Origin of the sequence: Streptomyces sp. NBC_00461, assembly GCF_036013935.1 — a bacterium.
In the GTDB taxonomy this organism is placed as follows: Bacteria; Actinomycetota; Actinomycetes; order Streptomycetales; family Streptomycetaceae; genus Streptomyces.
On sequence record NZ_CP107902.1, the window covers coordinates 5,009,889 to 5,239,464 of the forward strand.

General features: G+C 70.8%; 199 protein-coding genes, 3 tRNA genes and 4 pseudogenes (2 of these 206 only partly in view). 99 read left to right on the plus strand and 107 right to left on the minus strand.

The window, feature by feature from the left end:
- The 3 genes from gyrA to OG870_RS23505 all read left to right on the plus strand — a co-directional run.
- A protein-coding gene (gene gyrA / locus OG870_RS23495) for a DNA gyrase subunit A (protein WP_266517813.1) crosses the window boundary here: on the plus strand, window positions 1–228 show its 3' portion. Its footprint begins 2,367 nt before the window's first position; 228 of the gene's 2,595 nt are visible here — the last part of the coding sequence; the start codon falls outside the window, past its left edge; it ends in the stop codon at window positions 226–228.
- Window positions 229–246: 18 nt separating this feature from the next.
- A complete protein-coding gene (locus tag OG870_RS23500) occupies window positions 247–1,059 on the plus strand; it encodes a DUF3566 domain-containing protein (RefSeq protein WP_266517819.1) in 813 nt (270 codons plus the stop codon).
- Between the two features lie 123 nt (window positions 1,060–1,182).
- Window positions 1,183–1,259 (plus strand) — tRNA-Ile (locus OG870_RS23505).
- Window positions 1,260–1,678: 419 nt separating this feature from the next.
- On the opposite strand, the gene OG870_RS23510 is transcribed toward OG870_RS23505, so the two are convergent.
- Window positions 1,679–2,029: a DUF6344 domain-containing protein gene (locus OG870_RS23510; RefSeq protein WP_266517848.1), complete on the minus strand. Its 351-nt coding sequence runs from the start codon at window positions 2,027–2,029 to the stop codon at window positions 1,679–1,681.
- 327 nt (window positions 2,030–2,356) lie between these two features.
- On the opposite strand from OG870_RS23510, the gene OG870_RS23515 reads away from it, so the two are divergent.
- Window positions 2,357–2,485 carry a DLW-39 family protein gene (locus OG870_RS23515; protein WP_003999697.1) on the plus strand — a complete coding sequence of 43 codons (129 nt, stop codon included), beginning with the start codon at window positions 2,357–2,359 and terminating at the stop codon, window positions 2,483–2,485.
- Between the two features lie 135 nt (window positions 2,486–2,620).
- A complete protein-coding gene (locus tag OG870_RS23520; RefSeq protein WP_266583098.1) occupies window positions 2,621–3,979 on the plus strand; it encodes a hypothetical protein in 1,359 nt (452 codons plus the stop codon).
- Between the two features lie 102 nt (window positions 3,980–4,081).
- Here OG870_RS23520 and OG870_RS23525 read toward each other — a convergent pair whose 3' ends face one another.
- Both OG870_RS23525 and OG870_RS23530 read right to left on the minus strand, forming a co-directional pair.
- Window positions 4,082–5,614 carry a serine/threonine protein kinase gene (locus OG870_RS23525; protein WP_266588294.1) on the minus strand — a complete coding sequence of 511 codons (1,533 nt, stop codon included), beginning with the start codon at window positions 5,612–5,614 and terminating at the stop codon, window positions 4,082–4,084.
- A gap of 172 nt (window positions 5,615–5,786) precedes the next feature.
- Window positions 5,787–6,335, minus strand: a complete 549-nt coding sequence (locus tag OG870_RS23530; protein WP_266517853.1) for a helix-turn-helix domain-containing protein — start codon at window positions 6,333–6,335, stop codon at window positions 5,787–5,789.
- A gap of 181 nt (window positions 6,336–6,516) precedes the next feature.
- Between OG870_RS23530 and OG870_RS23535 the strand changes: the two genes are divergently transcribed.
- Window positions 6,517–6,589, plus strand: a tRNA-Ala gene (locus OG870_RS23535).
- Window positions 6,590–7,565: 976 nt separating this feature from the next.
- Entirely contained in the window at window positions 7,566–8,141 is a 576-nt protein-coding gene (locus OG870_RS23540; RefSeq protein WP_266583096.1) for a hypothetical protein, read from the plus strand.
- Between the two features lie 438 nt (window positions 8,142–8,579).
- Here OG870_RS23540 and OG870_RS23545 read toward each other — a convergent pair whose 3' ends face one another.
- The 4 genes from OG870_RS23545 to OG870_RS23560 all read right to left on the minus strand — a co-directional run bounded on the left by OG870_RS23545 (window position 8,580) and on the right by OG870_RS23560 (window position 13,651).
- Window positions 8,580–11,465: a response regulator gene (locus OG870_RS23545; RefSeq protein WP_327691381.1), complete on the minus strand. Its 2,886-nt coding sequence runs from the start codon at window positions 11,463–11,465 to the stop codon at window positions 8,580–8,582.
- 316 nt (window positions 11,466–11,781) lie between these two features.
- Window positions 11,782–12,411, minus strand: coding sequence for a hypothetical protein (locus tag OG870_RS23550; RefSeq protein ID WP_327691382.1), 630 nt, complete (start codon window positions 12,409–12,411; stop codon window positions 11,782–11,784).
- Window positions 12,412–12,516: 105 nt separating this feature from the next.
- Window positions 12,517–13,167: a hypothetical protein gene (locus OG870_RS23555; protein WP_266517859.1), complete on the minus strand. Its 651-nt coding sequence runs from the start codon at window positions 13,165–13,167 to the stop codon at window positions 12,517–12,519.
- 70 nt (window positions 13,168–13,237) lie between these two features.
- The gene (locus tag OG870_RS23560; protein WP_266583087.1) at window positions 13,238–13,651 is read right to left on the minus strand and encodes a hypothetical protein; all 414 of its coding nucleotides are present in this window, start codon (window positions 13,649–13,651) and stop codon (window positions 13,238–13,240) included.
- Window positions 13,652–14,003: 352 nt separating this feature from the next.
- On the opposite strand from OG870_RS23560, the gene OG870_RS23565 reads away from it, so the two are divergent.
- Entirely contained in the window at window positions 14,004–17,723 is a 3,720-nt protein-coding gene (locus OG870_RS23565) for an nSTAND1 domain-containing NTPase (protein WP_327691383.1), read from the plus strand.
- Window positions 17,724–18,057: 334 nt separating this feature from the next.
- On the opposite strand, the gene OG870_RS23570 is transcribed toward OG870_RS23565, so the two are convergent.
- The 3 genes from OG870_RS23570 to OG870_RS23580 form a co-directional block, all read right to left on the minus strand.
- Window positions 18,058–18,927, minus strand: a complete 870-nt coding sequence (locus tag OG870_RS23570; RefSeq protein ID WP_327691384.1) for a serine hydrolase domain-containing protein — start codon at window positions 18,925–18,927, stop codon at window positions 18,058–18,060.
- Window positions 18,928–19,619: 692 nt separating this feature from the next.
- Entirely contained in the window at window positions 19,620–20,291 is a 672-nt protein-coding gene (locus OG870_RS23575) for a ScbR family autoregulator-binding transcription factor (RefSeq protein WP_266925367.1), read from the minus strand.
- A gap of 338 nt (window positions 20,292–20,629) precedes the next feature.
- Window positions 20,630–21,331, minus strand: a complete 702-nt coding sequence (locus OG870_RS23580) for a DUF5324 family protein (RefSeq protein WP_266517863.1) — start codon at window positions 21,329–21,331, stop codon at window positions 20,630–20,632.
- Window positions 21,332–21,694: 363 nt separating this feature from the next.
- On the opposite strand from OG870_RS23580, the gene OG870_RS23585 reads away from it, so the two are divergent.
- On the plus strand, window positions 21,695–22,228 hold the full coding sequence (locus OG870_RS23585) for a peptidylprolyl isomerase (protein ID WP_266925371.1): 534 nt from the start codon (window positions 21,695–21,697) through the stop codon (window positions 22,226–22,228).
- 98 nt (window positions 22,229–22,326) lie between these two features.
- On the plus strand, window positions 22,327–23,235 hold the full coding sequence (locus tag OG870_RS23590; protein WP_266839356.1) for a rhomboid family intramembrane serine protease: 909 nt from the start codon (window positions 22,327–22,329) through the stop codon (window positions 23,233–23,235).
- 281 nt (window positions 23,236–23,516) lie between these two features.
- Here the strand turns inward: OG870_RS23590 and crgA are convergent, their stop codons facing one another.
- Complete coding sequence (crgA, locus tag OG870_RS23595; protein ID WP_266517866.1) at window positions 23,517–23,771, minus strand: cell division protein CrgA; 255 nt, start codon at window positions 23,769–23,771, stop codon at window positions 23,517–23,519.
- A gap of 142 nt (window positions 23,772–23,913) precedes the next feature.
- Here crgA and OG870_RS23600 point away from each other — a divergent pair, with 142 nt between their 5' ends.
- Genes OG870_RS23600 through OG870_RS23625 form a run of 6 tightly spaced genes read left to right on the plus strand, consistent with a single transcriptional unit; the run spans window position 23,914 to window position 28,194 of the window.
- Complete coding sequence (locus tag OG870_RS23600) at window positions 23,914–24,693, plus strand: DUF881 domain-containing protein (protein WP_266517868.1); 780 nt, start codon at window positions 23,914–23,916, stop codon at window positions 24,691–24,693.
- Between the two features lie 24 nt (window positions 24,694–24,717).
- Window positions 24,718–25,410, plus strand: a complete 693-nt coding sequence (locus OG870_RS23605) for a class E sortase (RefSeq protein ID WP_266517870.1) — start codon at window positions 24,718–24,720, stop codon at window positions 25,408–25,410.
- A 53-nt stretch (window positions 25,411–25,463) separates the two neighbouring features.
- The gene (locus OG870_RS23610) at window positions 25,464–25,625 is read left to right on the plus strand and encodes a hypothetical protein (RefSeq protein WP_266517871.1); all 162 of its coding nucleotides are present in this window, start codon (window positions 25,464–25,466) and stop codon (window positions 25,623–25,625) included.
- Window positions 25,622–26,260 carry an aminodeoxychorismate/anthranilate synthase component II gene (locus OG870_RS23615; RefSeq protein WP_266517873.1) on the plus strand — a complete coding sequence of 213 codons (639 nt, stop codon included), beginning with the start codon at window positions 25,622–25,624 and terminating at the stop codon, window positions 26,258–26,260. The genes OG870_RS23610 and OG870_RS23615 overlap by 4 nt, the downstream gene beginning before the upstream one ends.
- Entirely contained in the window at window positions 26,257–27,435 is a 1,179-nt protein-coding gene (locus OG870_RS23620; RefSeq protein WP_266583081.1) for a class E sortase, read from the plus strand. The genes OG870_RS23615 and OG870_RS23620 overlap by 4 nt, the downstream gene beginning before the upstream one ends.
- A 12-nt stretch (window positions 27,436–27,447) precedes the next feature.
- Window positions 27,448–28,194: a class E sortase gene (locus tag OG870_RS23625; RefSeq protein WP_266517876.1), complete on the plus strand. Its 747-nt coding sequence runs from the start codon at window positions 27,448–27,450 to the stop codon at window positions 28,192–28,194.
- Between the two features lie 317 nt (window positions 28,195–28,511).
- Here OG870_RS23625 and pknB read toward each other — a convergent pair whose 3' ends face one another.
- The 6 genes from pknB to OG870_RS23655 all read right to left on the minus strand — a co-directional run bounded on the left by pknB (window position 28,512) and on the right by OG870_RS23655 (window position 37,107).
- Window positions 28,512–30,503 carry a Stk1 family PASTA domain-containing Ser/Thr kinase gene (pknB, locus tag OG870_RS23630; protein ID WP_327691385.1) on the minus strand — a complete coding sequence of 664 codons (1,992 nt, stop codon included), beginning with the start codon at window positions 30,501–30,503 and terminating at the stop codon, window positions 28,512–28,514.
- A gap of 169 nt (window positions 30,504–30,672) precedes the next feature.
- Window positions 30,673–32,148, minus strand: coding sequence for a peptidoglycan D,D-transpeptidase FtsI family protein (locus OG870_RS23635; protein WP_266839346.1), 1,476 nt, complete (start codon window positions 32,146–32,148; stop codon window positions 30,673–30,675).
- A 432-nt stretch (window positions 32,149–32,580) separates the two neighbouring features.
- A complete protein-coding gene (locus OG870_RS23640; RefSeq protein WP_266517891.1) occupies window positions 32,581–34,044 on the minus strand; it encodes an FtsW/RodA/SpoVE family cell cycle protein in 1,464 nt (487 codons plus the stop codon).
- Between the two features lie 27 nt (window positions 34,045–34,071).
- Window positions 34,072–35,625 carry a Stp1/IreP family PP2C-type Ser/Thr phosphatase gene (locus OG870_RS23645; protein WP_323179425.1) on the minus strand — a complete coding sequence of 518 codons (1,554 nt, stop codon included), beginning with the start codon at window positions 35,623–35,625 and terminating at the stop codon, window positions 34,072–34,074.
- 98 nt (window positions 35,626–35,723) lie between these two features.
- On the minus strand, window positions 35,724–36,242 hold the full coding sequence (locus OG870_RS23650; protein WP_266517894.1) for an FHA domain-containing protein FhaB/FipA: 519 nt from the start codon (window positions 36,240–36,242) through the stop codon (window positions 35,724–35,726).
- Window positions 36,243–36,252: 10 nt separating this feature from the next.
- Window positions 36,253–37,107, minus strand: a complete 855-nt coding sequence (locus OG870_RS23655; protein WP_266583075.1) for an FhaA domain-containing protein — start codon at window positions 37,105–37,107, stop codon at window positions 36,253–36,255.
- 628 nt (window positions 37,108–37,735) lie between these two features.
- Between OG870_RS23655 and OG870_RS23660 the strand changes: the two genes are divergently transcribed.
- A tRNA-Leu gene (locus OG870_RS23660) sits at window positions 37,736–37,822 on the plus strand.
- Window positions 37,823–38,197: 375 nt separating this feature from the next.
- Here the strand turns inward: OG870_RS23660 and OG870_RS23665 are convergent.
- The gene (locus OG870_RS23665; protein WP_327691387.1) at window positions 38,198–39,109 is read right to left on the minus strand and encodes a TIGR01777 family oxidoreductase; all 912 of its coding nucleotides are present in this window, start codon (window positions 39,107–39,109) and stop codon (window positions 38,198–38,200) included.
- Window positions 39,110–39,186: 77 nt separating this feature from the next.
- Entirely contained in the window at window positions 39,187–39,690 is a 504-nt protein-coding gene (locus tag OG870_RS23670) for a MarR family winged helix-turn-helix transcriptional regulator (protein WP_266517902.1), read from the minus strand.
- Window positions 39,691–39,821: 131 nt separating this feature from the next.
- Here OG870_RS23670 and OG870_RS23675 point away from each other — a divergent pair, with 131 nt between their 5' ends.
- Together OG870_RS23675 and OG870_RS23680 are read left to right on the plus strand one after the other, a co-directional pair.
- Window positions 39,822–40,271, plus strand: a complete 450-nt coding sequence (locus OG870_RS23675) for a DUF6069 family protein (protein ID WP_266517905.1) — start codon at window positions 39,822–39,824, stop codon at window positions 40,269–40,271.
- Between the two features lie 330 nt (window positions 40,272–40,601).
- Window positions 40,602–41,870, plus strand: coding sequence for an MFS transporter (locus OG870_RS23680; RefSeq protein ID WP_266517907.1), 1,269 nt, complete (start codon window positions 40,602–40,604; stop codon window positions 41,868–41,870).
- A 33-nt stretch (window positions 41,871–41,903) separates the two neighbouring features.
- On the opposite strand, the gene OG870_RS23685 is transcribed toward OG870_RS23680, so the two are convergent.
- Entirely contained in the window at window positions 41,904–42,911 is a 1,008-nt protein-coding gene (locus OG870_RS23685) for a LysR family transcriptional regulator (RefSeq protein ID WP_327691388.1), read from the minus strand.
- Between the two features lie 120 nt (window positions 42,912–43,031).
- Between OG870_RS23685 and OG870_RS23690 the strand changes: the two genes are divergently transcribed.
- From OG870_RS23690 to OG870_RS48225, 8 genes are all read left to right on the plus strand, one after another.
- Window positions 43,032–44,012, plus strand: coding sequence for a fumarylacetoacetate hydrolase family protein (locus tag OG870_RS23690; protein WP_266839337.1), 981 nt, complete (start codon window positions 43,032–43,034; stop codon window positions 44,010–44,012).
- Window positions 43,991–44,965, plus strand: coding sequence for a cyclase family protein (locus tag OG870_RS23695; RefSeq protein ID WP_266517914.1), 975 nt, complete (start codon window positions 43,991–43,993; stop codon window positions 44,963–44,965). The genes OG870_RS23690 and OG870_RS23695 overlap by 22 nt, the downstream gene beginning before the upstream one ends.
- Window positions 44,966–45,149: 184 nt before the next feature.
- Complete coding sequence (locus tag OG870_RS23700) at window positions 45,150–46,295, plus strand: FAD-dependent oxidoreductase (RefSeq protein ID WP_266583065.1); 1,146 nt, start codon at window positions 45,150–45,152, stop codon at window positions 46,293–46,295.
- On the plus strand, window positions 46,292–47,302 hold the full coding sequence (locus OG870_RS23705; protein WP_266583063.1) for an amidohydrolase family protein: 1,011 nt from the start codon (window positions 46,292–46,294) through the stop codon (window positions 47,300–47,302). Before OG870_RS23700 ends, OG870_RS23705 begins: the two co-directional genes overlap by 4 nt.
- A 10-nt stretch (window positions 47,303–47,312) precedes the next feature.
- Window positions 47,313–48,251, plus strand: coding sequence for a VOC family protein (locus OG870_RS23710; RefSeq protein ID WP_266517922.1), 939 nt, complete (start codon window positions 47,313–47,315; stop codon window positions 48,249–48,251).
- A 115-nt stretch (window positions 48,252–48,366) separates the two neighbouring features.
- Window positions 48,367–49,338, plus strand: coding sequence for a fumarylacetoacetate hydrolase family protein (locus tag OG870_RS23715; protein WP_266517926.1), 972 nt, complete (start codon window positions 48,367–48,369; stop codon window positions 49,336–49,338).
- Window positions 49,335–50,105 carry an SDR family NAD(P)-dependent oxidoreductase gene (locus OG870_RS23720; protein WP_266517929.1) on the plus strand — a complete coding sequence of 257 codons (771 nt, stop codon included), beginning with the start codon at window positions 49,335–49,337 and terminating at the stop codon, window positions 50,103–50,105. The genes OG870_RS23715 and OG870_RS23720 overlap by 4 nt, the downstream gene beginning before the upstream one ends.
- A 22-nt stretch (window positions 50,106–50,127) precedes the next feature.
- Complete coding sequence (locus OG870_RS48225) at window positions 50,128–50,496, plus strand: CoA-transferase (RefSeq protein WP_443063437.1); 369 nt, start codon at window positions 50,128–50,130, stop codon at window positions 50,494–50,496.
- Window positions 50,497–50,574: 78 nt separating this feature from the next.
- Here OG870_RS48225 and OG870_RS48230 read toward each other — a convergent pair.
- A pseudogene (locus OG870_RS48230) lies at window positions 50,575–50,664 on the minus strand (STAS domain-containing protein); the annotation flags it as partial.
- A 226-nt stretch (window positions 50,665–50,890) separates the two neighbouring features.
- Here OG870_RS48230 and OG870_RS23730 point away from each other — a divergent pair.
- The 4 genes from OG870_RS23730 to OG870_RS23745 all read left to right on the plus strand — a co-directional run bounded on the left by OG870_RS23730 (window position 50,891) and on the right by OG870_RS23745 (window position 54,733).
- Window positions 50,891–52,456, plus strand: coding sequence for a DUF2252 domain-containing protein (locus OG870_RS23730; RefSeq protein ID WP_405624605.1), 1,566 nt, complete (start codon window positions 50,891–50,893; stop codon window positions 52,454–52,456).
- 39 nt (window positions 52,457–52,495) lie between these two features.
- Window positions 52,496–52,975 carry a hypothetical protein gene (locus OG870_RS23735; protein WP_266517941.1) on the plus strand — a complete coding sequence of 160 codons (480 nt, stop codon included), beginning with the start codon at window positions 52,496–52,498 and terminating at the stop codon, window positions 52,973–52,975.
- Window positions 52,976–53,261: 286 nt separating this feature from the next.
- Window positions 53,262–54,107, plus strand: a complete 846-nt coding sequence (locus OG870_RS23740; protein WP_405624606.1) for a J domain-containing protein — start codon at window positions 53,262–53,264, stop codon at window positions 54,105–54,107.
- Between the two features lie 296 nt (window positions 54,108–54,403).
- Window positions 54,404–54,733, plus strand: coding sequence for a rhodanese-like domain-containing protein (locus OG870_RS23745; RefSeq protein WP_266588292.1), 330 nt, complete (start codon window positions 54,404–54,406; stop codon window positions 54,731–54,733).
- A gap of 15 nt (window positions 54,734–54,748) precedes the next feature.
- Here OG870_RS23745 and OG870_RS23750 read toward each other — a convergent pair whose 3' ends face one another.
- From OG870_RS23750 to paaA, 6 genes are all read right to left on the minus strand, one after another.
- On the minus strand, window positions 54,749–55,882 hold the full coding sequence (locus OG870_RS23750) for an acyl-CoA dehydrogenase family protein (protein ID WP_266583057.1): 1,134 nt from the start codon (window positions 55,880–55,882) through the stop codon (window positions 54,749–54,751).
- Window positions 55,883–56,085: 203 nt separating this feature from the next.
- The gene (locus tag OG870_RS23755) at window positions 56,086–57,147 is read right to left on the minus strand and encodes a 2Fe-2S iron-sulfur cluster-binding protein (protein ID WP_266583055.1); all 1,062 of its coding nucleotides are present in this window, start codon (window positions 57,145–57,147) and stop codon (window positions 56,086–56,088) included.
- Window positions 57,147–57,674 carry a 1,2-phenylacetyl-CoA epoxidase subunit PaaD gene (gene paaD, locus OG870_RS23760; protein ID WP_266517949.1) on the minus strand — a complete coding sequence of 176 codons (528 nt, stop codon included), beginning with the start codon at window positions 57,672–57,674 and terminating at the stop codon, window positions 57,147–57,149. Before paaD ends, OG870_RS23755 begins: the two co-directional genes overlap by 1 nt.
- A complete protein-coding gene (gene paaC / locus OG870_RS23765; protein WP_266588290.1) occupies window positions 57,668–58,390 on the minus strand; it encodes a 1,2-phenylacetyl-CoA epoxidase subunit PaaC in 723 nt (240 codons plus the stop codon). Before paaC ends, paaD begins: the two co-directional genes overlap by 7 nt.
- A 56-nt stretch (window positions 58,391–58,446) precedes the next feature.
- Window positions 58,447–58,734: a 1,2-phenylacetyl-CoA epoxidase subunit PaaB gene (paaB, locus tag OG870_RS23770; protein ID WP_054242083.1), complete on the minus strand. Its 288-nt coding sequence runs from the start codon at window positions 58,732–58,734 to the stop codon at window positions 58,447–58,449.
- Window positions 58,731–59,726, minus strand: coding sequence for a 1,2-phenylacetyl-CoA epoxidase subunit PaaA (paaA, locus tag OG870_RS23775; RefSeq protein ID WP_266583053.1), 996 nt, complete (start codon window positions 59,724–59,726; stop codon window positions 58,731–58,733). Before paaA ends, paaB begins: the two co-directional genes overlap by 4 nt.
- 312 nt (window positions 59,727–60,038) lie before the next feature.
- Here paaA and OG870_RS23780 point away from each other — a divergent pair, with 312 nt between their 5' ends.
- From OG870_RS23780 to OG870_RS23790, 3 genes are all read left to right on the plus strand, one after another.
- Complete coding sequence (locus OG870_RS23780) at window positions 60,039–61,070, plus strand: DUF5819 family protein (RefSeq protein WP_266583051.1); 1,032 nt, start codon at window positions 60,039–60,041, stop codon at window positions 61,068–61,070.
- Window positions 61,067–62,356 carry an HTTM domain-containing protein gene (locus OG870_RS23785; protein ID WP_266583049.1) on the plus strand — a complete coding sequence of 430 codons (1,290 nt, stop codon included), beginning with the start codon at window positions 61,067–61,069 and terminating at the stop codon, window positions 62,354–62,356. The genes OG870_RS23780 and OG870_RS23785 overlap by 4 nt, the downstream gene beginning before the upstream one ends.
- 67 nt (window positions 62,357–62,423) lie before the next feature.
- A complete protein-coding gene (locus OG870_RS23790) occupies window positions 62,424–63,188 on the plus strand; it encodes a TrmH family RNA methyltransferase (RefSeq protein WP_266517964.1) in 765 nt (254 codons plus the stop codon).
- On the opposite strand, the gene paaN is transcribed toward OG870_RS23790, so the two are convergent.
- Window positions 63,185–64,891 (minus strand): phenylacetic acid degradation protein PaaN, encoded by a 1,707-nt coding sequence (gene paaN / locus OG870_RS23795; protein ID WP_266517967.1) that lies wholly within the window; start codon window positions 64,889–64,891, stop codon window positions 63,185–63,187. The two genes, OG870_RS23790 and paaN, sit on opposite strands and share 4 nt — an antisense overlap.
- A 160-nt stretch (window positions 64,892–65,051) precedes the next feature.
- Here paaN and OG870_RS23800 point away from each other — a divergent pair, with 160 nt between their 5' ends.
- Together OG870_RS23800 and OG870_RS23805 are read left to right on the plus strand one after the other, a co-directional pair.
- Entirely contained in the window at window positions 65,052–66,569 is a 1,518-nt protein-coding gene (locus tag OG870_RS23800) for a 3-hydroxyacyl-CoA dehydrogenase (RefSeq protein ID WP_266517969.1), read from the plus strand.
- Window positions 66,566–67,174, plus strand: a complete 609-nt coding sequence (locus OG870_RS23805) for a TetR/AcrR family transcriptional regulator (protein WP_266583041.1) — start codon at window positions 66,566–66,568, stop codon at window positions 67,172–67,174. Before OG870_RS23800 ends, OG870_RS23805 begins: the two co-directional genes overlap by 4 nt.
- Window positions 67,175–67,189: 15 nt before the next feature.
- Here OG870_RS23805 and OG870_RS23810 read toward each other — a convergent pair whose 3' ends face one another.
- On the minus strand, window positions 67,190–67,690 hold the full coding sequence (locus tag OG870_RS23810; protein ID WP_405624609.1) for an Lrp/AsnC family transcriptional regulator: 501 nt from the start codon (window positions 67,688–67,690) through the stop codon (window positions 67,190–67,192).
- Window positions 67,691–67,864: 174 nt separating this feature from the next.
- Between OG870_RS23810 and pdhA (OG870_RS23815) the strand changes: the two genes are divergently transcribed.
- From pdhA (OG870_RS23815) to OG870_RS23845, 7 genes are all read left to right on the plus strand, one after another.
- Window positions 67,865–69,010, plus strand: a complete 1,146-nt coding sequence (gene pdhA, locus OG870_RS23815; protein WP_266583039.1) for a pyruvate dehydrogenase (acetyl-transferring) E1 component subunit alpha — start codon at window positions 67,865–67,867, stop codon at window positions 69,008–69,010.
- Entirely contained in the window at window positions 69,010–70,014 is a 1,005-nt protein-coding gene (locus OG870_RS23820; protein ID WP_266517977.1) for an alpha-ketoacid dehydrogenase subunit beta, read from the plus strand. The genes pdhA (OG870_RS23815) and OG870_RS23820 overlap by 1 nt, the downstream gene beginning before the upstream one ends.
- A complete protein-coding gene (locus OG870_RS23825; RefSeq protein WP_327691391.1) occupies window positions 70,014–71,369 on the plus strand; it encodes a dihydrolipoamide acetyltransferase family protein in 1,356 nt (451 codons plus the stop codon). The genes OG870_RS23820 and OG870_RS23825 overlap by 1 nt, the downstream gene beginning before the upstream one ends.
- A 227-nt stretch (window positions 71,370–71,596) precedes the next feature.
- Window positions 71,597–72,574: an NTP transferase domain-containing protein gene (locus OG870_RS23830; protein ID WP_327691392.1), complete on the plus strand. Its 978-nt coding sequence runs from the start codon at window positions 71,597–71,599 to the stop codon at window positions 72,572–72,574.
- Entirely contained in the window at window positions 72,571–73,938 is a 1,368-nt protein-coding gene (locus tag OG870_RS23835) for a molybdopterin molybdotransferase MoeA (RefSeq protein WP_327691394.1), read from the plus strand. The genes OG870_RS23830 and OG870_RS23835 overlap by 4 nt, the downstream gene beginning before the upstream one ends.
- Window positions 73,935–75,032: a potassium channel family protein gene (locus OG870_RS23840; protein ID WP_266517987.1), complete on the plus strand. Its 1,098-nt coding sequence runs from the start codon at window positions 73,935–73,937 to the stop codon at window positions 75,030–75,032. The genes OG870_RS23835 and OG870_RS23840 overlap by 4 nt, the downstream gene beginning before the upstream one ends.
- A 70-nt stretch (window positions 75,033–75,102) precedes the next feature.
- Entirely contained in the window at window positions 75,103–76,083 is a 981-nt protein-coding gene (locus OG870_RS23845; RefSeq protein ID WP_327691395.1) for an NAD(P)H-quinone oxidoreductase, read from the plus strand.
- A gap of 34 nt (window positions 76,084–76,117) precedes the next feature.
- On the opposite strand, the gene OG870_RS23850 is transcribed toward OG870_RS23845, so the two are convergent.
- The gene (locus tag OG870_RS23850) at window positions 76,118–76,828 is read right to left on the minus strand and encodes a hypothetical protein (protein ID WP_327691397.1); all 711 of its coding nucleotides are present in this window, start codon (window positions 76,826–76,828) and stop codon (window positions 76,118–76,120) included.
- Window positions 76,829–76,906: 78 nt separating this feature from the next.
- Here OG870_RS23850 and OG870_RS23855 point away from each other — a divergent pair, with 78 nt between their 5' ends.
- Window positions 76,907–77,458: a PadR family transcriptional regulator gene (locus tag OG870_RS23855; protein WP_266517995.1), complete on the plus strand. Its 552-nt coding sequence runs from the start codon at window positions 76,907–76,909 to the stop codon at window positions 77,456–77,458.
- Between the two features lie 66 nt (window positions 77,459–77,524).
- Complete coding sequence (locus OG870_RS23860; RefSeq protein ID WP_266517997.1) at window positions 77,525–78,064, plus strand: bacterial proteasome activator family protein; 540 nt, start codon at window positions 77,525–77,527, stop codon at window positions 78,062–78,064.
- A 90-nt stretch (window positions 78,065–78,154) separates the two neighbouring features.
- On the opposite strand, the gene OG870_RS23865 is transcribed toward OG870_RS23860, so the two are convergent.
- Complete coding sequence (locus OG870_RS23865) at window positions 78,155–79,780, minus strand: protein kinase domain-containing protein (protein WP_266925413.1); 1,626 nt, start codon at window positions 79,778–79,780, stop codon at window positions 78,155–78,157.
- A 334-nt stretch (window positions 79,781–80,114) separates the two neighbouring features.
- Here OG870_RS23865 and OG870_RS23870 point away from each other — a divergent pair, with 334 nt between their 5' ends.
- Window positions 80,115–81,692, plus strand: coding sequence for a protein kinase domain-containing protein (locus OG870_RS23870; RefSeq protein ID WP_266583029.1), 1,578 nt, complete (start codon window positions 80,115–80,117; stop codon window positions 81,690–81,692).
- 81 nt (window positions 81,693–81,773) lie between these two features.
- Here OG870_RS23870 and OG870_RS23875 read toward each other — a convergent pair whose 3' ends face one another.
- Window positions 81,774–82,775, minus strand: coding sequence for a phosphotransferase (locus tag OG870_RS23875; RefSeq protein WP_266588288.1), 1,002 nt, complete (start codon window positions 82,773–82,775; stop codon window positions 81,774–81,776).
- 568 nt (window positions 82,776–83,343) lie between these two features.
- Here OG870_RS23875 and pdhA (OG870_RS23880) point away from each other — a divergent pair.
- From pdhA (OG870_RS23880) to OG870_RS23890, 3 genes are read left to right on the plus strand one after another with little or no spacing between them, the layout of a single operon-like run.
- Window positions 83,344–84,531, plus strand: coding sequence for a pyruvate dehydrogenase (acetyl-transferring) E1 component subunit alpha (gene pdhA, locus OG870_RS23880; protein ID WP_266518004.1), 1,188 nt, complete (start codon window positions 83,344–83,346; stop codon window positions 84,529–84,531).
- Window position 84,532: 1 nt separating this feature from the next.
- Window positions 84,533–85,525 (plus strand): alpha-ketoacid dehydrogenase subunit beta, encoded by a 993-nt coding sequence (locus tag OG870_RS23885; RefSeq protein ID WP_266925416.1) that lies wholly within the window; start codon window positions 84,533–84,535, stop codon window positions 85,523–85,525.
- A 10-nt stretch (window positions 85,526–85,535) separates the two neighbouring features.
- Window positions 85,536–86,948 carry a dihydrolipoamide acetyltransferase family protein gene (locus OG870_RS23890; RefSeq protein WP_327691398.1) on the plus strand — a complete coding sequence of 471 codons (1,413 nt, stop codon included), beginning with the start codon at window positions 85,536–85,538 and terminating at the stop codon, window positions 86,946–86,948.
- Between the two features lie 135 nt (window positions 86,949–87,083).
- On the opposite strand, the gene OG870_RS23895 is transcribed toward OG870_RS23890, so the two are convergent.
- Window positions 87,084–87,992: a D-alanyl-D-alanine carboxypeptidase family protein gene (locus tag OG870_RS23895; protein ID WP_266518013.1), complete on the minus strand. Its 909-nt coding sequence runs from the start codon at window positions 87,990–87,992 to the stop codon at window positions 87,084–87,086.
- A gap of 220 nt (window positions 87,993–88,212) precedes the next feature.
- On the opposite strand from OG870_RS23895, the gene OG870_RS23900 reads away from it, so the two are divergent.
- Window positions 88,213–88,875: a GntR family transcriptional regulator gene (locus tag OG870_RS23900; protein WP_266518015.1), complete on the plus strand. Its 663-nt coding sequence runs from the start codon at window positions 88,213–88,215 to the stop codon at window positions 88,873–88,875.
- Entirely contained in the window at window positions 88,872–90,185 is a 1,314-nt protein-coding gene (locus tag OG870_RS23905) for an MFS transporter (protein ID WP_266518019.1), read from the plus strand. Before OG870_RS23900 ends, OG870_RS23905 begins: the two co-directional genes overlap by 4 nt.
- A 152-nt stretch (window positions 90,186–90,337) precedes the next feature.
- Here the strand turns inward: OG870_RS23905 and OG870_RS23910 are convergent, their stop codons facing one another.
- Window positions 90,338–91,162 carry a maleylpyruvate isomerase family mycothiol-dependent enzyme gene (locus OG870_RS23910; RefSeq protein ID WP_266518021.1) on the minus strand — a complete coding sequence of 275 codons (825 nt, stop codon included), beginning with the start codon at window positions 91,160–91,162 and terminating at the stop codon, window positions 90,338–90,340.
- 179 nt (window positions 91,163–91,341) lie between these two features.
- Here OG870_RS23910 and OG870_RS23915 point away from each other — a divergent pair, with 179 nt between their 5' ends.
- Window positions 91,342–92,139: a carbon-nitrogen family hydrolase gene (locus tag OG870_RS23915; protein ID WP_266518023.1), complete on the plus strand. Its 798-nt coding sequence runs from the start codon at window positions 91,342–91,344 to the stop codon at window positions 92,137–92,139.
- Window positions 92,140–92,175: 36 nt separating this feature from the next.
- Here OG870_RS23915 and OG870_RS23920 read toward each other — a convergent pair whose 3' ends face one another.
- Both OG870_RS23920 and OG870_RS23925 read right to left on the minus strand, forming a co-directional pair.
- Window positions 92,176–92,670, minus strand: coding sequence for an LURP-one-related/scramblase family protein (locus OG870_RS23920; protein WP_266518026.1), 495 nt, complete (start codon window positions 92,668–92,670; stop codon window positions 92,176–92,178).
- Window positions 92,667–93,668, minus strand: coding sequence for a helix-turn-helix domain-containing protein (locus OG870_RS23925; RefSeq protein WP_266518030.1), 1,002 nt, complete (start codon window positions 93,666–93,668; stop codon window positions 92,667–92,669). The genes OG870_RS23920 and OG870_RS23925 overlap by 4 nt, the downstream gene beginning before the upstream one ends.
- A gap of 53 nt (window positions 93,669–93,721) precedes the next feature.
- On the opposite strand from OG870_RS23925, the gene OG870_RS23930 reads away from it, so the two are divergent.
- Together OG870_RS23930 and OG870_RS23935 are read left to right on the plus strand one after the other, a co-directional pair.
- Window positions 93,722–94,114, plus strand: coding sequence for a cupin domain-containing protein (locus OG870_RS23930; RefSeq protein ID WP_266583024.1), 393 nt, complete (start codon window positions 93,722–93,724; stop codon window positions 94,112–94,114).
- A gap of 146 nt (window positions 94,115–94,260) precedes the next feature.
- A complete protein-coding gene (locus OG870_RS23935; RefSeq protein ID WP_266583022.1) occupies window positions 94,261–95,124 on the plus strand; it encodes a calcium-binding protein in 864 nt (287 codons plus the stop codon).
- A 153-nt stretch (window positions 95,125–95,277) separates the two neighbouring features.
- Here the strand turns inward: OG870_RS23935 and OG870_RS23940 are convergent, their stop codons facing one another.
- From OG870_RS23940 to OG870_RS23950, 3 genes are all read right to left on the minus strand, one after another.
- The gene (locus OG870_RS23940; protein WP_266518039.1) at window positions 95,278–95,526 is read right to left on the minus strand and encodes a DUF6458 family protein; all 249 of its coding nucleotides are present in this window, start codon (window positions 95,524–95,526) and stop codon (window positions 95,278–95,280) included.
- 151 nt (window positions 95,527–95,677) lie between these two features.
- Window positions 95,678–96,970, minus strand: a complete 1,293-nt coding sequence (locus OG870_RS23945; RefSeq protein ID WP_266518042.1) for a M18 family aminopeptidase — start codon at window positions 96,968–96,970, stop codon at window positions 95,678–95,680.
- Between the two features lie 121 nt (window positions 96,971–97,091).
- The gene (locus OG870_RS23950) at window positions 97,092–98,933 is read right to left on the minus strand and encodes an acyl-CoA dehydrogenase (RefSeq protein ID WP_266583020.1); all 1,842 of its coding nucleotides are present in this window, start codon (window positions 98,931–98,933) and stop codon (window positions 97,092–97,094) included.
- A 149-nt stretch (window positions 98,934–99,082) separates the two neighbouring features.
- On the opposite strand from OG870_RS23950, the gene OG870_RS23955 reads away from it, so the two are divergent.
- The 3 genes from OG870_RS23955 to OG870_RS23965 all read left to right on the plus strand — a co-directional run bounded on the left by OG870_RS23955 (window position 99,083) and on the right by OG870_RS23965 (window position 101,812).
- Window positions 99,083–99,550 (plus strand): SseB family protein, encoded by a 468-nt coding sequence (locus OG870_RS23955; RefSeq protein WP_030939169.1) that lies wholly within the window; start codon window positions 99,083–99,085, stop codon window positions 99,548–99,550.
- A 136-nt stretch (window positions 99,551–99,686) separates the two neighbouring features.
- Entirely contained in the window at window positions 99,687–100,658 is a 972-nt protein-coding gene (locus tag OG870_RS23960) for a pirin family protein (protein ID WP_266583018.1), read from the plus strand.
- An 86-nt stretch (window positions 100,659–100,744) separates the two neighbouring features.
- Window positions 100,745–101,812, plus strand: coding sequence for an AI-2E family transporter (locus tag OG870_RS23965; protein ID WP_266518053.1), 1,068 nt, complete (start codon window positions 100,745–100,747; stop codon window positions 101,810–101,812).
- Here OG870_RS23965 and OG870_RS23970 read toward each other — a convergent pair.
- Entirely contained in the window at window positions 101,761–103,929 is a 2,169-nt protein-coding gene (locus OG870_RS23970; RefSeq protein ID WP_266583016.1) for a SpoIIE family protein phosphatase, read from the minus strand. The genes OG870_RS23965 and OG870_RS23970 overlap by 52 nt on opposite strands.
- 143 nt (window positions 103,930–104,072) lie before the next feature.
- Here OG870_RS23970 and aspS point away from each other — a divergent pair, with 143 nt between their 5' ends.
- Window positions 104,073–105,836 (plus strand): aspartate--tRNA ligase, encoded by a 1,764-nt coding sequence (aspS, locus tag OG870_RS23975; protein ID WP_266518057.1) that lies wholly within the window; start codon window positions 104,073–104,075, stop codon window positions 105,834–105,836.
- Between the two features lie 454 nt (window positions 105,837–106,290).
- On the opposite strand, the gene OG870_RS23980 is transcribed toward aspS, so the two are convergent.
- From OG870_RS23980 to OG870_RS23990, 3 genes are all read right to left on the minus strand, one after another.
- Window positions 106,291–106,767 (minus strand): hypothetical protein, encoded by a 477-nt coding sequence (locus OG870_RS23980; RefSeq protein WP_266518062.1) that lies wholly within the window; start codon window positions 106,765–106,767, stop codon window positions 106,291–106,293.
- A gap of 61 nt (window positions 106,768–106,828) precedes the next feature.
- Window positions 106,829–108,544, minus strand: a complete 1,716-nt coding sequence (metG, locus tag OG870_RS23985; RefSeq protein ID WP_266518065.1) for a methionine--tRNA ligase — start codon at window positions 108,542–108,544, stop codon at window positions 106,829–106,831.
- Between the two features lie 147 nt (window positions 108,545–108,691).
- On the minus strand, window positions 108,692–110,338 hold the full coding sequence (locus OG870_RS23990) for a VWA domain-containing protein (protein WP_266583014.1): 1,647 nt from the start codon (window positions 110,336–110,338) through the stop codon (window positions 108,692–108,694).
- 503 nt (window positions 110,339–110,841) lie between these two features.
- Between OG870_RS23990 and OG870_RS23995 the strand changes: the two genes are divergently transcribed.
- Window positions 110,842–111,276, plus strand: coding sequence for a glycoside hydrolase family 97 catalytic domain-containing protein (locus tag OG870_RS23995; protein WP_266518071.1), 435 nt, complete (start codon window positions 110,842–110,844; stop codon window positions 111,274–111,276).
- Between the two features lie 150 nt (window positions 111,277–111,426).
- Here the strand turns inward: OG870_RS23995 and OG870_RS24000 are convergent, their stop codons facing one another.
- From OG870_RS24000 to OG870_RS24015, 4 genes are all read right to left on the minus strand, one after another.
- Window positions 111,427–112,296, minus strand: a complete 870-nt coding sequence (locus OG870_RS24000; RefSeq protein ID WP_327691400.1) for a glycine betaine ABC transporter substrate-binding protein — start codon at window positions 112,294–112,296, stop codon at window positions 111,427–111,429.
- A gap of 18 nt (window positions 112,297–112,314) precedes the next feature.
- Window positions 112,315–112,959, minus strand: coding sequence for a hypothetical protein (locus tag OG870_RS24005; protein WP_266518075.1), 645 nt, complete (start codon window positions 112,957–112,959; stop codon window positions 112,315–112,317).
- Window positions 112,960–112,962: 3 nt separating this feature from the next.
- On the minus strand, window positions 112,963–117,204 hold the full coding sequence (locus OG870_RS24010; RefSeq protein WP_327691402.1) for an nSTAND1 domain-containing NTPase: 4,242 nt from the start codon (window positions 117,202–117,204) through the stop codon (window positions 112,963–112,965).
- 174 nt (window positions 117,205–117,378) lie between these two features.
- Entirely contained in the window at window positions 117,379–118,338 is a 960-nt protein-coding gene (locus OG870_RS24015) for a LysR family transcriptional regulator (protein ID WP_266518084.1), read from the minus strand.
- A 207-nt stretch (window positions 118,339–118,545) separates the two neighbouring features.
- On the opposite strand from OG870_RS24015, the gene snpA reads away from it, so the two are divergent.
- A complete protein-coding gene (gene snpA / locus OG870_RS24020) occupies window positions 118,546–119,211 on the plus strand; it encodes a snapalysin (RefSeq protein ID WP_266518087.1) in 666 nt (221 codons plus the stop codon).
- Between the two features lie 110 nt (window positions 119,212–119,321).
- Here the strand turns inward: snpA and OG870_RS24025 are convergent, their stop codons facing one another.
- Both OG870_RS24025 and OG870_RS24030 read right to left on the minus strand, forming a co-directional pair.
- Entirely contained in the window at window positions 119,322–120,233 is a 912-nt protein-coding gene (locus OG870_RS24025; RefSeq protein WP_266842110.1) for an endonuclease/exonuclease/phosphatase family protein, read from the minus strand.
- A gap of 115 nt (window positions 120,234–120,348) precedes the next feature.
- The gene (locus OG870_RS24030; RefSeq protein WP_266583008.1) at window positions 120,349–121,101 is read right to left on the minus strand and encodes an alpha/beta fold hydrolase; all 753 of its coding nucleotides are present in this window, start codon (window positions 121,099–121,101) and stop codon (window positions 120,349–120,351) included.
- Window positions 121,102–121,183: 82 nt separating this feature from the next.
- Between OG870_RS24030 and OG870_RS24035 the strand changes: the two genes are divergently transcribed.
- Window positions 121,184–122,509 (plus strand): aminotransferase-like domain-containing protein, encoded by a 1,326-nt coding sequence (locus tag OG870_RS24035; protein WP_266839308.1) that lies wholly within the window; start codon window positions 121,184–121,186, stop codon window positions 122,507–122,509.
- Between the two features lie 118 nt (window positions 122,510–122,627).
- On the opposite strand, the gene OG870_RS24040 is transcribed toward OG870_RS24035, so the two are convergent.
- Together OG870_RS24040 and OG870_RS24045 are read right to left on the minus strand one after the other, a co-directional pair.
- Window positions 122,628–123,584, minus strand: coding sequence for a hypothetical protein (locus OG870_RS24040; RefSeq protein ID WP_266518093.1), 957 nt, complete (start codon window positions 123,582–123,584; stop codon window positions 122,628–122,630).
- A 538-nt stretch (window positions 123,585–124,122) separates the two neighbouring features.
- Window positions 124,123–124,590, minus strand: a complete 468-nt coding sequence (locus OG870_RS24045; protein WP_266839306.1) for a hypothetical protein — start codon at window positions 124,588–124,590, stop codon at window positions 124,123–124,125.
- Between the two features lie 117 nt (window positions 124,591–124,707).
- On the opposite strand from OG870_RS24045, the gene OG870_RS24050 reads away from it, so the two are divergent.
- Both OG870_RS24050 and OG870_RS24055 read left to right on the plus strand, forming a co-directional pair.
- Entirely contained in the window at window positions 124,708–125,907 is a 1,200-nt protein-coding gene (locus OG870_RS24050; protein WP_266583004.1) for a PP2C family protein-serine/threonine phosphatase, read from the plus strand.
- Between the two features lie 68 nt (window positions 125,908–125,975).
- The gene (locus tag OG870_RS24055; RefSeq protein ID WP_266583002.1) at window positions 125,976–127,163 is read left to right on the plus strand and encodes a hypothetical protein; all 1,188 of its coding nucleotides are present in this window, start codon (window positions 125,976–125,978) and stop codon (window positions 127,161–127,163) included.
- On the opposite strand, the gene OG870_RS24060 is transcribed toward OG870_RS24055, so the two are convergent.
- From OG870_RS24060 to OG870_RS24070, 3 genes are all read right to left on the minus strand, one after another.
- Window positions 127,160–128,404: an amidohydrolase gene (locus tag OG870_RS24060; protein ID WP_266583000.1), complete on the minus strand. Its 1,245-nt coding sequence runs from the start codon at window positions 128,402–128,404 to the stop codon at window positions 127,160–127,162. The genes OG870_RS24055 and OG870_RS24060 overlap by 4 nt on opposite strands.
- 172 nt (window positions 128,405–128,576) lie before the next feature.
- A complete protein-coding gene (locus OG870_RS24065; protein ID WP_266582999.1) occupies window positions 128,577–129,353 on the minus strand; it encodes an NPP1 family protein in 777 nt (258 codons plus the stop codon).
- Window positions 129,354–129,503: 150 nt separating this feature from the next.
- Window positions 129,504–129,674 (minus strand): hypothetical protein, encoded by a 171-nt coding sequence (locus OG870_RS24070; protein ID WP_266582997.1) that lies wholly within the window; start codon window positions 129,672–129,674, stop codon window positions 129,504–129,506.
- A gap of 257 nt (window positions 129,675–129,931) precedes the next feature.
- On the opposite strand from OG870_RS24070, the gene OG870_RS24075 reads away from it, so the two are divergent.
- Complete coding sequence (locus OG870_RS24075) at window positions 129,932–133,648, plus strand: nSTAND1 domain-containing NTPase (protein ID WP_266839299.1); 3,717 nt, start codon at window positions 129,932–129,934, stop codon at window positions 133,646–133,648.
- Window positions 133,649–133,712: 64 nt separating this feature from the next.
- Here the strand turns inward: OG870_RS24075 and OG870_RS24080 are convergent, their stop codons facing one another.
- Window positions 133,713–133,877 carry a hypothetical protein gene (locus tag OG870_RS24080; RefSeq protein WP_266518114.1) on the minus strand — a complete coding sequence of 55 codons (165 nt, stop codon included), beginning with the start codon at window positions 133,875–133,877 and terminating at the stop codon, window positions 133,713–133,715.
- A gap of 130 nt (window positions 133,878–134,007) precedes the next feature.
- Here OG870_RS24080 and OG870_RS24085 point away from each other — a divergent pair, with 130 nt between their 5' ends.
- The 3 genes from OG870_RS24085 to OG870_RS24095 all read left to right on the plus strand — a co-directional run bounded on the left by OG870_RS24085 (window position 134,008) and on the right by OG870_RS24095 (window position 136,651).
- A complete protein-coding gene (locus OG870_RS24085) occupies window positions 134,008–135,351 on the plus strand; it encodes a helix-turn-helix domain-containing protein (protein WP_266518118.1) in 1,344 nt (447 codons plus the stop codon).
- A 180-nt stretch (window positions 135,352–135,531) separates the two neighbouring features.
- The gene (locus OG870_RS24090) at window positions 135,532–136,353 is read left to right on the plus strand and encodes a GAF and ANTAR domain-containing protein (RefSeq protein WP_405624620.1); all 822 of its coding nucleotides are present in this window, start codon (window positions 135,532–135,534) and stop codon (window positions 136,351–136,353) included.
- A gap of 19 nt (window positions 136,354–136,372) precedes the next feature.
- Window positions 136,373–136,651 carry a ribosomal protein L7/L12 gene (locus tag OG870_RS24095; RefSeq protein ID WP_266582989.1) on the plus strand — a complete coding sequence of 93 codons (279 nt, stop codon included), beginning with the start codon at window positions 136,373–136,375 and terminating at the stop codon, window positions 136,649–136,651.
- Window positions 136,652–136,702: 51 nt separating this feature from the next.
- Here OG870_RS24095 and OG870_RS24100 read toward each other — a convergent pair whose 3' ends face one another.
- Window positions 136,703–137,479: a hypothetical protein gene (locus OG870_RS24100; protein ID WP_266839293.1), complete on the minus strand. Its 777-nt coding sequence runs from the start codon at window positions 137,477–137,479 to the stop codon at window positions 136,703–136,705.
- A 309-nt stretch (window positions 137,480–137,788) separates the two neighbouring features.
- Between OG870_RS24100 and thrS the strand changes: the two genes are divergently transcribed.
- On the plus strand, window positions 137,789–139,009 hold the full coding sequence (thrS, locus tag OG870_RS24105; protein ID WP_266582986.1) for a threonine--tRNA ligase: 1,221 nt from the start codon (window positions 137,789–137,791) through the stop codon (window positions 139,007–139,009).
- Window positions 139,010–139,268: 259 nt separating this feature from the next.
- Window positions 139,269–140,243 carry a nucleoside hydrolase gene (locus tag OG870_RS24110; protein WP_266582985.1) on the plus strand — a complete coding sequence of 325 codons (975 nt, stop codon included), beginning with the start codon at window positions 139,269–139,271 and terminating at the stop codon, window positions 140,241–140,243.
- Window positions 140,244–140,372: 129 nt separating this feature from the next.
- On the opposite strand, the gene OG870_RS24115 is transcribed toward OG870_RS24110, so the two are convergent.
- Both OG870_RS24115 and OG870_RS24120 read right to left on the minus strand, forming a co-directional pair.
- Window positions 140,373–141,296, minus strand: coding sequence for an LAETG motif-containing sortase-dependent surface protein (locus OG870_RS24115; protein ID WP_266839287.1), 924 nt, complete (start codon window positions 141,294–141,296; stop codon window positions 140,373–140,375).
- 275 nt (window positions 141,297–141,571) lie between these two features.
- On the minus strand, window positions 141,572–142,318 hold the full coding sequence (locus OG870_RS24120; RefSeq protein WP_266518135.1) for a DUF4142 domain-containing protein: 747 nt from the start codon (window positions 142,316–142,318) through the stop codon (window positions 141,572–141,574).
- Between the two features lie 247 nt (window positions 142,319–142,565).
- Between OG870_RS24120 and OG870_RS24125 the strand changes: the two genes are divergently transcribed.
- On the plus strand, window positions 142,566–143,249 hold the full coding sequence (locus OG870_RS24125; RefSeq protein WP_266518137.1) for a DUF6445 family protein: 684 nt from the start codon (window positions 142,566–142,568) through the stop codon (window positions 143,247–143,249).
- Window positions 143,250–143,305: 56 nt separating this feature from the next.
- On the opposite strand, the gene OG870_RS24130 is transcribed toward OG870_RS24125, so the two are convergent.
- Window positions 143,306–143,674, minus strand: a complete 369-nt coding sequence (locus OG870_RS24130) for a DUF6479 family protein (protein ID WP_266518139.1) — start codon at window positions 143,672–143,674, stop codon at window positions 143,306–143,308.
- Between the two features lie 282 nt (window positions 143,675–143,956).
- Here OG870_RS24130 and OG870_RS24135 point away from each other — a divergent pair, with 282 nt between their 5' ends.
- Window positions 143,957–144,361, plus strand: coding sequence for a luciferase domain-containing protein (locus OG870_RS24135; RefSeq protein WP_266518142.1), 405 nt, complete (start codon window positions 143,957–143,959; stop codon window positions 144,359–144,361).
- Between the two features lie 283 nt (window positions 144,362–144,644).
- The gene (locus tag OG870_RS24140) at window positions 144,645–146,582 is read left to right on the plus strand and encodes a YncE family protein (RefSeq protein ID WP_266582982.1); all 1,938 of its coding nucleotides are present in this window, start codon (window positions 144,645–144,647) and stop codon (window positions 146,580–146,582) included.
- A 270-nt stretch (window positions 146,583–146,852) separates the two neighbouring features.
- Here the strand turns inward: OG870_RS24140 and OG870_RS24145 are convergent, their stop codons facing one another.
- Complete coding sequence (locus tag OG870_RS24145; protein ID WP_327691406.1) at window positions 146,853–149,543, minus strand: RICIN domain-containing protein; 2,691 nt, start codon at window positions 149,541–149,543, stop codon at window positions 146,853–146,855.
- Window positions 149,544–150,049: 506 nt separating this feature from the next.
- Between OG870_RS24145 and OG870_RS24150 the strand changes: the two genes are divergently transcribed.
- Entirely contained in the window at window positions 150,050–150,367 is a 318-nt protein-coding gene (locus OG870_RS24150; protein WP_323179347.1) for a hypothetical protein, read from the plus strand.
- The gene (locus OG870_RS24155; protein ID WP_327691407.1) at window positions 150,364–150,876 is read left to right on the plus strand and encodes a cellulase family glycosylhydrolase; all 513 of its coding nucleotides are present in this window, start codon (window positions 150,364–150,366) and stop codon (window positions 150,874–150,876) included. Before OG870_RS24150 ends, OG870_RS24155 begins: the two co-directional genes overlap by 4 nt.
- A 76-nt stretch (window positions 150,877–150,952) precedes the next feature.
- Here OG870_RS24155 and OG870_RS24160 read toward each other — a convergent pair whose 3' ends face one another.
- Together OG870_RS24160 and OG870_RS24165 are read right to left on the minus strand one after the other, a co-directional pair.
- The gene (locus tag OG870_RS24160) at window positions 150,953–152,329 is read right to left on the minus strand and encodes a glycoside hydrolase family 43 protein (RefSeq protein WP_327691408.1); all 1,377 of its coding nucleotides are present in this window, start codon (window positions 152,327–152,329) and stop codon (window positions 150,953–150,955) included.
- A 135-nt stretch (window positions 152,330–152,464) separates the two neighbouring features.
- Window positions 152,465–152,941 carry a hypothetical protein gene (locus tag OG870_RS24165; RefSeq protein ID WP_266582976.1) on the minus strand — a complete coding sequence of 159 codons (477 nt, stop codon included), beginning with the start codon at window positions 152,939–152,941 and terminating at the stop codon, window positions 152,465–152,467.
- 423 nt (window positions 152,942–153,364) lie between these two features.
- On the opposite strand from OG870_RS24165, the pseudogene OG870_RS24170 reads away from it, so the two are divergent.
- Window positions 153,365–154,858, plus strand: a pseudogene (locus OG870_RS24170) (Tn3 family transposase); the annotation flags it as partial.
- A 228-nt stretch (window positions 154,859–155,086) separates the two neighbouring features.
- On the opposite strand, the gene OG870_RS24175 reads toward OG870_RS24170, so the two are convergent.
- Window positions 155,087–155,656, minus strand: a complete 570-nt coding sequence (locus OG870_RS24175) for a TetR/AcrR family transcriptional regulator (protein ID WP_327691411.1) — start codon at window positions 155,654–155,656, stop codon at window positions 155,087–155,089.
- A gap of 84 nt (window positions 155,657–155,740) precedes the next feature.
- On the opposite strand from OG870_RS24175, the gene OG870_RS24180 reads away from it, so the two are divergent.
- Window positions 155,741–156,664, plus strand: coding sequence for an SDR family NAD(P)-dependent oxidoreductase (locus tag OG870_RS24180; RefSeq protein ID WP_266582970.1), 924 nt, complete (start codon window positions 155,741–155,743; stop codon window positions 156,662–156,664).
- 141 nt (window positions 156,665–156,805) lie between these two features.
- Here the strand turns inward: OG870_RS24180 and OG870_RS24185 are convergent, their stop codons facing one another.
- Window positions 156,806–157,783, minus strand: a complete 978-nt coding sequence (locus OG870_RS24185) for a tyrosine-type recombinase/integrase (protein ID WP_327691413.1) — start codon at window positions 157,781–157,783, stop codon at window positions 156,806–156,808.
- A gap of 403 nt (window positions 157,784–158,186) precedes the next feature.
- On the opposite strand from OG870_RS24185, the gene OG870_RS24190 reads away from it, so the two are divergent.
- On the plus strand, window positions 158,187–158,987 hold the full coding sequence (locus tag OG870_RS24190; protein WP_327691414.1) for an RICIN domain-containing protein: 801 nt from the start codon (window positions 158,187–158,189) through the stop codon (window positions 158,985–158,987).
- Window positions 158,954–160,018, plus strand: coding sequence for a hypothetical protein (locus tag OG870_RS24195; RefSeq protein WP_327691415.1), 1,065 nt, complete (start codon window positions 158,954–158,956; stop codon window positions 160,016–160,018). The genes OG870_RS24190 and OG870_RS24195 overlap by 34 nt, the downstream gene beginning before the upstream one ends.
- Window positions 160,019–160,208: 190 nt before the next feature.
- Here OG870_RS24195 and OG870_RS24200 read toward each other — a convergent pair whose 3' ends face one another.
- Window positions 160,209–161,402, minus strand: a complete 1,194-nt coding sequence (locus tag OG870_RS24200; protein WP_443063466.1) for a cytochrome P450 family protein — start codon at window positions 161,400–161,402, stop codon at window positions 160,209–160,211.
- A gap of 26 nt (window positions 161,403–161,428) precedes the next feature.
- A complete protein-coding gene (locus tag OG870_RS24205) occupies window positions 161,429–162,280 on the minus strand; it encodes a patatin-like phospholipase family protein (RefSeq protein WP_327691418.1) in 852 nt (283 codons plus the stop codon).
- 194 nt (window positions 162,281–162,474) lie between these two features.
- Here OG870_RS24205 and OG870_RS24210 point away from each other — a divergent pair, with 194 nt between their 5' ends.
- Both OG870_RS24210 and OG870_RS24215 read left to right on the plus strand, forming a co-directional pair.
- Window positions 162,475–163,170 carry a TetR/AcrR family transcriptional regulator gene (locus OG870_RS24210; RefSeq protein ID WP_266582960.1) on the plus strand — a complete coding sequence of 232 codons (696 nt, stop codon included), beginning with the start codon at window positions 162,475–162,477 and terminating at the stop codon, window positions 163,168–163,170.
- Window positions 163,171–163,234: 64 nt separating this feature from the next.
- On the plus strand, window positions 163,235–163,948 hold the full coding sequence (locus tag OG870_RS24215; RefSeq protein ID WP_266518172.1) for a DUF4328 domain-containing protein: 714 nt from the start codon (window positions 163,235–163,237) through the stop codon (window positions 163,946–163,948).
- A gap of 28 nt (window positions 163,949–163,976) precedes the next feature.
- Here OG870_RS24215 and OG870_RS24220 read toward each other — a convergent pair whose 3' ends face one another.
- From OG870_RS24220 to OG870_RS24230, 3 genes are all read right to left on the minus strand, one after another.
- A complete protein-coding gene (locus OG870_RS24220) occupies window positions 163,977–164,915 on the minus strand; it encodes an SCO2400 family protein (RefSeq protein ID WP_327691419.1) in 939 nt (312 codons plus the stop codon).
- 200 nt (window positions 164,916–165,115) lie between these two features.
- Entirely contained in the window at window positions 165,116–166,156 is a 1,041-nt protein-coding gene (locus tag OG870_RS24225; protein ID WP_327691420.1) for a chitinase, read from the minus strand.
- Between the two features lie 439 nt (window positions 166,157–166,595).
- The gene (locus tag OG870_RS24230) at window positions 166,596–166,817 is read right to left on the minus strand and encodes a hypothetical protein (RefSeq protein WP_266518180.1); all 222 of its coding nucleotides are present in this window, start codon (window positions 166,815–166,817) and stop codon (window positions 166,596–166,598) included.
- 245 nt (window positions 166,818–167,062) lie between these two features.
- Here OG870_RS24230 and OG870_RS24235 point away from each other — a divergent pair, with 245 nt between their 5' ends.
- From OG870_RS24235 to OG870_RS24245, 3 genes are all read left to right on the plus strand, one after another.
- The gene (locus OG870_RS24235) at window positions 167,063–168,199 is read left to right on the plus strand and encodes a sugar ABC transporter substrate-binding protein (protein WP_406349027.1); all 1,137 of its coding nucleotides are present in this window, start codon (window positions 167,063–167,065) and stop codon (window positions 168,197–168,199) included.
- Between the two features lie 28 nt (window positions 168,200–168,227).
- Window positions 168,228–168,602: a DUF952 domain-containing protein gene (locus OG870_RS24240; RefSeq protein WP_266518183.1), complete on the plus strand. Its 375-nt coding sequence runs from the start codon at window positions 168,228–168,230 to the stop codon at window positions 168,600–168,602.
- A 115-nt stretch (window positions 168,603–168,717) separates the two neighbouring features.
- Window positions 168,718–169,107, plus strand: coding sequence for a VOC family protein (locus OG870_RS24245; protein WP_266518186.1), 390 nt, complete (start codon window positions 168,718–168,720; stop codon window positions 169,105–169,107).
- Window positions 169,108–169,206: 99 nt separating this feature from the next.
- On the opposite strand, the gene narJ is transcribed toward OG870_RS24245, so the two are convergent.
- On the minus strand, window positions 169,207–169,722 hold the full coding sequence (gene narJ, locus OG870_RS24250) for a nitrate reductase molybdenum cofactor assembly chaperone (protein WP_266582954.1): 516 nt from the start codon (window positions 169,720–169,722) through the stop codon (window positions 169,207–169,209).
- A gap of 520 nt (window positions 169,723–170,242) precedes the next feature.
- Here narJ and OG870_RS48235 point away from each other — a divergent pair.
- From OG870_RS48235 to OG870_RS24270, 3 genes are all read left to right on the plus strand, one after another.
- Window positions 170,243–170,503, plus strand: coding sequence for a hypothetical protein (locus OG870_RS48235; protein ID WP_443063438.1), 261 nt, complete (start codon window positions 170,243–170,245; stop codon window positions 170,501–170,503).
- 113 nt (window positions 170,504–170,616) lie between these two features.
- Window positions 170,617–173,688, plus strand: coding sequence for a golvesin C-terminal-like domain-containing protein (locus tag OG870_RS24265; protein ID WP_327691421.1), 3,072 nt, complete (start codon window positions 170,617–170,619; stop codon window positions 173,686–173,688).
- A gap of 142 nt (window positions 173,689–173,830) precedes the next feature.
- Window positions 173,831–174,685, plus strand: coding sequence for an inositol monophosphatase family protein (locus OG870_RS24270; protein WP_405624628.1), 855 nt, complete (start codon window positions 173,831–173,833; stop codon window positions 174,683–174,685).
- Here OG870_RS24270 and OG870_RS24275 read toward each other — a convergent pair.
- The 14 genes from OG870_RS24275 to OG870_RS24340 all read right to left on the minus strand — a co-directional run bounded on the left by OG870_RS24275 (window position 174,675) and on the right by OG870_RS24340 (window position 188,644).
- Window positions 174,675–174,845 carry a hypothetical protein gene (locus tag OG870_RS24275; protein WP_327691423.1) on the minus strand — a complete coding sequence of 57 codons (171 nt, stop codon included), beginning with the start codon at window positions 174,843–174,845 and terminating at the stop codon, window positions 174,675–174,677. The genes OG870_RS24270 and OG870_RS24275 overlap by 11 nt on opposite strands.
- Before the next feature lie 88 nt (window positions 174,846–174,933).
- A complete protein-coding gene (locus OG870_RS24280; protein WP_327691425.1) occupies window positions 174,934–176,547 on the minus strand; it encodes an NADase-type glycan-binding domain-containing protein in 1,614 nt (537 codons plus the stop codon).
- Window positions 176,548–176,551: 4 nt separating this feature from the next.
- Window positions 176,552–177,115 (minus strand): phage tail protein, encoded by a 564-nt coding sequence (locus OG870_RS24285; protein ID WP_266839268.1) that lies wholly within the window; start codon window positions 177,113–177,115, stop codon window positions 176,552–176,554.
- The gene (locus tag OG870_RS24290) at window positions 177,112–179,082 is read right to left on the minus strand and encodes a putative baseplate assembly protein (protein ID WP_266518205.1); all 1,971 of its coding nucleotides are present in this window, start codon (window positions 179,080–179,082) and stop codon (window positions 177,112–177,114) included. The genes OG870_RS24285 and OG870_RS24290 overlap by 4 nt, the downstream gene beginning before the upstream one ends.
- Window positions 179,082–179,504, minus strand: a complete 423-nt coding sequence (locus OG870_RS24295; RefSeq protein WP_266518208.1) for a GPW/gp25 family protein — start codon at window positions 179,502–179,504, stop codon at window positions 179,082–179,084. Before OG870_RS24295 ends, OG870_RS24290 begins: the two co-directional genes overlap by 1 nt.
- A complete protein-coding gene (locus tag OG870_RS24300) occupies window positions 179,504–179,821 on the minus strand; it encodes a PAAR domain-containing protein (RefSeq protein ID WP_266518210.1) in 318 nt (105 codons plus the stop codon). The genes OG870_RS24295 and OG870_RS24300 overlap by 1 nt, the downstream gene beginning before the upstream one ends.
- Window positions 179,822–179,883: 62 nt before the next feature.
- Entirely contained in the window at window positions 179,884–181,734 is a 1,851-nt protein-coding gene (locus OG870_RS24305) for a VgrG-related protein (RefSeq protein WP_327691427.1), read from the minus strand.
- Window positions 181,731–182,453 (minus strand): CIS tube protein, encoded by a 723-nt coding sequence (locus OG870_RS24310; protein ID WP_266518216.1) that lies wholly within the window; start codon window positions 182,451–182,453, stop codon window positions 181,731–181,733. Before OG870_RS24310 ends, OG870_RS24305 begins: the two co-directional genes overlap by 4 nt.
- Before the next feature lie 97 nt (window positions 182,454–182,550).
- On the minus strand, window positions 182,551–182,976 hold the full coding sequence (locus OG870_RS24315; RefSeq protein ID WP_266518219.1) for a phage tail protein: 426 nt from the start codon (window positions 182,974–182,976) through the stop codon (window positions 182,551–182,553).
- A 39-nt stretch (window positions 182,977–183,015) separates the two neighbouring features.
- Window positions 183,016–185,949, minus strand: a complete 2,934-nt coding sequence (locus OG870_RS24320) for a hypothetical protein (RefSeq protein ID WP_327691428.1) — start codon at window positions 185,947–185,949, stop codon at window positions 183,016–183,018.
- Between the two features lie 4 nt (window positions 185,950–185,953).
- Window positions 185,954–186,112 carry a DUF6760 family protein gene (locus OG870_RS24325; RefSeq protein WP_020938517.1) on the minus strand — a complete coding sequence of 53 codons (159 nt, stop codon included), beginning with the start codon at window positions 186,110–186,112 and terminating at the stop codon, window positions 185,954–185,956.
- The gene (locus OG870_RS24330) at window positions 186,109–186,603 is read right to left on the minus strand and encodes a hypothetical protein (protein ID WP_266582936.1); all 495 of its coding nucleotides are present in this window, start codon (window positions 186,601–186,603) and stop codon (window positions 186,109–186,111) included. The genes OG870_RS24325 and OG870_RS24330 overlap by 4 nt, the downstream gene beginning before the upstream one ends.
- Window positions 186,600–187,040: a phage tail protein gene (locus OG870_RS24335; protein WP_266518238.1), complete on the minus strand. Its 441-nt coding sequence runs from the start codon at window positions 187,038–187,040 to the stop codon at window positions 186,600–186,602. Before OG870_RS24335 ends, OG870_RS24330 begins: the two co-directional genes overlap by 4 nt.
- Window positions 187,041–187,090: 50 nt before the next feature.
- On the minus strand, window positions 187,091–188,644 hold the full coding sequence (locus OG870_RS24340; protein ID WP_266839261.1) for a phage tail sheath family protein: 1,554 nt from the start codon (window positions 188,642–188,644) through the stop codon (window positions 187,091–187,093).
- Window positions 188,645–188,925: 281 nt separating this feature from the next.
- Between OG870_RS24340 and OG870_RS24345 the strand changes: the two genes are divergently transcribed.
- Window positions 188,926–190,650, plus strand: coding sequence for an eCIS core domain-containing protein (locus OG870_RS24345; RefSeq protein WP_266582934.1), 1,725 nt, complete (start codon window positions 188,926–188,928; stop codon window positions 190,648–190,650).
- A 4-nt stretch (window positions 190,651–190,654) separates the two neighbouring features.
- On the opposite strand, the gene OG870_RS24350 is transcribed toward OG870_RS24345, so the two are convergent.
- The 4 genes from OG870_RS24350 to OG870_RS24365 all read right to left on the minus strand — a co-directional run bounded on the left by OG870_RS24350 (window position 190,655) and on the right by OG870_RS24365 (window position 197,481).
- Window positions 190,655–192,817, minus strand: a complete 2,163-nt coding sequence (locus OG870_RS24350) for an ATP-binding protein (RefSeq protein ID WP_266582932.1) — start codon at window positions 192,815–192,817, stop codon at window positions 190,655–190,657.
- The gene (locus OG870_RS24355) at window positions 192,814–193,509 is read right to left on the minus strand and encodes a DUF4255 domain-containing protein (RefSeq protein WP_266518250.1); all 696 of its coding nucleotides are present in this window, start codon (window positions 193,507–193,509) and stop codon (window positions 192,814–192,816) included. Before OG870_RS24355 ends, OG870_RS24350 begins: the two co-directional genes overlap by 4 nt.
- Window positions 193,506–196,670 carry a hypothetical protein gene (locus tag OG870_RS24360; RefSeq protein WP_266582930.1) on the minus strand — a complete coding sequence of 1,055 codons (3,165 nt, stop codon included), beginning with the start codon at window positions 196,668–196,670 and terminating at the stop codon, window positions 193,506–193,508. The genes OG870_RS24355 and OG870_RS24360 overlap by 4 nt, the downstream gene beginning before the upstream one ends.
- A 145-nt stretch (window positions 196,671–196,815) precedes the next feature.
- Window positions 196,816–197,481 carry a helix-turn-helix transcriptional regulator gene (locus OG870_RS24365; RefSeq protein ID WP_266582928.1) on the minus strand — a complete coding sequence of 222 codons (666 nt, stop codon included), beginning with the start codon at window positions 197,479–197,481 and terminating at the stop codon, window positions 196,816–196,818.
- A gap of 251 nt (window positions 197,482–197,732) precedes the next feature.
- On the opposite strand from OG870_RS24365, the gene OG870_RS24370 reads away from it, so the two are divergent.
- The 4 genes from OG870_RS24370 to OG870_RS24385 all read left to right on the plus strand — a co-directional run bounded on the left by OG870_RS24370 (window position 197,733) and on the right by OG870_RS24385 (window position 201,409).
- Window positions 197,733–199,016: a COG1470 family protein gene (locus OG870_RS24370; RefSeq protein ID WP_405626828.1), complete on the plus strand. Its 1,284-nt coding sequence runs from the start codon at window positions 197,733–197,735 to the stop codon at window positions 199,014–199,016.
- Window positions 199,017–199,370: 354 nt separating this feature from the next.
- A complete protein-coding gene (locus tag OG870_RS24375) occupies window positions 199,371–200,438 on the plus strand; it encodes an alpha/beta fold hydrolase (protein ID WP_266839257.1) in 1,068 nt (355 codons plus the stop codon).
- A gap of 93 nt (window positions 200,439–200,531) precedes the next feature.
- Entirely contained in the window at window positions 200,532–200,804 is a 273-nt protein-coding gene (locus tag OG870_RS24380) for a hypothetical protein (protein ID WP_266842308.1), read from the plus strand.
- Between the two features lie 44 nt (window positions 200,805–200,848).
- Window positions 200,849–201,409 carry a CGNR zinc finger domain-containing protein gene (locus tag OG870_RS24385; RefSeq protein WP_266518265.1) on the plus strand — a complete coding sequence of 187 codons (561 nt, stop codon included), beginning with the start codon at window positions 200,849–200,851 and terminating at the stop codon, window positions 201,407–201,409.
- Between the two features lie 10 nt (window positions 201,410–201,419).
- On the opposite strand, the gene OG870_RS24390 is transcribed toward OG870_RS24385, so the two are convergent.
- Entirely contained in the window at window positions 201,420–202,022 is a 603-nt protein-coding gene (locus OG870_RS24390; RefSeq protein WP_266839255.1) for a TetR/AcrR family transcriptional regulator, read from the minus strand.
- Window positions 202,023–202,107: 85 nt separating this feature from the next.
- On the opposite strand from OG870_RS24390, the pseudogene OG870_RS24395 reads away from it, so the two are divergent.
- Window positions 202,108–202,284, plus strand: a pseudogene (locus tag OG870_RS24395) (SDR family NAD(P)-dependent oxidoreductase); the annotation flags it as partial.
- 26 nt (window positions 202,285–202,310) lie between these two features.
- On the opposite strand, the gene OG870_RS24400 reads toward OG870_RS24395, so the two are convergent.
- From OG870_RS24400 to OG870_RS24430, 7 genes are all read right to left on the minus strand, one after another.
- Complete coding sequence (locus OG870_RS24400) at window positions 202,311–202,622, minus strand: SCO5918 family protein (RefSeq protein ID WP_266518270.1); 312 nt, start codon at window positions 202,620–202,622, stop codon at window positions 202,311–202,313.
- Between the two features lie 66 nt (window positions 202,623–202,688).
- Entirely contained in the window at window positions 202,689–203,024 is a 336-nt protein-coding gene (locus OG870_RS24405) for a hypothetical protein (RefSeq protein WP_266520475.1), read from the minus strand.
- A gap of 177 nt (window positions 203,025–203,201) precedes the next feature.
- Entirely contained in the window at window positions 203,202–204,668 is a 1,467-nt protein-coding gene (locus OG870_RS24410) for a DEAD/DEAH box helicase (protein WP_266839252.1), read from the minus strand.
- 169 nt (window positions 204,669–204,837) lie between these two features.
- Window positions 204,838–205,041, minus strand: a complete 204-nt coding sequence (locus OG870_RS24415) for a cold-shock protein (RefSeq protein ID WP_007383480.1) — start codon at window positions 205,039–205,041, stop codon at window positions 204,838–204,840.
- 281 nt (window positions 205,042–205,322) lie between these two features.
- Window positions 205,323–205,835, minus strand: coding sequence for a hypothetical protein (locus OG870_RS24420; RefSeq protein ID WP_266839250.1), 513 nt, complete (start codon window positions 205,833–205,835; stop codon window positions 205,323–205,325).
- 246 nt (window positions 205,836–206,081) lie between these two features.
- Entirely contained in the window at window positions 206,082–207,434 is a 1,353-nt protein-coding gene (locus tag OG870_RS24425) for a S53 family peptidase (RefSeq protein WP_266839248.1), read from the minus strand.
- 187 nt (window positions 207,435–207,621) lie between these two features.
- The gene (locus OG870_RS24430; RefSeq protein WP_266582920.1) at window positions 207,622–208,938 is read right to left on the minus strand and encodes a helix-turn-helix domain-containing protein; all 1,317 of its coding nucleotides are present in this window, start codon (window positions 208,936–208,938) and stop codon (window positions 207,622–207,624) included.
- Between the two features lie 187 nt (window positions 208,939–209,125).
- On the opposite strand from OG870_RS24430, the gene OG870_RS24435 reads away from it, so the two are divergent.
- The 4 genes from OG870_RS24435 to OG870_RS24450 all read left to right on the plus strand — a co-directional run bounded on the left by OG870_RS24435 (window position 209,126) and on the right by OG870_RS24450 (window position 212,864).
- Window positions 209,126–209,866: a DUF4232 domain-containing protein gene (locus OG870_RS24435; RefSeq protein ID WP_266518290.1), complete on the plus strand. Its 741-nt coding sequence runs from the start codon at window positions 209,126–209,128 to the stop codon at window positions 209,864–209,866.
- 247 nt (window positions 209,867–210,113) lie between these two features.
- Window positions 210,114–211,481: a phosphatase PAP2 family protein gene (locus OG870_RS24440; protein WP_327692331.1), complete on the plus strand. Its 1,368-nt coding sequence runs from the start codon at window positions 210,114–210,116 to the stop codon at window positions 211,479–211,481.
- Between the two features lie 198 nt (window positions 211,482–211,679).
- On the plus strand, window positions 211,680–212,348 hold the full coding sequence (locus OG870_RS24445) for a DUF4097 family beta strand repeat-containing protein (RefSeq protein WP_327691433.1): 669 nt from the start codon (window positions 211,680–211,682) through the stop codon (window positions 212,346–212,348).
- 12 nt (window positions 212,349–212,360) lie between these two features.
- A complete protein-coding gene (locus OG870_RS24450; protein ID WP_266582918.1) occupies window positions 212,361–212,864 on the plus strand; it encodes a GtrA family protein in 504 nt (167 codons plus the stop codon).
- Between the two features lie 46 nt (window positions 212,865–212,910).
- Here OG870_RS24450 and OG870_RS24455 read toward each other — a convergent pair whose 3' ends face one another.
- The 5 genes from OG870_RS24455 to OG870_RS24475 form a co-directional block, all read right to left on the minus strand.
- Window positions 212,911–213,057, minus strand: a complete 147-nt coding sequence (locus OG870_RS24455; RefSeq protein WP_266582916.1) for a hypothetical protein — start codon at window positions 213,055–213,057, stop codon at window positions 212,911–212,913.
- A 126-nt stretch (window positions 213,058–213,183) separates the two neighbouring features.
- Complete coding sequence (locus OG870_RS24460; protein WP_266518301.1) at window positions 213,184–213,405, minus strand: CarD family transcriptional regulator; 222 nt, start codon at window positions 213,403–213,405, stop codon at window positions 213,184–213,186.
- Window positions 213,406–213,490: 85 nt separating this feature from the next.
- Entirely contained in the window at window positions 213,491–213,841 is a 351-nt protein-coding gene (locus OG870_RS24465) for a helix-turn-helix domain-containing protein (RefSeq protein WP_266518309.1), read from the minus strand.
- Window positions 213,842–214,093: 252 nt separating this feature from the next.
- Window positions 214,094–215,560 (minus strand): DEAD/DEAH box helicase, encoded by a 1,467-nt coding sequence (locus tag OG870_RS24470; protein ID WP_327691434.1) that lies wholly within the window; start codon window positions 215,558–215,560, stop codon window positions 214,094–214,096.
- A 229-nt stretch (window positions 215,561–215,789) separates the two neighbouring features.
- Entirely contained in the window at window positions 215,790–215,993 is a 204-nt protein-coding gene (locus OG870_RS24475) for a cold-shock protein (protein ID WP_266518316.1), read from the minus strand.
- Window positions 215,994–216,538: 545 nt separating this feature from the next.
- Here OG870_RS24475 and OG870_RS24480 point away from each other — a divergent pair.
- A pseudogene (locus tag OG870_RS24480) lies at window positions 216,539–217,141 on the plus strand (FAD-binding oxidoreductase); the annotation flags it as partial.
- A 10-nt stretch (window positions 217,142–217,151) separates the two neighbouring features.
- Here OG870_RS24480 and OG870_RS24485 read toward each other — a convergent pair.
- From OG870_RS24485 to OG870_RS24500, 4 genes are all read right to left on the minus strand, one after another.
- Window positions 217,152–217,475: a hypothetical protein gene (locus OG870_RS24485; RefSeq protein ID WP_266582912.1), complete on the minus strand. Its 324-nt coding sequence runs from the start codon at window positions 217,473–217,475 to the stop codon at window positions 217,152–217,154.
- 166 nt (window positions 217,476–217,641) lie between these two features.
- Complete coding sequence (locus OG870_RS24490) at window positions 217,642–218,409, minus strand: amino acid ABC transporter ATP-binding protein (protein ID WP_323178439.1); 768 nt, start codon at window positions 218,407–218,409, stop codon at window positions 217,642–217,644.
- Between the two features lie 85 nt (window positions 218,410–218,494).
- On the minus strand, window positions 218,495–219,340 hold the full coding sequence (locus OG870_RS24495; protein WP_266518328.1) for an amino acid ABC transporter permease: 846 nt from the start codon (window positions 219,338–219,340) through the stop codon (window positions 218,495–218,497).
- Window positions 219,341–219,371: 31 nt separating this feature from the next.
- Complete coding sequence (locus tag OG870_RS24500) at window positions 219,372–220,247, minus strand: ABC transporter substrate-binding protein (RefSeq protein ID WP_266839241.1); 876 nt, start codon at window positions 220,245–220,247, stop codon at window positions 219,372–219,374.
- Between the two features lie 184 nt (window positions 220,248–220,431).
- Here OG870_RS24500 and OG870_RS24505 point away from each other — a divergent pair, with 184 nt between their 5' ends.
- Together OG870_RS24505 and OG870_RS24510 are read left to right on the plus strand one after the other, a co-directional pair.
- The gene (locus OG870_RS24505) at window positions 220,432–222,048 is read left to right on the plus strand and encodes a gamma-glutamyltransferase family protein (protein ID WP_266839238.1); all 1,617 of its coding nucleotides are present in this window, start codon (window positions 220,432–220,434) and stop codon (window positions 222,046–222,048) included.
- A 61-nt stretch (window positions 222,049–222,109) separates the two neighbouring features.
- Window positions 222,110–222,823: a TetR/AcrR family transcriptional regulator gene (locus OG870_RS24510; RefSeq protein ID WP_266582906.1), complete on the plus strand. Its 714-nt coding sequence runs from the start codon at window positions 222,110–222,112 to the stop codon at window positions 222,821–222,823.
- Window positions 222,824–222,940: 117 nt separating this feature from the next.
- Here the strand turns inward: OG870_RS24510 and OG870_RS24515 are convergent, their stop codons facing one another.
- On the minus strand, window positions 222,941–225,601 hold the full coding sequence (locus tag OG870_RS24515) for an RICIN domain-containing protein (RefSeq protein ID WP_266582904.1): 2,661 nt from the start codon (window positions 225,599–225,601) through the stop codon (window positions 222,941–222,943).
- A gap of 679 nt (window positions 225,602–226,280) precedes the next feature.
- A protein-coding gene (locus tag OG870_RS24520; RefSeq protein ID WP_266582902.1) for a S8 family peptidase crosses the window boundary here: on the minus strand, window positions 226,281–229,576 show its 3' portion. 4 nt of this gene lie beyond the right edge of the window; the window shows 3,296 of its 3,300 coding nt (coding positions 5–3,300); the start codon falls outside the window, past its right edge; its stop codon occupies window positions 226,281–226,283.

A 229,576-nucleotide genomic window follows, 5' to 3' on the forward strand; every position in this document is an offset into this window, starting at 1 on the left:
GGCGGTGTGATTCGTACGCGAGTCAACGAGGTCAGGGAGACGGGCCGTGACACCATGGGCGTCCAACTGATCAACCTGGGCAAGCGCGATGCCGTCGTCGGTATCGCTCGTAACGCCGAGGCGGGGCGTGAGGCGGAGGAAGTCGACGGCGACGTGGCCGTGGACGAGACCGCCGAGGCTGCCGCGACCACCGGCACGGACGAGGGTGAGGCGCCCTCGGCCGAGTAGCACGAGGAGAGAGTCATCGTGAGCGGAGCCACGGGCGCCGGATCGGCCGGGACCCCCACGGGTACGGAATCGGACGGCGGCGGCCGTGGCTCCGCCGCGCATGCGACAGATCCGCACACGACCCAGCTGCGAGCGATCGACGCAGGTGCGGCCGACTCACCCTCGCCCGACACGCATGGATCCCAGGGGGGAACTGTGACGGACACCCGAGGCCCGCAGACCCAGCAGTCCCAGGCTGGAACAGGCCCGGCCGCTCAGGGCGCCAGGCCGCAGCAGGCTCCGGCCGCCCAGCCGGCACCTCCGCAGTCGGCCTCCCCGCTTCCGGGAGAACGGCAGCCGCAGCAGCCCGCCGGGCCGTACCACCCGCCGCAGGCCTACCAGAACCAGGCGGCCGCCCAGGGCGCCCCGGCTCCCACCGGTGCGGTCCGCAGGCCGCGCACCGGCGCGCGTACCACGCCCCGCATCCGCAAGGCACGCCTGCGCGTGGCGAAGGCCGATCCGTGGTCGGTGATGAAGGTGAGCTTCCTGCTCTCCATCGCGCTGGGCATCTGCACGATCGTCGCGTCCGCCGTGCTGTGGATGGTGATGGACGCGATGGGCGTCTTCTCGACGGTCGGCGGCACGATCTCCGAGGCAACCGGCTCAAACGAGTCGAACGGCTTCGACCTGCAGTCCTTCCTGTCGCTCCCGCACGTCCTGATGTTCGCGTCGATCATCGCGGTCATCGACGTGGTCCTCGCGACGGCACTCGCGACCCTCGGCGCCTTCATCTACAACCTCTCCGCGGGCTTCGTCGGCGGCATCGAGCTGACGCTCGCCGAGGACGAGTGACTTCTCCGCGACCGCCGGTTCAAACCTCTGTGGAGGGTCCCGCGAGAACCGATTTTGGGACTGCCCACGTCGTGCGCTAATCTTCAGGAGTCAGCGCGCGGGACACATCCCGCAGAGCGCGGCGGGGCTATAGCTCAGTTGGTTAGAGCGCATCCCTGATAAGGATGAGGCCACAGGTTCAAATCCTGTTAGCCCCACCAGCATGAAGACCCCCAACCAGTCGAGGTTGGGGGTCTTTGACGTTCACGGTCGGCATCCGTGGCCGGCATTCACGGTCGGCATCGGCTGCGACCACCGTCATCAGCAGCCGCCACCGCCGTCACCAGCAGCGGACACCACAGGCTCCTCCCAAGGGAGTGACTCCAGGGACGGACTCCGGGGACGGACTCCGGGGACGGACTCCGGGGACGGACTCCGGGGACGGACTCCGGGGACGGACTCCGGGGACGGACTCCGGGGACGGACTCCGGGGACGGACTCCCGGGACGGACTCCCGGGACGGACTCCGGGGACTGACTCAAACAAACGAAGACCCCCAACCAGTTGCGGTTGGGGGTCTTCCGCGTGGGCGGATTGTGTACGCAAGTTCGCCGTTACGTCTGGGATGTGGGGCGGTGCCTCAGCGCTGGAGGGGGATGGCCGGTTCGGCGGCCGAGAGGTACGTGTCCGTGTCCAGGTCCGTGTCCGCGCAGTCGTCGGCGTCCGCGAGCGGACGGTGGCGGCAGCTGGGGGACTTTCCGTGGGCCTCGGCACGGATGCGCTGCTTCATCGTGGGGGGCAGGGCTCTGGCGTAGGACCAGGACCAGCGGGACACCGTCGGCGTTGTCACGTGTGTGGTGCTGTTGCCGTTCGCCTCGGTCTGCGGTACGGCCGCGGCGGCGGTCGTCGTGATGAGTCCGAGCGTCGTGCACAGCGCGAGGAATGCGGTGACGATGGCGGTCCACAGCTTCATGACCTGGTTCTGGGCCATGGCCCCTCACTTTCGGGTCGGGCGATTTGCGTACTTTCCTCATGATGTGTATGGCGGCCGCGAAGTGGTGGACCTGAGCCCGTGGCGCGTCGAAGTTCGGATGAACACCACTCCATGAGCCCAAAGGGCAGGAAATAATAAGAATCAGGGTCAAAATAACCCTCAGTGAGGGTGTGATCACCGTCAGATCGGAGCGGTGAGCTCCGGTTCTACTGCGGTCCAGCGGACGGGAGTTGGGGGGCCCAGGTAGGTCACCGATCGGTATCGGTCGGTGTGTATAGTCGGGCGCCAGAGGTCCCATACGTCAAGGAAAGACGAGGTCGCGCGGTGAAGAAGCTTCTCCTGGTCGCACTGGCCGCCATCGGCGGGCTCCTCGTGTACCGCCAGATCCAGGCGGATCGCGCCGAGCAGGATCTGTGGACGGAGGCGACTGACTCCGTGCCCACGGGTTCGTGAGTATCGACAGCGGAATCTGAACAGACCCCGGCCGTCTTTGCGGTCGGGGTTTTGTGTTGCGCGGATGAGGCGCGACGTCGCGGGGCAGGATGGGCCACGTCCAGCGGTCCGGGCGACGACGAGGGGTGGCGCGTGATGGGGCGGCGTACGGCGTGGTGGCGTGCGAGGGCATGGCGCGGTCGTCCGTCTGCACGCCTGCGCGTGGCGGCCGTGGCAGCGGTGCTGTGCACGGCGGCGGTGCCCGCGTCGTGGCCGGTCGACGCCGCCGCGGCAGCCGCGAGCCCGAGCTCCGACGGCCCCTCCGCTGCCTCCACCTATGCCTTCGCGGAGGGCGCCCGGTCCGTCGTCGGGGCGGCCGGTACCGCGGACGCCCAGCGCATCGAGGCCGGCACGACGTACCGGAGCTCCCTCTCCAAGGGTGCGAAGGTCTACTACAGCCTTGAACTCGATGCCGCATCGAACACGTACGTCTCCGCCACCGCCGTGCCGCGCCCGGGTGCCAAACTCTCCGTCACCGACGGCATCAGGGTGTCCGTCGAGGACACCGACAGCCACTCGTGCTCCTACGAGAGCGCGACGTTCGGCGCCGCCATGAGCCCGCACCCCATCACGGCGTGGGGCGCCCGCACGACCTCTCCGGCCAGTCCCGTCTGCCAGGGCGCAGGCACGTACTACGTCGTCGTCGAGCGCGTCGGTACGGTCGGCTCCTCGTCCGGCGCCTGGGACCTGGAGCTCACGACCGCCACCGAACCGGCACTGAAGAAGGCCGGGTCGACCAGCTCGCCCGAGGTGTGGGACTCCGCCTCGCCCACTCCTCTCCCGGGCCAGGCCAAGCACAGCCAGGGCGGCGCGGGTTTCAGCAGGGCGACCGCCGTGGGGCAGGGCGTCTGGCGCGCCGACATCTCGCCCGGGCAGACGCTCTTCTACAAGGTCCCGGTCGACTGGGGCCGACAGCTGTCCGCCACCGCCGAACTGGGCAGCGGCGACGGCGGCGGTCAGGGCTACGCGATCGACGCCCTCGCCATGTCGCTCTACAACCCCGTGCGCGCCGACGTCGCAGAGGCGAGCGTCGGCTATGACGGCAAGCAGAAGTCCGCCTCTCTCGCGCCGCTGCCGCCTGTCGAATACGCCAATCGTTACGCCGCCACCGCCCCCGTGAACGTCATGCAGTTCGCCGGCTCCTACTACCTCGCGGTGCACCTCGCCGCAGGGGTGGCCGAGGACTTCGGCGACGGGCCGTTCGGGCTGACGCTGCGTGTGCGGGTCGATGGGGCGGCGCAGGACGGTCCCGGGTACGCGGGGCAGCCCGTGCCGCCGAACGTCTTCGAGGTCACCGCCCAGGACCGGGAGGCGGCAGCGGAGGGAGGTTCCGCAGGCGGCGACGCCGCGATGAAGGCGGTTGCCGCGGGTGGGATCGGGGCGGGCACGCTGGTGCTCGTCGTACTCGGCCTGTGGACGGTCACGGCCCGGCGGAGGGCACGGGGGGTCGTGTGAGCTCCTTCGTCTCGCGATCAGGGTCTCGTTGAGGCGGTTCGTCTCGCGGATCAAAGGCGCGATGGGGCGGTTCGTCTTGCGGGTCGGTGTCCGGGGGACGGTTCAGACGCGGGTCAGCGCCCAGAACCCCACGGCGTAGCAGGCCAGCGCGAGAAGCAGGAGCGGGATCGCCACCTTCGCGGGTGGGCCGGGACGGCGTGCGGGGCGGGCGCGGTGGTTGCGGCGCGTGGTCTCCTGCGGGATTCCCTGCGCGGAAGGCGGAACCTGCGGGGCCTGGGCGGTGTACGTAGCAGTAGAGGTATCAGCGCGTTGGTGCGGCGGCGGGGGCAGGGCCTGGCCGGGGTGCAGTGGCGCGCCCGTTCGGGGGGAGGGCAGTGCATGCGTGGGGTCGTGGGGGGAGACGTAGGCGGGCTGTTGCCGGCCGCCGTGTTGGTGGGGCTGCTCCTGTGCGTGGGGCGTCGGTGTCTGTGGAGCGGGAGTTCGGGCGGAGGAGCCGGTCGCCTGCGGCGGCGGCAGGTGGAAGCTGCCGGTGTCCGACATGCTGGGCGGCTGCGTGGGGAGGGACGGTTCCGGTTGGGACCCGGTGTCCTGACGGGGGTCGGTCGGTGGTGTGACACCCGTGGACGGCACGGGGGTTGCACCCGACGAGGACATCCGCGAGGACGCCTCCGGCTCAACGGACCACGATTGAGCCCCACTTGCACCGGTTCCCGCGGTATCCGCCTCACCTTTCGCCCCCACCCCTGGTGCGGGCCTGAGAGGGCCGGTGGGCGCGAACCCCGGTGGGAGGGGCCCGAGTTGGTCGAACACCTCGATCAGTTCGTCGTCGGGGCCGGGCTCCGGCAGCAGCTCCATGGCGGAGGCGAGCGCCTTGCGCGCGCCCGTGGCCGTGCGGAACCGCGCTTGCGGGTCCGGCTGCAGCAGCGTGGCCACGACCTGCCACAGCGGCTCTGGGATGCCCTTGGGCGCACTCGGCGTCCCATGCGCCGCGAAGTACTGCACGAGCGCCTTGGCGTCCGGCTTGGCGCCCTCCAGCAGATACAGCGCGACCAGTCCTACGGCGAACAGGTCCGCGGGGAAGTCCGGTTCCGCGCCCAGCATCTGCTCGGGCGCGAGATAACCCGGCGTCCCCACCACGAGGTTGGTCTCCGTCAGCCGAGGCTCTCCCAGCCGCATGGCGATGCCGAAGTCCGACAGCCGCAGTCGCGGCCGGCCCGTGCCGGTGGCCTCCAGGAGCACATTGGCGGGCTTGACGTCACGGTGCACGACGCCTTCCCCGTGCACCGCCGACAGCCCCGACAGGAGCTGGTCGAGCAGGGTGCACACGAAGGACGGCGGCAGGGGGCCGTAGTCCCCGACGAGATGGGCCAGCGAACCGCCAGCGACGAGGTCCATGGTGAACAGGACCTTGTCGTCGTCGGCGGCCCAGCTGGCGGGTGCGAGCACATGGGGGTGATCGATACGAAGGGCCTGTTCGCGGACGAACCGCAGCAGGGAGTGCGCGTCGCGCTGCTGCAGGACCTTGGCTGCCACATAGCGGCGGCGGCGGTGGTCCCAGGCACGCCAGACGGCGCCGACCCCTCCGCGTCCGATCGGGTCGACCAGTTCGTACCGGCCGGCGAAGACCTCACCCATGGCTGTGCGTCGCACCTCCCCCTTCGGCTACCCCCTTGCTTGCCCCTCGACGGGTGTTACGACTCCCCCTCGCGCCGTTCCTCGACGAGTGTGATGAGTGATACGAACCCCAGCGGCTCCCCTCGGCCGTCGTCCCGGCTGCCGAACCCCCTTCGGCGACCGGGCAGCGGGTTCAGCTCTGGTGGGACTGGTAGTGCGTGACGGCGTCGGAGGTGCGTCCGGCGCCGTACACCCGGAGGAACTCCGCCAACTCCGGGTGGCTGGGGGCGAGGCTGTCCGCGGCGTCGATTATGTCGCCCGCGGCGGCGACCGAGCGCAGCAGCGACTGGATCTCGCGGACCACCCGCTTGACCGTGGGCGCTCCCGAACTGCTCGTCGTGGTCGTGGTGTTGCTGAGCACCGATCCCCCCTGCGACTTCTTGATCTCTTCCATGCGCTCCGTGGCCTCGGCCGCGCTCACACTGCCGTCCGCGACCTGCCCCGCCAGGTCCTGCAGCAGCTGCACCCGCTGTACGACGGCCGGGTTGCCGATCTTCGCCCGCTGGCCGCTCATGAGCTGGGACAGCATCGGAGCGGACAGGCCCAGCACCCCCGCAAGGCGGGCCTGATTGAGGCCGAGGTCTTCTATGAGCTTACGGAAGAGCGCCCCCAGCGGCTCCCCATACCAGTTCCGCTGCAGTTCCCGCGCTCTTGCGGTGGCTTCCTGCTGTGCGGCGTCCATTGCGTCTCCCCATCGCTTCCCCAAGTACTGTGGTTCGCTGTAGCGAACCACGCCGAGCATCTTACGGAGAGTGGTCGTTCACGGGGACCCCCAATCTTTTTGCGAGATCCCGGGGGTGACCCGGTACTCTGGTCTGCGGCGCCCACCGGAACGCGGTTTATCCGGGGGATGCTCCGCTTTCGGGGCCTTAGCTCAGTTGGTAGAGCGCTGTCTTTGCATGGCAGATGTCAGGGGTTCGACTCCCCTAGGCTCCACGTGGGATAGCCCCTCTGACCTGTGGAAATGCGGGTCGGAGGGGCTATTTTCGTGCTGACATGTCAGCACGGCAGTGCTGACAGGAGCTTCTAGAGCCCCGATTTATCGGGGTTTGCAGGCGGCCTGTCTCCCCTGGAGTTCCCCTGGGCGCGCGGGGCGTGAGGGGCGTCTGGAGAGAGCTCTCGGTGCTCCGCCGGGACTGGGTGTGGGCGCTGCGTGATCGGGCGGCGAAGTGACATTGGCCAGTGGTGGCGTAGCCGCGAGCGCACCACGCGGCCGGACCTGAACCGCTGTGACGGGGATCATCGATGCGTTGGATGGCCCGCAGGGGTTCGTACGGACCGGCGGCAGTCGCGGCGGAGCACTGCGCGCAGGGCGGCGTGCTTCTCATCGTCGGGGAGCTCGCGGGCAAGAGTGCAGCGGACGCGAGGGCTGGTATCGGCCGCAAGGTGGGTGCCGAGGTGGTTCTTTAACCTCCTGCGCCCGTCAGCCCAGCAGGACAGCCGTGAACATTTCGCGGTGAGCCACCAGCCGCTCCTGGAGACCAGCTCAAGGGTGGCAGCACAGCAGTTGCCGATGCTAACGATATTTAGGTCTTCATCCTGACATCGCAGGTCACGGGGCTGGTGTGCGCCTGTGGTGTTTGTGCGACGTGTTCACCGACCGCGAGCGGCACAGACCGTGGGTTCGCCGGTGGCCACTTGGGAGGACTTTCTCACAGCCGGGTGTCATTTCCGTCTGTCGGACAGCTGTGATCCGGCTGAGAGGCCATTGCCATGGACGACCGGTTTCTTGGTGGCACCGGGGCGAACGGCCCCGGGAACCGGAATGAGCCAACGAGCAGGGTTTCCCGGCCGTCTGCGGTCGGTGAACCAACGCTGCTCCGAGGAACAACCCGCGACCACGTCGTCCGGCGTCGAGTACGCCGCCGGGACACGAGGTCTGGAACCCGTCTCACAGCAACAGGAGTGAACTGTGTCTCCTATCTCCGAGAAGTCCGCCAACGGCAAGCGTGCTCTCCTGAGCAGGCGATCGATGGCGGTCGCCGTCGCGGCGGCCGCGCTGGGCGCGAGCCTGAGCCTCGCCGGTGCCGGCACGTCCGTGGCGGCACCCCCGCCGCCGCCGGCCTCCGTGTCCGGCAGTGCCTCGAACCAGCAGCAGGCGCCGGGCTACATGCAGGACGGCCTTCACCTGTGGGAGCAGATCGGCTGGCCCAACTTCAACAACATCGGCAACCGGGAGTGGATCCACGCCGGCTCGTTCGTCGACCCGCGCACCTTTCAGCGAGTCAACGAGGAGCTCTTCACCGGCGGGCGGTACGAGGACCGGGACGGCAGGCTGCGCGCCTTCATGGACAGCGGACAGGCCGGCCCCTCCAGCATGAACGCCGCAGGCGCGTTCCAGGAGTACAACACGACCGTGTATCACCAGCAGGTGAACTCCGCCATCCCCAGGCGCGACGCCAACCGCATCGTCCGGAACATCCGGACCGGCGACGTGTTCTGGACGGACGACCACTACAGCAACTTCCACTACATGGGCCGTCACTGACGCCAACGGACGGGAGGGCCGAGCCCTGCTCGGCCCTCCCCTCATTGTCGATCGGGCTGCGAGCCCTTTGCAGGGCCGGCTCACCCAGGGATTCCGGGTGCGGCCTTTCCGGTTCGTGGCGTGAGCCGGTCGGCCGCACCGGGCGCCCGTTCCGGGTATGACGCAGCACGCTGTCGCCTTCCCCTCGGTCTGCTCTGCGTCGGCGTGGAGTGCGACGAGGCCTTCGCCCGGCAGCGCTCTCTGCCCAGACCCGGCCGGTATCCGTCGGCCGGCGTCCTGCGCCGGACCCCCGCCCAGGAACTGCCGCGTATCGCGGACATGCCGCACGACCCACCGCGGAGATGCTGCCCGGCCTGCGTGCCCGTCCCGGCGCCTTCGAGGCCGCTCACCACCTGGGCGGTGCATGGCGGCAGCCGGGCGGCGACGGCCGTCCACGGCTCAGGTGCGTAGCTTGTAGCCGAAGCCTCGGACCGTCTCGATGCGGTCGCGGCCGATCTTGTTACGCAGCCGCATCATCTGGACGTCCACGACGTGCGTGTCGCCGGACCAGGCGCAGCCCCAGACTCGCTCCAGGAGGATGTCCCGGGTGAGGACCGTGCCGGGCGAAGCGGCGAATTCCCGCAGCAGCTTCAGCTCGGTCGTGGTCAGGTGGACGGGTTCTCCGTTTCTGTACACCTCCAGTGACAGCGGGCAGTACACCAGGTCCCCGAACCGGACCGCACGGGTGTCGGGCCGCTGGTCCGCGGGGACGGTTCGACGCAGCAGGGCACGGACGCGCGCGACCAGGACCGATCCGTCGACCGGCCTGGCCAGGCAGTCGTCGGCTCCCGCCTCCAGGCACGTCACCACGTCCGCCGGGTCCTCGCGGTCCGAGATCAGCACAATGGGTATCTCGGACTCCTCGCGGATCCGCCCGGCCAGGCTCACCCCGTCCAGGCCCGGCAGCCAGCCCGCGATCACGGCCACGTCCGGGCTCTGCTGACGGAACAGGGTGAGCCCGGCCACGCCGTCGGCGGCGGTACGCACCCGGTAGCCGCGCTCCTCAAGGACGAGCCGGGTGCTCTCCCTGGCCGTCGGGTCGTCGTCGACAAGCAGCACGTCGTATGCGCGGCGTCCATCGTCGGGCGACACCGGCTCGGGGGGTGCTGTGGTAGGCGCGTGCCGTCGCCGTATCAGGTCCGGTGCGGGCTCCCTGGCATCGATAGCACCGCCGACATCGATGCCACCGTCGCATTCGGTGCCACCGTCGTGTGGGGTGTCGGCGTCGGAATCGGTCTCGGCGTCGGTGTTGCCGGCCAGCGCGAAGTCGACGGCCCTGCCGGGGGTGTGGTGCCGGCCGCCTTCCGCGAACGCCTTCCCGTACGACGCCTCGCCCAGCGCACCGATGACAACTCGCTCGCAGCGCGCGTGCTGTTCGGCCATCTGCGGCCCGAACGCGCAGATCGAGCTGCCGGCGTCGTGCCACAGGGCATCCGCCAAACCGAGAAGCCCGGCGGCCCGCTCATGAGCGCCGTCGTCGGCGGTGGCCCAGGCGAGCAGTTCGACCATCCTCGCGACCATCGCGTGGTCGTTGAAGCCACGCATGCTTTCCAGCGCGGATCGGACCAGGGTCTCGGTCGTGTCCCGGTCACCGCGTGCCCAGGCGTCATGGCCCAGCGCCATCAGTACCTGAGCGCGGCCCCACCGCTCCCCACTCGCCTCGGCAGCGGCGGCGAACTGTCCACCGGTCTGTGCCGCCCGCGGGTCCCCGGCGTACGCCTGGACGCAGGCCAGCGCGAGCCGCCAGGATGCCGCCTCGCGCTCGTCACCCAGAGCGGTCATGGCGGCCCAGGCCTCCTCGTAACGGCAGATGCTCTCCTCCGGCCGCCCCCGGTAGTGCGCCGACACCCCGCGCAGACCGCTCACCTGGCTCCGCACCCACGAGTCACCCAGCCGCTCGCCCAGCGCGTCCGCCTCGTCCAGCCAGCAGTCGGCCGTCACCAGGTCACCCTGCGTCTGCGCCACCCAGACGGCGGCAAGGAGCGCACGGGCGCGCTCCGGGCTGGGCTCGGGCGCGGCGGCAAGCGCCCGCTCGAACTGGCGGCGCCCCTCACTGAGTAAGCCGCCCGCGCACCAGTGCCAGCACAAGGCCGCGGCCAGCGCCAGCCGGGGCCGGGGCTCACCGTCGTAGTCCAGGGCGGCCAGCACATTGGCGTGCTCCGCGCGCAGCCGGGCCAGGTTCTCCTCCTGGCCCGGGCCGTACCAGTTCCGGTCGATGCGGCGGGCGAGCGAGAGGTAGAAGTCGCGGTGCCGTCGGCGCAGTTCGTTCTGCTCGCCGGAGGCCGCGAGTCGCTCCCGGCCGTAGTCCCGGATGGTCTCCAGCAGCCGGTAACGCGGCAGACTGTCCATCTCGCAGGCCAGGACGACGGATTGGGTGACCAGCCGGTCCAGGACGTCCAGCACCTCGGCCTCGGCGATCCCTTCCCCGGAGCAGACGCTCTCGGCGGCCTCCAGGCTGAACCCGCCGGCGAAGACGGTCAGGCGGTTCCACAGCAGCCGCTCAACCGGCGCGCACAGCTCGTAGCTCCAGTCGATCATCCCGCGCAGGGTGCGCTGATGAGCCGGTGCCGTCCGGCTGCCGCAGGTGAGCAGCGCCAAGCGGTTCTCCAGCCGGTCCGTCAGCTGTCCTAAGGTCAGCGTGCGCAGCCGGGACGCGGCAAGCTCGATCGCCAGCGGCAGCCCGTCCAGACCGGCGCAGAGGCGTGCGATCTCCGCCTGGTCGGCCTCGTCGCCGTGGAACTGCGGCCGGATGGCGGTGGCCCGGTCCCGTAGCAGTTCCACCGCCTCGTCCTGTGGAAGCGGCGCGAGGGCGAAGACGTGCTCGCCCGTGACGCCCAGGATGTGGCGGCTCGTGGTGAGGATGCGCAGCTCCGGAGCGGCCGACAGGAGCGTCGCGGCCAGCTCGGCGCACGCGTCGATGAGGTGCTCGCAGTTGTCCAGCACCAGCAACGTCCGGCGCCTGGCCAGATAGCCCGCGAGCTGGTCCGTGAAGGACAGGGCTCCGAGGTCGGGCACCCGCAGCGCGCCCGCCGCCGTGGCCGCCACCGCCGATGGATCGGACACCGGGGCGAGGTCCACCAGCCACACCCCGTCCGCAACGGCGTCCCGGGACGCGGCGGCCACCTCCAGCGCCAGCCGCGTCTTGCCCACACCGCCCATGCCCGTGATCGTCACCAACCGCCGCACGCCCAGAAGGCGCTGGATCTCAGCGGTCTCCTGCCGCCTGCCCACAAAACTCGTGATGGCAGCGGGCAGATTCCCGCATTCTGCGATCACCTTGGTCATGCTGTCCCCCGTCTCCCGCACCGGGATCGGAAATTGCCCGGAATTCTTATCAATGTCGTACGGCCGGCTGTGTCCGGCCGTATTGAAGGACTTGCACAGCCCAGGATTTGCGAGGCGGGCTTCCACTGTCTGAGTAGGCGTGGTCCGCCGACAACCGAATGCGGAGCGCATGCTTTTTGACCAAGATCTGCATGAAACGCCCGGCACGCGACCACTCTCCTGCGGGCCCTGCTCGTCCTGACGATTACCGAAGTCCACAGGTGACAGACGATCTCCCGCGGAAGATCACACCCCTGACCGGCGCGACCGGTCCCGGTCAGCCGGAGAGGCGGGGGGTGATTCGCCGGGCCAGCTCCACGAGCCGGTCGGCGCCCTGCGCCTTGTCGCCGGTGTCGGCGAGGGTGAGCACCCAGGTACCGGATCCGGCGCGCCACACCACGTAGGCGACGCTCTGCCGCGGCTGCAGCACCTGGGTGGTCTCGCTGAAGGCGGCCTGCCCCAGCCCGTCGACCTTGGTGACCTTCACGTCGCGCATGCCCGCCGACGCGGGGTCGCGGACCAGCCTGTGCGCGGCGGAGCGTTCGGCGTCGTAGGAGCGGGTGGAGGGGTTGAGGGTCAGCATGGACGCACCGTTGCCGGAGGTGTAGCTGCACGAGTCCGGAGCCGTGCCCTTGTTGGGCGCGACGCGTGGGGCCTGCTTGGGGTCGGTCAGTACCTGGCGGGCGGCGGACTCGTCGAAAACGGTGCACAGCCGGGAGGGTGGCAGGGTCTTGACCGAGGGGGTGACGGTGGGATCGGGCGACACGTTCGTCACCCGGCCGGCACCGCTCGGGGAAGCACTGGCATCGGCGGGGGAAGTGCTGCCTGGGGAGCAGGAGGCCAGCAGACCGCACAGGACGGCGGCGGCCGCGGGCAGGACGGCGCGGGGCAGACGGCGTGGATTCATGAACGGGGTTTCCTTTGCGGTCGGACAGGGCGAGGGCCTGGCCCCCGTGGCTGGTGAGGGCCACGGGGACCAGGCCGGTAGGTGACTCAGCCGGTCACAGGGCCGTCAGCCGTAGACGTTGTACGTGCCGATGTCGTTGACCCTGAGGTTGCTCTGCCATGTGCCGAACTCGTAGTTGCCGTCCCACCAGTACCGCTCCTCGCCCCTGCCGCAGCTGGAGTGGTCGGTACGGAAGGCGCCGACGAAGGTGCCCTTCGTCCAGCGGCGCTCCACGTACTGGATCGGCTGGGCGTACTGCCCCGGCTTCAGGTTCACGAGGAAGTTGAACTTGGTCGTCGTGGACCCGTTGCGCCCGTAGTTGGGGGTGACGCTGGGGAGTATTTTGTTGAGATAGGGGATTGGGTTGTTGACCTGGACGTCGACCGACCACGACCAGCCCGTCGTCTTGTCCTGGCCCCAGGAGTAAGAGCAACTGGGGACGTTCGTGGGGCAGCGGTTGGTGGGGCCGCGCCACACCCAGTCCTGATAGGTGTTGGGCGCCTGGGTCTGAGGCTTAGCCCAGGTGGTGTCGCCCTTGCGGAAGTCGTAGCCGTCCGGCTTCCAGCACCAGGTATCTGCCGAGGCCGTGCCGGGTGAGGCCAGCAGGACGAGCGGGGCGAGACTCAGGCTCAGCGCCGGCGCCAGCCAGCGACGGCGGTTCTTCTTCTTGTTCACTGTGGGCTCTGCCTCGGGGGGCGTCAGAGCGTGGGGACGCACTTGGGTGGCTCCTTGCGGGGAGAGGGTCAACGGGAGAGAGGGGGCCGGTGGTGCGAGCGGCGCACGACGGTCATCGCCCGTAGGCGACGAGCATGTGGTACTGGTCCTGGGTCAGGCTCCAGTCGCCCCTCCAGGCGTCGGTCCGGCTCCATCCCTCGCAGTTCCTGCCGCGGTAGGCCGTCATCGAGAACTGGTCGTTGTTGGAGAACCACACGCTCGGCCAGTAGCTCGTCTTGTGGGGCTCGTTGCCCTGGAGGCACCGCTCCCACCTGTGGCCGTTGGGCTCGGTGACACTGATACGCCAGCTGTACGCGTCCACGTTCTGGTTGACGATCTTGACGCAGGCGGTGAAGACGGGGGAGTTGCAGGCGGGGGAGGGGTAGGGCGCGGCACTGGCCTCACCGGCGGCCAGGGTCAGCGACCCGCCCACCATGGTGGCGACAGCCAGGGCGCCGGCGAGTCTCTTGCGGAGTGAACGGGACATGGCCCCGCTCCCTTCTGTCCGGTTGGTTCGGGCGCAACCGAATCTCCGGGACGGGAGGTTGATCATCCAGACCGGTTCAAGAGGCGAATCAATTCGGCGTTGCTCAATCAATCGATTCGCATCACCTGGGCGGAGCGGATTGATGACGCCTGGTGACGGGTTGCCAAACTCGGCCCGCATCACGGAGAAGCTGATCTGCAGCCCCCTCCGTCGGCCCGTCCACATCTGTCGTTGATCGGCGCCATCCGCCCGTCACCTGCACTTAACGCACCCGTCACGACGCCCCTCGTATGGTCATGGCTTCCGATATCACTCGATGTCGCTTTCGCCGGATGCACGGAGGTACGCGCGCGTGGGGCGTCCAGAACGACCCGTGGACCCGTCGGCCGGGCCTGTCGCGCGGCTCGCGCACGAGCTGCGGCAGCTGCGCAGTGCCGCCGGCAGCCCCTCGTACCGCGCCATGGCCAAGGTGGCCGGCTTCGCCCCGGCAACGCTGTCGCAGGCCGCCGCCGGTGAACGGCTGCCCTCCCTCGCCGTCGTCGAGGCGTACGTACGTGCCTGCGGAGGCGACCCGGCCGCGTGGAGGCCGCGCTGGCAGGAGGCCGAGAGGGAGGTCGAGCAGGAGGCCGGACGGGAGCCGGTCGAGCCCTGGGGGGACGGCCCGGCGCCGTACCGTGGTCTGGCGCGGTTCGAGCCGGACGACCGGCACCTGTTCTTCGGGCGGGACCGGGTGCTGGCCGAGCTGGTGGAGCTGGTGTGCGAGCACCGGTTGGCGGTGCTGTTCGGGCCCTCGGGCAGCGGCAAGTCCTCGCTGCTGCGCGCCGGGCTGGTGCCGCGGCTGCGCGAGACGATCGCCGGGCGTGGGTCCCCGGCCGTGCTGCGGATCCTCACCCCGGGCGCAAGACCCGCCACGACCTACGGTCATCTGCTGAGCCCCGCCGCGGGCGAGCCGGAGAGCTGGGTCGTCGTGGACCAGTTCGAGGAGGTCTTCACCCTCTGCAACGACCCGCAGGAACGTTCCCGCTTCATCGACCTGCTGCTCGCCGCCCGAGCCCCGGACAGCGGTCTGCGCGTGCTCATCGCCGTACGCGCCGACTTCTACGCCCGCTGCGCCGAGCACTGCGGCATCGCGCAGGCCCTGAACGAGGCCGGACTGCTGCTGTGCCCGATGACCTCCGAAGAACTGCGCGAGGCGGTGGTCGGACCGGCGCAGGCCGCCGGGTACCTGGTGGAGCGGACGCTGACCGCGCACCTGGTGAAGGAGGTCCTGGCCGAGCCGGGCGGACTGCCGATGCTCTCGCACGTGCTGCTCGAGACCTGGCGCCGCCGCAAGCGCCGGCTGCTCACCCTCGCCGGGTACGAGGCCGCAGGCGGGCTGCGCGGCGCGATCGCCGCGACCGCCGAGGAGGTGTACGGCGGTCTGCCCCCGGAGCAGGCGCGGGCGGCTCGGCATGTGTTGCTGCGGATGGTCGTACCGGGTCAGGGCACACCTGACACCCGGCGCCCGTCCACCCATGAGGAGCTGTCGCAGTGCCCGGATGCGCAGGTGGTGGTGGAGCGGCTGACCCGCGCCCGGCTGCTGACCGCCGACGAGGACGGGGTGCAGCTGGCCCACGAGGCTCTGATCAGCTGCTGGCCCCGGCTGCACGACTGGATCGAGGAGGACCGCGAGCGGCTGCGCCACCACCGGATGCTCGCCGACGCGGCCCGTGCCTGGCTGGAGCACGACCGCGACCCCGGCGCCCTGTACCGGGGCGTGCGGCTGGCCCGCGCGGAGGAACTGTTCCCGGACCACGCCTCCGACCCGGCGCTGACCGTGCCGGAGCGGGCCTTCCTCACCGCCGCGCTGGAGGCACGCGAGACGGAACGCCTGGCCGCCGCACGGATCAGCCGCCGGCACCGGATGCTCACCGGGTCGCTGTCCGCCGTGCTGGCGCTCGCGCTGCTGACGGCCTTCGCCGTGTGGCGGGAACGCGACGACAACCTGCGCCGGCGCACCCAGGAAGCGGCCCGCCGGGCCGCCGGGGTTGCCGACGCGCTGCGTACGACCGACCCGCGCACCGCGTTGCTGCTCGGTGCGGCCTCCTGGCGGATCGCCGAACTGCCCGAGACCCGCCGGGCACTGCTCGGCTCCCTCGCCCAGCCGGAGTCGGACACCTTCACGGACCCGACGCCCGGTGACACGCCCCAGCGGTTACTCACCGATGCCGGACGCACCCTGGTCAGCGCCGACGGCGCCACCTGGCGGAGCTGGGACGTGGTCACCCACCGCCGCACGGGCGGGGGTCGGCTCCCGCCCGGCATGGTGACGGCGGCCGGCCCGCACGCACGGGCGCTCGCGATATCCGGCGACGACGGAGCACGGTTGTGGGACACGGCCGCCGGCCGGTGGACCGCCGGATCTGCGGTGCTCCCGGCCATCGCCGACGTACGTTTCACCGGCGACGGCCGCGCCTATCTGGCCGCCGACGGGGACCGGCTGCGGCTGGGCTCGGTCGCGGACGGCCGGGTGCTGTTCGAGGCTCGCGTACCGGGCGCGACGGCCACGGCCGTCAGTGCGGACGGCCGGTACGTGGCCGCCTGCCCCGAAGGGCAGGCACTGCGCGTGTGGGACACCGCGGCGGGCCGCCCGCTGACCGGCGCCTGGCAGCAGGACCGGATGTGCCGTGTAGGTGCCGTGCTGGTCGAACTCGGCACCGACCGGGTGGCCGCCGTCACCGCCGACGGGGTCCGCGTCTGGGACATCCGGACCGGCCGCCGCGTCGCCGACCTGGACGAACCCCGGGTGCACCACGTGTCCTTCAGTGCGGACGGCGCCTTCCTGGCTACGGTCGACGGCGCCGAACTACGGGTGTGGAGGCTCGCCGCGCCCGATAGACCCGTCTTCCGGCACTCCCTGAACAACCAGCAGATCAACCGTCCCCCGGCCTTCGCCCCGGACGGCCGCACCCTGCGCTATCTGGAGGGCGGCACCGTCCACACCCTCGACCTCGGCGCCGCCGTCACTCCCGACTGGCGCCCTGTAGCGCAGGCCGACGTGCGGCTCAGCCCGGACGGCCGTACCTACGCCACAGCCGAGCGCAACGGCGACCACTACCTGTTCCGGCTGTGCGACACCGCCGACGGCCGCGTGCTGCGCACGTTACCGCCGGTGCCTGTCCCGGTCTCCGACGACCCCGCGCTGCCGGTTCTCCCGGTCGACATCCTCCCGCTGCTGGTGTTCAGCACGGACGGCACCCGGTTCGGGTACGGCGTCTCGGCGTCCGGACATACGGTGACCGCGCAACCGTTCACCGTGTGGGACGTGCCGCACGATCGGGCCGTGAGCACGCTCGACCTGCCGGGCGCAGCGGTGATCGCGGCTGCCCTCGGCCCGCGGGGCCGCACCCTCCACACCACCCGCATGACAGCCGCCGGCCGCTTTATCAACGAGGTGTGGGACACCGGCACCCGGCGGCGTACGGCGGTGCCGGCCGGCCCGGCCGCCCATGACCTGACGCTCCGCGGCGACGGACGGCTGCTCGCGGGCGTCGGCACCGTGGCCCGGCCGCCGTCCTGGCGGGCGGCCGGGCTGGACCTGGTCCAGGGCAGCCCGCTCGGCACGCTGGCCTTCGCCCCCGACGGCTCACGGCTGGCGGCCGGCGACCAGACCGGCCGGGTCACCCTGTGGGACGGCGAGCTGCGCCACCGCACCGGCGTACTGCGCAACGTCTTCCCGCCCCCGCTCGACGGCCACCCCGGGCCGGAGGCGGTGACAGCCCTCGCGTTCAGCCCCGACGGGCGCACCCTGGCGGTCGGCGGGGACGGTGGCGGCCTGCAACTGTGGGACGTGCCTACCGGGCAGCCGCTCGGCGGACTGCTCACCACCCCCGGAGAGGCCGTGTACACACTCGCGTTCGGCCCCGACGGCACCACCCTGTACGCGGGCAGCGCCCACGTGCCGCTCCAGCGGTACGACATCGACCCCGCACATGCCCTGAGCCGGGTGTGCGCCCGTGCGGGCGGGGCCGGGCCGAGCCGAGCCCAATGGCGAACGTACGTGCCGGACGCCCCGTACCGGCGGGTGTGCTGAGCGCAGGGGACAAGGTGCCCATGGCGGAGACGAAAGGCCGCCCGCGTCTCCGGCGCCGAGACCTGGACCTCGGGCGTGCCTGGTCGCCGGCCGGGAAGAACTCCCGGCTGACGCCGTCCTCGTCGAAGCCGCTCATGGGGCCGGCGGCCAGGCCGCGACGCTGTTCTTCTCCTCGCGTTCAGTCAGGACCTGGAAGAGAACTGTCTCGGGGAACATCGGTACAGCCGTGGTCTGGAGCTGCGATTCTCCGTGTCCGCGTGGACCTGGAGCTGTTCGCGGAGGCCGACTGCCTCGGGGGGGAGCGGTTTCCCGCGTCGGCGAAGAGGGACGGGCTTCAGTGGCGCAGGTTGTGGGAGAGGTCCAGCATGGCGTCGATGGTTTCCTGCTCGTCTTGTTCCGTGCCGTGGTCGCTGAGCTTCACGATCACTGTGCGCTCGGCCGGATTGACGTAGATGTACTGGCCGTAGACGCCTACCGCGCTGAAGTCGCCCGTGGCGCCGCTGGGATGCCACCACTGGGCGGAGTAGCTCCATCCGTTGGACATCGTCACCGCGGGGGTGCTCAGGCGGTCGATCCAGGCTTGGGGGACGATCTGGCGGTCGCCGGCCCGGCCGTTGTCGAGGACGAGCTGTCCTATCTTGGCGAAGTCGCGGGCCGTGGCGTTCAGGCAGCAGAAGGACTTCTCCGTCCCGCCCTCGCGGTCCAGGTTCCAGGTGGCGTCGTCTTCGGCGCCCATCGGTTGCCAGATGCGCTCCTGGAGCAGCGCCGCCACGGACTTGCCCTCCACACGGTGCAGGATCTGGCCCAGGAGCTGGGTGTCCACGCTGCGGTACTCGCCCTTGCTGCCCGGGGTGAAGCGCAGGGCGCGGTTGTCCTTGACGAAGTTCGGCAGGTCGGTGGTGAGGTACATCCGCGGGGTGCCGGTCATGGGTATGCCGCTGTAGTCCTCGCTCACGTCGATGCCGCTGCTCATGTCCAGCAGGTGGCGCACGGTGATCTTGTCGTAGGCGCCGTCCTTCGAGATCACGGACTTCGCGGTGGACCAGGACCCGTGACGGGTCTGGGCGTCGACGCCGTCGCGGTACCACTCGTGGGCCAGGTGGCCGTCGCGCAGGACGAGGAAGGCGTTGGTGTGGGTGTCCGTCAGGAATTGCCGGGTGTCCTTGCGTCCGTCCTTCCAGGGCACCGTGGCCGGCAGTGCCACCGGGGCCTTCCGCCGCGGTGCCGGCTTGGCGGACGCGGACACAGTACGGGCCGGGAAGAGGGCGCCTTGCTGCGAGGGCGGGGTGTTCGCCAGACGGATGGTCTGATCGGGTCGGGCTACCTATCGGCTCTGGGTGCGATATCTGGCGGGTACGACCCGGCTGCGGGCGGGCTCAAACCACGGTGACCACGATCAAGCACGTCCCGCTGAAGCCGCAGCGGGGCCTTGCGTCACCTTCTCCAGCGATTTGCTTCGGAATGCATCGATGGGGGCGCGCGAGAGCCCGGGACTCGGCGGCATTTGGCCCCTTACGGAGAGTCGGCAATCGCGACTGCAACGACTACCTGCCCCGTGCTGACACGTCAGCACGGGACCTGGACCGAGCAGGATCGAGCAGGATGTAGGGGGATGGAAACGGGAGTCTTTGTCCCGGTTCTCTGGCAAAGCCGCAGGTCAGGAAGATAGCAATTTCGAGTTCGACTCCCCTAGGCTCCACATCGAAAAGCCCCTCCTACCTGTGGAAACACGGGTAGGAGGGGCTTTTTGCGGCCCGCCGACAGCACACCGGTCGCTCACCGGACAGTGACGATCGAGGGTGTGATCCGCAGTGTCTGTCTGTTCCGCCTGCCTGCACTGCCTGCTCGCTGGGCGCCCGAGCCGGGGTGATTTTGGCGAGTGGTGGACGGGCGTCCTCAGCCGGTGCCGGCTCCGGCGCCCACCTCGGCCTCGGTTCGGGCGTCGTCCCGGGTGGTCGTGGTCGCCGGGTCGGTGACGCCCTCCGGGCGTAGGCGGACGATGGTGGCCGGATGGGCGATGGACGGCAGGATGTGACGCCACATCACGGCCACGCGCCCGTGCAGGTCGGTCCGTCGGTTGATGGCCTCGGACACCAACTGGACGCCGGTGAAGGTGGCGACGACGAACTCGGCCGTCTCCCTGGGCACGACCTGGGGGAGTACCTCGCCCTGCTTCTGCCCCTCGGCCAGCAGCCGGGTGGTGAGGTCGAACCAATCGCCCCATGGATGGGTGCCGTTGAAGAAGACGCCCTCTATGGACAGTCGTGTCCCCGCTCTCGCGAGGGCGTCGTGGCGCAGCCCGTGGGCGAACTGGTGCGTGATGTCGATGATCGACTGCAGGGGGGAGAGTCGGGGTTCCACAGTCACCAGGCCGGTCTGCTCGTCCATGATCGCCTGGGCGAGCGACTCCTTGGACGGGAAGTGGAAGTACATCGCGCCCTTGGTGACGTTCGCACGACGCAGGATCTCCGAGGTGGCCGCGCGTTCGTAGCCGTACTCGGCGAACACACTCGCCGCGGCTTCCACGATCGAGCGCCGGGTCTGCAGCGCGCGAGCCTGCTTGGCCATTTCTTCCCCTCCGACGCGTGCTTTCTCCATCAACTCTAGCGAACCACCCGGTCTGTTTCCGTAAGGCCTTCCTGCGGTGGGCCAGGGGGATTACCGCCTCTCCCAGCCTCAGGCTCCACCTGGGGTGATGTGGGCCATATGGCGCGTGCCACAGTTTTTCGGAGCAAAAGAAACCGATCAGTCTGTTTTCCGCCCGGCTGATACGCGAGACAACAGGTCTGCTTGCGAGGCCAGCGGCGGCTGTCGACTGTCGGCTGTCTTGTTTCACGTGAAACACAGCGGTGGGGCGGGAGACCCTCAAGTCTCCCGCCCCACCGTGCAGTTAGGCACGCAGGACCTCACCGGCCGTCGTCGCGCTGCGCGGCCTCTTCCTCGGCCTGCTTGGCCTGTACCTCCGGGTCGAGCACCGACTGACCGCTGCCGTCCACAGACGTCAGGCGGCTCGACTCCGGAACCTCCGTCGCGGCGGGCGGTTCGACCAGCCAGTCCGGGTTGGCCTGCTTGTCCCACCACTTCCAGGCGGCGAAGGCGCCGCCGGCGAGCGCGCCGACCACCAGCAGCACCTTCGCGGCACGGCCGGCCCGCGCTCGCCGCTCGTGCTTGCGCACCAGTTTCTGGATCTCCTTGGGCGAGACCTGACCGCGCAGGGCGGCCAGCGCGGCGACACCGCGCGCGGTGGCCTCGTCCTTGACGGGGCCGGTCGCGGCCACGGCCTGCTCCAGCCTCGGCCGGGAATAGTCGGCGGCCTGCCGTGCGGCCTGCCGGGTACGGATAGCAGCCTCATGGGCGGCCTGGTCGACCTTCGGCGGAACGTACGTAAGGGCCTGCTCCAGGCGCGGCATGACATGCGCGTCGTACTGGACGCGGGCCTGATCGGCGGCCTGCGACACCTTCGGCGCGAGCCGTACGCGTGCCTCGTGTGCGTAGTGCGAGGCCCTGTCCTTGGCCGTGTCGGCGTAGGGCGCCACCACTTCCGCGGCGTGCAGCACGCTGTCCTTCGCCGAACCGGTCGCGGCGCGCACGCTGTCGATGCGGGTCACGGGTTTCCTCCTCCTCGGTGGCGTACGGTATTTCGACTTTCCACCCTTTTACGGATCATGCCTGTCAACAGACCCCGGGGCATGTGAGGGCGGGCATCCGGGTCATGCATACCGACTCCGAACCATCTCCGATCAAGATCTGATCAAGTGCCGATCAAGTCCAATAGAGGATGAATACGGGGCAACAGGCGCTTGTCGTCGACAATGCCACGGATCGCCGCCGAGCGCCCCCGGCCCGGACGTACTCGCCGGGTTTTCTGCGAACGACTTCCCCCTATACGCACTCATAGGCAGGCGCCAGGGGACGGGCCGCGCGGACCATGCAAGGATCGGGAACCACAGGAAGACAACGGAAGGCACATCGTGGCTGAGCAGCTTTACGCCACCCTGAAGACCAACAACGGCGACATCGACATCCGGCTTCTGCCGAACCACGCGCCCAAGACGGTCCGAAACTTTGTCGAGCTCGCCACGGGCGAGCGTGAGTGGGTCAACCCCGAGACGGGTCGCAAGTCCACGGACAGGCTCTACGACGGCACGGTCTTCCACCGGGTGATCAGCGGATTCATGATCCAGGGCGGGGACCCGCTGGGCAACGGCACCGGCGGCCCCGGCTACCAGTTCGCGGACGAGTTCCACCCCGAGCTCTCCTTCAACAAGCCCTACCTGCTGGCCATGGCCAACGCGGGTCCGGGCACCAACGGCTCGCAGTTCTTCATCACCGTGTCCCCCGCGACGCATTTGAACCGCAAGCACACGATCTTCGGTGAGGTCACCGACGCCGCGAGCCAGAAGGTGATCGACGCCATCGCCACGGCCCAGACCAACCCGCGCACCGACCGCCCGCTCAACGACATCGTCATCGAGTCGGTCGTCGTCGAGACCCGCCAGGGCTGACAGCCCGCACGGCAGGAACCAAACGCCCCGCCCATCCGTAAAGATGAGCGGGGCGGTGCTTTTGCGCGCGGCCCTCGTACGACGACCTAGGGGAACTCATGGACCAGGCGCCAGGCAGCCCACAGGGCCCGGAGGACCAGGGACCCCCGCATGCCCAGAGCGTGCCCGGCTGCTATCGCCACCCCGACCGCGAGACCGGCATCCGCTGCACCCGCTGCGATCGCCCGATCTGCCCCGAGTGCATGGTCAACGCCTCGGTCGGCTTCCAGTGCCCCGAATGCGCCCGCGGCGACTCCGGCACCGGACACCCGCCGGCCGCCTCCCGCCCGCGCACCCTCGCGGGCGGCAGCGTCACCGCCGACCCACGCCTGCTCACCAAGATCCTCATCGGGATCAACATCGCGGTCTTCATCGCTGTGCACGTGCGCAGTTCGCTGCTGGACCACCTCGTCCTCATCGGCGAATGGCCGCCTGCCCCGTTCAACGCCACCCAGGGCGTCGCCGAAGGCGAGTGGTACCGCCTGGTGACCTCGATGTTCACGCATCAGGAGATCTGGCACATCGGCTTCAACATGCTCAGTCTGTGGTGGCTCGGCGGTCCCCTCGAAGCGGCCCTGGGCCGTGCCCGCTACCTCTCGCTCTACTTCGTCTCGGGCCTGGCCGGCAGCACCCTGGCCTATCTGCTGGCCTCACCGACCACGGCCACGCTCGGTGCCTCCGGCGCGATCTTCGGCTTGTTCGGGGCCACCGCGGTCCTCATGCGCCGGCTCAACTACGACCTGCGGCCGATCATCGCGCTGCTGGTGATCAACCTGATCTTCACGTTCGGCATGAACAACATCTCCTGGCAGGCCCACATCGGCGGCCTCGTCGCCGGCCTGATCACGGGCTACGGGATGGTGCACGCCCCGCGGAAACACCGCGCCCTGGTGCAGTACGGCACCTGCGCGCTCGTCCTGGTCGTTGTCGTGGTCCTGACCCTGGTCAGGACGGCTCAGCTCACCTGACGTACCCGGTTGTCCACAGCGGGTGGCGAATCTTGTGCACGAGGTGTGGGAACAGCTGTGCCCCCTGTCACTGACCTGTGTTTCCGCAGGTCAGGCAGGGGGCGAACAAGCTTGCGAAGAGTGTTGGGATGGTCGTACCAGCGTCAACGCCCGACTGGTTATCCACAGATCGTCGTTCTTTATCCCCAGGGCCCTTGTGGATATTTCTCTGGGCTGTGGATAACTCAGTGGATAGCCCTGGGCAGAGCTATGTTCACCGAGGTGTCGCTCTTACGCAGGGCTTACTTCCACTGGGTGGACACACCGAATCCAGCGGCGATGAAGCCGAAGCCCACCACGATGTTCCAGTTGTCCAGCTGGTCGATGGGCAGTGAGCCGTCCGTGACATAGAAGACGACGATCCAGGCCAGCCCGATGAGGAACATGGCCAGCATCACTGGTGCGACCCAGGTGCGGCTGTTCAGCTTGATGCTGGTCGCCTGCTTCGCCGGCGGTGGCGTGTAGTCGGCCTTCTTGCGGATACGTGACTTCGGCACGAGGGTCTCTCCTGTCGATGCGCTGCGTGGCCGCGCAGGGAACTGTGGCTGGCTCCGGAGCAGCGTACAAGGGGACTCTTAGCGCTCCCCCGGGCGTCCGTTAGCGTAGTGCTTCCGCGGCGCCGAAGGAGATAAGGGTACGTTGAGCAATTCTGCCGACTCCCCCCAGGCCGGATCCAGCCCTGACCGCAGACGGGGTTTCCGGCCCGTACGGGTGCTCACGGTGGCCGTCTTCGCCCTCGCGGGGCTCATTTTCTTCACCAGTTTCAATACGGCCAAGGGCACCAACATCCGCACGGACGCGTCCTTGCTGAAGCTTTCCGACCTCATCCAGGAGCGCAGCCGCAAGAACGGCGAACTGGACGAGTCCAACGGCTCGCTCCGTGACCAGGTCGAGTCCTTCGCCGAGCGCGACGACGGCAGCACCGCGGCGGAGGACAAGAAGCTCGCCGGCCTGGAGAAGAACGCGGGCACGCAGAAGCTGAAGGGCGAGGCGATGACCGTCACGCTCAACGACGCCCCGCCGGACGCCACCGCCAAGCTTCCCGGCTATCCCGAGCCGCAGCCCGACTACCTGGTCATTCACCAGCAGGACCTGCAGGCGGTGGTGAACGCCCTGTGGCAGGGCGGCGCCAAGGGCATCAAGGTGATGGACCAGCGGCTGATCTCCACCAGCGCCGTGCGCTGCGTGGGCAACACCCTGATCCTCCAGGGCCGCGTGTACTCGCCGCCGTACAAGATCACGGCGGTCGGTGACCCCGACAAGCTGAACCAGGCGCTCTCGGCCTCGAAGGCGATCCAGAACTACATGGTCTACGTGAATGTGTACGGCCTCGGCTGGAAAGTCACTCAGGACGGGACGGTGACTCTGCCCGGCTACTCGGGCACAGTGGATCTGCACTACGCCCAGCCCGTGGAGTGAACTGAGCCGTTTCGGGAGCTGCCGGTGCGCGTCGTCGTCAGGACCGTCAGCGAACTCTGCATCACCGTGGGCACGTTGATTGTCCTCTTCGTCGTCTATGTACTGTTCTGGACCGGTGTGCGGGCGGACGGCGCGATGAACCACCAGATCGACGTCCTCCAGGGCCAGTGGGCGAAGCAGACGGCACATCCCACGGCGACGGCTGCGCCCGGTACGCCGGCCAGTCCCCCGAAGCCGGCGCCGTACGTCGCGGGCAAGCCCTTCGCGATCATGTACATCCCGCGGCTTGGTTTCACGTGGAACAAGCCCGTGCTCGAGAACACCGCCGTGAGCACGCTGAAGAACGGGCTGGGCCACTACGCGAACACCGCCCAGCTGGGCCAGGAGGGCAACTTCGCGGTCGCCGGGCACCGGCGCACGTACGGCGATCCGTTGGTGGACTTCCCCAGGCTGCGGCCCGGTGACGCGGTGGTGCTGACCGACGGGACCACCTGGTTCACGTATCGGATCGACAAAGGGCCCTACAAAACCGTACCGACGGACGTTGAGGTGATCGACCCTGTGCCACGTAAGTCGGGGTATACGCAGGAGGGCCGCTATCTGACGCTGACCACGTGCGATCCGGAGTGGGGGCACAGCCACCGGCTGATCGTGTGGGCGCACCTGGATTCCACACAGCCTGCGGAGGCCGGGAAACCAGCGGCGCTACGCCGTTAGTCTGGTGCGGGTACGGCGTGAGTCCGGTGCCGTGGTGAAACGGAAGGGACGGCATGTACGGCTGGATCTGGCGGCATCTGCCGGGGAACGTGTGGGTGAAGGCGCTGATCTCGCTCGCGCTCGCCCTGCTGGTGGTCTATGTCCTCTTCCAGTACGTCTTCCCGTGGGCCGAGCCGCTGCTGCCCTTCAACGATGTGACGGTGGACAACCAGTGAGTGCACGGATTCTCGTCGTCGACAACTACGACAGCTTCGTCTTCAACCTCGTCCAGTACCTGTACCAGCTGGGTGCCGAGTGCGAGGTGCTGCGCAACGACGAGGTGTCGACGTCGCACGCCCAGGACGGCTTCGACGGTGTGCTGCTCTCACCGGGCCCGGGTACGCCTCAGGAGGCGGGCGTCTGCATCGAGATGGTGCGGCACTGCGCCGCGACCTCGGTGCCGGTCTTCGGCGTCTGCCTCGGCATGCAGTCGATGCAGGTGGCGTACGGCGGTGTGGTGGATCGTGCGCCCGAGTTGCTGCACGGCAAGACCTCGCTGGTGGAGCACGGGGGCAGGGGCGTCTTCGCCGGGCTGCCCTCGCCGTTCACGGCGACGCGCTACCACTCGCTGGCCGCGGAGCCGGCGACGGTGCCGGCCGAGCTGGAGGTGACCGCCCGCACGCACGACGGGATCATCATGGGGCTGCGGCACCGTGAACTCCCGGTCGAGGGCGTGCAGTTCCACCCCGAGTCGGTGCTGACCGAGCACGGCCACCGGATGCTGGCCAACTGGCTGGTGGAGTGCGGCGACCAGGGTGCCGTGGCGAGGTCGACGGGGCTCGCCCCGGTGGTGGGCAGGGCCACGGCGTGACCGCGCTGCGCCCCGAGCGCGAGTCCGGCGCCTCGTACGGGCAGGAGCCGTACGAGGCGTACGAGGCGTCCGGTGCGTTCGAGGCGTCCGGTGCGTCCGGTGCGTTCGAGGAGTGGGGCGCCGATCCGGCGGGGCGGCACGGGGCGTACGCGGCGCAGGAGCAGCCGTACGCATCCCCCGCCGATGAGCCGTACCTACCGCCCGCCGAGCCGCAGCAGTTCCTGCCGCCGATCGACGACGAGACGGTGGCGCTGCGGATACCGGATCCGCCGCCGGGCGGCTCCATAACGCCCTCTGGCGCCTCAACTGCCGCTGCTGCCACAGGAACCACTCCGGGCGGCCGAGCGGCCCGCAGAAAGGCCGCCAAGCGCCGTCACGGGCGCCATGGGGGCACTCGTACGACGTCGGAGGCTTCGGAGGAAGGCGCCGAGGAGGTGTCCGCCGATGCTGCCCGGGCGCCGCTGTCGCGCGTGGAGGCCCGTCGGCAGGCACGCGCGCGCAAGGCGAGCCCGGCCGTCGTCGCGAGCCGCGCGATAGGCGAGGTGTTCATCACCACCGGCGTACTGATGCTGCTGTTCGTCACCTATCAGCTGTGGTGGACGAATGTCCGGGCACATGCGGCCGCGGACAAGGAGACCAGCACCCTCCAGAACGACTGGGCCACCGGCAAGGGCGCCCCGGGCACCTTCGAACCGGGCCAGGGCTTCGCGATCCTCCACATCCCCGAGCTGGACGTGGTCGTGCCGATCGCCGAGGGCGTCAGCAACAAGAAGGTGCTCGACAAGGGCATGGTCGGCCACTACAGCGAGGGCAGGCTGAAGACGGCGATGCCCGGCGCGAAGACCGGCAACTTCGCGCTCGCCGGGCACCGGAACACGCACGGTGAGCCTTTCCGGTACATCAACAAGCTCAAGAAGGGCGACGAGGTCGTCGTCGAGACACAGGACAAGTACTACGTGTACAAGATGACGTCGACGCTGCCGGTGACGTCGCCGAGCAACACCAGCGTGATCGGTCCCGTGCCGCCGCAGTCGGGTTTCACGAAGCCGGGCCGGTACATCACGCTGACAACCTGTACTCCGGAGTTCACCAGTAAGTACCGGTTGATCGTCTGGGGCAAGATGGTTGAGGAACGGCCGCGCAGCAAGGGCAAGCCGGATGCGCTCGTCGAGTAGGGGCGAATGAAAGTGGCAGCGACCACCGACGACACTCAGGGACACGCGGACACGTCGGGGCCGCCCGCGGCGCGGCGCAGGACCCCCGGCCGTATCGCGATGGCGGTGAGTGTCTTCGGCGAACTCCTCATCACGGCGGGCCTGGTGCTCGGCCTGTTCGTCGTCTACTCCCTTTGGTGGACGAATGTCGTCGCCGACCGTGCGGCGAACAAACAGGGCAACAAGGTCCGCGACACCTGGGCCCACCAGGACACCGGACCCGGCGCGCTGAACACCAGGAACGGCATCGGCTTCCTGCACGTCCCCGCCATGAGGAACGGGGAGGTCCTGGTCGAGAAGGGCACCTCGACGAATGTCCTCAACGACGGTGTGGCCGGCTACTACACGGACCCGATCAAGGCGATGCTCCCGACGACCGGCAAGAAGGGCAACTTCACGCTGGCCGCCCACCGGGACGGCCACGGCGCGAAGTTCCACAACATCGACAAGGTGAAGGTCGGCGATCCGATCGTCTTCGAGACGAAGGACAAGTGGTACGTCTACAAGGTGTACGACATCCTCGACGAAACCTCGAAGTACAACGTGAAGGTCCTGTCGCAGGTCCCGAAGGAGTCGGGGAAGAAGAAGGCCGGGCACTACATCACGCTGACGACGTGCACGCCGGTGTACACCTCGCGGTACCGGTATGTGGTGTGGGGGGAGTTGGCGCGGGTGGAGAAGGTGGACGGTAAGCGGACGCCGCCGAAGGAACTTCGGTGAGCCAACTCCTTGCGGGACGTCGTCTCCTCCCTCAATGACGTCCCGAGAGATTATTTTCGGCCAGGCAGCAAGGTCGGCGATCGGGACCCTAGTCCGCGCACAAATGGACGGTCCTGGGGGCTTGGATCGTCTCCTCGCTGACACTGGATTTGCGCTGGCAGGAGGTTGCTGGATCGACTCCTCTAGGGATCATTGACCGGCGGCCCGGGCTGTATGAGCCACCAGCCCCTGGTAGCGGTCGTCCGCTTCGTTTGCTGATGAACAACGTCCCGGCCTCCTCCTTGAGGATGCCGGGACGCTTCTCGTCCGGTGCGGTGTCAGCCGCTCGTGCCGCCGAAGAAGTTGGTGCCGCCGTTGTTTCCGCCGTTGTTTCCACCGTTGCCGCCCACGGTGACCAGGTTCACCGCAGTGCCCTGGTTGACCGTGCTGCCCTGGCTCGGGTCGGAGCTGACGACGATGGCGTTGTCGTCCTGCGCGCCGGTGATGTTGCCGACCTGGAGGCCCGCCTGCTGAAGCGCCTGCTTGACGTCCTTGAGTGCCTGCCCCTGGATGTTCGGGACCTGCGTCTGGGCGTTCTGCTTCTGACCGATGTTGATCTGCACCGCGGTGTTCTTCTTCACCTGGGTGCCGATCGTCGGCGAGGTCGAGATGACCTTGTCGACCTGGTTGTCGTCGGTGGTGGGCGTGTTGACGCAGTTGCCGTTCAGGCCGACGGACTGCAGTTGTTTCTTGGCGTCGTCACAGCTCTGGCCGGAGATGTCGGGCACGGCGACCGTCTGCGGGGCCTTGGCGACGGTGAGGGTGATGGTGGAGCCCTTCTCGACTTCCTTGCCGAGCTTCGGGTCCTGGTCCAGGACCCGGTTCGGGTCCTCCGTGGTGGATTCCTCCGACGTCGTCTTGACGACGAACTGGTAGTCGTCGCCCTCCAGGATCTGCTTGGCCTCGTCGAGTGTCTTGCCGGTCACATTCGGCACGGCCACCTTCGGCGCACCGGTGGACACCACCAGGTTGACCGTGGAGTTCTTCTTGACGTCGGTCTTGGCGGCAGGGTCCTGTGAGCAGACGCTGCCCTTGGTCTGGGACTCACAGGGCTGCTTCTTGACCGAGCCCACCTTGAGGTCGCTGTTGATCAGCTGCTTCTCCGCGTCGGACTGGCTGAGACTGACGAGGTTCGGCACCTTCACGGTGTCGTTCCCGACGCCCCCGCCCCCGAACGCCCACTTGCCGATCAGAATCGCGCCCACCAGCACCAGAATGCCCGCGACGACCAGGAGGATCGTCGAGGTGTTGGACTTCTTCTGGCGGCGCCGGCCGGGGCGGTCGTCGTAGCCGTAGCCGCCCTCGTCCGGGTTCATCGGGGGCAGCATCGACGTGGCGCCGGCGTCCGTGGAGCGCAGGGCCGTGGTCGGCTGGTCGTCCGGGTAGCCGCCGTAGCCGACCGAACCCATCGCTGCCGTGGCCGCGACCGGCTGACCGTCGAGGCAGGCCTCGATGTCGATGCGCATCTCGTCGGCGGACTGGTAGCGGTAGTTGGGGTCCTTGACCAGTGCCTTCAGGACGATGGCGTCCATCTCCGGCGTGATCTCGGGGTCGAAGACGGACGGAGCCTGCGGCTCTTCCCGCACGTGCTGGTAGGCGACCGCGACCGGGGAGTCGCCCACGAAGGGCGGGCGGACCGTCAGCAGCTCGTACAGCAGGCAGCCGGTCGAGTAGAGGTCGGAACGGTTGTCCACCTGCTCGCCCTTGGCCTGCTCCGGAGAGAGGTACTGGGCGGTGCCGATGACCGCGGACGTCTGCGTCATCGTCATACCGGAGTCGCCCATGGCGCGGGCGATGCCGAAGTCCATGACCTTGACCTGGCCGTTGCGCGTCAGCATGACGTTGGCCGGCTTGATGTCGCGGTGGACGATGCCGTTGCGGTGGGAGTACTCCAGGGCCTGGAGGATCCCGATGGTCATCTCCAGCGTGCGCTCCGGCAGCAGCTTGCGGCCGGAGTGCAGCAGCTCGCGGAGCGTGGAACCGTCGACGTACTCCATCACGATGTACGGGATCGAGACCCCGTCGATGTAGTCCTCGCCCGTGTCGTAGACCGCGACGATCGCGGGATGGTTGAGCGAGGCGGCCGACTGGGCCTCCCGGCGGAACCGGGCCTGGAAGGAAGGGTCGCGTGCGAGGTCCGCACGCAGCGTCTTCACCGCCACCTGGCGCCCGAGGCGGGTGTCATGCGCGAGGTATACCTCCGCCATGCCACCACGACCGAGCACCTGGCCCAGTTCGTACCGGCCGCCGAGGCGACGCGGCTCTTCCATAGCTACCTACCAGCCCTCTCCGTCGGTCCCGGCCATCACGAATGTGCGGCCGGAGGCTGCCGTCCGGGCCTACCGTACCCGGATAGCTTTGTGTGACCTGGCCAAGCCCGTCACCCGATACAGGACCGGTATCGCAACGTGCACCGATGTGAAGGGGACGTGAGCGGGGTCACTTCTTGGAGTTGATGACCGCCTCCATCACGCTCTTCGCGATCGGGGCCGCGAGGCCGCCGCCGGAGATGTCGTCACGGTTGGCGTTGTCGTCCTCGATCACCACGGCCACGGCCACCGGCGCGCTGCCGTCGGGGAGCTTGGCGTAGGAGATGAACCAGGCGTAGGGGTTCTCGCTGTTGGCCACGCCGTGCTGGGCGGTACCGGTCTTGCCACCGACGGTGGCGCCCTGGATCTGCGCCTTGGTGCCGGTGCCCTCCTTGACGACCGTCTCCATCATCGACTGCAGGATCTGCGCGTTCTTCGACGACAGGGGCTGGCTCAGCTCCTGCGGGTCGGTCTGCTGGAGGGTGTCCAGGTTCGGCGCCTGCAGCTTGTCGACCATGTACGGCTTCATCAGCTTGCCGTCGTTGGCGACCGCGGAGGCGACCATCGCCATCTGCAGGGGGGTCGCGGCGGTGTTGAACTGGCCGATCGAGGACAGCGCGGTCTGCGAGGGGTTCATGTTGTCCGAGAAGACCGAGGCGTTCGAGCGGACCGGAGTGAACTGCTCCGAGTCGAAGCCGAACTTCTTCGCCTCGTCCAGCATCTTGTCGTTGCCGAGGTCGGAGCCGATCTTGCCGAAGACGGTGTTGCAGGAGTACCGCAGCGCGATCCGCATGGTCGCGTCCTTGCAGGGGATGCTCCCCTCGTTCTTCAGCTCGGTCGTGGTGCCCTTCATGATGTAGGGCAGCGGCGAGTCGGTCTTCTCGTCGGCGGAGGGGTACAGCCCGTTCTGCAGCGCGGCCGCGGCGGTGACCACCTTGAAGGTCGAGCCCGGCGGGTAGGTCTCGCGCAGCGCCCGGTTCAGCATCGGGTCCTTGGGGTTGTACTTCTTCTGCAGGCTCTTCCACGCCTTCCCGTCGTCGTCGGAGTTGCCGGCGAAGACGGAGGGGTCGTACGAGGGGTAGGAGGCCAGCGCCAGGATCTTGCCGGTGGACGGGTCGAGCGCGGCGACGGCGCCCTTGCCGCCCTGGGCCTTGAGGCCGTTGTACGCGGCCTTCTGCGCGGCGGCGTTGAGCGTGGTGACGACGTTGCCGCCCTGCTTCTGCTTGCCCGTGATCATGTCGAGGGTGTTGCGGAAGAAGAGCCGGTCGTCGGTGCCGGAGAGGATGCCGTCCTCGATCTTCTCGAGGAAGCTGCCGTCGAAGGCCTGGGAGGAGTACCCGGTCACCGGGGCCCACATGGGCCCGTTCTTGTAGGTGCGCTTGTACTTGAAGTCGCCGTGCTTGTTCTCGACCGAGCCGGTTATGGGGTCGCCGTCGACGATGAGGTCGCCCCGCGGGCTCTCGTAGCGCTCGATGGCGACGCGGCGGTTGGCCGGGTCGGTGCGCAGCTTGTCGGCCTGGGCGTACTGAAGCCAGTTGTCGCGGATCAACAGCGCCAGGACGAGAACTCCGCAGAAGATCGCGATTCGGCGCAATGGCTTGTTCACATCCGGCCTTTCCACAAGCTAAACAGGTGCGCCTGCCGCTTCAGTCTCTCGGTGTCGATGGTGCTGGAGTGGTGCTCATCCTGGCCGCCCACATTCTAGGGGCAGAGGCTGTGTCCCCCGGGCGGGGCTGTGGATGACGACTGGTGGAGAGACGCATCGGAGGAGCGACGGGTTCCGGAAACCGCGGACAGGCGGGTTGCCGCCGGCCACGGCGAAGTAGTGGTCGGAGGTGTGGCCCCAGACGTTCTTGCTGGAGTTGACGTTCTTCACGTACCACCAGATGTTGTTGCCGAAGACGCCCTCGCCCTTGACCCGGCACTTCACGACGGCGCCGTCGCCCGGGCATCCCGTGACCCTCGGGATTCGAATGATTGTTCGCAACCCTAGGGGGCGGGGTCTGGACGAAGATGATGTCTTCGGAGGTGATCAGCATCACTCCACGGGGCCGGCGCTACCGGGGCGGACCACCTGGGTCATTTCGGCGTCGGGATTGCCGGCCGGGGTGGGCGCCGGGCGGCGGGCGGTGTCGCTGATGCGGATCAGTACGCCGATGAGCGCCCAGTTGGCGATGACGGACGAACCGCCGTACGCCAGGAACGGCATCGTCATACCGGTCAGCGGGATCAGACCCATGACGCCGCCGGCGACGACGAAGACCTGGAGGGCGAAGGCGCCGGACAGGCCGACGGCCAGCAGCTTGCCGAACGGGTCGCGGGCGGCGAGGGCGGTGCGCACGCCGCGCTCCACGATCAGGCCGTAGATCAGCAGGATCGCCATGATGCCGGCCAGGCCCAGTTCCTCGCCGAAGGTGGCGAGGATGAAGTCGGAGTTGGCGGCGAACCGGATGAGTTCGGAGTGGCCCTGGCCCCAGCCGGTGCCGAGCGTGCCGCCGGAGCCGAAGGCCCAAAGGGCCTGCATGGCCTGCTCGGAGTGGAGGCCGGTGACGCCCGGGGTGCGGCTCAGGGTGTACTCGCGCATCGGGTCGAGCCAGGCCTGGACGCGCTGCTGGACGTGTGACTCGAAGGACGCCACACCGACCGCGCCGGCCGAGGACATCAGCAGACCGAAGACGATCCAGCTGGTCCTCTCGGTCGCGACGTACAGCATGATGATGAACATTCCGAAGAACAGCAGCGACGTACCGAGGTCCGTCTCGAAGACCAGGATGAGGATCGAGATGAGCCAGACGACGATGATCGGGCCGAGGTCGCGGCCGCGCGGCAGGTACAGGCCCATGAAGCGGCGGCTGGCGAGGGCCAGCGCGTCACGCTTGACCATGAGGTAACCGGCGAAGAAGACCGCCAGCACGATCTTCGCGAACTCACCGGGCTGGATGGAGAAGCTGCCGACATGGATCCAGATCTTGGCACCGTAGACGTTGAGACCCAGGCCCGGCACCAGTGGCAGGAGCAGCAGGACCACCGCGCCGACCATGGAGATGTAGGTGTAGCGCTGCAGGACACGGTGGTCCTTGAGGAAGATCAGCACGATGGCGAACAGTGCGACGGCCATCGCGGTGTACAGCAGCTGGTTGGTCGCCTTGCCGCCTGAGACATGGATGGACCGCAGCAGCTTGGACTGGTCCAGGCGCCAGATGGCGACGAGGCCGAGTCCGTTCAGCAGCGTGGCCAGGGGCAGGAGCAGCGGGTCCGCGTACGGGGCGAACTTCCGTACGACGAGATGGGCGACGCCGGCGAGCAGGCCGAGTCCCAGGCCGTAGCTCAGCAGCCCGGTCGGCACCTTGTCGTCGATGGCCAGGCCCACGTTGGCGTACGCGAACACGGGGATGACCACGGCGAACAGCAGGAGCGCGAGCTCGGTGTTGCGCCGGCTCGGTGCGCCGATCGCGCCGATCGTGGACGTGTGGTGCGTCGGTGTGTTGGTAGTACTGCTCATCGTGTGACAGGGCCTCTCACGGCTTGCCTACTGCTTACCGCACAGCGAGACGACCTTCTGCTCATCCTCCGAGAGGCTGGGGCCGGGGCTGGGGGTGGGAGCGGTCGCTGATGTGGACGGGGTCGGTGAGGTCGAGGGGCTCGGTGTTGCCTTGGACGTGAGGGAGGTCTTGGTGGTTCCCGTGGTGCCGCCCGCCTCGCCCGCGCCGGTCTTCGAGTTCTTCTCGCTCTCGGCCGCCTGACGCTCGGACTCCTTCTTGCACGCGGAGGCCTGCACGGCAAGCTCGTTGATCTTCGACTGGGCGTCGGTCAGGCCGCCCTCGGCGATCGTGCTCCTGACCTGCTTCTGCTGGTACGGCGGCAGGTACTTGAGTTCGATCTCGGGGTGGTCCCTCTCCACCTTTGACAGCGACACCCAGGCCAGGTCCTGGCTGATGCCCCGGTACAGCGCGACGTGCTCGCTCCTGGTGCCGACGTAGTACTGCGTCTGCGTCCAGCGCCAGCCGCCGTAGAGGCCGCCGCCGACGACGGCGAGCGCGAGCACGACGTAGAAGGATCTCTTCGCCCACTTGCTGCCCCTGCGGGGCTTGACGAAGTCGTCGTCGCTGTAGTCGCCGAAGCCGCCCGTAGGGATGTAGCCGGTGGTGTCGCCGGAGCCGGGCGGGCCGAACTCGCCGCCGCCCTGTCCGGGCACCTGGCGGCCGAGGCCGGAGGCGCGTCCCGCGGGGGTCTGCATGATGCCGTTGTCGTGCAGGTGGTTCTGGTTCTCGGCGACCGCGCCGACCACGACCGGGGTGTCGGAGAGCTGCCCGGCGAGGGTGTCCCCGGTGTCGAGGTCGAGGACGTCGGCGATGATGACCGTGATGTTGTCGGGGCCGCCGCCGCGCAGTGCGAGCTCGATCAGGTTCTGGACGGTCTCCTGGGGGCCCTGGTAGCTGGCGAGGGTGTCCTCGAGGGTCTGGTGGGAGACGACGCCGGACAGGCCGTCGGAGCAGATCAAGTAGCGGTCGCCGGCGCGGACTTCACGGATGGAGAGGTCGGGCTCGACATGCTCGCCGCTGCCCAACGCCCGCATCAGCAGGGAGCGTTGGGGGTGGGTGGTGGCTTCCTCTTCGGTGATGCGGCCCTCGTCGACCAGACGCTGCACCCAGGTGTGGTCCTGGGTGATCTGGGTGAGGACGCCGTCGCGGAGCAGGTACGCGCGCGAGTCGCCGACATGGACGAGGCCGAGGCGCTGCCCGGTCCACAGCAGGGCGGTGAGCGTGGTGCCCATGCCCTCCAGCTGCGGGTCCTCCTCGACCATGGCGCGCAGCTGGTCGTTGGCGCGCTGCACGGCGGTGCCGAGGGAGGTGAGGATGTCGGAGCCCGGCACGTCGTCGTCGAGCGCCACGATGGTGGAGATGGCCTCGGAGGAGGCGACCTCGCCGGCGGCGGCGCCGCCCATGCCGTCGGCGATCGCGAGCAGGCGCGGACCGGCGTATCCGGAGTCCTCGTTGCCCTCCCGGATCATGCCTTTGTGCGATCCGGCGGCGAAGCGCAGTGACAGACTCATGCGCACCTCGCCCGTCGGCTCCGGGTACATCCGCACGGTGCCCACCCTCCGGTCGGGAGCGCGCCGGGGCCCGTGGTGGGGGCCGCCGCTGCGTGCTCGCTCCGCTCGCGCTCTTTCATGACGTAGTACTACTTCCGCAGCTCGATGACTGTCTTGCCGATGCGGATCGGCGCGCCCAGCGGAATCGGCGTGGGGGTCGTCAGCCGGCTCCGGTCGAGGTAGGTGCCGTTGGTCGAGCCCAGGTCTTCGACGATCCACTGCCCGTCGCGGTCCGGGTAGATCCTGGCATGGCGGCTGGAGGCGTAGTCGTCGTCCAGCACGATCGTGCTGTCGTGCGCCCTGCCCAGGGTGATGGTCTGGCCCTGCAGCGCGACGGTCGTGCCGGTGAGGGTGCCCTCGGAGACGACCAGTTTGCTGGGGGCGTTGCGGCGCTGGCGGCCGCCACCGGCGGCCTGCTGCCGCTGCTGCGGGGGCGCGGCCTGCTGCCGCGCCGCCTGCTGCGGCCGGGCGGCCTCGCGCCTCGACCCGCGCTGCGTGACGCGCGTACCGAACAGATCGCTGCGGATGACCTGCACGGCCACGATCACGAACAGCCACAGTACGGCCAGGAAACCCAGCCGCATGACCGTGAGGGTCAGCTCTGACATTGCCCCCGCTTCACCCTTCGGCTTGCCGGTAAATGATGGTGGTACTGCCCACGACGATCCGCGAGCCGTCGCGGAGCGTAGCGCGGGTGGTGTGCTGCCCGTCCACCACGATGCCGTTCGTGGACCCGAGATCCTGGATCGTCGAGGGCGTTCCGGTCCGGATCTCACAGTGCCGGCGCGAGACGCCGGGGTCGTCGATCCGCACGTCTGCTTCGGTGCTGCGGCCCAGCACCAGCGTCGAGCGGGAGATCTGATGGCGGGCGCCGTTGATCTCGACCCAGTGGCGCGTGCGGCCGCCGGCCGCCGGGGCGGGAGCCGCCGCGGGCCGCTGGCCGAACGGCGCGGCACCGGGGCGTCCGCCGGGCGGAGGCGCCGCCGGCATGGGCGGGGCGCCCGCCGGGGCGGCGGTCGGCGGGTAGCCGTAACCCCCGCCGGGTCGACCCGCTCCGGGAGCCGCCGGAGCGGCCGGTCCGGCAGCCTGCTGGCTGGAGGAGGAGGCGAGCGTACGGCTGCGAACCCGGTACAGGCCGGTGTCGAGGTCGTCCGCCTTCTCCAGGTGGACCTTGATGGGCCCCATGAACGTGTAGCGCTGCTGCTTGGCGTAGTCGCGCACCATGCCGGCGAGCTCGTCGCCGAGCTGGCCGGAGTAGGGGCTGAGCCGCTCGAAGTCCGGCGTGCTCAGCTCCACGATGAAGTCGTTGGGTACGACGGTCCGGTCGCGGTTCCAGATGGTCGCGTTGTTGTCGCACTCACGCTGGAGCGCTCCGGCGATCTCCACGGGCTGGACCTCGGACTTGAACACCTTGGCGAAGGTGCCGTTGACCAGACCTTCGAGACGCTGCTCGAACTTCTTCATGACTCCCATGAGGCACCTCCTCCGATCTCGCTGCCGTCCTGTGTCCCGCCTGGCGGGCGCTGCGTTACCTGGTACTGCTTACTGATCGTATCCACGCGCGGGTGAATCGGCTGGTTCCCCCTGTCGGCCTCGTCGACGGGTGTCGACGCTCGACGAAGTTCCCTCCGGAGGTTCCCTCCGAAGCTCTCCTTCGAACTCCTCCCGCGCACTCCTTCTGCCAAGGATCGTAGAGGCGGCCGCAGACCAGTGTCCCGCACCTGGCTGTGGACCCTGCCCGGCTCCTGGGGAGACGGGCAGGACCGGTACGAGGTTGATACGTGAACCGGTACGTGTTGATACGCAGCGAGGGGCTTCGCGGGTCGGCCGGGCATGGGGCGGGTCCTGGGGCGGGTCGTGGGTCTGGTTCGGGTCGAGTCGTGAGGTGGGTCCGGTTCTGGGGCGAGTCGTGAAGTGGGCCGTGGGGGGACATCGGCCGGACGCCCGGTCGGACGGCCGGCCTCGGCCGGATGTCACGTCCGTGCTGGTGAGCGGCTGCCCAGGCATAAGGGATGTGAACCCACCCCGGCCACCGTGCTAATGTTCTGCGTGTCGGAAGGCGCCAGCCCAAAGGGTTCGGAGCCGGAGGACACACCCAGATGCGCGGGTGGCGGAATAGGCAGACGCGCTGGATTCAGGTTCCAGTGCCCGCAAGGGCGTGGGGGTTCAACTCCCCCCTCGCGCACCAGGAAGAACCGACGGAACGGGTCTTCACCAGTGACGAAAGTCATGGTGGGGCCCGTTTCTCGTTGTAGCGATGGGCTGCGGCCCGGACGGTGACGCGGCAGGGCCCCGGCGGTGAGGTATCTCACGGTCGGGGCCCTGCTTTTTGTGCTGCTGATTGTTCTCCGGATCGTGTTGGGGTGGCGTTGGCCGGGTCCCGGGGGGCACTCCTGCGCGCCGGTAATTAGACGCTCTTCTGGCCAGCGAGTTCATACCTGGCAGCAGCGGGCTCAGCGGTTTCTCAGTCTCGGATCTGTGTCATTTCCTCACCGGCCGCGCTCAGATCGAGCGGCGTATCGAGACGCTCGTCTGGAACCAGGACGCTGTCCGTCCCTACCTGTCAGCTCGTGTGGAGAACGGAGTGGAGTGCCTTGTCGATCGTGGGGTGGCCGAAGGTGAAGCCCGCCTTGTGCAGGGCCGCAGGGACGGCGCGGCAACTGCCTGTGATGCCCGTGGCGAACTCGCCGAGCGCCGCTCTGAGGGCGAAGGCAGGAACGGAGGCGATCGTCGGGCGATGAAGGGCGCGGCCCATCGCTCGCGTGATCTCGCGGTTCGTCAGTGGTTCGGGGGCTGTGAAGTTGACGGGGCCTGTGAGCGTCTCGTCGTCGATCGCGAAGCGCAGTGCCCCGATGTGGTCGGTCAGCGAGATGAACGGCCAGTACTGGTCGCCGGAGCCGAGCCGGCCGCCCAGGCCGAGGCGGAAGAGCGGGAAGAGCCTGCCGAAGGCGCCGCCTTTGGCGGAGACCACCAGGCCGGTGCGGGGGTGCACCACCCGGATGCCCGCCTCTCGGGCAGTGTCTGCGGCGGCCTCCCAGTCGACGCACACCGCAGCCAGGAAGTCGTCCCCGGGTGGCGTGCTCTCCTCGATCGTCCGGTCGCCGGTGTCGCTGTAGTAACCAGTCGCGGATGCCGAGACAAGGACGCGGGGTGGGGTGGACGATTCGGCGCAGGCCCGCGCGATGGTCCGGGTTCCCAGTGCGCGGCTGCGGCGGATCTCCTCCTTGTACGCGGCGCTCCAGCGCTTGTCTCCGACCCCGGCGCCGGCCAGGTGCACTACGGCGTCCACAGTGTCCAGCGCACCGGGCTGGACGTGGCCTTTGATCGGATCCCATTGCGCCGCCTCGCTGCAGTCCCCCTCGGGGCGCGCCGACCGGTCGCGGACGAGGCGAACGACCTGGTGGCCGTCGGTGAGGAGCGAGTGGGTGAGAGCGGATCCGATGAGTCCGGTGGACCCGGTGATCGCGACGCGCATGGCGTTCTCCCGAACGGGCTTGGGCAGGTGGGCTTGTGGCCACCCGGGATGGTTGTCGGACTCCGAGGTTCTCGGAGTCAGCGGCGATGCCACGGCAGGGCCGACGGGTAGGCGTCCTCCTCGCCGGCCTGCTTGAGGGAGGCGACCACGGTGGCGGTGATGGTGGCGAGCTGGTTCACCTGTTCAGGGCTGAGGGCGTCGAACACCACGCGGCGGACGGCAGCCACATGGCCGGGGGCGGCCTTGGCCATCAACTCCATGCCGGCCTCGGTGAGTTCGGCCAGCTGTCCCCGTCCGTCGGCCGGATCCTCCCGGCGCCGCACGTAGCCCGACTCCTCCAGGCGGATCACCGCGCGCGTGAGGCGGCTGCGAGTGAACTTCAACTGCTCGGCGAGCAAGGACATCCCCAGGGCGCGGTCGGGTGCCACGGACAGGCGGGCCAGGAGGCTGTAGTCCGCGTGCGTCGTGGCCGCGTCGCGCCGCAACTGTTGATCGAGGTAGTCGCTCAGCAGCGTCGAGCAGTCGAGGAAGTTGATCCAGGCTCGCAGCTCTTCGGGAGTGAGCCACCGGGGGGATGTCATGGCGGCCACTCTAACCGAGATGTTTGCCTGATCAAACATTTCGGGGTAGCGTCCCCCATTGTTTGAGGAATCAAACTCCTTCCTTTCTGGCGCTGCACCTGTCGTTCTTGAGCTCTCCGCAGGAGGTCCCCATGTCCGGTTCCGTCCCCGAAGCCGTATCGTCCGCCCCGCCCGCGCCGCGCTCCCGCGGCCTGACCGTGGTCGCGGGGCTTCTCGCGGCGGCTGTCGTGGCCGTCCTCGGAAACGTGGTGGTCGCATTCCTCGCCCACGCGGCGGGGGCGTCGGAAGATTTCGATCCGCTGCACCTCCCCGCGTACGCGCCGCTGACGGTGTTCGGCGTCGTCCTTGGCGCCATCGGCTGGGCGGTCGTCCGTCGTGTCGCCAAGAACCCGGCGGGGCTGCTGCGGTGGCTGGTGCCCGTGCTCGTGGTCGTGTCGTTCGCGCCCGACCTGTCCCTGCTCGGTGGCGGTACACCCGGCAGTGGGCCGCTGGCCGTCGCTGCGCTGATGGTGATGCATGTGGTGGTCGCGGTCGTCGCCGTCGCCGCCTATCGGCGCGTCCTGCCGCTGCCTGTCCGCTGACGCTGCCTGGCGTGCGCGACCGTGCCGGCTGCCGGCGGTGTCCCGGGGGCCGGGACGACCGAGTTCCGGGACACCGCTGTTCGCGCGCAGGACCGGCCGTGCACGTCTGCCGCCCGCGTGACAGTTGCCCATCCCATCCACCACGTGGATAACCCGGATACGGGATTCGGATTGCGCTGGGGATGGCACCGGCGCCTTGGCGCCCCCATAGTCGTCGCTACCGTACGCCGCCGTCCGGACGCTGCCGGCGTGCGAGTTCCCCCAGCATGCCGGGCGCCGTCGGTGCCCGTGAGGCATGCCCGCTCCCTTACACCGTCCCCTGGAGTCGCCATGCCCGGTTCCGTGCCCCTGCAGCCTCCCGCCGCGGTCGATGCCACCGCTCCGTCAACCGTCGCCGTGTCGGGCCCGGCCCATCTGCTGCGGGTGACCCTTCTGATGGCGGGCAGCTGTCTGCCGATCCTGGGGGCGGTGCTGATCGCCCCGGTGCTGCCGAGGATGCAGGACCACTTCGCGTCGGTCCCGGGGGCCAAAGCGCTGGTGCCCCTCGCGCTGACCGTTCCGGCGCTGGCGCTGGCGCTGCTGGCCCCGTTCGCCGGTGTGATCGTGGACCGGGTGGGCCGCAAGCGCCTGCTGGTCGTGGCCACTCTCCTGTACGCCGTGTTCGGCACGGCTCCGCTCTGGCTGGACTCGCTGGGCGGCATCATCGCCAGCCGCGCCCTGGTCGGAGTCGCCGAGGCCGCGATCATGACCTGCTGCACGACCCTGATCGGCGACTACTACAGCGGTCACCGGCGGGTGAAGTACCTCGCCCTGCAGACCATGTGCGCCTCCGCGTCGGCCACCGTCTTCTTCGTGCTCGGCGGCGCCGCCGGATCGGCGGGCTGGCGCGTGCCCTTCTGGGTCTACGCCGTGAGCCTGGTGCTCGCCCCGCTGATGGCAACCGCCCTGCCCAACCCGGCGCTCCGTGCGGACGGTGACGAGACTCCGGCCGGGACGGAGGCCCGCCGCTCGTTCCCCTGGCGGCAGTTGGGCGGCATCTGTGCCCTCACCTTCTTCGGGGCGATGGTCTTCTACACCGTCCCGGTGGAGATGTCGTACCTGCTCGACGACCTCGGGGTGGAGAACACCGGCGTGATCGGACTGGCCACCGCGATCGCCAGTGCCGCCACCGTGGGCGGAGCGGTCACCTTCGCCCGGCTCAAGCGTTCTCCCGACCCGATGCTGCCCGTCGTTCTCGCGGTCTGCGCGGTCGGCTTCGGGATGATGTTCCTCGCGGGCAGCGCCCCGCTGCTGGTCATCGGGGCGGTCGTCAACTGTGTGGGCACCGGCATGCTGCTGCCCGCCCTTCTCACCAGTGCCATGTCCCGCCTGGCGTTCGAGGACCGCGGCCGCGGCACGGGGTTGTGGATGGCTGCCTTCTTCGGCGGTGAGTTCGTCTCCCCGCTGGTGCTGCTCGCCGGGGAGTCTGCCGTCGGCACGCTCGCCGGTGCGGTGGGCATGCTGGGGCTGGCCGCCGCCCTCGTCGCGGCGGGGCTGTGGGCGGCCCGCCGCCGGGTGGGCGCCGTCGATCCCCGGCCGTTTCCGGAGCAGTTGGCCTGAGGGTGCGCAGGACGACCGCCGAGAGCGGGTCGATCACGGGCTGCCGCCGGGTCCGGTCAGAGCCGGCCCCGGCGGCAGCCCCGCGCTCCGGTCGACGGGCACGGCCTTCCCCGGGCCCTTGCCATTGCCGTAGCCGTTGCCCGCCAGCGTCGCGCCCACCTCCGCGGCTTTCTGCCGCAGCCAGATGTGGCCCGCGTCCTGCGCGTGCACCGGGTGCCACCACATCGCCTCCCGCACCGGCACCGCCTCGAAGGGGCAGGGCAGGACGCGCACCGCGGCGGATCGGACCGCCTTGCGCGCCAGGCGCTCCTGGATCATCGCGACCCGACGGGTGCCCTCGACCATGTGGGGCAGCAGCTGGAAGGTCTGCACGGACACCTCCACCTGGGGACTGATCCCGATCATGCTGAGCTGGCGGGCCGCCGGGGCGTCGTAGGGACGCTGGTAGACGGCCCAGGGCAGACGCCCCAGCTGGTCCAGGGTGAGTTCGTTACCGACCTCGGGGTGGTCGTCGGCGACCAGGCACAGCCAGCGGTCCTGGTGGAGGTCGACGGCGGGCAAGCCGTCGATGACGCCGTGCGGCATCAGCAGTCCGTCGACGGTGCTCAGCACCGTGGCGGCGTTCTCCACGACGGACGGTGCCGGGTGCTGGAAGGTGAGCCGGATGCCGGGTGCCTCCTCGTGCAGGGTGCGGGCGAGTGCGGCACCGAACACGGCCGCCCCGTAGTCGGAGGCGAGCAGGGTGAACTCGCGGCTCTCCGCGGCCGGGTCGAAGTCGGCCTGGCTGGCGAAGACCCGCTCCAGCAGGTCGCACGCGGTGGCGCTGCGCTCGCGCAAGGCGGCGCCGAGCGGGGTCAGCTCGTAGGCGTTGCCGGTGCGGGCGAGCAATTCGTCGTCGAAATGGCGGCGCAGCCGGGACAGCGCGGCGCTCATGGCGGGCTGGCTGAGGCCGATGCGCTCGCCGGCCCTGGTGACGTTGCGCTCCTCCAGCAGCGCGCGCAGGGCGAGGACCAGATTGAGGTCGAGTCGGGACAGGTTCACCGGGCAATCACCTAACAGCGAGAGTCATCCACGACATGGATGTAGCGCATCCACAGGATTAATTTCCGTGATTGGTCGATCGGGGCCACAGTAGACCCCATCCCAGCAGGAGGAAATCTGATGGCAACGCTCGCGCAACCTGCCGGCCCGTTCGTGCTCGGCACGTTCGCACTTCCGGACGGAGAACCGTTCCCCGGTCTGCTGGCCAGGGGCCGGGTTCTCGACCTGACCACAGCCCTGCCCTGGGCGCCGTCCGGCGTGCGTGCCGTGGTGGAGCGCTGGGAGGAGGCCCTGCCCGTGCTGCACACCCTGGCGGACGAGCCGGCCCTGGACTGGCGACCGTTGGAGGGCCTGCGGGTGCACGCCCCACTGGAGCCGCGCCAGATCTTCCAGTCCGGCGCGAACTACCGGCAGCACGTGATCGACCTGGAGGTCGCCCACCGCTCCCCCGACGACCCGCGCACGGTCGAGGAGGCGCGCGAGGAGATCGCCGCGGTCATGGACCGCCGGGCCGCCGAGGACCTGCCCTACGTGTTCATCGGCCTGCCCAGCACCGTCGCCGGCCCGTACGACGACGTCGTCCTGCCCTCCTGGGCCGAACAGCCGGACTGGGAGCTGGAGTTGGCGGCCGTGATCGCCAGGCCTGCCTACCAGGTGACGGTCGAGGAGGCCCTGGAGTACGTCGCCGGGTACACGATCGCCAACGACCTCACCGACCGGGCCACCGTCTTCCGCCGGGACATGCCCGCCATCGGCACCGACTGGCTGCGCTGCAAGAACGCCCCCGGCTTCACCCCGCTGGGCCCGTGGCTCGTACCGGCCGAGTCGATCGCCGACCCGGGTGATCTGCGGGTCACGCTCAAGCTCAACGGCGAGACCATGCAGGACGAGTCCACCAAGGACATGCTGTTCGGCGTTGCACGCCTGGTGTCGTACATCTCCCGGACCGCCCAACTCCTGCCCGGTGACCTGGTGTTGACCGGCAGCCCGGCCGGCAACGGCATGCACTGGGGGCGGCTGCTGCGCGACGGCGACGTCATGGAGGGGTCCATCACCGGTCTGGGTGTGCAGCGCACCCGATGCGTCGGGGAAGCCTCGTGAACCGCCACGACCCCGAGGGCGCGATCGCCGAGGCGGCCAAGGCGTACTCCAACTGGGGGCGCTGGGGCGAGGACGATGTGCTCGGCACCCTGAACTTCCTCGACGAGGCCAAGCGCCGCGAGGGCGCCGCGCTGGTGCGCCGCGGCGTGAGCTTCTCGCTGTCACAGCGGTTCGACATGAACGGGCCGCAGAAGGGCTGGCGGCGGCGGACCAACCCCGTGCACACGATGCTCGACACCGGGACCGACGCGGCCCTGGGCAACCAGGGCTTCCCGCACGGCATCGGCGGCGCCGACGACGTGATCGCGATGCCGCTGCAGTGCTCCACCCAGTGGGACGGCCTCGGGCACATCTTCGACCACGGCAAGGCCTGGAACGGACGGGCGGCCGAGAAGGTCGTCACCTCCGACGGCGACCTCGTCACCGGCATCGAGCACATGGCCCCGTACGTCGCCGGGCGCGGGGTGCTCCTCGACGTAGGCCAAGTGGTTGGAGCCGACGGCGAGTTGGCGGACGGCTTCGCCGTCACCGCGGAGCACCTGACCGCGACCGCCGAGGCCCACGGGGTGAGCGTCGGTCGCGGCGACATCGTCCTCGTCCGCACCGGACATCTCGCCCGCGCCCGGCGGGACGGCTGGGGCGACTACGCGGGCGGGCCCGCGCCCGGCCTGTCGTTCACCACCGCCGGCTGGCTGCACGGCAGCGAGATCGCCGCTGTCGCCACCGACACCTGGGGCTTCGAGGTACGGCCCAACGAGTTCGAGGACGCCTTCCAGCCGCTGCACCAGGTCGTCATCCCCAACATGGGCCTGCTCATCGGCGAGATGTGGGACCTCGACGCCCTCGCCGCGGACTGCGCGGACGACGGCGTGTACGAGTTCTGGCTCACCGCCGCGCCCCTGCCCATCACCGGAGCCGTCGGCTCCCCGGTCAACCCCATCGCCGTCAAATAGCCCGCACAGCTGCCGGATGCGCCCTTCCCCGGACAGCAGCGGCGCATCCGGCCCCCCACCGCTCCACCCGCTCCGCACTCCCGCTCCGCACCCCCGTCCCCACCCCTGGTCCGCACTCGCAGCGGGCGAGCCGCAGCCCACGCCGCCCGAAGTCGCGCGGCCCAACCCGGGAGGTATCCCCGACATGGCTGACAGCCCCACCAGCCCCGCCCGTTCCATCCTGGTCATCGGCGGCGGCGCCTCAGGCAACGCCATCACCGTCCTGCTGCGCCGTGCCGGCATCGCCGTCGACCTGATCGAGGCCAGGCCCGACTGGAACGCCACCACCGGCTCCGGCATCACCCTCCAGGGCAACGCCCTGCGGGTCCTGCGCGAACTGGGCGTGTGGGAACAGGTGGAAGCCTCCGGATACGCCTTCGGCTCGCTGGGCGTGACCGCCCCCGACGGCTCCGTCCTGTTCGTCGCCGAGGACATCCAGACCGGCGGAAAGGACCTGCCCGCCACCATCGGAATGCAGCGCCCCCAACTGCAGCAGATCCTCATCGACACGGTCCGCGCCTCCGGCGCCGACGTTCGCCTCGGCATCACCGCCGAAGCGCTGGAGCAGGGCGCCGACGGCGTGTCGGTGCGCTTCAGCGACGGCAGCGAGGGCCGCTACGACCTGGTGATCGGCGCCGACGGACTCAACTCCGCCACCCGCGCCGCGATCGGCATCACGGACAAACCCGAGCCGACCGGCATGGCCATCTGGCGCATCGCCGCCCCGCGGCCCGAGAGCGTGACCCGCACCGACCTCGCCTACGGCGGCCCCGCCTACATCGCCGGCTACTGCCCCACCAGCGAGAACACCATCTACGCGTACGTCGTCGAAGCGTGCCGCGACCGCACCTCCATCGACCCGGCCACCTACGCCGACGAGATGCGCCGCCTGGCGCAGAGCTACGGCGGGGTCTGGCCGGAGATCACCGAGCACATCACCGACCCGAAGAAGGTCAACTACACCTGGTTCGACCGTCTGCTGGTCGAGGACTCCTGGCACCGGGGCCGGGTCGTGCTGATCGGCGACGCCGCCCACTGCTGCCCGCCCACCTTGGCCCAGGGCGCGGCGATGTCCCTGGAGGACGCCCTCGTCCTCGCCGAGCTGCTCACCAGCGGACGGGACTGGGACGACGAGCTGCTCCAGGCCTACTACGACCGCCGCATTCCCCGGGTGCGCGCCGTCGTCGCGGGGTCCATGCAGATCGGCCAGTGGCAGCTGGACGGTGTGCGCGACGCCGACATGGCCGGGCTGGTCGGCCGCACCATGAACCTCCTCAAGGAGCGCCCGTGACCACCACCGCATCCTCCGCGCCGACCATCGACGTCCACGCCCACCTCCTGCTCCCGGAGGTGGAGGAGGCCGTCGCCGGTCATCCCGGTCTCGCCGAGGCCCGTGCCCTCGACGCGCGCCGCAACGGCCCGGCGGCCCTGGCAGTGAACGGTCCGATGGTCGGCGCGCGCGTGCCGAAGCTGACGGACGCCGCGGTGCGCCTGGCGGCCATGGACGCGCAGGGCGTGGACATCCAGCTGGTCAGCCCCTCGCCGTCCCACTACCACTACTGGGCCGAGCCTCAACTGGCCGAGAGGGTCTGCCGGCTGGCCAACGAGGGCACCGCCGCACACTGCGCGAAGGCTCCCGACCGCCTGCACGGCCTGGGCCTCATCCCGCTCCAGCATCCCGACCTCGCGGTCGGCCTGCTCGGCCACGCTCTGGACCAGGGGCTGAGGGGTGTGGAGATCTCCTCGCACGCGCCCGGCCGCGAACTGTCGGATCCCGCGTACGAACCCTTCTGGTCCCGTGCTGAGGAGACGGGCTCCCTCCTCTTCCTGCACCCGTTCGGCTGCACCCTCGACGGGCGCCTGGACCAGTGGTATCTGTCCAACACCGTCGGCCAGCCCACCGAGAACGCGGTCGCCCTCTCCCACCTGATCTTCTCCGGCGTCCTGGACCGTCATCCGGGCCTGAAGCTGGTCGCGGCGCACGGCGGCGGCTACCTGCCCACCCACATCGGCCGCTCCGACCACGCCTGGCGGGCCCGTCCCGACGCCCGGGGCTGTGAGCGGGAACCGAGCAGCTATCTGAAGCAGCTGCACTTCGACTCCCTCGTCCACGACCCTCAAGTGCTGCGGGAGCTGCTGCGAGCGGTCGGCCGGGAACGGGTCCTGCTCGGCTCCGACTTCCCCTTCGACATGGGCACCGACGACCCGCTCGGCGCGCTGCGCGCCGCGGACCTGCCCGACACCGACTTCCACTCCGTCCGCGGCGGAAACGCCGCCGCCCTGCTCAACCTCGTCTGAGGAGGACCCCATGAGTAACCGCCTGCTCACCCACCTCCGACACGTCGACCTCGCCGTGCCGGACTACGACAAGCAACTCGACTTCTACGCCGGCGTCTGGGGCCTGTCCAAGGTCGCCGAGGACTCCGGCATCTCCTTCCTTGCCGCCGAGGGCTCCCCCGAGCAGTACGTCGTACGGCTGCGCAAGGCCGACGAGAAGCGCCTCGACCTCGTCTCCTACGGCGCCGCGAGCCCGGCCGACGTGGACACGCTCGCCGAGCAACTCCTCGCCGGGGGTGCCCGGCTGGTCACCCAGCCGGGCAAGGTGGAAACGCCCGGCGGCGGCTACGGCTTCCGCTTCTTCGACGTCGACGGCCGCACCATCGAGGTCTCCGCCGACGTCGAGGTGCGGCAGCACCGCAAGATCGAGGAGAAGGAGTCGATCCCGGTCAAGCTGTCGCACGTCGTCCTCAACTCGCCGGATCTGGACAGGACCAGGGCGTGGTACGAGGAGCACCTCGGCTTCCGGCTGTCCGACACGCTCGGCCATCCGCGCATCGGCGAGGTCATGCACTTCATGCGGATCAGCAACCAGCACCACTCCATGGCCATCGCCAAGGGCCCGCACACCTCCCTGCACCACATCTCCTTCGAGATGCGCGGGATCGACGAGTACATGCGCGGCTCCGGCCGTGTCATCCGCTCCGGCGCCCGCAAGATCTGGGGTCCGGGCCGTCACATGGCGGGCGACAACACCTTCACCTACTTCCTCGACCCGCACGGCAACACCGTCGAGTACACGACGGAGTTGGAGCTGCTGGACGAGGACACCTGGCACCCGCACGTCTACGACTTCTCCAAGCCCGAGGTCACCGACCAGTGGGGCACGGCCAACCCGATGAACGAACTGGTCACCAAGGAGTCGTTCAACGACGTCGACCGCGGCGTCTTCGTCGCCCCGCCGGTCTGATCGGCGAAGCCCTGAGTCCCCGGGGGCGCGGTGACCCTGTCACTGCCCTGACTCCCCTGCCGCGCCCCCGGCCTTCGTGCCCACCCCTCACGCCGACAGCGGACAGGAAACCGTCATGCGTTTCGCCACGTACGAGTACCGCGACCGACGCCATGTGGCCGTCGTCGAAGAGGACGGCACGCTCTACCCCCTTCCCGGCGTCAGCTCGCTGACCGGCCTGCTCGCCGAGGGCGGCGGTCTGCCCGAACTGCTCGACGCGGGCTCCGCGATGCTCGACGTGCCGGCCGGCCCCCACGTCTCCGAGGTACGACTGCTGGCGCCGCTCCAGCCGCCCACCGTGCGGGACTTCGTCACCTTCGAGGAACACGTCGAGGGCGTACGGCGGTCCGTGGACGGGGCTGCCGGGGTACCGGAGCGGTGGTACGCGGCCCCGACGTTCTACTTCGGCAACCCCTACGCGATGTACGGGCCGCACGACGACATCCCCGTGCCGCCGGGGTCGAGCGTGCTCGACTTCGAGCTGGAGGTCGCCGCCGTGATCGGAAAGGAGGGCCGCGACCTCACCCCCGAGCAGGCCCGCGACCACATCGTCGGCTACACCGTCTTCAACGACTGGTCGGCCCGGGACCTGCAGTCCGCCGAGATGAAGGTCGGCCTCGGCCCCTGCAAGGGCAAGGACACCGCCACCACGCTGGGTCCGTACCTGGTCACCGCCGACGAGCTGGGGAAGTACCGCGACGCGGACGGCTTCCTGCGCCTGGCGCTCACCGCCGAGATCAACGGCGAGGTCGTGGGCAAGGACCTGCTGTCCAACATGAGCTGGACCTTCGAGGAGATGGTCGCCTACGCCTCACGCGGCACCGTTGTCCGCCCCGGCGACGTCCTCGGTTCCGGGACCTGCGGAAACGGCGGCTGCCTGGCCGAGCTGTGGGGTGTACGGGGTGAGCAGTCCCCGCCTCCCCTCAAGCCCGGCGACACGGTCACCCTCACCGTCGAGGGCATCGGCTCCGTCTCCAACACCGTGGTGGCCGGCCCGGCCCCCATGACCGTTCCCGTCGCCCGACGCCGCACGAGGGAGCGGCCGTGACCGATCTCCATCCCTGGGGGCACCTCCCGGCCGAAGGCTGGGGGAAGCTCCTCGGCAGGGTCGTCGTGGTCACGGGCGCGGCCGGTGGCCAGGGCGCCGCGGAGGCCGAGGCGCTGACCCGCGAGGGCGCCCGGGTGATCGCCACCGACGTCACGGAGTCACCCGGCTGCCGCCGCCTCGACGTCACGAGCGAGAAGGACTGGGCGGAACTCGCCGCCGACCTGCGTGAGGCGTATGGGCAGGTGCACGGCCTGGTCAACAACGCGGGGGTCACCTGGCGGGCCCGGATCGACGACGTACGCCCCGAGGACATGGCCAGGGTCCACGCGGTCAACGTCACCGGCCCGCTGCTGGGCATCCAGCACCTCGCCCCGCTGATGCGGCCCGGCTCCTCGATCGTGAACGTCGGCTCGTCCGCCGCGCTCACCGGCCACTACCCGGTCGCCTACACGGCCAGCAAGTGGGCGCTGCGCGGTCTGTCGCGGACCGCCGCCATGGAGCTGGGACCCCGCGGCATCCGCCTGAACACGATCCATCCCGGCTTCATCGAGACGCACATGACCGCCTCCGCGGCGCCCGCGTTCCGCGAGGCGAACATCCGGGAGACGCCACTCGGCCGCACCGGCACGGTCGAGGAGGTCGCCCCGCTCGTGGTCTTCCTCCTGTCCGACGAGTCGTCCTTCATCACCGGCGCCGAGATCCCGGTCGACGGCGGCCTCACCGCGCACGGCGGCGTCAAGTCGATCTCCGACGCCCTTCACCAGTAGCGGCAGAAAGGCCCTCCCACCCATGGACAAGCTCCGCGCGAGCGCGGCCGCGGCGGTCGCCGACATCCCCGACGGTGCGTCACTGGCCGTCGGCGGCTTCGGACTCAGCGGTGTACCCGAGGCCATGATCCGGGCCCTGCACGAGCAGGGCGCGACCGGCCTCGAAGTTCAGCAACAACGGCGGGAACAATCCGGGGCGGCACCAAAGCGGCCGGCTGGGGTCGCCGCGTTCGTGGCGGGTCTTGTACTGACACTCGCCTTCTTCGCCTTCTTTCCTGGCCTTCCGCACGTCATCGACTGGGGGGCGATCATCGTCGCCGTCCTGGTAGGAGAGCTCACCCGATGGATCTGCCGGTCCTGGATGGGAAAGAGGAGCAAAGAGAGCCAGTGAGTTCGGGCACACAGGTCCACGGCCGTCGGCTCGCTGGCCGGCGTCGCCGTCGCCGCGGCCGGTGTCCGGGTCCCTCTGGTCCCGCAGCCGGATCCGGCCCCCGGCCCGCCGCGCGGCCAGCTCCAGCCGGGCCAGCAGGAGGCTTTGAGGCCCCCGAGCGCGTACGTCTTGGGGGTGCCGGCTCTCGGAGTGTTGGCACCCCTGGCCTGTGCCGTGGGAAATCCACAGTGGCAGTGCGGGAAACGATCAACGTGCCGGACTCATGGGGCTTGATCAGCACGTTTCGTCCGTGCCCGACCAACACCAACCAGTCATAAGCCCCCAGGTCTCGGACCTGGGGGCTTTCGCGTTGTTCGGGGCGCTGTGAGGCGTATTGCCTGGTGAGGGCAATCACATGGCTCGCCCTCCCGGTCCCGCGCCGGGGTTTTCCACAGGTGCGGAGTTGTCCACAGGGTCTGACGCGCTTCGGCCACCGGCTGTACGGTCGGCACGAGTTGATGTTCGTGCACGTGCGGGGGAGGCGGTCGTGGTGACCGGAGTCGGAGAAGCGGCAGCAGTGGCGGCGGAGTCGGGTGTGCGGCGGCTTCCGCGGGTGCCGGGTTTCGCCGGATGGCCCGTCGAGGGATCGCCCAAGGACGAGGGCAGGGCGCTGCGCAAGCGGGTGCCGCGCAGTGCGCACTCCGCGCTCGACCTCGACGGCTCCCGTCCGCACGCGGCAGTCGCGGTCGAGGAGTCCCACCGCGGCCGGATTCCCGAACTCACCCCTATACGGGCGGGCCGGATGTCGGCCACACCCTTCGCCTTCCTGCGCGGCTCGGCGGGCCTGATGGCGTACGACCTCGCGCGCACGCCCATGACGAGGATCCGCGCGCAGATCTGCGGAGACGCACATGCCGCGAACTTCGGTCTGTACGGCGATGCGCGCGGCGACCTGGTCATCGATCTGAACGACTTCGACGAGACGGTCCACGGCCCCTGGGAGTGGGACCTCAAGCGGCTCTCCGCCTCGCTCGTGCTCGCCGGCCGGGAGGCGGGCGCCGACGAGGACCAGTGCCGCAAGGCGGCGTACGACGCGACCGGCGCCTACCGCCGCACCATGCGGCTGCTCGCCAAACTGCCGGTGCTCGACGCGTGGAACGCCATCGCGGACGAGGAGCTCGTCTCCCACACCGACGCCCACGACCTGGTCGGCACGCTGGAACGGGTCTCCGAGAAGGCGCGGGCCAACACGAGCGGACGCTTCGCGGCGAAGTCGACGGAGCAGCTCAAGGACGGCGGGCGCCGTTTCGTCGAGGCGCTGCCGGTGCTGCGGCGGGTGGCGGACGAGGAGGCCGCGGCGGTGGCGGCGGCTCTTGAGGAGTACGTGACGACGCTCTCCGAGGACCGGCTCCCGCTGCTGGCCCGACATGCGGTGCACGACGTCGCCTTCCGGGTCGTCGGCACGGGCAGCGTGGGCACGCGGTCGTACGTCGTGCTGCTCCTGGACCACCGGGAGGAGCCCCTCGTCCTCCAGGTGAAGGAGGCGCGCCCCTCGGTGCTCGTGCCGCACCTGGTGACCGCGGGCTTCGAGGCGCCGGAGGTGGCGCACGAGGGTCGCCGGGTGGTTCTCGGGCAGAAGCGCATGCAGGTCGTCAGCGACATTCTGCTGGGCTGGACGTCGGTGGACGGACGGCCGTTCCAGGTACGCCAGTTCCGCAACCGCAAGGGCAGCGTCGACCCCGCGGCGCTGGCCGCGGACCAGATAGACGACTACGGCCGCATGACCGGCGCACTTCTGGCCCGGGCCCACTCCCACAGCGCCGACCCGCGTCTGGTCGCCGGGTACTGCGGAAAGAACGAGGAACTGGACGAGGCGATCGCCGACTTCGCCGTCGCGTACGCCGACCGCACGGAGGCCGACCACGCCGACCTGGTGTCCGCGGTGCGGGCGGGGCGGATCGCGGCCGAGACGGGGGTGTGAGGGGCGTGCTCGCAGGAGACGGCCGGTGAGGAGCGTGGGGTGAGGTACGTCGACCTCGACGGGCGGGACGGTGATGTGACAGGGATCATCGACCCGCGGCCCTATCTGGCCCGGCTGCCGGTGCTTGCCCCGCAACTGCCGCCGGGGGCACGGGCGTTCGCCACGGACTCGGGGCACTACGACTTCCACGGCAAGCGCTGTGTGAAGGATCTCAGACCGCAGGGTGTGCGGCGGATGGGCGACGACGAGATCGAGATCCGCTTCGGTCACAACTGCTTCAAGCACGACCAGGACCTCCTCGTGCGGTACGAAGGGGTCTCGCGCTTCCAGGTGGACGTCCTGGACGTGTGCGACGTGAGCGGGCTGGGCGATGTGATCCTCGACGAGGTGCTGCCGCACGAGGACGGCTGCACCCACGAGATCGCGTGCCGGCCCGGGACCCTGCTGGTGGCCTGCCGGGACCTGGCGGTGGAGTGGGTGGACGCGGAGTGTGCTGAGGCTCGGGGCGAGGGGCGGTGACGTCGGGGGCCTCAGGGACGGGACGGGGCCGCTGAGGGCTCGTGCGGTCCCTGGTAACACCTCTGGGCATGGCCGCCTGCGCATGACCGTCTGGGCATGACCGTCTGGACTCGTCGAGGCGGTCGATGGCCGGGTGCAGGGCCATGCCGGGTGCTGAGCATGGCGGAGTTCCGAGCTGGAAGGAGTGCTGAGCACGGCGGTCGAGGTGTCGGGCGGGCGGTGCCGTCGGGGACGGCGGTGTCGGTGCGCCGGAGTGGTCGACCCCGTCGTGGCCTAGGCTGGGCGGGTGACGAGCCCGGAAGCTGAGCAGGGTGGTGTCGCCGCCGGTGAGGCGCAGGCGACGCCCGAAAACGGTGCGCCGCGTCCCGAGGAGCGGCTGGAGCGAGCCGTGCGGGCCGCCGAGCAGGCGCTGATCGAGTACGAGATCGCGGTGGAGACCTTCCGCGTCGAGGTCGAGAACTTCTCCCGGCTGCACCACCAGAAACTCGGCCCGATGTACGCCCGCCTCGACGAGCTGGACGCGGAGATCGCCGAGGCCCGGGCCGCCCGCACCGGCGACCCCGAGGACCTGCGCAAGGCGGACGAGGCCCGGGCCCGGGTGATGCCGATGCCCGGAGTCGAGGAGCTGTTCCACGGCTGGATGGACGGGGAGGGCCTCTTCCCGGAAGCCGTGGCGATGCTCACGGACCAGCCCGTGCGGCCTCCGCAGCGGGTGCGCCCCAGCGACGAGGCCCGCAAGCTCTATCGCGAACTGGCCCGCAAGGCCCACCCCGACCTGGCACAGGAGGACACCGAGCGGGCGCGGCGCGAGGAGTTCATCACCCGGGTCAACGCCGCCTATGCCCGGGGCGACGAGGCCCTGTTGCGGGAGCTTGCCGAGGAGTGGGCCAAGGGACCGGCGCCGCAGGAGCGCGGTCCGAGCCACAGCGAGGAGCTCTACGCCCGCCTCGAATGGCTGGCCCAGCGCAAGGAGCTGCTCTCGCTGGTAGCCAAGGACCTGGAGGAGAGCGCGATCGGCGCGATGCTGCGGCTGGCACCGGACGATCCCGACCGGCTCCTGGAGGAGATCGCCGAAAAGCTCCTGGCCGATGTCTCCCAGCGTGAAGCGGAGCTGGCTGAGCTGCTGGGGTGAGGCGCCGGTCGCGGCCGCGGGTGCCGTCCCTGGGGGCGTGTGACCTGGGGCGTATGACCTGTGGGGCGTATGACCCGGGCGTGCGGCGCATGCGCGCCGATGCTGCGAGGTGGTTGTGAGGCGGTCGTGCGGCGGTTGTCTTTTGGTGCGGGCTGTCGTTTCGGTGCAGGGCTGTCCCCGGATCGCTGTGCTTGTGGGCCCGGTCGTCCCGTGCGCTCTGGTCGCCCGTTCCGTGGCCGCCCGTTCCGTGGTCGCCCGTGTCGGGTAGCGTCTGAGACATGCATTTCGGAGCTGGTGTGCCCACGGTCGAGGTCGGGGACCTCAAGGACGGCGACTTCCTGCTGGACGTCCGCGAGGACGACGAATGGCAGGCGGGTCATGCCCAAGGGGCACTGCACATCCCCATCAGCGATTTCGTCGCGCGCTACGGCGAGCTCACCGAGGCCGCGCCGCAGGACGGCCGCGTCAACGTGATCTGCCGCTCCGGCGGTCGTTCGGCGCAGGTCACGATGTACCTCGTCCAGCAGGGCATCGACGCCGTGAACGTCGACGGCGGCATGCAGGTGTGGGCGGCCGCGGGCCGCCCCGTCGTGACGGACGAGGGGCAGGCCGGGTTCGTCCTGTAGCCCGCGAGGGCCGGCTCAGCCGAGCGGGTGCGCCGCCAGCAGGTCGCCCAGGGCCTCCTCGTGCGCCGCCGCCGGGCCGAGCTGCAGCTCCAGGTGCTTGGCCCAGGCGTGGTACCGGTGCAGGGGGTACTCGACATCGGCCCCGAACCCGCCGTGCAGATGCTGTGCGGTCTGTACGACCCGCCGTACGCCCTCCGAGGCCCAGATCTTGGCGACGGCGACATCACCGGAGACGGGCAGCACGCCGGACGCCGCCGAGGCGATCCGCCACGCGGCCTGCCACAGTGTGACCTCCATCGCGCGCAGGTCGATATAACGGTCGGCGGCCTGCACGGCAACGGCCTGGAAGGTCGCGACGGGGAAGCCGAACTGCTCCCGTTTGCCGGTGTATTCACTGGTCATCCCGAGCACCCGCTCGCCCAGGCCGAGAGCCAGCGCACATGTCCCGCAGGTCAGCAGCTCGCGCAGCCATTCCCAGGCGCCGTCGGCGTCGATGACGTCACGGGCCGCCATCCGCGCGGATTCCAGGCGCAGTTCGCCGAGCCGCTCGCCGGTGGTGGAGATCTGCTCACCGAGGCCGACGCCCTGGTGGACGCGGGGGACCACGGCGAGGAGTGTCCGGCCGGCGGGCGTGTGGGCCGGTACGACGACGAAGTCGGCGGTGTGCGCCCACGGCACCGCCGTCTGCACCCCGTCCAGGATCCACGCGTCGCCGTCCTGCTGCGCGGTCACGGCGAGTTCGGCCGGATCGTGGCCGGTGAGGCCGTTCGCGGCGACGGTCAGCACCACCTCGCCCCGTCCGGCACGGGCAAGCAGCGACGACCTCAACTCCGCGCCACCGTAGGCCTGTACGGCGGCCGCGGCGGCGCTGGTCTCCAGCAGCGGTACGCGCGCCAGTACCTTGGCCGACTCCCGCAGCACCAGGCAGAGCGCGATGGCGTCCAGGCCCGCCCCGCCGTGCTCCGTGTCCAGCAGCAGGCTCAGCAGGTCCGCCTCGGCGAGCCTGCTCCACAGTGCACGGTCGAAGTCGTCGGCGACGGCGCCCGGGACCAGCGAGGGACTGGGCACCGCGTCCGGCACGACCCCGGCGAACACCCCCCGTGCCGCCTCGGCCGCCGCCTGCTGCTCCTCGGTGAAGGTGAAGTCCACGTCCTGTCCCTCCAGCGGGTCCGCTGATCTGACGGACCGTCAAGATAGAACAGGTTCTAGAAGAAGGGAACGGTGCGGCCGAGTCGACCGGAGCGGCGCCGGTGGGGTCTGGCCTTGCGGCACAGCCTGTCGCGGCCCGGCAGCCCGATGCCGCCCGTCCCGCCGCGGCCCAGCCCACCGTCGCGCCGCCCGGCCCGACGCCGTCAGCGGTCGAAGTCCAGCTCCACCTTCTCCGTCACCGGATGCGACTGGCACGCCAGCACATACCCGGCATCCGTCTCCTCCGGCTCCAGCGCGAAGTTGCGGTCCATGCGCACCTCGCCGTTGACCAGGAAGGCCCGGCAGGTCCCGCACACTCCGCCCTTGCAGGCGTAGGGCGCGTCGGGCCGGTTGCGCAGGACCGTCTCCAGCAGGGACTCGCCGTCCTGCACGGGCCAGGTCCCGCCGCGCCCGTCGAGCCGGGCGGTCACCGTGCTGTGCGCGGGGGCGGTCACGGCCGCGGTGGGTGCGGTGGCGTCCACGTGGAAGATCTCCTCGTGGATGCGCGTGCGGGCCACACCGAGTCCGCGCAGGGCCCGCTCAGCCCCTTGCACCAGCCCGAACGGTCCGCACAGGAACCATCCCGTCACCTGTCCCACCGGCAGCAGCGCCGGGAGCAGCCCGGTCAGCCGCTCCTGGTCGAGCCGCCCGGACGGCAGGCCCGCCTGCTGTTCCTCCCGGGACAGCACCGTCACCAGCTGCAGCCGTTGCGGATGGCGGTCCTTCAGGTCGGCGACCTCGTCGAGAAACATCGTCGAGGCGGCCGTCCGGTCGCTGCGTATCAGACAGAACCGCGCCTCCGGCTCGCGCGAGAGCAGCGTCGAGACGATCGACAGCACCGGGGTGATGCCACTGCCGCCCACGATCGCCGCGTACAGGCCGGGTGCCGGGTCGAGAGTGAAGCGGCCGGCCGGGGTCATCACCTCCAGCTCGTCGCCGACGTTGATCTCCTTGAGTGCGTAGGTCGAGAACGCTCCGCCCTCGACCAGCCGCACCCCGACCCGCAGCGTGTGGGGGCCTTCGCCGTCGAGGGACGGGGCCGGGGAGCAGATCGAGTACGTGCGCCGTATCTCTGCTCCCTCGGTTCGGCGGCGCAGCGCGAGGTGCTGGCCCGCGGCGTGCCGGTACTCCTCGCGCAGGTGAGGCGGCACGGTGAGAGTGAGGGCCACGGAGTCGTCGGTGAGCCGGTCGACCGCCGCCACCAGGAGCGCGTGGAATCGGGCCATCACAACTCCTTGAAGTGGTCGAAGGGTTCACGGCAGTCAAGACAGCGCCGCAGTGCCTTGCAGGCGGTGGAGGAGAAGCGGCTGAGCAGCTCGGTGTCGGCGCTGCCGCAGTGCGGGCAGTGCACGGGGTCCGGTGCGGCGGCCGCCGTGCGCGTCGGACCGAGGTCGAGGGGGACCGGTCCCGACTCCGCCCGCACGCGCGGGGGCGCTATCCCGAACTCCCGCAGCTTGCGCCGCCCTTCGGCCGTGATGTCGTCGGTCGACCAGGCGGGCTGCAGCACCGTGCGGACGGTGACGTCGCGCATGCCGTGCGCGTGCAGCACCCGCTCTATGTCCAGGGCCATCGCCTCGATGGCCGGGCAGCCGGTGTACGTCGGCGTCAGCTCGACCTCGACCGCGTCCGCGCCGCGCACATGCACCGCGCGCACGACACCGAGCTCCTGCAGGCTGAGCACGGGCAGTTCTGGGTCGGGCACCGCACCCGCGGCCGCGAGGAGTTCCGCCTCCAATGCGGTGGTCGTCACCATGACGCCCCCGGGTGACTGCGGTGCAGGTGCTGCATCTCGGCGAGCATCCGGCCGAAGGGCTCGGTGTGCACGCCCTGGCGTCCCGCGCCGGCCGTCCACCCCCCCGTCCGCGGCCCGTCGGGGACCGTCAGGGTGGCCTGGTGCAGCACGGCCTGGACGGACTCCAGCCAGGCCCTCTCCATCCCGGCCCCGTCGACCTCCAGACCGTCCACCGGCTGGAACATCTCGCCGGTGAACCGCCACAGGGCCGTGCACGCGCGCTGCATGCGCTCGTGGCCGGCCTCCGTGCCGTCGCCGAGCCTCAGGGTCCACTGCTCGGCGTGGTCGCGGTGGTAGGCGACCTCCTTGACGGCCTTCGCGGCCAGGCCGGCGAAGGGGCCGTGGCCGGTGGCCAGTTCCGCGTACAACAGGTGCTGGTAGGTGGAGAAGTAGAGTTGGCGGGCGATGGTGTGGGCGAAGTCGCCGTTCGGCTGTTCCACCAGCTGGAGGTTGCGGAAGGCGCGTTCCTCCCGCAGATACGCCAGCTCGTCCTCGTCGCCCACCATCGACAGCAGCACGCGGGCCTGGCCCAGCAGGTCCAACGCGATGTTGGCGAGGGCGACCTCCTCCTCCAGAACGGGGGCGTGCCCCGCCCACTCTCCGAGGCGGTGCGAGAGCACCAGGGCGTCGTCGCCCAGGGCGAGGGCGGCCGTCGGGGGAGCTGTGGGCGCCGTGATGGCTGTGGTTGCTGTGGTTGCTGTGGTTGCCCCAGGGTCGGTGGTCTCAGGGGTGGTCACAGGTGCTTCACCCCCTCCGGGATCTCGTAGAACGTCGGGTGCCGGTATGGCTTGTCGGCGGACGGTTCGAAGAACGGGTCCTTCTCGTCCGGTGACGACGCGGTGATCGCGGACGAGGGGACGACCCAGATCGAGACGCCCTCGCCGCGGCGGGTGTACAGGTCACGGGCGTTGCGCAGGGCGAACTCCGCGTCCGGGGCGTGCAGGCTGCCGGCGTGGGTGTGGGAGAGGCCGCGGCGTGAGCGCACGAAGACCTCCCACAGGGGCCAGTCGGTGTTCGTCATGCTCGCGTCGCTCCTGTCTCGCCGGTGTGCTTGGCCGCGTACGCCGCGGCCGACTCCCTTACCCAGGCGCCCTCGTCGTGGGCGCGCCTGCGCTGGGTGATCCGCTGCTCGTTGCACGGGCCGTTGCCCTTGAGGACCTCCCGGAACTCCGTCCAGTCGATCGCGCCGAAGTCGTGATGTCCCCGCTCCTCGTTCCACCTGAGGTCGGGGTCGGGGAGGGTGAGGCCGAGGGACTCGGCCTGGGGGACGCAGATGTCGACGAAGCGCCGGCGCAGCTCGTCGTTCGAATGCCGCTTGATCTTCCACGTCATCGACTGCTCGGAGTGTGCCGACTCGTCGTCGGGCGGGCCGAACATCATCAGGGACGGCCACCACCAGCGGTTCACCGCGTCCTGCGCCATCTCGTGCTGTTCCGGAGTGCCGCGGCTGAGGGCGAGCAGCAGCTCGAACCCCTGGCGCTGGTGGAAGGACTCCTCCTTGCAGACGCGGACCATCGCGCGTGCGTAGGGGCCGTAGGAGCAGCGGCACAGCGGGACCTGGTTGGTGATCGCGGCGCCGTCCACCAGCCAGCCGATCGCGCCTACGTCCGCCCAGGTCAGCGTCGGGTAGTTGAAGATCGAGGAGTACTTCTGCCGACCCGAGTGGAGCTTGTCGAGCAGCTCTTCGCGGCTGGTGCCGAGCGTCTCGGCGGCGCTGTACAGATACAGGCCGTGTCCCGCCTCGTCCTGGACCTTGGCCATCAGGATGGCCTTGCGGCGCAGGCTGGGCGCGCGCGTGATCCAGTTGGCCTCCGGCTGCATGCCGATGATCTCGGAGTGGGCGTGCTGTGCCATCTGCCGGACCAGCGTCGCGCGATAGGCGTCGGGCATCCAGTCCCGCGGCTCGATGCGCTCGTCGGCGGCCACGGCGGCGTCGAAGGCACGCTCGTACGCACCGATGGCGGCGGTGTCCTCCTCGGTGCCGTACGTCTGGTGCGTGGCTGCTGTCGCCATGAGGTCCCCCTCGACCTGGACTCTGTCCGGAGCGCGCTCCCGACCGATCGTTCGGTTCATGCGCTTCCATGGTGGGACGGGCGCCGTAAGGTGTCAACCGCTGTGGATAACCTGCGGGCGTGCCCTGTGGACAAAGGGGGGACCTCGCGTACGCCGTGGTCGGTCGGTCCGACAGGGGCTGTGCCGCGCGGGCGGGCCTGAGTACGGTGCCCGTGCGAGTGCGGTGGCGCGCTGCGCACAGGCGGTACGGCGCCCCTGCGGCCGGGCGGCCGGGGCGCCGGAAGAACGACCGGGATCGGGAGACGGGGCGGAATGGACGCGTACGGCACAGACTCGGACGCCCGGCGCGGGCCGGACGGGCCCGGCGGTGCGCCGGACCCGGGCGAAGCGCCCGAGGCGAGCGGCCCGTCCGAGCCTGACGGATCTCTGGAAGCGGGCGGCCCGTCCGAGCCTGACGGATCTCCGGAAGCCGATGGTCCGCGCGAGCCCGACGGTCGATCTGATCTTGACGGTTCACCCGCTGCCGACGGCGGACCGAAGCGGATTGCCGGTTCGAAGCGGATCGCCGGTCCGGACACGGGCGGAGCCGATCTTGGGGCCTGGCCCCCCGCAGGTGCCGCACCGGCCCCCGCACCGGCACCCGCACCCGACTCCACCTCTGCCTCCACCTCTGACCCCGGTCCGCACCTGGCGCCGCGTACTGGTGTGGCCGCTCTCTCCCCGCGCTACCAGATCGGCGCCGCGCTGGCGCTCGCGGTCGTCGCCGTCGTCGTCTGTGTGCACGTCGGCATGGTCTTTCTGCATGTCTCGCCGGCGAACACGCTGACCAAGGCGCACGGCAAGGCGATCGACGACTGGATCTACCCGGAGTTCGAGCAGAACTGGAAGCTCTTCGCGCCGAATCCGCTGCAGCAGAACATCGCGCTCCAGGTCCGCGCCGAGGTGCAGGCGAAGAACGGCGAGCTGCGGACGACCGGCTGGTACGACCTGTCCGCCGAGGACGGCCGGGCCATCGACGGCAATCTGCTGCCCAGCCACACCCAGCAGAACGAGCTGCGCCGGGCCTGGGACTTCTTCGTCGCCACGCACGACAGCACCAACCGCTCGACGGGCCTGCGCGGCACCCTGTCCGAGTCCTACCTGCGGCGCATCGTGATGCTGCGCCTGGACCGCGACGACGTGTCCGGCAACGGTGGCGTCATCGAGCAGGTCCAGGTGCGTTCCCGTACCACCAACGTGCCGCCGCCGAAGTGGAGCACGGAGAAGATCTCGGACAAGCCCATGGACCGTGTGCTGCCCTGGTGGCTCGTCACGGCCGCCGACACCGACGGAGGAGCCGAGTGAACCGCTTCGCCCTGGCGGTCTCCTCCGCCATCGCGCGCATCACCGGGGCGGCGCTCGGCCCGTATCAGACCGCCGTGGTCCGCATAGGCTTCAGCGCGACCTGGCTGCTGTTCCTGCTGCGCGAGATCCCCCACCGCGAGGAGTTGTACGGCCCCGGAAGCCCGTGGAGCTGGGACCTCGCCCAGCAGCTGATCTCGTCCAACAGCGCCTTCACGGCTCTGATGTGGTCGGACAGCCGGGGCTGGTTCGAGGTCGTCTACGTGCTCGCCGCCTTGTCGAGCCTGCTGCTGCTGCTCGGCTGGCGCACCCGCACGATGTCCGTTCTGTTCATGATCGGTGTCCTTTCGCTGCAGAACCGCAGTGTCTTCATGGGGGACGGCGGCGACAACGTCCTGCACCTGATGTCCGTCTACCTCGTGTTCACGCGCTGCGGCCAGGTCTGGTCGCTGGACGCGCGGCGGGCACGGCTCGCGCGTGAGGCACGCGCGCGTGGGCAGTACGTCCCGGATCAGCACGGCCGGGATCAGTACGGCCCGGATGTGTACGGCCCGGAGCAGTACGTGTCGGACCAGTACGTCTCGGACCGGGTCGGCCCCGCGCTCTGGGGCCTGCTCGGGTTCGCGCTGGTCGCGGTGACCGCCGGCGGCCGGTTCGACGGCGTCGACCCGACCGTGCCGGTGATCCTGTGGGTCGTGTGGCTCGCCTCCGCCCTGTCGTGGGCCGTGAGGCGCCGGGTGAAGAGCGGCGAGCCCCGGATACTGCTGGACGTCATAGCCAACATCGTCCACAACGGCGCCCTCTTCGTGATCATGGCAGAGGCCTGTCTGATCTACGCGACAGCCGGCTGGTACAAGATCCAGGGCACGCGCTGGCAGGACGGCACCGCGGTCTACTACCCCCTCCACCTGGACTACTTCACGCCCTGGCCCGGGCTCGCCGACCTGCTGTCCTCCAGCGGCACGATGGTGATGCTCGTGACGTACGGGACGGTGATCGTGCAGGTGGCCTTCCCGTTCACACTGTTCAACCGGCGGGTCAAGAACGTCCTGCTGGCCGCGATGATGACCGAGCACGCCGTGATCGCCGTGGTCCTCGGCCTGCCGTTCTTCTCGCTGGCCATGATCGCGGCGGACGCGGTCTTCCTGCCGACGTCGCTGCTGCGCCGCGTGGGCGGCTGGGCGGCACGCGGGCGTGAGCGCCTCTTCGCCCGCGACGGCCGTGTGACGCTGCCGGGCCCGCGGGCGCCGGAGAACCCCGAGCCCACACGAGCGGGCTCCACGGCGTAGGCGCAGCGCCCAACACCACTGGGTTCCACGGCGTGAGCGCAGCGCACGCGCACGTAGGCTGCACGCCATGACCGACCCCACTGCCGGCCCTGTGAGCGACTGGCGCCGGCTCGCCGGCACCTGCGTGCTGCTCGACGGCTTCCACGCCCTCAAGCACGCCGTGCGTTTCGGAGCCGAGGTGCCGGTGGCGGTCACGGTCGACCGGCGGGCGGCGCTCGCCCTCGCCGACGAACTGGCCCCCGACGTACGGGACAGGCTGGGCGAACTCCTCACCGAGGTGCCGGAGCCGGCGTATCGGAGTCTGGTCCCGCGCCCGCATCCCACCGCCGTGGCGGCTTTGGCCGTACGACCGTCCCGCGCCGCCAACCTCGACAGGCTGGCGCACACCCCCCGCACCGCCCCCGTCGTGGTCCTCGACAACCCGCGCAACCTCGGCAACGCGGGTGCCGTGATCCGGCTGGCCGCCGGGTTCGGCGCGACCGGGGTGGTCACCACCGGCACGCTCGACCCCTGGCACCCCACAGTCGTGCGCGGCGGGGCGGGACTGCACTTCGCGACCGCCGTGGAACGGCTGGCCGTCGACGAGCTGCCGACGGGCCCGCTGTACGCCCTGGACCCTGAGGGCGACGACATCCGGGGGGTCAAGCTCCCGGACGACGCCGTCCTCGCCTTCGGCTCCGAGCGCAGCGGGCTGTCCGCCGAACTACGCGCGCGTACCGACCACTTGCTGGCCCTCCCGATGCGTCCCCAGGTCTCCAGCTACAACCTGGCGACGAGTGTGGCCATGGCGCTGTACCACTGGAGTGCCACCGGGGGCGCGAGCGCTCTCTAGGCCTCCCGGCGGACCTCCACCACACGGAAACGGTTGGCCACGAACGCGCCGTCCGTGAGCGCCGCGTTGGCCGCCGGGTTGCCGCCCGAGCCGTGGAAGTCGGAGAAGGCAGCCGTCTGGTTCACGTACACCCCGCCCGTGAGGTTCAGCGACAGCTGGGCGGCCTCTTCCAGGCACACCTCCTGGACCGCCTGCTCGACCTCCTCGTCGGTCGTGTACGCCCCGACCGTCATCGCGCCCTTCTCGCGGATGGTGCGCCGCAGCAGCTCCGCCGCGTCGGCCGCCGAGTCGACCGCGACCGCGAACGAGACGGGACCGAAGCACTCGCTCATGTACGCGGCCTCGTCGTCCGCCCCCTCCCAGTATTTCCGCGCGCCGTCCAGCTTCACGATCACGGGGGTGCGCACGATCGCGTCCGGGAACTCCGGGTTGCTGATCTCCCGTGAGGCCAGGGCGACTTCGCCGAGGCCGGCCGCCGCCTCCAGGCGGGCCTTCACGTCCGGGTTGACGATCGCGCCGAGCAGGGCGTTCGCGCGCGCGTCGTCGCCGAGCAGACCGTCCACCGAGCGGGCGAGGTCGGCGACCACCTCGTCGAAGGTGCGGGGCCCTTCGTCGGTGCGGATGCCGTCACGCGGAATCAGCAGGTTCTGCGGGGTGGTGCACATCTGGCCGCTGTACAGCGACAGCGAGAACGCCAGGTTGGAGAGCATGCCCTTGTAGTTCGACGTGGAGTCCACGAGAACCGTGTTGACGCCGGCCTTCTCCGTGTAGACCTGCGCCTGGCGGGCGTTGGCCTCCAGCCAGTCGCCGAAGGACGTCGAGCCCGTGTAGTCGATGATCCGGATCTCCGGGCGGGTGGCCAGCGTCTTGGCGATGCCCTCGCCGGGCCGCTCGGCGGCCAGGGCGACCAGGTTCGGGTCGAAGCCCGCCTCGGCGAGCACCTGACGGGCGACCTGCACGGTGAGCGCGAGCGGCAGCACCGCGCGCGGGTGGGGCTTGACCAGGACCGCGTTGCCGGTGGCCAGGGAGGCGAACAGGCCCGGATAGCCGTTCCACGTCGGGAAGGTGTTGCAGCCGATGACCAGCGCGATCCCGCGCGGGACGGACGTGAACTGCTTGGTCAGCGCGAGCGGGTCGCGCTTGCCCTGCGGCTTGGTCCATTCCGCCGTGTCGGGTGTGCGGACCTGCTCCACGTACGCGTACGCCACCGCCTCCAGGCCGCGGTCCTGCGCGTGCGGGCCGCCCGCCTGGAACGCCATCATGAACGCCTGGCCGCTGGTGTGCATGACCGCGTGCGCGAACTCGTGCGTCCGGTCACTGATCCGCTTGAGGATCTCCAGGCACACCACCGCGCGCATCTCCGCGCCCGCGTCCCGCCACGCGCGCTGTCCGGCCTTCATGGCGGGCAGCAGTTCGTCGACGTCGGCGTGCGGGTAGGTCACACCCAGCTCGATGCCGTACGGCGAGACCTCGCCGCCCACCCAGTCGTCCGTCCCGGGCTGGCCGAGGTCGAGGCGGGTGCCCAGGAGGGCGTCGAAGGCGGCCTTGCCCGCCGCCATGTCCAGGCTGCCGCTCTCGCCGTACGCCTTGGGGTGTTCGGGGTGCGGGGACCAGTACGCGCGCGTGCGGATCGCTTCCAGCGCCTGGTCGAGGGTGGGCCGGTGCTGGGAGATCAGCTCGTGCGTGGTCAGTTCGGCGGCCATGCTGGGTCAACTCCTCGTCTTGTGAACTCTTCGTCGAGCTCATGACCTGGGCAGAAACATGGGCAGGAACAGCCGGTCAGAGTTAGAGTAACCGAACGATCGGTCGGGACAAGGGGGTCCGCCGCATCTGTGGAAAACCCCGTGCGGGAGGATCGCGCACATGACAGCACTCGACCTCAGCAGCCCCGTGGCCGTCGTCGGCACCGGCACCATGGGCCAGGGCATCGCCCAGGTCGCACTGGTCGCAGGCCATCGCGTACGGCTGTACGACGCCGCTGCCGGGCGCGCCCGGGAAGCCGCCGAGGCCATCGGCGCCCGCCTCGACCGGCTCGTCGAGAAGGACCGGCTCGCGGCCGCCGACCGGGACGCGGCACGCGACCGTCTGCTGCCCGCCCAGAGCCTCTCCGAGCTCGCCGACTGCTCCCTGGTCGTCGAGGCCGTCCTGGAGCGGCTGGACGCCAAGCAGGAGCTGCTGCGCGAACTGGAGGGCATCGTCGGCGAGGACTGTCTGCTCGCCACGAACACCTCGTCCCTGTCCGTCACCGCCATCGGCGCCGCGCTGCGCAACCCCGGCCGCTTCCTCGGCCTGCACTTCTTCAACCCCGCGCCGCTGCTGCCCCTCGTCGAGGTCGTCTCCGGGTTCGCCACCGACGTCTCGTCGGCCACGCGCGCGTACGAGATGGCACGCGCGTGGGGCAAGACGCCCGTCGCCTGCGCCGACACCCCCGGGTTCATCGTCAACCGCATCGCACGGCCCTTCTACGCCGAGGCGTTCGCGGTCTACGAGGCCCAGGGCGCGGAACCCGCCACCATCGACGCGGTGCTGCGCGAGTCCGGCGGCTTCAGGATGGGCGCCTTCGAGCTGACCGACCTCATCGGGCAGGACGTCAACGAGTCGGTCACACACTCCGTGTGGCAGTCCTTCTTCCAGGACGTGCGCTTCACGCCGTCGCTCGCCCAGCGGCGTCTGGTCGAGTCGGGCCGGCTCGGCCGCAAGAGCGGTCACGGCTGGTACGACTACGGCGACGACGCCGAGAGCGCCGAGCCGCACACCGCGGAGCCCGCACAGCCGCCCGCGTACGTCGTCGTCGAGGGCGACCTGGGCCCCGCGTCCGAACTGCTCGCGCTGATCCGCGAGGCGGGCATCGCCGTACGCGAGGAGGACGAGGACCACGGCACCCGGCTGGTCCTGCCGGGCGGCGGCCAGCTGGCGCTCGCCGACGGCCAGACCTCCGTGGAGTTCCGCGACGTCGTCTACTTCGACCTCGCCCTCGACTACCGCAGGGCCACCCGCATCGCCCTGTCCGCGTCCCAGGACACCGCGCCGAAGACCCTCGCGGAGGCCACCGGCCTCTTCCAGGCGCTCGGCAAGGACGTCAGCGTCATCGGCGACGTACCCGGCATGATCGTCGCCCGCACGGTCGCCCGGATCGTCGACCTGGCGCACGACGCCGTCGCCAAGGGCGTGGCCACCCAGGAGGACATCGACACCGCGATGCGCCTGGGCGTCAACTACCCGCTCGGACCCTTCGAGTGGAGCCGCAAGCTGGGCCGCAACTGGGCGTACGCCCTCCTCGACGACCTGCACCTGCGCGACCCCTCCGGGCGTTATGCGCCGTCCCTGGCGCTGTACCGCCACGCGTACGCCACCGACAAGCGGGAGGGCAGCACGTCATGACCACCGCCAAGCGCGACACGTACACCCCGGAGACGCTGCTGTCCGTCGCCGTCCAGGTCTTCAACGAGCGCGGCTACGACGGCACCTCCATGGAGCACCTCTCCAAGGCGGCCGGCATCTCCAAGTCGTCGATCTACCACCATGTGGCCGGCAAGGAGGAGCTGCTGCGCCGGGCCGTCAGCCGGGCGCTCGACGGACTCTTCGGGATCCTCGACGAGGAGCACGCGCGCGTGGGACGCGCCGCCGAGCGCTTCGAGTACGTCGTCCGGCGCATGGTCGAGGTGCTGATCGGCGACCTGCCGTACGTGACGCTGCTGCTGCGCGTGCGCGGCAACACGGCCACCGAGCGGTGGGCCCTGGACCGGCGCCGGGACTTCGACCACCAGGTGGCCGAGCTGCTGAAGGCGGCGGCCGCCGACGGGGACGTGCGCGAGGACGTGGAGGTGCGGCTCGCCACGCGACTCGTCTTCGGGATGATCAACTCGATCGTCGAGTGGTACCGGCCGGATGGACGCGGCACGAGCGAGCGCGAAGTCGCCGACGCGGTCGTGCAGTTGGTCTTCGGAGGTCTCCGCAAGGAGACGAAGGAGACCAAGGAGGCCTGAGAGGCACTCTCAGGCTCAGCCCTGCGGCTCCAGGTCCTCCTCCTCGAACACCAGCAGCGTCCGCGTACTCAGCACTTCCGGCATCGCCTGCAGCCTGGTGAGCACCACCTCGCGCAGCGCCCTGTTGTCCGAGGTGTGCACCAGCAGCAGCACGTCGAAGTCGCCGCCCACGAGAGCGATGTGGGAGGCCCCCGGCAGCTGTCTGAGCTGCTCGCGCACCGTGCGCCAGGAGTTCTGGACGATCTTCAGGGTGATGTACGCCGAGGTGCCCTGACCTGCGCGCTCGTGGTTGACGCGGGCGCCGAAGCCGCGGATGACACCGTCCTCGATGAGGCGGTTGATACGCGCGTAGGCGTTGGCGCGCGAGACGTGCACCCGTTCCGCGACCGACCGTATCGACGCGCGGCCGTCCGCTTGGAGCATCTGCAGGATGTCCAGATCGATCGCGTCGAGGGGACGGGGCATCGGTAGCTGGCCGCCGCCCTCCGCCCCTTCGGCCATTTGTTCAGGTGCCATGTCCCCCCGCCTCCCTACCATGGACGTACTGCGTTCATTTGAGGTTGTGGAGAACCGTTTGTCCACAGCCTGAAGGTGCCTGTAGCCAAAATGTGCCGACGACCGAACAATCGGTAGGTGAGGCGCATCACACCCGTGGCGCGCCTGAAGCCGCTCCCACGAGGAGGTGCCGTCATGACGGTCATGGAGCAGCGGGGCGCGTATAGGCCGTCCCCGCCGCCCGCCTGGCAGCCGCGCATGGACCCCGCGCCGCTGCTGCCCGACGCGGAGCCCTACCGCGTCCTCGGCACCGAGGCGGCGGCGAAGGCCGACCCGGCGCTGCTGCGCCGCCTGTACGCCGAGCTGGTACGCGGCCGCAGGTACAACGCGCAGGCGACCGCCCTCACCAAGCAGGGCCGCCTCGCGGTCTACCCCTCCACCACCGGCCAGGAGGCCTGCGAGGTCGCCGCCGCGCTGGCCCTTCAGGAGCGCGACTGGCTCTTCCCGAGCTACCGCGACACGCTCGCCGCCGTCGCACGCGGCCTGGACCCCGTCCAGGCGCTCACTCTCCTGCGCGGCGACTGGCACACCGGCTACGACCCGCGCGAGCACCGCGTGGCACCCCTGTGCACCCCCCTCGCCACCCAGCTCCCGCACGCCGTCGGCCTCGCGCACGCCGCCCGCCTCAAGGGCGACGACGTGGTCGCGCTCGCCATGGTCGGCGACGGCGGCACCAGCGAGGGCGACTTCCACGAGGCGCTGAACTTCGCCGCCGTCTGGCAGGCCCCGGTCGTCTTCCTGGTCCAGAACAACGGCTTCGCGATCTCCGTCCCGCTGGCCAAGCAGACCGCGGCCCCGTCGTTGGCCCACAAGGCCGTCGGCTACGGCATGCCCGGCCGCCTGGTCGACGGCAACGACGCGGCCGCCGTGCACGAGGTACTCAGCGACGCCGTGCGGCACGCGCGCGAGGGCGGCGGGCCCACGCTGGTCGAGGCGATCACGTACCGCATCGACGCCCACACCAACGCCGACGACGCGACCCGCTACCGCGGCGACACCGAGGTCGAGACCTGGCGTGAGCACGACCCGATCGCGCTCCTGGAGCACGAGCTGACCGAACGTGGTCTGATCGACGAGGACGGCATACGGGCCGCCCGCGACGCCGCCGAGACCATGGCCGCCGACCTGCGTGAACGCATGAACCAGGACCCGGTGCTCGACCCCATGGACCTGTTCGCCCACGTCTACGCCGAGCCCACCGGCCAACTGCGTGAGCAACGGGCCCAGTTGCAGGCCGAGCTGCACGCGGAGCTGCACACGGAGCAGGAAGGCGGGCACTGATGACCACCGTCGCCCTCAAGCCGGCCACCATGGCGCAGGCCCTCACGCGGGCGTTGCGCGACGCCATGGCCGCCGATCCCACCGTGCACGTCATGGGCGAGGACGTCGGCACCCTGGGCGGTGTCTTCCGGGTCACCGACGGGCTGGCCAAGGAGTTCGGCGAGGACCGCTGCACGGACACGCCGCTGGCCGAGGCGGGCATCCTCGGGACGGCCGTGGGCATGGCGATGTACGGACTGCGGCCGGTCGTCGAGATGCAGTTCGACGCGTTCGCCTATCCGGCGTTCGAGCAGCTGATCTCGCACGTGTCCCGCATGCGCAACCGCACGCGCGGCGCGATGCCGCTCCCCCTCACCATCCGCGTCCCCTACGGCGGCGGCATCGGCGGCGTCGAGCACCACAGTGACTCCTCCGAGGCGTACTACATGGCGACTCCCGGGCTCCATGTGGTCATGCCCGCCACGGTCGCCGACGCCTACGGCCTGCTGCGCGCCGCCATCGCCTCCGACGACCCGGTCGTCTTCCTGGAGCCCAAGCGCCTGTACTGGTCGAAGGACTCCTGGAACCCCGAGCACCCGACGGACGTTGAACCGATAGGCCGCGCGGTGGTGCGGCGCTCGGGCCGGAGCGCCACGCTCATCACGTACGGACCGTCGGTGCCCGTCTGCCTCGAAGCCGCCGAGGCCGCACAGGCCGAGGGCTGGGACCTCGAAGTCGTCGACCTGCGCTCCCTGGTGCCGTTCGACGACGAGACGGTAGGCGCTTCGGTGCGGCGGACCGGGCGCGCGGTCGTCGTGCACGAGTCGGGCGGGTTCGGCGGCCCGGGCGGGGAGATCGCGGCCCGTGTCACCGAGCGCTGCTTCCACCACCTGGAGGCGCCGGTGCTGCGCGTGGCCGGGTTCGACATCCCGTATCCGCCGCCGATGCTGGAGCGACACCACCTGCCCGGCGTGGACCGGATCCTGGACGCCGTGGGGCGCCTGCAATGGGAGGCCGAGAGCTGATGGCACACGCGTCTGACATGCACAGCCTGGAGTTCAGGCTTCCCGACCTCGGGGAGGGGCTCACCGAAGCGGAAATCGTCCGTTGGCTCGTCGAGGTCGGAGACCTCGTCACCATCGACCAGCCGGTCGTCGAGGTCGAGACGGCCAAGGCGATGGTCGAGGTGCCCTGCCCCTACGGCGGTGTGGTCACCGCCCGCTTCGGCGAGGAGGGCGCGGAACTGCCCGTCGGGGCCCCGCTGATCACGGTGGCGGTCGGCGCGCCGGCCACCGGCCGCGAGACGGAGGGCTCGGGCAACGTACTGGTGGGCTACGGCACGTCGGAGGCGCCCGCGCGGCGGCGGAGGGTGCGGCCGGGACAGGAGGCGCCCGCGGCGTCCCGGGAGGCGAACGGACAGGTCGGTGCCCCCGTGGCCGCGGACGGACCCGTTCCCGTGATCTCGCCGCTGGTGCGCAGGCTCGCCCGGCAGAACGGCCTGGACCTGAAGGAGATGACGGGCTCCGGCCCCGACGGGCTGATCCTGCGGGCGGACGTGGAGTACGCGCTGCGTGCCGCCGAGGCTCAGGGGCGGACGGGGCTGACGGGGCTGACGGCGGAGCAGTCGGCCGACCTCGACGCGCGCGTGAAGCCCGCGCCGACCCCGACCCCGCCCGCGGCCCACGGCACGGAAATCCGCGTCCCGCTCAAGGGCGTCCGAGGCGCCGTCGCCGACAAACTCTCCCGCAGCCGCCGCGAGATACCGGACGCGACCTGCTGGGTGGACGCCGACGCCACCGAACTCATGCGCGCGCGGACCGCGATGAACGCGGCAGCCGGGGTTACCCGGATCTCCCTGCTCGCCCTGCTGGCAAGGATCTGCACGGCTGCTCTCGCCCGCTTCCCCGAGCTCAACTCCACGGTCGACATGGAGGCGAGGGAGGTCGTCCAGTTCGACCACGTGCACCTCGGATTCGCCGCGCAGACCGAGCGGGGTCTTGTCGTCCCGGTCGTGCGGGACGCGCACGCGCGGGACGCCGAGGCGCTGACGGCGGAGTTCGCCCGGCTGACCGAGGCGGCCCACGCGGGACGGCTCACGCCCGGAGAACTCACCGGCGGGACCTTCACGTTGAACAACTACGGAGTGTTCGGCGTCGACGGCTCCACGCCGATCATCAACCACCCCGAGGCCGCCATGCTCGGCGTCGGCCGCATCGTCCCCAAGCCCTGGGTGCACGAGGGCGAGCTCGCGGTGCGACAGGTCGTCCAGCTCTCGCTCACCTTCGACCACCGGGTGTGCGACGGCGGCACGGCGGGCGGCTTCCTGCGGTACGTGGCGGACTGCGTCGAACAGCCGGCGGTCCTGCTGCGCACTCTGTGAGCGTGCGCGCCGCGTGACACAGACCGCGTGACCGCGTGACCGCGTGAGCCGTGTCCCCGGGGACACCCGCACATTCTCCGGTGACCCGGTGGCCCGGTGGCCCGGTGGCCCGGTGACTGCGTGACCCGGGGACCCGGGACCCGTGCCCCCGGGGTATGCCGTGCCCCCGTGGCCCCCGGCGCCACCCGCACATTCCCTGTGATCGCCACGGCACGCATACTCGGGGGATGACCTCGTACGAGCCATCCAGGTACGAGCCATCCAGGTACGAGCCCTCCGGGTACGAGCCCTCCGGCGACCGTGACGCTGCTCCGGCGTACGACGCGCTTGTGCTCGCCGGGGGCGCCGCCCGGCGGCTCGGCGGTGCCGACAAGCCCGGTGTGCGCGTGGGTGGCCGGGCGCTGCTCGACCGGGTGCTGGCCGCCTGCGCCGACGCCCGCAGGACCGTCGTCGTCGCCGACGCCCGGCCCACCGCCCGGCCCGTGCTGTGGGCCCGCGAGGACCCGCCCGGCGGGGGACCCCTCGCAGCGCTCGGCGCCGGGCTGCACCACACCACGGCCGAACAACTCGTCGTCCTCTCCGCCGACCTGCCCTTCCTCGGGGCGGCCACGGTACGGCGGCTGCTGACCGCACTCGGCGCGAGCCGGAGCGACGGCGTCCTCCTCACCGACGCCGACGGCCGCGACCAGCCCCTCGTGGCCGCCTACCGCACGCACGCGCTGCGTCGCGGACTGGCCGCGCTCGCCACCGAGCACGGCGAGCTCACCGGACTGCCGCTGCGCCGGCTGACCGCCGCCCTCGACCTCACCCGCGTCCCGGACCCCGTCGCGTCCTTCGACTGCGACACCTGGGACGACATCGCCGCCGCCAGGGCACGTATCAGGGAGCATGGGCACGTGTTGGATGAATGGATTTCCACAGCCAAGGACGAGCTGGGGATCGACCTCGACGTCGACACCGGCGTCCTGCTCGACCTCGCCCGCGACGCCGCGCACTCGGTGGCCAGGCCCGCGGCACCGCTGACCACCTTCCTCGTCGGCTACGCGGCCGCGCAGGCCGGAGGGGGCCCCGAAGCCGTCGCCGAAGCCGCCCGCAAGGCCGCGGCCCTCGCCCTGCGCTGGGCAGACGAGGCCGACAAGGCCGAGGGCGCAGGGCCTGACGCAGGGCCCGGCGCCGGCCCTGACACCCGCCCGGACGCCGGATGACCGCCCGCTCCGCCCCGACCGGCGAGGACGCCGAGGACCTCGACGTCGAGGAGGTGCTCGCCCTGGTGAACGACCCCGACAGCCGCACTCCCGGCGACGGCGTCCCCGCGCCCGCCTCGCACGGCGCACACCACGCCGCGCCGCACACCTCCGAAGCCCACCACCGGGCCATCCCCTGGCCCGAGGCACGGGCGATCGCCGCACGCGCGGGCCGTTCCGGCACCCGACGTGCCCTGGTCTCGGTCCCGCTCGGGGCCTCCCTCGGCCTCACCCTCGCCGCCCCGCTCACGGCCCTGACCGACCTGCCCTCCTTCGACACCTCGGCGATGGACGGCTGGGCGGTCTCGGGACCCGGCCCCTGGGACGTGCGGGACGAGGGCCTCCTGGCCGGACACGCCGAGCCGGAGGCCCTCACCGACGGCGAGGCCGTCCGCATCGCCACGGGCGCCCGCATTCCCCAGGACACGACCGCCGTGCTCCGCACCGAGCACGGCCGCATCGATGAAAAGGGGCGCCTGCACGCCTCCCGAGACATTCAGCACGGGCAGGACATCCGCTCCCGCGGCCAGGAGTGCCGCTCCGGCGACCAACTCCTGCCCGTCGGCGCGCTGGTGACCCCGGCCGTACTCGGCCTCGCCGCGGCCGCCGGCTACGACACCCTCACCGCCGTCCCCCGCCCCCGCGTCCATGTGTTCGTGCTGGGCGACGAGTTGCTCACCGAGGGCCGGCCGCACGACGGCCTCATCAGGGACGCCCTCGGCCCGATGCTGCCGCCCTGGCTGCGGGCGCTGGGTGCCGAGGTCACCTCCGTGCGACGGCTCGGCGACGATGCGAAGGCCCTGCGCAAGGCCGTCACCGGCTCCGACGCCGACCTGATCGTCACCACCGGCGGCACCGCCTCCGGCCCCGTCGACCACGTCCACCCCACGCTGCGCCGTATCGGCGCCGAGCTTCTCGTGGACGGCGTCAAGGTACGCCCAGGCCACCCCATGCTGCTGGCCCGCACCAAGGAGAACCAGCACCTCGTCGGCCTGCCCGGCAACCCCCTCGCCGCCGTCTCCGGCCTGCTCACCCTCGCCGAACCCCTCCTGCGCACCCTTGCCGCACGCCCCGCCCCGGAGCCGTACACCCTGCCGCTCCAGGACGCGGCACACGGGCATCCGTACGACACCCGGCTCATCCCCGTGGTGCTGCGCGGCGACAGTGCCGTGCCGCTGCACTACAACGGCCCGGCCATGCTGCGCGGCATCGCGGCCGCCGACGCCCTCGCCGTCGTACCACCGGGCGGCGCCCGCCCCGGTCAGGAGCTCGAACTCCTCGACCTGCCCTGGGCGTCCGCCGGAATCGGGGTGTGTTTCACGTGAAACTTCCGGGCCATGACGCGATCGCCCGCCAAGCGGACGAACATCTCGTGACCCACCGGGTGGAACTCCCGAAAAAAGTGGTGGATCGCCCGATCCGCCAGGTGACCAAACGCGTACTGCTCGCGCTGCTGGTGTTGGTCGCGACCGCCTTCATCGTCTACGTCGACCACGACGGCTACAACGACAACTCCGATGGAGCGGTCGACCTGCTCGACGCCTTCTACTACGCCACCGTCACGCTCTCCACCACCGGCTACGGCGACATCACCCCGGTCAGCGATGCCGCCCGGCTCACCAACATCTTCGTCATCACGCCGCTGCGCGTGCTCTTCCTGATCATCCTGGTCGGGACCACCCTTGAGGTCCTCACCGAACGCACCCGTGAGGAATGGCGACTGAACCGCTGGAGGTCCGCCTTGCGCGATCACACCGTCGTCGTCGGCTTCGGGACGAAGGGGCGCTCGGCGATCCAGACCGTCTGTGCGACGGGGCTGAAGAAGGAGCAGGTCGTCGTGGTCGACCCCAGCTCCAAGGTGATCGAAGCCGCGACGGCCGAGGGCTACGCCGGCGTCCTCGGGGACGCGACGCGCAGCGACGTGCTCAGACGGGCCGAGGTGCACCGGGCGCGGCAGATCATCATCGCCACCCAGCGCGACGACACGGCCGTGCTGGTCACGCTGACGGCCCGGCAGCTCAACCGCGGGGCGAAGATCGTGGCCGCGGTCCGCGAGGAGGAGAACGCGCCGCTGCTCCAGCAGTCCGGCGCCGACGCGGTCATCACCAGCGCCAGCGCGGCCGGCCGTCTGCTCGGCCTGTCCGTGCTCAGCCCCGCGGCCGGCATGGTGATGGAGGACCTCATCCAGCAGGGCAGCGGGCTCGACATGGTCGAACGACCGGTCATAAAGGCCGAGGTGGGAAAGAAGCCGCGGGAGACGGAGGATCTGGTGGTCAGCGTCGTACGCGGGCACCGGGTGCTCGGATACGACGATCCGTCCCTCGGCACACTGCAGTTGACGGACCGTCTGATCACGATCGTACGGGCGACACCGGGCGCGCAAGTGGCGCCCGACGTCCGGCCGTTGCGGCAGGACTGACCACCCACGGTGGTGGAGCCGCACCCCCGCCGCCGCGGGAGAAGCGGCGACGAGGGGTAGCGTCCTGCCCATGCATGCGATCACGATTCCCGAACCTGGTGGGCCCGAGGTGCTGGTGTGGGACGAGGTCCCGGATCCGGTGGCCGGCGAGGGCGAGGTGCTGGTCGAGGTGGTGGCGGGCGCCGTCAACCGCGCCGACATCATGCAGCGCCAGGGCTTCTACGACCCGCCACCCGGCGCGTCCCCCTACCCCGGCCTCGAGTGCTCCGGCCGGATCGTCGAGATCGGCCCCGGCGTCTCCGGCTGGTCCGTCGGCGACGAGGTGTGCGCGCTGCTCGCGGGCGGCGGCTATGCGGAGAAGGTCGCGATCCCGGCCGGTCAGCTGCTGCCCGTCCCTCAGGGCGTCGACCTCAAGCAGGCCGCCGCGCTGCCCGAGGTGGTCTGCACGGTCTGGTCGAACGTCTTCATGGTCGCCCATCTGCGCCCCGGCGAGACGCTTCTCGTGCACGGCGGTTCCAGCGGCATCGGCACCATGGCGATCCAGCTGGCCAAGGCCGTCGGCGCCAAGGTCGCCGTCACCGCGGGCACCAAGGAGAAGCTGGACCGCTGCGCCGAGCTCGGCGCCGACATCCTGATCAACTACCGGGAGCAGGACTTCGTCGCGGAGGTCAAGAAGGCCACGGGCGGTGCGGGTGCCGACGTCATCCTCGACAACATGGGCGCCAAGTACCTCGACCGCAACGTCCAGACCCTGGCCGTCAACGGCCGCCTCGCGGTCATCGGCCTGCAGGGCGGCGTCAAGGGCGAGCTGAATCTCGGCGCGCTCCTGAGCAAGAGGGCCGCGGTCAGCGCGACCTCGCTGCGCGCCCGCCCGCTCAGCGAGAAGGCCTCGATCGTGGCGGCCGTACGCGAGCATGTGTGGCCCCTGCTCGAAGGCGGTCACGTCCGTCCGGTCGTCGACCGGGAACTCCCGATGAGTGACGCGGCCGCGGCTCACCGGGTCGTGGAGGAGAGCGGACACGTGGGCAAGGTGCTGCTGGTCGTGCCCTGAGTCCCGCAGGGGTGCCGCCGGGGGCCCGCGTTCCCTAGGCCCGTCGCAGCCGCAGGCCGATGAAGGCGAGTCCCAGACCGAGCCCGATCAGGACCAGTCCGCTGCCCAGCGGCAGTATCCGCAGTACGGGTTCGGTGGGCCCCTCGGCCTGTGAGGCGGCGTGCTGCACGGGGCGCTGCGGGGCCCCGGACGGCACCAGGCCGGCTTCCGCGGGCGGCGACGCGGTGGCGTCCCCGCCCGCCTCGTCCCCCGTGTCCTGCTCGCCGTCGGGATACGCGGCGTCCCCGTCCTCGTCGCCCTCGTCGTCCGCCTCCTCCGAGGGACGGCCCGTGGGCTCGTCCGCCGGCGTCGTCTCCCGCCGCCCGGGCCGCTCCCGTCCCTCACCCGCCACACTCCCGGCGCGCGAGGGCTTGGGGGACTCGGCCGGGGAGGCGGACGGGGATTCCGAGCCGGAGGGCCCGGCAGCGGGCGTGCGCCAGGAGCCGTGCGCCGTCGATGCGGCTCCGTACGTCGAACCGTTCCCGTGCGACGAGCGGGACGTGTGCGACGGACCGCTGCCGTGCGACGAACCGCTTCCGTACGTCGAGCCGCTCTCGTACGGTGCGACAGCCCCGTACGCCGAAAGGCTCCCGTACGACGCGACAGCCCCGTACGAAGAACCACCCCCGAACGGGCACACGAGTACGCCCGTCCCCACCCCCACCACCAGTCCGGCCCCCTGCAAAGCACGCAGCAATGGAGTCACGACCCCAGCGTCACACCGCCCCGCACTTCCGGCATTTCTGGTTCCGCCAAAAATCCGAACCCGCTGCACAATCCGGGTATGTCGATACGTCACGGACTGCTGGCGCTTCTCGAACACGGCCCCCGCTACGGCTCACGGCTGCGCACCGAGTTCGAGGCGCGAACGGGTGGCACCTGGCCGCTGAACATCGGGCAGGTCTACACGACCCTCGGCCGGCTGGAGCGCGACGGGCTGGTCGTCCAGGACGGCGAGGACGAGGCGGGCCGGGTCCTGTACGCCCTGACGCCGGCGGGCCGGGCCGAGCTGGGCGCCTGGTTCGCGCGTCCGGTGGAGCGGGCGGGCCGTCCGCCGCGTGACGAGCTGGCGATCAAACTGGTGCTGGCGGTCGCCGCACCAGGCGTCGACGTGCGCAAGGTCGTCGAGGCGCAGCGCCGGCACGTGACGGACGCGCTGCACGAGTACGTACGTCAGCGGGCGCAGGCGCTCGTGCGGGCGCCGGAGCATCCGGACGAGATGGCGCGGCTGCTGGTCCTGGAGCAGCTCGTCTGTCACACGGAGGCCGAGATCCGCTGGCTGGAGCACTGCGAGGCCCGGCTGCTGCGGCGCGGGAAGGAAACTTCCGCACCGTAAACGGTGGATCACCCTCCACAGGGGGCAGCACGGTGATGAGATGCACGGGTGCGAGAGAATGGCGGCATGGAGATGCCGAGGAACGACAGGTCGCCGGAGAATCCCCAGATCCTGGTCGTGGGCCAGGACGGTATGGCGATTGGCGGCGGCACAGGCGAGGACTCCCGCGAGATCCCGGTGACGGAGCAGGTCGAGCAGCCGGCCAAGGTGATGCGGATCGGCAGCATGATCAAACAGCTCCTGGAGGAAGTGCGCGCGGCTCCCCTGGACGAGGCGAGCCGGGCGCGGCTCAAGGAGATCCACCGCAGTTCGGTGAAGGAGCTGGAGGACGGGCTGGCGCCGGAGCTGGTGGAGGAGCTGGAGCGGCTCTCCCTGCCCTTCACGAACGAGGGCATTCCCAGCGACGCCGAACTGCGCATCGCGCAGGCCCAGTTGGTGGGCTGGCTGGAGGGCCTCTTCCACGGGATCCAGACCACGCTGTTCGCCCAGCAGATGGCCGCGCGGGCCCAGTTGGAGCAGATGCGGCGCGCGCTTCCGCCGGGCGTCGGCCACGAGATGGGCGAGGACGGCCCCACGGCCGGTCGCTCGGGCGGACCGTACCTGTAGGACCGTGGGACCCGAACACGACGGACACCTGGACGAAAGGGCCCGGCAGCCGAAGCTGCCGGGCCCTTCGCACGCGTGGAACCCGCCGGGTCAGGAGGGCGGGTTGCCCGTCGACACGTCGAGCTGGATCTGCGGCATGTTCTTCGGGTCGACGTCGGAATCGGCGGCCGGGAACTGGTTGAGGACCGCGCCCTGGCCGTACGTGTTCTCGGCGACGTTGTTGACCTTCAGATGCCAGCCCGCGGCCTGGAGGCACTCCTTGACCGACTGGATGTACTTGAACCGGAAGTCGGGCAGCTTGATCTTGTTGGGGTCGTTGTACGACTCCTGCGGCTCCTTGCAGTCGCTCACGTCGATCTTCTTCGACGTGTCCGGCCCGCGGTAGCCCGCCGCCTTCGTCGCCGACGCGCTCGCGCTGCTGCCGCCGTCCTTGCCCTCGTCGCCGCCTCCGCCGCCGTTGAGCATCAGCGCCGCGATCAGGCCGCCGACGGCGATGAGCGAGACGACGATCGAGCCGACGATCACCGGCTTGTTGTTCCTGCCGCCGCCCGCGCGGGCGCCGGCCGGCTGGGGCGTGATGTTGTACGGCGGCGGGGTCGACGGCTGGGTGTACGGGGACGGCGTCTGGTAGCCGCCCTGCTGCGGGTAGCCGTAGGCCGGAGACGGCGTGGGCGCCGGAGTGCTGTACGGGTTCGGGGGCGGAGTCGGCTGGTACGGCGTCTGGACGGGGCCGGTCGGCACCGGGGCCGACTGGTCGACCGGCGGGAACACCGCGGAGCCGACGCCGGCGCCGCTCTGGGAGGGCGCACCCGGCACGATGCTCGGCGGGGCGGCCTGGAAGGAGGCGGCCACGCGCAGGCACTCGTCGCGCATGGACTCCGAGCTGGGGAAGCGCTCGTTCGGGTTCTTCTTCAGCGCGCGGGCGACCAGCGCGTCCACCGCGGGAGGCAGCGCCCGGTTGATCGAGGAGGGCGCGACGGGCTCCTCCTGCACATGCGCGTACGCGATCGCCAGCGGCGAGTCCGCCTCGAACGGCAGCCGCCCGGTGACCAGTTGGAACAGCATGATGCCGACCGAGTAGAGGTCGGACCGGGCGTCCACGCCCCGGCCCAGCGCCTGCTCCGGGGAGAGGTACTGCGGGGTGCCCACGACCATGCCGGTCTGTGTCATCGACGTCACGCCGGACTGCATGGCGCGCGCGATGCCGAAGTCCATGACCTTGACGACGCCGCGCTTGGTCATCATCACGTTGCCCGGCTTGATGTCCCGGTGGACCAGGCCCATCTCGTGGCTGATCTCCAGCGCCGCGAGCACGTCCGCGGTGATCTTCAGCGCCTTGTCGGCGGGCATCGCGCCGAACTGCCGTACGTCCTCGTCGAGCACCGAGCCCAGCGGGCGGCCCTCGACGTACTCCATGACGATGTACGGCATCGTCATCCCGTCGAGGTTGTCCTCGCCGGTGTCGAAGACCGAGACGATGTTGGTGTGCGTGAGCTTCGCCACGGCCTGGGCCTCGCGGCGGAAGCGCTCGCGGAAGGCCTGTTCCCGCCCCAGTTCGGTGTGGAGCGTCTTGATCGCGACCTGGCGGTCGAGCACGGAGTCGTAGGCGAGATGCACCGAGGCCATGCCGCCCTCGCCGAGCAAGTCGCGCAGCTGATAGCGGCCTCCGGCCAAGGCCCGCCCCGCGTACCGGCCCTGTGCGCCGTCCTGGCTCATGTTCCGCTTCCCCCGTGGGCCTTCAGGCGCCATTGACTGTCGTTGATCCAAAGTGCTATTCCGGGCCAAGTCTGCCCGAGGGCACTGACACGTCAAGCTCGGTGCCCGATCCGTGACCGTACGCGATAGAAGCGTCGCGCGAGCGTTACAGAGGCTGTACCAGCGGTACACAGAACTTGCACGACACGATGGAATGACGCTTTGATGGCCGGTCCGTCCTGTGCCGGTTCCGGCCCCCTTCTCGGTCCGGCGGCTTGCGCTGAGGCTGTAGCGTGGCCGACGGAGACCGTAACAACACCGCGCGCACCGCGGGCAGAAACGACGGCGAGGACTGATGGAGCAGCAGCAGCGCGCTCAGGGCCCGTCCGACCCCGAGGCGACTGGCGGCGGAATGTCAGATGCGCCGGAGATGTGGGGTAACGGCGGGCTTGTCGGGGACGGCCGGTACCGGCTGACCCGCAGACTCGGCCGGGGCGGCATGGCCGAGGTGTTCGCCGCCGAGGACGTGCGCCTCGGGCGCACCGTCGCGGTCAAGCTGCTGCGCGCCGACCTTGCCGAGGACCCGGTCTCCAAGGCCCGCTTCACGCGGGAGGCCCAGTCGGTGGCCGGCCTCAACCACCACGCGATCGTCGCCGTGTACGACTCCGGCGAGGACTACGTGGGCGGCCAGAGCGTGCCGTACATCGTGATGGAGATCGTCGAGGGGCGGACCATCCGCGACCTCCTCATCAACGCCGAGGCACCGGGTCCCGAGCAGGCCCTGATCATCGTCTCCGGTGTTCTGGAGGCGCTCGCCTACTCGCACCAGCACGGCATCGTGCACCGCGACATCAAGCCCGCGAACGTGATCATCACGCACACCGGCGCGGTGAAGGTGATGGACTTCGGCATCGCGCGCGCCCTGCACGGCGCCCAGTCGACGATGACGCAGACCGGCATGGTCATGGGCACGCCGCAGTACCTCTCCCCGGAGCAGGCGCTCGGCAAGGCCGTCGACCACCGCTCCGACCTGTACGCGACGGGCTGCCTGCTCTACGAACTCCTCGCGCTCAGGCCCCCGTTCACCGGCGAGACCCCGCTGTCGGTGGTCTACCAGCACGTCCAGGACACGCCGGTGCCGCCGTCCCAGACCTCGGACGGAGTGTCCCCGCCGGAGCTCGACGGCCTCGTGATGCGCTCGCTGGCCAAGGAGCCCGACGACCGCTTCCAGACCGCCGAGGAGATGCGCGGGCTCATCCAGTACGGGCTGCAGATGCTGTACGACCAGGGCGGCCACACCGGCACCTGGAACACCGGCCCGGTCGCCATGCACGACGGCCGGCACACCCCGGCGGCGGGCTTCGCCGGTACCCAGGTGCTGCCGCACCCCGGCGACTCCTCCGGTACGACGCAGATCCCGCAGCCGATCCTCCCCGCCGGCTACGGCGGCGGGGACGACGGCGGCTTCGAGGGGCACGGCAACAGGGGCGGCGGCCGCGGCAAGCTGTGGATCCTCGCCGTGCTCGCGGTGATCGCCATCGCGGCGGGCGTCGCGCTGGCGCTGCACAACACCGGCGGAGGCGGCGGCGGCGGCAAGGGCACCACGCACTCGCCGACCACGTCGCAGAGCACCGAGCAGGACACGTCCTCCGCGTCCCCGAGCGACGAGACGAGCGACGAGTCGACGGAGACGTCCACGGACGACAGCAACTCCAGCTCCGGGTCCGGGGACTACACGCCCTCGTACACCCCGTCGTCCACGCCGTCGTCGACCCCGAGCAGCGAGCCGAGCGGCGAGCCGTCGAAGCCGGAGACGTCCACGGAGCCGTCGGACAAACCGACACCGTCGCAGACCGATGACCCGGCCAGCCCGGACCCGACGGACGGCGGCGGGGACGCCGGCGGCACGACCGGCGTCAGCGGCCTCGGCTGACCCGGAGCCGAATCGCCTCCACGCGCGCGTGGGACCGCAACAGGTCCCACGCGCGCTGTTGTCCGCGCAGTACCACCCGCCTCACTCCACGAACGCCTCGCACACCGTGTCGTACGCGCGCGTCCACCACACCGCCAGCGCGGAGGCCGCCGGGAACTGGGGGTCGGCGCGGGTGTCGCCGCGTTCGTAGTGCCAGCGCAGCATCCAGAAGTCGTTGAGGCGCTCCCACCACACGCGGTGCACCGCCGCCGTCAGCTCGGAGGGCGTGGCGCCGGCCGTGCGCCGGTACGCGCGTGCGTACGCCCGCACCTTCGGCAGGTCGAGGGTGCCCACCGGCCGTACGAAGAAGATCGCGGCGGCGCGTACGGCCTCCTCCGCGCGGGGCCTGAGCCCCAGCCGGTCCCAGTCCACGATGGCGGCGGGCGCGTCTCCCCGGTAGAGCAGGTTGAACGGGTGGAAGTCCCCGTGCACCCAGCCGACCGAACTCCCGCGCGTGGGGCGCCTGTCGGCGTGCTGCTCCAGGAGTGCGCGCCGTTCCAGGAGGCGGTGGCGGGCGAGTTCGTCGAAGGAGTCGGCTGGGCGGTGGCGGCATACGCGGCCGAGCAGATCGTCGATGAGCGTGAACGTGTCGGCGGGGTCGGCCGCGTCGGGCTCCGTGCCCGCGCGCGCGTGCACGGGCATCACGCGCTCCAGGCTCGCGTGCACCACCCCCAGCAGCGCCCCGAGCCGCGCGCACTGCCCGGTGCTGAGCTGTCCGCCGTGCCGGTGGCGTCCGTCGATCCACGGGTGCAGCGCGTAGGCGTGCCCGCCGACGACGGCGACCGTACGCCCGTCCCGGTCGGCCAGCGGCGGGGCCACCGGAACGCCCAGGTCGGCCAGGCGCTGGGTGGCCCGGTGCTGGCGGGCGATCGCGGCCGGGTCGGCGGTCTCGGGGTCGAAGTGATGCTTGAGGAAGTAGCGGCCGCGCGTGGTGCACAGGCGGTAGCCCCGGTTGAGCAGGCCCTGGTCCACGGGCTCGCAGGCGACGGCACGGCCTGCGGAGTACTGGGGCAACAGAGCGCCCAGAGGGGGCGCGTGAGGCACCTGGGGTGGTACGGAGGAGCGCGGCACGCGCCAGATGCTAGAGCACGAGCCGGGCCTGTGAGCTGGGCGTTGTCACAGGCAGTCGCATTCGGTCACGGCATGTGCTCGAAGTGGCTTTCCAGGCCGCCGACGGTCGAGCGCACCGTCCTCGCCGCAGGACGCCACGCCGTACAACCTCGTGGTCATGCACCCGAAATCCCAGGACATGTCACGCTTCGCCCACGTACGCGGTCTCAGACACGGGTGCGAGCCCCGCTTGAGAGAAGCTCTTCCGGTGACCTGGGTCACCGGGATAACGTGCCGTTGTTCCGGCCCCCTGCAAGGCTGTGACCAGGAGTTGTTCCGGACTTTCGCGATTTACTTGGAAATCCAAGCAAAATCGCAGGTCAGGAGGGGTTTCACAGAAATGTGGAGCACTGGGTAACGTGCTATTTGCGGGCGCTCGCCGGGGCACCTGTCACGCCTGTTCCCGACCGGGCCGCACCCACCCTGTGCGCCCGCAGGGCCGCAGGTGAGCCGCACTGGCACCCGGCGAACCCGGGGTAGCCGGACCGACGGAGGAGCACACGTGACCGTGGAGAGCACTGCCGCGCGCAAACCGCGACGCAGCGCCGGAACCAAGAGCACGGCCGGCAAGCGCACGACCGCAAAAAACGCGCCGGGCACCGACCCCGAGCTCGTACAGCTGCTGACGCCCGAGGGCGAGCGGCTGAAGAACCCAGAGAACGCCACGTACGACAAGTACGTCGCCGACATCACCCCCGACGAGCTCCGCGGCCTCTACCGCGACATGGTGCTCACCCGGCGCTTCGACGCCGAGGCCACCTCCCTGCAGCGCCAGGGCGAGCTGGGCCTGTGGGCCTCGCTGCTCGGCCAGGAGGCCGCCCAGATCGGCTCAGGCCGGGCCACCCGCGAGGACGACTACGTCTTCCCGACCTACCGCGAGCACGGCGTCGCCTGGTGCCGCGGGGTCGACCCGGCCAACCTGCTCGGGATGTTCCGCGGCGTGAACAACGGCGGCTGGGACCCCAACGGCAACAACTTCCACCTGTACACGATCGTCATCGGCTCCCAGACGCTGCACGCCACGGGCTACGCGATGGGCATCGCCAAGGACGGCGCGGACAGCGCCGTGATCGCCTACTTCGGCGACGGCGCGAGCAGCCAGGGCGATGTGGCCGAGTCCTTCACCTTCTCCGCGGTCTACAACGCCCCGGTGGTGTTCTTCTGCCAGAACAACCAGTGGGCGATCTCCGAGCCGACCGAGAAGCAGACCCGCGTGCCGCTCTACCAGCGCGCGCAGGGCTACGGCTTCCCGGGCGTCCGGGTGGACGGCAACGACGTGCTGGCCTGTCTCGCGGTGACGAAGTGGGCCCTGGAGCGGGCCCGCAACGGCGAGGGGCCGACGCTCGTCGAGGCGTACACCTACCGCATGGGCGCCCACACGACCTCCGACGACCCGACGAAGTACCGGGCCGACGAGGAGCGTGAGTCGTGGGAGGCGAAGGACCCGATTCTGCGGCTTCGCCGGTACCTGGAGGCTTCAAACCACGCGGACGAGGGATTCTTCGCGGAACTCGAGGCCGAGAGCGAGGCGTTGGGCAAACGAGTGCGTGAGGCGGTCCGCGCCATGCCGGACCCGGACCGCTTCGCCATCTTCGAGAATGTGTACGCGGACGGGCATGCGCTCGTCGACGAGGAGCGAGCCCAGTTCGCCGCCTACCAGGCGTCGTTCGCAGACGAGGGGGGTCACTGAGATGGCCGAGGCTGTGACGTTCAAAAACATGGCTCTCGCCAAGGCGATCAACGAGTCGCTGCGCCGCGCCCTGGATTCCGACCCCAAGGTCCTGATCATGGGTGAGGACGTCGGCAAGCTCGGCGGCGTCTTCCGGGTGACGGACGGCCTGCAGAAGGACTTCGGCGAGAGCAGGGTGATCGACACCCCGCTGGCCGAGTCGGGCATCGTGGGCACCGCCATCGGCCTGGCCCTGCGCGGCTACCGCCCGGTCGTGGAGATCCAGTTCGACGGCTTCGTCTTCCCGGCGTACGACCAGATCGTCACGCAGCTCGCGAAGATGCACGCCCGCTCGCTGGGCAAGGTCAAGCTCCCGGTCGTCGTCCGCATCCCCTACGGCGGCGGCATCGGCGCGGTGGAGCACCACTCCGAGTCCCCCGAGGCGCTCTTCGCGCACGTGGCGGGCCTGAAGGTGGTCAGCCCCTCGAACGCGTCGGACGGCTACTGGATGATGCAGCAGGCCATCCAGAGCGACGACCCGGTGATCTTCTTCGAACCGAAGCGACGCTACTGGGACAAGGCCGAGGTCAACACCGAGGCCATCCCCGGTCCGCTGCACAAGGCGCAGGTCGTGCGTGAGGGCACCGACCTGACCCTCGTCGCGTACGGCCCGATGGTGAAGCTCTGCCAGGAGGTGGCCGACGCGGCCGCCGAGGAGGGCAAGTCACTGGAGGTGCTGGACCTGCGCTCAGTGTCCCCGCTGGACTTCGACTCGATCCAGGCGTCGGTGGAGAAGACGCGCCGCCTGGTCGTGGTCCACGAGGCGCCGGTGTTCCTCGGCTCGGGCGCGGAGATCGCCGCCCGCATCACGGAGCGCTGCTTCTACCACCTGGAGGCACCGGTCCTCAGGGTCGGCGGCTACCACGCCCCGTACCCGCCGGCCCGCCTGGAGGAGGAGTACCTGCCGGGCCTGGACCGGGTGCTCGACGCCGTCGACCGCGCCCTGGCGTACTGAGGAGAGGGTCGTGACGACGATGACGCAAGCGTCCGTACGCGAGTTCAAGATGCCGGACGTGGGCGAGGGCCTCACCGAGGCCGAGATCCTCAAGTGGTACGTCAAGCCCGGCGACACGGTCACCGACGGTCAGGTGGTGTGCGAGGTCGAGACCGCGAAGGCGGCGGTGGAACTGCCCATCCCGTACGACGGGGTGGTCCGCGACCTGCACTTCCCCGAGGGCACCACGGTGGACGTGGGCACCTCGATCATCGCGGTGGACGTGTCGGGCGGGACCGCGGCCACCGGGACCGCGGCCGCTGCGGAGGCCCCTGCCGAGGTTCCCGCGGCTCCCACGGCCGCCGCGCCCGCCGAGGAGAAGAAGTCCGTGGGCTCGGGCCGCCAGCCGGTGCTCGTCGGCTACGGGGTCGCCACGTCCTCCACCAAGCGCCGCCCGCGCAAGGGCCCGGAGGTCGCGGTCGCCCAGGCCTCGACGGCGCTCCGGACAGAGCTGAACGGCCACGCGCCGGTCGCTGCCGACACCCCCCGCCCCCTCGCCAAGCCGCCGGTGCGCAAGCTGGCGAAGGACCTGGGCGTCGACCTGACCACGGTTACCCCGTCGGGCCCCGACGGCGTCATCACGCGCGAGGACGTCCATGCGGCGGTGGCACCGCCGGCCCCGGAGCCGGTGACGGCCCCGGCGGTCTCCGTGCCCCCGGCGCCCGTGCCGGCGTACGACGCGGCCCGTGAGACGCGTATCCCGATCAAGGGGGTCCGCAAGGCGACCGCGCAGGCGATGATCGGCTCGGCGTTCACGGCGCCGCACGTCACGGAGTTCGTGACGGTGGACGTGACCCGCACGATGAAGCTGGTCGAGGAGCTCAAGCAGGACAAGGAGTTCGCGGGCCTGCGGGTGAACCCCCTGCTGCTGATCGCCAAGGCCCTCCTGGCCGCCATCAGGCGCAACCCGGACATCAACGCGTCCTGGGACGAGACGGCCCAGGAGATCGTGCTCAAGCACTACGTCAACCTGGGCATCGCGGCGGCCACACCGCGCGGCCTGATCGTCCCGAACATCAAGGACGCGCACGCCAAGACCCTCCCGCAACTCGCCGAGTCCCTGGGTGAATTGGTGTCCACAGCCCGCGAGGGCAAGACGTCCCCGGCGGCGATGCAGGCCGGCACCGTGACCATCACCAACGTCGGGGTCTTCGGCGTCGACACGGGCACGCCGATCCTCAACCCCGGCGAGTCCGCGATCCTCGCGGTCGGCTCGATCAAGCTCCAGCCGTGGGTCCACAAGGGCAAGGTGAAGCCGCGCCAGGTGACGACCCTGGCGCTGAGCTTCGATCACCGGCTGGTGGACGGCGAGCTGGGCTCCAAGGTCCTGGCGGACGTGGCGGCGATCCTGGAGCAGCCGAAGAGGCTCATCACCTGGGCCTGACGGCCGGCACGGCACCGCGCTTGGTGCAGCTTGGTAAGCCTGCTCCGGCTGGATGCAGCTGGGCGCAGATTGCGGAAGGGCCCCGTCGCCGAATGCGACGGGGCCCTTCGGCCCGGCATGACTGCCGGGCCGGCCTCAGATCGTGGCGAATCCGTAGCTCAGGAGCTTCTTCGCGTCCGACTCGCGCTGGGCGATGGAGGTGGAGGCGAGGACGGTGCCGATGACCGTCTTGCCGCCCCGGGTGGCGGCGAAGACGAGGCAGTACTTGGCCTCGGGGCCGGAGCCCGTCTTCACGCCGATCGTGCCGCTGTAGCTGCTCAGCAGGCCGTTCGTGTTGGTCCAGGCGGCCATCGTGCGGGTGCTGCCCGTCTTGGTGATGGTCTTCGCCGTGTACGACTTCGTCTTCACGACCGTACGGAACGTGGAGTTCTTCATGGCGCTGCTGGCGATCTTCGTCAGGTCGCGCGGGGTCGAGTAGTTGGAACCATTCCCTATGCCGTCGAACGAGTCGAACTTGGTGTTCGTCAGGCCCAGGTTCCTCGCGGCGGTGTTCATCTTGCCGATGAACGACTTCACGCGCGCGGCGCGCGTGGAGCCCGAGCCGAACTTGTCGGCGAGGGCGTAGGCGGCGTCGCAGCCCGACGGCAGCATCAGCCCGTACAGCAGCTGGCGGACCGTCACCTTGTCGCCGACGATCAGGTGGGCCTGAGAGGCGTTGTTGGCGACGACGTAGTCGCTGTACGCCTTCTGGATCGTGACCTTGGCGTCGAGGTTCAGGTTCGACGACGCGAGCACGACCTTGGCGGTCATGATCTTGGTGGTCGAGCCGGTGGAGCGCTTGGTGTCCGCGGCCTTCGTGTACAGCGTCTTGGCGTTGGAATTGTTCATCACGTAGCCGCCCTTGGCCACGATCGAGGGCGTCGCGACGGCCTGCGCGGGCGCTGCCGCGAGGGCACCGGTCGCGAGCACGGCTCCTGCGGTGACGGTGACCGCGGCGGCTCTGCGACGGCGGCTGCCCTTGGTGCCGGTGATGGCAGTAATCAACTGAAATACCCCGATTACGTTGAATGCCCCTGATATGCGGCCGAGTTGGAGGGGAGGGAAAATAGGGCCGCAGGTGTGTGACACGTAATTAGCACAGAAGGTTGTGTGGTTGCAGAGGCGGGTTCCCGCGAGAGTGATCCATTGAGGTGATCTCCCGGGTGATCGGTCCGCATGATGGACGAGCGCGCTCATGCGTACGTGTTGTATCTATGCTGTCCGCATGACCAGTCCGGGGACCCTGACCGCCAAGCAGCCGCCAGCCGCCGATCGCGTCTACACCCACGTCAAGCAGGGAGTTCTCGAGCGCCGCTACGAGGGCGGGACCCTGCTGACCGAGGGCGAGCTCGCCGACGCCGTGGGGGTCTCCCGCACTCCGGTGCGCGAGGCACTGCTGCGGCTGGAGGTGGAAGGGCTGATCAGGCTCTACCCGAAGAAGGGAGCCTTGGTCCTGTCCGTGTCCGCACAGGAGATCGCGGACGTGGTGGAGACCAGGCTGCTGGTCGAGGAACACGCGGCGCGCAAGGCCGTGCCCGCCCCGGCGGGCCTCGTCGAGCGGCTGGAGGAGCTGCTGGCCAAGCAGAAGGCGCAGGCCGCCGCGGGCGACCTCGCCGCGGCCGCCGTCACCGACCGCTGCTTCCACGCCGAGATCGTCCGCAGCGGAGGCAACGAGATCCTCTCCCGGCTCTACGACCAACTGCGCGACCGCCAGCTGCGGATGGGCGTCGCCGTGATGCACTCCCACCCCGACCGGATCGCCAAGACCCTCGCCGAGCACGAGGAGATCCTCCGGGCGCTGCGCTCCGGGGACGCGGAGGAGGCGGTCGGGGTCGTGCACCGGCACATCAGCTGGTTCTCGCACCTGGCCCGGGGTGAGGTCCGATGAGCTCGGCCTCCTCTTCCTCCCGGCTCACCCTGCCGGGTGAGCCGCCGGGCGGCCGGCGCGCGATGGCCGTCTGGGGCATCGGCGTCTCCGTCTACTTCGTCGCGGTCATCTTCCGTACGTCCCTCGGGGTCGCCGGCCTGGACGCCGCCGACCGCTTCCACGTCAACGCGTCGGCCCTGTCGACCTTCTCGATCCTGCAGCTGCTCGTGTACGCCGGCATGCAGATACCCGTCGGCCTGCTGGTGGACCGGCTCGGCACCAAGAAGGTGCTGACCATCGGGGTGGTGCTGTTCACGGCGGGGCAGCTGGGCTTCGCCTTCTCCCCCTCCTACGGCATGGCCCTCGCCTCGCGCGCGCTGCTGGGATGCGGTGACGCGCTGACCTTCATCAGCGTGCTGCGACTGGGCACCCGTTGGTTCCCGGCGCGCCGCGGGCCGCTGATCGCGCAGTTCGCGGGACTCGCGGGCATGGCCGGCAACCTGGTCTCCACGCTGGTGCTGGCCCGGCTGCTGCACGGGGTCGGCTGGACGGCCGCCTTCGCGGGCAGCGCGCTGGCCGGAGTCGTCGTACTCGTCCTGCTCCTGCTGTTCTTGCAGGACCACCCCGAGGGGTGCGAGCCGGAGCCGTTCCCGCACCAGGGAGCGGCGTACGTACGGCGGCAGATCGCGGCCTCCTGGCGGGAGCCGGGGACGCGGCTCGGGCTGTGGGTGCACTTCACGACCCAGTTCCCGGCGATGGTGTTCCTGCTGCTGTGGGGCATGCCGTTCCTGGTCCAGGCGCAGGGCCTGTCCCGGGCCACGGCCGGCGAACTCCTCACCCTGGTCGTCGTGTCGAACATGGTCGTGGGGCTCGTCTACGGCCAGGTCATCGCCCGGCACCACGCGGCGCGGCTGCCGCTGGCGCTCGGGACCGTGGCGGCGACGGCGACCGTGTGGGCGGCGGCGCTGGCCTACCCGGCCGACCGGGCCCCCATGTGGCTGCTGATCGTGCTGTGCACGGTGCTCGGCGCGTGCGGACCGGCGTCGATGATCGGCTTCGACTTCGCGCGGCCGGCCAACCCGGCGGAGCGCCAGGGCACCGCCTCCGGAATCACCAACATGGGCGGCTTCGTCGCGTCGATGACCACCCTGTTCGCGATCGGGGTGCTGCTGGACGCCACCGGCGACAACTACACCGTCGCGTTCTCCTCGGTCTTCTTCCTCCAGGCGCTCGGCATCAGCCAGATCCTGCGGCTGCGCGGGCGGGTCGCCCGGCGGGAGCGGGAGCGACTGGTGGCGAGCCGGGTGGAGACCGTGCACGTGCCCGTGTGAGGACCGCGCGCGCCGGTGTAAGGACCGAGCGCGTGCCGGTATGAGGACCGTGCACCTGTCGGTGTGAGGCGGGGCGGCCTGCCGCGACCGCCTTTCACCGCTGATGTGTCGCTGCGTTCGCCGTGGTTGCTGTGGTGCCCTCAGTCGACGCCCTACGGCGTCACGGTGAAGTTCCGCAGGATCGCGCCCGTCAGCTCCGGGTCCCCCTCCGCCTTCACCCGGTCCGCCACGGCCGCGGGCGTCACCCGGCCGCAGGCCAGGCGGACGTACGTCTCCCAGTCGAGGGTGAGGGTGGCGGCGGGGCCGAGGGCCGGGGCGGTCTCCAGGGTGCCCCGGCCCTGGATGTCGACGCGGATGGTGCGCAGGAACTCGATCGGGCCGTGCACGTCGAAGACGACCGCCGAACTGCGCGGCGCGGACGCGTCCTCGGCGACGATCCGCGGGAGCTCGGCGAGGAGCACGTCACGCGCGATGTGCGCGCCGGGGGAGTCGAGGTTGCCGGGGCGGCCGAGGGCGGCGCGCAGGTCCTGTTCGTGCACCCACACGTTGAACGCATGGGCGCGCATGGACTCTTCGAGGCCGAGCTCGGTGCCGAGCGGGCCGCGCACCTTGGTGCCCGGGTCACGCGACTCGTTCCGCAGCTGGCGGTTGCGGCGGATGATCACGTACTCCAGCTCGGAGGTCATCTCCGGCGCCGTGTGGTGGCGGCGGACGTCGACCTGCATCTCCATGTAGCGCTGGCTGTCGTTGGTGACGTGGAAGAGGTCGCGCGGCAGCGTGTGGATGGGGCGTGGGTCGCCCAGCATCTCGCAGTCCAGACCCATGACGTGGGAGACCACGTCACGGACCGACCAGCCCGGGCACGGCGTCCGCCGGTTCCACTCTCCCTCCACCAGTGGTCCCACCAGCTCGGATATCGCTTCGATGGAGTGGGTCCAGGCGTCGGCGTAGGGCTGGAGGGTGGGATGCAGACTCACGGAACGGGACCCCTCGGCGGTCGGTACACGGGCTGGTGGTGGCGGCGTTGCCAGTGGGAGGTGGCTGTCGGCGGGTGTCTTGGAACGCTAAGTTACGCTGCCCTGAGGCACCCCGGCAGTGCTTTCGTGTGACGATCGTAGGCCCGTGTGGACGGCTCGAATGCCAGGACGGTGGTAGTGTGCGCGCCTCTCTCATCCAGATCGCCGTAGAAGAGGGCGAATCGGTCGAATCGCGCCGACGGCGGGTGGCTTCGCTGGTACGGGAACAGGCCGGGGCCGACCTGGTCGTGCTGCCGGAGCTGTGGACGACGGGCGCCTTCGCCTACCAGGAGTTCGGCAGCGAGGCCGAACCGCTCGAAGGACCGACGTACGAGGCGATGGCCAAGGCCGCGAGCGACGCGGGCGTGTGGCTGCACGCGGGCTCGATCCCCGAGCGTGACCCCGAGGGCCCCCTCTACAACACCTCCCTCGTCTTCTCCCCCTCCGGTGATCTCGCCGCCGCCTACCGCAAGATCCACCGCTTCGGCTTCGACAAGGGCGAGGCCGTGTTGATGGGCGCGGGGCGCGAACTGGTGACGGTCCGCCTGCCCGAGACGACCCTCGGCCTCGCCACCTGCTACGACCTCCGCTTCCCCGAACTCTTCCGTGGTCTCGTCGACGCCGGCGCCGCGACCCTGGTCGTCCCGGCGGGCTGGCCGGAGCGCCGCCGGGCGCACTGGACGCTGCTGGCCCAGGCGCGGGCGGTCGAGAACCAGGCGTTCGTGCTTGCCTGTGGAACGGCCGGGACGCACGCGGGAGTTCCACAGGCGGGTCACTCGATCGTGGTGGATCCCTGGGGCGAGGTGCTCGCTCAGGCAGGGGCGGACGAGGAGATCCTCACCGTGGACTTCGACCCGGCGAAGGTCGCGGCCACGCGCGAGCAGTTCCCGGCCCTGAAGGACCGCATGCTGGGACTGGAACCCCCGCGCCGGGCGTAGTCGTCGTCACCCCTCGTCAGTCCCCGTCAGTCCCCGTCAGTCGTCCTCCCGCTCCTTCTCCGCCAGGTGGATCACGCACACCGCCACCGCGACCAGCAGTGCCGGGTCCGCGTCATCCCGTACGACGTCGACGCCGTAGGTCTCCCGGACGTGCAGCCACCTCCGGGAGATGACGGCCAGCAGCTCACCGTCGTACTCGACGGCGAACTCCCGGTCGAGGATCTTGCCGCTGACGTCGAGCTCGGTGCCGTCGACCAGCGAGACCCGGTAGTGGTTGCGCAACAGCGACAGACGCTTGCGCTTGATACGGGCGAGGGGCTCGCCGTCCCGTTCGATCACCATCGTGTCGCGCAGGGCGAGCATCTTCTGGTGGATGTCGATGAGGACACGCCCCTGCGTGTCCTTCAGCTCGAAGGTGTCCCTGAGGCGCATGGCCTTGCCGTCGACGAGGAACACCTTGTTGCCGTGCTCGTCCTCGATCCAGTAGTCGTCACCGAAGCCGAGGAGCCGGTCGCGTACGAGGAATCTCATGCCGTTACCGCTTCCCCGGCGGCCGGTCCGAAACGCCGCCGGTAGGCCGACGGGCTGAGTCCGGTCTCGCGCCGCACGCGCGCGCGCAGGTTGGCCGCGGTCCCGAGGCCGCTCCTCGCCGCCACCACGTCCAGCCGCTCCTCTCCGCGCTCGATCAGCCGGCAGGCCAGCGCCACCCGCTCCCCCGTCAGCCAGGCCAACGGCGTCGTCCCGAGTTCCGTCCGAAAGCGCCGGTGGAGCGTGGCGGGGGAGACGGCCGCACGGGCCGCCAGGTCCGCCACCGCCAACGCCTCGCCCAGCCGCTCCCGCGCCCACGCCAGCAGGGGCGCGAGCGACTCGTCGGGCACCCGAGGCACCGGCCGCTCCACGAACTGCCGCTGTCCGCCGTCCCGGTGGGCCGCGAAGACCAGCCTCCGGGCGACGGCGTTGGCGATCTCGGCGCCGTGATCCCTCCTGATGAGGTGCAGGCCGAGGTCGAGCGCGGCGGCGCTGCCGGCGGCGGTCAGGATTCCGCCCTCGTCGACGAAGAGCACGTCGGGCTCCAGCAGGACCTTCGGATGCAGCTCGCGGAACGTCTCGGCCCACATCCAGTGGGTGGTGGCCCGCCGCCCGTCCAGCAGCCCGGCCTCGGCGAGCGCGAAACTGCCGGTGCACAGGCTCATGACGCGCGCCCCGCGCGCGTGGGCGCGCCGGATCGCCTCCAGGACGGCTTCGCCGCGCGGTACGACGTTGTCCGGCCGGCCGGGCACGACGAGGGTGTCGGCCTCGTCCACCGCGTCCAGCCCCGGCACCCCGGCCAGGGTGAAGAACCCGTGGTTCATCCGCACCTCGGGCGTGGGCGCGCACAGCGACACCTCGTACAGCGGGCCGGGAAGCCCGAGTTCGGGCCGCGGCAGACCGAAAAGCTCGGTCGCGACGCCCACCTCGAAGGGGTTGGTGCCCGCGTCGACGATCACGGCGACCTGGTGGGGACGGTGATGCGAGGATCCTTGCGGCATGTGCGATTTCTAGCACTCACCCGGAGCCGCCGCACCCCCGCACGATGAGGCACATGACCGACGAACCCATTTCCCTCGCCGCCGCCCTCGCCTCCTTCACCGAGCAGTGGAGCCCCCGCATCGTCACCACCGTCAACGACTACGACGTCCGCGTCGCGAAGGTCGGGGGCGACCACGTCTGGCACGTCCACGACGACACCGACGAGTTCTTCCTGGTCCTGGACGGCGAACTCCACATCTCCCTGCGCGAGCCGGCCGGCGAGCGCACGGTGTCGCTGGCCAAGGGCTCGGTCTTCACCGTCCCGCGCGGCACCGAACACAAGCCGTACGCGCCCGTGCCCGCCGAGATCCTGCTCTTCGAGCCCACCGGCACCCTCTCGGTGGGCGACCGGCACGACGAGGTCCCCGCGCACGTGGACGCGACGACCGGACACGCCGTCACCTGACCGCATCCCGGAATCCACCGGGTCCTGGGGTGTCCTGGAGTTGAACTTCCCATGCCCGTAAGGAAGTTGCCCAACCAAACGAGTGGCCCCCGCGTCGGACGAAGCGTAAATCGCACAGTTGCGCACGTTCCTCACGGAGGTCTTCCATGCACGCTCGTCCCGTCCGCCGCCGGGTGATCCGTACCCTCGCCCCGGCGGTGACGCTGGCCCTCGGCGCGGCCATGGCCGCGGCACTCACCGCGGCCGGCACCGCCGATGCCGCGACGACACCGGCCACCGCAGCGGTCAACTCGTACGACTGGCAGCTCACCTATCAGGCCGCCCCCGGCCAGACCAACCAGGCCGCCGTCACCGCCTCGCTCACCGCGGACCGCACGGCCATCACCTACGTCATCGACGACATCGTCCCGATCAACGCGGGCCACGACTGCACCCACCCCGACAGCGCGGACCGGACGAAGGTCTCCTGCACGGTCACCCGCGTGGACAGCCAGGACCCGTACGCCGCCCTGGTCATGGACCTCGGCGACGGCAACGACACGGTCGTCCACAAGAACGACACGGACCAGATCTACTCCTACTCCGAGATCTCGCTCGGCGCCGGCAACGACAGGGCGACCAGCTCCGGCCGCCTCGACGGCGTCTACGTCTCCGGCGACGCGGGCAACGACACCATCACCGTGGGCGCGGACGGACTGGCCTGGGGCGGCGCCGGCAACGACACGATCACCGCGAGCGGCGGCGACAACATCGTGCAGGGCGGCGCGGGCGACGACGTGCTGCACGGCGGCCCCGGCGCCCAGTCCCTGTCGGGCGACGACGGCAAGGACCGCGTCCACGGCGGAGCCGGCGACGACTCGCTGTACGGGGGCAAGGGCGACGACACCCTGTACGGCAACGCCGGCAACGATGTCCTGTACGGCAACAGCGGCAACGACACGCTGTACGGCGGCCCCGGCACCGACACGCTCTCCGGAGGCCCCGGCCACAACGTGGTTCACCAGAACTGAACGTCCGCGCCCCTCAAGCCGGTCGGCCGGGGGGCTGGACAGAACAGGAGGCGTGCCCGTCCGCCTCACGGCGGAGGGGACGCGCCTCCTCCTGTTGGTGCCGGCCTTTGTGCAGGCCTTGGTGATGGCCTTTGCGCTCGCCGGGATGAACGCTCAGACGCCGTAGCCGTCGCTGTAGCCGTCCCGGTGGTGGTGTCGTTCCTCCTCGACGACCGGCGTCGTGGGCGGCACCACCACGCGCCGACGGCGAGCGATGCCGCTGAAGGTGCTGACGCCGATCAGTCCGACGATCATGAGGATGATCCCGACCACGTCGAGATTGACCCCCTTCATCTGCCAGTCGGTCGCGAACGTGAGGATGGCTCCCGCGGCGATGAGGATGATGCATCCGCCGAGGCCCATGCGCGTCGCCTCCCTGCCCGGTCCGGTCGGTCCGGTCTCTCCGGCCTTCCCGGTCGTCCGGTCAACTGCGGGTACCCGCCCGACCCGTGCCCATGCGGAGGCGGTCGCTCACGTCGCGGAACCGCACGTCACAGGAGCACAGGCAACGGAACTACCCCTGCAGAAAGGCCACCAGGGCGTTCGCCAGCAGATGCGGGTCGTCGACGCCGCACAACTCCCGTGCGCTGTGCATCGAGAGGATCGCGACGCCGATGTCGACCGTCTTGATGCCGTGCCGGGCCGCGGTGATCGGGCCGATCGTGGTGCCGCAGGGCATGGAGTTGTTGGAGACGAAGGACTGGAAGGGGACGTTCGCCTTCTCGCAGGCGGCGGCGAACACCGCGCGTCCCGAACCGTCCGTGGCGTAGCGGTTGTTGACGTTGACCTTGAGGATCGGGCCGCCGTTGACGCGGGGGTGGTGCGTCGGGTCGTGGCGCTCCGCGTAGTTGGGGTGTACCGCGTGGCCTGTGTCCGAGGAGAGACAGACCGTGCCCGCGAAGGCTCTTGCCCGGTCCTCGAAGGACCCTCCGCGGGCGAACACCGAGCGCTCCAGCACACTGCCGAGCAGCGGCCCGTCCGCGCCCGTGTCCGACTGCGAGCCGTTCTCCTCGTGGTCGAACGCGGCCAGTACGGGGATGCAGTCCGGGTCGGCGCCCGAGACCGCCGTGAGTGCCGCCACGCCGGAGTGGACCGACAGCAGGTTGTCCATGCGCGGGCCCGCGAGCAGCTCCTTGTCCCGGCCGAGGTAGGCCGGCGGCTCCACGGAGTGCGTCATCAGGTCCCAGCCGGTGACCTCGCCCGCCGCCAGCCCCGCGTTCTCCTCCAGGAAAGCGATCAGGTCCCCGTCACGCACATCGCCGCCCAGACCCCAGATCGGCTGCAGATGGCGCTGCTTGTCGAGCTTGAGGCCCTCCGTCGACACCGAACGGTCCAGGTGGATCGCGAGCTGGGGGACCCGCAGGAGCGGCCGGTCGACGTTCACCAGTCGCGTGGAGCCGTCCCGCAGCGTCAGCCGGCCGGCCAGGCCCAGGTCGCGGTCGAGCCAGGAGTTGAGCAGGGGTCCGCCGTAGATCTCCACGGCCACCTGGCGCCAGCCGTGCGCGCCGGTGTCCGGCTGCGGCTTGACCCGCAGGTTCGGGGAGTCGGTGTGCGCGCCGACGATGCGGAACGGCGTGTGGGGCGCCGCACCCTCGGGGACGTACCAGGCAACGATCGCGCCGCCACGCAGTACGTACTTGCCGCCGCTCGTCCCGTCCCAGGCGTCCGTCTCCGCGACCTGCCTGAAGCCTGCCTTCTCCAGCCGCTCGGCGGCGCTCGCCACCGCGTGGTACGGCGACGGACTGGCCGTCAGGAAGGACATGAGGTCGTCGGTGTGGCCGCGGTCGAAGCGGGGGGGTTCGCTCATGGGGTTCACCTTAACGACGTACGAGGGCCCACTCCTCGTGAAGGGGAGCGGGCCCTCGTGAGGGCGATGTGGAGTTTTGGCTACCCAGAACCAGGGAGCTCGGAACCCGGAACCGAGGAGGCTAGAACGCGGCCTCGTCGAGCTCCATCAGGTCCAGGTCGACGCCCTCGGCGAGCTTGCGGGCGCCGGTGACACCGGGCAGGACGTTGGCCGCGAAGAACTTCGCCGCCGCGATCTTGCCCGTGTAGAACGCCACATCTTTGGAAGACACAGCCTTGGCGGACGCCGTCTCCAGCTTCTCGGCAGCGATCGCGGCACCCTTGAGCAGCAGGTAGCCGACGACCACGTCACCGGAGGCGAGCAGCACACGGCTGGTGTTCAGGCCCACCTTGTAGATGTTCTTGACGTCCTGCTCGGTGGCCGCGAGGTCGGTCAGCATCAGACCGACGATGGCCTCCAGCTCGACGGCGGCCTTCGCGAGGTGCTCGCGGGCGCCCGCCAGCTCCTCGCCGCCCGTGCCCAGCGCCAGGAACTTCTTGATGTCCTCGGCGAGGGAGTTGAGGGCCGCGCCCTGGTTGCGGACGATCTTCCGGAAGAAGAAGTCCTGGCCCTGGATCGCCGTCGTGCCCTCGTACAGGGTGTCGATCTTGGCGTCGCGGATGTACTGCTCGATCGGGTACTCCTGCAGGAAGCCGGAGCCGCCGAAGGTCTGCAGCGACTGGGCGAGCTGCTCGTAGCCCTTCTCGGAGCCGTAGCCCTTGACGATCGGCAGGAGCAGGTCGTTCAGCGCCTCCAGCGCGGAGATGTCCTCGCCGGCCGCCTCCTTGACCTGGATCTCGTCCTGGAGGGAGGCCGTGTAGAGCACCAGCGCACGCATGCCCTCCGCGTACGCCTTCTGCGTCATCAGCGAGCGGCGTACGTCCGGGTGGTGCGTGATGGTGACCTTGGGCGCGCTCTTGTCCATGAAGTTCGCCAGGTCGGGGCCCTGGACGCGCTCCTTGGCGTACTCCAGCGCGTTCAGGTAGCCCGTCGACAGCGTGGAGATCGCCTTCGTGCCGACCATCATCCGCGCGAACTCGATGACGCGGAACATCTGGCGGATGCCGTCGTGCTTGTCGCCGATCAGCCAGCCCTTGGCGGGGTGCTGGTCGCCGAAGGTCATCTCGCAGGTGTTGGACGCCTTGAGGCCCATCTTGTGCTCGACGTTCGTCGCGTACACGCCGTTGCGCTCGCCCAGCTCGCCGGTCTCGAAGTCGAAGAGGTACTTCGGGACGAGGAAGAGGGACAGGCCCTTGGTGCCGGGGCCGTGGCCCTCCGGGCGGGCGAGGACGTAGTGGAGGATGTTCTCCTCCATGTCGTGCTCACCGGACGTGATGAACCGCTTCACGCCCTCGATGTGCCAGGAGCCGTCCTCCTGCTGGACCGCCTTGGTACGGCCGGCGCCGACGTCCGAGCCCGCGTCGGGCTCGGTCAGCACCATGGTCGAACCCCAGGTGCGCTCCACCGCGATCTTCGCGATGTGCTTCTGGACGTCGTTGCCCTCGTCGAAGAGGATGCCGGCGAACGCCGGGCCGGAGGCATACATCCACACGGCCGGGTTCGAGCCGAGCAGCAGCTCCGCGTAGGCCCAGATCAGGGAGCGCGGGGAGGTGGTGCCGCCGACCTCCTCGGGCAGGCCCAGGCGCCAGTACTCGGAGTCCATGAAGGCCTTGTAGCTCTTCTTGAAGGACGCCGGGACCGGGGCGGTGTTCGTCTCCGGGTCGAAGACCGGCGGGTTGCGGTCCGCGTCCGCGAAGGACTCCGCCAGCTCGTTCTCCGCGAGCCGGGTCAGCTCCTCGAGGATGCTTTTCGCGGTCTCGGTGTCCATCTCCTCGAACGGGCCGGTGCCGTACAGCTTGTCCCGCCCCAGGACTTCGAAGAGGTTGAACTCGATGTCGCGCAGATTCGACTTGTAGTGCCCCATGGCGACGGCTCCGTTAAAGAGATCGGCGAGGCACCAGGTGCAGCTCCTCGCGCTAGTTCACATACCAACAAGTAGCTACGATGATGCTACCCGTCGGTAATAAGAAGCAACCCCGAACGGGTCATCTGTGACTCAGTACTCTTGCGCCCATGTACGGCTACGACCAGAACGTGGGTGCGGGTGCCCAGCAGCAGTACGCCCAGCCGCAGCAGGGCCCGGGCGGTTACGGGCAGCAGCAGCCGCTGTATCCCGAGCCGTCCCCGCCGTCCCTCGCGGACGCGGTGCGGGCCTTCACCACCGGCCAGCTGTCCGCGGAGGACTTCCAGCAGGTCTTCGCGACCTCGAAGGTCTACTGCCCGCGCGGCGACAACCCCGGTTTCCTCGCCCTGCACAACACCCAGCAGCCGGTGATCCCGATGTTCACCTCGCTCAAGGAACTGCGCCGGTACGCGGGCAAGGAGTCCAAGTACTTCGTGATCACGGGAGCCGAGGTCATCGACCTCCTGCCCACCGGCTACGGTTTCGTCCTCGACATGGAGGGCGAGCACCGCATGGTCTTCGACGCGAAGGCCGTGGAGCAGATGGTCGAGTTCGCGATGCGCAGGATGTACGGCTGACAGCCGCGGGCGCGGCTGACGTCCACCGCCCCCTCGTACCCGACGCCCGGAGGGAATGTCCTCCGGGCTTTCTCTGTTGTGGCTGGCAGAAAGTTCAATGCTCAACTAAAGTGGTCGTACACAAGGAGGTACCGACATGCCTGCAGTGACCGTCGAGAACCCGCTGACGCTGCCGCGTGTGGCCGCGTCGGCCGATGTCGTGGCACGTCCCGTACTGGCCGTCACGACCGCGCCGAGCGGTTTCGAGGGCGAGGGCTTCCCGGTGCGCCGGGCGTTCGCCGGGATCAACTACCGCCACCTGGATCCGTTCATCATGATGGATCAGATGGGCGAGGTGGAGTACGCGCCGGGTGAGCCCAAGGGCACCCCCTGGCACCCGCACCGCGGCTTCGAGACCGTCACCTACATCATCGACGGGATCTTCGACCACCAGGACTCGCAGGGCGGTGGCGGCACCATCACCAACGGCGACACCCAGTGGATGACCGCGGGCTCGGGCCTTCTGCACATCGAGGCCCCGCCGGAGTCCCTCGTCATGTCCGGCGGCCTCTTCCACGGCCTGCAGCTGTGGGTGAACCTCCCGGCCAAGGACAAGATGATGGCCCCGCGCTACCAGGACATCCGCGGCGGCAACGTCCAGCTGCTGACGACCCCGGACGGCGGCGCGCTCCTGCGCGTCATCGCCGGTGAGCTGGACGGCCACCAGGGTCCCGGCGTCACGCACACGCCGATCACCATGATCCACGCGACGCTGGCGCCGGGCGCGGAGATCACGCTGCCGTGGCGCGAGGACTTCAACGGGCTTGCGTATGTGCTGGCGGGGCGCGGTGCGGTGGGTGCCGATCGGCGTCCGGTCCAGATGGGCCAGACCGCCGTGTTCGGTGCGGGCGGGTCCTTGGCCGTCCGCGCGGACGACAAGCAGGACGCCCACACGCCGGACCTGGAGGTCGTGCTCCTGGGCGGGCAGCCGATACGTGAGCCGATGGCCCACTACGGTCCGTTCGTCATGAACACCCGCGAGGAACTCCAGCAGGCCTTCGACGACTTCCAGAAGGGCCGGCTGGGGACGATCCCCGCGGTGCACGGGATGACCGAGGGCGGCCTGTAGGACCGCGAGCGACGCACCCGCCGGATCTCACCCGGCTGGGTCGTTCGCGCAGGACAGCGCATGCACGCGCGTGATCCGCTGGACGGGTGCAGCTCCTTCCCGACCCCGTCCGGCGGTTCGCCGCCTGGTGCGCTGTCGTGCTGCTCGGGGCAGGAGTGGTCTACGTCGGGGTGCTGCTGTGCTCCGCGTTCCGTACGGCCGTGGTGCCGGTGCTGCTCGCCCTGCTCGGGACCGCCCTGCTGGGGCCACTGCACCGGCGGCTCGTGAAGGCCAGGGTCAACCGGTCCCTCGCCGCCGGGCTCACCTGCGTGGCGGTCGTGGCCGTCGTCGGTGGGGCCGTGTACATCGTCGTCGCCGCGCTCGTCGACACCGGTGACGAGATCGTCGCCTCGCTGAAGGAGGCGGGCCAGGGGGTCGCCGACCACTTCGGGGCCGCGGGGACCTCGCTGGACGACGTCGCCACGAACGCGAAGGACCTGCTCACCAAGTTCGGCGGCACGGCCGCGTCCAATGTCATCAGCGGGGTCAGCGTCGTGGGCGAGGGCATCGCGATGGCCGTGCTGGCGCTGTTCCTCGTCTTCTTCTTCCTGCGGGACTCGCACAAGGCCGCCGGCCTGGTCCGGGAGATCGCTCCGGGGCGGAGCGGCGAGACGCTGGAGGCCATGGCCCGACGGGCCTTCGAGGCCGTCGAGGGGTTCATGCGCGGTACCACCTTCATCGCGCTCATCGACGCCGTCTGCATCACCGTGGGGCTGCTGGTCCTGGATGTGCCGGGGGCCGTGGGGCTGGGCGCGCTCGTGTTCGTCGGCGCCTACATCCCCTACCTCGGCGCCTTCCTCTCCGGTGCCGTCGCCGTGCTGGTCGCGCTCGCCGACCGCGGGTTCGTGATCGCGCTGTGGGTGCTCGGGGTCGTCCTCGCCGTGCAGGTGCTGGAAGGGCATGTGCTCACGCCGGTGATCCAGAGCCGGACCGCGCAGATGCACCCGGCAGTGGTGATGGTCGCGATCACGGCGGGGGCGTCCGTGGCGGGGATCCTCGGCATGCTGCTCGCCGTACCCCTCACCGCGGCCGCCTTCGCGGTCGTGCACGAACTGCGGGCGCGCTACGCCGGGCCCGAGCCGTCCGGGGGTTCGGCCGAGCCCCCGGACTCGTAGAGCTCGAACCAGATGCTCTTGCCCTCGCCCTGGGGGTCCACGCCCCAGGCGTCCGCGAGCAGCTCGATGAGGATCAACCCGCGGCCCGAGGAGGCCAGTTCGCCGGGGCGGCGCTTGTGCGGGAGGGCGTCGCTGGTGTCGTTGACCTGGATCCGCATCCGGCGGTTCCCGGTTTCGCCCCGCACCTCCGCCAGCAGCAGCGCGTCGGCGTCGGTGTGCACGAGGACGTTGGTGAGCATCTCGGAGACCAGCAGCACCGCCGAGTCGACCTGGTCGGGCGAGGGCCAGTCGTGGAGCAGCTCGCGCAGTTGCTGACGGGCCACCGCCACCCGCTCAGGTTCCGCCTGTGCGACGGAGAGCATCGTGCGGCGCACCGGCGGCGGCAGGAACAGTGCCTCGCCGTAGCCCTCCTCCGGCCGACTCAGCAGCAGTACGGCTATGTCGTCCTCGCGCCGGTCGGCGAGCGGGCCGGTGGTGTGGTGGGAGGACGGTCCGTGCACCCCCTGCACCAGGGCGTCCGCCAGCTCCTCCAGATCGCCCTTGTGTTCCTCCAGGATCGTGCGGATCCGCTGCCAGCCGCTCTCCAGATCGTGGCCGCCGGTCTCGATCAGGCCGTCGGTGCAGACCAGCATGGTCTCGCCGGCTTCGAGGGTGATCCGGGTGGTCGGGTAGTCGGCGTCCGGGTCGATGCCGAGAGGCAGGCCGCCCGCCGTCGGACGGGCCATCACGGTGCCGTCGGCCATGCGGATGGCCGGGTCGGGGTGCCCGGCGCGGGCGATGTCGAGGGTGCCGGTCGCCGGATCGGCCTCGACGTACAGACAGGTCGCGAAGCGCAGGTCCGAGTGGGCGTCGTCCTCGGGAGCCCCGTCCGTCATGCCGTGCAGGAAGCGGGAGGCACGGGAGAGCACCGCGTCGGGGCGGTGGCCCTCGGAGGCGTAGGCGCGCAGGGCGATGCGGAGCTGGCCCATCAGACCGGCCGCCCGGACGTCATGGCCCTGTACGTCGCCGATGACCAGGGCGATACGGCCTCCCCCAGAGGGGGTGCCCCCAGGCAGCGGGATCATGTCGTACCAGTCGCCGCCGACCTGGAGCCCGCCCCCGGTGGGGACGTAGCGCGCGGTGACGCTCATGCCCGGTATCTGGGGGCCGAGCGTCGGCATCATCGAGCGCTGCAGGCCGTCCGTCAGCGCGCGCTCGGTCTCGGCGACACCGGCGCGGGACAGTGCCTGGGCGAGCATGCGGGCCACCGTCGTCAGCACCGACCGCTCGTCGGGGTTGAAGGTGACGGGGTAGGCGAAGGCCGCCATCCAGGCGCCCATCGTGCGGCCGGCCACGGTCAGCGGCAGAAAGGCCCAGGAGTGGCGGCCGAAGGACGAGGCGAGCGGCCAGGTGACCGGGTAGCGGGATCTGTACTGCTCGGGGGTGGAGATGTAGACGGCGCGGCCGGTGCGGACCACCTCGGCTGCCGGGTAGTCCGTGTCCAGGGACATGTGGGAGAAGGGGCCGTCGTCGCCGGGCTGGGCCCCGTGGTGGCCGGTGATCGTCAGCCGGTCGCCCTCGACGCCGAACACCGCGAGCCCGTCGGGGCTGAATCCCGGCATCGACAGGCCCGCCGCGACCCGCAGCACCTCCTCCGTGGACCGTGCCTCGGCCAGCGCCCTTCCCGCGTCCAGCAGGAACGCCTCCCTGGACCGCCGCCAGTCGCCGGTGACGGCGCTGCGTCCGGCCGGGGTGCCGGGGGTCGGCTCGGCCACCTCCTGGAGGGTGCCGATCAGCTGGAAGGACTTCTTGCCGGGGTCGAACGAGGGCTTGGAACGGGAGCGGACGACGCGGATCACCCGTCCGTGCTCGTCCATGATCCGGATCCGCACCTCGGCCAGCGTGCCCTCGGTGACGGCCAGCCCGACGACGGCGATGATCTCGTTCCAGTCGACAGGGTGCAGACGGGCTCTTGCCCGGGCTTCCGTGAGGGTCGTCTGGACGGCGGGCAGACCGAGGAGCCGGGCGGCTTCGGCATCGACCGTGACCAGTTCCGTGGCGGTGTCCCAGTGCCACAGGCCGGTCGCGAGGGCGGCGAGAACCTCCCCCACGGCGGGCAGAGGCTCACCAGTGCGCATTGCCCCACTTTATGGAGAGGTGATCGAGGAGTGCCACCGATTGCCCCGTCTTAATGGTGGGGAGCCGATCCTGGGGTGCCCGGTACCCTGGGGTTGTTTCACGTGAAACGTACCCCCGATCCGCGAAGGCTGGATGAACGACGATGCATCGGTACAGGTCCCACACCTGCGGCGAGCTCCGCGCCTCTGACGTCGGCACCGACGTCCGGCTGAGTGGCTGGCTGCACAATCGGCGCGACCTGGGCGGCATCCTCTTCATCGATCTGCGTGATCACTACGGCATCACGCAGCTCGTCGCCCGCCCGGGAACCCCGGCCTACGAGGCCCTCGACAAGGTCACCAAGGAGTCGACGGTCCGCGTCGACGGCAAGGTCGTCTCCCGGGGCGCCGACAACGTCAACCCGGACCTGCCGACCGGTGAGATCGAGGTCGAGGTCGGCGAGGTCGAGCTGCTCGGTGCCGCCGCCCCGCTCCCCTTCACGATCAACACCGAGGACGGGGTGAACGAGGAGCGCCGCCTGGAGTACCGCTTCCTCGACCTGCGCCGCGAGCGCATGCACCGCAACATCCTGCTGCGCACGTCGGTCATCTCGGCGATCCGGCACAAGATGACGGCGCTGGGCTTCAACGAGATGGCGACGCCGATCCTGTCGGCGACCTCCCCCGAGGGCGCCCGCGACTTCGTGGTCCCCTCCCGGCTGAACCCGGGCAAGTTCTACGCCCTGCCGCAGGCGCCGCAGCAGTTCAAGCAGCTGCTGATGATCTCCGGCTTCGACCGCTACTTCCAGATCGCGCCGTGCTTCCGTGACGAGGACGCCCGCGCGGACCGTTCGCCGGGCGAGTTCTACCAGCTCGACGTCGAGATGAGCTTCGTCGAGCAGGAGGACGTCTTCCAGCCCATCGAGCAGCTCATGACCGAGCTGTTCGAGGAGTTCGGCGGCGGCCGCCACGTCACCTCGCCCTTCCCGCGGATCCCGTTCCGCGAGGCGATGCTGAAGTACGGCTCCGACAAGCCGGACCTGCGGGCCCAGCTGGAGCTCGTCGACATCACCGACGTCTTCGACGGCTCGGAGTTCAAGGCGTTCGCGGGCAAGCACGTGCGTGCCCTGGCGGTGCCGGGGGTCCAGGACCAGCCCCGTAAGTTCTTCGACCAGCTCGGCGACTTCGCTGTCTCGCTGGGCGCGAAGGGTCTGGCCTGGGTGCGCGTCACCGAGGACGGGTCCCTCACCGGCCCGATCGCCAAGTTCCTCACCGAGGAGAACGTCGCCGAGCTGACCAAGCGCCTGTCGCTGGCCGCCGGCCACGCCGTCTTCTTCGGCGCGGGCGAGTTCGACGAGGTCTCGAAGATCATGGGCGCGGTGCGGGTCGAGGCCGCCAAGCGTGCCGGGCACTTCGAGGACGGCGTGTTCCGGTTCTGCTGGATCGTCGACTTCCCGATGTACGAGAAGGACGAGGAGACCGGCGCGATCGACTTCTCGCACAACCCCTTCTCGATGCCGCAGGGCGGTCTGGAGGCCCTGGAGACCCAGGACCCGCTGGACATCCTGGGCTGGCAGTACGACATCGTCTGCAACGGCGTCGAGCTGTCCTCCGGCGCGATCCGGAACCACGAGCCCGACATCATGCTCAAGGCCTTCGAGATCGCGGGCTACGACCGTGAAACCGTCGAGGACAAGTTCGCCGGCATGCTGCGCGCCTTCCGCTTCGGCGCCCCGCCGCACGGCGGCATCGCCCCCGGCGTCGACCGCATCGTGATGCTGCTCGCCGACGAGCCGAACATCCGCGAGACCATCGCCTTCCCGCTCAACGGCAACGCCCAGGACCTGATGATGGGTGCGCCGACGGAGCTGGAGGAGGCGCGGCTGAAGGAACTGCACCTCTCGGTGCGCAAGCCGCAGCCGAAGTAGGTCACAGACCGAGGCACAGACCTCAGGCGGATACGAAGGGCTCGAAACCGGCGTCGGTTTCGAGCCCTTTCCCTTGGGCTCGGAGGCGAGGCCAACCGCTGGCTGACGCGGCTGGGCGGCAGCCTGATGCCGCCGGGAGCGAGCAGTTGGGCGACAGGCGGCAGGCCGGCGGGCCAGGCGCTCACGGACGCGGCCGAGTCCCATCGCGCCGCCCGGACCCTGCTTGCCGACGCCCGTACCGCCGCGGACCACGAGCGGGTGACGCGGACGGCGCAGGAGGGGTTGCTGCTTGTCGCCACGGCACGGGAGGCGCTGGGGCTTACGAGGGACCACGGGAGGCGCTGGGGCTTGCGAGGGACCCGCCCACGACGACCGGCACCGGGGTCGGGGTGCCGGCCGGCTGACCGGCTCATCGACTCACTGGCGTTACGGGGGGCAGGAAGGCCGGGGCCGGTCAGGTGTCGTACGTGCCGTCCCAGGGGTCACCGAAGGCGAGGCGGTCGGGGTAGAGCTCGGCCCAGCTCTCCCCGTCGTCCTCGCGGATCACCAGGCCGAACTGCACGTCGTCGACGGTCAGTTGGAACGGTCGTATCGCGATGTCCGTGTAGGAGCGGCGGGGCAGGCTGCGCAGGAGTTTCGCCAGGTGGACGCGGGCGCGCTGCATGACCGACCCGTCCCCGTCCGGATTGCGCATCTGTTCGGCCCAGGTGCCGGCACACCAGATCTCCGAGTCGCGGTAGCGGCCCTCGGGGTCGAAGGTGTGCAGCACCGCGTAGAGACGTTTGTGCTCTTCCCAGCCGTGGTCGAGACGGAATCCCCGCGGGAAGGCATAGGTGATCGACGCCAGGAACTGCCCGTCCGCGTACCGGCCGATGGACTCGGTCCGGTGCCTGGGCACGTAGGCGATCGGGACGACTTCGGGTACTGCCATGGCGGAACAATACGGGGCCCGGAAAGCCGTTCCGCCTTCCGAGCCCCATTTCTCACGGTTCCTACGCGGGCTCGCCGCCGAAGCGCTCCTTGTAGGTCTCCAGGTCCTCGTCCGTCAGCTTGGCGAACAGGACCGGCGGGACCGTGAAGGGGGTGCCTGCGGGAACCCCGGTGAGGGACCTGGCCTCGTCCGGGGTGATCCAGGTTGCGGTGTCGTCGGACAGGGCGAACGCCTGGCGCATGGTGGCCGACGTCGTCGGGATGAACGGCTCCGAGACCACCGCGTAGAGGTGGATCAGGTTCATCGCCGTGCGCAGCGTCAGGGCCGCGCCGTCCTTGTCCGTCTTGATCTCCAGCCAGGGGGCCTTCTCCTCCAGGTAGGAGTTGCCCGCGGACCACAGGGCGCGCAGGGCCGCGGCCGCCTTGCGGAACTGGAGGGCCTCCAGCTGGGACTCGTACTCGGCGAGGAGTTCGGCGATCTGCTCGCCCAGCTTCGTCTCCGCCTCGCCCGGCTCGCCGCCCGCGGGGACGTCCTCGCCGAAGCGCTTCTTGGAGAAGGACAGGACGCGGTTGACGAAGTTGCCGAGGGTGTCGGCCAGGTCCTTGTTCACCGTCGCCGTGAAGTGCTCCCAGGTGAAGGACGAGTCGTCCGACTCGGGAGCGTTGGCGATCAGGAAGTAGCGCCAGTAGTCGGCGGGGAGGATGTCCAGGGCGTGGTCGGTGAAGACGCCCCGCTTCTGGGACGTGGAGAACTTTCCGCCGTAGTACGTCAGCCAGTTGAAGGCCTTGACGAAGTCGACCTTCTTCCACGGCTCGCGCACGCCCAGCTCGGTGGCCGGGAACATCACCGTGTGGAAGGGGACGTTGTCCTTGGCCATGAACTCCGTGTAGCGGACGTCGGTGTCGACGTCGTACCACCACGACTTCCAGTCGCGATTCTCCGGGTCGAGGTCCGACCACTCCTTCGTCGCGCCGATGTACTCGATCGGGGCGTCGAACCAGACGTAGAAGACCTTGCCCTCGGCCGCCAGCTCCGGCCAGGTGTCCCGCGGCACCGGGACGCCCCAGTCCAGGTCACGGGTGATCGCGCGGTCGTGCAGGCCCTCGGTCAGCCACTTGCGGGCGATGGAGGACGCCAGCTGCGGCCAGTCCGCCTCGTGGCGGGACACCCACTCCTCGACCTCGTGCTGGAGCTTCGACTGGAGGAGGAAGAGGTGCTTGGTCTCGCGGACCTCCAGGTCGGTGGAGCCGGAGATCGCCGAGCGCGGGTTGATCAGGTCGGTGGGGTCCAGGACCCGGGTGCAGTTCTCGCACTGGTCGCCGCGGGCCTTGTCGTAGCCGCAGTGGGGGCAGGTGCCCTCGACGTAGCGGTCCGGGAGGAAGCGGCCGTCGGTGGGGCTGTACACCTGGCGGATCGCCCGCTCCTCGATGAAGCCGTTCTCGTTGAGGCGGCGGGCGAAGTGCTGGGTGATCTCCACGTTCTGGGAGCTGGAACTCCGGCCGAAGTAGTCGAAGGCCAGCGCGAAGCCGTCGTAGACCGCCTTCTGGGCGTCGTGCGCCTGCGCGCAGAACTCGTCCACGGGAAGGCCCCGCTCCTTCGCCGCCAGCTCGGCCGGGGTGCCGTGCTCGTCCGTCGCGCAGATGTACAGGACGTCGTGACCGCGCTGGCGGAGGTAGCGGGAGTACACGTCCGCCGGGAGCATGGACCCCACCATGTTGCCCAGGTGCTTGATTCCGTTGATGTACGGAAGGGCGCTGGTGATGAGGTGTCGAGCCATCGGGGGCTGCTCCCAGGTCGGTTTCGTGGTCCTTGGTCCGCGGTTCCTGCTTCGTTGCGAACCTTGAAATCGTAGCCGACACGGGTGGGCCGCCCGCTTCCCGTTTTACGGTGTGGGAAGGGGCGGCCGCCTGGTGATCTTCGGGGGTTACGGGCGCCAGTTCGCCAGGATGCCCTCGTAGACCTCCGTGTCCGTGAGTTCGCGCGGGGTCGCGCCGGCGAGGAAGTGGGACGTGTTGTCCAGCTTCAGCTTGCGGAGGTAGTCGAAGGCCTTGTTCTCCGGGTCTCCGAAGGCGACGAAGGAGAAGAAGACGGCGGGGTGGTTCTTCGCCGCGTCCGTAAGGGCCTGGTTGGCGGGGGTCTTGGCGTCGGGGGCGCCGTCCGTCTGGAAGACGACCAGGGCCCGGGTGCCGGGGGCTTCCTTGGCGTGGTGGGTGAGAACGTCCTCCACGGCCGCGTGGTAGCTGGTACGGCCCATGCGGCCGAGCCCTGCGTGCAGGTCGTCGATCTTGTTCTCGTGGTCGGTGAGGGTGAGTTCGCCGGTGCCGTCCACTTCCGTGGAGAAGAACGTGACGTGGACCGTGGTGTTCTCGGGGCCCTGGGGGTCGAGGTGGGCGGCGAGGGCGAGTGTCTGCTCGGCGAGGGCCTGTGCGGAGCCGTCCTTGTAGTACGGGCGCATGCTCGCGGAGCGGTCGAGGACGAGGTAGACCTTGGCGGCGGTGCCGGTGAGGTCGGTGGCCTTGAGGGCGGCTTCGGCTGCGGTGTACGCCGTGCGGAGGGTTGCCGGGACGGGCGTGGGCGCCCCGCCTTCGGCTGGGTTGCTGCTCCCACCCGCACCGCCCGTACCACTTTCGTCGTCGACTGCGAGTGGCCCCTGTGGAGCGTCCTCGCCGTCGGCGGCCGCGGGCTCGTCCACGGCGGCGGCCACGGGCTCCGGAGCGGAAACCGTGTCGTCCGCCGACGCGGCCACCGGTTCGGGCTGCGGTTCGGGCGCCGCCTCGGGGACAGGCTGGGGCTGCGGTTCGGGCGTCGCCTCGGGGACAGTCTCGGGCTCTGCCTCCGGCTCAACCTGGGCGACCGGCTCGGGCTCTGCTTCCACCACGGGCTCGGGGGCGGACTCCGCCACCGGGTCCGGTTCTGCCGCGGGCTCCGGCGCCTCGGCGGCTACCGGCTCGGGCTCCGCCACGACCGGCTCGGGGTCCGGCTCGACCTCCGCCTCCGCGACTGGCTCCTGCGTCACCGGCTCGGAAGCCGCCTCCGCGACCGGCTCGACCTCGGCCTCCGCGATCGGCTCGGGCTCCGCCACGACCGGCTCGGTCTCAGGGGTGGGCTCCGGCGTCGGCTCTTCCGTCACCGTGGCCGCCGCCTCCTGCTCCTCAGCCGCCGGCTCGGTCACCGCCACCGGCTCGGGGGCGACCTCGGTCACCGGCGTCGGCTCTTCCGCCACCGTCGGCTCGGCCGGCTTCTCGGTCACCGGCTCAGCCGTCACCGGGTCCACCGGCGTCGCCGGCTTCGGAACAGTCACCTTGTCGAATGCCGCCGAGACCAGCTCGTGCTCGTCCTCCGTAAGCTCCGTGGACTCCGTGGACGCAGATTCCGTGGACGCGGCGGACTCCGTCGTCGACGAGCGCGGCTCCGGGACCTGGGCGGATGGCGCCGGCTGCGGTTCGGGTGACGGTGAGGGGACCGTCGGTTCCGGAGACTGCGAAGGGGTGAGGTCCGCACCCTCTGCTTCGGTGGCACGCCCCTTGCGTGACCTGCCGAATGCATTCCGCAGGAGAGTGAGAATGCCCATGTGCGCAACCCTTCGGGTGAGTTGGTGCCCGTCAATCCCTGGCCAGGACGGACACGTAAGGTTAGCGGGCCAAGACGGCGATCTTGGGGAGGGTCGGTGTAGCCCGGACCTTCCCCCAGCGGGGCTGGTTGTGCGCAACACAATGCATGGGCCCCGTACGGCACTTGAGCCGCACGGGGCGCGTCGCGTCGCGAACCCGCTACGCGAAGGCCTCCAACTCTCCGGCGAGTGGACCCGGCATCATGTCGGGGGCATGCTCGGGGCAGACGTACAGGGTCACGCCGGGGCCGCTCGTATGCTAGTGCCGCAACAGGCAACGTTCGCCCCGTCGCGACGCCCGGCACGCACTCTCACCGCACCGGCCGAAAGCCCAAGTACGTCCAGTACGAGGACTTCCGGCCGGCACGCCGAGAGCACGCACCGGACGCCGCTCCTTGACGGGCAAACGTTCCCTGCCGCGGCACTAGATATGGCGCACCTCGACGCGCGCAGTGGTCCGGCGCGTGCACTGGCAGCGGTGTGCGCCACGGGGGGCGGAAGTTCGGAGGTCAGGCCGTCGACGTGATCGCCCGGGCCGAGCTGGCCGAGGCTCTGGCAGCTCCCCCATCGACCTGCCCACCGTGATCGACTACCCCACGGCCAACGGCGTCGGTGTCTTCCTCCACGTCAACCGGATCGCCGCGACGGACCCGGACACCTTGTTCGCTCTCTACAGGAGCTGGCGCGTGGCCGGCATCAAACTGGGCTTCATCAACGACGGCACCCAGGCCATGACCAACCAGATCATCGCCTGGGCCAAGACCGCCGCCACGTACGAGTTGCTGATCGACATGCAGCCCACCGTCGTCAGCACCCGGACGGTCACCTCCGCCGCCACCCTCACTGTGGCCATGACGAGCGCGGGCGGACATGCGGTGATCCTCACGCCGGCGAGCTGACCGGCGTGGCGCTGGGGAAGCTGAGAACCCTTGGGCGATTCGGGGGCTGCCCTGCGCACTTCTGGGTCATCGGCGACACGGCCAACTGTCACCTGTTCTCCGAGAAAGACAACGGGCACGGATGTCCTCGCCTGCGGCGACGTTGCCGGTTCAGGTCAGCAGCCCACGGGCGCGCAGCCAGGACCGGGCCGCCCGCGCGGGGGCCTCTCCGGCCTTCACGGAGGAAACGAGCTGTGCCAGTTGGCCGGTCGTGAGAACCGGGTTGAGGCGGGCCAGGGCCTTGGTGGCGACCGGGTCCGCGTCGGGGGCGGCGATGAGCGGGATGACGTGTTCGGGCGGGACGACACCCCTCGGATCGGCCAGCACGACCAGTCCGTCCCTGGTGAGGGCGGGGTCCGTGCCGCGCAGGACCTGCACGTCGGCGGTGGCCGAGGTGCCGGCGGGAGCGATGGTGACGCCGTACGCCTTCTTCAGAAACGCGGGCGGCGGGACGTCCGGGTCGCCGGACGCGGGACCGCCGAGGGTGAGGCGGCCGCTGGCCTTGCGGAGGTCGGCGAGGCTGTGCAGGCCGTGGCGCCGGGCCGTGGCCCGGGTGACCGCGAGGACGATCCCGCGCTCGGCCGCGGCCGGCGGCAGGGCCTCGATGCCCACGGGCAGCGCCATGCTCAGCGTCGCCGCCATGTTCCCGGGCAGGGCGCCCCCGCCCGGGAACGTGCGCAGCAGGGTGCTCTCGTACGCCGGCGCCAGGCCGAGCCTGCCCTCGACCACGGCCTCGGCGGAGGCGGAGGGCGAGGTGTAACCGGTGGCCGACACCCGCACCCGCTGCCCGGCGTGGGTGAGGAGTTCGCCGTAGAGCGCCGCCACCACCCGGCTCTCCGCCGAGCCGTCGGTGCCGATCACGGTCGGCCCCTGCTGGTCCGCGTGCTCGACGTCCGGACTCTGGGCCCTGCCCGCGCAGCCGGTCAGAAGGAGCAGTGCGGCGAGGGCGGTGGCAACGAGCGGGATCCGGGTTCCTGACATCTCGGACGTCCGCACGGCTCAGCCGCAGTGGGCGGAGCGCTCACCCGAGGTCATCTCGGCGTCCTTGAAGTTGATGAACCCCGTACTGGGTTGGTCGTTGTTGAAGCCGGACGACTGGTAGTTGTTGATGTACCAGATGTAGTGGCCGTAGTAGCGGCTGCCGAAGTGGAGCTCGTACCAGCCCGTGGCCTGCTGCTTGGCGGTGCCGCGCTCGATCCAGCCCTTGCGGCCGGCCGGGATGTTGACCGTGTCGCTCTCGGTGTCGGTGTGCGAGGTCGTCCAGGTGTGACCGTAGCTGGCCTCGACCTCGGCCTCGTAGACGGCCCAGAACTTGACCCCGACGGAGATCGAGACTCCGACCGAGTTGGTGGAGGCGGTCGTGTCCGACCAGTCGATCCGGTGCTGGTTGGTCTGGCTCGCGCAGTTGAACGCGGTGGAGCCGACCTGGTGGGTCGGGCCGGTGTAGGTCCAATAGGAGGTGGGGTGGAACGTGCAGGAGTCCGCCCACGAGCACGCGTCCAGGAGCTGCTGGGTGGTGGGGCTGTCGTCGGCGGAGGCCTGGGGGGCCGCCATCAGCGAGGCGCCGAGGGCGAGGGCCCCGATGACCCCCGCCGTGCGGAACATGCGCTTACGGGAACCGGTCGTGCGTCGTGTGTAAGCCATCGATCACTCCAGATCGGGATGGATTCCGACGGGAGGGGCCGCCGGGCACGAACCACTCTCGGAGCCGCAGATTTGTTGATCAATGCAGGTCAGAGCCGTAGACAACTCTTTGGGGGCGGACAGAGGGAGTTGTGATCCCGTGCTCATCTCCCGTTCATGGGGGAGGACGCGGAGGCCCGGTGACCGCTCGAAGCAGTGCGTCAGCGGTCGGTGCTCCGTGATGTGCCGCGGTGATGCGGACCAGGGGTGGTGCTGGGGGGTGGCCCTGGACGGCGTTCCGGAGGGCCGGGCGATCGGGTGCCCGCCATGGGCTCCGGTCTCTCGCGGTGCCCGCCGGGCGGGAGTTGCGGGCATCGGTGTGCCGGTCCGTGCGGACCCCGACATGCCCGGCTCCTGCGTCCGCACGGGTGCCGGTGCCGGTGCCGGGTCGGAGTCCGTCGCCGGGCCGGTGGCGGGCAGGTCGCAGAGGTTGCGGTAGGGCACGTCGGGAAGGTAGGTGCGCCATTCGGTGCCGGAGAGGTCGCGTCCGGCCCGGGCGCAGAGCCGGGTGGCGACCTGCGCGGGGGCGATGGCGTGCCGCTGGAGGGGGACGTGGCCGCCGCCGGCGTACAGGGAGCCCCCGTCCGCGCTGAAGGCGAGGGAGCGGATCGTGTCACCCGGGGTGTCGAGGCCGCCGCCGAGGGGCTGCCGGGCGGCGAGGTCCCAGAGCCGGAGGGCGCCGGAGCCGTATCCCACCGCGAGGGCACGGCCGTCGGGGCTGAAGGCGAGGGCGGTGACAGGGGAGCCGAGGGCTCCGGCGGGGGCCGGGACGACGGCCTCCCGTTGCCGTTCGCGGCGGCCGCGCCAGACGGTGACACCGCCGGAGGGGCCGCCGACGGCCAGGCGGACGCCGTCGGGGCCGAGCGCGAGGACCTCCGCGCCGCCGAGCGGCACACCGGCGTGCAGTCCGAAGGGCAGGGCCGCGGCCGGGCCGGTGAAACCGGCGGCCAGGACGGACTTCACCGCCGCGGCCAGGGCGCCGGTGCGCGTACCCCGGGCGGTGTTCCACACCTCACCGGTGAGCGAGCCGGTGGCCGTGGCCCGGGTGAGCAGGAGTTCCCGGCCGCCGGCGGTGAGCGCGATCGAGCGCACCTCCGGGGCGGACGGCTCCGCGGCCAGGCCGAGTTCGGCCTGTCTGTGACGGCCCGGCACGTCCCAGACCACGATCCGGGTGGCGGGCGCCTTCCGGGCGGAGGGGCCGCCGATGTCGTACGACGGGACGGTGACGCCGTAGGAGAAGAACCGCCCGTCGGGGCTGAAGGCCATAAGCGGCCGCCCGTTCCCCGCCGGGGGAAGCCGGGCGAGGACCCGGCCGGTACCGGTGTCCCGGAGCTGGAAGCGGTAACCCCCTCCGTCGCGCTGGGCGGTGGCCAGCAGGCGGCCGTCGGGGCTGAGCAACTCACCGTCGAGCCGCCGGTCCTGCCACGCGGGGGTGAGCGGGGTCGAGAGGTCGAGCGTGTGGACCGTGCTTCCGGCGAGGTAGCGCAGGGTGGGGGAGCCGGGGTCCCAGGCGAGGGCGGTGACGGGCCCGTCGGCCAGGGGCCGGCCGAACACGGGCGCGTGCGGCGCCGTGAGCCGCCATACGGTCACCTCGCTCTGCGCGGCGACCGCGAGGAACCGTCCGTCGGAGGTGAAGGCGAGGGAGCGGCCGTCCGGCCGGGCGAGGTCGGCGAGTTGCCGCCCCGAGGCGAGGTCCCAGACGCGTACGCCGGTATCCGTGACAGCGGCGAGTCGCGTCCCCCCGCTGTCGAACGCGAGGGACGAGCAGTCCACCGACGACGAGCTCCGCCAGGCCCCCCGCAGGGTGTGCCGACGCACGAGATCCCGCACCGCGAGCAGCCGGCCCCGCGCGCACACGGCGGCCAGCCGGGCCCCCGCACTCGGCACGACGGCATCGGCCGCGGCCGTCTCGAACAGCAGTCGGTCGTCGGCGAAGGCACGCAACTGGGTCGTGGAACCAGGGCCGTTCACGACGTAGCCGCTCCCGGCGGAGCGCAGACCGAAGCCCTGGCCGGCACCAGTGCCGCTGTCGCCGAGACCCGCGCGATCCGTGTCGGCCCCCGCACTACCGCCGGCCTCCGCGCCGTGGCCCCCATCCCTCGCGTCACTCCCACCGGCCCCCGCGCCGTCACCACTGCCCCCGGTGAGCCCCTCGTCGCCCCCCTGCCCCACAGACAGACGCCACAACCGTTGCCCGCCCTCCCCGCCCAGCACGAGGGTCTCCCCGTCAGGGCTGACCGCGCTCACCGGTGCGTCCGGCAGCCGCCCTGATCCGATGCGCCGGTGTGTGCCCACGTCCCAGGCCTCCCAGAGGCCGCCGCCCACGTCGAGCAGGGTGTGGCCGGAGGAGGTGAGGAAGTACCGGGAGCCGTTGCTCTGCCGGGGGACGGTGAAGGCGTCCCGCTCGGGTTCGGACAGGGCGTCGTACAACGCGGCGCGGCTCTCGGGCAGCGGGGCCAGCCGCCAGGCGGCGATGCTGAGCAGGGTCCGGGTGCGGGGGTCGGCGGCCCCCCGGGGGTCGGCGAGGCCGGCCGCGAGGCGGGCCCCGGCGAGGGCCCGTTCCCCGTCGGCCACGCCCCGCTCGTGCCACGCGATCTGCCCGGCGACCAGCGCTCCACCGAGAACGCAGGACAGCGCGACGGCCAACATCCGTATCCGGCGCCGCATCCGGGCGGCCGTCCAGCGTTCCATGAACTCGGCGACGCGGGAGGCGCTGAGGAAGGCCCGCTCGCGCGCGGTGAGGTCGTCCTCGTGCGTGCCGCGGGTGAACAGCGCGTCGGCCATCGCGAGATGGACACCCCGGTACAAGGCGCCGGGGTCACGGTCGCGCTCCTGCCAGAGGCGGGCGGACTCGGTGAGGTGCCGGTGCAGGCGTAGCCGCTCGCGGTTCTCCTCGATCCACGCCCGGAGCCGGGGCCAGCCGGTGATCAGGGCCTCGTGGGCGAGCTCGACGCTCTCCTCGCCGAGGGTGACGAGCCGGGCGCACGCGAGGCGTTCGAGGACGACGGGCACCTCGGGGTCCGGCCACTCGCGCAGATCGGCGCGGCGAACCGGACGACCGCTGTCGGGGCCGCCGTCACCGGGGGCGACGAGCGTCAGCAGGAGCCGCCGGGCAGTGTCGGCCTGGCCGACGGAGAACCGGCCGTACACCTCCTCGGCCGCCGCGGCGATCGCCCCGTGGACGCCGCCGGCCGTCTCGTAGCCGGCCAGGGTGAGCACTCCGCTGCGTCTGCGCCGCCAGGTCTCCTGCAGGGCGTGCGACACCATCGGCAGGGCGCCGGGCCGGTCGGCGGCCTCCTCGACGATCCGTGCGGTGAGTTCCCGCTCCACCCGCAGGCCGACCGCCGTGGCCGGTCGGACGACGGCGTCCCGCAGTTCCTCCCGGTTCATGGCGGTGACGGTCAGGGTGGCGTCGCACAGGGCCTCCGCCAGCCCGGGGTGCTCGACGCACCGGTCGTGGTAGCCGCTGCCCACGGCGACGACCACCCGCAGGTTGGCGTCCGGCTCCCTGGCGGCCAGCAACTGCTCGACGAACCGCCACCGTTCGGTCCGGTCCCGGCAGAGCGTGAAGATCTCCTCGAACTGGTCCACCACGACCACGCGATGCGGCCCGTCCCGCCCGGGCGCCAGCATCCCTCCGTGGGTGGCCGCGGGCCGAGCGCTCGGCGTGATCAGCCGCACCTCCGCACCGCAGCCCATCTCCTGGACCAGGGTCTCGAGCCGGGGCGTCACCCCGGCCCGCAACAGGGAGGACTTGCCGCTGCCGGAAGCGCCGACCAGCGCCGCGAACCGGTGCTCCCGCATCAGCCGCACCGCGTCCTCGGACAGCCGGGCCCGCCCGAAGAACAGCTCCCGGTCCCCCGGTTCGAACCGCGCCAGCCCCTGGTAGGGCGACTCCCCCTCCGCCGGGCAGTACGGCACCGTCTCCTCGGCCGCCGCCCGCAACCGCCTTTCCCATACGCCGGGTTCGGCACCGCACGCCCGCGCGTACGCCCGCACCACCGCCGCCGACGGCAACCGCTCCCCCGACGCGGCCCGCGACAGCGCGGCCACCGAGACACCGGCAAGCTCCGCCATCGCCCTGTACGAGGGGGACCCGGCGGCCTCGCGCAGTGACCGCAGCTCATGGGCGAAACACTGCACGGGCCCCGCATCGGGATCGAGGGGGCGTTCGGGCCGACCGGGCCGACGGCTGCTCTGTTTCACGGGCGTTCACTTCCACAACGGGAGGGGGTGACCAAAGGAGGGCACAACCTCACGACACTGTGGGCAGCACATGGATTATGCGAGTATCACACGACATGTTGAACCTCCAGGGTTTGCCGCAGCAAGTGTCGCGCGCGTAGGCCCATGTCGACTTCCCGTGCCGCCGTTCCTTAACTAAGGGAGGGCCGGTACCGGGGACTGCATGCCCGGCGCACCCCCCGCACCCTCCCCTTCCAGCCACTCCCGATACGCCGGTGCCTGGTGGGCCGAGTCCCAGTACGCCTCCTCCAGTGCGGGCAGTGCGCCGTCCAGGTCTGTCTCCGTGCGGGCCGCCAGCAGCAGGCGTACGCCGAGCGGGTCGCCCTGGAGGCGGCGTACCGCCATGTCGGGGTGGGAGAGGGTGGTCGGCTGGCAGACGGTGACCACCTCGCCGGTCGCGACCAGCGCGGTGGCCGTGTGGTAGTCGCCGTGCAGGACGTGCGGGTTGATGCCCGCCCCGCGGAACATGCGCTGGACGGCGTCCCACTCGCCGTCCACCGTGGGGTCGATCATCCAGCGGTCGCCGGCCAGTTCGCCGACGTCGACCACGGGGTGCGCGGTCGCCGGGTGGTCGGCCGACAAGTACACGAACTGCGGCTCGCGTTCCATCAGGGTGCGCAGCCGCAGGCCCTCGGGGATGCGCAGGGGGCTGCCCTCGACCTCGTGCACGAAGGCGACGTCGAGCTGGCCGTCGGCGACCATGCGCAGCAGGGCGTTCGGGGAGACGTTCATGTGGAGGGTGGGGTCCTGGCCGCGGGCGCGCAGCCGGCGCAGCCAGCCCGCCAGGGCCTTGCTCGCGGTGGAGCCGACGCGCAGCTCGGGACCGCCCGTCGCGGCGGCCCGTGCCTCGCTCACCAGGGAGCGCATCTCGGCCACCAGCGGGCGGGCGCGGCTCAGCACCAGGCTGCCCAGCGGCGTGGGCCGGCAGCCGGTGCGGGCGCGGACGAACAGCGCGCCGCCCAGCTCCTGCTCGATACGACGCAGTTGCGTGCTCAACGACGGCTGGGCAACGCCCAGTTGACGTGCGGCGCGGTGCAGACTGCCGGTGTCGGCTATGGCGCACAGCGCGCGGAGGTGTCGCACCTCGAGGTCCATGCCCTCGGAGCGTAAAGCGGAATCAAAGGTTTCACCAGACGCACAAACCCCGCCCGACACACCCGAATTGGGTGTTTGAAGAAATCCGCGCGATCGGCGATCGGGGTGATAGGGGCGTGCTATCGGCGGTTGCCATCATCACAGTGATCCCGCAGGCGCCGAAACTCACCGATGACGACTGACTCACCCCCCACCTAGGAGTCATCGATGCGCAAGCGCACCTCCATGTCCACATCCATCCTCACGGCGGCGGTCGGCCTCAGCCTTGCCGCCTTCGGTCTCGGCGCGGCGGTGCCCGCCGCCGCTGCCCCGGCTCCCGCCTCGTACTCCGGCTATACCGGGTCTCCCGCCGAGGCCAAGGCAAACCAGGCGTTCTTCCAGGCGGTCGTCAGGTCCGTCGCCGAGAAGCGCGCCGCCCACCCGAGCAGCGCGGCGGCCGTCACGGTCGTCTACAACGCCTCGGGAGCGCCGACGTTCAGCGCCCAGATAGCCCGCAGCGCCCAGATATGGAACAGCTCGGTGTCGAACGTGAAGCTCCAGTCGGGCTCGAACGCCGACTTCAGCTACCGCGAGGGCAACGACTCCCGCGGTTCGTACGCCTCGACCGACGGTCACGGCGGCGGCTACGTCTTCCTCGACTACGCGCAGAACCAGGAGTACGACTCCACGCGCGTCACCGCCCACGAGACCGGCCACGTCCTCGGTCTGCCCGACCACTACGAAGGCCCGTGCAGCGAGCTGATGTCGGGCGGCGGCCCCGGCCCGTCCTGCACGAACTCCAGCCCGGACGCCAACGAGCGAGCCCGCGTCAACCAGCTGTGGGCCGGCGGCTTCCAGGCGGCCCTCGACAAGGCGCTGCACAAGTCCCGCTAGGCACTCCCGCCGGACGCCACCCCCCACATGGTGCGGCCGCCCTCCTGCACGGGGCGGCCGCACTCGTCCGTTCCGGCGACGACCCCAGTGCCCCGGCCGTAGTGCCGGCCTCAGTGCGGGCGCTGGTGGAGTGTGATGTCCACCAGCAGTGCACGGTGGTCGGATTCGGCCACGCCCACGAAACGGGCGCTGCTCGCGGAGAAGTCCCGGGAGACCAGTACGTGGTCGATCTGGGCGCCGAACGTCGGCGCGGTGCGGGCGGGCCAGCTGGGCGTGCGGTCGTGGCCCGCGAGCCGGGCGGCGTCGCGCATGCCGGTGTCGAGGATGCGGCGGAAGGCGGCGTGGTCCTGGGAGGCGTTGAAGTCGCCGGCCAGGACCATGGGCGTGCGGGTGGCGGCGGCCGTGTCCCGCAGCCGCCCGAGTTCCCGGCGCCAGAGGCCGACCTGGCCGGGCAACGGCGGCATGGGGTGCGCCAGTTGGAGGCGTACGGCATGGCCGCGCACGTCGGCGACGGCGCCGGGCATGCCCATGGTGCCGGGCAGGTCCGCCGTGCCCTTGAGCGGGAAGCGGCTGAGGATGACCGACCCCTCGGAGCCGCCGGCCGCCACCGCCTGCCGGTAGGGGTAGTCGGCGCCGAACTCCTGCTTCAGCCGGGCCTGGCAGGTGTACTCGCACTCCTCCACGAACACGATGTCCGGCCTGTCGCCGCGGATCACGGGGACGAGGGAGGCGGTGCCGCGTCCGAACTCGACGTTCGAGGTCAGCACCTTGAACTCGGCGAGCGGGGTGCCGCCGGGATCGTCCGTCTTCCCGTACGGCTCGATGAACCACGCCAGCATCCCGAGGACGACAAGCGACCAGACCATCCCCAGCCGCCAGCGGGCGAGCAGCGCGAGCAGGAGGGCGCATCCGGCCGGGGCGAGGAGCCAGGGCAGGAAGGCGAGGACCTGGGGGACGGGGGTGATGCCGTCGCTGTCGGCGACGCGGCAGCCGACGACGACACTCACACCGGCCAGAAGCAGTCCGCAGAGTACGGCGCCGAACCTCCGCGGACCCGTGGCCCCCGGACCCCCGCTGCGGCCCTCCTCGGGCCTCGTCCCCGTACGCCGGACGGGCTGAATGGTCACCGACACGACATTACGGGCGCAGGTCCACTCGCGCCAGGAACTGGTCCAACGCCTCGTTGAACTCCTTCGGCCTCTCCAGGTTCGGCATGTGGGCCGTGGCCTCGATGACGTGGAGGGTCGAGTCGGGCAGGGCCGCGTGCATCGCCTCGGCGTCGGAGACCGGGGTGAAGGTGTCGTCGGAGCCCACGACCACCAGGGCCGGGACCGTGACGGTCGTCAGCAGCTCGCGGTAGTCGGGGCGGGCGGCGCGGGCGCGCAGGGCCGCCGCGGCGCCCTGCGGGGAGGTGGCCGTCATCATGCCGTGGACGTGGGCCTTGACCCGCGCGTCGGCGTACGGCGCGACCATCTTCTCCAGTACGTCGTCGGCGTATCCGCCCATGCCCTCGCGCAGCAGCCGGTCCGCCGTGGCGTGGCGGACGCGGACGCCCTCGGCCGTGTCGGCGGCCGGGAAGGTGTCGGCGAGGACCAGGCCGCGGACGCGGTCGGGGAACCGCCGGTAGAAGTCCATCACGATCTGGCCGCCCATGGAGAGGCCGGCCAGGACACAGGTCTCCACCTTCAGGTCGTCGAGCAGTGTCCTGATGTCGTCGGCGAACTGCTCGAAGCGGGTGATCGCGGGGGAGGCCGGGGAGGCGCCGTAGCCGCGCAGGTCGGGGGCGATCACCCGGCGGGCGGCGGAGAACGCCTCCAGCTGCGGGTTCCACATCGTGCGGTCGAAGGGGTGGCCGTGGATCAGAACGAGAGGGACTGCCTGGACTGCCATGGCCCCGACCCTAGGTCGGCCCAACTCTTCGGTGCAATAAGATCTTTGCCCTCGGTGCAATGACAGCAGGGGGGCTTGGCTCGTGGACGCGTACCGGCGTATCGCCGACCGCATCGCCGACGACATCACCGCCGGACGGCTCCGGCCGGGCGAACGGCTGCCTCCGCAGCGGAAGTTCGCCCGTCGGTACGGGATCGCCGCCTCGACGGCGGAGCGGGCGTACGGCGAGCTGGTGCGGCGGGGGCTGGTCGTCGGCGAGGTCGGTCGCGGCACCTTCGTGCGGGCCGCCGGTACGGGACCCACGGGGCGTGGGCTCATCGAACCGGCGACCGCGGCCCCGGTGAACATGGAGCTCAACTACCCTTCCGCGCCCGGTCAGTCGGAGCTGCTCGCCGCCGCCCTCGCCCCGCTGCTGCGCCCCGACGTCCTCACCGAGGCGTTGCGTCCGGCGTCCGCCACCGGCACCGCGGCGCCCCGCGAGGCGGTGGCGGCCCTGCTCGCCACGCCCGGCTGGCGCCCGGCCCCCGGCCAGGTGATCTTCACCGGCAACGCCCGCCAGGCCATCGCCGGCGCGCTGGCCTCCCTGGTCCGGCCGGGCGGCCGGGTCGGTGTCGAAGCGCTGACGTACCCGCTGGTCAAGGAGGTCGCGGCCCGGCTCGGCATCACCCTCGTCCCGCTCCCCACGGACCACGAGGGCCTGCGTCCGGAGGCCGTCGCGGGCGCCCGGCTGTCCGCCCTCTACGTCCAGCCGACGCTGCACAACCCCACGTCCGTGACCATGAGCACCGAGCGTCGCAGGCAACTGGCCCTTGTGGTGGACGAGTTGGGGCTCCCCGTTGTCGAGGACCGCATCTGGTCCTTCCTCGACGAGGCGGGGGACGCCCCCTTCGCCGCGCTCGCCCCGCACCTCACCCACGTCGTCGACGGCCTCTCCAAGCGGGTCGCGCCCGGCCTGACGGTCGGCTTCCTCGTCGTACCGCCGCATCGGGCGCAGGCGGTGGCGGCGGCCGTGCGGTCGGGAGGGTGGAGTGCCGGGCGGTTCGCGCTGGAGGCGGGCGTGCGGTGGATCGGGGACGGGACGGTGCGGCGGCTGGTGGCGGCGAAACGCGAGGACGCGGCGCTGCGACAGCGGCTGGTCGCCGAGCAGCTCGCCGGTTTCCGCATACGGTCCGATCCGCGGGCCTACTTCGCCTGGTGGGAACTCCCCGCCCCCTGGCGCGCGGACACCTTCACGGCCGCGGCCGCCGGACACGGCATCGCCGTCACGCCGGGCCCCGCCTTCACCGTCGACCCGCACCGCACCCCGGCCGCCGTCAGACTCGGGCTCGCGTCGGCCACCGTGCCGGACCTGCGGCGGGCGTTGCGGACGCTTGCCGAGGTCGCGGGAGACGCCCGTAGCCTCCGCTGAGCAGGTCGAGTCGAGGTCGTACTCGCGCTGTCCGCCGCGGGCCGGACAGGTTGCCGCGGGCGCCGGTGAAGAAGGCGCTCAGGTCCTTGGCGTCGCGCGTCCTGCGCCGGGCGAGGGGTCACCAGGGTCGCCCGTGGACGCCATGGTCATGGGGCATGTTCAGGTCGGCAGCCGCTGGATCCGCACTGAGCGGCCCGTCCTCCGGTGCCTGGCCCTGTACTCGCACGTGCACCCGGCGGCTGAGCCAGGTGGCGAGCGCGACCGTCAGGCCGAGGGCGACCAGGAGCCAGGACGCCTGGCGCAGGGTCGCGGTGAGGGCGTCGTAGACGGCGCCCGCGGCCGACTGGTGGGCCTCCTCGGGGAGGTCGGCGAGGGTGAGGCGGCGGCCGATCGTGATGGCGAGCGCGAGCAGCGCGCCGCCGAGCGCCGTGCCGAGCGCGGTCGCGGTGATCGCGCGGCGGCGGCAGGTGGCGACGGCGATTCCGGAGACGGCGAGGACGACGGCGGCGACGGGCAGCCAGAAACCGGCGACTTCCAGCACGTGGAATCCCTTCCGGAGCCGGTCCAGTTCCTGGACCGGGATGACGGAGACCTCGGTGTGCTCGACCGGGATACGGTTCGCGAACGGCACGTGGTCCACGGCGAGTTGACGCTTGACCTGGGCGGTGACGGGGGCGAGGTCGACGGTGACGTCCCGTTCGCTCTCGTCGTGCAGGGCGCGCAGTACGGCGTCGTGGACGGCCCTGTTCGCGGAGTCCCAGGCCAGCCGGAAGGTCTCGGTACCGGTGAAGGAGTGGACCGCGTCGTGCACGAAGGGGCGCACGGTGCCCCGCAGCGGCCGGACGTCCACCCGGTCGTCGACCTGGTCCATGATTCCGGCGCCGACGGTGTCCGCGATGGCGTTGCGCACGGCCGGGTCCGCGGCCAGCGGCGCCATGGTCGTGACGTAGCGCCCCGTGTCGGCGAGGTCGTACGCCGCCCAGGCCGCGAGCGCGCCGCACGGCGCGAACAGGCAGGCGAGGGCGATCAGTGCCGCCGACAGGGCGCTCCGCAGTCGCGCAGGACGTGGGGCCACCCCTCCAGCCAACGGCCCGGCGGCGGCGCGCGCGAACGGTACGACTCCAAATGGGTGCACCGCACGTGGGCGCCCGTCGGGGCGGATGGGTGGGCCGCGCTTGCCCGCGCGTCAGCGCTGGACGGGTTCGCGGCACTCGCACGCCCGCCCGGTGCCGGACGGGCGCGTGGGGTGTGCCGCATTCGCACGTCCGCCCGGTACTGGACGGGCGCGTGGGCCGCATTCGCCCGCCCGCCCGGCGCTGGACGCGCGCGCCGCATTCGCCCGTCGGTCAGGGGCGGACGGGCGCGCCGCACTCGCCCGCCGGTCACCGGCGGACGGGTGGGTGGCTTTCGCCCGTCGGTCAGCGGTGGATGGGTGCTATGCACTCGCCCGTCGGTCAGGGGCGGACGGGCGCGCCCCTTCGCGCGTCGGTCAGGGGCAGACGGGTACGCCGCACTCGCACGCCTGCCCGGCGCTGGACGCACGCGCCGCACTCGCCCGTCGGGCAGGGGTGGACGGGTCGGTCGGGTTCGCCTGTCGGGCAGGAGCGGGCCCGTCAGCGGACGCGGTTGCCCGTGGCGTCCTCGCGTGTGTAGTAGCGGTAGAAGAACACCGCGAAGACGACGGCCGTGACGAACACGCCCAGCGCCACCGACCGGTAGATCGACTCGCCGGTCTGGCTGTAGAGGAAGCCGACCGCGGCGCCGGCGAACCCCGACTTGACCAGGGAGTGCAGTTCCCGCTTCAGCAGCGGCGCGAACGTCGCGACGGCGATGCACAGCACGATGAACGCGGCCGCGGTGACGAAGCCGAACAGGATGTTCCAGCCCGTGATCTCGCCGCCGCCGCGCCGGTTGGCCGCCGCCCAGAAGCCGTAGAGGAGTCCGAGTACGACGGGGATCCCGTACCGCCCCGCCGCATGGACCCGCTCGTCGAACAGGTCGGGCGTGCGGGTGGGCCGGGCCGCGCGGTTCTGCCTGGCCTTGCCCATCACTCCGCCGGACGTGGGTGCCGCATGAGCCATGAGAGCGCTCCTCTCTCTCCTCGCCCCCGACTACCAGAGCACACCTGGGGACAGGCCCTGGCAAGTCGGCCGGCAGCCCGGATGCGCGGGAAGGGGGGACATGTTTCTCTGGGGCCCATGACGAAGGTGCTCGACCGGCGGCCGCGGGCCGGGCACACGGACGCTGTGCGGCGGCACCAGCTGCTGCGGATGCGGGGCCGGAGTGTCGCCTGGGTGCCGCCCGCACTGCTCCTGGTGGCCATCACGATCGCCGACTTCAACACCACCGGCGAGTTCCGGATCATCTCCTGGATCGTGCTCGTGCCGGGTATCGCCGCCGCGATCTGCGGGGTGTGGGGCACGGCCGTCTTCGCCGTGCTCGCGCTGGTCACCTACGTCCTCGCGGACAACGCCTGGCCGCACCAGTACCGGACCGGTCTGCCCGACTTCATCCTCGTCGCCGTCGGCGGCGTGCTGGCCACCCTGGCCTGCGCGGTCCGGATGCGCGGGGAGCGGCGCATGCTGCACATGCGGGACGTCGCCGAGACCATCCGCCGCACCGTGCTGCGCCCGCTCCCGCCCGACTGGGGCGGCCTCGACCACGCCGCCGTCTATCTCACCGCCGACGTCGACGCCCGGGTCGGCGGCGACTTCTACGACATCCAGCCCGGACCGCACGGCACCCGGGCGCTGCTCGGTGACGTCCAGGGCAAGGGCCTCGGCGCGGTCGAGGCGGCGGCCGCACTGCTCGGCACGTTCCGCGAAGCCGGCTACCACCAGGCCGAACTGGCCACGGTCGGCGCCCGGTTGGAGGTACGGATGTTGCGGCACCGCGAGCACACCACCGCCCTCGGCCGCGACGACGGAGACCGTTTCGCCACCGCCGCGCTGCTCGGCTTCCCCGAGGCCGACCCCGGCACGGTGGACGTGATGCTGTTCGGTCACGATCCCCCGCTGGTCGTCGGCTCCGGCGGCGTACGGTCCCTGCCGCCGGGCGACGGCCTCCCGCTCGGCCTCGTCGAACTCGCCGCCGACGGCCGGCCGCACGTGCACCGCGTGCCCCTCGCGCCCGGCGAGACCCTGCTGTTGACCACCGACGGGGTGACCGAGGCCAGGGACGCCGCCGGGGCGTTCTACCCGCTCGCCGACGACGTCGCCCGGGCCGTCGCCGCCGACCCCCGCACCGCCGAACCCCGGCGCCTGGTCGCCTTCGTACGGGACCGCACGGTGCGGCACTGCGGCGGCCGGCTGGCCGACGACACGACGGTCTTCGCCGTTCGACGGGCCGTTCGTCAGGTCGTGGCGGCGGAGGCGGAGCACGGTCGTTTGCAGTCCTGAGACCCACCTTTGCAGCCGCAGCGGTTACGGTGCTGCCTAAGTGATCGACGGGGGATGGGGAGGGAACGATGCCGGGAACCGTGCTGTTGCTCGCCGCATCCCCGGCGGGCAAGGGCTGTTTGGTGGACGCGGCGTCCGTGCTCCCCGTACTCGCGGCGGTCCCGCCGGGCGTCCTGTCCGGGACGGAGACGGCCAACGTCGTCGAACTCGCCGACCCGCTGGAGCCGCAGGCCGTGCTCACCCGGCTGCGGGCGGCCGCGGCTGCCCCCGGGCCGCTCACGGTCTTCGTCGCCGGACAGCTGCAACTCGACCGGCGCCAGCGGCTGCCCCACCTGGCGCTGGCCCGCACGACGCCCTCGACGGTGCGCTACACGGCTCTGCCCTGGCACTGGATCCGGGAGGAACTGCGGCTGCGCGCGGCCGGATCCACGACCCTCGTCCTCGACCTGCACGCGGACCACGAGACCTGGGAGTGGCTGCGGGCGAACCCGATCGACTGCGGGCGCAACAACGCCGTCTACGGGCGTATCGCGCCGCCGCCGTCCCGGCGCACGGTCGCTGTGCCGACGTATATGAAGGCCGTGGCGACGATCCTGCGCAGTGGCCACCGGCCCGAACTGGCGGAGCTGCATCAGCAGGCGTTGGCCCGGGTGGGCGTGGACGGGTATGCGGACCTCGTGCTGGCGGCGGCGGGTGTCGCGGGGGCCGCCGTCCCCGGGGGCTTCGCCCCCGGACCCCCGTACCGGCCTGAACGGCCTCGTCCTCAAACGCCGGACGGGCTGATTGACGGGCTGACTGATGCCGACCGGCGCCACAGCGGTGCGGCCGGTGAGGGCGATCCGCACTCCGCCATCTCCGTCGCCGTCCGGTCCGGGCGCCATCCCGACGCCGATGCCCTCGCCGCCCACCACGAACAAGCCGCCGTGCAGGCGCACGGGCCCGGGTCCGAACAGGCCCTGCACTGGGCCGAGGTGCGGGCGGACCTGGCGATGTTCGCCGGGGATCCCTCGCGCAGCTGCCGTACCTGGCTGGGCGTGGCCGTCGCGCGGTTGTCGGCGGGGCAGGGCCCGGACACGGCAGCCGTCGAGGCGGCCGTGGACCGGGCGCACCACCAGTGGGGGCAGGTCCGGGACGCGACGGCGGCGCGGGAGCTCGGGGCGTCGCTCGCCGACCTGCGCGCCCGGGTGCCGGGGCGTCGGCAGGGCGCACTGGACCACGTCCAGCGACAGTTGCGGCAGCTGCAGACGCAGGGCTAGGCGGGCTGGGCGAGGTATTCGAGGGCGGCCGAGACCAGGGTCCGCACGCCCGGGGTGATCGTCGACAGATCCGGCCCGAAGCGAGGGCTGTGGTTGCTCGGGACGGCCAGGAACTTCTCCATCAGGTCGGTGCCGGGCGCCGCGTCCCACACCTCGGCCGGGGTCGTCGTGACGAACCAGTAGGAGTACGGGATCTGGCCCTGCGCCAGATACGGGAAGTCCTCGCTGCCCATCACGGGGCCGAAGTCCAGCACCGTCCCCGCCCCGAGCACCTCCTCGTGCACGGCCGCGATCCGGCGGTCGGTGTCCGCGTCGTTCATGGTCACCGGGAAGGTCGCGCCCACGGTCACCTCGGGCTCCCGCGGGCATCCGGCGGCGAGCGCCTCGCCGGCCGCGATGCGCCGGATCGCGGCGATCATCCGCTCGCGCACCTCGTCGGACTGGGTGCGCAGGTTGAGGGAGATGCGCGCCTCGGACGGGATGATGTTGTGCCGGGTGCCCGCCTCGATCCGCCCGACGGTCAGCACCGCGGACTCGCGGGCGGCGATCTCCCGGGAGACGACCGTCTGCAGCCGGGTCACCAGGTACGCGGCCGTCACCACCGGGTCGACGGTCGTCTCCGGCCGCGAACCGTGTCCGCCCGTGCCGTGCACGACGATGTCGAGGTCGGTCGACGCCGACATGATCAGGCCCGGCGAGTGGGCGTAGAACCCGACCGGGCCGGGTGCCGCATGCTGCCCGAGCAGCACGTCGGGCCGTACGAAGCGTTCGTACAGCCCGTCCGCGACCATCCGTGCCGCGCCCTGTCCGGTCTCCTCGGCGGGCTGGCCCACCACGAGCAGCGTCCCGGACCAGGCGTCCCGCCCGGCGGCCAGTGCCTCGGCCGCGCCCGCCAGCCAGGTCACGTGCAGATCGTGCCCGCAGGCGTGCATCACACCGGGCACCTCGGAGGCGTACGGCAGCCCGGTCTCCTCCTGGACGGGCAGCGCGTCCATGTCGGCGCGCAGGAGGACGACGGGCCCGTCGCCGTTGCGCAGCAGCCCGGCGACTCCGGTGCCGCCGATGCCCTCGGCGGTCTCGTACCCCGCCTTGGCGAGCCGCTCGGAGAGCCTGGCGGCCGTGCGGTGTTCCTGGAGGGACAGCTCGGGGTGCCGGTGCAGGTCCCGGTAGAAGTCCTCGAGGTCGGCGACCGGGAGATCCGCGGTGAGGCCGAGGGCGGTGCGCGCGGCGGCAGAGGTCATCCACGCAGCGTACGCAAAGCGGCCGCCGACGCCAGGGGGGAGTGTGCGTCGGCGGCCGTGGCTGCGGGGGCCGGTATCGACCTTCGTGGTCGCGGAGTCGATCGGCACCCCGTTTCGTCGGCGCAATCAATCCCGGTCAGCGCAGCAGTCGACTCCGCGACCGCCGCACGGCTCAGGCGTACGGGTCGAACGTGATGCCGCTCGGCTTGGCCTTGTTGAGGTGGTCGGCGAACTTGGCGTCCTGGAGCGGGAAGTTGGCGTTGCCCCAGTCGGAGGCGTTCAGGATGTCGCGGAGGTTGGACGCCAGGTTGTCCCAGGTGATCAGGTTCTCCTGGTGCCAGGCACCCGTGTCGTTCTCCGGCGTTTCGCCCCACTTGGCGAAGCGGAAGGCGTGGGTGGACGCGCCGTCCTTGTGGTAGACGGCCTCGACGCGCTGTCCGCTCATCGGCACGTCGGCGATCGGGTGCGTGCTGAAGCCGCCGTGGGCGGAGGCGGACAGGTACGACGGGGTGTCGGCGCCCTGCTTCACCCACACGACCATGCACTCCCAGTCGTGGCGGTGGCCGATGCCCGGCGATGCCTCGTCCTTCTCGAAGTAGCTGGCGTAGACGATCCCGCACCAGCCGTTGTTGCACTTGGCCCGCGAGTAGGTGTTGGCCTGGCCGAGGTGGCCGGAGCGGCACTCGCCGGTGATCGGGCCGGTCGGATTGAGGCCGCCGTTGAGGGTGCCGCTCGGGTCGATGGCGGCGGCCGGGTAGCAGCTGTCCGTGTCGTAGTCGTACAGGGGCTCGAAGTTCTTCTGGAACGCGGTCGCGTTCTCCGGCAGGTTCTGCAGCACGCCCGCCGAGGCGCTGCCCGGCAGGGCGAGGGCCAGGGCGGCGGCGCTGCCCGCGACGGCGGCGGCTCGGGCGAGGCGGGACGTCCTCGTGCTGGTGACTGCTCGGGGCATGGGGGGCTCCAGTCGACGGTCCACTCGTTCCGGACATGACATCCGGCAGGCGAGCCGAAGACTGGCAAGTCGAGCGTGGGACGGAAAGGCTTTTCTGCTAACTGGGGACGAGCTTTTGCCGAACTGATCAAGCCGATCGGGGAGAGTTGATCAAGGCGGAACGATCGGGCAGGACCGGTCGACGATCCGCACCTGCCCCGCCCTGGTCGGGGCGGAGGCGGCCGTGGCGAGTGACGGCAGCCCGGACACCGCGATCACTGCGGCGAGCGCGGACGAGACGGTCACCCAGAAGCCGAGCCGGCGCAGGGTGCTGGTGGGCATGGGGTTGGGTTCTCCTCCACTGCGGACCCCGCGACCGCGGGGGGATCGGCCGGTGCCACGACCGAGACTCGCAAGGGAGGCGTTGATCGGCAGCCCCTGTTCGCCGGGGAAATCAACCTGTGACGCGAAAAGCACGGTGACATGAAACCGTCCCCTCCACCCACCCGTCATCCTCGTTGCACTCGACGGTTTCCTGGCGACCCGTACGGTCATCGCTCCTGATGTCGCTCTCGCCAGGTCTACGGAGGTAGGAGCGCATGGGGCGTCCCGAGAGACCGCTGGACCCGCAGGCCGGTCCCGTGCAGCGGCTCGCGCACGATTTGCGGGAGCTGCGCCGGACCGCCGGTGGTCCTTCCTACCGGGCCATGGCCAAGGTGGCGGGCTTCTCCGCGACAACGCTGTCACAGGCCGCCGCCGGCGAGCGGTTGCCGTCCCTCGCCGTCGTCGAGGGATACGTGCGTGCCTGCGCCGGCGACCCCTCCGAGTGGGTGCCCCGCTGGAAGGAAGCGGAGGAGGAGGCGAGCCGGGCCCCCGTCGAGCCCGACGAGGACGCGCCGTCGCCGTACCGGGGCCTGGCCCGCTTCGAACCGGCCGACCAGCATCTGTTCTTCGGCCGGGACCGTGTGGTCGACGAGGTCGGGAAGTTGGTGTGCGAGCACCGGTTCGCGGTGCTGTTCGGCCCCTCGGGCAGCGGGAAGTCGTCCCTGCTGCGGGCCGGACTGATCCCCCGGCTTCAGGCGGAGATCGCGGACCGCGGCTGTCCCGCCACACTGCGCATCCTCACCCCCGGCCCGACGCCCGCCGCGACCTACGGCCACCTTCTCGCCCCGGCCGACGACGAGCCGGAGAGCTGGGTCGTCGTCGACCAGTTCGAGGAGGCCTTCACCCTCTGCCGCGACCCGCGGGAGCGCTCACGCTTCATCGACCTGCTGCTCGCCGCCCGCGACCCGGCCAGCAGGCTGCGCGTGCTGGTCGCCGTACGCGCCGACTTCTACACCCGCTGCGGCGAGCACCGGGAACTGGCGGACGCGTTGCAGGGTGCCGCGCTGCTGCTCGGCCCGATGACCGCGGAGGAGCTGCGGGAGGCGGTGGTCGGACCGGCCCAGGCGGTCGGCTGCCTCGTCGAGCGGACGCTGACCGTCCGCCTGGTGGACGAGGTCCTCGACGAGCCCGGCGGCCTGCCGATGCTCTCGCACGTCCTGCTGGAGACCTGGCGCCGCCGCAAGGGCCGGATGCTCTCCCTCGCCGGATACGAGGCCGCCGGCGGAGTGCGCGGCGCGATCGCGGCGAGTGCCGAGGAGGTCCACGGCGGCCTGTCGCCGGCCCAGGCCCGCACCGCGCGGCATCTGCTGCTGCGCATGGTCGAGCCCGGCCAGGGCACCCCCGACACCCGGCGCCCGCTCAGCCGGCCCGAGCTGGAGGAGTGGGCGGACCCGGACGTGCCGGTCGTCGTGGAACGGCTCACCGGCGCCCGGCTGCTGACCGCCGACGAGGACGGCGTGCAGCTCGCCCACGAGGCGCTCATCACCTGCTGGCCCCGGCTGCACGGCTGGATCGAGCAGGACCGCGAACGGCTGCGCCACCACCGGATGCTCGCGGACGCGGTCCGCACCTGGCTGGAGCACGACCGCGACCCCGGCGCCCTCTACCGGGGCACCCGGCTGGCCCGCGCCGAGGAACTGTTCCCCGACCATCCGACCGACCCCGCGCTGACGGCGCCGGAACGCTCCTTCCTCACCGCCTCGTTCGAGGTCCGCGAGACGGAGGTGCTGGCCGCCGCCCGGATCAGCCGCAGACACCGCATCCTGACCGCGTCGCTGTCCGCGGTCGTCGCGGTCGCCCTGCTGACGGGCTTCGCCGTCTGGCGCGAGTACACGGACAACCAGCGGCAGCGCACCCAGTCCGCGGCCCGCCGCGTCGCCGAGATCGCCGACGCGCTGCGCACCACCGACCCGCGCACCGCGCTGCTGCTCGGCGCCGCCTCCTGGCGCGTCGCCGAACTGCCCGAGACCCGCCGCGCGCTGCTCGGCTCCCTCGCCCAGCCGGAGACGGGCACCTTCACCGACCCCGCGCCCGGCGACGAGACCCAGCGCACGCTCGCCGACACCGGGCGCGTCCTGCTCAGCGCACAGGGCCGCTCCTGGCGCACCTGGAACGTGACCACGCACCGCGCCGTCGGCTCGGGCCGGGTGCCCGAGGGCACCGTCGGCGGGGCCGGCCCGGACGCCCGGGTGTTCAGGGTCGACATGCCCGACGGCGTACGGCTGTGGGACACGGCCACCGGCCGCTGGACCGGCGGATCCCAGGCCGTGCACGGCGTCGGTGACCTCTTCTTCACCGGCGACGGACAGTCCTTCCTGACCACCGAGGGGGACCGGCTGCGGCTCCGCTCGGTCACGGACGGCCGCGTGCTCTTCGACACCCCGGCACCCGACGCCGCGATGACGGCGGTGAGCGGCGACGGACGGCTCGCGGCCGCCTGCGCCAACGGGGGCACCCCGCAGGTGTGGGACACGTCCGCGCACCGCGTGGTGACCGGCGCCTGGCAGCACGACCACGTCTGCGAGGAGGGCATCGGCACCTTCCTCGTGCTCGCCGGCGACCGGCTGGCCGCCGCCACCGGCACCGGGGTCCGCATCTGGGACACCCGCACGGGCCGGCGGATCGCCGACCTCGACGACCCCGGGGTGCAGTACGCCGCCTTCAGCCAGGACGGCGCCTTCCTGGCGACCGCCGACCGTACGGAGATCCGGGTGTGGCGCCTGGCGGCCACCGACGCACCCGTCTTCCGCTACGCACTGAACAACCAGCACCTGCGCCGCGACCCGGTCTGGGACCGGGACGGCCGCATCCTGCGCTATGTGGAGGGCGGCACCGTCCACACCCTCGACCTGCGGGAGGCCGTCACCTCCGGCTGGCGCTCCACCCCGGCGTCCGACGTGCGGTTCAGCCCCGACGGCCGCACCTACGCCACCGCCGAGCGCACCGGCGACCGGTACGTCTTCCGGCTCCACGCGACCACGGACGACCGCGTCCTGCGGACCCTGCCACCGGTACGCGTCCCCGTCTCCAAGGACCCCACCCTGCCCGCCGTCCCCGCCGACACCCTGTCGCTGGCCGCGTTCAGCCCCGACGGCACCCGCTTCGCGTACGGCGTCTCGGCGCCCGGCCGACTGGTCGTCGCGCAGCCGGTCCACATCTGGGACGTGCCGCACGGGCGGGCCGTGACCTCGCTGGACCTGCCTGGCGGGGCGCTGATCGACATCGCCCTCGGCCCGGACGGCCGCACCCTGAGCGCCGCCCGCACCCCGGACATCGGCGACCTGGCCGACGAGGTGTGGGACGTCTCGCGCCGGCACCGTACGACGGTCCTGAACGGCGTGACCGGCAGCCACCTCGCCGTCCGCCCCGACGGAGAGCTGCTGGTCGGCGATGGCCGGGCGGTCCGCCTGCCCTCGGGCCGGGCCGGCGGACACGACCTCGTGCAGGGCGACGAGACCGGCGCGCTGGCCTTCACCGCCGACGGCTCCCTGCTGGCGGCCGGCGACCAGACGGGACGGGTCGCCCTGTGGGACGGGGACCTCGCCCACCGCGAGGGCGTTCTGCGCAGCGTCTTCCCCGCCCCGTACGGCACCGACCCCGAGGGCGTGAGCGCGGTCGCCTTCAGCCCCGACGGGCGCACGCTGGCCGTCGGCGGGGCCGCGGGCAGCCTCCAGCTGTGGGACGTGGCGACCGAACAGCCCCTCGGCGGCCCGCTGACCACGGCGGGCGACGCGATCGACTCACTCGCCTTCGGCTCCGACGGCAGGACCCTGTACGCCGGAAGCGCGCACGTTCCGCTCCAGCGGTACACGGTCGACCCCGAGCAGGCGCTCCGGGCGGTGTGCGCGCGGGCGGGCGGCGCCGAACTGACGCGGGCGCAGTGGCGGACGTATGTGCCGGAGGCGCCGTACCGGACGGTGTGCGGGGGCTGAATGCCTCGCCCTCCCGCCATCAGGAGGGCTGCCTGAAGGGCTGTCGGAGGTCCGGTCCGGAGGACTACCCGGAGGTGGTGCTGATGCCGACCGCGGCCGGGGCCTGCGGCTGCTCGGTCGCCGCCCTCGCCGGGCCCGCGTTCGCCGCCAGGACCAGGGCCGCCACGGCGACGAGCGCGGCGGTGAAGCCTCTGGTGTAACGCCCAGTGGTGCCCGTGCGTTCGAGCATCGCGACCTCGCAACAGCAGCGAAGAACAGGGAAGAACAGCGAAGAACAGCAATGCATTAAGCATGCTTAATCCGCGGTTTAACCTAGGGGTCGGCGAGGGTGAACGGCAAGAGGGCCAGGGGGAGTTGGCGTGTCGGAACGTGACGATCCGGTGACCATCGGGCGCAGAGTGCAGCAACTGCGGGCCGAACGAGGACTGACACAGAGGCAGTTGGCGGAGCCCGCCTACACCCCCGCGTACATCTCCACCCTGGAGGCCGGACGGGTGCGGCCCTCCGACGGCGCGCTCAGGCACATCGCCGAGCGCCTCGGGATCGCCTACGACGAGCTGGTCACCGGGCGCCCGGCCCGTCTCGCCACCGACCTGCGGCTCAGGCTGACCGAGGCACAGCGCACGCTCGCCTCCGGGGAGGCCGAACGGGCCGCGGAGCAGTACGCGGCGCTGCTCGCCGAGGCCGAGGAGAACGAGCTGACCGACGTGGCGGCCGTCGCGCTGCTCGGTCTCGGCGAGTGCGCCCTGGACACCGGTGAACTGGCCGCCGCCCGGCGGTTCTTCGAGCGCACCGAGCAGGCCCTCGCCGACGTTCCGCTGCCCGCCCGGGTACCCGCCCTGCGCGGCCGCGCCGTCTCCCACTACCTGGCCGGTGAACTCCGCTACGCCGTCTACCTGCTGGAGTCCACGCTCGACGAGCTCAACCGCGGCGGACTGCACGATCCGGACGCGCTCCTGCTGCTCTACGCCAGCGTCATCGGCCCTTACATGGACATGGGCGCCCACGCCCGGGCCGCCCAGGCCGCCGAGTTCGCGCTCGCGCTGGCCCCGCAGTCCGGCGACCCGGCGCTCGTCGCCCGTATGCACCGCTCGGTCGCCCGCACCCTGCTCGCCGAGGGCCGCATCAACGAGGCCGACGCCTCGCTCGCCAAGGCCGCCGAGCTGTACCGGACACTCCAGCTGCGCACCGAGCTGGCCAACTGCCATTGGATGCGCGGATACGTGTGCGCGCAGAACGGCGAACTGGAGCGCGCGGAGGGCGAGTTGAGGCAGGCGCTCACCATGCTCTGTGCCAAGCGCGCCGCCCTCTACAGCAGCCAGGTCGCCGTCGAACTCGCCGACGTACTGCACCGGCGCGGCAGGTCCGACGAGGCCGCGGCCCTCCTGCACGACGTGCTCAGCGACCTCAGCCCCGAACGCGGCGCCCTGCACTCCGCCGCCGCCCACCGCCTCCTCGGCATCATCGCCGAGGACACCCGCGACACGGAGGCCGCCGAGGAGCACTACGTCCGTGCGCTGAGTCTGCTGGAGCGGGCCGGTGCCGCCGGCGACCTGGCCGACCTGTGCCGGCTGCTCGGCGATCTGCTGCGCCGTACCGGCCGGGTGGAGGCGGCCCTGGACGCGTACCGGACGGGCCTCGGCCACCGTACGGCCCCCGGCACCACCACCCTCGGCCCCGCACCCGCACAGCCTCCTCTGTGACCGTTCCCGCCCTCGCGGTGCCGTGCCGTCCTTCCGGCGTTTCACCCCTGTCGGCAGGGTTACTCGGGCAGCGGTCCCGAGCGGGCGTGACGCCGGTTCCGACCCCCTCGACCCCCTGCTTCGGCGGGTCCGCATCGGGAGCCCGGACACGAAGCTGCCCCGCTGCGACCGAAGGAGGCGGTGGTCGTGCGGCCCGAGGACGACCGTTACGGCTTCTTTGGCGGCGCCCTCCGCCCCGACGGTGAAGGGCACCGTACGTCCGGTCACGACGCCCGTGGGCGAAGGACGGAGCGCGACCCGGACCGGCTCAGGACCGCCGAGGTGATCGCCGAGGGGGTGCGTGACGCGCAACCCGGGGAGATTCCGGCCCGGTTGTGCGGGGTGGCGGTGACGCTGCTGCCGGTCGTCGGCGCGAGTGTGTCGCTGCGCAGCGACGGGATGTCGGTCCAACTCGGCGCGAGCAGCGACCAGGCCTCCTATCTCGCGGAACTCCAGGCGACCCTCGGCGACGGGCCGTTTCTGTACGCCTCCGAGGCCGGTGCCCCCGTGCTGGCCTGCGATCTGACGGCCGGCCGGGACGCGCGCCGCTGGCCGGTGTTCGCGCAGCAGGTGACGGCGGCGGGGGTGCGGGCGGTGTACTCGCTGCCGCTGGGCAATGACACCGTGACCTTGGGCACTCTCGACCTCTACAGTGCCGCCCCTGGCGGGCTGACCGAACACGAGCTGCACCGTGCGCTGATGGTGGCCGGTGTCATGACGCTGGCCCTCATGATCCTGCCGCGGGAGGAGGACGACAGCGGTGCGGACGAGCCCTGGCTGGGCGGGCTGGCCACCGACCACGACAAGGTCTACCAGGCCATCGGCATGATCATGGCGCAGCTCGGGGTCGACGCCGACGAGGCGACGGCCCGGCTGCGGGCCCGCGCCTTCACGCAGGGCCGCACCGTGCTGGAGGTGGCGCGCGACGTGGTGGCGCACCGGATGATGCTGGAAGGCGGCTGAGGAAACCTAGGATCGTGGCATGGACACACTCGGTTTCTCCCTCATCGCCCTGCTCATACTCTTCGGCATCGGCAGCATCGAGAGCCGGATCTCCCGGCAGGACAAGCGAGTTGCCCGGGTCGAGCACAAACTCGACCTGATCCTCGACCACTTGGGGCTGCGCGAGCGGGAGCCGTGGGCGGACGAGGTGGACGCCCTGCTGCGGGACGGCAAGAAGATCGCGGCGATCAAGGTGTACCGGGAGGCGACGGGTGCGGGCCTGAAGGAGGCCAAGGAGGCGGTGGACAAGCTCGGTTAGACGCCGGACCCGCCCTCGCCCTCGCCTCAGGCGTGGAGGAGCACCCGGGCTCTATACGCGCAACCGCGCCTGTTTCCGCACGTCGGCCAGTCGCTGTGCGCCTACCTGTACGAAGGCTCTCGTGGCGTCGGCCGACACCATGCCCGGGCCGCCGTGGGTGAGGGCGATGGTGTCGTCACCGATGCGGACCGCGACGACGTCCAGGGTGAGCATGGTCGGTTCGCCATCGGTCGTCCGCCCGGCGAAGGTGAGCCGCAGCCCCTGCCGGGCGTCCCCGACCTCGGGCAGCTCGGCGTCGCTGACCTGGACGTCCTGCACGGAGCCGTAGTCGGTGACCGCCGTGAACCGGCCGCACGTCGCCGGCAGGGTCTTCATCCACGCCAGCGTCCGGTCCACGTCCGCGGGAGACAGGGCCAGCACCTGGTAGCGCAACTGCGCCTGGTCCATGGAGTCGTCGAGCCCCGTCACGGCCCGCGGCCCGCTCGCGGCCCCGAACAGGTCGTCGGTGTACAGCGCGTCGAGAAGCCGTCGGCAGTCGGGTGCCTGGGCGGTCGCCTTGAGCACGCCGTCCCGCCAGGTCGCGACCCCCTGCGTCGGCCCCCAGGGCGCTCCCAGATCGCCCTCGGTCACCAGCGCGGCGTGCGCCTGTGCCTCGGTGAGGGGGCGGGAGGAAGGAGGGGTGGTCCGAGTCGGCGCCGGCTTCGCGCTGCGCGAAGGGGCGGGCGTCTGGGCCCTCATCTGCGCACCGAGGCTGCACGCGCTCGCGCCCACCAGGGTCCCCAGGGACAGCACGGAGGCGAGGAGGACGCGGTGCGGGGTGCGGGTCATCGGAGTCCTCCCTGGTCACGGTCGGTTGCCTCTCCAAGGGATCACCCCCGGAGCCACCTCACCAGTGAGCCGGTCCGTCCGGGTTACCGACCTCCCCGCCCCACCCCCGAAAACCAGTCGCCCTCTCCCCCCGCCCCCGCGCTACCGTCCTCCCATGAAGCGCGCCCATTCGTTGTTCACGACGACGCCGGAGAGTGTCCCGGCGCGCTGATCTCCGGACTGGATGTCCGAAGCCCCGGGGCGAGTGCCCCGGGGCTTCGTCGTCGGTCGCTCGCCCGTGAGACCCCTGAATTCGCGAGGAGACCGACCATGTACGACCACCGCAGGCTCGGCCGTGAACTGGACCTGTTCGACACCGATCCGCTGATGGGCGCGGGGCTGCCGTACTGGCTGCCCGACGGGGCGATCGTGCGGCACGCGCTGGAGGAGTACATCCGGGACCAGGAACGCGCGGCCGGCTACCGGCACGTGTACTCGCCCGTCCTCGGCAAGCGCGAGCTCTACGAGATCTCGGGCCACTGGTCCCACTACAGCGACGACATGTTCCCGCCGATGGAACTGGGCAGCGAACAGGTCGTGCTGAGGCCCAGTCTCTGCCCCCATCACGCCCTCATCTACCGCTCCCGGCCCCACAGCTACCGTGAACTGCCCCTCCGTATCGCCGAGTTGGGCGGCATGTACCGGTCCGAGCTGTCCGGGGTCCTCGGCGGCCTGACCCGCGTACGGTCCATCCAGCTCAACGACGCCCACATCTTCTGCACCCTGGAACAGGCGGTGGACGAGGCACGCGACGCCCTCGCACTCATCGGCCGCGCCTACGCCGACCTCGGCATCCGCGCCGCCCGCTACCGGCTGTCCCTGCCGGGGGAGGGCGGCAAGTACGTCGCCGACCCGCAGTTGTGGGAGCGGGCCACCGGGCTGCTGGAGGAGGTGCTGGAGGGCAGCGGCGTTCCGTACGACGCCGTGGCGGGCGAGGCCGCCTTCTACGGGCCCAAGATCGACGTCCAGATCACCGACTCCGCCGGCCGCGAGTCCACCCTCTCCACCGTCCAGATCGACTTCCACCAGCCCGAACGCTTCGACCTGCACTACATCGGCCCCGACGGGGCGAAACACCGCCCCGTCATGGTCCACCGCAGCATCATCGGCAGCGTGGAGCGGGCGGTGGCGCAGCTGGTCGAGGAGCACGGCGGGGCCTTTCCCGCGTGGCTCGCGCCCGTACAACTCGTCGTGCTGCCGGTGTCGGACGCGCAGCAGGCACAGGGCCGGGAGCTGGTGCGCCGGGCCGTGGCACGCGGGCTGCGGGCCGAGCTCGCCGGGCCCGAGCAGGGCACCCTCGGCGCCCGCATCCGGGCGGCACGCCTGGTGCCGTACCAGGCGGTGATCGGCGAGCGGGAGGCCGAGGGCGACCTGGCGGCCGTACGGCTGCGGGACGGGCGGCGTCCGGGGGCCGTACCGGTGGAGCGGCTGCTGGAGCGGATCGGCGTATGCACCGCAGCCCGTGGCGCCGAACTGTGGGCGGCTGAGTAGGGTCGTCCTCGTAGCTGGTAGCCAGTGCCCCGGCAGGCAACGTTCGCCTCGTCGCGGCGTCCTGCACGCCCCCCACTGCCCTGAGGGCGTGGGAGGTCCCCACTCGCCGCACCGGGCGCAGACCCGAGTACGTCCAGTACGAGGGCCCGTGCTTCCCCCGGCCTGCGCGCTCCGGGGGGACCCCCGGAGCGCGCACCGGACGCCGCTCCATGACGGGCAGACGTTGCCCGCCGGGGCACTCGGAGAGAGGAGCGCGGCCGTGACCGGTCAGCCCATTCCGGTGATCATCGACTGCGACACCGGTGTCGACGACGCCCTGGCCCTGCTGTTCGCCGTACGGCACCCGGCGCTCGACCTGCGGGCCGTCACCTGCGTCGCCGGGAACACGGACGTCGACGGCGTGGTCCGCAACACCCTGACCGTGCTGGAGCAGGCCGGCGCCCCTGACATCCCGGTCGGCCGGGGCGCCGAGCGCCCGCTGCTCGAACCGGCGCGCTCCGCCACGCACGTGCACGGCGTCGACGGCATGGGCGACCTCGGCCTGCCCGCGCCCACCCGCACCCCCGCCGACGTGGACGCGGTCACCCTGCTGCGCCGCGAGATCCTCGCCTCCCCGCGCCCGGTCACGCTGATCCCCACGGCGCCCCTGACCAACATCGCGCTGCTCCTGCGCACCCACCCGGAGGTGACCGGCAACATCGAGCGGATCGTGTTCATGGGCGGCGCGGTGGCCACCGGGAACGCCACGCCGGTCGCCGAGTTCAACGTCTGGCACGACCCGGAGGCGGCCGCGGTCCTGCTCACCGCCGGGGTGCCGATCACGATGTACGGCCTGGACGTGTTCACGCAGGTCGTCGTCCCCAGCGCCGACGTGCACCGGCTGCGCGCCAGTTCCGAGCCCGGAGCCCGGCTGGCCGGCGAACTCCTCGCCCACCGGCCGGCCCACCCGGGGGAGGCCCCCGAGGCCGAGGAGGCGGGCGGCCTCGGCGACGCGGGCGCGGTGTGCTCGGTCGTCGACCCGGCCGGCATCACCACCAGCCTGCTGCCCGTCGAGGTCTCCCTCGCCCCGGGCCCGGCCCGCGGCCAGACGGTCGTCGACCGCCGCCCGCGCCCCGGAGAGTCCGAGATCCACGAGGGGGTGCGCGAACAGCCGCTCGTGGACGTGGCGTTGGAGGTGGACGTGGAGCGGTTTGTGAAGCTGTACCTGGAGACGGTCGAGATTCCGGGCACCTGAACCGGGCGCCTGAGCCGGGTGCCTGAAGCAGCGTGGTCATGGGGGCCCCACGCCTTTGGCGCGTTCGCGGTCAGGGCATGACGAACGCCCCGGAGCGGGGGTCTCCGGGGCGTTCGTATCGGGGATGGTTCAGGAGCGGGCGGTACGCCGCCGCTTCGTCACCACGACGATCGCCGCACCGGCGGCCAGGAGGGCCGCGGCGCCGCCGGCGATGATGCCGGAGTCGCTGCCGCCGCCGGTCTCCGCGAGGTCACCGCCGCCACCGTTCGGGGTGGGCGCGGGCGCCGAGGTCGACGCCGAGGCGGACGGGGTCGGGGCCTCGGTCGAGGGGGTCTCGGACGCCGGCGGGGTCGTCTCCTGCGCCGGGGTCGACGGCTGCTCGGTCGCCGGGGTCGACGCCGGCGGGGTGGCCGGCGGCTGGGACTCCTCGGACGTCGTGCAGTCCTTCGTGCCGCCGTTCCACGACGCGATCAGCTTGTCCTTGATGACCGGGTGGTCGGGGCCCTTGGGCAGGTCCCCGTGCTCGAAGCCGTCCTTGGCGTCGAGCTTGCCGTCGAACTTGACGGCGCCGCGGTAGAGGTCGATCTGCGCGAAGCAGCCGGCGTCCGGCACCGCGATGTCGAGCGAGTCGGTCTGCCCCTCCTTGACCGTCACCGAGTCGAAGTCGACGAACACCTGCTCGCCGGAGGTGGCGAAGGAGGAGCCGTGGGCCAGGTACGAGGCCAGGGATGCGGTGCAGGTCGTCGCGTCACCCGCCGTACGGACCTTGACGTGGATCTTGCCGCCGTCGGTCGGCTTCAGGGTCTGGTCGTCGACCTTGACCGAGTCGAAGAAGTTGGAGCCGTCCAGCGAGAACTGGCAGCGGTCCGTCTCCGTCTTGGTGCCGGCGCCCGTGCCCGGCTGGTAGCCGCCGCCGGACTTCCAGCCGTCACCACCGGGAGCGTCGGTGGCCCAGGCGCCCGAGGCGGCGGCGACGGTGGCGGCGCAGAGGGCGAGCGACGCGGCGCCCGTACCGAGGAAACGTCGGGCGGTGACACGTCTCACTATGGACATGCAGGATCCCCACTTTTGCGTGTACAGACCCGGCGACGGCGGCGCAGGACAGCATGCGGCAGCCGGCTGTACCGGGGTGAATGGTCTGAGGAACACCGGGCTCACTGGTCACATGCGCCTCAGCGTGCTCACATGGTGGATGCCATGATCGAACGGTGTCAACCTGCGGTGACGCGAGGATGGTTTAATCTTCGATCACGATTTCGCCACAGAGGGAACGGGCGGCTCCAGATCTGTTCGGCCGCCCACACCTCATCTCACTTCTCTCGCGGTTCTCATCTCACCGTCGGGCTCGGGGCGGCCGCCTGGTTGGACGACTCGCCCGGCAGGACGGGCGGCTGGGTGGTGCTGTCGACCGGCGGCGTGAGCACGATCTCGGGCTGGCCCGCGGCGGGCGGCGGCGGGGTCAGGTCCGTGGAGGGCAGCTTCGGCGGGGTCGTCTCCTGGAAGAGGACCTGGTCGAAGTTGACCAGGCCGGTCTGCTCCATGACCGTGATGTGGTCGAGGACCGTCGCGTTCGCCTGGTCGGCCAGGGCCCGCACCACGGTGTTCTTGGTCGTCGAGCGGATCTTCGCGATCGTGTTGAAGATCGAACCGTGCGTCACGCGCAGGATGTTGGCGAAGTCCGTGTCGAACTGCTTGCCCTGGTCCGCGGCGAGCGTGTTGACGAAGCCGACCTGCTGGGGACTGGCCACGTTCGGGATCGTGATGTTGAGCATGGTGCTGATCTTGCGGCAGCTGGCGTCCAGCGCCGCGTGCCCGTCGATCAGGTGCTTGCTCGCGATGAGCACCCCCTTGCTCTGCCCCTTCTTCAGGCCCATCTGCCCGACCGGGTACTCCCACAGCCCGGCCGCGCGCACTTTGACCACGAAGTCCCGGTCCGCTTCCGTCAGGGGCCCCCACTGGGTCTGCGCGATGATGAGCGTCCCCGAGCTCGATGTGGTGTTGACTCCGAGCATCGCGGGATACGCGAGCGCGGCCAGCGTCACGCTGAGCGCACCGCCCACGAAGAGGGTTCCCATCGCATTCCGCGAAAAGCGCACCGTGCCTCCTGCCCGGTCGAGGGTCCCGCCGAAGATCCGCGGGGTCGGACGGAGGGGAGTACGGATCGGGTTCGCCGCGGAACCTTTTGATTTGGTAAAAACCTCGGGATGTGAGGCAGGTAACGCCCCTCGGGCCCCGGCCGGTTGACGGAATGTTGACCAACTCCACGGGGAGTTGACCAAGTCGCGGGAGAGTCGAGACGAACCCCCGACCTAGATTCGGGCCATGCCCCCACAGCCCCGCAGACTCCCCACGGCCCTGCCCGTCCTTCCCTACCGCAAGCCCACCAAGGGCCGCGACTACTGGGTCCTGGACGACGTCCTGCCGGACGTGGACGCCGTAAGGGAGCGCTGTCTCGCCAAGGACGACTGGGTCAAGGGCTATCCGTACACCTCGGAGACCTGGCCGGGCCTGCGCACCATGCCGGGCCTCGAACCCGCCGAACTCGCCCGTGTCGAACGGCTGGTGAAGAAGTCGACCGGCGCGAAGGAACTGTGGGTGCAGCAGGCCCCCGGCGGCGGGACCCTCAACCACAACTGCGTCCAGGTCGTCGGCGAGGGCGAGAGCGAGCCGCGTCCGCACACCGACTCGCGGGCGCTGTGCCGCTACGCGGCGGTGCTGTACCTCAACCCTGACGTCCCCAAGGACTGCGGGACCGCCTTCTACCGTCAGTCGCTCCCCGGCGGCCGGCTCGGCGGCAACGTCGTCCAGGCCCCGCACAACAACCTCGTCGAGGCCCTGGGCACACGGTTCGTCGCGCCGGACGCCTTCGAGGAGGACGTACGCGTCCCGCACAAGTACAACCGCCTGCTTCTCTACAACGCCAACCTCGTGCACAGCGCGACGGGCTACTCCGGCCGGACGCTGGAGGAGAAGCGCATGACGGCGGTCTTCTTCTGGATGGCGTAGAGCCCTTCCGGCCGGCGCGAGGCCTGGTGCGTCGGAAACGCACGAGGGCTGGCGTGTCAGAAACGCCCCACGCCGCCGCTGCCGAAGGAGCCGCTGGAACCGGGCAGCCAACGCCGGCGGTGCTGGTCCTTTCCTGTCCTGCTTCCCGATTTGTGGAACTCGTACGGCATGAGCCGCTGCCCGCCCTCCGCGTGCGGAACCTCGTCCGGTTCCCGCATCTCGCGCATCTCCCGGACCGCACCGCTGTCCGGAAGGTGGGGTTGCTCGTCCGGGTTGGGTCGCGGCAGTTCGCGGTCCCGGACCCTCATGCCGAACTGCACGGCCCAGATCAATGCACCAGCGATGATCAGGCCACCGACAAAGGCGGCGATCACGTTGAGTAGTTCACTCGACGTGGCCGCTGTTACAAGCGTCGCCGTACTCATGCCCCAATTATCGCCGAAAGGGAGAGTTTGGGGAGTCTTCGGCATTTCCGCAGCTCAGGGGGGTCGTCCGGGGGCGGACGACCGCTGCCTCACGGGGCCGGGTGCCGGGGCCACGTGCCGGAGACGGCAGGGCGCAGGAGGCCTGTACGCCGCACTGGTCCTGGCACTGGTCCTGCCGCCCGTGCCCACGTGGGAGAAGGGGGCAAAGTGAGCAACGTCTCCTACGGGTTACGGATCCCACAATGTCTGGTGTCCGCGCGGTGAGCACCGCACCATGGGCTCATGACACCGGCCCAGAAAGCCATGAACCAGCTGGCCGCCTGGCCCGACCTCAGCCCGTGCGAGGCCGGCTGCGGCACGGGCCGGGCGCTGCGTTCCGCACGGGACGAGATCGTGCACTTCCACTCCGACCGGGATGTGGATCTCCATCTCACCGCCCGCGCGATCCAGCGGTTGCACTACGACTTCGCCGAGTCGACCGCCATCCGCCTGGTGCCGGGCTCGCGTTGGGTGACGATCCACCTCGACTGCGACGCCGATGTCGACCTGCTGCTCAGCCTGGTCAGCGTCGCCCTCAAGGCCCATACGGGCACACAGAGCCCGCCGGCGGCAACGGAACCGTTGATGACCGTGTGCAACTTCCACCGCGTGACGGTGCTCCAGCGCGACGAGGCGGACGAGGCCTGACGGACGGCGGGGCCGACGGACGGCGGGGCCTGGCGGACGGTGCGGGCTGACAGAGGCGGAGAAGCGGCAGAGAACCGGTAGGGAACCGCAGGGAAAACGTCTCCTCTGAATTTCCTCACACCGAAAACCCCCTCCTCAACTGTCACAGCCATGTCATACGCTGCTCCCAGCAGCCGCGCCCCGCGCGTCACCGCAGTCCAGCGGTCATGTCCGGGTGCTGCGCGGCGCACTCATCTCCCCGGTCACACACCGGGTTTCTTCGTGGGGGTTCAACACTGTGCGTATGCGCAGCATTTCGACCGCGACAGCGCTCGCGGTCCTCTTCAGCTCGGCGGCGCTGAGCGTCGTCGCGGCCGGCACCGCCTCGGCGGCCACGGCCCGTGTCACCTCGCCCGGCGGCATCGTGGCGGACGGCGCCCTGAAGCGGGTGTTCGTCGGAGACAGCTCCGCCGGAACCGTCGCGGCCACCGACTACTCCGGTGCCGTCCTCGGCTCGGTGGGGGGAATCACCGGGGTCAGTGACCTCACCGTCTCGGACGACGGGGCGACCGTGTACGCGGCCGCGCCGGAGATCCACGAGATCTGGGCCATCGACGCGGCCACCCTCGACGTCAAGGCCCGCTACACCGTCTCCACCACCACCGGCCCGCGCCATGTCGCCTTCAGCGGCGGCAAGGTGTGGTTCTCCTACGGCGACCAGTGGGACGGCGACCTGGGCTCGGTCGACCCCACGGTGGACCCGGCGAGCGGCACCGACCCGGTGGCGCTGAAGCAGTACTCGTCCAAGCTCTGGGGCCAGGCCCTGCTGGACACCGACCCGACCCAGCCGGGCATCCTGGCCGTCGGTGAGACCGGTCTGTCGACGGACTCGATGGCCGTGCTCGACGTGTCGAGCGGCAAGCCCACGCAGGTCGCCTGGCACAACGGCGACTACTCCCTGAACAACGGCATCGGGGACATCGACCTGGTGCCCGGCGGCGCACAGGTGCTGGTCAACGGCAGGGACCGGGACGCCTACGCGGACGGCGCGTTCAAGGCGGCCGGCTCCTACCCGAGCGGCCAGCGCGCCGACATCGCCTCGAACGGCCTGGTCGCCCAGATCAGCGGCAACAAGATCCTCACGTACCAGCCCAACGCCACCCTGCCGCTGCACACCTATGACCTGGGCACGTCCAACGCGGCCGGCCTCACCTGGGCGCCGGACAACTCCCGGGTCTTCGCGCTCGTCGGCTCGGAGAGCGGCTACAGCCTCAAGGTGCTCAGCGACACGGCGCTGAACAACCCGACCCTCACGGTCAACGCCCCGTCGACCGCGACCCGCGCCAAGCAGCTCACCGTCACCGGCAAGCTGTCGGCGACGGTCCCGCTGCCGGTCGGCGCGCAGCTCCAGGTCACCCGTACCGACCTGGATTCCCCGAACGGCAAGGCGCTGCCCGTCGTCACGGTGAAGTCGGACGGCACGTACTCCTTCTCCGACACCCCGCCGGCCGGCGGCACGGTCACCTACAAGGTGACCTACGTCGGCGACGCCGACCACTCGGCGGTCACCGCGTCCGACAAGGTCGAGGTCTCCCGCGCCTCGACGAGCCTGTCCGTGAACAACAACGGCAAGGTGTACTCGTACGGCGCCGACGTGAAGTTCACGGCGCACCTCGGTACGACGTACAAGAACCGCGTCGTCGAGATCTGGGCCAACCCCTTCGGTGGCGACAAGCCCAACAAGCTGATCAAGACCGGCAAGGTCGACTCCAGCGGCAACATCTCCGCGTGGGTGGACATGACCCGCGACACCGACGTCACCGCGGTCTTCAAGGGCGACTCCCGCTACAAGCCGAAGACCGTCAAGTCGACCGGCTACGCCAAGGTCAAGGTCTCCACGGCCGTCACCAAGAACTACAAGAAGGCCGCGATCGGCTCGCACACCTACTACTGGTTCCACAAGAACACCGCCCCGGTGGTCACGACGACCATGACGTACTACCAGGGCCGCAAGCAGCGCCTCGACCTCGAGGTCTACTACGCGGGCAAGTGGTACGAGACCGACGGCAGCCCCCAGTACTTCACGCTCGGCACGAACGGCAAGTCGGCCGTCGACCTGGGCGCCCCGGGCGAGTCCGGCATCAAGGCCCGTGTCCGGGCGGCGTACATCAACGGCTCGTCGGGCGACACCGTCAACTCGACGACGTACACCGACTGGAAGTACATCTACTTCTCCAACTGACCGACAGTCGCGTGAGGAACGCCGGGTCGGTGGCTGACATAGCCACCGACCCGGCGTTCTTCGCATCCCCCTGGAACGCGGCCCAGGCATCCGCCGTGAAAGAGCCATCCGGCGTCCCGTCTGCCCCGGCCCTCCTGTGCCGAGCAGGTTCGGCACAAACCGGCTTCTCAAGCTGATGGCCAGTGGGCGGGTGAGGCCGGAAAGCGATCGCTTTCCGGCCTCACCCGCCTGCTGCCCTACTGCATTACTGTCTTACGTGGGTTGACCCTGTCACTGGATGGTCCAGGCCTGGTTGGACTGGTTCAGGGCCATCCACTGTGCGATGGCGGCTCCGTTCGCCGTCGATCCGCTGCTTACCTCCAGGACCTGCCTGCTCTCGAAGTTGCGGATGAGGTATCCGCCGCTGGTCGGCTCGAAGTACCACAGCTGGTTGTTGCCACCGCCGTAGGTCCACTGCTGCGCCGCGGTCCCCTTCCAGTGGCTGGAGAAGTTCATCTCGAGGGCCTTGCCGCTGTTCCTGTTCACGATCTTGTAGAGCTGCCCGGTGACCGGAACGATGGTCCACTGCTGGTTGGCGCCACCGGTGCTCGGCCACTGGACGACGCTGCCGCCGTCGGCGGTGGACCATCCGTAGACGTCCATCATCTGACTGCTGTTGACGTTCTTGATCGTGTAGAACGTCGACGGGTTGATGGTCGGCGTACCGGTCGCGTCCTCCAGTGCCCCGCCGGCCCGCTGCACACTGAAGTCCGTGATGTAGAAGTACGCGCCGTCGGTCTTGGCGACCCGCACGTAGCGGAACTGCTGGCGGATGTCGACGTTGCTCGTGAGCGTCGCGGCGAGCGGCAGGGTGTCCGTCTGACGTCCCAGGACGGTGTAGCTGCCGAAGGACGGGTCGTTGGAGGCCCGGATCTCGAAGTTGCCGCGGGTCTCGGACTGGTCCAGGTTCTGGCGGGTCGTCAGTGAGAACTGTCCGAGCTGGTAGGCCTGCCCCAGGTCGACCTGCCACCAGGGCGAGGTGTCGGTCCCGGTCGGCGACCAGCCGGTCGCGCCGTTGTTGTCGACGGCCTTCGAGGCCTCCGTGCCGGTGCCGTAGACCGACGAGGAGGACGCGGGCTTGTTGTAGGCGAGGTTGAGCTTCGCCGCCAGTCCCTGGTAGGCGGACTCGAGACCGGAGGCCTTGATCACCGTGTCGCCGGATGTCGTGTTGTTGGTGAGCGTGACGTTGGAGCCGTTGCGGTTCTGGTTGATGAATCCGTCGGTGTGCGACAGCACGTTGTTCGAAAGGGTCATGTTGTTCGACCCCTCGTCCAGGTAGACGCCGTGCACGGCGTTGCCGCAGGCGGACGGCGCTCGTATCGCGTCGTGGATGTAGTTGCCGTTGATGACCGTGCCCGGGTCGTTCGAGAGGTGGTAGATGCCGGCGGAGTCGCAGAGCCGGTTCATCACGTTGCCGAGCCGGTTGTAGCTGATGCTGTTGTTGCCTTCGGCGTTGGCCGCCGACTGCCAGCCCCAGCCCAGCGAGATGGCGGCCCACGGAACGTCGGAGATGTCGTTGTGGTCGATGGTGGTGCTGTTGACGAAGCCCGCGTCGATGCCGGCGGTGCCCAGGTAGTCCTCACCGGTCCGGGTGATCAGGTTGTCCTTGACGGTGACGTTCTTGACCACCTCCCGGGCGTCCTCACCGGCCGGTGAGGTGGGCGGGTTGTAGACGGTGTGGTACTCCACGGTCGGGTCGGAGAACTTGCCGACCATGATCCCGTTGCCGGCGATGTCGTGGATCAGGTTGCCGGTCACGGTGCTGTCGTGCACACCGTGGTGCAGGTCGAGGGCGGTGGCGCCCATCTGGGTGAACGTGTTGCCGGTGAAGGAGAGGCGGTCGGCGTACGAGGCCTGGACCCCGGCCGGCGGACGGTCGACGTACTGGTTGTTGGAGTTGTCGGCCGAGAGGTTGTAGTTGCCGCCCTGGGCGTTGAGGTAGCCGTTGTCGGTCGCTTCCATCCAGGTGGTCTGGGTGAAGGTGATCCCGGAGAAGCGCAGGTCGTGGACGGGACTGCCGAGGTTCGTGCCCTTGATGTCGAAAAGCGTCTTGAGCGTCGGCGCCTGCACGGAGGCCGTGGACATGTCCTCGCCGGGACGGGGCTTGTAGTAGACGGTCTGCGCGGCCGTGTCGACGTAGAACTCACCCGGCTCGTTGAGGAACTCGTGGGCGTTCTCGAAGTGCAGGGGAACGCCGTCGGAGAGCACCGGGAAGGGGCGCTGGAACAGGATGCCCGCCTCGTGGTCCTGGATCGAGATGTTGGCGGTGCCGTTGCTGGAGCTGATCGACTTCAGCCGCAGGTAGCTCTCGCCCCACTGCGTTTCCAGCATCATCTCGACCTTGCTGAGCTGGTCCCAGTTGGAGACCTGCGAACTGAGCACCTTCAGCAGCTTGTTGGTCTTGTCACTGCCCTGCAGCTGGAAGTCCGAGCCGACGTCGGGGAAGCGGGCCCGGGTGGCGCGGACCCCGTTGACGTACAGCTGCCGGAAGTTGAGGCTGCCCACGGGCGCCTTGTACTCGCCGTTGGCAGCCGCGGTCCAGCCGGTGACCGCCTTGCCGCCGGTGATCACGGGCGTCTCACCGTTGTACGCCTGGTAGACGACCGTGTGGCCGTTGGTGCCCGAGTCGCTGGTGCCGAAGGTGACCGGAGCGGTGAGGGGGTAGGTGCCTCCGCGCAGGTTCACGACGATGTCGTCGGACATGTTCGTATTGACGGCCCGGACCGCGGCCTGGGCGGCCTGGACGGTCCTGAACGCCGCGGCGGTGCTGGTTCCCGAGCTGCTGTCACTGCCGTTGACAGGGTCGACGTAGAAGTTCGTCGTGGCCGCGTAGGCAGGTTGAGCGGGTAGCACGGCCGCGAAGACGACAGCCGCCGCCGCAAGCGCCTTGACCGTCCCCGCACCGATGCGTAGAGGTCTCATCTGTGGTGCCCCTCCTCCATACCCCGCTGCTTATGAGTAGCATTTATCGAGGTAGAGGACGTCTACGTCAAGACGATAGGCTTACTTATTTTTCGCAGGCGCAACATCGATGACGTGCGGACGCATCAATGATCGACGCCATGCGCACCACCCGCAGCGAAGAAAAATGCCAGGCAAGGGCGCCATCGACTCAAACTTGCCGCGCATACCCAACCTGTCCAGCGAAACCGCAACTCCAAAATGAGTACTACTCATGCCGGGCGTTGGTCGCTGTATTCAAGTGCTTCGACAGCGAAGAACCCCTTCTCCATGAGTGGCGGCCCCGTCTGCCGTGCGCTCCTTCGAGGAGCGCCGCGGGTGACCTCGCCCTCCGCCCGGCCGAGCCCAAGGCAGGTACGCCGCCGTGCACATCGATCCCGGCCGGTTGCCCCATGAGCCGATCCAGCACTGACGGCATCCCACCACCTGCTCCACACCTGACCCGACTCCCCACAGAAGGAACGGACATGAGACAGGCAATACCCACGGCCGGAAACTCCCGGCGAGGCCCCTTCGGCCAGGTGGCACGGCTGCTGCTGACGTTCTTCGTCGCGATCGCCCTGAGCGGCGGCAGCGCCCTCGCGGCCACCGCGCAGGACAGCGAAAGCGCTCCACCGGCCGCCAACCACGCTATGAAGGCGATGGCCGCCATGCAGCCCGGCTGGAACCTGGGCAACACCCTGGACGCCATCCCCGACGAGGAGTCCTGGGGGATGCCTCTCACCACCCGCGAGCTCCTCCGGAGCATCAAGGCGCAGGGCTTCAAGAGCGTCCGGATCCGGTGACCTGGAGCAACCACCAGTCCGACACGGCGCCGTACACCATCCACGCCGCCTTCCCGGAGCGCGTCAAGGAGGTGACGGACTGGACGATCGCCGAGGGCCTGTACGTCGAGATGCCCCTTCACCACGACTCCTGGCAGTGGATCTCGGCGATGCCGCAGGACCACGACGGTGTCCGCGCCCGCTTCGACTCCACCTGGAAGCAGATCACCGCCACCTTCCGTAACACCTCGCAGAAGCTGCTCTTCGAGAGCGTCAACGAGCCGCAGTTCAAGGACGCAACGGAACTGGCCAGTTCGGTTCCGATTCGTTGGCGCCACCCGTTACCTGGGCAGAACCGCCCACGCCTCACATGTACAGGGCGGATCCGGCAGGCTCATGAGTGTGCCCGCCGACCGGATTCGTCCCCTGTCGCCTGGGCGGAGCCTGCGCCGTGCCGTTCTCGCCGCAGGCTGCCGGTGGTGCGGCACGCCGCGTGTGTCGGCGGCACGCTCCGTCACCGCCGGATGTGAGACAGGGCCCGGATGTGTGACAGCCCGGCCGAAGCCGGCCGGCGGCTTTCCTCTGCGCGGGGCCCCGTGGTGTGCCTCAGTACCAGACGGAGAAGGTGGCGTCGGCCCTGGCAGTGGCGGTGGAGATGGGGTCGATGCGCAGCACGTAGTCGTAGTGCCGGATGTAGCGGTCCGGGTAGTTGTACGAGCGGAACGACGACCAGGACGAGTCGGCGAGCCCGGCGGTCTTGTGGAAGGTGGCGTCCTGGGCGAACTTCGTGGTGCCGTCGTTGACGTCCAGTCGCAGCTGGTAGTAGGAGTGCCGCAGGTAGCGGGTCGGGTTGTTGACGGACTGGAAGGAGACGCCGGAGGAGTCGGCCAGCCCCGGCACCAGCTTCCATTCCGAGTCGGTGTACGGGTCGAACGGGTACGGGTCGATGCGGCCGATGTAGTCGGCGTGCCGCCAGTACCTGTCCGGGAAGTTGTAGGACTTCAGCCGGTTCCAGGCGGGCGTGCCCCACTTGGCGACCAGGTTGTCGTACACCGTCTGGGGAATCTGCTGGATGGTGGCGTGTTTGGAGTTCAGCGGCTGGGTGTAGACGCGCCGGTCGGAGGCGGTCCAGGTGCCGGTGGAAAGGTCGCTGGTCTGCCAGGCGTAGAACAACCCGTCGGCGTCGCCCCACAGGTACCAGGTGCCGGAAGCCTGGGCGAGGATCGGGGCCTCGATGCCTCCCTGCGGCGCCACGCCCGAGGTGAAGATGGTGAAGCTGCCGGGATCGAGAGAGGTGGACTTCGCACCCACGAGCTTGTTGTGGTCCTTGACGTACAGGTAGTTGACGCCGTTCACGCCCACGGCCAGGTCGCCGTCGATGATGTCGTGACCCGGGTCGAAGAAGACCTGCGGCGACGTCACCGTCTTGAAGTCCGTGGTGTAGTTCACCATGATCACGTTGTGTCCGCTGCTGTTGACGGACGAGTAGATGATGGCGTACTGGCCACGGGAGGCGTCCCAGAAGGCTTCGGGCGCCCAGCTGTGGGTGGCCATCGAGTGCAGCTTCAGCAGGCGGTAGTTGTCGAAGGAGCGCAGGTCGGCGGAGTCCCAGACGTGGATGTACTGGCTCTGCTTCGTCCAGTCGGTGCCCTTCAGGTCGGTCGCCATGACGACGAAGCTGCCGTCCTGCTTGGGCAGGAAGAAGGGATCACGCAGACCACCCGTGCCCCCGGTCGGGGTCACTACGGGGTTGTTCTGATTCAGCGGCATCCACTGCAGCGCGTCGGTGCTGACCGCAAGGTGCAGGCCGTAGTCCGCGCCAAGGCCGTTCGGCGACCAGGTGAAGTAGCCCATGACGAACGGGGAGCCCGTCGCGGCGCCCGCGGACTGGCTACCGATGGTCAGCGCGCCGGTCATGGACAGCGGCACGGCCGCGGCCATACCGAGGAACAGCCGGCGCGACGGGAGGGGAGTTGCGCTCATCTGGTGTCTCCAATGGGGGGCGTACAAAACCAGGGAAGTGGTCGCATCGAAAGACCATTCTGATCGATATATCGAACATTGTTCGGTAAATCGGTCAGACGCTAGAAGAGTGAATACGCGGCGTCAACGGTCCTGTCAGAATTGCCGGCGCGGGTTGCGTTGACGCCTCCGGGTTCGGTGCGAACTCGGCCGTCCTCGGCACCGGACTCGGGGCGCGCCGCTCGTCAGCGCCAGGGGGCGGCGAGCCAGGTGGTGTCCGCGGGTGTTCTCCAGCGAGTAGTGCAGCAGGGCGGACGGCGTCAGGTGTTCCAGTGCGATGCCCTGCGTGGTGAGCGCGCAGGTGAGGTCGAACTTCGCCCGCTGGCGGTGGACCAGGTGCAGGTGCGGCTGGGTGTCGACCGTTTCGAAGAAGTCGTCGAGCCGCGGGTCCTTCTGAATGATTCGGAACGGCTCGGCGTAGTCGGTGAACTTGTTAGCCCTGAACCCTGGCACGGACGGCTGGATGATCCGCAGGGAGAATGCCATCTTGAGCGCGGAGGTCAGGCAGCTGCTGTGGTAGCGAACCTCGGGCCGCCCCAGGATGGTGACCGACGGAGCGTTCACGTCGGTCAACTACCCGGCCCTTCAGGGCCGGGTAGTTGACGCACTTCGAGGACCCGAAGCCCGGCTACGTGGCCGACTGGCCCGACCTGCCGTCCTGGCAGCAGGAGACCGATGCCGACATCTTCGAGGCCATCGAGAAGTCCCTGAACTGATCGTCAGCGAGCTCTCGACCTGACATCAGAGGGCGGTAAGTGACGTGGCGTCCGTTTCGCTGTTTCAGGTGGGGTAGGGGGTTGAGGAACATCGGAACGAAAACTGGCGCTAAGCCCGTCGCGTGCCTGAGAGCGCTTTGACCTGGTCTTCTGTGGGGGCGGAACCTTCGACAGTCGTGTTGATCATTGACTGTGGAGGTCCGGGGTGCCGGTCGAGTTTCTGACGGATGCACAAGCCGCTGCGTACGCGGCGTTTGACGGGGCGCCGTCCCGTACGGGATGGGAGCAGGTCCGCCCGACCGTGCTGGCCTCCCTGAACCTGCCCGGCGAGGCGGGTGAGCACCTGGCGGCGCGGGCCGCGCTGCTGGACGGCACATACCGGGAGGTCGCCGGGCGGGTGCCGGCGAACTCCCAGATCGTGTTCGACGACGACGGCCGCCTGCACTTCGCCGCCCTGGAACCGGAGCCCGAACCCGCCTCGCTCCTGGACCTGCGGAAGGCAGTGGAGGCAATGATGCCCCGCGTCGACCTGCCGGAGGTCCTGCTGGAGGTGTTCTCGTGGACCGGCGCCGACCAGGCGTTCACCTCGATCACCGGCGGCGAGGCCCGGCTCAAGGACCTGCACGTGACGGTCGCCGCGCTGCTGGTCGCGCACGGCTGCAACATCGGCTACACGCCGGTCATCGGCGGGATCGACGAGCTGAAGTACGGCAGGCTGTCGCACGTCGACCAGACGTATCTGCGGCTGGCCACCTACCGGGCCGCGAACGCCACCCTCATCGAGCACCAGGCGTCCATCGGCCTCGCGCAGGCGTGGGGCGGCGGGCTGGTCGCCTCCGTGGACGGCATGCGGTTCGTCGTCCCCGTCCCCTCGGTCTACGCCCGGCCGAACCCCAAGTACTTCGGGCGCCGGGGCGGCGCCACCTGGCTCAACATGATCAACGACCAGGCGGCGGGGCTCGGCGGGAAGGTGGTGGCCGGCACCCCGCGCGACTCCCTGTACGTGCTGGACGTCCTCTACGACCGCGACGGCGGCAAGCGCCCGGAGACGATCGTCACCGACACCGCCTCGTACAGCGACATCGTCTTTGGACTCCTCACCCTGGCCGGGTTCGCGTACGCGCCGCAGCTCGCTGACCTGCCGGACCAGAAGATGTGGCGCATCGACCGCACCGCCGACTACGGCGCCTTCCAGGAAGCGGCCCGCGGCCGGGTCGACCTCGCCCGGATCGAGCGCTGGTGGGAGGACATCCTGCGGATCATCGGCTCCATCCACACCGGCGCGGTGCGCGCGTACGACGTGATCCGGATGCTGTCGCGGGACGGGCGGCCGACCCCGCTGGGGGACGCGATCGCGCACTACGGGCGGATCGCCAAGTCCCTGCACATCCTGCGGCTGGCCGACGAGCCCGGCTACCGCCGCCAGATCAAGGCGCAGGCCAACCTCCAGGAGGGCCGCCACGCACTCGCCCGGAAGATCTTCCACGGCCGCTCGGGGCAGCTCTACCAGCGCTACCAGGACGGCATGGAGGACCAGCTCGGCGCGCTCGGCCTGGTCCTCAACGCCGTCGTCCTCTTCAACACGAGGTACATGGACGCCGCGGTGGACCAGCTGCGGGCGGACGGGTTCGACGTCCGCGACGAGGATGTCGCCCGCCTCTCGCCGTTCGTGCGACAGCACATCAACATGCTGGGCCGGTACTCGTTCAAGCTGCCCGAGCTGCCCGGCGGTATGCGCCCGCTGCGCGACAAGGACGCTGCCGACGACGAGTGACGTCGTACGGCGGCGCGTCGAGGTCGCCGCCATCTTGACCTAGGCGTCCGTGCTGGCCAGAGCCCCGGAGCTGGTTCCGCGAGTCGTCACACCGGCCGGGGCCGTTACGGCTTCGCGGACCCGCTCGGCGGCCCGTCGGCGGGCCCGGTACGCCTTCTGTCGGCAGGCGAGGCGGTCGTAGAGGGCGTCCCGGCGGTGGCCGCGACGGCGGCGTACCCCCGCGGTCGGTCAGCGGGCGGTGAGCCCGGTGAGCAGGAGGGCGAGCCATCGGGCGCGGGCGGTGGGTGGCTGGTCGGCGGGGAGGGTGAAGAGCATCAGGTACAGGTCGTCGACGGTGAAGTCGGCGCGCAGACCGCCCTGGGCTTGTGCGGTGCGGATGAGCCGGCCGAGGGCCTGGGTGACGCGGGTCTCCACCTCCTGCATGGCGGGGTGGGCTGCGTGGTCGGCGCCGAGCGCGTACGCGGCTGCTTTGACGGCGCGGTTGTGGGCGACGGTGTCCATCACACGGCTGAGGAAGCCGGTGAGCTCCGCCATGGCGGGTGAACCCTGGCTCTCGCGTTGCAGGCACTCTTCGGCGTCGTCGGCGAGTGTTTCGAACGAGGCGGCGACCACGGATGCGACCAGGTCGCTCTTGTTCGGGAAGTGCTTGTACAGGGTTCCGACCGCGACGCCCGCAGCAGCGGCGATCTGCTCCATCGACACCTCGGGCCCGTGCTCGGTGATCTGCTCATGCGCCGCGGTCATGATCCTGGCGCGGTTGCGGGCCGCGTCGGCACGCAGCGGTCGGGGTGAGGTCATGGAGCCCTCCGGGACCATTTGACGAAAGATGAATGATGCTTCACTCTACAACATGAAGCGCCATTCACTTTATGGAGGTTGATCATGGCCAGCACGACCGACCGGTGGACCGAACAGGACATCCCCGCCCAGGACGGCAAGGTCGCCGTCGTCACCGGCGCCAACAGCGGCCTCGGGATGCAGACCGCGCGGGCCCTGGCCGAGCACGGCGCGCACGTCGTCCTCGCCGTGCGCAACCTCGACAAGGGCCGCGAGGCCCTCGCCCGCATCAGCGAGCGTGCCCCGGGCGCCAAGCTCAGCCTCCAGCGCCTGGACCTCGCCTCCCTCAAATCGGTACGCGCGGCCGCCGATGAGCTGCACACGGCGCATCCGAAGATCGACCTGCTCATCAACAACGCGGGCGTGATGTTCACACCCCGGCAGAAGACCGAGGACGGGTTCGACATGCAGTTCGGGGTCAACCACCTCGGGCACTTCGCGCTCACCGGCCTGCTGCTGGACCTGATGCTGCCCGTGCCCGGCTCCCGGGTGGTCACCGTCAGCAGCTTCGGCCACCGCATCCGGGCCGACATCCACTTCGACGACCTGCAGTTCGACCGCTCCTACAACCGGGTTGTCGCCTACGGTCAGGCCAAGCTGGCCAACCTGATGTTCACCTACGAACTCCAGCGCCGCCTCGCCCCGCACCACACCACCATCGCCGCCGCCGCGCATCCCGGCGTGTCGGATACCGAACTCATTCAGAACATGAGCGGCCTGGTGCGCAAGGGGTCCGAACTGGTCCAGCCTCTGCTGACCCAGCCGGCCGCCATGGGAGCGCTGCCCACCCTGAGGGCGGCCACCGATCCCGCCGTCACCGGAGGCCAGTTCTACGGCCCCAACGGCGTGGGCGGAACCCGCGGATACCCCGAGGTGGTCGCCTCCAGCAAGAAGTCCCACGACACGGCCGTCCAGCAGCGCCTGTGGGCCGTGTCCGAGCAGCTCACCGACGTCCGGTTCTCCGTCTGAGGCCTCCACCCGCGATCCGGCCGACCAGGAGGAGAGAGTCGGCCTGCGCTGCTACTCGCGGGCCCCGGAGGACCTTGGCCGACTATGCCCCTGGCGGCGTGGGCGCCGGGACGGCGGTAGGGCACACCGGTGACAGCAGGGTCAGCGGCGCGCGTCGCCGGGTGCGAGCAGGCTGGTGACCTCGGCGATCGCTTCCGCCGACGGGTGGAAGTAGCGCCGTACGTTCTCCGGCTTCTTGTGCCGGGACTTGGCCATCAGCATCGGCAGGCTGGCCCCGGCCTCGCCGAGGTGGGTGAGCCCGGAATGCCGGTATTCGTGCAGGTCCCAGCCCGTGCCCGGTACGCCGCCGATGGCCGTGTGCGCATCCAGCAGGGCGCGGGCCTGGCCGTAAGACAGCCGGACCAGCCCGGTGTCCGGGCACACGTCACGCGGCGCGATGACCTTGCCGGGACCCGGCTTGCGGTGGGTGACGAACACCGGCCCCCGCGTACGGCCCTTGACCAGCCGGGGCAGCAGGCGGGCGGTACCGGCGTCCCAGTACACGGGCTCCAGGACGTAGTCCTCGCGCGTAACGCCGCGGCGGCGGGTGCGCGGCTTCGCGCCCTTGGCCTTCACCGGAGCCCGGCGCCCGGCGAGGTCCAGCTCCTCGATGTTGACGCCCAGGATCTCCTCCGACCGCGCGACGGTTTCGTAGAGCATCCGCCACAGCGTCTTCTCCCGGAGATGGACGTCGCGGCGGGCGATCAGCCGGTCGACCGCCATCTTCGAGCGGGCCGGAGTCTCCGAGTCCGGCGGGGGCATCCGCTTCACCCAGGCTGGCACCTTCGGGCCGTCGTACCCGCGCTCGGCACACCAGCCCAGCCAGGACAGCACCGCCGCCCGGCGGGCGTTCCACGTGTTGACCGCCGCCTCGCCCCACAGCTGTTCGAGGGCGCCGCCGATCTCGTCGTCCGCGACGGTGGCGAGCGGGCGGGCCTCGCCGAGGTGTTCGGCGGTCTTGCCGACGCCGATTCCGTACGACCGGAGCGTGTTCGCGTTGTCCAGCGAGTCGAGGAACACGTCGGCCGCCGCGCGGACGGTCAACGCCTTCCCGGCGGGCAGTCGTACGACAGCGGGCACCGCTTCCCCTTGCCACAGATAACGGGTCCGCTTCGCGCACGGCCCCGAGAACGTCGCCGCAGGTCGTGATCAGCGATGCCGCAGATAATAGGGCGTTATCTGCGGGAAGACTTCAGAGGGGTCCGGTAGCCGACGCTCCGTCAGCCGCCCACCAGGGCCGACGAAGGCTTAGCGCCAGTTTTCGTTCCGATGTTCCTCAACCCCCGGGTAGCTGGGCCGGCCTCGCACGCCGCTGCGTTTCGCCGCGGCCGCCGCCCCCGCCCGACGACGTGATCGCCGGCCGGCGCGCGGTGCCCGAAAAAATCTTTGCGGTCCGGGGCAACCCTTCCGGGGGGCGGTGACCACTGGGTCGTGTCCGGACAGGCGGTCTGGTCAGAGACAACGGCTGAAAGAGAGCATCGACATGTTCCCTCGCCCATCCACGTCGCCGGAGGCGTCGCCCGGCGGCCGCGCCCGCCGTGGTCGCGCGTGGTTCCGCTCGGCCGTTCCGGGGCGGCGGCAGACGCATCGTGGCCGTCGGCTGCACCAGCGTCGGAGTTTCTGGGCGGCCGTCGGCCTGGCGGTCGTGGGCGGCTCCGTGGTCGTGGTCAACACGGCCTCAGCGGCACCCGTGGACACGAAGGCCTGGTACGTGCTGGTCAACCGCAACAGCGGCGAGGTGCTGGACAGCCTCGGCTACGCCGCGAACGACGGTGCTTCGCTGGTGCAGTGGAGCCGTAACGGCGGGACCAATCAGCAGTGGAAGTTCATCGACTCGGGTGACGGGAACTACCGGCTGCAGAACCGGAACTCCGGCAAGGTGCTGGACGACTACAAGTGGTCGAAGACCGCCGGCTCCAAGCTGGTGCAGTGGCGCGACGTGAACGGCGCCAACCAGCAGTTCCACATGAAGAACTCGTCGGACGGCTACGTGCGTCTGATCAACAACTTCAGTGGCATGGCCGTCGAGGTCAAGAGCGGCTCCAAGGCCAAGGGGGGCCAGATCGTCCAGTCTCCCGACCGGGGTGGCGCCAACCAGCAGTGGAAGCTCGTCCCGGCCGGCAGCGTCAGCGGCACCGGGAACGCGGGGAGCTCCGGCAGCAGCGCCAAGCCCACCATGCCTGCCACGCCGAGCGGCACCCGCCCGGCGTCGCCGACGCCGTCACCGGCGGCAGCTCGACGAAGCTTTTCTTGGGCAGTGACAAGGTTCTCGTCGGCGGCATGATGGAGGACTCCTCGGCGAACGCCGCGCCGTTCGACATGCGGTACGCCTACGTGCACAGCCAGCCCGCGCCCTCGTCGGACTACTACTCGGCATCGCGCTGCAAGGCCGAGTGGTCGAGCTGGTGGGGCTGCTGGACCGGCGACACCACGGCGCCCGGCTACTACGTGACCTGGAACGACGACCACGTGACCAAGGCGACGTACCAGGGCAAGCCGCGCCCGCAGAAGTTCTTCTGGACCTGGTACTCGCTGCGCGACCTCGGAGATCTGGCAGGCGAGGGCGACGGTCCGGGCGAGGTCAAGGCCATCAACAGGGCCGACCTGCTCACCCGCTACATGAACGACTACCGCTTCTTCCTCCAGAAGATCGGCAACTCGCAGGACTCGATCGACATCGAGCCCGACTTCTGGGGCTACGTCCGTTCGCTCGGCAATCCGCACAAGGTCGCCGCGCAGGTCAGGGCCGCGAATCCGACGGACTGCGGATCGCAGGAGGACAGCGCCGTCGGCCTGGCCCAGTGCCTGATAACGATGGTGCACAAGTACGCGCCGAACACGGGCGCCGGGTTCCACCTCACCTGCTGGGACTGGCAGAGCAACATGCAGGGATGCGTCAACGACTACACGGACCTCGGGGCGAAGAACGCCGACTTCCTGGTCGCCGATGTGGTGGACCGCGACGCGGCCTGGTACGCGAAGCCGGAGAACGGCGGCCGTGACACCTTCTGGAACGACCAGAAGGCCGCTGCCGCACTGGGTTGGTACAAGACGATGGCCGAGTCGGTGGGCAAGCCGGTGGTCCTGTGGCAGATCCCCCTGGGCAACATGGCGCAGAACAACACCCGCAACCACTACAAGGACGACAAGGTCGACTGGCTCCTCTCGCACATGGACCAGGTGGCGAACGCGCACGTCGCCGCCCTCCTGTTCGGCGCGGGGCAGCAGGAACAGACCTCGGTCGAGTCCGACGGCGGAAACCTGATCAACAAGACGATCGCGTACCGCAACTCGGGCGGCACGCCGCTCAAGTAGCCACACACAGCCGGTCGGCCCACCCTTCGACGGGGCCGCGTTCATCCCCCGTCGTCCCGCCGAGCACTTCTCGGCCGGTGCCGACCGGCTGCCGCCGCCCGCGGACGCCGAAAATCTCAGATCATGGCGCGAAAGCGGGAATCGGGCGCACAAAAAGCAAGCCCCAGGCCCCAGGCCCCAAGCCCCAGGCCTACAGGGAATCCAACCAGCGCAACGTGACCGGCAGTTCCGTCAACCCCCGCAGCAGCGTGCCGGTCCGCCAGGTCAGCTGCGTCGGCTCGATGGCGAAGGCCATTGCGGGGCGCTGCCGTACGAGCATGCGTACGGCGATCGCTGCCTCCGCGCGGGCCAGTGGGGCGCCCAGGCAGTGGTGCAGGCCGTGGCCGAAGCCCAGGTGGCCCTGCGGGCGGCGGGTGAGGTCGAAGCGGTCGGGGTCCGGGAAGTGGTGCGGGTCGCGGGAGGCCGCCGCGAGGGAGACCTGGACCGCGTCACCGGCGGCGATCCGCGTGCCCGCGAGGTCCAGGGGCTCGGCGGCGAAGCGGAACGTCGCGGAGTGAACGGGGGAGTTGTAGCGGAGCGACTCCTCGACGACGGCCGGTACAAGGCTCAAGTCGGCCTGCAGCAAGGCAAGTTGGGCCGGGTCGGCGAGCAGTGCGTGCACCGTGGCCGAGATCAGGTTGACCGTGGTCTCGTAGCCCGCGACCAGGAGCAGGAAGGCCATGCCGAGGAGTTCCTCGGCGGTGAGACCGGACGCGTCGGATGCGAGGTCGCTCATCAGGGTGCCGTCAGGGGCCGAGGCCTTCCGGGCGGTCAGTTCGGTGAGGTAGCCGGCCAGGTCGGTGGCCGCGGCGGTCGCCGCCCCGGGCGAGGTGGGCAGGACCAGCTCGTTCGACCAGAGGTGGAAGTCGGGGCGGTCCGCCGCCGGAACGCCCAGCAGGTCGCAGATCACCGTGACGGGCAGTGGCAGCGCGTACCCGCTCACCAGGTCGGCGGTCCCCTGCCGGGGCAGCGCGGCGAGCAACTCGGCCGTGGCCGCCTCGATCCCCGGCCGCAGGGCGGCGATCCGGCCCGGTGTGAAGTGGTCCGCCACCAGCCGGCGCAGACGGGTGTGGTCGGGCGGGTCGCTCTGGAGCATGTTGCGGCCGAGGGCGTAGCCGCCGTCCGTCCGCCAGGACGAGGAGTGCCGGATGTCGTTGCGCAGCCGCGGATCGGTGAGCGCGGCCCTGGCCGCGTCCCGCGTCACGACCAGCCAGCACTCCCCGCTGTCGGGGACGAGGACGCGGTGCACGGGGCCCTTGGCGCGCAGGGCCGCGTAGACGGGATACGGGTCGGTCGCCAGGTCATGGCCCTCGGGGGCCAGTTCCTGAAGTGTGGGTGCCTGCACGGGTCGCCTTTCGGTCCGGGGAGGGATCAGCTGTGCCATACCTCCGCCACCTCGGCCGCGGCCGCCGTGGCCTGGGCGAATCCGGCACGCGCGGCGGCGGGCACGCGGGCGTTCGCGGTCAGGTCGCGGCCCATGGCGCGGCGGGCGGTGCGGTCGGGCCACAGGAGGGACACGGCAGCCCCCTCGGCGGTCAGCGCGGCGGCCTGCTGCTGCGCGCTCGGATGCGGACCGACGGCACTCGGGATCGGTGCGACGGCCAGCACCCGCCGGTATCCGCGGGCCAGTTGGAGGTTGGCGGTGGAGCGGCTGCCGCCGTCGATCCAGCGGCGGCCGTCGAGCGCGACGGGCGGCCAGACAAGGGGTACGGCACAGCTGGCTGCCACCGCGTCGACGAGTCCCACCTTCGCGTCCGCGTCGAACGCCGCCACCTCGCCGGTCACGGCATCGACGGCCGCGATCCGCAGAGCCGGCGCGGGCCAGTCCGTCGCCCCGCGGAGCAGCTTTCGTACGGCGTCGTACGTCTCGGACGCGGGTGCGGTGCGCGCGGCGAGGGCGGCCCGGCCGAGACGCCGTACGGAGCGCTCCGGATCGCGGGAGCCGAGGGCCGCCCACAGGAAGCGGAGCGCCTGGGCCGTGGTGACGTTGAGGTCGACGAGGTCGTCGCCGGTGAGCTGGCGTTCGTACAGCTCACGCGGCGCCTGGCCGCACGCCAGCCGGGAGCCGAAGATCGCGCCCCCCGAGGTGCCGATCACCACGTCGGCGCGCCCGAGGTCGACGCCGGCGTCCGCGAGGCCGGCGAGGACCCCCGTCAGCCATGCGCCGCCGACCGGACCTCCGCCGCCGAGTACGAGTGCGGTTCCGCTGCTGTTTCCACTCACGCCAGGCCCTCCCGGGCGATTGGACGAAGGACAAAGGAAGGGGGAAGAGGGATGAAGGATGAAAGGACGAAGTCCGGGGGTGGTCCCTCCCCTGTGGGGACCACCCGTCATGAAGTGGGGAGTGGTCCCCACTTCATGTTCCGACGATAACATCAGTACCGGGGATCGCTCCCCACTTCTTCCGGAGGGTGACGATGACCGTCGGCGCAGGCGATGCAACGGCCCCGCAGCGGCGCGACGCGCGGCGCAACCGGGAGCTTCTGGTGGAGGCGGCCCACGAGGTGTTCACCGAGCTGGGGCTGCAGGCCCCGCTGGACGTGATCGCCCGCCGGGCGGGTGTCGGAAACGCGACGCTCTACCGGCACTTCCCCACCCGTGCCGCCCTCATCGACGCCGTCTTCCGCGGCCAGCTCGGCGAGACGGTCGCCGCGGGCGAGCTGGCCAGGGCCGCCCCCGATGCCTGGACCGGCCTCGACACCTACCTCCGGGCCGTCTTCCGCACACTGGCCGCCGACCGTGGCACCAACGACCTCATGACCACCCACGTCCAGGGCATCGAGGCGCTGGACGACGTGCACGCGCACAACCGGGAGACGATGGAACTGCTGCTGGAGCGCGGGCGCGAGGAGGGCACGATCCGCGCGGACGTCACCACGGAGGACGTTCTGTTCGCCCTCGCCGCTCTGGGCCGAGCCGTCCCGGCCCTGATCGCCGCGACTGCGTCGACCGCGCCGGACGCCTGGTGCCGTCCCCTCGCCCTGTTCCTGGACAGCCTGCGCCCGGCGCCGGCCGTTCTGCCGGGTCCCGCCCTCACCGCGGCCCAACTCGGTGACGTGCTGAGGGAACTGGGACCGCACCGCGCACCTGTACGGAGCGTAAGAGAGGATTGAAGAGCCCCGCAGTCCGGGCATGCCGAGCTGGCGTCGGCGGCTCGCCGTGGGCGAAGATGCCCCGGTGAACGATCACATAACCCCCCGCCCGCCCGACCAGACCCCCGATCCCGTCCTGCGCGGCGTTCGCGGTTCGGCCCGTCTGGCCGTCGTCTTTCTCGCTCTTGCCGGTGCCGCCTGGGCGGTGCGGGCCGTCTGGGAGATTCGGCTGGCCGTGACAGGTGAGCCGGCCTCCGGACCGCCGGACCAGGGGGGCGGCCAGCACCGGCCGCTGACCTCGCTGGAGGACTCGTTCCACCTGGTCAACACGGCGGGCGGAATCACGGCACTGCTCTGCGCGATCGTGTTCCTGCTGTGGCTGGACAACGTACGGGACAACGCACGCACCCTGTCCGGGCAGCAGCCGCGGCACTCGGGTTTCTGGCTCTACGCGGGCTGGTTGATCCCCGTCCTCAACCTGTGGATCCCGCGCGGCATCGTGGCGGACGTCCATCAGGACAGCGCACCGGGCGAGCGGCTGCCGCGTTCCCTGAACGTGTGGTGGGCCCTGTGGCTGATCGGGCTGATCAGCGGGGTGGGTCTCCTGTACGGCGACGAAGTGGACGAGCTGATCGCCCGCGCCTACACGGACCTGTGGATGCTGCTCGCCTCCGACGCCGCTGTCGTCGGCGCGGCCGTGGCCGGCATCTTCGTCGTCCGCGCCGTCACCGCCGTACAACAGCGGTACATCGACGGTGACAGGCGGTACGGCGACCCACCGGCTCACGCCAACGTGTAGGCGAATACGCCCTGTTGACCCCTGTCGGTCAGCTCAGGCAGAGCAGGCCGAGCACGCAGATCCCCGAGGGCGACGTCGCCGCGGGGGTCGTGCTCTGCTGCGAGGAGCCCGACTGGGAAGAGCCCGACTGCGACGAACCCGAGGACGAGTTCGAGGACGAGTTGGAGGACGAGGACGAGCCCGACTGGGACGAGCCCGACGTCGTGTCGCTGTTGGACGGGGACGAGGGCGACTGGTTCGCCGTCGACGCACCGCTGCCGGTGGACGTCGTGCCGGAGCCCGCCGAGGGGGTGCTCGCCGTCTGCGGCTGCGAGGCCGTCGAAGGCTTCGAGTGCCGGGCGGGGGCGGTGTAAGGCTCCGTCTTGTCCGAAGCGGTGTGGGGCGCACTGGCCCCGGAACGCTGGGCCGGGGTGCCGGTCGCGGGGGACTGGGCGTCGCCGGCCGAGGGCTTGCGGTGCTTGCCCGTGCCCGGGCCGGTCGACGGAACCTCGGCGGACGTGTCCGCCGTGTCGTTCTCGGAGCCCATGCTCGACAGGTCCGTGGCCGCCGTCGCCCGGCTGCCGTGGCCGGAGCCACCGTCCATCGAGGCGACGGTCAGGCCGCCACCGACGAGCGCGACAGCGGTCGCGACCACGGCCCGCCGCTGACTCTTCTTCCAGCGGGCCCGCTGCCGACGCCGGGCGGCCCGCCCCGCGGTGACAGGTACGGCGGCTGCCGCATCCTCGACTCCCCCGGCCCGTCCGGCACTCGCGAGGTCGTCGAAGGCGCCGACGGGGGCGACCGGATCGACTGGGGCGAACGGGTCGAAGGAGCCATACGGGTGCGGTTCGGGCCGGATCGGCGTCGCGGAGGCCGGGATGCCGTGGCCGTGTTCGGTCACCGGTGCGATGTCCGGGGCGTAGGCACCACAACCGGGGCACACCAGGGCGCCGTTGAGGTGCCGGCGGCACGAGGAGCAGTAGTCCACGCTGTGTTCCTGACCCTTCGCACGGGAGATCGAGCAGCTCGCAACGCTAACGGCGTCTTCGAAAGACTGTGTGGGCTCTGTGTGGTGCTCCTGCACGGATTCTCTGCACATGGCGTGTCCGGCGCGTGCCTGGCGTGTGAACTCCCAGCTCAGCGACCGACTTCCAGGCGATGTGCGGGTCCGTGGCGTTGGTCACCCCGCTAGCGCCGCGTGAACGGTGCGAACGTGTGGCTGAACTGCCAGGTGTCCTGGGCGATCCCGGAGCAGGAGTTGGAGCCCGCGGTGCCCACGCAGTCGCCGTTGTCGCGCTGGAGTGCCCAGAAGGAGAGGGTGTTGATGCCCTTGGCGACGGCCCACTTCTCGACCTTGACCGCGTCCTGGGTGGTGAACGTCTCCTCGGGGCCGAAGTCGTCGATGCCGGGCATCTCGGTGACACCGATCATCTGCCACAGCTGCGCCGGGCTCTTCTTCGGGTGGAGAGCGCCGAGTTGGCCGTGCAGGCCGGCGGCGGCCGTCTCCGTGTCGGCGGCCATGTCGTGGGTGGCGCCGTCCCAGTAGTCGAACGTCATGATGTTGACGACGTCCACGCGGGCGCCGTTGTCGACGGCGTTCTGCAGCAGGGCGACACCGTTGGGCGCCAGCCCGGTCGTGCTCGTGGGCAGTGTGTACGAGAACTGCACGTGCCGCCCGGTGCACTCGGCCCACTTCTGCACCTTGGCGATGGCCTTGTTGCGGCGGTCGATCCCGGCGGAGTTGTTGATGGAGTCGGCCTCGACGTCGAGATCGATGCGCGTGATCCCGTACGTCGTCACGAGGCTCTCGTACACCTTGGCGATGGCGTCGACGCTGGTGCAGCTGTCGGCGAGTTCGGTGCCAGTGGTGTCGGCGCTGTAGCCGCCGAAGGAGGGGATGACGTTGCCGCCGCGGGCCTGGATCGCCGAGATGTCCTTGCCGAAGGACGACCTGGAGATCGGCTGGGTGGTGTCGCCGTTCCAGTACGCCGTGCACGAACCGGGTGCGTCCGTCTGCAGAAAGGCCATGGTGAGGTACTTGTTGCCGGACGCGGCGGCGAGCGCGGCCGGGCTCTGTCCGGTCCAGGCCTCGAAGTACGGCGCCGAGACCCGAGCGGGCATGGCCCCCGGCCGGTACGGGGACGGACCCGCACCCGCGGCGAGGGCTCCTCCCTCACTGAGCGCGACCAGCCCGGCGGCCAGACCGGTGACGGTGACACAGGACAACAACGCACGAAGCACACGACGAGAACGAGGTCGTCTCACTGACGCTCCCAAGGACGTGGAAGGGAGGGGGGTGGGGGCGAACGACGACCATCTTTGGACTAGACCAATTAACTGTCAAGGTTCTTTACGATTCCTGACCGGTTCTTGGCCAGGTTCTTGGGCAGGTTCTCGGATCGTGGGGGCGCGAGCCGCCGGAGCATTCGTGCGGCGGGCATGGGCGCGGACATGGGTGCGGGCACGTGCGCGGGCACGTGCGCGGGTACGTGCGCGGGTACGCGAAAAGGACGCTCGGCTCCCGTGTGGAGCTGAGCGCCTCGGGCCCGGGCCGAAGGCATGCCTGATACAGGCTCCTGTGGGTCATCGAACGGGAAGATCTCGTCTTCCCCGACGTTCGACGCCCGACGTCCGAAGTCCGGAGCCTGGAGGGCGTGCGCCGGCGGACCTACAGCTTGGTCATCTTGGTGTACGGGCTCAGGATCCGCATTTGCGACGAGCCGAAATCGACGAGGGCCGCGATTCCGTCCTCGATGCCGATCACTCGACCGAGGCCATACATGTCATGCGTGACCTGGTCGCCCACGGCGAAGTGCTTGGGCGCCGGGGTGGCCTTGGCCTTGAAGGGGCTGGTAGGCAAATGGCGCTTGGGTGCAGGAGGCTTTGTCATCACCTCCAGTATGCGCCTATGGGCGTCCCCTTCGCTGCGGCCGTCCAGATCCGCTGTCCGGCGGACCTCACCGGCCCGCCCGTCGCGGTGGCCGGAGGACGACTGGGCCTCAATGTCGCCGGATGGGGAGATTCCGTAGCGACTCAGCGGTACGACAACTGGATGTCTTGACGTGGTCTCCACGGCCCCGTTGGCTTCTCCTTCGCCCGTGGCCCGCTCCCCCCATGCCCGGAAGGCACCTGTAAGTGAACGTTCACACCCCCAGCAGATCCGGCGCGCGTCGCTACGCCATACCCCTCTGCGCCTCCGCCTCGGCTCTCCTCCTGTCCGCGTGCGGTGTCATCGACGGCGTCGGTGGGAGCAGCAGCTCCGCGACTCCGAAGAAGGGCGACGACATCACGGTGGGGCTGCTGCTGCCCGACACGGACACGGCGCGCTTCGAGAAGTTCGACTACCCCCTCATCAAGCAGCGGGTCGCCGCCCTCACCCACGACAAGGGCAAGGTCCGCTACGCCAACGCCGGTGCGAGCGTGGCCACCCAGGGCAAGCAGTTCGCGCAGATGATCGCGGCCAAGGTGGATGTCGTCCTGGTGGACGCGGTGGACGCCAAGGCCATCGCGCCGGCCGTCCAGAAGGCCAAGGACGCGGGCATCCCGGTCATCGCCTACGACCGGCTCGCCGAGGGGCCGATCGACGCGTACATCTCCCACGACAACGAGCTCGTCGGCGAGGTGCAGGGCCGCGCCATCGTCGAGGCGCTCGGCAGCAAGGCCGCCACCAGCAAGATCGTCATGATGAACGGCGATCCCGGCGACCCGAACACCGCCCGCTTCAAGGAGGGCGCGCTCAGCGAGTTGAAGGGCCGGGTCGTCATCGCCAAGTCGTACGACACCGAGAAGTGGCTGCCGTCGGCCGCCAAGGCGAACCTCAGCAAGGCCGTCAAGTCCATCGGGCTCGACAACATCGCCGCCGTCTACTCGGCGAACGACGGCATGGCGGGCGCCATCATCGACGCCCTGAAGGATGACGGCGTCACCAAGATGCCGCCGGTCACCGGGCAGGACGCCAACCTGGACGCGGTGCAGCGGATCGTCGCGGGCCGGCAGCAGATGACCGTGTACAAGTCGTTCCTGCTGGAGGCGACCAACGCGGCGGAGATGGCGGTGACCAAGGTGAGGGGCCAGGCGATCGAGTTCGACGCGCTGGCCGAGGACTCCGTCGACAGCCCCACCCAGAAGGACATCCCGTCGATGCTGGTCCCGGTGGTCGCCCTCACGAAGGACAACATCAAGTCCACCGTGATCAAGGACGGCGTCTACACCGTCAAGGACATCTGCACCGCCCAGTACGCGGCGGACTGCGCGGCGATCGGTCTGAAGTAGCGCGGCTTCCCTCCGGTATAACCGGGCCATGATCTATCACGTCGTGCCGAGCGCCGAGTGGACCGCGAGCCCGGGCCGGCCGTACGCCCCCGCCTCCCTCGCGGACGACGGCTTCGTCCATTGCTCCCCCGACGAGGAGACCACGCTCACCGTCGTCAACTCCTTCTACGGCGATGCTCCCCGGCCGCTGCTCGCGTTGCTCATCGACGAGGCACGGCTCACCGCGGAGTGCCTGTGGGAGGAGGCGGCTCCCCTGCCCCCGCCGGGAGTTGCCGAGGGCACCCGTTTCCCGCATGTGTACGGGCCCCTCGACCGCGAGGCCGTGGAGCGGGTCCTGGTGGTCCGGTGGGACGAGGACGGCCGGGCCGCGGGGCTGGAGGAGGCAGGGGAGGGCGGCGCCTGAGGGCCGGGCTCCGCGCCGCGGCGACCACCCGGGCGGGGCGTCCTGACCAGCGTCGCCGTGCGAACGGACTTACCCTGCTGAAGGGGGTACCGCCGCACACCCTGCGAGGCGTGTCATGGTCACGGTCCGCTACATCGTCGACGACGTCGATGCCGCCCTCGTCTTCTACTGCCGGCACCTCGGATTCCGTGAGGTGATGCACCCCGCGCCGGCGTTCGCCATGGTCGTCCGGGACGATCTGCGGCTCGCGCTGAGCCGGCCCGGGGGCGGGCCTGGCGGCGGGCAGGCCATGCCGGACGGCACGCTGCCGCGGCCCGGCGGCTGGAACCGGATCTCGCTCCAGGTGGCCCACCTCGACGCCGAGGTCCACCGGCTGCGGCAGGCCGGTGTGCGGTTCCGCAACGAGCCGGTCACCGGCGTCGGCGGCAGGCAGGTGATCGTCGACGATCCGTCCGGAAATCCCGTCGAGCTGTTCGAGCCGGCCCTCCCCGGGGCGCGTGAGTGAGCGGGCCGTGGGCCCGGGTGGCGGCGTGAAGGTGTGGGGCGGGTGGCGGCGGGACTCGTGGAGTCGGCCGGAGTCATGGCGCGATGCGCGGAGGTGGCGTCAGTGGCGGACTCCTTCGTCGAGGGTGGCCCGCACGGCGCGGATCACGTCGAGGTAGGGGCTGCCGTGGGCGGCGAGGCCGGTGGCGAGCAGGGTGAGGGCGGCGCGGTGCTCGTGGAGCAGGGCACGGCCGGCGTCGGGGCAGCGCGCGGCGAACTCCAGGACAGCGGGGAGGTGGTCGGGCGGTTCGTTGTCGGACTGCACCCAGCCGTGCTCCCGGTAGCGGGCCGTGAGCGCGGCGAGCGAGGCACCCCGGCGACCCAGGCCGCCGCCCGTGTACTGCGTCAGGTGCAGGGTGCGGCAGCGGGCGCGGTCGAACGTGGTGACGTACTGGGCCGCGAGGTCGAGCACGGGGACGTCCGCGGTGCGGCGGCAGAACCGCCGCAGTGGCTCCGCCGCCGGGCCGGGGAGCCCGCCGATCGACTCCAGTACGAGGGCGCGGTGGGCGGGCCAGCGCTGGTCGGGGTAGTGCAGGAGCAGGGAGGCTGCCTGGTGGACGGCTGGGTGCTGGTACATCGGGGCGGTTCGGCCTTCGGGTCGGGGAACAGCCCTCGGGGTCGGCCGCGGCCGTTCCGGTTGAGCGGGTCGGCGCGGCCGGGCGGACCGCCGCGCGGGGTGCGGTGGCGCCGCTGCTCGGCGGAGTCACCGGTGACCTCGGCCCACGCCGCCACGGGATCGCCGAGCCGTGCGCGGGCCGCGCGGTGCATCTCCGGGAGCACGCCCCGCACGTGCGGGTGGCGCACGCGGGTGGGCGAGCAGGTCTCCTGCGTCTCCCAGGTGATCATGCCGTCCTTGCTTTGGGACCAACGCTCCCGGTAGGGAGGGTCGTTGACACCCTGACGGGTGCGGAAGGCAGCCCGCGGGTCGGGAGTGGCCCGTCGGGCGCCGCACCGTCCCACCGTGCTCACTCCCTACGCAGTCGGCTTTCCGCTTCCCTCAGCGTGGGGCATCGTGACGCTGTGAAGTCGTATGACTACACATGGTTGATCTTCTCTATACGGTGCTTTTCTTGCCCTTTGCAATAGTTGCGCTCGGCATGCGTAGAGATGCGGCCACCGGGGTCGGCGTGACCCTCGGTGTCACCGCCTCCACTGCTCTGCGCATGGCTGAGCGGCTGGAGTCCCTGACCCTCGTCGACCGGCGGGTCAACCCGGGCAACCGCCGTGAGGTGGTGCTGCGGCTGCGGAGTTCTTCGACGAGTTCTGTGCCTGCCTCGCCGCTGTCTGTGATCGCCGCTGTCGCCGTCGCCCGCCGTGACTGCCATCCGTATGGATGTTTCGTGGATACCGTCCGGTAAAGCGCCTGGATTCCCGTTCCGTTCAGGGCGGACTGCTAACTTCCGCTTCGCTGGCCCCGGTTGACCGCCGGAGCCGCCCACACGCCTCCACAAATGAATCCGGACGGAACACCTTGCGCACTTCTCGTGAAACACCCGGGGGAAGGCATCGCTGGCGGGTCCCGAAGAGCCGCCGCGGCCGGATAGCCGCCGCCGGGGCGATGTCCGTGCTGGCGCTGGCGCTCCTCGCGCCGCTGGCATCGGCCGCCCTCACCGACCAGTCCTCCTCCGCCACTCCCACGCCGGCGGACCGGGTCACCGACACCTCCCGACTGCCTTCGGGCTGGCAGCAGTCCGACGATCGCATGGTCACCTACGACGGCGACGCCACCGGCCTGCACGTCCTGGTCGCCGACGCGGCGCACGCCTACACCTGGCGCACCGCGGCCACCCTGTCCGAACCCGGCATCGACACCGACCGGTGGATCGGCCAGACCTGCGTCACCGCCTCCGGCGACCGCGCCGTGGTCGTCTACGCGCCCCGCCAGGTGACCAACGATCAGCAGGGCTTCCAGGAGGGAGCCTTCGCCGCCGTGGTCGACCTCACGGACGGCAGGGTCACCAAGCTGCCGGAACTGGTGTCCATCGCCTACTTCAACCCCGGCTGCGGCGACGGCGAACAGGCCGTGCTGTCCCGGCCGCAGGGCGACGGCACCCAGCTGCTGACCGTCGACACCCGCCAGGGGAAGCTGGTCCGGCGGCAGACCGTCCCGGGGCAACTGACCTCCGCCGTGCCCTTCGGGTCCGGCATCGCGGCGGCCGCCGGCGACTCGGTGGTCTCGGTGAACGGCGGCGGGCACGTCAGCACGCTGGCCCACACCGGGGGAACGCCGTTCCGGCTCGTACCGGACGCGCACAGCGGGCTCGCCTACCAGGTCCCGGCCGCCAAGAAGACCGTGCAGGTCCGGCGGGTCACCTCCGGTGGCTCCGACCGGCTGCTCGGCTCGGGTGCGCTCGGCTCCCTCGCGGTGCGGGGCAACGGCGGTCGGGTGTTCGTGACGGGCAAGGACGCGCAGGACGACGTACGGCAGTCCGCTCTGCCGAAGAGCTGGAGGGCCCTCCAGGTACCGGCCTCGGCCGAGGTCTCCACCAACGGGCTTCTCGCCCTGACCGGAGTGGGCAACGGCACCGAGGTGGCCGGATCCGGGAAGCCGGGCGCGACCGCCACCGCCGACACGGCACAGCCCGTCGGCATCGACGCCCTACTGGCCGGATCCGGCGAGAGCCTGGGCTTCCGGGTGAAGCCCAGGGCGCCGGCGCGGTCGCAGGGGGACAAGCAGTCCCCGGCCCTGTCCTCCGGCACGGCCGGGACCAAGGCCAACGCCGAGGACGGCGGGCTGCAGACGGAGAGCATCCGTACGGAGAGCCTCGACGGCAGCGGGCTGGAAGCGGCGCAGTCCACCTCGGCCGCCACCACCACCGACGACGACCCGGCCCACACCACCACCGACCCGGACCGGGCCTGCGCCGTCACCCGCAACGACCCCGGACTCCAGGCGCTCCAGCCCTCGACCACCATGATCGAGTGGGCGGCGGACCTCGCCGTGCAGGGCAAGCTCGACGTCCGCCGGCACAAGGGCTGGAACGGCACCGACCTCGCCTCGTACACCCCGCAGAGCCTGTTCCCGTCCGTCCCGCTCAAGGGCGGCGGCCGGGTGCCCGCGCAGATCATGCTCGGCGTGCTCGCCCAGGAGTCCAACCTGGTGCAGGCCAACTCGCGTGCCTCCGCCGGGGAGAGCGGCAACTTCGTCCAGGGCGGCTACTACGGCAACGCCGGCAGCGTCCACACCGTCAACTGGGCGGCCGCCGACTGCGGTTACGGCGTGGCACAGGTGACCAGCGGTATGGCCCGCACGGACACCACGACCTACACCGCCGAGCAGCAGAAGGCGATCACCGTGGACTACGCGGCCAACATCGCCGCCGGTCTGCAGATCCTCCAGGACAAGTGGAACCAGCTGTACGACAAGGGCATGCTCGTCAACGGCGGCGACCCGCAGTACCTGGAGAACTGGTGGTTCGCGCTGTGGGCGTACAACAGCGGCTTCAACGCGCCGAGTGCTTCGGACACCGCGGCTCCCTGGGGCCTCGGCTGGTTCAACAACCCGGCCAACGGCCTCTACCCGGCCGACCGCAAGATGTTCCTGTCCTCCGGCTACGAGGACGCCCGCACCCCCAACCTGTGGACGTACCCGGAGCGGGTCCTGGGCTGGGCGGCGTACTCCCTGCAGAAGACGGACCCGGCGACCGGCACGACCGGCAAGGCCTTCACCGTCGGCACCTGGCCGACCGGCAACGCGCCGGATGCCCAGCCCGCGCACGACACCTTCTGCAAGCCCGCCTCCAACGAGTGCGACACCTCCAAGCCCCGTAAGGTCGAGGGGTCCAGCCAGCCCGAAGGACCATGCCAGCGCGACGACTTCAAGTGCTGGTGGCACGAGCCGGCGACGTGGACGGACTGCGCGACCACCTGCGGCACCGAGGTGCTGAAGTATCAGGCGGGCGAGCGGGAGCCCCAGGTCACGCCGGTCCACCCGGCATCCTGCACCTCCACCCTCCCCGCGAACGCGCTGATCGTGGACGACGTGCCGAACACGGTGAAGTTCCGCACCGGCAGCACCAACCCCTGTGCAGGCAAGCACAATTGGACCAGCCGGGGCACGCTGAAGTTCACCTTCGGGTCGGCTCAGCAGAACGGCGCGACCGTCTACCCCTCGAAGATCGACTTCCATCAGCTCGGTGCGGGCTTCGGCGGCCACTTCTGGTTCACCCACACCCGGGTGCCGAGTTTCACCGACTCGGTCGTCACCGGCACCTGGACGCCCGATCGGTCGCTCACGGGCTGGGCCCGGATCATGGTCCATCTGCCCGACCACGAGGCCAACACCGGCCAGGCGACGTACCACGTCGACCTCGGTGACGGCACGGTCGTGGACAAGACGATCTCGCAGGACACCGGCGGCAAGAACGCCTGGGTGTCGCTGGGTTCGTACCAGGTGCACGGCACCCCGAGCGTCTCGCTGAGCTCGGACACGGCCGACGGCACCGGAGACGCCTCGATCGCCTGGGACGCCCTGGCCTTCGAACCGCTGCCGGCAAAACCGTCGGACGCGGTGACGCCGTCGCCGTCGCCGTCGCCGTCGTAGTAGTCGTCGTGTAGTCGAGGGTCTGGAAGCCCCTCTTCACCTCTTCACCTCTTCGCCAGCCCCCGGACGGTCACCGTCCGGGGGCTCTGGCACGATCGCCGTGACTCGATCAGCAACGATCCTGAGGGCGTGGTGGAGAACTGTGCCGGAGCATGATGTGAACCCGGACCCGGACCCGGACCCGGACCCGGACGGCGGGGACCTGGACCTGGATCTGGACCGGGCCCTGGAGATCGCGACCGAGCTGGCGGCCTGGGCCTCGGAGGCGATCCGGCGTCCGCGCACCCCGGCCACCGCGACCGACGTACGCGAGAAGGACAGCCCCGCCGACATCGTCACCGACACGGACGAGGCGGTGGAGGCACACGTCCGGGCGACGCTCGGCCGGGCCTTCCCCGGGCACGGGATCGTGGGCGAGGAGTATGGCCGCACGGAGGGCACCCCGGGCGCCCCGCACTGGCTCATCGACCCGGTCGACGGCACGACCAACTACGCTCACGGCCTCGGCTGGTGCTCCTTCTCCCTGGGCCTGGCGGCGGCCGACGGCACGCCGCTGCTCGGCCTGGTGGCGGACCCATGGCGGGGCGAGACGTTCACCGCGGTCCGGGGCAGGGGAGCCCACCTCAACGGCACCCCCGTCCGGGCGGCCGGCCATACCACCCTCACCGGCCACGTCTTCATGACGGAATGGGCGGCCCACGCCCACTGGCCCGGCATGGACACCCTGCTCACCACCCTCGCGGACCGCCACTGCACGGTCCGCGTGATGGGCTCCACGGCCCTGTCCCTGGTCCAGGTGGCGGCAGGCCGCGCCACGGCCGCGGCGATCGGCGAGTTCCACCACGTCGACGGACTTCCCGCCCTGCTGATCGCGACAGAGGCGGGCGCGGTGGCGGTACCCGAACTGCCCGCCTACGACCAGCCGTTGCTCCTCGCGGCGCCGGGCGTGGCACGGGAGGCGACGGAGCTGTTGCGCAGGTCGCGGGTCAGCGTGTGACGGGACCGTCCTGGATGCCGCGCATGACCTCGTCCAGCACCTCGGCGACGTGGCTCGGCGCTGACTCCTCCAGCAGGTGCCGGCCGGCGTCCGTGAGGACGGCGTGGACCGCGCCCGCGCCGAGCGGGACCGCCGCGCCCAGACGACCGTGGCGCGGCAACTCGGGCCCCTGCTCGGCGCGGCGGTGAGCGACGGGCCCGAGAGGGCTCCGCAGCGCCCGATCAACTCGCTCGATCAGCCCCGCCCGATCACCCCCGCTGGAAGAACTCCACCTCCGCCAGGGCCAGATGACGGCCCGGTTTCAGGCCCGTGGGCGAACGCAGCACCAAGCGCACCGTCTTCACGTCGCTGATCCCGGTGATGATCGTCTGAGGGCCCGGCTTGTCGCTGAGGGTCAGCTCCTTGTCGTGCCGCTCGCCGTCCGCCGTCGTCACCTCCAGGTCCATCTGGAGTGCGCGCCCCTCACGGGCGTACTCCTGCGGTTCCTTGGAGGCGCCGTTGGTGATGATCAGGTCGACCATCCGGAACGGCTTGCCGAAGGTGTACTTCACCGAGGCGCCGGCCGCGGGGGTGCCCCAGTAGCGGTTCCTCAGGCCGTCGGTGGTGTTCTTCGCCGGGTGCCCGGGGATCTGGGCGCTCGCCTCGATGCCCGACGGTGTCACGGCCTTGGGGTCGGACAGCTTGTCGCGGGTGTCCTCGAACAGGGCGCGTCCGGCCGGCAGCAGCAGGAAGACGCCCGCGCACAGGGCCACCACGACGGCCAGGATCACCAGCAGCCGCACTGCACGGCCCGAACCCGCCCGCACCCGGCGGCGGAACGGCCACACGGTCCGCCACCACGGCAACGGAGCGGCCTTCGCGGTCGGCTTCAGATCGGTCGCACAGCGCCGGCAGAACCTGCGGTCCGGCGGGTTGGGCGTACCGCAGGAGGGACAGGGCCGCCCCGCCACTTCGTCCGGCACCACCGTGGGCCGTACGACAGGGCGTGGAGCCTGCGGCTTCGCGGGGCGCACGGCCACGATGGGGTCCTGCGCAGGCGCAGGCGCCGGGGCAGGTGTCGGTGTCGGCGTCTCGGGGGAGCCCGGTTGCCGGGGGCCCGGTATGTCCCGGGTGGCCGGAGCGGAGGCGGGGCGGACCGGCGGGGCGGCCGGGGGCTGCGGGGGCCGTGGCGGCGTACCGGACACGGCCGGTCCGGAGCCATCTCCCGTACGGGGTACGGCGGTTCCCGAGCCGTCGGCCGTTGCGGACACGCCGCTCGCGGAGGCGGCGGGGCGGACCGGCGGGGTGGCCGGGGGTTGCGGGGGGCGTGGCGGCGTACCGGACACGGCGGGTCCGGCCTCATCTCCCGTACGGGGTACGGCGGTTCCCGAGCCGTCGGCCGTTGCGGACACCCCGCTCGCGGATCCGGCGGGGGTGGGCGCGGGCGTCGGGGTGGAGGGAGCTTCCCGGGCTTCGTCGGTGGCGGACTGGCCGGGCGGGGTGTCCGGGCGCTCGTCGGCGCCGGAGCGTGTGTCGGGGGTCTGCCCGGTGCCCGGCCTGTCCGCCTCGCCGCGGCTGCGGCCGGTCAGCCGGCTGCGCAACGACGAGGTGCGGGCAGGCGCGGCGGATGTGGGCGCGTCGGCCGTGGACGATGCGGGCGCCGGCGCCGGGGGCTGCGAGGGTGTGCTCGGCTCCGGCTCCGGTACGGACTGCTCCGGTGTGGATGGTTCGGGTTCGGACGGCTCCTGTACCGGTCGCTCCGGGGACGTGGCCGCGGGGGTGTGCGCCTGTGGCTCTTCCGACCAGCCCAGGTACGTGCCGCAGTTGCCGCAGAAATCGTCCCCGGGGCCGTTGGACGCCCCGCACGCGGGACATGCGCGCATGACGTCACCTCCCTTCGTCGGCGGGTGGGCCGGGCAGGACCTCCACCCGGCAGACGGTGTGCACCGGGCACATGGCCCGGACGATCTCGCGGACCCTGCCCACGTCGATCCGCTCCTCGCGAACCGGCCACACCCGGACCAGGGGCTCGGCGGGGGGCCGCGGCGGCAGGTCGGCTCGGGCGGTGCCCGACCACCACGAACCGCCGTCGTCGCGTACCTCGGCGTGCACGCCGAGTGCGAGCCGGAGGGCCTCGACCAGGCCGCGCCGGGTGCCACGCCACCGGTGCAGTTCCACCGCCCGGACGACCGCCTCGCGGCGCTGCTCCACCGGCCACTGCGGATCGTCGGTGGCGCCCACCCACGACGCCAGCCAGGCCAGGAAGTCCGTCGGAGCGATCCGGGGATCGAGGTAGGCGGGCAGGTTGTCGAGGGTGGTGAACACCGGGGCGAGGACGGTGTCGAGGCCCGCGGTGAAGCGCTGGGCGAAGTCGTCGTCGGCGTACAGGGCGGGCAGTTGCTCACCGATCGGGTGACGGCTGGGCAGGCCGGGTACGGCGGCGCGGCTCATCCCCGCGCCTCCGGCTCGACGGCCGTGACGACCACCTGGTGCTGGTACGAGAAGACCAGGGCGCCCGCGGCCACGTCGATGCGGTCGGACGGCGCGCCGCGCCGCCCGGTGATCGGGTCGGCGGGGAACAGCCGGATCTCCTCCACCAGCGCGTTGCCGGTGGCGCGTTGGAGGATGCCGAACACCTCGCCGTACTGCACCGGTCGCCCGAAGGGCCATCCGGTGCCGTCCGGTCCGCCGTGCAGCGGGTTGAGGTGACGGAACAGCGCGGCGAGCGCCGCGTCGCGCACCCGGTCGGTGTCGCCCGGTGCCGCCGCGAGCCGGGCCACCACGGTGACACCCTGGTAGACCGGTGGCTCCACCACGAGGCGGGTGCCGATCAGGCGTCGTTCGTCGAGGCTCGCGGTGATCGTCTCCAGCACCTGGTCGGAGGGGATCAGCTGCTCGAAGCGGAGCCGGTCGTCGCCCTCGTCGGCGACCGCGTCCGGCACCACCAGGACCCGTACCGCGCCCGCGTCCTCAGCCGCGGGCAGGCAGCGCACCCGGCGCACCGAGGGCGCCGCCTGGCGGCTGATGATCTCGTAGTCCTCGGCGGTCACCGCGCGTTCCTGCATTCGCAGTGCGTCCGGCGCCCGCAGCTTGGCGTTGTCGAGAGTCTCCCCGGGGACCCCGCCGCGCGCCGCCTCCCGGTTGGTGACCCGGGCGACGTACGGAACGGAGCTGCGCAGCACGGAGATCGCACCGCGGGCGACGTTGCCCGCCGGGCCGCCGCCGGTGCGGTAGCGGGCCACTCTGATCTGCGCTCCCTTCGGCGGTACGGCGCCGCACTGGCGCAGCGTGCCGTCCGGCTCGCGCAGCACGGGGGGGAAGGAGAACTCGCCGGTCGTGGCGTCCACGCGGACGTGCCGGTCCGCGGGGCCGGAGCGGCCGAAGTGCTCCACGACCTCCCAGCGCTGCCAGCCCTCGGCGGAGGACACCTCCACCACGGGCGGTTCGCCGTCCAGGAGCACCGGCGGGCGGCCGAGCCGGAAGGTCTGCCCCGCCACCCCCTCCGAGGTGCCGAGCGGCACGTCGGTCACGGTCTCGGCGTGCTCGACGGACATGGTGCCGCCCACGGTGAACACCGCCGCCTCGCGCACCGTCGGTGACTCCGAGTAGAACGGCTGGCCCGGCTCCGCCTCGGTGACCCGGCAGCGCAGCCAGCCGGCCCGGGTGCCGCCGATCACCGACGCCGTGTGCCCGGCCGGGACGTGGACGATGACCTCGCCGGGCCGGTTGAGGCCGCCCGTGGTGTCCGTGCCGGTCTCGCACAGCCGCCAGCCGCCGCCGTCCCACGCCTCCCACACCAGCGGGGGCTGGCGCGGGTCCACGCCGACACCCTCCACGCGGCTGTCCAGGTTCACCGCGACGATGCAGCGCGGCACCGCCGTGGGCAGGCCGAACAGCAGCGCGTCGCCCGGCTCCGGTGTCGCCTGGAAGCACGGCACGTCGCCGCCCTCGGAGATCTCCCGGGTCCGGTCCGTCTGCTCGCCCGTCCGGGGCGCGGTCACCAGACGCGTCAACTCGCTTGGCATGATGCGCAGTTCGTCCGTGGTCGCGAACACCACGGCCTCGTCGCTCTCGCCGCTCTCGCCGCGCGCGCTGGTCACCTCGGTGCCCGCGGGCAGCGCCACCGTGTCGGGCTGCGGCGCCGACAGCCAGAAGTCGACGTCGGCCCCGGCCGCGGCGGGCGGGAACAGGCGGATGCCCAACAGGTCCAGGAACGCCGTGTAGTTCTTGTCCGGCACCCGGTTGAGCCGGTACAGCAGCTGGTCCACGAGATAGGCGAACGTCTCGATCAGCGTGACGCCCGGGTCGGACACGTTGTGGTCGGTCCACTCCGGCGCGCGCTGCTGCACGTACCGCTTGGCCTCGTCGACGAGTTGCTGGAACCGCCGGTCGTCCAGATTGGGGGAGGGCAGAGCCATCAGTCGGCGACCATTTCCTCGGTCCCCTCCTCGGAGGGGATCGTGTAGAAGGGAAAGACCAGGTTGCGGCGGTCGTTGGTGGTACGCACCGTGTAGTGCACGTCGATGTAGAGGGTCCCGGCCTCGACCGCGTCGAAGGCGACCACCACGTCCTCCACCGCGATGCGCGGCTCCCACCGCTCCAGGGCCTCGCGCACCTGCTGGGCGATACGTCCGGCGGTCGCGCCGTCACCGGGGGCGAAGACGTAGTCGTGGATGCCGCAGCCGAACTCGGGGCGCATCGGCCGCTCGCCCGGTGCCGTGCCGAGGACCAGGCGGATCGCCTCCTCGATCTCCTGGGCCCGCTCGACCATGCCGATCCCGCCGGTCGGCCCGACCCGCAGCGGGAACGCCCAGCCGCGCCCGATGAAGCGTTCGCTCATCACACGCCCCCGATCAGGACGTTGAGGGCGCCCATCATGACCATCGCGCCGCAGGTGGACTGGTCGCGCTGCCGTGCGGCCGGCAGACCGCCGATGAGGACCTGGCCCTTGGCGAGCGAGCTCGGGTCGGGCTTGATCACGTTGGCCGGCCCCAGGGCGGCGTGCGGCGGGATCGGGCAGGCGACCAGGCTGCCCACGACGGCAGCGGGCTTGCCGCCGATCCACACGGTCGCCACGGCCCTGGCGGCCATGGGCGGCGGGGTACCGACAGCGCCGCCGTGGTTGGTCTGGTCACCGGTACGGGCTGCGGCTGGCATGCGGTGCTCCTTGCGACGGGTAGGACTGAGGGTCGGAGGACTGAAGGTCAAAGGGCCGAGGCTCAGTTGATCCTGATGAGCTTGGCCTTGAGGACGCCGAGCAGACCGCCGTCGACGGTGACGCCCGCGCGGCCCTTGATGTTCACGTTCGAGCTGCCGTTGATGTCCACGTCGCGGCCGCCGATCGTCACTCCGACCCGGCCCTGGATGTCCACGTTCCGGCCCGACACGCTCACGTTGCCCCGTCCCGCGTCCAGGGTGATGCCCTTCTTGTCGAGCACGACGGAGCTGAGGGGCTGCCGGCCCTTCCCGGCGTACACCGTCAGCTCGATCCGGTCCCGCCGGTCGTCCAGGAACACTTCGAGGCGCTCGTCGGCGGACCTCAGCCGCACCCCGGAGGGGCCCGGGGCCCGCGCGTCCAGCAGCTCCACCCGGTGCCCCGAACGCGACACCAGGGAACGGCGGTTGACCTTCCCACTGGTGCCGTCGATGAGCGGCACGTCGTGCTTCGAGGGCTTGTCCACGCCGTTGTAGAGCCCGCCGATGACGTACGGGCTGTCCAGCAGGCCCTGTTCGAAGCCGACCAGCACCTCGTCGTTGACCTCGGGACTCACCACGCCGCCGCCGCCCTTGCCGCCCCACTGCACGGTGCGCACCCAGTCGGTGACGTAAGTGTCGTCCAGCCAGGGGAACTTCAGCCGTACGCCACCGCTCTCGGCGCCGCCCGGCTCGCGTACGTCCGTGACCACGCCGATCGCCAGACCCGGCATGCGCGGTCCGCGGCCGGGCGCGTTGGCGCCGGTCACCAGGCCCGCGAGGGAACGGTCCGGGCTGGCGCTGACCCACACCGTCGTCCGGTACCCGCCGTGCGGCTCCAGGACGTGCTGCACCGCCGTCGCCGTGTACTTGCCGGAGAACGCCTGCCCGACGTTGCCGAGGGCCACGGGCTTGCCCGCGCGCAGCCGCGGGTTGCCCTCGGCCAGCACCTCCAACTCGCCGAAGGCCGCGCTGACCTGATCGGCCACGGCGTCGGCGACCGCGGTCGTCTCGGCCTGCGTGCGGTACGGGGTGTCGGTGACGGTCAGCTTGGTGGACTTGCCGAACCGGGCCGCGAACGCCGGGCTCAGACCCGGCACCACGGTCTCGCTGTCCACCGACGGCTTGCGGGCCACCAGCGGCCGCTTCGTGGTGACGTCCCAGCCGCGCACCTCCACCTGCGAGGCCCCGTCCGCGGCCGACAGTGAGGCCCGCAGCGCCAGCAGGTTGCGCCCGTACTCCAGCACCATCGGGTTGCGGGTGGCCGGGGTCGACGGCGCGGGCGCGCCGGACGCCTTCTCCGGCTTGGTGAACTGCAGCACGCCCTTGTCGTCGACGCGCACCTGCGCGCCGCTCTCGCCCGCCAGGTACTGCAGGAAATCCCAGTCGGACACGTTCGCCTGCGAGAGCTGCTTGTACGTGACCGGCGCGGCCTCCACCTTCCCGCAGGTCAGCCCGGCCCCGGCGGCGACCTTGCGGACGATCGCCGCGGCCGTCATGTTCCGGTACGCCACCACCTTGCGGCCCCGCTGCAGACGGTGCGCCTTGGAATAGGCGCGCACCACCGTGAAGGAGCCCGTGCTGTCCCGGTCCACCTCCAGCGCAGTCACCTCGCCGTTGAACAGCCGCTCGCGCGCCTGCCCGGACACGGTCATCACCGACACCCTCAGCGGGGTGCCGATGGTGATGCCGGTCGCCTTCAGGAACTCGTGATCGGGGTCGCGGAAGGTGAGCTGTGCCGCATCCGGCAGGCCCACGTTCTCGTCCACCACACAACTCACCAGCTGGGCGGCCCAGATCGGCGGCAGCTCGGCGGGCGTCTCCACGATGGGGTCCGCCGCGAACGACCGCCCGCCCCGCGCCTCGGGTGTGGTCATCGCTCCTCCTCACCGCCCGCGTCCCGCAGCCCAGGCACCACCAGTTCGGTGCCGGGCACGAGCGCCATCGGATCGTCGATTCCGTTCGCCTCGGCGATGGCCCGCCAGGCGGTCGCGTCGCCGTACTCCCGCCAGGCCAGCAGGGCCAGGCTGTCGCCCGCCACCACGGTGTGCGTGCTGCGGGCGGTGCGCGCGCCGGACGTCGGGTTCTGGCCCGGCGGGTCGACGCTCGCCTCCTCGATGGACAGCGCGCAGGTGGCCCTGAGCGGCGTGCCGTCCACGTCGAAGAGCGTGTACGTCACCGAAAGGCTCGACATCACCCCGTCGAACGACGTCGTCCGCGCCGTGCCCCACTCGAACCGCACCCACGGGCTGGCCGGCTTCTTGCGGCCCAGGCTCGCGGGGCTCGGCACACACGCCTTCATCAGCTTCTCCACCGCCTGCTCCACGGACTTGTCGTGGGTGGCGGTGGCGTCCAGGAACACCTCCAGGCTCAGCACGCGCGGACCGCTGCCGACGAACTCGGGCAGCGCCGACTCCCCCGCCATCCGGGACGGGGTGCGCCGCCATTCTGTGGTCTTGCGCAACTCCAGGGTGGAGGGGTTGAACTGGAGGTCGAGCTGCGCGATCGTCCCGCCGGGCTTCGCACCGACCGAGGCCGGCGGCTCCTTCAGGGTCAGCTGGGCCCTGGTCCGACTGGTACGTGCCGCTGGGGACATGCCGGGACCTCCTTTCCGGGGCGTAGAGGCGAGTCGTGTCTGCTGGTCGAGGCAGGGGCGGGCAAAGGTCGGGAAGGGTCGGGTCGGTGAGAAGAGGTCAGGACGGTCGCAGTCCCTGGTGGGCGATCTCCAGCGTCTCCACCGCCGCCTCGGAGTTGGCGGGGTCGAAGGACGGCCCCTGCCAGCGCACCGGGACGATGCCGAACACCTGCCAGCTGATGATCCGCGTCAGGTCCGGTTTCAGCGCCACGATCTCGCCGTCCTTGGGCTCCACCCGCTTCAGCGTGTCGTCGAGCCACCGCGCGATCTTCGCCGTGTCGGCGGTGACCGGCCGGGTGAGCGTGATGTTCGACCAGGTCACGCGGCCGGGCAGCTGCCAGGTGAAGCCGTTGTTGCCGCCCTCGGCGTAGCTCTCCATCTCGACCTCGGCGCCCATGCCGGAGCAGGTGTGGAAGGCTCCGAGGTCGTTGCCGCCGATGGCGAGCCGGAAGAACACGCTCGTGGCGAAGATGTTGTCGGTCATCGGTCCGTCGTCCGTTCCATGCGCCTGCGTTCCATGTCCTCAGCGGCGTCCGTCGTAGGGGCGGCCGGTACGTTCCCGGCCGCGCCGCAGCTCGGTGCGCAGCAGCCGGGCCATCGGGTCGAGCAGGCGCCGCGCCAGGTCGTCCAGATCGACACCGGGGTCCTGCGGTGTCCCGGAACGCCGGTCCCCGCCCTTGCAGGAGGCGGACCCGGAAGCGGATCCAGAGGTCCCGGAGGCGGCCGACGTGGAGGCCGAGCGTGAACGGCCGTGCGCCCGAGCCGCCTTCGCCGGTCCACCCTTGGACAGGGCGGCGCCGTGGCCGTCGGTGGCGTCGCGCTGAACCGGCGTCGCCGCCGCGCCGTTCCCGCCGCGCACCGCCCGGACCACGGGAACGGCCAGCACCGGTGCCGCTGCGTTCGGCGGCCGTTCGGCGAGCGGCGGCGCCTGCGGTGCGGTGACCGGCAGCGGGCGCGCCGCAACGGCGGGGGCAGCCCCCGTGGGCAGACCGGCAGACGCGGGCCGTACGACGGGAACGCGCTGGACGAAAGCCGGGGAGGCAGAAGAACCCAGGGAGGCTGAACCGCCCGGGGAGCCGGGAGAACCGGGAGAGCCAGGGGAACCAGGAACGCCAAGGGAGCCGGGGGACCCCGAAGAGGAGCCGACCGGGCCGACGCCTCGTACGCCCGAGTCGTCACGTCCGGCGGGTGCGGACGCGGCCCGCTGGACCTGCGGTGTCGTCGGCGTGCTCGGCGAGGGCCGCGCGGCGTCGCCCTGGTGGGCGGCCGGGGCGCCGGGCCAGCGCGCGGCCACGACGGGAGTGCGGCCGGAGCGCGCGGCGGCGGGCGGTGTCGCCCCTTCCGGAGTCCGCGTACTCAGCAGGAGCGGGCGTGCGGGCAGCAGTTGGAGGGGGCGGGTGAGTGGTGCTGCCTGGGCGGAGTGCGCTCCGGTGTGGGTGACGGTGAGAGGGTGCGCGGTGCCGGGCCGGCCGCCGCCGGCGCTCGTCGGGGCCACTGCACGGGCGACGACGACCGGGCTCGGGGAGGCAGGGACTCGGGGACGCTGCCCGCCGACCCGCACACCGGGCGGTCGTACGGTCGCGGCCGGGTTCTCCGTGCCCCCGGCGCCCGTGGACGCGGCAGGGGCAGGCGTCACCAGAGGGGTGGCGGAGGTGCTTCCGCGGTCCGCGAGGGCCGGTGACGCGGGGGCCCCGGTGGAGGAGTGGTCCGCCAGACGGCGCTGGACGTCGGTCGCGCCCAGCAGCGGCGCGTCCGGTCCCTCTGTACCGGGTGCGGTGCCGGTGTGCGTCTGGCCGTGATCTGCCTTGGGGGGCAAGGGAGTTGACGGGGTGTTCCGGTCCTGTTGTGCCGGAGCCTGACGCGCGTCGGGTGTGCCGTCCGCCTGACGCTGGACGATGGGCAGCGCCGGGCCGGACGTGGTGGGAGCCGTGAGCGCGCCGGACGCGGTGGCACTGGGCGGACCGGCGCTGGGTGGCAGGGCGGACAGCGGTGCGCCCAGGCCGCCGCGTACTCGGGCGCCGTCCGGTGCGCTGTGGGCCGTTCCCTTCGCGCCGTTGTCGTGCGCGCGTGGGGTGCCGGCCGCGCCGTCCGCCAGTCGCTGGACGACAGGTGGTGCCGGGGCGGGTGCGGGTCCCGCGCTCCGGGAGCCGGGGGCGGAGGAGCCGGCCACGTCTGCGCTGGGTGGCAGGGCGGACAGCGGTGCGCCCAGGCCGCCGCGTACCCGGGTGCCGTCCGGTGCGCCCTGTCCCGGCTTGTTCGCGGCGCTGTCGTGCGGACGTGTGGTGTCCGCCCCGGTCGTTCCTGTCGCGCCCGCCGCACCGTCCGCCTGACGCTGGACGACAGGCAGGGCGGGGCCCGAGGGGGCGGGCGGGACGGAGGCGTCCGCCGCCAACGGTGCGGCCGGCGAGGGCGGTTCGCCTTGCCCGCTGCCGAGGGGCGCGCGGCTCGGTTCGACCGCGGCGGCTCGTTGTACGGGAGCGGCGGTGCCGTTGCCCGGTGCCGCGTGAGCTGTGGGACGCAGGGCTGCGACGCGGCGCACCGGTCCGGACGGTCGCCGGGCAGCGGTCAGGGCGGGCCCCGCCGGGGTGGCCCGGACGGCAGGGCGGGTCGCCTCCGGCTGCGTACGGCCCCCGGAAGCGCTGCCGGACGGTGCCTTCGAGGCGGGCCCGGGCGCGACGCCGCCGGCGCCCGCGCCCCCGGCCGTGCTCGCGACCGGGAGCACCGATACACGTCGTACCAGAGGAATTTCCGGTGCGGTGGCCGTGCGGCCGGTGTCGGCGGGGGGTGCGGGGGGTGCGGGGGTCACGACCGGGTCGGTGCCTGGCAGCGCGGTCCGTTGGACGGGAGCGGACGACGAGGGGAGCACGGCGGGAGAGTCCGTGGCCGTCAGGCCGCGTGTGCGCGGTGCCGTCTTGCCCGAACTCCCCGTCCCGGCAGCGCTGTTGCCACCGGAGCGCGCCACCACGGGGGCGTCCTGGCCGCGGGACGGCCGTGCGGGTGCTGCCGACGGCCCGGCGCCCGGCGTGCCGTCCGCCGATTCGCCCGCCCCTTCCGGGCGCAGCGCGCGCAGCAGCAGTGGGCCCCCGCCGGCATGGGTGGCCTGCGGCGCGGCCGGGCGGGTGACGCCGCGGACCAGGCCGGTCGGGGCGGTGGGCAGCATCGCGTGACCGAGACCCGAGTCGAACGACGGGTTCTGCCAGGAGGCGAGGCCCGCACGGAACGCGAGCCCGTCGCTCACCCCGAGCGGGGCGCGGGCCACGGTGAGTTGCGGCGCCGCGGTACGACGCCAGCCGCCGTCCCAGTCGCCGGGCACAGCGGAACCCGCGCGGCCGGACGTGCCCGGCTCCGGGCCGGAGTCCCGCGAACCGTTCGACGCCGCGCCGGAGTGCTCCGCACCCGTACGGTCCGCGGTGTCCGGCGCGGCGGTCCGGCGGCGCAGCCTGTCCCGCCATGCCATGCGCTCAACCGCCTTCGTTCACACGGGTGTTGATACGGGCGATCTCGGCCACCCACTGCCGGCGCTCGTCGTGGGTCAGATCGAGGATCTCCTCGCGCTGCCAGTGGAAGTGGTAGGCGATGTACGCGATCTCCTCCCGGAGCCGGGGAAGGGCGTACGTCACGATTCCCCCAGGCGCCCACCCGAGAGGTCGACCTCGAAGCCGCCCTCGCAGTGCGGGCAGGTCACGGCCGCGCGGGTGTGACCCTCGCTGTTGACCCGGCGGTAGAAGTCCTGGAGGAAGGCCACGTCGGTGGCGTACATCCGCTCCACGACCCCGGCGTGCACGTCCGTGATGCTGCCGATCCGGGTGATCACCTGGCTCAGCAGCACCACGCTCAGGTACGCCGGGTTCTCCTTGACCCGCAGATCGATCTGCGGCCGCAGTTCGTCCCGGGCGGTGGCCAGACGCATCGAACCGTGCCGGTGCAGGGTGCCCGCCTCGTCCACGTACCCGCGCGGCAGCTCGAACTCGAACTCGGTGCGCAGCCCGTGATCCTCCCGCGGCGGCGGCGGAACGGCGGCGGGGGGCGCCGCCTGCTCCTGCGCCGGGGCGGGCGCCGTCATCGCGAGGATCTCGTCCAGGTTGCCCGCCGTGACCGTACGGCGCTTCATTCGACGGAGATCTCCTCGAACACGATCGTCACGGACTCGGTGGCCGGGGACGACTCGCCCGCCTTCAGGGACGGGCCCTCCCACTTGGACACCCAGCCCTGCATCAGCTGGATGCGGCGGACCGTGTTCATCTCGGAGTCCATGATCTCGATGGTGAGGTTCTGCCGCGCGGAGGAGACGGCACCCTTGTTCAGGGTCTCCTTGATCCACGAGGTGAACTCGCTGCTCTGGTCGAGTCCCCGGGTGATCGTCACCTCGCCGGCCTGCCGGGCGCCCGGCTGCTTGCGGATGATCTGCTTGCCCGTGTCGCTGACCTGCTTGATCTCGACGACGTCCTCTTCGACGGTCAGCCCGCTGATCTCCTGGATCGACTCGACCCGGTAGCCGCCGAGCTGCACGCCGAAGACGTGGGTGGAAAGAGCATCGCCCTCTGCCATGACTGTCTGTCACCTTTCCTTGCGGAGCCGTTGTTCCCGCGGAGCCGGGATCACTCGTCGATGAGGCTGGTGCTGTCGGAGAACTGCGCCAGCCGGAAGATCACGAACTCCGCGGGCTTGACCGGCGAGACGCCGATCTCACAGACGACCCGGCCCTGGTCGATGGACTCCTGCGGGTTGTTGTCGCGGTCGCACTTCACGTAGAACGCCTCTTCGGCGGTGCGGCCGAACAGCGCGCCGCGGCGCCACTCCTCGGTGAGGAACGCGGTGACGTTGCGCCGGATACTCGACCACAGCCGGTCGTCGTTCGGCTCGAAGACCACCCACTGGGTGCCCAACAGAATGGACTCTTCGAGGTAGTTGAACAGGCGGCGCACGTTCAGGTAGCGCCAGGCCGGGTCGGAGGAGAGGGTGCGGGCGCCCCAGATGCGGATGCCGCGGCCGGGGAAGGCCCGTACGCAGTTCACGCCGATCGGGTTCAGCAGGTCCTGCTCGCCCTTGCTGAGCCGCAGTTCGAGGTCGACCGCGCCGCGGATGACCTCGTTGGCGGGCGCCTTGTGCACCCCGCGCTCGGCGTCGCTGCGCGCCCACACACCGGCGACGTGACCGCTCGGCGGGACGGTGGTGTTGCGCCCGGCGGCCGGGTCGAAGACCCGCACCCACGGGTAGTACAGGGTGGCGTAGCGGGAGTCGTAGCCCGCCTCGTCGTTGCGCCAGGTGCGTACCTGCTGGGCGTTGAGGCCGGGCGGGGTGTCCAGGACGGCGACGCGGTCGCCCATCTGCTCGCAGTGCGAGATCACCGCGAGCTGCACGGTGCGCACACCCTCGGCGTCGATGTCGCCGCGCTGGTAGGCGCTCATCAGGTCCGGCACGGCGACCATGGTGATCTCGTCGATCGCCTCCAGGCCGCCGAACCCGGTGCGGGCCGCGGAGTCGCCGACGTACTCGGCGGGGTCGAGGCGGACGACCTCGGCGGAGCCGTTCGCGGAAGGCGCGCCCGGAGCGTCGGGCACCGCCACGGTCTGGGCGGCGGGCCGGCTCTGCGTGGCGCCGCGCTGCTCGGTGACCTCGATCAGCTTGGAGGCGCGGGTCTGCGTGAGCACGTAGCCCTTGACGTTCTTGCGGACGGAGACCTCGTACGTCTCCGCCACCTGCTCGCCCTGGCGGACCAGCACCTTGAAGCGGTCCTCCGGCGGGTTCTCGCCGTCCGCGTCGGCGATCTCCACCGACACGCCGGTCACACCGGGCCGGGCCGCGACGAGGAAGCCGCCGAGCTCCACCGGCTGGGCCGTCCTCGGCTGTCCGGCGCCGTTCGCCGACGGGCCCGAGGCGCCGTCGGCCGAGCCGCCGATGCGCACGATGTAGGCGGCGCCGCCGCCGTTGGAGAAGTACCCGTAGACCGCGTGGGCCAGATAGGTGCCCTCGGTGAAGGAGCCGAACAGCTGGGTGTACTGGTCCCAGCTGGTGACCAGTGTCGGCGCGTGGAAGGGACCGCTCCCGGCGAACCCTACGAACGCGGCGACGGCGGTGCCGACCCCCTCGATCGGTCGGGCACCGGACTGCACCTCCTCCACGTACACGCCCGGGGTGAGGTACGTCGGCATGCTGGCTCCTTCACGTCCTTGCGGGGCACCTGTGTCCAGGGCGAGTCTGCGGGGCGGGTGAGGCGGACGACAGGGACGTACGGACCTGAACGGGGGCAGGCCCACTGCCTTTCCGGGCTCCCCGCGCGACCCGCCCGGACGTCACCCGCCCTTGCCCCGGCGCTGCCCGCGCGGCCCTGGACGCCCCGTCAGCCCGCGCGGTCCACTGGTGGCCGCGGCAGGTGGCAGCAGCAGGTGGTGGCCGCGGCAGGGGTGCGGCGCCGAGGAGACAGAGGCAGCGGATGCAGACGTCGAGGACGACGCACACCGAGCAGTCCGGGAGCGGGCAGCCGGTGCGCCGCCCGGCTCCCGCGCGACGCGAGTCGTCCGCGGGCGGCGCGGCCGTACCGCCCCCGCTCAGCGCCGAGATGCTCCGGGCTGTGCAGCGCGCCGCGGGCAACGCCGCGGTGACCGGCATGATCGCCCGCCGCGCCCGCACCGCGCCCGCCGCGGAGCAAGCCGTCGACACCGGCGTCGAGGCCGTCCTGGACACGAACGGCAAACCCCTCGCGGAGCCGGTGCGCCGTGAGATGGAGTCCCGCTTCGACACGGACTTCTCCGACGTACGCCTGCACACCGGTGCGGCGGCCGCCCGCTCGGCCCGGGCGATCGGCGCCCGCGCCTACACCTCCGGCAGCCATGTCGTGCTCGGCACGGGCGGCGGCGACAAGCACACCCTCGCGCATGAACTCAGGCATGTCGAGCAGCAGCGCAGCGGCCCGGTCTCGGGCACCGACACCGGGCACGGCTTCGCGATGTCGCATCCGCGCGACGACTTCGAACAGGACGCCGAGGCCACCGCGCGCAAGGTCATGTCGGGGCCGGCGCCGGTGCAGCGCAGGCCGCAGGCGGGGCAGGACGGGGCGGCCCCGACGGCGGGCGGGGACACGGACACGGTGCAGCGGGCCAGCGCCACCACGCTGGAGGACGCGGTCGTGTCGCACTACGTCCCCACCAGGGAGAACGCCCAGCCCGCGTACGGCCTGACCATCAAGCGTCCCCGGGAGGTGAAGGGCTCCATCAAGCCGACGGGCACGAAGGGGCGGGCGGCGGCGCCGAACCCGATCGCGGTCAAGTCCCTGCACGAGGTCTACAAGGGCAACAAGGCCAAGGGCACGGCCGCTCCCACCGAGGCGATGGTGTGGAAGGACCTGTTCGGCGGGGCGGGCTTCGACCGCGGCCATGTGATGGGACTGGAGGTGGGCGGCTCCGACGTCGCGCAGAACATCGTCCCCCAGTGGTCCCTGAACCAGGGCACCGGCATGTGGCGCCGGATCGAGCACGCGCTGGTGGGGGTGAGCAAGGGTGACGTGCGCTTCGAGGTGCACTACGCGACGCGGAACGGCAACCACCACGGGGTGATGATCCCGACCCACATCGACATCTACCTGAACAACGCCCACTACGACGCGTGGGAGAACGAACCCGACGCCAACGACCTCATCCGGTCGGGCCGGGACCCCAACGACCTGGCCGCGTTCTACACCCGGGCGAAGGACGCCCTCGGCGGCCTGACGCAGCTGACCGAGGACCAGATGCAGCACTTCGCCTTCGCCGCGATGTCCCGGGACAGGGCGGACTACCTCGCCCTCCAGGACTTCGAGCGCGAGAGGGCCGCGGGCCGCGACCCCGGCCCCGGCGACAGCACCGCCGACACCCACCGGCAGACCATGAAGCTCGGGGACTTCCCGAAGGACCGCAGGGACAAACTGATCGAGGCGTACGTCGACGGAGGCTGGGTGACCAAGAGCGGCACCGGCGACAACGCCACCTACACCCTCGGCGATCCCCCGGCTCCCGCACTCGACAGCGACACCGAGTCCAGCAGCCAGTCCAGTGACTCCGACGTCGACATGTCCGACGGCTCCCAGCCGACGTCGCCCGGACAGCCGTTCGCCACCATCCAGTTCGGCTCGCAGGGCAGCAGCTCGGACGGGGACTGGGAGGACAGGATGGACACCGACTAGCCGGCTAGGCGCCGGTGGCCTCCGCCAGGTACGGCCCGAACTCGCCCTCCAGGACCAGCCGTCCCAGCTTGCGGTACTCCTGGGCGATCGCCGTCACCAGCTGCCGCATGGCGAGCGGTGCGCCCGACTCCGCCGCCAGGTACGCCGCCGTCACCGCGCACGCCCGGATCGAGCCGCCGGCCAGTTCGAAGCGGTCCGCGCAGAAGGCGAGGTCCAGGTCGGCGTCCCGGGGCAGCCGTTCGCCCAGGCAGCGCTCCCACAGGGCGAGGCGCTGGCCGGCGTCGGGCACCGGGAAGTCCGCGACCACGTCCAGCCGGCGGGTGAACGCCTCGTCCAGGTTGGCGCGCAGGTTGGTGGTCAGCACCGCGATCCCGTCGAACGACTCCATGCGCTGCAGCAGGTACGCCGACTCGATGTTGGCGTGCCGGTCGTGCGCGTCCTTGACCTCCGAGCGCTTGCCGAAGATCGCGTCGGCCTCGTCGAAGAGCAGCACCGCGTTGACCGCCGACGCCTCGGTGAAGATGCGCTCCAGGTTCTTCTCGGTCTCGCCCACGTACTTGTCGACGACCGTGGACAGGTCCACCACGTACAGGTCCATGCCGAGGTCCGCCGCGACGACCTCGGCGGACATGGTCTTGCCGGTGCCCGACTCGCCCGCGAAGAGTGCGATGACGCCGCGGCCCCGGCCGCCCCCCGGCCGCATCCCCCACTGCCCGAGCACCTGTTCGCGATGGCGGGCGCGGAGCGCGAGTTCGCGCAGCCGCCGGTGGGTGGGCGGCGGCAGCACCAGGTCGTCCCAGCCGACCCCCGGCTCCACCCGGCGGGCGAGCCGTTCGAGCCCCGCCCCGTTCTGGGCCCGCACGGCGCTGCGCAGATCGTCGGCGCGGACCGGGCGTCCCGCGAGGGCGGCCGTACGTACCGCGACGTCGGCGGCACGGTGCAACTGCCCGGAGTCCAGCCGGTGCGCGGCGACGGCACGGGCGAGAGCCTCCACGTCGCCGGCCACCGAGCCCGCGACGCCGACGCCGCCACGAGTGCCATCGGCGTCATCGGCGGTCCGGGCGTCATCGTCGGCACCGGCAGCACCCGCACCCGCGGCCCGGTTGAGGGCGTGTCGCCAGCGGGCGGCCTGCCGTTCCGGGGAGGGGGCGGGGACGGTCAGGACCACGGGAGTGTCGGCCGCCCACAGGGGGTCCCAGCCGACGGTGCCATGGGTGAGCAGTGGGATCCCGCGCAGCGTCGTGCACAACGCGCCCAGTGTGCGGGCCCGTTCGGCGGGTTCGGCGGGCAGTGCTTCCAGCGGTCCGAGGACGACGCCGGCACCGGTCAGCCGGGCTTCGAGTGCCACCACCCGGGCGATCGCCGGTACGTCGTCGGGGCGCCGGGCGAGTGCCGCCGCGTCCAGGACGAGGGCGCGCATCCCGGCCGCGTGCAGGGCCGCGACGGCCAGCCCCCCGGCGTCACCGCCCCGGCTGCGCAGCTGGACCAGGCCCGCGCCGGTGCCGGCCGCGGCCGCCGCCCGGTGGACCTCCGCCGTCTCGGCGGTCGGGTCCTCGCGGGCCTCGCCGAGCACCCCGGCGAGCCGGGCGTCGGGCTGCGTGCTGCCCAGGAGATGCCCCGTGACCCGGTCGGGGACGGTCAGCACGCGGGACAGCGGGGGCCGTTCGGCTTCGGTGACCTCCACCAGGCCGCCCGCGACCAGCGGTGCCGAGGGGGCCAGCCGGAACCGGCCGGACGCCGCCCCGGCGAGCCCGCACAGCTCCAGGGCCAGCCCGACCGTGGGCCGACGGCGCGTCAGGTCGTCGTTGAGATAGCCGTAGAGCCGCTCGAACCGCGCGTCCAGGTCGGGTGCCGTCGCGACCAGCAGCAGGTCCAGGTCCAGGGAGGACAGGGCGAACCGCGTGGCGAGAGCGCCGAGGACGGAGCCGGCCGGGGGCTGCCAGGGCTGCTGCTCGGGTACGCCGAGCCCGCCCGGCTCGTGCAGGATGCGGGCCGCCGCCTCGGGCGTGAGGTACTGGCCGCGATACGGGTCGTCGGGATCGGGATCACCCGCGCGCCGCAGCGCCACCGCGTGCCGCACCCGTTCCTCGACGGCGCGCAGCCGCAGCCACAGATGCTCCTCGGTACCGGTGGGGGACACCGTCACGGGTTCCGCGGTCTGCGTCACGGCTGCCGGTCCCCCCTGCGGCGGCGCCTGGCCGGTGCGGGACGTTCGCGGGGGCCCGCATAGCCGCTCGGGCCCGGGTCGCTGGTCTCCGTGTAGCGCAGGCGGCGGCCCTCGTCCGCGTCCTCGGTGCGCGGGGTGGCACGTACGACGAGGCCCTCGGTGACCGGAGGCGCGGTGGCCTTGGTGATGCCGGCGAGCGGTGCCCGTACCCGCACGTTGAGCGAGGCCTTCAGTTCGCCGCCCATCGCCGACCACACGTCGGAGGCGGTCGGCGCGTCACCGGACCCGGCGGTGTCAAGGCCCACGGTCAGGCCGAGTTCGGCGAGCGTGCCGGTGAGCAGCCGCGCGGGCAGGGTGTCGGCGGCCACCAGCGTGCCGAGCACCTGCGAGAGCAGCCGGTGTTCGTCCTGCGGGCGGGTCGCCCACGCGGTGACCAGGTACGTCAGCTCGAACCAGCGCGGCGGGGTGCGCCGCGCCACGAGGTGGCCGTCCTCGTCGTACACCTCCCCGGAGCCGCTGCCGCGCCGTACGGCGTCCTCGCGGATGTCGTACAGGAAGACGCAGACCGTCGGGGCGCTGCGGCGCGCCGCCCAGTCCCGGGTGGGGGCGTCGAAGACCACGTCGACACCCGACGCCTCCAGGCCGGACTCGCCGAGCAGCCTGCGCAGCCCCTCGTCGACCTCGTGGATCACCGGCGGGTCACCTCGTCCGGCGGCTGCACGCTGCCGTTGACCACCAGGAAGTCGGTCGTCACCGGGGAGAAGCCGGGGCCCTTGGCGGTGATGATCCGCGGCCCGGTCTGGTCCTTGGCGAGGATGAGCAACTGGCCGATGAACGTGCCGTCCCGCAGCGGAACCGTCGGCGCCGCCGCCGCGGTGATCCCCGGCTTCCAGCTGAACCGCACCGGCACGCCCGGCGGGAAGTCCTTGCCGCGCACCGAGGTGACGAAGCCGGGCTTGCCGATCGGCGGCACCGCGACGATGCGCGGCTGCAGGATGCGCAGCCGCTGCCGGGCGGTGTTGTCGCTCTTGTCGGCGTCCGTCCCGGTGGTGGTGAGCCGGCCGGTGACGTGGCCGGTCAGCGCCTTGTCGGGGGAGAGGACGACCCGCACGACGGTGCTCGCGCCCTGGTCGAGGTCCGGCAGCGCGCACACCCAGGCCTTGTCGCAGCCCTCGGGCGGCCCGTTGTCCGGGATGCCCTTGGGCAGGCCGATGTGCAGCCGCAGCCCGGTCGCCAGCGCGTTGCGTCCGTTGCGCACGGTGTACGTCACCACGACACGCCCGCCGACGTAGCCGGGGTTGGGCTGGGCGGTGACCTTGACGCCGGGCCCGGCGTCGGGCGCGGGCGGCTGCGGGGGAACGGTGGGCGTCGGCGTGGGTGTCGGGGTCGGCGCGGGCGTGGCCTCGCGCACCGGCACCACGGTCTGGCCCGTGTTGTCGCTGGGCTGCGGATCCAGGACCGTGCCGGTGACCGTCCAGCCGACCGGCTGGTCGCCGGCGGTGACCCCGGTGAGGGTGACGCTCACAGGGACGGTCGTGCCGGGCTGCACCACGCCGACGTTGCACTGCAGGGAGGCGGCGTCACAGGTGCCCCCGGGCCAGGTCACCTTGGTGACCTGTGCACCGGCCGGCGGGGCGATGGTCAGCGTGGTGCCGGGGGAGGCGGCGGGGCCGTTGTTCACGAGCCCTACCTGGACGGTCGTGGACTTGCCGACGGTGACGTCGGGGGTGGTGCCGGGCGCCTGGACCGCGAGGTTCACGGACTGCTGGACGCTGGGCTCCTTCTGCCGGCCCGCGAGCCCCGAGGTGAGCGGCGTGAGGTCACCGGAGTCGACGTCCAACAGGCTCAGCTTCTCGGGGCTGTTGGACGCCACGGCGGCACGCGAGCTGATCACCAGGCCCTTGCCGTCGGCCGTCCAGGCGGCGTCGCGCGGCTGGAAGGGGCCGGTGGCGGAGGTGTCCGGCAGCTGTCGGCCGCAGGCGCCGGGCAGGCCGCGGGCGGCTGCGGGGGTCAGCACCCGGCAGTCGTCGCCCGTGAGGGAGGTCAGCAGGATGCCGTCGCGCTCGTCGACCTGGCCGCCGCCGCTCTTGCGGTTGAAGGCGATGTTCAGGCCGTCCGGGGAGAACGCCGGACTGTCGTCGATGACCGCGCAGTCGCCCGGGCAGATCCTGGCGCTCAGGTCGCGCTGCTGGTCCAGGTGTTTCACGGGCACGGTCCAGATGTGCTTGTTGCCGCCGTTCCCGCCGATCACCTCGTTGCGGGTGAAGGCCAGGGTGGTGCCGTCGGAGGACCAGGTCGGCTGGGCGTCGCGGCCCGTCTGCTGCCCGGCCGGCGGGGTGATCTGGCCGGTGATCGCGCCGGTCGCCGCGTCGGCGATGAGGATGCGGCTGGGACCCGCCGCCTCGCCGACGCCGCCCGGCGAAGTCCGGGTGAAGGCAAGGTACTTGCCGTCCGGGGAGAACGTCGGGTCGGTGTCCCAGTCCGTCGCGCCGCGTCCCGCGAGCGGCATCGGCGCCGCGTTGAAGCCGTCGGCGTCCACCATCCAGATCCGCTCGATCCGCCGGCCGTCGGCGTCGGTCTCGAAGCGGGTGACGACGATCCGGCGCCCGTCGGGCGTGTAGTTCTGCCGCTCGGTCCACGGGTCGAAACCGGTCGCGGGCTGGAACAGCGGGTCCTTGGCGGGGTCGGTGTTGGTGTCGGCCGCCGGATCCTCGTTGAGGATCGGCAGCCCCAGGTCGCGTGGGTCGGACCCGTCCGACCGGGCGTCCTGGAGGGTCACCACGTGTGCGCCGGAGTGGTTCTTGTCAGGGGGTGCCGCCGAGGTGCGCTCCACCACGACGCCGCCGCCGTCGACCGGGCCGACCCAGGTGGGCGAGAGGACCTTCCGGTCCTCGTTGAGCACCAGTTCGGGTTCCTGGTCGGAGTGTGCGGTCGCCTTGAACACATGGTCGTAGTCGCCCTCGCACGTGCAGGTGATCTCGGGGCTCAGGAACACCAGCCCGTCCCCGTTGGGCTTCCACGACGCCCCGTGGGCACGCCAGTTCGCGTACGTGCCCCCGAACAGCGGCTCGTCGCTGGTCCCGTTCGTGATCCGCAGCCGGGGTACGGACGTCCCGTCGACGGTGGTGGTGGCGGTGTACGCGATCCAGTCCCGGTTCACGTCGTCATTGACCGGGTTCCACGCGGGTTCGCCTGCCGTGCCGTTGGCGGGGGAGGTGATCCGGGTGGCGGGGCCGCCGTTCAGGGCCCGTACGTAGATCTGCTGTCCGACCAGCGGATTGCTGTCACTGGAGTACGCCAGGCGCTGCCCGTCGGGGGAGACCGTCGGGCACTCCTCGTTCGCGGGGGTGTCGGTGAGCCGGGTCAGACCCGTGCCGTCGGTGCGCACCAGCCACAGGTCGCGCTGCGTTCCGCCGCCCAGGCCGGCGGATTCGGCCGCGTCGAACACCACGGACTGCCCGTCCGGGGTAAGCCGGGGGTGCGCCGCGTCCATGCCGCTGGTGAGACGCCGCACGGAACCGTCGGCGGCCCGCAGATAGATCTGCGGGGTCTTCTCGTCGCGGAGGCTCGCGAAGACCAGCTGGTCGCCGAGCGCGGACGGTTGCATGTCGTAGTGGGCCGGGCCGGCACCGAACAGCGGGGTGCTGGAGGTGGGGGTGGCGACCGTGCCCAGGCTGCGGTGCCCGGTGCCGGCGTACGCGACCCGGGTCTCGGCGGCGTCGGCCGCCCGCGGGGCGGACACGGCGCTGCCCTGTCCGGACGCCGCCGTCACCCCGAGCAGCGGGATCAGCAGCAGCAACGACGTTCCGAGTCTCCCCAGGCGGTACCGCCCGCCGGGGTCAGCCGTTCCCATCGCGTCCCCTTCGCAGTCAGGTGCGGCCGCCGCATGTGCCCATCCGGACCGCCCCCGCCACCCTGTACCGGCCGTGCGCGGCGCGGCAGGGCGGCGGGGCCGTACCCGGGGGAAGCGCGCGGTGCGCTTTCGGGCAATGCCGGTGTCATATAAGGCCGTTGCGCAGCGCGTAGCCCACCGCGTGGGCCCGGTTGCGCAGTTGGAGCCGGGTGATGATCTCGTGCAGGACGTTCTTGACGGTCCGTTCCGAGTACGCGGTCTTGCGGGCGATCTCCGCGGTGTCCAGGCCCTCCGACACCAGGCGCAGCATGTCCGCCTCACGCGTGGTCAGCGTGGACAGGGACAGGCCCCGCGGGTCGAGCGCCGAGCGCTGGAGGCTGCCCACATGGCTCAGCAGCTTGCCCAGCAGATCGCCCGGGAGCACACCCTCGCCGTTGGCCACCGCCAGGACCAGGTTCAGCAGTTGGTCGTGGTCGGCCTCGGAACGCCGCAGCACCGCCGCCACACCGCACTCGATGACGCGCTGCAGTCCGCCGGAGCCGAGCGTGCCGACCACCAGGCCGGTGCGGGTGACGGTGTTGATCCGCAGCCGGTCCAGCAGGGCGGCCACGTCTTCGTCGACGGTGTCCACGACCACGAGCGACACATGGGCCTGCTCCGCGTCACCCTCGTCGAGCAGTTCGACCTCGGGGCGCTGGCGCAGCTGGTGGACGATACCGACGCGCAGGACCGGGTCGGCGGCGTACACGGTCACGGTCACCCGGCTCTTACGTCCGGGCGAGTTCTTCTCCTGTGCACTTGCACTGGGCATCGGGGGGTACCTGTTCCATGGGTTCGTGGGGGGTGGGGCGCAGGGGCGTGGAGACACCACAGGCGGTGCGCGGGAGGCGACGCGCGACACTAACGGCCCGCGGTTACAAGGGAGTTGCCGGTGGCTGTACGGGCATCATGGCTGCCCGGATCTTGCCCTCGCGTGCCTCGCGGCGTCCCCGGGTGTGTTTCTACGGTGGTGGCGTGACGCCTTCCGCAGCCTCTTCCGGTCCCGGTGCGCCCGGCCTCGACATCCCGGCCGTGACGGTGGCGCCTGGGGACACCGCCACGACGACTCTGACCGTCCGCAACGACAGCGACATCGTCGAGGCGTACAGCCTGGAGGTCGTCGGGGACTGCGCACCCTGGACCACCGTGGAACCCGCGCGGGTCTCGCTCTATCCCAGCACCTCCGAAACGGTGACGCTCCGTCTGGAGCCGCCGCGTTCGCACGAGATACGGGCCGGCGAGCTGCCGCTCGGCGTGCGGGTCCTGCCGACCGAGCACCCCGAGACCGTGCGGGTCCTCGAAACGACCGTGCACATCCAGGAGTTCCACGAGCTGCGCACCGAACTGGCCCCGCGCCGTCGGCGCGGCTGGCTGCGCGGCCGCTACCGGCTGGCCGTCCAGAACCAGGGCAACACCCCGGTGCAGGTGGGCTTCACCCCCGGCCAGGCGGGCGAGGAGCTGGCGTTCGCCTTCACCCCGGCGAAGCCGAAGCTGGAGCCCGGCGAGTCGGCGGAGATCGGGCTGCGCGTCCGCACCGGCAAGCCGGTGTGGTTCGGCGCCCCGGTGGTCTGGCCGTTCACCGTGGACACGGCCGAGGACGGCGAGCAGGAGGAGCCCAGCCCGTACGAGAACGCCGTACGGACGCCGCTGGACGCCGAGTTCGTCCAGATTCCGATCTTCCCCAAGTGGCTCCTCGCACTGCTCGCCGCGCTCCTCGCGCTGCTGATCGCCTGGTTCCTGCTGGTCAGGCCCGCGGTGCGCAGTGCCGCCAAGGACGCGGCCGACGAGGCGGTCCAGGCACGTCCCACGCCCGCCGGACAGCAGACTCCGGGCAACAGTGGTTCCGGCGGCGCCGGTTCGGCCACTCCCGGCGGCCAGGGGTCGGGCGGTTCGGCCGGAGCGGGCGGCGACGGCGGCGGCACGGGTGGTGGCGGCACCGCCGGCGGCGGTCAGCAGAGCTCGCAGACCATCGACGTGCAGTCGGCGAGCGGCGAGACCAAGCCCGGCACCTACACGGTGCCGAAGGACAGTGTCTTCGAAGTGACGGACATCGTCGTCGCCAACTTCCAAGGCGACGAAGGGCTGTTGACGATCTCCTTCGGCGATCGCAAGATCACCACGATCGCCATGGAGACCTTCCGTAACCAGGACTACCACTGGGTGACCCCCATCAAGATCCCCGAGGGCGATGCCGTGTCCATCGAGGTGACCTGCAACAAGCCGGGCACGCCGGCCACCGGCCGTCGGGCGAAGGGCTGCCACGAGGTCCTGAACGTGAGCGGTGTGCTCCGCAGCACCAAGCAATGAATCGAACTCTCCACTTCCGGGCCATTGTTGATCGGCAAAGGTGTCCTATGCAAAGAGTTCGATCTCACGCGACCGGATCCGTCCGGAAAACGTCAACACCGGTCTGAAAACCTCGGCCCGCCGCCTGGCGGGGCGGAGCGCATGAGTCAGCCCCGGGTCCCATGGACCCGGGGTTTTTTGCCGCCTCGTCGCCGTCACCGGTCAAAGGGGTGTTGAAGGGTGCGTTCGCATCCGGATCAAAAAGGGTGGGCGGTCGTTTTCAAATAATCGTCACCGTCTTGACTGGTGACGCCCTTCCGTGTGAGAGTCAGTCATCGCACCAGCCGGTGCCGCGGGGACAAGTGGAGGATTCGCATGATCGACAGGCGTGGCTTCGGCAAGGCCCTGGGAGTGGGAACAGGCGCCGCCGCCCTTTCGGTGGCCGGCCTGCAGAGCGCGTCCGCGGCGCAGACCCTCCCCATGGCCGTCCCCGCGGCAGCCCCCACGGCCGACCCCGCGACCGCGTCCGGCGGACGCACCGGCTTCCCGCGGCTGAAGCAGATCAGGGCCGGCCTGCTGGACGTCGGCTACGCCGAACTGGGCCCGGCCCACGGCCCGGCGGTCATCTGCCTGCACGGCTGGCCGTACGACATCCACAGTTACGTCGATGTCGCCCCGCTGCTGGCGGAGCAGGGGTGCCGGGTGATCGTCCCGTACCTGCGCGGCCACGGCACGACGCGCTTCCTCTCCGACCGGACGTTCCGCAACGCCCAGCAGTCGGCGATCGCCCTGGACGTCATCGCCCTGATGGACGCCCTGAAGATCGAGAAGGCGGTGCTGGCCGGCTTCGACTGGGGCTCGCGCACCGCGGACATCGTCGCCGCGCTGTGGCCCGAGCGCTGCAAGGCCCTCGTGTCGGTGAGCGGATACCTGATCACCAACCGCGAGGCCCAGCTCTCACCGATCGCACCGCAAGCGGAGCACACCTGGTGGTACCAGTACTACTTCGCCACCGAGCGCGGCCGGCAGGCCATGGAGGCCCCGAAACTGCGCCACGACCTGACCCGGTTCGTCTGGGACACCGTCTCCCCGACGTGGGACTTCGACGACGCCACCTTCGAGCGCACCGCGGCCGCCTTCGAGAACCCGGACTACGCGGCCGTCGTCATCCACAACTACCGCTGGCGGCTGAGCCTCGCCGACGGCGAGCCTCGCTACGACGGTCTGGAGAAGCGGCTCGCCGCCCGCCCGTACATCGACGTGCCGACCATCACCCTCGACCCCGAGCGCGACCCCTTCACGGCACCGGGCAACGGCTCCACCTACCGCGACAGGTTCACGGGCAAGTACGAGCACCGCACCCTGACCGGCATCGGCCACAACCTGCCCCAGGAGGCGCCGACGGCCTTCGCGCAGGCGGTCGTGGACGTGGACCACTTCTGACGAAACCTTCGGTCACCGTCCCGACAGGTGATCGCCATGTGATCGACAGCTGATTCATGCAAGGCGAATCCGACCACCGAACGGAGCTCGACCATGAAAAGCACCAGCACCAGCACCAGCACCAGCACCAGCACCACCACCAGCACCACCACCACCGACACCACCACCGACACCACCACCGTCACCGCCACTGCGGCTGCCACTGCCGTGCGGCGGGCGAGGTTCGGCAAGTTGCCCGAGCGTATTCGCTATGAGGAGATGGTCGAGGAGAGGGCGGCCGGGTCGAGCGACCCGACCCGGTACGCCTACGACCCCGAGGGCTCGTGGAAGTCCTTCTCCTGCCTCGCGCTCGACCTGGGCCTCTGACGCGGCCCTTGTCGCATACCGGCATCACCTGTCAGGATGGTGACGTGAACCTCGATCATGTCTTCGTCTGCGGAAACCCGGCGCTGGACTTCGCCGCCACACTCCGAGCGCGCCGTACGGTCCGCTTCGAGATGTTCGCGACGCCGGACAGGCTGAACGCATGGTATGTGGAGTCCGGCCTCGTCGACGCGGTCTCCCCCGTTCAGGAGGCCGACGTCGAGCAGGCGACGACCGTAAGGGAAGCCGTGTACCGGCTGGTCACCGCCCGGCGGCTCGGCGAGGAGTGCGACGGGGCGGCGCTGACCGTCGTGAACAACGCGGCACGCATGCCGTCCGCGGTGCCGCAGCTCACCCCGTCGGGGCGATGGACGCAGGCGACGCCGGAGGAAGCCCTCTCCATGGTGGCGCGCCATGCCGTCGAGTTGCTGAGCGGGCCGGACGTGCCCCTGCTCAGGGAGTGCGGCAACCCCGAGTGCACCCGCACCTACATCGACCGTTCGCGGGGCACGCGCCGGCAGTGGTGCGGGATGGAGTCCTGCGGCAACAAGATCAAGGCGGCCGCCTACCGCGCCCGCAAGAAGTCCGCGCCCGCGGCGACCCGCTGACCTGCCCGTCCTATGCGACCGCCGTCGCGCGCAGGTGGTCGATGCCGGTGTCGAGCGCCGCCCTGAGGTGGGTCGAGTCGCCCGTGGACATCATGATCGCCACGCCTCCCTGGATGCCCGCCAGCAGTGCGGCGGCCGTCCGGTCCACATCGAGAGCCGGCGACACCAGGCCGTTTGCCCGCAGGGCGCGCATGCCGCGGGCGAGCTGCTCCTGCCACTGGCTCATCAGCTCCGTCACGATCGCCCGTGCGCCCGGGCGCGACCGCCCCACCTGAAGGAACAGCGACCCCAACGGGCAGTGATCGCCCTGGCGTTCATAGCGTTCCACCACCACGTCCCGCCACTGCTGCCAGGACTCCCACGAGTCCAGCCGCCCCAGGTGGGGCTGCTGGTCCTCCAGGACGCGGTCCGCCTCGAACCGGGCCACCGCCAGCAGCAGTTCGTCCTTGCCGCCCGGGAAGTAGTGGAACAGCTGGCTCTTGCTCGTGCCGGTCCGGCTGCGAATGTCGTCGAGCGTGGCGAAGGCGACCCCCTGCTCACGCAGCACCTCGGCCGCCCCTTTGACGATACGGGCCCGCGTGGCGCGGCCCTTCGCGGTCAGTGCGTCGGACATCCGGCCTCCTCGTTCTGGACTTGCTGGTCCATTTTCCGCGACGCAGAGTGGTCCGCACACCGCGAGACAGACCGGGAGAGACGTCATGAGTCAACGGCTTCAGCACAAGACGGCATTGGTCACGGGGTCGACCAGCAACATCGGGCAGGCCATCGCCGAGGCCTTCGCTGCCGAGGGGGCCCACGTCATCGTGTCCGGGCGCAGCCGGGAACGGGGAACGCAGGTCGTCGAGGGGATCCGCGCCTCGGGCGGGAAAGGGGAGCGCCGAGCGCGCCGCGCGGCTGCGGCTCAGTCCCAGTTGACGCCCGTCACCTGCCACGGCGCGGGCTGATCTGCGGGCGAGGCGGGCGCGGCAGGAGGGGCGGGCGGGGCGTCATGACAGGTGAAGCCGAGCCGGGTCAGTGCCCTGCGCACCTCGCCCACGGTGAAGTCGCGACGGTTCTGCCTGGTGATGATCTCGCCGACCTGCATGACGGGGAAGGTGCGGCGGCCGATGGTCACGGACACTCCCGTGACGGCTTCGGGCTTGATGCCCTCCATCGAGTGCTCCACCTCGAACTTGGTGAAGTCGAAGGGAAAACGGGCGATGACGCAGCGCATGTTGCCTCCACGGGGTTGAGAGGGAAACGCCGGAGCGGACCGACGCGGTGCGGGCGGTCAGTCGGTTCAGGAAAGGAGAGCGAGGACGCCCAGGGCGTAGCCGTGCTCGTCGATCACGGGGGACACGTCCAGCGTCCGTACCCGCATGGCGGCCTCCGCGTCGCCGAGCGTTGCCGCGGACGAGGTGAACGGCCCCCGGTCGTACGGGATGTCCCGCAGCCGGGTCCGGTCGTGGTACCACGAGCCACCGTGGTGGGCGGCGAGCTGGGCCCGGGTGACCAGGCCCCCGCAGCGGCCGTCCTCGTCCCGGAGCAGCAGATGGGCGACGCGGGCGCCGTCGAGAACGGACAGTGCGACGTCGACCGCCATGTGGTCGTCGACCTGCAGCCCGGGAGCGCCCATGGCGTCACCGGCGGTCAGGCGGGTGCCGTCGGTGTCGACGGCCGGAGGGGGAGACAGCGTTCGGTCGGGCGCCAATGGCTTCTCCTCAGCGAACAAGTGTGCGTCGGGGCATGCATGACGACGGGATGGCTGAACCAGCCGGCTCGGCCGACTGGTTCATCCGAACGACGACTGGCGCTACGCCTTCGAGCTCGGCGGGAACCTGCGACGGCCGCTCCGGACGGGCCGTCCGTCCCGCCCGCGACCGGCGGACCGGGGGCGCGCCGGCGGATCGGCGACCGGGACGGTGACCACCACGGGCGTCCCGGAAGGAGTCCTGGCTCCCGTGATACGGCTCAGCTCGGCCTCGCCCGATCGGGTTCGGGTGGTCCGCGCGGTTATGCCGGCGTCGACCAGCAGCCGGGCCATCTCGCGGCGCTGGTGGGGCAGGACCAGGGTGACGACGGTGCCGGACGCACCGGCGCGGGCGGTACGGCCGCCGCGGTGCAGATAGTCCTTGTGGTCACCCGGCGGGTCGAAGTTGACGACGAGGTCGAGGTCGTCGACATGGATGCCGCGGGCCGCGACGTTGGTGGCGATCAGGGCCGTGACATGGCCGTCCTTGAACTGGGCCAGGGTCCGGTTGCGCTGCGACTGGGACTTGCCGCCGTGCAGGGACGCCGCGCGCACCCCGACCGCCAGCAGCTTCTTGGCCAGCCGGTCCGCCGCGTGCTTGGTGTCGAGGAACATGATCACCCGGCCGTCGCGGGCGGCGATCTCGGTCGCGGTGGCGTGCTTGTCCTCGTCCTCGACGTGCAGCACGTGGTGGTCCATCGTGGTGACCGCGCCCGCGGCGGGGTCGACGGAGTGGACGACGGGGTCGTGCAGGTAGTTCCGCACCAGCCGGTCGACGTTACGGTCCAGGGTGGCCGAGAACAGCAGCCGCTGACCGTCGGGACGCACCAGGTCGAGCAGGGCGGTGACCTGCGGCAGGAAGCCCATGTCGGCCATCTGGTCGGCCTCGTCGAGGACGGTGACGGAGACCTGGTCCAGCTGGCAGTCGCCCCGGACGATGAGGTCCTTGAGCCGTCCCGGTGTCGCTACGACGACCTCGGCTCCGCCACGGAGCGCGCTCGCCTGGCGGCCGATCGACAGACCGCCGACCACGGTCGCCAGCCGCAGGCGCAGCGCCCGGGCATAGGGGGTGAGGGCGTCGGTGACCTGCTGGGCCAGTTCCCGGGTGGGCACGAGGACGAGTGCCAACGGCCGCCGGGGCTCGGCCCGTTGGTCCGCGATACGGGCCAGCAGGGCGAGGCCGAAGGCGAGTGTCTTGCCCGAACCGGTACGCCCGCGGCCCAGGACGTCCCGGCCGGCCAGCGAGTTGGGCAGCGTCGCTCCCTGGATGGGGAAGGGCACGGCCACGCCCTCGGTGCGCAGGGCGGCCAGCAGCGGCTCGGGCAGGTCGAGGTCGGCGAACGCCTCGACGGCCGGCAGCGCAGGGGTGACGGTGACCGGCGGCGCGAACTCCTCGCGGGGCGCGGCCGGGCGGTTGTTCTTACGACCGCTCCGCCCGGTCTCGGCCGGACGGGACCGGGCGCTTCGGCGCGCCGGTTTCTGCCGGGGCAGGTGTGAGGAGCCGTCGGTGGTGCGGCCGGTGCGGTTCATGCAGGACCTTCCTCGATGCGGCACGTATCGAGGAAGTCCCGCAGAGCGGCCGGGGGCCGTACCGGGATTCGCAAGAATGAGCCTGCCGTGGGTCGACGGGAGAAAGCAATGAATCGGGGCCCGCACCCTGGGTGCGGGCCCCGATCACATAGAACGCGACGCGTCGGCGTCAGGCAGGAACGATGTTCTCGGCCTGCGGGCCCTTCTGACCCTGCGTGACGTCGAAGGTAACCTTCTGGCCCTCCTGAAGCTCACGGAAGCCGGAGGTGGCGATGTTCGAGTAGTGGGCGAACACGTCAGCGCCGCCACCGTCCTGCTCGATGAAGCCAAAACCCTTTTCCGCGTTGAACCACTTCACGGTGCCAGATGCCATATTGAATCTCCCTTTGGGGCAGTTAACCGGAGTCCGCACCTTGCAGGCCCCGGAGTCGCCGCGATGATCGCCCCTCCGGAAAAATCCGGAAAGCTCCGGAAACAAGAAAAGGTGCTCGTCGACGCAAGTCGGTTGAGCACCCGATTTCTGATGTCTCTGGTAACCAAAACTGCAACTTTTATCACGGTATCACAGGTCGAGCCGAACGCCCCAGGATTTTTTGCGTGGCGCCTGTCGTGTCGGCCAGTCCCCGGTCGGCGGGCGGCCGTCCCCGCGGCGGCTCAGCCGAAGAGGGCCACCCGCGGCTGCACCGTGCCCGTGGCCTGCGGGCCGACGACGGTGAGGCGGTAGACCTCGGTCAGGGTCTCGCCCGCGTGCAGGACGCGCCGGGCGGCCGAGAGGTCGGTGAACAGCGTGCCGGTCTGGGTGCCGACCCGGACGGCTTCCCAGCGGCCGTCCGCCGTGCGGCGCTCCAGCGTGATGTCCGACGGCGCCAGGAACGGTCCCGCGTCCGGCGACACCACCAGGAGCTGCGGGGCGACCGTGCGGTCCGCTGCCGCGTCGTTGCGGTAGGTGACCGGGAACTCGTGCCGCTCGCCGTCGGCCGGCAGGGGCCTTGCCGCCAGGTCCACGAAGCCGGTCGGTACGGCGGATGCGTGCACCTGCGAAGACGTGGACGCTGCCGCGACCGTCGGCTGGGTGGCCGCCAGGGCGGGGCCCGTCGTGGCCGGACCGGAGAGCACCACGAGGACGGCCACGGAAGCGAGCGTGAGACAGCTGTTCTTCGAGGGCATGTTCGCCGATCCTTCGAGTTCGCTCGGATGAACTGGCCTGCCCCGCAAGGCTGTCGGCCAGGAACATCACCCAGGTTACGCAGCGAGGCCCGGACCAACGCGACGGATCACGGCTCGTCGGCACACGGTCTTCACCTGTGCAAGCGGGTAGAGCCTCTGTGCAAGCGGACAGGGCCTCGAAGAGCGCGCGGACGGCCCGGGTGCGAGACCCGGGCCGTCCACGTGGCGTCAGACGCGTCAGGCGTGTCAGCCGTGGTGGCTCGCCCTCGCGAGGGCCGGGACGAAGCGCAGGGCGTCGATGGTGCCGACGCCGGTGGCGAGGTCGTAGCCGTTCACGGCCTTGTAGCCGGTGACGCCTTCGTAGCTGTTGTCGGTGCCGTCGTTGACGTCGACGACGCCGTTGGCCTTGGCGTTGTGGGCGTAGAGGCTGTACATGGCCTTCTGGATGTTGCCCACCCGGTGGCCGGCCACCTGGTCGGCGAGCGCGACGATGCCCGCGAAGATCGGGGTGGCCTCGCTGGTGCCGCCGGTGACGCCCCAGCCGACGGCGGTCGGGTCGTAGCTTTCGTAGGTCCACGCGCCGCCGTTGACCGCGGCGGTCATCGAGATGTCCGGGGTGCCGCGGCGGGTGCCGACGACGTTCTTCACGCCGTCCTGGAAGGACGGGCGGGTGAAGACGTGGGACTGGCCGCCACCACCGGAGCCGTAGTCGTTGTAGACGCTGTCCGGCTTGAGGCGGTCGCCCTTGTCGTTCAGGTGGAGCTGGGTGCCGCCGATCGAGGTGACCAGCGGGTCCGCGGAGGGCCAGGAGTTGACGCGCTTGTCGTAGTACGTCTTGCCGTCCAGCTTGAGGTCGGTCGCGCCGCCGTCACCGGAGGCCGCGAGGACGGTGACGTGCTTGCGGTCGGCGTCCTGGAAGGCGTACCGCAGCTTCTTGATGCTGGAGAAGTCGCCCTTGTCGAAGCCGGGGAAGGTGTTCTCCGTGGCGCCGAAGCTCTGGCTGATGACGTCGCCGACGTTCTGGTCGATCAGGTGCTTCTCGGCGTCCATCATCTCCGGCAGACCGGTGGTGCCCTCGGTCTCGGAGACCGCCGTCTCCACCAGGACGATCTTGGCGGCGGGTGCCACCGCGTGCGCCAGCTCGACGTCCAGGGTCGTCTCGCCGGCCCAGCCGGTCATGTCACTGTTCTTGGGGTCGAAGGCGGGCACGTGCCCCCACTTGACCACCTTCACCTTGGTGCTGGGCAGGCCGAACTGCCTGCTGTAGACGTCGAGATCGTGCTGCACGGTCGGGGAGCCGTACGAGTCGACGATGACGATGGTGCGGCCCTTGCCCGTGACGCCCTTGCGGTAAAGGGCGTTCAGGTCGTACGCCTTGCGGTACTGGAGCGGGTTGTAGCAGTTGATGTGCCACTTGGCCTGGCACTGCTCGCTGTTCAGCGGGCTGCTCACCCCGTGCGCCAGGTTGTGCCCGGCGACGGCCGGTACCGCCAGGGTGTGCGGTACGGCGGCGGGCGCGGCGGTCCCCTGTGCGGTGACCGCGAGGGCGGCGGCGGACGTGGCAGCCGCGACGCCCAGCCCGATTCGGGCTATGTGCATGAATCCCCCTGGATTCGGAGTCTCACGAAGTGGTCTCGGTCTCACGAAGTGATCCCGAAGTGGTCTTCGCGCATCTCATCGAAGGAGTCATGCACAGTTCAAGACCGTTGAATGGACGATGCCGAACCCTTTACCTCCTGATTGGCTGTGACTTTCCCGATTGACCGTCAACTTTCCCGATTGGCGGTCAGCTCCCCCGTTTGATCCACTCGCCGCCGCCCAGCGGGTAGTCGTAACCCGGGCGGCCCGCGTCGGCGCTCGTACGGAACGGGGTGCCGTTGTTGTCGATGCGGACCGTGCCGTGGCGGGTGCCGCTGGACCAGTCCAGGGTGAGGTCCCAGCGGACGTCGTGCGCCGTGGTGTGGGCGTTGACGTAGAAGACCTCCGGGTCGGACTCGCTGACCTTGTACGGGAAGTCGCGCTGGCCGTTCTTGACGGTGACCGTGGGGCTGCCGCTGTCGAGGCCGATGTCGAACGACTTGGTGCCGACGCCGCCACCGCAGCCGACACCCATCGAGTAGTCGTTCCAGGCGAGGGGCGCGCCCTTGGTCAGGACGCGTACGTGCAACGCCTCCAGGACGACGGTGTCCTCGCCGGTGCCCTGGACCGTGAGGGCGACCCGCTGCCCGCCCGAGGACACCGCCCCGTACGCGGCGGCCCAGCGCGGAGCGTCCTGCTCGCTCGCCGGCGGGCCGACCTGCTCGGGTTCGCTGTCGACGAGGAAGTGCTGGCTGCACGGATCCTCGTATACGTAGGGACGGGTGCCGACAGTGAGCGGGACGGCGCCGCCGACGCTGTCGTCGGTGGTCCGGGCCCCGCCCCGCCCGTCGGCGCCCCCGGAACCGGCGGTCGCGGCAGGGGAGTTGGAGGCCGATGCGGACGGCTTGCGACCGCTCCCGCTCCCGCCGGGAGACGGTGTGGCGGAGGGCTTTCCGGCCTTGCCGCTCTCGCCGGTCTCGGGGGTGCCGGTGATCGGCGCCTGCGTGGTGTCCCCGGTGTCCCCGGCGCCCGTCGGGCGCAGGGCGAACACGACGGCTCCCAGCGCGGCGACCACCGCGAGGGAGGCGATCAACGCGGTACGGCGGCGGCGGAGCATGGGGGTACGACGGAGCCAAGGCGTACGAAGCGGCGGCGCGGGCTCGCCCGGCATGCCGACGACAACCGGCTCACCGCTCTCGGCCTCGTCCTTGCCTCCGTCCTCGTGCTTTTCCTCGCCCTCCGCCGCGACCTGATCCGCCCGGTACCCGCGTGCCGCGTCCGCCAGGATCCAGCGCCGGTGCAGCTCCACGAGCTCCTGCGGCGTCGCCCGGCAGACCCTGGCGAGGCGCTCCACGGGTGCGTACTCGACCGGCACCGCGGTGCCGTTGCAATAGCGGTGCACCGTCGACGTACTCATGTGCAGACGTTTGGCAAGCGCCCCGTAGCTCAGTCCCGAGCGGTCCTTGAGCTCCCGCAGCAGCTGCGCGAACGCCTCCGCCTGCCCGGCCTCCGTCGCCCCTGACACCCGTTCCCCTCATCCCCCGTATTCCAGTGGCGCGTTCCAGGACCACTGCTTTCGCCCTGGTCAGAGGGCGTTTCGGCGTTCCAGCGTCCCCAACTGCCCGCCATGTGTGGCAGTTGGGACGGATCACGTCACAAGCTTCGGTCATCCAATCACCACCGCCACCCGAACGCCGAAGGGGTACGACCACGTGTCCAGCCACCGCATCTCCCGCACCCGTCTCGCCGCCGCCGCGGCGACCACCGTTCTCGCCGCGCTCTCCCTGACCGCGTGCAACGACGGAACAGGCGCCCACGACGAGGGCAACGCGGCGACCACCTCCACGAGCCCCTCGTCCGGTGCCCCTTCGCCGAGCTCCGGTTCCGGCTCTGGTTCCGGCTCCCCTTCGTCCTCGAACTCCTCGGGTTCCTCGAATGCCTCGGGCTCCTCCGACGCCCAGCCCGGCGCCGGCTCGAAGTCCACCGCGCACACCTCCGCTCCGAAGCCGCCCGTCTCCTCCGGCAAGCCGGTCACCTGCGAGGGGTCCAACACCAAGACGGTCGCGGCCCCGTTGACCCGCCCCGTGAACCACATGCTGCTCACGGTGACCAACACCGGCAGCAGGACCTGCTTCCTCTACGGCTACCCGGCCGTCCGATTCGGCGAGGCCCAGGCCGTGCCTCCGGTCATCGAGGAGTCGCAGCCGCAGGCCGTCGTCACCCTGAAGCCGGGCGAGTCCGGGTATGCGTCCGTGAGCCTGTCCGCCACCGACGGCAGCGGCTCGAACGGCCACACCGTGAAGTCCCTGACCGTCTACTTCCACGGCCGCTCCGGCAACGAGAGCGTCGGTGCGGGAGCCCACCCGTCGCTGCCCGCGAAGGGCGCCTACGTCGACGACTCGCTCAAGGTGACGTACTGGCAGCAGTCGATGGACGACGCCGTCAACTGGTGAGGCTCGCAGAAGCACCATTGACCGGCGAACTCCCCGCGCCCGCAGCGCTCCGCTAGCATGTTCGAACTCGCGATGAACGTCACCCATCGTCCACTCTTCACCGGGAACCATGCCATTTACCGCGATGAGCACCTCCATTCCATCAACGTCCTGAAAATCGGCCACACAATTGACACCTATAGCGTCGCGGTTTTTCTCGCGAACAAAGTGCAGAACTGCGGGCTCTGAACGGGGCAGGTCACCGGCGATACGCTGGGTCGCGGCGGGTGCTGTGGCCCTTGGATTCCTTGTCGCGTTGGAGATCGTCGCGCGCCACTACGGCCTGCCGGGACCGATGACCACTCAGGTGCGGGAGCTGATATTCCCGCCCAAGTCGGGCTTTGTGCTGTATGCCGGTCTGGCGTTGATGATGGTGGTGCTCACCCGGCGGGAACGCTTCGTCGCGATCGGTGCCGCGATCGGTATCGACGCCGCCATCCTGCTGGTGCGGTGGGTGGTCGGCGCCAGGATGACCGGCGGCCATCCCTTCGGAAACGGCGCCTTGTGGGTGATCTGCGGCTGTGCGGTCATAGCCGTCACGCGCCGCACCGGTCGCGAACGTGTCCTGCTGCTGAAGGGCGTTGGGCTGAGCCTGCTGCTGATAGCCGGCCGCAAGACCGGCGACACCTGGCTCCTGATCACGTCGAAGTCCCGCCCGATGGTGCTCGACCAGTACATGGAGAACGCCGACCATGCGCTGGGCAATCCGTCGTGGCTGGTGGGCCGGGCTCTCACGGCCACCGGCCCGATCGGCGCCCATGTCCTCAACTTCGTCTACGGCCAGCTTCCGGTGGCCGCGGTCGTCGTCGCGCTGTACCAGCTGCGTCGTGTGGCGGTCGAGCGCCGCTTCCCCGGCCACCATCTGGTGCGCACCTTTCTGGTGATCGGCCTCCTCGGGCCGGCCATCTACATGATCTTTCCGGTGGTCGGGCCGATCTACGCCTACGGCGCCGGGAACGCGCACTGGGCTGCGGCCCATCTGTGGCTCCCCACGCAGCCCACCGGGCAGTGGGCGGTGGCCAACCTGTGGCCGGACGTGGTGCCGCCGATCCGTGCACCGCAGGGGATGCCGTTCGACCAGATCACCCCGCGCAACTGCATGCCCAGCCTGCACACGGCGTGGGCCACCACGATCTTCGTTCACTCCAGGAAGGGCCCGCGGTTTCTGCGCTGGGCCGGCACGGTCTGGCTGGTCGCCACGCTCGCCGCAACGCTGGGGTTCGGCTTCCACTACGGCGCGGATCTGGTCGCCGGCGTGGTCTTCGCGCTCACGATCGAGACGGCCCTGCAGGCGCTTGACCGCGGCTGGGACCGTTCGGCAATCCAGCTGGTCGCTCACGGCGCGACGGTGTTCGTGGCGATGTTGCTGTCCTATCGCTACCTGTCGATGGAGATGGCCCGCCATCCGTGGGTTTTCGGACCGCTTCTCCTAGTGGCGATGGCCTCCGTGATCCACGGCTTCGTACGGCAGACCACCCTGCGGCAGCCGACCCCCGCACCAGCACCAGCACCTGTGCCCCTGCCGGCGCCCTCGCCGTCCCCGTCGCCGTCCCCCAGCTCCTCCACCAGCGGCTGAAACCGCACCGCATAGCCTTCACTCCAACCCATTGCAATAGAAGCGGGGTGGAGTGTTGCGTTAAGTGCGCCGCCATTGCAACAATCTGACGCCAATGACCTGCATAAATGGGAATTGAACGCAACTAGAACGTTGTCGAATCTGTAAACGCAACGTAGCTTTTCCATCGTCAGAAACGACGTACCGGAGGAGCTCGCCATGCAGAAGTTCGACACCCCCGCCCCGATCGCCACTGTCCTCGACATCCCCGCGGGACGCATCCGGTTCATCGCCGCCGACCGGGCCGACACCACGGTCGAGGTCCTGCCCGCGGACGCCTCCAAGAGCCGCGACGTGAAGGCGGCGGAGCAGATCGAGGTCGCTTACGGCGAAGGCGTCCTGCGGATCGAGGCCCCGGCCGCGAAGAACCGGATCCTCGGCAACTCGGGATCCGTCGAGGTCACCGTCCAGCTGCCCGCCGGCTCCCGCATCGAGGCCAAGGCGGCCCTCGCCGAACTCCGGGGCGTCGGACGGCTCGGCGGCGTCGTCTTCGAGGGCGCGCAGGGCTCGGTCAAGCTCGACGAGACGGAGAGCGCCCGCCTCACTCTCCAAGCCGGCGACGTGACGGTCGGCCGCCTGGGCGGCCCCGCCGAGGTCAGCACCCAGAAGGGCGATCTCCACATCACCGAAGCCGTACGTGGCACGGTCACCCTGCGCACCGAGCACGGCGGGATCCAGGTCGGTGCCGCCAGCGGAGTCTCCGCCTCACTGGACGCCGGCACCGCCTACGGCCGCATCCACAACGCGCTCAGGAACACCGAGGGCGCCGCCGACCTGACCATTCACGCCACCACCGCCTACGGCGACATCACGGCCCGCAGCCTCTGAAGGAGGACTCTCATGACGTCGCTGCCGGCACACAGACCCGGGATGGCGACTCCGGCCGGCCCCGGCCCCGTCGCCTCCTTCGCGCGGTTCGTGATCTTCGGAGGCGGCGTCGGAGTCCTCTCCAGTTTCGCGATACCGCTCCTGGTCACGATCATGCCCTGGGCGGTCTCGAACGCGATCATCACCGCCGCCTCCACCGTGCTGTGCACCGAACTCCACGCCCGCTACACGTTCGGCAGGGGGCGTGGCGCCGGATGGCGGGAGCACTGGCAGTCCGCGGGCTCGGCCACCGCCGCCTACGCGGTGACCGGCGTCGCGGTGTTCGTCCTGCATCTGGTACAGGCCTCACCCGGCAGACCGACCGAGCAGATCGTCTACCTCGGCGCCTCCGGGCTTGCCGGCACCGGCCGCTTCGTCATCCTGCGCCTCTACGTCTTCGCCACCGGCCGCGCCAGGACCGCACGTCCTCCGGAACCCCAGGGGACCACGGCCCCGCCCGTCCTGCTGGCGGCATAGCGGGCGGTGCTGTCCCCGGGAGTCCGGCTGCCGGACTGTCGGACTGCTAAGCCGCCTTGGGGCGTGCCGCTCGCCTGCGCGGGGCGGGGGCCTGTGTTTCCTCGGGCAGCGCGCTCTCGTCCTCGTACTCCTCGTACTCCTCGTGCTCCCCGAAGTCGGGGGCCTGGAAGGGGCTCGTGGTCGGCGGCGGCAAGGCCGTGGCGGAGGAGCGGGGCTGCTCCTGCGGAGCGGAGAACAGCGAGGTGGGGTCGATGAGGGGTCTGCCTTTCGTTACAGGTCCCCGAAGGGGCCTGGCGTGCCGTGACCGGGCACAGCGGTTCTACAGCTTGGTCATTTTGGTGTACGGACTCAAGATCCGCATCCTGGCCGAGCCGAAATCCACGAGCACCGCGATTCCGTCCTCGATGCCGAGGACCCGGCCGAGGCCGTGCATGTCGTGGGTGACCTGGTCGCCCACCGCGAAGTGCTTGGGGGTGGGTGCGACCGGCGCCTTGAAGGGGCTGGTGGGCAGATGGCGCTTCGGTGCAGCGTGCCTTGTCATTGCCCCCAGTATGCGCCTACGTCCAACCGGGTCTTCCGCTCGCTCGTCTCACTCGTCCATGACCGGCCCACCCGAGCCCAGGTGATCAGCTCGAACCGGGACCGGACGGGTCGGACGCCTCTTTCGCGGCACGGCGGTACTCGGCGTTGATGCGCTGGGCTTCCTCGAGCTGGTCCTCAAGGATGACGATGCGGCACGCGGCCTCGACGGGGGTTCCCCTGTCGACGAGCTCGCGGGCGCGAGCGGCGATCCGCAACTGGTAGCGCGAGTAACGGCGATGTCCGCCCTCCGAGCGCAGCGGAGTGATCAGTCGAGCCTCGCCGATGGCTCGGAGGAAACCAGGGGTGGTGCCGAGCATTTCGGCGGCCCGACCCATGGTGTACGCGGGGTAGTCGTCGTCATCCAGACGACCGCTGAGCGGAGTATGTGCTGCCATGTCACCTCGTTGTGCAACGCGTCGCGTGACCGGTCCGCCGTCCTTCCCGAACCAACCACTCGGAGAACGGGTACCGCGGTCTCGCTCGACTCTATCAACGAGAAGAAGGCTTATCGTCACGGAGTGCAATATCTGCTCTGGCAAAAGTAGATATTGATGCTCGGGAATCGGGCTTACGACAGTGAGGGCCCTGCCGACGCGCGTCGGCAGGGCCCTCACCGGGTCATGGATGGCGGCTTTCCGCCTGGGGCTCTAGGCGGCCGAGTTGGAGCCGGTCCGCCGCTGTGGCCTGCGGCGGGCTGCTTCGCCGGCGGGCCGGCCCTGGCCTGCGTGGCCCCGGCGGCCTCGACGGCTCTGGGACGACGAACCCGCGCCTCGGGGACGTTCCGCGGCCGGCGCGGTGATGACGACCGGGACGCCGGAAGGGGCCTGGGCGCCTGTGATGCGGCTCAGCTCCGCCTCGCCCGAACGCACCTGGGCCACCTGGGGGGTGATGCCGGCCGTGGCCATCAGCCGGCTCATGCCGCGACGCTGATCAGGGGTCACCAGGGTGACGACGCTGCCGGATTCGCCGGCACGGGCCGTACGGCCGCCGCGGTGGAGGTAGTCCTTGTGGTCGGTGGGCGGATCCACATTGACGACCAGGTCGAGGTTGTCGACGTGGATGCCGCGCGCCGCGACGTTGGTCGCGACCAGCACCGTCACGTGCCCGCTCTTGAACTGGGCCAGGGTCCGGGTGCGCTGTGGCTGGGACTTGCCGCCGTGCAGGGCCGCGGCGCGGACACCGCTGCCCAGCAGGTGCTTGGTCAGGCGGTCCACCGCGTGCTTGGTGTCGAGGAACATGATCACCCGGCCGTCCCGGGCCGCGATCTCGGTGGTCGTCCGGTGCTTGTCCGCGTCGTGCACATGGAGGACGTGGTGCTCCATCGTGGTGACCGCGCCCGCGGACGGGTCGACGGAGTGGACCACCGGGTCCGACAGGTAGCGGCGGACCAACCGGTCGACGTTGCGGTCCAGGGTGGCCGAGAAGAGCATCCGCTGACCGTCGGGACGCACCTGGTCGAGCAGGGCGGTGACCTGGGGCATGAAGCCCATGTCGGCCATCTGGTCGGCCTCGTCGAGGACCGTGATGTCGACGTCGTCCAGCCGGCAGTCGCCCCGGTCGATGAGGTCCTTGAGCCGCCCGGGCGTCGCGACGACCACCTCGGCCCCGGCGCGCAGCGCACCGGCCTGTCTGCCGATGGACATTCCGCCGACGACCGTGGCCAGCCGCAGGCTCACGGAACCGGCGTACGGCTTGAGCGCGTCGGTGACCTGCTGTGCGAGCTCGCGGGTGGGGACGAGAACGAGGGCGAGCGGCTGCCGCGGCTCGGCACGACGCCCCGCCGTACGGGCCAGCAGGGCGAGGCCGAAGGCGAGGGTCTTGCCCGAGCCGGTGCGGCCACGGCCGAGTACGTCACGACCGGCCAGCGAGTTCGGCAGGGTCGCCGCCTGGATCGGGAACGGCGCGGTCACGCCTTCGCGGCCGAGCGTGGCCAACAGCCGCGCGGGCATGTCGAGATCGGCGAACGCCTCGGCGGGCGGCAGCGCGGGCGTGATCGTCTTCGGCAGTGCGAACTCGCCCTGCGGGGCCGGGCGGGCCTGTCGACTTCCGAAGCTCTTGGAACGGCGCGGACCACCGGAGCGGTCATATGTACGGGATGTGCGGGCACGATTCATGCGAAGCCTTCCTTGATGGCACGCACCAAGGAATTCCCGCAGCACGGAGCGGCGCAGAGAATCTCGAGACGAGCCAGAGTCGATGTGGGCCGGGTCGGACCGACGGGGAATGCGTCACCGGTCGGTCGTGCGGCGGAGTCTTCCCGTCGCTCGCCCTGAAAAGCAGCGAGCTGGGGCCCGCACCCCAGAGGTGCGGGCCCCAGCTGCGAAGTATCTGTCAGCGCTGGTGTCAGGCCGGAACGATGTTCTCGGCCGTCGGGCCCTTCTGGCCCTGCGCGATGTCGAAGGACACCTTCTGGCCTTCCTGCAGCTCGCGGAAGCCGGAGGCGGCGATGTTCGAGTAGTGGGCGAAGACGTCGGGGCCGCCGCCGTCCTGCTCGATGAAGCCGAAGCCCTTTTCGGCGTTGAACCACTTCACGGTGCCAGTAGCCATGTCATTTCTCCTTCGGAGGCGGAGTCAGGAATTCACCCTGTGTGAATTCCGTGTCGCCGTGATGATTAACCCGTCGGAAATGAACCTTCTGGCAACCACACCTGCAACTGACATCGACAGTAGCACGGTGCGATCGGCCCTGCACGGTCGATAATTCCGCCCTGGTGAACGGTCGGGGAATACTCGTGGTGCCCCGCACCTAATTCTCATTCAGCGAGCGCAGATATTGCTCTCCGTGGGCGGGACCTTCGCTGTCGTGCGCGTCCACCCACAGCCCTGTGGCCTCCTCCGACGGGGGCTGTGCCGCCGCCACCGTCTTCAGTGGGCGGCACGACGGTGAACCCCCCGAGGCGCCCCTCCCGCGACGAAGGTCACATCTCCCGCGAGGAGGTCATCGTGATCGGCACGGCGTCGCCGCACGGATCCGGGAACGCGACAGACGGGCGGATCGGCCCCGAATGCTTCCCTTGCACAGTGCGACGGCGGGTACTCGTCGGCCGGAGGCTCTCCTGGGAGCCCGGTCCTCGACCCTGAAGGTGCATGCGATGGCTCGTACATCACGACACGGCGCGCGCGGCCCGGCTGCCGGATCGGAGACGACGGTCGACGCGGTCGCTCTGGAGGCCGCGCTTCGCGACGCGGTCGATGGCGAGGTCCGTTTCGACGCGGGCAGCAGGGGAGCGTATGCCACGGACGGGTCCAACTACCGTCAGGTGCCCATCGGCGTGGTCGTCCCGCGCGGTGTGGACGCCGCCGTGCGGGCGGTGGAGGTGTGCGCGCGGTTCAGGGCTCCCGTGCTGTCCAGGGGAGGCGGCACCAGTCTGGCGGGGCAGACGACCAACACGGCGGTGGTCATCGACTGGACCAAGTACTGCCACGCCCTGCTGTCGGTGGACGCCGACGCGCGCACCTGTGTGGTGGAGCCGGGGATCGTCCTGGACGAGCTCAACCGGCAACTGTCCGATCACCGCCTGCAGTTCGGGCCCAAGCCGTCCACGCACAGCCACTGCTCGCTCGGCGGCATGATCGGCAACAACTCGTGCGGGGCATCGGCCCAGGCGTACGGCAAGACCGTGGACAACGTGCGCCGCCTGGAGATCCTCACCTACGACGGCACCAGGAAATGCTGCCCGGCCACCGCCACCGCGAGGACCGGGATCAGGCGCCCCAGCCGTAGGCGTCGTGTGTCGTGAGTTCGCTCCAGAACGACGGCTCGACCGGCCCTGATACTCCTGCGGCTTCGAGCATCGGCCTGATCTCGGCCCCCTGCTCCTGGAAGAACGACTCGAAGCTCTGCCGGTCGGGCCACTCGTCGAGCACCATCAGGCTGCCGCCGTCGTCGGAGCCGTAGAAGCGGTGCGCGATGAGGCCGTGACGCCTCGCCGCTTCGAGGACGGCCTGCATCTTCTCCGCGTTGGCCGAGGCGAACTGCTCCACCCCCTTGGGGTCGCCGGCGACCTTGAACGTCATGATCACAGACATAACGGCTCCGCTTCACTCGGACGCTGGTGCTGGTGCTGGTGCTGGTGCTGGTGCTGGTGCTGGTGCTGAGATATTCACAGCAAATGGTCTACAAGTGCGTTAAACACACCGAAACCATACGAAATCCCAGCACCGACGCACCGACGCACCATGCGCCCGCGAGTGCTCAGCCGCCTTCGTGGATCCGGCGCAGGAAGGCCCGTGTGCGTTCGTGGGCGGGGTCGGTCATGACCTGCTCAGGGGGGCCTTCCTCCAGGACGGCGCCCTGGTCGAACATGACCAGCCGGTCCGCGGCCGAGCGCGCGAAACCCATCTCGTGCGTGACGACGATCATCGTCATGCCGTCGTCGACGAGTTCCTTCATCACGGCGATGACCTCGCCGACCATCTCGGGGTCGAGGGCGCTCGTCGGTTCGTCGAAGAGCATCAGCTCCGGCTTCATGGCGAGGGCGCGGGCGATGGCGACGCGCTGCTGCTGGCCGCCGGACAGTGCCGACGGCCGCGACGACGCCTTGTGTTCGAGGCCCACCCTCGCCAGGAGCGCCCGCGCCTGCTCCCTGGCCTCGGCTTTCGGCATGCCGAGGACCTTCGTCGGCGCGACGGCCACGTTGTCGAGCGCGGTCAGATGGGGGAAGAGGTTGAAGCGCTGGAAGACGAAACCGATGTTGCGGCGGCGTTCGGCCACCACCTTCGGCCGCTCCTCCACCGGCTGCTGGGAGGCGGACGGCCGCGGCCGGTAGCCGACCGGGCGGCCGTGGATGAGGATCTCGCCCTCGTCGATGCGTTCCAGGTGGTTGAGACATCGCAGGAACGTGGTCTTGCCGGATCCGGACGGCCCCACCATGACCACGACCTCGCGGGCCCGGACGTCCATGGAGATGCCGTTCAGCACCCGGACGTCGCCGAAGCGCTTGACCACCCCGCGTGCCGACATCACCGCCGACGCGTCGGCCGGCCCGGCGGGCGCACCGGCCCCGTGCCCCTCGGGTGCCCCGGCCTGCCTCGTGATCGGTTCCATGTCAGTGGGCCTCCTTGCCGACGAGCGTGGCGTTTTCGCGGCCGGCGGTGCGGCCCGGGCCGCCTCCGGTGAACCGCTCCCGCAGCGAGGGCGCGGCGATCACCTGTCCCGGATCCGCGAGTTTGCGCTCGATGAACCGCTGGACGAACGACCACACCGTCGTCAGCGCGAGGTAGTAGCAGGCGGCGACGAGGAAGATCTCGAAGGTCTTGAAGGTCGCCGAGTTGATCGACTGCACGGTCAGGAACATCTCCTGCAGCCCGATGACCGACAGGAGGGAGGTCGACTTCATCATCAGGTTGAACTCGTTGCCCAGGGGCGGAACGATGATCCGGATCGCCTGCGGCAGCAGCACGACCCGCATGGTCATCCCCGGGGTCATGCCCAGCGCCTGCGCCGCCTCCGCCTGCCCGGGATCGATGGCGTCGAGGGCCGCGCGGAAGATCTCCGCCATGTAGGCGCCCTCGTTCACGGCGAGCGTCAGAATGGCCGCCTGTACGACACCGAGGAGGACGAGCCCGCCCAACTGGACGTCTCCGAAGCGGTAGATGCCCGCTGCCGCGAGGCCGTTGTAGACGAGGACGAGCTGGACGAGCAGGGGCGTACCGCGCACCAGCCAGACATAGGTGCGGCCGCCCCAGCGCAGCGGGGCGAAGCGGCTGCGCTGGGCCAGGGCGATGGCGAACCCGAGGAGTACACCGAGCAGTTGGGCGAGGACCGAGATGTAGACGGTGCGCCAGAGTCCGTCGAGGAACGGCCCGGAGGGCGAGGACAGGTAGTGCCAGAAGAACGGCCAGTCGAAGCCGCCCTGCTGCCCCGTGTCAGCGAGCACGGTTGCGTGGGTCACGTGGTCTTCTCTCTGCGCGCGTGCCGCGGGGTCAGCCGGCGATGTCGTCGCCGGTCAGGTTCCACTTCTTGAGGATCGAGTCGTACGAGCCGCTCTTGCTCACCGCGGCCAGCGCCTTGGCGAGCGCGTCGTGCAGGGACGCGTCGTCCTTGCGGGTCGCGGCTCCCACCTTGATGCGGTTGAAGGGTTCGCCGGCCAGGCTGAAGTCGTCCGGCTGCTGCTTCAGTACGTACGCGGCGGTCTCCAGCGTCGTGCCGTAGGCGTCCACCAGTCCGAGGCGCAGTTGCTGGAGGGCGTCGCTGTCCTTGGTGAACTGCCGGATGTCGATCTTGGCCTTCCCGGCCGCCGTGCACTTCGCGGACTGGTCGGTGAGGTACTGGACGACGGTGGTGCCCGTCTGCCCGGCCGCCTTCTTGCCGCACAGGTCGTCCGCGCTCTTGATGGTCCCGGCGTTCTTCTTGGCCACGACGAGCGTGTTGGAGGCGTACATGTACGGGACGAAGTCGACGGCCTTCTCCCGCTCCGGCTTGATGTAGAGCTGGCTGATGATCGCGTCGCACTGCTTGGCCTGCAGCGCCGGGATGATTCCGTTGAAGCTGGTGTTGGCCCAGTTGGCCTTGACTCCGAGCTCGGCGGCCAGCGCGTTCCCGAGTTCGACCTCGGCTCCGACCGGCTTCTGGGCGACGTCGTAGTACGTCAGCGGCGGCGCGCTGATGTCCGAGCAGTAGGTGATCTGACCGCTCTTGACGAGCGCGCCCGCGGGCAGCCTGACCGACGCCTTCGCCGGGGCGGCTGCGTCGGTGCCGCCGGAGTTCCCGGAGCATCCGGTGAGGGCCATGGCGGCCGCGGCGGTGGCACCCGTCAGCACGGACACCGAACGACGGGAGAAGCAGAGCGACCTGGCCATTTTCAGAACTCCCTTGAGAGTTCGCGCTGTTGCGCGACGATGTAAGTCAATGTCATAGTCGATAACGTTGACTATGAGGGGAAGCTAGGCCCGCCGCTCTTGGACTGTCAAGAAGTCCCATGTAACGCGGCGGTTAAAGAGGCCGCACCACAGGCGGCCGCCGGCGCACTCGGGAAAGGGAACGATGTCCGCATTCACCGAACGTCCGCTCGCCGCCAGGGGCGGGGACTGGGCTGTCGCCACACCCCACGCCGGGGCCAGCGACGTGGCGGCCGAGGTCCTGCGCGGGGGCGGCAACGCGGTCGACGCGGCGCTCGCCGCCGCCGCCATGCTGACGGTGGTCTACCCCAACCAGTGCTCTGTCGGCGGCGACCTGCTGGCCCTGGTGGGCACCCGGGACGGCGAGGTCAGCTTCGTCAACGCCAGCGGCCGGTCCCCTCGCGCGCTCGACGTGGCGTCGTTGACGGCGGCGTACGACACGATGCCGGTCCTCGGCGCCCTGCCGGTGACGGTTCCCGGCGCGGTCGCCGGATGGGCCGCCCTCGCCGAGAAGTGGGGCACGCGTCCGCTCGCCGCGGCGCTCGCACCCGCCGAGGCCGCCGCCCGTGAGGGGGTGGCCGTGGCCCCGGGACTGGCCCACGACCTCGCCCGGGAGAGCGGCAACCTGGCGCGGGACCCCGGCATGCGGGGGGTGTTCTTCGCCGACGGCGAGGTCCTCGCGGCCGGAAAGACGCTGCGCCAGCCCCACCTCGCCCGCTCCCTCGCCCTGATCGGCTCCGACGGCCCCGCCGCGATGTACGGCGGAGAGGTGGGCGCGAGACTGGTGAAGCTGCTCGCCGCGGGGGGCTCCGCGATGACGGAGGAGGATTTCGCCGCACACACCGTGGAGCTGTCGCAGGCGCTCGCCGCGGAGTACGACGGTGTCGAGTATCTGTCGGCCGGTGCGAACTCGCAGGGCCTCTACTTCCTCCAGGGCCTCAGGGCGCTCGACGTGGCCCGCAGCGTCCGCGGGCCGCTCGACCCGCTGGGCCGCGACGCCGGCGTGGTCGCCTCCGTACTCGCGTGGACCGCGGGCGACCGCGACCGCCACTGCGCCGACCCGGACTGGAGCAGCGCCCCCGTCGACCACCTGCTGTCCGACACGTACGCGCGGCGCGTCGCCGAGCACGCCCTGTCGGGCACGGCGGTCGACCTGCTCGCCCAGCGCAAGGCATCCGGTGACACCGTCGCGGTGGTGGTGGCCGACGCGGACGGCACCTGGGTCTCCCTGATCCAGAGCGTCTTCCACAGCTTCGGCGCCGCCGTGCTCGACCCCGGCACCGGGATCGTCCTGCACAACCGGGGCGCCTCGTTCTCCCTCGACCCCGCCTCGCCCAACGTGCTGGCCGGCGGGAAGCGGCCACTGCACACGCTCATGCCGGTTCTGGTCCGCGAAGGGGGCGAACTCGTCGGCGCGCACGGCGCCATGGGGGGACGTGCCCAACCCCAGGTGCACACCCACATGGCCCTGCAGCTCGCCGCCGGTTCCCCTCCCGAACACGCCGTGTCGGTGCCACGCTGGGTCCTGGGAGCCATGGAGGCAGGGGTGACGGCCGGCGCGGGCGTCGTCAGCACCGAGCGGGACGTCCCCCCGGCCGGCGTCCAGGCGATCGAGGAGGCGGGCTTCACCGTCCGCTCGCTCGGCGCGAACGACGACGGGGTGGGCCACGGGCAGTTGGTCCGGCGGGTCCCCGGGGACGGCCGGCCCCACCTGGCGGCGGCGGCCGATCCGCGTGCGGACGGTTCGGCGGTCGCGGGCTGATACCGGCTGACGAGGCGGCCGGATGCGCGATCATGGGAGCGACCGACGTGAGGAAGGAAGCATGACCGACAGCGGTACGAGGACGACCAAGAGGGCGGGCCGGAGCCGGCTGCCGCGAGGCACCCTGAGCCAGGAGCTGATCGTCCAGGCGGCGTTCCGGGTCGCGGACTCCTCCGGCATGGAGAAGCTGACGTTCCAGGCCCTCGGTCGTGAGCTGTCCGCCCATCCGACGGCGATCTACCGGCACTTCCGCAACAAGGACGAACTGCTCCTTGCCCTCATCGACGCCCTGCACGAGGAGGCACTGGCCAGCATCCCGCCGCCCACGGACGACTGGGCCCACGACCTCATGCAGATCGCGGTCCACACCCATGAGGCGTTTCTGCGCCATCCCCGGGTGGGGGCCCTGGCCGCCGCGCGCACCGCCCGGCGGGAGAACGAGTTCCGGTCCGTGGAGCGCAAACTGGACTGCATGCGCCGGGCCGGTCTCGACGACGCCGAAGCCGCCCGCTACTACCGGGTCTTCGCCGATCTGGTGCTGGCCTACAGCGCCATGGACGCGAGCCTGGCCGCGCTGTCCCCGGAGCTGAGGGACGCCGACCTGGGCGCCTGGCAGACGGACTACCTCACGCTGCCGGCCGACAAATACCCCAACATCGCGCGGTTCGCACCACGGTTCGTGGGTCTGGACGACCCGCAGAACTTCGTGGCGGCCGTCCAGGCGGTCATCGACACGGTCCGGGCGAAGACGCAGGACGCGACCCGCCGCAGCTGAGCCACAAAGACCCGCCGCCCCTGCTCCTGCGGCGACGAGGCCCCTCAACCACGGCGGGGCCGCAGGCAGTTGTGCCTGCGGCCCCGCTCAGTTGCTGGGGTGGGTGGGTGGGGTGGGTCAGGACGGGTCGCCGTACTGGAGACCGCGTCCGTTGGTGCCGACGTAGACGCGGCCGTAGGTGTCGGGGTCGCCGGTGATGACGCCGGTGCCGCCGATGCTGCCCCACTGGTGGGCGTCGTCGTTGACGCGGAGCCAGGTGGCGCCCTTGTCGGTGGAGCGGAAGACCCCGGTGACGTTCTTGATGGTGCCGATCAGGTACAGCGCCTGATAGTTGGTGCGTGGCGCTGCCTTGCCGAAGCCGAGGGCGGAGGCGGACTGCACCGTGCTGAGCGTGGTGAAGGTGCGGCCGCCGTCGGTGGAGTGCAGCAGCCCCTTGCCGCCGCCGGCGATCCACAGGTCCCCGGCGATGCCGGGGACGGCCGTGAGCTTGCCGGCGGGCAGGCTGGTGGCACGGGCGCTGAAGGTCGCGCCGCCGTCGGTGCTGGCGTAGAGGGTGCCGTCGGCCAGTGAGTAGAACGTCCTGGCCGAGGAGCGGTCGGCGACGACCACGGCGCCGGTGCCCAGGCTGTTGACCTTCGACCAGCTTGCCCCCTTGTCGGTGGAGCGGTACGGGGCCTGTCCTTCCTCGGTCCAGACGATGGTGGAGCCGTCGGCCGCGAGTGCGACATGGCCGCTGTCGGCGCTGCCCACGGGCTTCGACCTGAAGCCGTTCCAGTTGCTGCCGCCGTCGGTGGAGTAGGCGCCGTCCTGCGTGCCGCCACGGCCGACGCGGACCATCGCCGAGGGGTTGGACTGGGCGAAGTCGATGTCGGTGCTGGTGATCATCAGCGGGTTCTTCAGCCGCCCGGCGGGCACCTTGGTCAGGGAGTTGGGGGTGCTGTAGTGGAAACCGCCCAGGTCGCCCATGGAGGAGATGACGGTGGCGCCGCCGGGCGGGGCGACCGCGTCCTGCACCGCGGTCTCCTCCAGCCCTCGGGCCCCGATGGTCCAGTGGCTTGTGCCGCCGCTGTCGGAGGCGTTGGCGTCCTTGCTGCGCCAGATGCCGCTGCCGGTGCCGTAGAGCACGTGCCCGGAGTTGAAGGGGTCGATGGCCAGGGCGGTCATCCAGTGCCCGGTGGCGGTACCGACGTAAGGAGCGCCGGAGGCGTCCCGCTCCGACTTCCCGGACAGTGCCTTCCAGTTCGCGCCGCCGTCGGTGCTCCGGTAGATCTCGTCCTGGGGCCACCAGCGGTCGAGGGTGGTGACCATGACCGTGGACGGATGCTGCGGGTCGACGGCCAGACCGGAGAACCCGTAACTGCCCTGGGAAGGCGAGATGTTCTTCCATGCTCCGCCGGTCGGCGTGTACTTCCACACCGAGCCCGCACTCACGCCGTTGGGTCCGACGACGTCGGTGTACGTCAGGTACAGCGAGCCGTCACCGGAGAGCACGCCGTGCTGCGGCATCTGGCCGGTGGGCTGCCCGGAGACGGCCTGCCAGGTGCTGCCGTCGTCGGTGGAGCGGTAGAGGGAGCGGGACTTGTCGGCGACGCCGACATAGACCGTCTTGCTTCCGGCCGGCCCGTACGTCACGAAGGAGATGCCCGCGCCGCTGCCCGCCCCGTCCTTGACGGGGAACGAGGAGACCTGACCCCAGGTCACGCCGCTGTCGGTGCTGCGCCACAGGCCGTTCTTGCGGGTGCCCATCAGCAGGGTGCCGTGGTTCCCGGGGTTGATCGCGAGCCGTTCGCCCGCCCCGCGGCCGTCCTCGTTGCCGCCCAGCTTGAACGGCAGAGCGGTGCGCTTGAAGGTGCGGCCCCGGTCCGTGGAGCGCAGCAACTCGCCGTTGCCCGCCCAGCCGTTGGTGTAGGTGCCCGCCCCGATGTAGAGCCGGTTGGGGTCGACGGGGTCGGTGGCCAGCGAGTCGATGCCCAGCAGGTTCCAGTCCTTCTCGCCGAACTGGTCGGTCAGCGGGATCCACTGCTCGGCCCCGGTGTCCCAGCGGTAGGCGCCGCCCATGTCGGTGCGCGCGTACAGCAGGCCCTTCTCGTGGGTGTTGAACACCAGCCCGTCGACGTAACCGCCGCCCACCACCTGGGCGTTCTTCCACGCATACGGTCCGGCCGCGGTCGTGGTCTGCCCCTTGCCGGTCCCGGTCGACTGGGTCTCGGCCGCCTTCACCAGCTTCCACTGCTGGTTGGTGCCGCCCTTGCCGGGATACTGGACGACCGCCGCACCCTTGGCCGTGGAGCCTCCCAGGACGTCCAGGACCTGGCCGCTCCTGCGGGAGGTGAAGGTGACGGCCTCGGAACCGCTCACATCCTTGATCTTCCACTCCTGGGAAGTGGAGGACCTGTCGGTCTGCTGCTCGGCGGCGGCTCCCTGCGCGGTCGAATTTCCCGCTATCCCCAGCACTTTGCCGCTGTTGCGGTTCACCAGCTCGTAGTAGCCGTCCCCGGTGGACCTCAGCTTCCACTGCTGGTTGGCGGTGTGCTGGTCGGTCCACTGCTGGATACGGGTGCCGTCGGCGGTGGAGAAGCCGTTGACATCCATCACCTTGCCGCTGCGCACGGAGACCAGCTGGTAGTAGGCAGCGCCGTCGATCGTCGCGGCCTGCGAGTCCTCCTGCGTGAACAGGAGGTACGGCAGGACGATGGCGGGCACACCGAGCAGCAGGCCTGTGGCGGTCCAGCGACGACGGTGACGCCCGCGGCGCCCGCCGTTCGTGGGGGTGTTCATGAGGGAGGCGTTCTCCTTGCATGCCGTTCACCGGAGGAAGAGCGAGTCCAGGCACCCGAAGGACCGGATCCGACTCCTTGTGGTCGCAGGCCCCGCAAAGGGTTGCCATGATCCGGAAACTTCTTTCAGGTCCCCTCCGGTCGGGGCGACGGGGCGGCCGGTGCGCGGCCGGCCGGTCGGCGGAGTGAAAGTCCGCGGGAGTCGCGATGGGATGACGGTGCGGGCTCCGACGTGAACCGTGACGGTGCCGCCGATCTCACCTGGGACCTGCGTCACCGACACCAACCGTGTCCATGACGGTGACGTGGCCGTACTCGACAGAGGTTGGGACCCGCGGTACTACCAGCGCAACCCGGTGATCGCGAACGGAACAGGTCCGCTGAAGCAGTTGCCGCAGCAGGGCACGCGGGGCGACCCCTCGCCCAGCGGCGCCGCGTCCACCGGGGTGGCGGGCCCCGGTTCTGCAAGACCCTCGCCGGCGCGAACCTGGTGTGGGTCTTCAGCTCCGCCTGCTCAGTCGTGGACCTCTTCCGTGTGCCCGAAGGGAAGATCATCGAGCACCGGGACGTCGCCGCCGACGGGCAGCAGCCCGCCTGGACGACTGAGCGGGTCGGTCTGCCGGAAACCGCGCTTCCGGCAGACCGACCCGCTCAGCGGCCGATGTCAGCGCACCATGGCCTCACTTGCCGTAGTACGGGTTGTGGACCGAGATCGTGGACGTGTTGCCCTTCTTGTCGATGATCTTGGCGCGGAGCGAGATGCCCTTGCCCTTCGCCGGGTTCTTCACGGTGATCTTGCCGTGCCGGACCTCGGTCTTCTTCCAGGTCCTGCCGTCGTCGTACGACACGTACACCGAGAGCGACTTGAGGTTCCGGCCCCTCGCCGCGCCCTCGACGGTGACCGGGTAGGTGACCGTTTGGCCGGCCTTGACCCGGCTGTCCAGGCCCGTCTTCGGCGCGAAGCGGATCGTGGAGACCGGCAGTTCGGTCGGCAGGCCGGAGGACGGCGCCTTCGAGTGGAACGTCCAGCTTGCGTCGACCCGGGTGGAGGCGGCCTGGACCCGGGCGCTTCGCCTGGCCGTGGTGGTCAGGGTGTACTCGGCCTCGTCGGCAGGGACCTTGAACACCTTGGCGCCGGTCAGCGGGTCGGCGTTCGAGCCGACCTTCCGGCCGTTGCGGTACAGCGTCGTGCGCGCCGAGGTGAGGCTGGAGACCGCGTCGTTGCGCCCGCCGTCGGCGAAGAGCGGAAGCTGGCCGTAGATCCCGTCGGGGCCGTGGAAGACACCGGACAGGCCGGGGACCACCCGCGGCGCGAACACCGCCGTGTCGAACGTCTTCCGGTAGGTCTTGCCGCCGGTGAGCCTCAGGTAGTCACCGGAGGTGGATTCGGCCTCCACGATCGGCGCACCGTCCGCGTCCTTCTTCCCCGAGAACTGCTGGAAGTCGAAGTACCAGCTGGCGCCCTCGCCCGTGGACAGGTGGTACGTCCGGGTGGTGGGCAGCTTCTGGGGCAGCGGGGTGTGGATGCCGTTGATGAGGGGCAGGGTGCCGGCCAGGGCGAGCACCCCGGTCTTTCCCGGGGCCGAGGCGCCCAGACCGGCCTTCACCGTGGCGAACTCGCTCGCCTTGTAATGGTGGACGTGCGTCCCGGTGATCTTCTTCACCTCGCCGCCGTCGAGCGTGTTGTACTCGGCGCCCTTGCCCTTGGTCCACTGCCCGGACCAGACCTGCGCCAGGGCGGAGGGCAGCTCCGGGCCGACGTGCGCGACACGGATGTCGGAGAAGGTGGGCATCACCACGTAGTTCGCCACCTGCGTGCCCTTGTGCTCGTAGAACACCATGGCCTGGAGTGGCTTGGCCTTCTTGTCCGGCACGGTGATGTCGGCCGACCGGGTCTTGTTCAGGTCGAGCGTGACCGTCTGGTCCTTGTCGACGTTCAGCACGGGCCGGACCAGCCAGTCGGCGCCGCCCTTGGTCGAGTTCGGGTCCTTCACGTTGAGCGAGTCGAGGATGTACGGGCCTTTGGGGACGCGGAGGGTGACCGTGTCGTCGGTGGACATGTCCGCGTACTGGGGGGCGTTCCGCTCGTCCCGGGACAGGGTGGTGAGGTGGACCGGGTGCTGCCCGGGGCGGTTGATGAACTTCAGCGTGACGTTGTACGCCTCTACCTCCCGCTCGACTCCCAGCGCCGTGCGGACGGTCTGGCCGTCGCCCTTGGCCGTCACATAGGCCGAGTAGCCGCCGACGAGCCCGCCGCCCAGCCTGGTGTCGACGGTGACGTCCACGGACGCCCTGCCGCCGGCGGGGACGGTGACCGTCTTCGCGCTCAGGGTGAAGAAGCCGTGCGGGGCCGCCTCGCCCCGGGGGTTGAAGGCCGCGGTCGACAGGGTCAGCGTGATGTCCTTCGTGCCGGCGTTGCGGTACGTCAGCTTCCTGGTGACCGGGGTGTCGTCGGTGTGCGGCCACCGCTGGACCGGGAAGCCCACCGAGGTCGTCTCGGCGAACACGCGCTGGCCGATCGCCTTGTCGACCTGGATGCGGCCCGAGCCCTGCGCGTAGGGGGTGTAGTCGCCGCCCTTGGCGGAGCCCACGAGTGCGGCCTTCAGCTCGCGGAACGTCCAGTCGCGGTGCTGCTGCTTGAGGATGGCGGCGGCGCCCGCCACATGCGGGGTCGCCATCGACGTACCCGAGATCGTCAGGTAGCCGGGCGGTTTCTCGCCGACCTCCTTTGCGATGGCGCTGCCCTTGGCGGCGGCCGCGGTGATGTCCACGCCGGGCGCGGTCACGTCCGGCTTGAGGGCTCCGTCGGCGGTCGGTCCCATGCTGGAGAAGTCCGCGACCTCGTCGTGGCCGTCGACGGCGCCGACGGTGAGCGCGTCGGCGGCGCTGCCCGGGGAGTCGACGGTCTTGAAGCCCTGTTCGCCCTCGTTGCCGGCGGCGATGGCGAAGAGGACGCCCTTGGTCTCCGAAAGCCTGTTGACCGTGGCCTCCATCGGGTCGACACCCGGGGTGTCGCGGCCGCCCAGGCTGAGGTTGATGACGTCGGCGCCCTGGTCGGCGGCCCACTCCATGCCCGCGATGATGCCGGCGTCGTCGCCCTGTCCCTGGTCGTTGAGGACCTTGCCGATGAGGAGCTTCGCTCCGGGTGCGACGCCCTTGTACTTGCCGCCGGACTCGGCGCCGGTTCCGGCGATGGTGGACGCGACGTGCGTGCCGTGTCCCTGCCGGTCCTCGGTGGTGGCGGACGTGCTGAAGTTCTTGGTGGCGAGCACCTGGCCCTTGAGGTCGGGGTGGCCGCTGTCGAGGCCGCTGTCCAGGACGGCGACCTTGACGCCCTTGCCGTCGTAGCCCTTGGCCCAGGCCGCGGGTGCGCCGATCTGCGGCACCGACTTGTCGAGGCTGGCCTTGCGGACGCCGTCGAGCCAGACGTGGGAGATGCCCGAGGCGAGGGTGTCGCCGTCGGTGAGGGCGTCCCACAGCTTCGGCGTCTGTGTGGTGGGCGCCTGAAGGGCGTCCATGTCCAGGGACTTGAAGGTCCGGTGGACCATGCCCGTGTCCCGGACTGCGGCTTTCAGGGAGCGCGCGGTGCCCTTGTAGCCCACGATGACCTTCAGGCCGCCCCGCTGGTTCCTGCGGTTGGCCGGCTTGTCGAGCTCGGTGACGTCGAACAGCCGCTGGTCGAGGCTGCCGTTCGCGATCAGCCGGGCGGCGTCCGTCGGGACGACGAGGGTGTGGCCGCCGGCCTTGCGTATCTGCACGGGGACCCGCTCGCGGCCCTTGGCCCGTTCCATGCCGACGACACCGCCCTTGGCGTCGACGAGGACACGGTCACCGGTGACGAGGGTGAGGCGGTGCGTGCCGGCGGATTCCCTGTCCTTGGCGGCGGCCGCCGCCGTACCGGTCTGCACGGGCGTGGCCTGTGCGGTGCCGATCAGTCCCGTGGCGAGGGCCGCCGCCACCGTCGCGGCGGCCGTGC

Coding starts and splice junctions, on each gene's coding strand:
- OG870_RS23510 (WP_266517848.1), bottom strand. CDS start 2,029: ATGGCCCAGAACCAGGTCATGAAGCTGTGGACCGCCATCGTCACCGCA.
- OG870_RS23520 (WP_266583098.1), top strand. CDS start 2,621: ATGGGGCGGCGTACGGCGTGGTGGCGTGCGAGGGCATGGCGCGGTCGT.
- OG870_RS23525 (WP_266588294.1), bottom strand. CDS start 5,614: ATGGGTGAGGTCTTCGCCGGCCGGTACGAACTGGTCGACCCGATCGGA.
- OG870_RS23530 (WP_266517853.1), bottom strand. CDS start 6,335: ATGGACGCCGCACAGCAGGAAGCCACCGCAAGAGCGCGGGAACTGCAG.
- OG870_RS23545 (WP_327691381.1), bottom strand. CDS start 11,465: ATGACCAAGGTGATCGCAGAATGCGGGAATCTGCCCGCTGCCATCACG.
- OG870_RS23550 (WP_327691382.1), bottom strand. CDS start 12,411: ATGAATCCACGCCGTCTGCCCCGCGCCGTCCTGCCCGCGGCCGCCGCC.
- OG870_RS23560 (WP_266583087.1), bottom strand. CDS start 13,651: ATGTCCCGTTCACTCCGCAAGAGACTCGCCGGCGCCCTGGCTGTCGCC.
- OG870_RS23575 (WP_266925367.1), bottom strand. CDS start 20,291: ATGGCCAAGCAGGCTCGCGCGCTGCAGACCCGGCGCTCGATCGTGGAA.
- OG870_RS23590 (WP_266839356.1), top strand. CDS start 22,327: ATGGACCAGGCGCCAGGCAGCCCACAGGGCCCGGAGGACCAGGGACCC.
- OG870_RS23610 (WP_266517871.1), top strand. CDS start 25,464: ATGTACGGCTGGATCTGGCGGCATCTGCCGGGGAACGTGTGGGTGAAG.
- pknB (WP_327691385.1), bottom strand. CDS start 30,503: ATGGAAGAGCCGCGTCGCCTCGGCGGCCGGTACGAACTGGGCCAGGTG.
- OG870_RS23640 (WP_266517891.1), bottom strand. CDS start 34,044: ATGAGCAGTACTACCAACACACCGACGCACCACACGTCCACGATCGGC.
- OG870_RS23645 (WP_323179425.1), bottom strand. CDS start 35,625: ATGTACCCGGAGCCGACGGGCGAGGTGCGCATGAGTCTGTCACTGCGC.
- OG870_RS23650 (WP_266517894.1), bottom strand. CDS start 36,242: ATGTCAGAGCTGACCCTCACGGTCATGCGGCTGGGTTTCCTGGCCGTA.
- OG870_RS23655 (WP_266583075.1), bottom strand. CDS start 37,107: ATGGGAGTCATGAAGAAGTTCGAGCAGCGTCTCGAAGGTCTGGTCAAC.
- OG870_RS23665 (WP_327691387.1), bottom strand. CDS start 39,109: ATGCGCGTCGCGATCACCGGGTCCACCGGACTCATCGGATCCGCTCTC.
- OG870_RS23670 (WP_266517902.1), bottom strand. CDS start 39,690: ATGACATCCCCCCGGTGGCTCACTCCCGAAGAGCTGCGAGCCTGGATC.
- OG870_RS23675 (WP_266517905.1), top strand. CDS start 39,822: ATGTCCGGTTCCGTCCCCGAAGCCGTATCGTCCGCCCCGCCCGCGCCG.
- OG870_RS23680 (WP_266517907.1), top strand. CDS start 40,602: ATGCCCGGTTCCGTGCCCCTGCAGCCTCCCGCCGCGGTCGATGCCACC.
- OG870_RS23690 (WP_266839337.1), top strand. CDS start 43,032: ATGGCAACGCTCGCGCAACCTGCCGGCCCGTTCGTGCTCGGCACGTTC.
- OG870_RS23695 (WP_266517914.1), top strand. CDS start 43,991: ATGCGTCGGGGAAGCCTCGTGAACCGCCACGACCCCGAGGGCGCGATC.
- OG870_RS23700 (WP_266583065.1), top strand. CDS start 45,150: ATGGCTGACAGCCCCACCAGCCCCGCCCGTTCCATCCTGGTCATCGGC.
- OG870_RS23710 (WP_266517922.1), top strand. CDS start 47,313: ATGAGTAACCGCCTGCTCACCCACCTCCGACACGTCGACCTCGCCGTG.
- OG870_RS23715 (WP_266517926.1), top strand. CDS start 48,367: ATGCGTTTCGCCACGTACGAGTACCGCGACCGACGCCATGTGGCCGTC.
- OG870_RS48225 (WP_443063437.1), top strand. CDS start 50,128: ATGGACAAGCTCCGCGCGAGCGCGGCCGCGGCGGTCGCCGACATCCCC.
- OG870_RS23730 (WP_405624605.1), top strand. CDS start 50,891: ATGGCTCGCCCTCCCGGTCCCGCGCCGGGGTTTTCCACAGGTGCGGAG.
- OG870_RS23755 (WP_266583055.1), bottom strand. CDS start 57,147: ATGGCCCGATTCCACGCGCTCCTGGTGGCGGCGGTCGACCGGCTCACC.
- paaD (WP_266517949.1), bottom strand. CDS start 57,674: ATGGTGACGACCACCGCATTGGAGGCGGAACTCCTCGCGGCCGCGGGT.
- paaB (WP_054242083.1), bottom strand. CDS start 58,734: ATGACGAACACCGACTGGCCCCTGTGGGAGGTCTTCGTGCGCTCACGC.
- paaA (WP_266583053.1), bottom strand. CDS start 59,726: ATGGCGACAGCAGCCACGCACCAGACGTACGGCACCGAGGAGGACACC.
- OG870_RS23780 (WP_266583051.1), top strand. CDS start 60,039: ATGGACGCGTACGGCACAGACTCGGACGCCCGGCGCGGGCCGGACGGG.
- OG870_RS23790 (WP_266517964.1), top strand. CDS start 62,424: ATGACCGACCCCACTGCCGGCCCTGTGAGCGACTGGCGCCGGCTCGCC.
- paaN (WP_266517967.1), bottom strand. CDS start 64,891: ATGGCCGCCGAACTGACCACGCACGAGCTGATCTCCCAGCACCGGCCC.
- OG870_RS23800 (WP_266517969.1), top strand. CDS start 65,052: ATGACAGCACTCGACCTCAGCAGCCCCGTGGCCGTCGTCGGCACCGGC.
- OG870_RS23805 (WP_266583041.1), top strand. CDS start 66,566: ATGACCACCGCCAAGCGCGACACGTACACCCCGGAGACGCTGCTGTCC.
- OG870_RS23810 (WP_405624609.1), bottom strand. CDS start 67,690: ATGGCACCTGAACAAATGGCCGAAGGGGCGGAGGGCGGCGGCCAGCTA.
- pdhA (WP_266583039.1), top strand. CDS start 67,865: ATGACGGTCATGGAGCAGCGGGGCGCGTATAGGCCGTCCCCGCCGCCC.
- OG870_RS23820 (WP_266517977.1), top strand. CDS start 69,010: ATGACCACCGTCGCCCTCAAGCCGGCCACCATGGCGCAGGCCCTCACG.
- OG870_RS23825 (WP_327691391.1), top strand. CDS start 70,014: ATGGCACACGCGTCTGACATGCACAGCCTGGAGTTCAGGCTTCCCGAC.
- OG870_RS23830 (WP_327691392.1), top strand. CDS start 71,597: ATGACCTCGTACGAGCCATCCAGGTACGAGCCATCCAGGTACGAGCCC.
- OG870_RS23835 (WP_327691394.1), top strand. CDS start 72,571: ATGACCGCCCGCTCCGCCCCGACCGGCGAGGACGCCGAGGACCTCGAC.
- OG870_RS23845 (WP_327691395.1), top strand. CDS start 75,103: ATGCATGCGATCACGATTCCCGAACCTGGTGGGCCCGAGGTGCTGGTG.
- OG870_RS23855 (WP_266517995.1), top strand. CDS start 76,907: ATGTCGATACGTCACGGACTGCTGGCGCTTCTCGAACACGGCCCCCGC.
- OG870_RS23860 (WP_266517997.1), top strand. CDS start 77,525: ATGGAGATGCCGAGGAACGACAGGTCGCCGGAGAATCCCCAGATCCTG.
- OG870_RS23865 (WP_266925413.1), bottom strand. CDS start 79,780: ATGAGCCAGGACGGCGCACAGGGCCGGTACGCGGGGCGGGCCTTGGCC.
- OG870_RS23870 (WP_266583029.1), top strand. CDS start 80,115: ATGGAGCAGCAGCAGCGCGCTCAGGGCCCGTCCGACCCCGAGGCGACT.
- OG870_RS23885 (WP_266925416.1), top strand. CDS start 84,533: ATGGCCGAGGCTGTGACGTTCAAAAACATGGCTCTCGCCAAGGCGATC.
- OG870_RS23900 (WP_266518015.1), top strand. CDS start 88,213: ATGACCAGTCCGGGGACCCTGACCGCCAAGCAGCCGCCAGCCGCCGAT.
- OG870_RS23905 (WP_266518019.1), top strand. CDS start 88,872: ATGAGCTCGGCCTCCTCTTCCTCCCGGCTCACCCTGCCGGGTGAGCCG.
- OG870_RS23920 (WP_266518026.1), bottom strand. CDS start 92,670: ATGAGATTCCTCGTACGCGACCGGCTCCTCGGCTTCGGTGACGACTAC.
- OG870_RS23925 (WP_266518030.1), bottom strand. CDS start 93,668: ATGCCGCAAGGATCCTCGCATCACCGTCCCCACCAGGTCGCCGTGATC.
- OG870_RS23930 (WP_266583024.1), top strand. CDS start 93,722: ATGACCGACGAACCCATTTCCCTCGCCGCCGCCCTCGCCTCCTTCACC.
- OG870_RS23935 (WP_266583022.1), top strand. CDS start 94,261: ATGCACGCTCGTCCCGTCCGCCGCCGGGTGATCCGTACCCTCGCCCCG.
- OG870_RS23940 (WP_266518039.1), bottom strand. CDS start 95,526: ATGGGCCTCGGCGGATGCATCATCCTCATCGCCGCGGGAGCCATCCTC.
- OG870_RS23945 (WP_266518042.1), bottom strand. CDS start 96,970: ATGAGCGAACCCCCCCGCTTCGACCGCGGCCACACCGACGACCTCATG.
- OG870_RS23950 (WP_266583020.1), bottom strand. CDS start 98,933: ATGGGGCACTACAAGTCGAATCTGCGCGACATCGAGTTCAACCTCTTC.
- OG870_RS23955 (WP_030939169.1), top strand. CDS start 99,083: ATGTACGGCTACGACCAGAACGTGGGTGCGGGTGCCCAGCAGCAGTAC.
- OG870_RS23960 (WP_266583018.1), top strand. CDS start 99,687: ATGCCTGCAGTGACCGTCGAGAACCCGCTGACGCTGCCGCGTGTGGCC.
- OG870_RS23970 (WP_266583016.1), bottom strand. CDS start 103,929: ATGCGCACTGGTGAGCCTCTGCCCGCCGTGGGGGAGGTTCTCGCCGCC.
- aspS (WP_266518057.1), top strand. CDS start 104,073: ATGCATCGGTACAGGTCCCACACCTGCGGCGAGCTCCGCGCCTCTGAC.
- OG870_RS23980 (WP_266518062.1), bottom strand. CDS start 106,767: ATGGCAGTACCCGAAGTCGTCCCGATCGCCTACGTGCCCAGGCACCGG.
- metG (WP_266518065.1), bottom strand. CDS start 108,544: ATGGCTCGACACCTCATCACCAGCGCCCTTCCGTACATCAACGGAATC.
- OG870_RS23990 (WP_266583014.1), bottom strand. CDS start 110,338: ATGGGCATTCTCACTCTCCTGCGGAATGCATTCGGCAGGTCACGCAAG.
- OG870_RS24000 (WP_327691400.1), bottom strand. CDS start 112,296: ATGTCAGGAACCCGGATCCCGCTCGTTGCCACCGCCCTCGCCGCACTG.
- OG870_RS24005 (WP_266518075.1), bottom strand. CDS start 112,959: ATGGCTTACACACGACGCACGACCGGTTCCCGTAAGCGCATGTTCCGC.
- OG870_RS24015 (WP_266518084.1), bottom strand. CDS start 118,338: ATGGACCTCGAGGTGCGACACCTCCGCGCGCTGTGCGCCATAGCCGAC.
- snpA (WP_266518087.1), top strand. CDS start 118,546: ATGCGCAAGCGCACCTCCATGTCCACATCCATCCTCACGGCGGCGGTC.
- OG870_RS24030 (WP_266583008.1), bottom strand. CDS start 121,101: ATGGCAGTCCAGGCAGTCCCTCTCGTTCTGATCCACGGCCACCCCTTC.
- OG870_RS24045 (WP_266839306.1), bottom strand. CDS start 124,590: ATGGCTCATGCGGCACCCACGTCCGGCGGAGTGATGGGCAAGGCCAGG.
- OG870_RS24050 (WP_266583004.1), top strand. CDS start 124,708: ATGACGAAGGTGCTCGACCGGCGGCCGCGGGCCGGGCACACGGACGCT.
- OG870_RS24055 (WP_266583002.1), top strand. CDS start 125,976: ATGCCGGGAACCGTGCTGTTGCTCGCCGCATCCCCGGCGGGCAAGGGC.
- OG870_RS24060 (WP_266583000.1), bottom strand. CDS start 128,404: ATGACCTCTGCCGCCGCGCGCACCGCCCTCGGCCTCACCGCGGATCTC.
- OG870_RS24065 (WP_266582999.1), bottom strand. CDS start 129,353: ATGCCCCGAGCAGTCACCAGCACGAGGACGTCCCGCCTCGCCCGAGCC.
- OG870_RS24070 (WP_266582997.1), bottom strand. CDS start 129,674: ATGCCCACCAGCACCCTGCGCCGGCTCGGCTTCTGGGTGACCGTCTCG.
- OG870_RS24075 (WP_266839299.1), top strand. CDS start 129,932: ATGGGGCGTCCCGAGAGACCGCTGGACCCGCAGGCCGGTCCCGTGCAG.
- OG870_RS24080 (WP_266518114.1), bottom strand. CDS start 133,877: ATGCTCGAACGCACGGGCACCACTGGGCGTTACACCAGAGGCTTCACC.
- OG870_RS24095 (WP_266582989.1), top strand. CDS start 136,373: ATGGACACACTCGGTTTCTCCCTCATCGCCCTGCTCATACTCTTCGGC.
- OG870_RS24100 (WP_266839293.1), bottom strand. CDS start 137,479: ATGACCCGCACCCCGCACCGCGTCCTCCTCGCCTCCGTGCTGTCCCTG.
- thrS (WP_266582986.1), top strand. CDS start 137,789: ATGTACGACCACCGCAGGCTCGGCCGTGAACTGGACCTGTTCGACACC.
- OG870_RS24115 (WP_266839287.1), bottom strand. CDS start 141,296: ATGTCCATAGTGAGACGTGTCACCGCCCGACGTTTCCTCGGTACGGGC.
- OG870_RS24120 (WP_266518135.1), bottom strand. CDS start 142,318: ATGGGAACCCTCTTCGTGGGCGGTGCGCTCAGCGTGACGCTGGCCGCG.
- OG870_RS24125 (WP_266518137.1), top strand. CDS start 142,566: ATGCCCCCACAGCCCCGCAGACTCCCCACGGCCCTGCCCGTCCTTCCC.
- OG870_RS24130 (WP_266518139.1), bottom strand. CDS start 143,674: ATGAGTACGGCGACGCTTGTAACAGCGGCCACGTCGAGTGAACTACTC.
- OG870_RS24135 (WP_266518142.1), top strand. CDS start 143,957: ATGACACCGGCCCAGAAAGCCATGAACCAGCTGGCCGCCTGGCCCGAC.
- OG870_RS24140 (WP_266582982.1), top strand. CDS start 144,645: ATGCGCAGCATTTCGACCGCGACAGCGCTCGCGGTCCTCTTCAGCTCG.
- OG870_RS24145 (WP_327691406.1), bottom strand. CDS start 149,543: ATGAGACCTCTACGCATCGGTGCGGGGACGGTCAAGGCGCTTGCGGCG.
- OG870_RS24150 (WP_323179347.1), top strand. CDS start 150,050: ATGAGACAGGCAATACCCACGGCCGGAAACTCCCGGCGAGGCCCCTTC.
- OG870_RS24160 (WP_327691408.1), bottom strand. CDS start 152,329: ATGAGCGCAACTCCCCTCCCGTCGCGCCGGCTGTTCCTCGGTATGGCC.
- OG870_RS24175 (WP_327691411.1), bottom strand. CDS start 155,656: ATGACCTCACCCCGACCGCTGCGTGCCGACGCGGCCCGCAACCGCGCC.
- OG870_RS24180 (WP_266582970.1), top strand. CDS start 155,741: ATGGCCAGCACGACCGACCGGTGGACCGAACAGGACATCCCCGCCCAG.
- OG870_RS24190 (WP_327691414.1), top strand. CDS start 158,187: ATGTTCCCTCGCCCATCCACGTCGCCGGAGGCGTCGCCCGGCGGCCGC.
- OG870_RS24210 (WP_266582960.1), top strand. CDS start 162,475: ATGACCGTCGGCGCAGGCGATGCAACGGCCCCGCAGCGGCGCGACGCG.
- OG870_RS24230 (WP_266518180.1), bottom strand. CDS start 166,817: ATGACAAAGCCTCCTGCACCCAAGCGCCATTTGCCTACCAGCCCCTTC.
- OG870_RS24240 (WP_266518183.1), top strand. CDS start 168,228: ATGATCTATCACGTCGTGCCGAGCGCCGAGTGGACCGCGAGCCCGGGC.
- OG870_RS24245 (WP_266518186.1), top strand. CDS start 168,718: ATGGTCACGGTCCGCTACATCGTCGACGACGTCGATGCCGCCCTCGTC.
- narJ (WP_266582954.1), bottom strand. CDS start 169,722: ATGTACCAGCACCCAGCCGTCCACCAGGCAGCCTCCCTGCTCCTGCAC.
- OG870_RS48235 (WP_443063438.1), top strand. CDS start 170,243: ATGCGTAGAGATGCGGCCACCGGGGTCGGCGTGACCCTCGGTGTCACC.
- OG870_RS24280 (WP_327691425.1), bottom strand. CDS start 176,547: ATGCGCGCATGTCCCGCGTGCGGGGCGTCCAACGGCCCCGGGGACGAT.
- OG870_RS24285 (WP_266839268.1), bottom strand. CDS start 177,115: ATGAGCCGCGCCGCCGTACCCGGCCTGCCCAGCCGTCACCCGATCGGT.
- OG870_RS24290 (WP_266518205.1), bottom strand. CDS start 179,082: ATGGCTCTGCCCTCCCCCAATCTGGACGACCGGCGGTTCCAGCAACTC.
- OG870_RS24295 (WP_266518208.1), bottom strand. CDS start 179,504: ATGAGCGAACGCTTCATCGGGCGCGGCTGGGCGTTCCCGCTGCGGGTC.
- OG870_RS24300 (WP_266518210.1), bottom strand. CDS start 179,821: ATGCCAGCCGCAGCCCGTACCGGTGACCAGACCAACCACGGCGGCGCT.
- OG870_RS24305 (WP_327691427.1), bottom strand. CDS start 181,734: ATGACCACACCCGAGGCGCGGGGCGGGCGGTCGTTCGCGGCGGACCCC.
- OG870_RS24310 (WP_266518216.1), bottom strand. CDS start 182,453: ATGTCCCCAGCGGCACGTACCAGTCGGACCAGGGCCCAGCTGACCCTG.
- OG870_RS24315 (WP_266518219.1), bottom strand. CDS start 182,976: ATGACCGACAACATCTTCGCCACGAGCGTGTTCTTCCGGCTCGCCATC.
- OG870_RS24320 (WP_327691428.1), bottom strand. CDS start 185,949: ATGGCATGGCGGGACAGGCTGCGCCGCCGGACCGCCGCGCCGGACACC.
- OG870_RS24330 (WP_266582936.1), bottom strand. CDS start 186,603: ATGAAGCGCCGTACGGTCACGGCGGGCAACCTGGACGAGATCCTCGCG.
- OG870_RS24335 (WP_266518238.1), bottom strand. CDS start 187,040: ATGGCAGAGGGCGATGCTCTTTCCACCCACGTCTTCGGCGTGCAGCTC.
- OG870_RS24340 (WP_266839261.1), bottom strand. CDS start 188,644: ATGCCGACGTACCTCACCCCGGGCGTGTACGTGGAGGAGGTGCAGTCC.
- OG870_RS24345 (WP_266582934.1), top strand. CDS start 188,926: ATGCAGACGTCGAGGACGACGCACACCGAGCAGTCCGGGAGCGGGCAG.
- OG870_RS24360 (WP_266582930.1), bottom strand. CDS start 196,670: ATGGGAACGGCTGACCCCGGCGGGCGGTACCGCCTGGGGAGACTCGGA.
- OG870_RS24365 (WP_266582928.1), bottom strand. CDS start 197,481: ATGCCCAGTGCAAGTGCACAGGAGAAGAACTCGCCCGGACGTAAGAGC.
- OG870_RS24375 (WP_266839257.1), top strand. CDS start 199,371: ATGATCGACAGGCGTGGCTTCGGCAAGGCCCTGGGAGTGGGAACAGGC.
- OG870_RS24380 (WP_266842308.1), top strand. CDS start 200,532: ATGAAAAGCACCAGCACCAGCACCAGCACCAGCACCAGCACCACCACC.
- OG870_RS24390 (WP_266839255.1), bottom strand. CDS start 202,022: ATGTCCGACGCACTGACCGCGAAGGGCCGCGCCACGCGGGCCCGTATC.
- OG870_RS24400 (WP_266518270.1), bottom strand. CDS start 202,622: ATGCGCTGCGTCATCGCCCGTTTTCCCTTCGACTTCACCAAGTTCGAG.
- OG870_RS24405 (WP_266520475.1), bottom strand. CDS start 203,024: ATGGGCGCTCCCGGGCTGCAGGTCGACGACCACATGGCGGTCGACGTC.
- OG870_RS24410 (WP_266839252.1), bottom strand. CDS start 204,668: ATGAACCGCACCGGCCGCACCACCGACGGCTCCTCACACCTGCCCCGG.
- OG870_RS24415 (WP_007383480.1), bottom strand. CDS start 205,041: ATGGCATCTGGCACCGTGAAGTGGTTCAACGCGGAAAAGGGTTTTGGC.
- OG870_RS24420 (WP_266839250.1), bottom strand. CDS start 205,835: ATGCCCTCGAAGAACAGCTGTCTCACGCTCGCTTCCGTGGCCGTCCTC.
- OG870_RS24425 (WP_266839248.1), bottom strand. CDS start 207,434: ATGCACATAGCCCGAATCGGGCTGGGCGTCGCGGCTGCCACGTCCGCC.
- OG870_RS24445 (WP_327691433.1), top strand. CDS start 211,680: ATGCAGAAGTTCGACACCCCCGCCCCGATCGCCACTGTCCTCGACATC.
- OG870_RS24450 (WP_266582918.1), top strand. CDS start 212,361: ATGACGTCGCTGCCGGCACACAGACCCGGGATGGCGACTCCGGCCGGC.
- OG870_RS24460 (WP_266518301.1), bottom strand. CDS start 213,405: ATGACAAGGCACGCTGCACCGAAGCGCCATCTGCCCACCAGCCCCTTC.
- OG870_RS24465 (WP_266518309.1), bottom strand. CDS start 213,841: ATGGCAGCACATACTCCGCTCAGCGGTCGTCTGGATGACGACGACTAC.
- OG870_RS24470 (WP_327691434.1), bottom strand. CDS start 215,560: ATGAATCGTGCCCGCACATCCCGTACATATGACCGCTCCGGTGGTCCG.
- OG870_RS24475 (WP_266518316.1), bottom strand. CDS start 215,993: ATGGCTACTGGCACCGTGAAGTGGTTCAACGCCGAAAAGGGCTTCGGC.
- OG870_RS24485 (WP_266582912.1), bottom strand. CDS start 217,475: ATGTCTGTGATCATGACGTTCAAGGTCGCCGGCGACCCCAAGGGGGTG.
- OG870_RS24490 (WP_323178439.1), bottom strand. CDS start 218,409: ATGTCGGCACGCGGGGTGGTCAAGCGCTTCGGCGACGTCCGGGTGCTG.
- OG870_RS24500 (WP_266839241.1), bottom strand. CDS start 220,247: ATGGCCAGGTCGCTCTGCTTCTCCCGTCGTTCGGTGTCCGTGCTGACG.
- OG870_RS24505 (WP_266839238.1), top strand. CDS start 220,432: ATGTCCGCATTCACCGAACGTCCGCTCGCCGCCAGGGGCGGGGACTGG.
- OG870_RS24510 (WP_266582906.1), top strand. CDS start 222,110: ATGACCGACAGCGGTACGAGGACGACCAAGAGGGCGGGCCGGAGCCGG.
- OG870_RS24515 (WP_266582904.1), bottom strand. CDS start 225,601: ATGAACACCCCCACGAACGGCGGGCGCCGCGGGCGTCACCGTCGTCGC.